This window comes from Flagellimonas marinaquae, assembly GCF_023716465.1.
Taxonomy (GTDB): Bacteria; Bacteroidota; Bacteroidia; order Flavobacteriales; family Flavobacteriaceae; genus Flagellimonas; species Flagellimonas alginolytica.
Genome location: NZ_CP092415.1, coordinates 1 through 230686, shown reverse-complemented (window position 1 = coordinate 230686; position 230686 = coordinate 1). Strand labels below are relative to the sequence as shown.

The window sequence follows — 230686 nt, the reverse complement described above, 5'->3', positions numbered from 1 at the left end:
CCATTTTTATCCACATATAGATTACACTGGGCAAACTAAAAGCATAGGAGGCAATCGCCACGATAATATAGATCACAAAAAGGGTCGCAAATGTGATCCACCAGTTTTCTTTGATCAGGGTAAAACTATATTGATAGGATTCCATGGCATCTTTTTTAAGAAATACCAGAATGGCAAAAGATATGGAAAGAGGAACGGCTAAATATATTCCGGGAATTACGCAAAGAAAAATGCCGACCATTACCGACAGGCCTACCAAAATCCCCAAGCCGATTAGCGACCAAAAGGAGCCGTACACCCCTTTGTGGATTTCCTCAAAGTTTATGTTTCCTTTATTGTTGATGTACGACTTTATATAATGTAGCACAGTGCCTTGTGCCAGAACGTAGGCTGCAACGGAACTGAACATCAAAGCCGCTACGGCCAAAACCATAATAATGGGCGAGAATGCCGCGCTGGGGGTGCTCCCAAAGGTGCTTAAACTAAAAATATCGCCTATAGTGTACATGTAGAACCCCATGGAGATCAGCATAACCAAAATATAGGGCCCCACAATTTTTAAAATGGTCCTAAAAAATGTTTTAAACTCGTTTCTAATAAAACCGAAACAGTCCGAAAGAATTTCTCCCAGTTCCCGTTGTTTTTTAAACTCGATATATTTATTGGTTGTTTGCATGTTGGTTTTTTCTATGGATTTGATTTGGATATATAATGTAATAGAATATGATCAATGCTAACGAAGACAGTATAATTAAAATTGCCAACCAGTCCGGCATTTCGGTGTGCCGGGTTACAAACCCTTCCAAGAAGCCGGCCATAATAAAAAAAGGAACGGTGCTCACCATTATTTTAAGGCCATTTTTAACCCCTCTTTTAAACGATTCCAATCGAGTGTAAGTGCCAGGGAATAAGATTCCATTGGCCAAGACCAATCCGGCACAGCCTGCGATAACGATTACGGAAATTTCTATGGTACCGTGGATCCAAATGGTTCTTGCGGATTCCCATAACAATCCTTTCTCGTAGAAAAAGTATTGAAAACTCCCCAACATAATACCGTTCTGCATCATAATATAAAGTGTGCCCACGCCCAAAAAAATCCCAAAGGCAAATGCATATATGGCGACTTTGATGTTGTTTATGGTAATGCCCAAGAACATATTAAAGGCGCCTTGTTCCTTATACACGGCCATTGGGTCGCCTTTTTCAATATTTTCCAGGGTCATGTTTACATAGCCGTTACCTAAAATGGACCGCACAAAGTCACCTTCGTTTGCAGAGGAGAAAGCGCCCACAACCGCAAAAAAGGAAAATACCAAGAATGAAATCAGCAATTCCCGATGATGGTTCTTGAACATGGTCGGAAACTCGATTTTCCAAAAATGTACAATACGGTTTCTGGATTCCCGTTTGGTCTTGTAAATTTTCTGATGTGCTTGGGAGGCAAGTGTGTTCAGATAAATCTGCGTGTTGCTGCCCGGGTAAAACGTTTTTGCGTAACTCAGATGATCGGTAATCTCAATGTAAAGATCCGAAAGCTCGTCTGGGTGAAGTTGTCCTTTGTGGAGCAGAGCATTTTCAAAAGCGGCCCATTTATCCTTATTTTGCCTTACAAAAGCGGCCTCGCGCATTAAATCTTTTGGTTTAAAAGTAAAGAAACTAATTTATGGAACAATTTCAAATAGAAACGGCCCAAAATATAACTATCAACCAAAACACGTCTCACTTGGGTGAGCGTATGCTGGCTTATATTATAGATAGCTTTATTATTATGGTGTATTTTATTTTGATGATTGTTTTTTTGGTTTCGTTGGATATCGAGATCGAAGATCAATGGGCTTTCTATTTAATACTCAGTTTACCTGCTTTTTTTTATTATTTACTTTTTGAAACCTTGATGGATGGCAAGACCATAGGTAAGAGTGCCATGAAACTAAGAGTGGTCAAGTTGGATGGCTCCAAACCTAACTTTGGAAATTACTTTGTTCGCTGGGCCCTGCGCATTATAGATGTGAGCCTAACCTCTGGAGGAGCTGCCGTACTCACTATTTTGATCAGGGGTAAAGGCCAGCGTATTGGAGATATAGCCGCGGGAACTACAGTGATCAGTGAAAAAAAGCGCATATCCCTGAAGGATACCCTATTACGTGAATTGCCCGAAGATTATAAACCCACCTTTCCGCAAGTAACGGTTTTTAAGGATCAGGAAATGCAGACCATCAAAGAATTGTATGACAAGGCCAAATTGAATGGAAACCATAATATTATTGTTTCTTTGGACCAAAGGATCAAGGAGGTGACGAAGGTACAGACTTCGTTACAACCTATCGAATTTGTGGATGTGGTCATCAAGGATTACAACTATTACACTCAAAAAATGTAAGGATGTTATATCAAACCATTGATATTTTAGGAACCATAGCCTTTGCTATTTCTGGGGTTTTGGTGGCCATGGAAAAACGGTTGGACCTCTTCGGGGTTTTAATTATTGCATTTGTTACGGCCATTGGCGGTGGTACACTTAGGGATTTGCTGATTGGTAATACACCGGTGGGTTGGATGCAGGACCTGACCTATGTAACCACTATTTTTATCTCCGTAGTATTTGCCATTATTTTTGTGAACAAACTTAAGTATTTAAGGCGATCGTTGTTTTTGTTCGATACAATTGGTATCGGACTTTATACCATGGTCGGTGTGGAAAAAGGGTTGGAAGCCGAGTTATTGCCCATTATGTGTGTTTTTCTCGGTACTATGACGGCCTGTTTTGGTGGCGTAACCCGTGACATCCTTTGCAATGAGATTCCCGTTATTTTTAGAAAGGAGATTTATGCCACGGCCTGTATTTTAGGCGGTGCCAGTTATTTCTTGTTTTCCCAGTTCCCGATAAAGGACAGCTACGCTTACATTGCTGCGATTTTGGTTGTGATAATTATTCGCTTGATCGCGGTTGTTTTTAGAGTTAGCTTACCGAGTATCTACAAGAAAGCAGCTTAAAAGATCGTCCCTTGCTTTTTAAGAATTTGAATTAATGCTTTTTTAGTGGCATTAACCGTGTCTTAATCTTTTTTACGTTTTTGTTAGTCCTTATCAGGGTTATATAGTTCTACATTGCTTATTGAGCAAACTAAATAACCGATTATTCAATGATGACATCACGATCACTTAAAATTTTCATGTTCATGCTGGTTTCCATTATGGGATTCCATGAATTAATGGCACAGGGATGCGTTGCCATTAGACATTTCTCATCTTGTGTTGGAAACACTTTGGAAAACAATTTGTTAGGTCCGGGCGACATACAGGTTGGTAGTAACTATAGGTATTTTAAATCTTTTCGACACTTTAGGGGCACGGAAGAAGAACCCGATAGAGTTTCCAATGAAACAGAGGTTATCAACCATTCGCATTCCTGGGATTTCTTTTTAACCTATGGTATATCGGATAGGTGGTATGCCAGTATAACGATCCCGACCGTAATAAATACCAGGTCGTCCTTGTACGAACATGGTCGAGAAGAGCGTAACACCACATTTTCCAGGGGTTTGGCGGACATTAGAGCAGGTGTGGGCTTTTGGTTGTTTGATCTCGAAAAAAATCAAAATGGAAATTTGGCATTGGGATTGGGTGTAAAGTTGCCTACCGGCAACTACAACGCATCCGATATTTTTTACAACGTTGGACCCAACGATGGGCCACAGGTGAGACCTGTTGATCAAAGTATACAGCCGGGAGATGGTGGTTTTGGAATAACGTTGGATTTTCAGTTTTATCGAAAGATCGGAGAAGGTTTTTTTGCCTATGGGGGTGGTTTTTATCTTTTAAATCCAAGAGAGACCAACGGAACAAGAACTTTTAGGGAAACTTTAAGTCCTATTTTGCAAAATGAAGCAATTATGGCTGTTCCAGATCAATTCTCTGTCCGTGCAGGGATCAGTCATCTTATAAGTTCTGCCATTTCAGCTTCATTGGGAGCGCGGTACGAAGGTGTTCCGGTAAAAGACCTTATCGGAGGCAACGCGGGTTTTAGAAGGCCGGGAAACGTACTTTCCATTGATCCCGGTATAGCATTTATTAAAGATAACTTTTCATTGAACCTTAATGTTCCGTTCGCAGTGAGAAGAGAGCGTCCCCAAAGTGTGACCGACCTTCAAACACAAGAAGTTACAGGGGAGCCCAGAGCGGGAGATGCTGCTTTTGCGGATTATTTGATCAATGTGGGAGTGTCCTATAGATTCTCCCAAAACAGGGTAAAGGTAAATCCTGAACTAATGAATCAATTCAAGAATTAAATCCCGATCTTTTGAAAATATCGTTTAAAGAAAAATTGCTCGTTGTTTCGGTAGGTCTGATATATTGTTGGTTTGGTGGGTTAAAGTTTTTTCCAAATCTAAGTCCTGCCGAAGATTTGGCAAAGAACACCATACATCAGCTTACTTTGGGCCTAATACCGGATCAATTCTCCATTCTGATTTTGGCCATTGGCGAGGTTACCTTGGGTGTTTTATTGATTGTTGGTTTTATGCGCCAACAAGCTGTAGTTCTATCGTTGATTCATATGGCCTGTACATTTTTGCCTCTTTTCTTTTTTCCTGGGGAAGTTTTTGGTGAAGAGCCGTTATCGCTCACCTTGCTCGGTCAGTACATCTTAAAAAACCTGATCATTGTGGCTGCCCTTGTTTCGGTTTATGAAAAAAAGACAACAACGGCCAGAAGAATTTTGGAAAAAGAAATTCCAAAACAAAGTTTGGTGACCAAGGTATGGGTTACAATAAGTAGTTACAAATAAATTTATAATACTTCGGCTTTCAGAATATAAATGTTCTGCCAAGGCCAATCCCCATCACCGACCGGAACATTGTTAATGGCATCCACAACATCTATTCCTTCCACCACATGGCCAAATGGAGTGTAAGATCCATCAAGGTGGTAGGACCCCGGGTTTGTTACCACTATAAAAAATTCGTAGGGCGAAGCCAGTTTGTGTGGGTTGTCCCTTTCGCTACTGGGCATGGAAATTGTGCCCCTATGGTGCTTGTGCCCTTTTTTGGCATCGGGCGGTAGTAAATATCTACCGATTTTACCACGTTTTTTAGCAGTACGCTTATCGTCCGAATTGCCCCCTTGAATTATAAAGTCCTTGACCACTCTATGGAATTGTGTACTATCAAAATAATGTTGTTTGGCCAAATAGATAAAATTTGCCTTATGGTATGGAACATTGTCATACAGTTCTACAGTAAAACTTCCCATGGTCGTGGTAATCTTTACCCTGTTCTTTGTTAAGGTTTTGGCATAGTTAAAAAAGAAATCGATGGCATTTTCCTCCGTTAGCTTGAACGGTTCTTTCTCTTCTTCGACTTTTAGGGAATCCACTGGAGCCTGTGCAAGGCTATCCGTATTTGCAATATTTTCCTGAACTTTGTTGTTTTCTTTTTTTGGTGATTCTCCGCATGAAGCGAGTAAAAGAAATAATAAACTTGTGATTAAAGCCGATTGTCTCAACAGCATGGATTTTAATGAATTTTATCAACTTGCTCTAAAATTAAAAAATCTCCCACTTCCGGGAACGGATTCTCACAATAAAATGTCTCCGGACCTTCGGATTCAGTGGTTAAAACAGAACAAGGTGGAAGATGTAAACCCAAAAAGGGCAGGGGTTATGGCTTTGTTCTATCCGGACGTTGAACAAGAGACCAGGCTTCTTTTAATTCTTAGGAAAGTGTATAAAGGGGTACATTCCAACCAGATCGGATTCCCGGGTGGAAAAGTGGAAACGATGGATAAAGACTTAAGGGATACCGCTCTTCGGGAAACACACGAAGAAGTGGGTGTGCCTCCAAAAGAGATAGAAGTGATCAAGGGATTAAGCGAAGTGTACATACCACCGAGCAATTTTTTGGTAAAACCATATATTGGAGTTTACCCGCAGCCCAAGCCATTTGTAAAGGAAGAGAAAGAAGTAGAGAGTCTGGTAGAGGTCTATTTAAAGGATTTTATGGACGATTCCAACCATATTCAAGAAATATTGAGTACATCCTATGCAAAAAATATCAATGTACCGGCCTTTAAGTTAAACGGTTACACGGTTTGGGGGGCTACCGCCATGATGTTGAGCGAGATCAAAGAACTTTTACGGCAAGTGCTTTAATCGCTATTTTGTAAATTTGCAATCTAATCAACACAGCACATGGGGCTATTCAAGAAGAACCCTTTTGGACATATCTTATTTTTAAAACGATGGTTGATTCGTATCGCTGGTATGATGACGCATCAGCGTTATAAAGGATTTAACACACTTGAAATCGAAGGATCACAGGTGATTCGTGAACTTCCTGAGAACAATGTACTTTTTGTAAGCAACCATCAAACATATTTTGCCGATGTGGTGGCTATGTTCCATGTTTTTAATGCCAGTTTAAAGGGCAGGGACGATTCCATTAAAAATTTGGGCTATTTATGGAACCCCAAACTCAACATTTATTATGTTGCGGCCAAGGAGACCATGAAAAAGAGTCTCTTGACCAAAATTTTGGCCTACGCAGGCTCCATTAGTATTGAAAGGACTTGGAGAGCGGATGGACAAGATGTGAACCGGCAAGTAAAATTCAGCGACATTTCCAATATCGGGAAAGCGCTGGACGACGGATGGGTAATAACCTTTCCGCAGGGGACCACTACGCCTTGGAAACCTTTGCGCAAAGGAACGGCGCATATTATTAAAAAGTACAGACCCATCGTGGTGCCCGTTGTTATAGATGGTTTTCGTAGGTCTTTTGATAAAAAAGGCCTTCGTGTTAAAAAGAAGGGGATTTTGCAGTCCATGCAAATAAAAGAACCTTTGGATATTGATTACGATAACGAATCCATTGCTTCCATTTTGGAAAAATTGGAGTACGCGATTGAGCAACACCCATCATTCCTTAAAGTAATTCCACAAAAAGAGCTTTTGGCCTACGAAGAGGAAAATCAAAAAAGACGTTACAGTTACAAGGGCAAACTGGAAAGTTAGACTTCCAAACGTTTGAGGTCGTTGTAGTTTCTGCGAAGCCTTTTTAATAAAATTCCATAGAGCAGTTTGTAAAACAGCCAGATCAAAAATAGGATTATGGCAGTAAAAACCACGGAAATACCGATTACCATGGCCCAAAATGCCATAGTATTCCCATCCTGTGAGGCAGCCTCGATAATTTTTTTGCCCTCGGGTCCATAAATAAGTACGCCGTACATATTTATGATTAGATAAGTAGTGAAAATGATGAGGTTGAACCAAACATATTGGGTAACGGTTCGTTTTACTTTTAATATGGTTTTCATCAAATTACGGGACGAATCCGTGAAGGATATCTTTTTGTAATTGTTGTAGAACTTAAGTATAAAATATAGGATTATACCGTAGTTGACCACGTTTAGAACCATAATCACCTTATGAATGTGCATGGCTTTGAGCTCCTCCATGGTCTCCGGTCCGCTAAAAATAATATTGATTCCGGCCCAGAACACAAACTCGATAATGCTGATATAGAAAATCCACTTAACTATGGAGGAGGATTTTTTCTTGATCATCGGATATATCTGCTCATAGGACAACTTGGGAAGGTTCGCTTCCCGTTTTTGCCAATCTTTTTTTAACAGCTCCAGTTCATCCAACATAACTATGGATTTAATATGGTTTTTAATTTTGTTTTCACCCTGCTCATTTTCACTCTTGCATTTACTTCGGAAATACCCAGTGTTTCGGCGATCTCCGAATAATCCTTGTCCTCCAGATAAAGAAAAACCAAAGCCTTGTCGATATCGCCAAGTTGTTTTATGGCGTCGTACATCAGTTTTAATTGGCGCTCCTCGGTATCGTCGTAATCGGTAGTCTTTATCTTATAGAGTACCGAATCAAAATCCTGGGTCTTTACCCTTTTTTTTGATTTGCGGTACAACGTTATCGCTGTATTAAGGGCTACGCGGTACATCCATGTACTAAACTTGGAATCCCCTCGAAACTTTGGATATGCTTTCCACAACTGAATCGTGATTTCTTGGAACAGATCATTGTGCGAATCCTTGTCGTTGGTATATAGACTGCATACCTTATGGACAATGTTCTGATTGTCCTCAAGTTCCGTAACAAATCGATGTTCCAGTTCTTTGTTCACTAAGCGGTTGGTAAGTTTGCTCTACTTAATAGTAGTACAAAAGTAGAATTTGTTACACTTTAAATTGAAAATTTCTATTTACGATAGTCCAAAGCGGGCGGTCTGTTGCCCAACATCGGCACATATGTAAAGTCTTTTCCTCTTCTGTCCTGCAGTTCTTTTTTGGCAGCTTCCACTGTTTTGGTATCTTGAAAAAGGTCCATTGCGGTCAAGGATAGGGTTTTTGCGGCCACCATCATCCCTTTGTGCCCAATGCTCATACCACCTGCCGCAACAGCTTGCCAACTATGGGCGGGAGTACCGGGCACCCAAGTGGCGGCCCCCATTCCCGCGGTGGGTACGGTAAAACTTACATCACCTACATCTGTAGAACCAAAGGCACGTGCCGTTTCGCGGTAAGGTTGCACGGTTTCTACGGTTTTTAGATCAAGACTTGGTTTGCCCAGACTTTTAGAAATTTTTTCGGCGAAGGCTATTTCCTCATCACTATAAGTAAAACCACCAACGGTCGTTAGGTTATCGTGCATTATTTTTTGTAGGGTAAGGTTGGGTAAAAGTTCATGTGTGCCCCCGATCATTTCATATTCCATGGTTGTACCTGTACCCAAGGCAGCACCTTCTGCAGCCTTTACAATTCTATCAAAAATATCTACGACCACATCCCTTGTGTTATGTCTTGCGTAGTAATACACCTCGGCATAGTCGGGCACAACATTTGGAGCTTTGCCCCCATCTGTTATTACGTAATGTATTCTGGCTTCTTGTGGAATATGTTCCCTCATCATGTTGACCATAGCATTCATGGCCTCCACACCGTCCAGGGCAGATCTTCCCATTTGTGGAGCTGCGGCTGCGTGGGCGGAAACACCGTAAAACCTAAATTTGGCAGATTTGTTGGCCAATGCAGCACCTGCACTTGCTGCGTTGGCAGCACTTGGGTGCCAATGTAAGGCTACGTCCACATCGTTAAAAACACCTTCTCGGACCATGTAGACTTTTCCTGATCCACCCTCTTCTGCAGGGCATCCATAAAATCGAATGGTTCCTTTAATATTGTTGGCTTCCATCCAATCTTTTACAGAAATTGCGGCAGCAGTGGAGGCTGTACCAAATAGATGGTGACCACAGGCATGTCCGGCGGCACCACCTGCCGATTTTTTCTCGGGAACTGCTTCTTGGGATAATCCGGGCAAGGCATCATACTCCCCTAAAATGGCAATTACGGGATAACCGGAACCATATTCCGCCTTAAAAGCCGTTGGAATACCGGCAATACCGGCATCTATGGAGAAACCAGCTTCAGACAAGGTTTTCTGTAAAAGGGCCGAACTTTTTTCCTCTAAATAGCCCATTTCCGCCAGGCCCCAAATTTCGTGGGCAATTTCAATATAGGTTTCAGATTTTGATTCTAATTGGTTAATGACATCCTTTTTCTTTTTTTGAGCATGTACGGCAATTGCGACAAAAAGGAACAATACACCGAAGGGGAGAATTTTTTTCATGGTTGGAAGGTTTTTGAGTTAGCGCTTAAATATACAAAAAAACAGTCCCGAGATGGTATGTGCTGATGCGGAATACGTAAATTTGTAGCTATGTCTAGCATGAACATTCCTCAATCCAGTTTTCCCAGGGTCGTTATCATCGGCGGTGGTTTTGGTGGTATAGCATTGGCCAAAAAACTTAGTAAGAAAGAAGCACAAGTAGTGCTTTTGGATATGCACAATTATCACAACTTTCAACCCTTGCTTTACCAAGTTTCTACGGGTGGATTGGAACCCGATTCCATTGCCTATCCCATTCGAAAAGTATTGCAGGGTTATCCCAATTTCTTTTTTAGGTTGGCAAATGTTGAAGAAATAAAAACGGATACCAAAAGGGTAAAGACCAATATAGGTGAAATTTTCTACGACTATTTGGTTGTGGCGACCGGTTCCGAAACCAATTTTTTTGGGAATAAAGGTATAGAGACCAAAGGAATGGCCATGAAGACCATTCCACAGTCGTTGAACCTGAGAAGTTTGATATTGGAGAATTTTGAGCAAGCTCTACTTACCGATGATCTCCACGAGCGTGATGCTTTAATGAATTTTGTTATTGTGGGTGGTGGACCTACAGGAGTTGAACTGGCAGGGGCATTGGCCGAGATAAAAAAAGGGATTCTGCCCAAGGATTATCCCGATCTGGATACACGTAGAGCGCAAATAAATTTGGTACAGGGCGGCGACAGGCTTTTGCCGGCCATGAGCGCAAAAGCTTCACAAAAGGCCGAAAAATTCTTGGAAGAGCTAGGGGTAAATGTTTGGAAAAATATTCGGGTAACCAATTATGATGGCAAACGTGTATCCACCAATACAAAGACTATTTTTGATGCGGAAACCTTGGTTTGGGCCGCTGGGGTTAAAGCTGTTGGTCTTAAAGGTTTGGATGCCGAGGAAATGCTTTGTAGGGGAGAGCGCTTAAGGGTCAACCATTTTCATCAAATTGAGGGCTTGGAAGACGTTTTTGCCATTGGCGACGTGGCCCAAATGGAAAGTGAGGACTATCCCCATGGCCATCCCATGATGGCACAACCTGCCATTCAGCAAGGAAGGAACCTGGGAAACAATTTAGTTCGCCTGCTCGAGGGCAGACCCATGAAGCCTTTTGTGTATAAGGATAAGGGGAGTATGGCCACGGTGGGCAGGAACAAAGCAGTAGTGGATATGCCCAATTTTAAGTTTCAAGGGGTATTTGCCTGGTTTGTGTGGATGTTCGTACACTTATATTTTCTTATCGGTTTTAGGAATAGGGTAGTGGTATTTATCAACTGGGTGTACAATTATGTCCGCTTCGACCGAGAGGCCCGATTGATCATTCGCCCATTTAAAAAACAGAATAGGGTAAAGCGGGATAACTTAGTAAAAAATTAAGCGTCTTTTTTTCTTGGATGAAACTCATGGAGCACTTCCATCAAGTGTTTCCTGTTAACATGCATGTACACTTCGGTTGTGGTAATGCTCTCGTGCCCCAACATTTGCTGTATGGCCCTTAGGTCTGCACCGTTTTCCAAAAGATGGGTGGCAAACGAATGGCGAAAAGTATGGGGGCTGATATTCTTTTTAAGCCCAATCGTTTCGGCAAGTCGCTTTATTATGGTAAAGATCATGGCGCGGGTAAGTTGTTTGCCCCTGCGGTTGAGAAATACAAAGTCTTCGTGCTCCTTTTTTATCGGCAAGTGTACACGGATCTCATTACGATAAATATCAATGTATTTTTGGTTCACCTGGCTGATTGGTACAAATCGCTGTTTGTTCCCCTTCCCCGTTACTTTTATAAAATCCTCATCAAAATACAAATCCGAAGGTCTTAGGTTGATGAGTTCCGAGACCCTTAGTCCACACCCGTAAAGGGTTTCCAATATGGCCCTGTTCCTTTCTCCCTCGGGCTTCGACAAATCGATTGCGGCTATCAGTTCATTGATTTCGTCTTCGGAGAGGGTGTCCGGCAGTTTTCTGCCAATTTTTGGTGTTTCTATCAAGTCCATCGGATTATCCTCCCGGTAATCTTCAAAAACCAAATAAATAAAGAAGCCTTTAAGGCCAGAGATAATGCGAGCCTGAGTTCTAGGCGTTACCACCTTGGCGATCTCGTAGATAAATTGTTGAATGGTATCCTTATCGATTTCGATCGCATTTTCAATTATGCCTTGCTCTTCCAGATAGCCTACAAGTTTTTGAATATCCATGGAATAATTGGAAATCGTATTTGGTGATAGTCCCCGTTCGATTTTTAAGTAGTTTTGGTAATCTTTTATCGCTTGATTCCACTTCATACATTCAAATATAAGCACATAATATCTTCAAAATTAATTCCAATTGCGCATTGGTCAATTCAGAATGCCCTTTGGTCAAACGGGGGCGTTAAAATTGTGTTGGTTTACCTAATTTCCCAACATGGATTATTAATGTTTGGACAAAAATAAATTTGTGTCGTTGGTCGGAAAAATGGTAAAAGAGGTACTTTTTTAGAGATGATGGCGTTCTGGTGTTAATAAAATTTTAACAATGAAGAATAAGACATATGTACTGGTAATCATCGCTCTGATTACGGTAAGCTTTTCATCTATGGCACAAAGAGTGGATCGAACAAATTTTAAAGCGGGTGTTCATGCAGGGGTGCCCTTCGGTGATATTTCCGATTTGGCAAATTTTGAAATAGGTCTGGATTTGGGTTATCATTGGGCACTTTCGGAATTAATAGATGCCGGCTTGTCCACAGGTTTTATGAACGTTTTTGTGAATAACGATACGGTAGATTTTGGCTCGTTTGTGTTGGAAGGGGATTTTCCGAATATCCAATATTTACCGGTTGCAGCCGCATTACGGATATATCCCACTTACGATTTTAAACTGGGAGCCGATGTTGGGTATGCCGTAGGGGTTAACCAAGGGAATTCGGGAGGGCTTTATATACGTCCCATGGTGGGAGTGAATGTAGGTAGGAGCACCGAAGTAAATATATCGTACGTGAAAATTAGTGACGATTACGATTTTTCAATGGCTGCTTTGGGCATCCTGTTTTTGTTTTAATATAAAAAATTGACTGTCATAACCCCAAATCTTACAGTTAACTATATGAATATTAACCATTAATTACACTTAAAAATGAAAAAATTACTTTTTGTTATTGCATTGGTTATGATCGGCAATTTGGCAGTAAAGGCCCAAACCAATTATCGTGCTGCTTTGGGACTGGGAATCGACCTTTACGACGAAGCCACTTTTTTTGGAGCCTCCGGTAAATACTTTTTCTCCGATAACCATGTGGGACAGGCCGATTTGGGGTTCGAGGACAATGCTACCATTGCTACTTTTTTGTACTCTTACCACAAAGGTTTTTTTAGGGCACCTGGCCTGCGTTGGTACGCGGGAGTGGGGCCGAGTATAATTTTCATCAAAAATTCTGATAATATATTTGCCCTGCGCCCTCATTTAGGACTCGATTTTAAGATCGATGGCGTTCCATTGGTGTTGAATTTTGATTGGCGCCCATCCGTTGTTTTGAGCGATGTAGGTGAAAATGAAGTGGCAGCTTTTGGCTTTGGTCTGCAATTTGCATTCGATAATTAAACTATTTTTGGACAAAAGATATTGAGGACGGGATCATCCCGTCCTTTTCTTTTTATTGTATTTTTGAATTTATGAAGCTAATGATCATTAACGGACCCAACTTAAACCTGTTGGGCAAGCGAGAGCCAAATGTGTATGGGAGCTCTACTTTTGAAGACCACTTTGCCCAGTTACAGCAAAAATTTCCTAATGTGGAATTGGAATATTTTCAATCCAATATAGAAGGGGAGCTTATTGGTAAAATCCAAGAAGTAGGTTTCAATTATGATGGGATCATATTAAATGCCGCAGCCTACACGCACACATCCGTTGGTATTGGTGATGCCGTGAAAGCAATAAATGCTCCAGTGGTGGAGGTGCATATTTCCAATACCCATCAACGGGAGGAATATCGCCATGTTTCTTACATATCCCCTGTTGCCAAAGGGGTTATCCTAGGCTTTGGATTGCAAAGTTACGATTTGGCGGTTCGGAGCTTTTTAGGCTAACTCTTTTAAATACACCTTATCTGCGTAGAATGTACCAAAGGGTAGGAGCGAAGCAATAAAAAGCATGGTAAACCTTTTAAGGTTCCATTTTCTTTCCCTACAAAAAACTATGGCCACCACTACATATAGAATAAACAATACTCCATGAGCCATACCAACAACTTGGTTTGGTTCAGGAATATCCGCCCAATGCTTTAACGGCATGGTCATTCCGAAAAGGAGTAGATAGGAAATACCTTCTAAAATAGCAGTGGCCCTAAAGATTTTTAGCATAGCTTATAAATGGATTACTTCATCATAAGCATCTGCAACAGCTTCCATAACGGCTTCACTCATGGTCGGGTGCGGGTGTACTGCTTTCAACACTTCATGGCCTGTAGTTTCCAGTTTTCTGGCCACAACAGCTTCTGCGATCATGTCGGTAACGCCAACACCGATCATGTGGCAACCTAGCCACTCTCCATATTTGGCATCGAAAATAACTTTTACAAAACCATCTGGCGTACCAGCTGCTTTGGCCTTACCACTTGCAGAAAATGGGAATTTACCAATTTTAAGGTCGTAGCCCTGTTCCTTGGCCTGCTTTTCTGTTAAACCAACAGAAGCAATTTCTGGGATACAATACGTACAGCCTGGAATATTTCCATAATCCAAAGCTTCAACGTGCATACCGGCAATTTTTTCTACACACAGTATTCCCTCAGCAGAGGCAACGTGGGCCAAGGCCTGTCCGGGAGTAATGTCTCCAATGGCATAATACCCAGGTATATTGGTTTGGTAGTAATCGTTTACCAGAACTTTATCCCTGTCCGTAGCGATTCCCACATCTTCCAAGCCAATGTTCTCAATATTTGTTTTGATTCCAACGGCGGATAGAACAATATCGGCCTCAAGGACTTCTTCGCCTTTTTTTGTTTTTACGGTGGCTTTTACGCCATCGCCAGAAGTATCCACTTTGGTTACCTCGGCAGAAGTCTTAATTTTCACCCCTGCTTTTTTGAAGCTGCGCTCCAATTGTTTTGAAATGTCCTCATCCTCAACAGGAACAATGTTCGGCATGTATTCTACAACGGTAACCTCTGTACCCATAGAATGGTAGAAGTAAGCGAACTCCATTCCTATGGCGCCACTACCGACCACGATCATTTTTTTAGGCTGCTTTTTTAGGGACATTGCTTCGCGATACCCTATAACCTTTTCACCATCCTGAGGTAAACTTGGCAACTCACGGCTGCGTGCCCCGGTGGCAATAACAATATGATCTGCAGAATATTCGGCAGTTTCTCCGTTTTCTGTTTTAACCTCGATTTTTTTGCCCGGTTTTACTTTTCCGAATCCATTGATTACCTCAATTTTGTTCTTCTTCATTAGGAACTGAACACCCTTGCTCATTCCATCGGCTACACCGCGGCTTCTCTTAACAACAGCATCAAAATCGTGCTCTACTTCTTTGGCATTTAATCCGTAGTCCTCGGCATGTTTTAAATATTCGAAAACTTGAGCGGATTTTAGAAGGGCCTTGGTCGGGATACATCCCCAATTAAGACAAACGCCTCCTAAACTTTCTTTTTCTACAATAGCTGTTTTGAATCCCAATTGTGACGCTCTGATGGCTGTAACGTATCCACCCGGACCACTTCCCAAAACAATTATATCGAACTTGCTCATTAGATTTTGATTTTAGTTGTTAGATTTTGAAATCTGCCATCGATTGGCAGGTGCAAAAGTACGGAAATCAAACTCCATTTCCCAAGTTGAAAAATGTCAAATATGGGTTTGTTTGTTAAATAGGGGGAAACATCTGTTCGCAGAAAATAGTATTGGTGAAAACTTTAGCCTTTTGCATCAAAATCAATGCTTACCGAATTGATGCAGTACCGTTGCCCGGTGGTTTCTCGAGGGCCATCGTTAAAAACATGTCCCAGATGGCTACCGCAATTGGCGCAAACGGTCTCGGTTCTGATCATGCCATGCGATGTATCCCGGATGTATTCAATGGCGCCTTCAACCGCTTGGTCAAAAGAGGGCCAACCGCATCCACTTTCAAATTTGTGTTCGCTCGTGAACAACTTGGCGTTACATGCCCTGCAGTGATAGTCCCCATTTTCAAAATGAAGGTCGAATTCACCCGTGAAAGGTCTTTCCGTACCTTTTTGTCGCAAAACATAGAATTCCTCCGGGGTAAGTTGTTGTTTCCACTCCTCTTCGGTCTTGTTTACACTGTATTTTTTGTCCATATGATTTTTAAATCCACAAGTTATTGGTTGTCCGGGATAAAATCAAGGGCCGCACCGTTAATACAATGTCTTTTTCCGGTCGTGTTCCTAGGGCCATCGTTGAACACATGGCCTAGGTGCCCTCCACAAACGGCGCAATGTTCCTCGGTGCGGGGCACTCCAATTTTATAATCTGTGTCGTAAGCAACATTACCTTCGATTTCTCGATCAAAGCTGGGCCAACCAGTACCGGAATCAAATTTGTGCTCGCTCCGAAATAGGGGTGTTTGGCAACCGGCACAGACGTAGGTGCCTTCTGCCTTTATGTCCAGTAGTTCACTGGAAAAAGGGTTTTCTGTTGCCGCTTTTCTAAGTACGTAATATTCGATGTCGGTAAGTTCGTCGCGCCATTCGGCATCCGTTTTGTTGACTTTAAAAGCGGTTTCGGATTTTTCTTCTTTTTTCTCTTCTTGCGATGTACCCTTGCAACTGGTGAATACTATCAAAACGAGCAATAGCAATTTTTTTCCCATTCTTCTTTTTATTTAGTTGGACGTAAATAACTGGCTGTCCTAACAAAAAGATACAAAAAAGTCCCATGGATTGCCAATGGGACTCTTTATTCTGTAGTAATTATGATCTAGTTGATATCCATTTTCGTAATCTGTTCTTCGTTGATATTGAGGGCAGACATAACGCTTTCCATATTGGAAGCATCAAAATCAGAAGCTTCGGCATATTCGCTCGGTACAAACACAATTCTGAACAATTGGTTGTCCGTAAAGTCGGTACTCAATCCTGATAAATCGAAATTCCCATCTATAAAAAGTTCCAGATCCACAAAGGTGTGGGCAAACACATACTGAATGGTGCCTTGATCTAAGAAATAGTTTTGTGGGATTTGTGTCCATGCATCTGCCGTAGAGCCATCGTTTAGGTCAATTACACCATCATGCCTGTAAACCAAAACGGCGTCCGATTCAAAAACTTCAAAATTGGTCACGTCGGCAAATGTGATCAATGTGCTAAAAAGGTTGTCTTCTGGGATATAACCAAAGTCAACGCCTTCTACTTCCACAACCTGCCCTTGGATTCCGTCCAACCCATCTTGTCCGTCCAATCCATCGAGTCCGTCGAAGCCGGGAGGTCCTTGTGGTCCTTCACAAGCGGCAAAGAATAGTAAAAGAAATGCGCCTAAAATTGTACTAAATTTATTCATGATTTTTGGATTTTTGATTTGTGTTATGTTTTTACTGTTGTTGCAATAAAATCAAAAAGCGTTCCATTTTTAAAAAAATGTTGTTTATACCATCATACCCGATTCCAAAATCGTATTCTTCCGTAAAGATGCGTATTATTGTATAAGTGCAAAACCCTCATATATGTCCAAGGTAGTTCCACATAGTTTTTTTACGGATTTTGATATTGATCTTTTTAAAGGAGGCAAACATTTTCGTCTATACAACAAATTAGGGTCGCACCTGACCGAGGTAGACGGCAAAAAGGGAACTTATTTTGCGGTTTGGGCACCCACTGCAAAATCCGTGAGCGTTGTTGGTGATTTTAATCATTGGACCGTTGGTGAGCATGAACTTTGTGTGCGATGGGACAGTAGTGGAATTTGGGAAGGATTTATACCCGGGGTGGACAAGGGGACCAAGTACAAGTATAAGATTCACTCCAACAACAACGACATTTGGACCGAAAAAGCCGATCCATTTGCCCGGTATTGCGAGCAACCGCCACAAACGGCCTCGTTGGTCTGGGAAGATGATTATAAATGGAAAGATAACGACTGGATGGCATCCCGTGAAACCAAGAATAGTCTCGATAGTCCGTTCTCGGTTTATGAGGTACATCTTGGTTCTTGGAAGAAAAAAAATGGTTGGGAGTCCCTGAGCTATTTGGAAATGGCGGAGCAACTGGCCGATTATGTCGAGGAAATGGGCTTTACCCATGTGGAGTTTATGCCGGTTATGGAATATCCATATGATCCGTCTTGGGGGTATCAAATTACAGGTTATTTTGCCCCAACTTCCCGTTTTGGCAAGCCAGAGGATTTTAAAGTTCTTGTGGAGGCCATGCATAAGAGAGGTATAGGTGTTATCATGGATTGGGTGCCATCCCATTTTCCAGAAGACGCCCACGGCCTTGGTTTTTTTGACGGATCCCACCTCTATGAGCACCCAGATAGGAGAAGAGGCTACCATCCGGATTGGAAAAGTTTAATTTTCAACTACGGTCGGAACGAGGTTAGGGCCTTTTTGATCAGTAATGCGATATTTTGGCTCGAGCAATACCATGTGGATGCACTTCGGGTAGATGCCGTGGCATCCATGCTCTATTTGGACTATTCCCGCGAAGATGGTGAATGGGAGCCCAATATGTACGGCAACAATGAGAATTTGGAAGCGTTGTCCTTTTTAAGGGAAATGAACCAAGAGGTTTACGCAAGTTTTAAAGGAGTACAGACCATTGCCGAAGAATCCACTGCCTTTTCTGGAGTTACCAAACCGGTAAATTATGGTGGTCTAGGGTTCGGAATGAAGTGGATGATGGGGTGGATGCACGATACATTGGAGTTTTTTAAGAAAGACCCGGTCCATAGATCTTATGATCTGAATATGATCAGTTTTAGCCTAACCTATGCCTTTACGGAAAACTTTATGTTGCCCTTTTCACACGATGAGGTAGTGTATGGCAAACAATCATTGTTGTATAGGATGCCCGGCGACGAATGGCAGAAATTTGCCAATTTAAGAATGTTGTTTGGGTATATGTTTACGCACCCAGGCGGCAACCTGCTTTTTATGGGAGGAGAGTTTGGCCAATCGTCCGAGTGGAACTTTCAGGAGAGCTTGGACTGGCATTTGACCCAGTACGATTTTCATTCTGGAATCCAAGAAGCGGTAAAAGACCTGAACAAAATGTACAAAAATAATCCAGCGCTGTACGAAAAACAGTTTAGTCCCGAAGGTTTCCAATGGATCGAATACAATGATCGGGAGAACACTGTAATATCTTATATTAGAAAAGGAAACGACCCTAAGGATGACCTGATCGTAATTTGCAACTTTACACCGGTTCCAAGAGAAAATTATAGACTTGGCGTTCCCAAGACCACTACCTTAAAACAAGTTTTTAACAGCGACGATACAAAATACTCTGGTAGTGGTATGGGCAAAAAAACAATGAAACCAACCAAAACCCCTTGGAACGGTCAACAACAATCCGTTTTGGTTACCTTACCACCCTTAAGTGTAGTGGTCTATAAGTAAATGCAACACGAAAACGTTGTAGTTGATTGCTTTTTAAAACATATTTTTCATTATTCACGCAATTGTGTTTTTTTTGTGATTCTCAATCAATTATAGATGATAACCAATACAGAAATAGTAAGGACTGGAAATCAGTTCCCCAACCATATAGTAGATTTTAAACAGGAAAACGATAAGTTTTACTTTACTACCCAGAACGGCGTTATTTTACAGCTTACCATTTTAAGGGATAGCGTGGTGCGCTTCAGGTATGCAACGGAGCATGTTTTTGAGCCCGATTTTTCCTATGCCATTAGCGAAGATGTCAACCTTGGATATAATGAGCTTAAAATCCAGGACGAGGTGCCGGAGTATATCGTAATTACATCCAAAATCAAGATACATATCAACAAGACCAACCTAAAGGTAAAAATCGTTGATATGGCCGATCTGGTGATCTCGGAGGATGAACTCGGTTTTCATTGGGAAGAAAATTTCGATTATGGCGGCAATGTGGTAAAAATGAGCAAAGTTTGCCATGCAGGTGAAAGTTATTACGGAATGGGGGATAAGGCATCGCACACCAACCTTAAGGGAAAACGGGTGAACAACTGGGTTACGGATACCTATGCCTACGGAAAGGACCAAGAACCACTGTACAAATCCATTCCTTTTTACATTGGTCTTAAAGAAAGTAAAGCCTACGGAATATTTTTTGATAACTCTTTTAGTACTTATTTCGATTTCGCTGGCGAACGCAGAAATGTAACAAGCTATTGGGCCGATGGTGGTGAAATGAACTATTACTTTTTCTATGGTCCTAAAATGTGCGATGTGGTGGAATCCTATACCGATTTAACCGGATTGCCAGAACTGCCCCCACTTTGGGCATTGGGGTTTCATCAATCGAAATGGAGCTATTATCCCGAACAAAAGGTCCGGGATATCGCATCCAACTTTCGAAAATTGAACATTCCTTGTGATGCCATTTATCTGGATATCGATTATATGGATGGTTTTAGATGTTTTACATGGGACAAAAACCACTTTCCCGACCCTAAAAAAATGATCGATGATTTAGGTGAAGATGGTTTTAAGGTGGTGACCATGATCGACCCCGGGATCAAGATAGATCGCGATTATTGGGTGTATCAACAAGCTATGGAGAAGGGATATTTTTGTCGCAGGGCAGATGGTCCGCTATTTAAGGGAAAAGTATGGCCCGGTCCCTGTAATTTCCCCGATTTTACCCATCCGGATGTTAGGGAATGGTGGGCCGACCTTTATAAAGAAATGATTGCGGACCTAGGAGTAAGCGGAGTTTGGAACGATATGAACGAACCCGCGATCATGGAGGTCCCCAGCAAAACGGCAAATTTGGACGTACGTCATGATTATGATGGTCATCCTTGCAGCCACAGAAAAGCCCATAATGTCTACGGTATGCAAATGGTTCGCGCTACTTACGAAGGAATAAAAAAATATATGTTCCCCCGCAGACCGTTTGTTCTTACCCGCGCCGCCTATTCCGGAACCCAGAGATATTGCGCTACATGGACCGGCGATAATGTGGCCACTTGGGAACATTTATGGATTGCCAATGTGCAAATGCAACGCATGAGCATGAGCGGGTATTCCTTTGTTGGTTCCGATATTGGTGGATTTGCGGAGCAACCCAATGGGGAACTATTTGCCCGATGGATCCAGCTAGCCGTTTTCCACCCATTTTGCAGGGTACACTCCAGCGGCGATCACGGCGATCAAGAACCTTGGTCCTTCGGAGATGAAATCACCGATATTGTGAGAGAGTTTATTGAACTTAGGTATCAATTATTACCATACCTATATACGATGTTCTATAATTATATCAAGGAAGGTTTTCCCATGCTTCAATCCTTGGTTTTTTATGATCAAGACGATGTGCAGACTCACTTCCGGACAGATGAGTTTATTTTTGGTAAACAATTGTTGGTGTGCCCCGTACAAGAACCGAACTCTTTGGGAAGACGAATGTATTTCCCTAAAGGGAACTGGTATAATTATTGGACGGATGAGATGGTCGAAGGAGGAGTGGAGCGTTGGGTTTCCGCAGAACTAGACCGTATACCACTTTTTGTAAAAGAAGGAGCCATGATACCCAAATATCCTGTTCAACAATATGTGGGGGAAAAGGAGATAGAAAAATTGGCCATAGATGTTTATTTTAAATCGGGAACGGAAAATTCCGAAGTATACGAAGACCATCAAGAAGGCTACGATTACAAAAAGGGCCGATACAGTTTAAGACGATTTAAATTCACGGGCAAGGAGAACGAATTGATCATACAACAGTTTAAGGATGGTAATTATATTACGCCATACCATAACTTTGTAATGACGTTCCACGGATTGCCCTTTGAAATAGACAGTGTGGAACTGGATAATGAGGAAGTTGGACTGGACGAAATCAAACTCAATGGGAACAACACTATTGAAGTAAGCAAGGATTTCACGGAGCTTCATATTTTTGGAAAATAAAATTTTGTAATTTACAGAGAAAACAAGATCGATCAAATGAAAAAGATTTTTCTATTAATTCTGATACTGTTGATAGTGATGGCTTGTAAAACCAACCCGTTTACAGGAAAGAGCACACTCAACTTTTATAGTAATAGCCAAATGTTCCCCATGGCTTTTGCCCAGTATGATGAATTTTTGGGGTCGAACAAAGTGGTAAAGGGTACCTCGGAGGTAGAAATGATCACAAGGGTCGGCCAGCGTATAGCATCGGCAGCGGAACGTTGGCTCAATGCCAATGGTTACCCTGGGTATTTAAAGGATTACCAATGGGAATATAACTTGGTAGAGGACGAAACCGTGAACGCGTGGTGTATGCCGGGCGGTAAAATTGTTTTTTATACGGGAATTTTGCCCATTACCAAAAATGAAACCGGCATAGCTGTGGTAATGGGGCACGAAGTAGCACATGCACTGGCCGATCATGGTGCCCAAAGAATGAGCGCCGGTACCTTGCAGCAAGTCGGTGCCATGGGCGCGGCAATTGCGACCAGTAAAAAATCGCCAGAGGTACAAAATGCTTTTATGCAAGCTTATGGTGTTGGCAGCAATGTGCTGGGCATGTTGCCCTTTAGCCGAAACCATGAGACCGAAGCGGATAGGATTGGACTTCAGATCATGGCCATTGCAGGATACAATCCCGATGAGGCCGCCCAACTTTGGAAACGTATGAAAGAAGCATCTGGAGGTCAGGCGCCCCCCGAGTTTTTAAGTACGCACCCATCCAACGACACCAGGATCAATAATTTGACGGCATGGGCCCCGGCCGCTAAACAAGAGGCAAGAAAATTTGGGGTCACCTCGTTTAAATAATGGGCATTTATCAATTGAAGAGTTTAAAAAAGTCATTCCAAGATGCATGGGAATGACTTTTTATTTTTAAAACAGAAGTATGGCGCAAACATTGGCACTGAAAGGAAGTAAAAAACTGTTGAATGCTTGGGCGTTTTACGATTGGGCGAATTCAGTTTACAGCCTGGTAATTTCCTCGGCCATTTTTCCACTTTTTTACGGTCTGCTGTTTAGGACTGCCGGCATAGAAACGGTCACAATTTTTGGTGGAGAAATAGCTCGTGCACCCTTGATCAGTTATGTTACTTCTTTAGCCTTTGTTTTTATTGCCATAATTACCCCGCTCATTTCCGGGGTAGCCGATTATTTGGGGAACAAAAAAATATTTCTCAAATTCTTCTGTTATTTGGGTGCGGCCTCTTGTATTGGACTGTACTGGTTTTCTTTGGAGCACATTTATTTTGGCCTGGCTTGTTATTTCTTCGGACTTGTCGGTTTTTGGGTCAGTTTTGCCATCAACAATTCCTACCTGCCGGATATTGCATATCCCGAACAACAAGATAGAATCAGTGCAAAAGGATTCTCACTGGGGTATATTGGCAGTGTAATTCTTCTTGTTTTTAATCTTGCCATGGTAATGAAACCGGATTTTTTTGGAATTTCCGACAACGGAGGGGAAATCGCTGAAATAAAGGCTATGAAATATTCCTTCATTTCGGTTGGTATTTGGTGGATACTCTTTAGTCAGTACACATTTGCCCACCTGCCCAAAGGTTATAAAAGAGAGGGAAAACGAGATCACATTATATTAAATGGTTTTAAGGAGTTAAAGCTGGTTTGGCATCAATTGGGAAAAAATAGGCGTTTAAAACGCTATTTGGGAGCATTTTTTGTTTATAGTATGGCTGTGCAGACCATTATGTTGATCGCCACTTATTTTGGAGAAGAAGAAATTATGTGGGGTTCGGACAATGAACGTACAACAGGCCTAATTGTAAGTATTTTGCTTATTCAAATTGTAGCCATACTTGGGGCAACGGTAACAGCATGGGCATCAAAGGCTTTTGGAAATATTAGAACTCTCGTGATGATCAATATTATTTGGGCCATGTTATGCGTGTATGCATATTTTCTTCAGACCCCGATGGATTTTTACATTGCTGCAGGCTTGGTCGGTGTGGTGATGGGCGGGATTCAAGCACTTTCCCGTTCCACATACTCCAAATTTTTGCCGGAGACCACGGATACCACATCGTTTTTTAGTTTTTACGATGTCTCCGAAAAAATTGGTATTATAATCGGAACCTTAATGTATGGTATTGTGGCACAGCTTACGGGAAGCATGCGAAATAGCACCATATTTTTGGGCTTGTTCTTTTTGGTTGGGATAATATTACTTTTAAGAGTGGGCAAAAAAACAAAATAGCTTAGTCAGGCGTATTGGGATTTGGATACGATGGATTTTAGTGCATCATACAAAGGTTCGTTATATTGAAAAATTGCTCCTTTTCGAGTATTTTTTGTAGACAAGTGTATCCAGTTTAAACTTGTGGCCAGCGACTTGTTCAAATAATCTGTGGTGTACAATCTACGACGACAAATATGGACGGCCGTAACATCCTCAATGTTGATTTTCTTTTTGTGAAGAATAGATCCAATCAAAATATGTTTGTCAAATATATAAATCTTGGAAGTTGCATTATGGAAGACATAAAAAACACCCAGCAGGGCAACCGATACCAAAATGATACTGATGACCAAATTATCTGAATATCGTAATGAATTCAGGAGTAAACCGGATACAAACAAGACCTGGAGTGTTTGAATTATAAAAAATGGATTCTTGTAGGCGATTACCTTATAAGTATTTTTCATTTTCATAAAATTTGGGACGTTCGATAAATGATTCATTTAAAACCAAATACGTTCTCAATATAGTAAGAAGCATCGAATTTGAGAATATAAAGAGGCCCTAATATTATTAGGGCCTCTTTATTCTTTGATTGATGAAATAAACTCGGTATTATCCTTTGGTAATGTCTCCGGACCCAGAAGCTTTTGATTTTATCTTTTTTGGATTTCCGCGATAATGGATGTCTCCGGAACCTGATACTCTGGCGTCTATGGATTGGTTGGCGGTTACCCGTATGTCCGCAGAACCGGAAACAGTCGCTCTTACAAAATCGGCCTCAAGGTCGTAGGCTTTTATGTCTCCAGACCCCGATACGGAAACCGTAAAGTCCGTTGTACTGCCAGAAAGGTTTATATCTCCGGATCCGGATAAGGAAGCATCCACTTCATCGGCTTCTACCACAAGGCTTACATCGCCGGACCCCGACATGGCAGCACTGAAGTTATTGGCTCTTATGGTAGTTTTTCCTACTAAATCTCCCGATCCAGAAAGACTAACGGCATTAATGGATTCCACAGGAACGGTAACGTAAATGCCGCTCTTCCAATTGGAGGGCCTCAGGTTGACACCTTTGGCCACTTTGATAACCAATTTACCGTTTTTAACTTCCGTCTTGATGTATTCCAAAAGGTTGGATTCCCCCTTGAGGGTTAATTCGCCTTCGTTTCCGGAAACCAATTCCACATCGAACCATCCGGCCATGGCCACCTCGTCGTAATCGCCTACGGAACGTTCTATGGTAACCACGTTGCCATTTCCTTTGATTCTTTTTCCCCATTGTGCACTGGCAGAAGAAATAATGCCCAATGCAAGTGTCAGTGTTATTAGTTTTTTCATGATTCTGTGTTTAAAGCTGTTTTGATTTGATGTTAATTTTGATAAAATGAGACGCCGCCGTATTCACTGTTTATGCTCACTCTGTTTCCTGAGTTTGCTTTGCCGTAGTGGCCGCTATAATACTTTTCTGATGATCTTTCTTTGCTGATGTTGATCTCAAAATCATCCTTACCGCTAACACCGGCGTACTCGGTCGTGATTTCAAAATCGAAATAATATCCGGGATCGTACCCAATTTTGATTCCGGTGTAATCTGAACGTATTTCCACATTTCCGGCATCGGGTGCCAATCGGTCTATTCTGATGGAGCCATAGTCGCTGGTAATGGATACATTGCCATGCACATCGCCCAGTTTTACACCAATATAGTCTCCGTTACCGTTCACGTTTTTCACGTTTCTTACATCAATGGAGCCATAATCGCTGGAATATTCCAAATTTTCCATTTCCTCAACGGTTGCATTCGTGTAGTCTGCCTTTACGATTAGGTTTCCGGCTTTTTCAATGGTAAACCCAGAGTAATCTGCAACAATTTCGGCACTGTTGATATAATCAAAGGTAGATTTAGAGGTATAATCGAACCTTAGTTCGTTATTTCGTCCACGAAGTTCCCCAATATCCATTTTCCCATAGTCGCAGCTTATTTTTGCATGGCCATCGATCCTATCCAAGATTATGCTGCCATAGTCGTTGCTAAGGTTAACACTGTTCTTTACGGGCAACTTTATGGTGTAGTTTACCTGCACGCTAACACTTTTGCGTTTTCCCCAGCTCCATCCCCAACTGTTTTTTCTGTCTCCGAACCGGGTATAGGCGGAAACCATACTGGGGCTGTTGTCAAATTCTATATCAATCTCGTCCAAACGTTCTTTTACCCTTTCTTCGTCGTTTCCATTGGTTTTTACATGGACTTCTATTACAACCCGGTTTTCGTTCCAAGAAGTTATGTTAAGGTTCCCGTAGCTGTTGTTTACCTTGAGCAGTGCATCGGGGTTTACGCTGTATTCTTTTTTGATCGTTTTTTCTTTGGTGTACCTGCCGTTCAACTTGTCATTGTCCACATGGGCTCCCGCTACAAGGGGAATCAAAGCCAAGACGAAAAAAATGTATTTAAATGGTAAAGCTTTCATCATTTTGTGAGTTTAAATTTTTAATATTTTCTATTTGGCTCAAAACTTCTTTTAAAAGGTCGATTCTAGTTTGGAAATTGGTGATCATGGCACTAAGTATAATTTTACTGTCGCCACCGTTGATCAGGTCCTGCTGTAGGGATTTATAGTCTTTGTCCAATCGTTCCAGCTGTGTCATGGTGTCATCCACTAGTTGTGCTGTTTCGGGAGTTTTTTCGTCCTGTAGTTCCTTTACTTGTTCCTCGATAAGATTGGCAAAGTAGAACTCCGTCTGCGAAACTTCCGGTGCAATTTCTACAACTTGCTGTTTTATACTGGGGTCTGGACCAAACGTTTTATATCCCAAAACCGCTACAAGGGCGATCGATGCCGCGATGGAAAGATGTTTCCACCAAGAGGGTCTTTTTTTGTTCAGGGCAATAGTGCCCTGGCTTTGGTTCAATTTATCCAAAAACCGTTCTTGGTGCCCATTTTGTGGCTCTGCTACATCGAACTCCCCTTGGAGTCTTTCGAACAAACTATCTAAATTATCCTTCTTCATATCTAAGCATTTACGGTCAACTTTTTTCTAAGGCTCTGTTTGGCCCTGGAAATTGTGGTTCTACAATTAGCATAGCTAATGTTCATTATTTCACTGATTTCTTCGTAATCATACCCTTCAATTAAATGTAAGGTCAAAGAAACTCTGTAATTGTCTTTCAAACTTTTCATGGTTTCCATCACTTTTTGAGCCTTCAGTTCCGTATAACCATTTTGATCCGAAGCAACTCCATCATTATCTTCGACCTTGTACATTACATCATCCAGATCCACAGCCTGTTTTTTCTGCTGCTTTTTGTAATGATAAATACTGTTATTGATCACAATCCGCTTTAACCATGCCCCAAAGGTGACGTCCCCTTTAAACGTATGCAGTTTGGTAAATGCGCTCAGGAACGATTCCTGCATCACATCTTCAGCCTCTGCCGAGTGTTTTACAATCCTAAAAGCAGTGTTGTACATTGCTTTGTAATAGCGGTTGTAAATCTCTAGCTGTGCATTTTGCTTTCCCTGCATGCACAATTTGAGCAGTGTGTCAATATGTTCATTTTGTTGGCTCAAAAAATGAATGGTTTGTCTTATAGATTACCCAATTTACCAATTGTTACACTTTTTTATTAATATTTGATTTTTAATGGCACAGGAATTGCCTTTTAAAGGATGATAATAAACCTTTAACCAGCTGTAAATATTGATTTTGAGCGGTTTGCAAAGGTTGTAGTGTTGAATAAAAATATGGGTTATTTGTCGATGCTGACAAAATGACCGAAAAGATGATATGGGAGAGATGAAAATTACCAAATTTGACAACATAGATTTACAGGGATTGGATGAGGATGCGGAATTGATACCGTTGCTTACCCCTGAGGACGAAGAACAAATGAATAGGGAGAGCTTGCCGGAAACCTTGCCGGTACTGCCTCTTAGAAATACCGTGTTGTTTCCCGGTGTGGTGATCCCGATTACCGCTGGTAGGGATAAATCCATTAATTTGATCAAAGATGCCAACAACGGTTCCAAGACCATTGGTGTGGTGTCCCAAAAGGACGAAAGTGTGGAAAACCCCGGTCCTGAGGATATCAATACCGTGGGTACCGTGGCCCGAATTTTACGTGTGCTTCAAATGCCGGATGGAAACACAACGGTGATCATACAGGGAAAGAAAAGATTTAAAATCGATGCCGTTCTAACCGAAAAACCATATATCACGGCGAAAGTAAGTGAGGCCATGGAGCAACGGCCGGACGAAAAGAGCACAGAATTCGAGGCGATCATCGACTCTATCAAGGAACTGGCCTTTAAGATCATTAAGGACAACCCAAATATTCCCAGCGAGGCCACCTTTGCCATAAAAAATATTCAGAGTAATTCCTTCTTGATCAATTTTGTGTCTTCCAACCTTAATCTGGCTGTTAACGAAAAACAACAGCTATTGGAAATTCCCGACCTTAAGGAAAGGGCCTTGGCCACATTGAAGTACATGAACATGGAACTTCAAAAGTTGGAACTGCGCAACGATATCCAAAGCAAGGTACGTAGCGATATGGACCAACAACAACGCGAGTATTTTCTTCATCAACAAATGAAGACCATCCAAGAGGAGTTGGGGGGACTGTCTTACGAGGAAGAAGTGGACGAAATGGCCGAAAAGGCCAAAAAGAAAAAATGGGGCAAAAAAGTAAAGGAGCATTTTGAAAAGGAATTGGCCAAAATGCAGCGCATGAACCCCCAAGTGGCGGAGTACTCCATTCAACGTAATTACTTGGACCTTTTGTTGGATTTACCATGGAACGAGTTCTCCAAAGATAAGTTTGACCTAAAACGTGCCCAGCAAATTTTGGACAGAGACCACTATGGTTTGGAAGACGTTAAACGACGAATAATTGAATATTTGGCCGTTCTAAAACTTCGTAACGATATGAAATCGCCCATTCTCTGTTTATATGGACCTCCCGGTGTTGGTAAAACTTCCCTGGGTAAATCCGTGGCGGAGGCCTTGGGTAGAGAATATGTACGCATGTCCTTGGGCGGACTGCGGGATGAAGCGGAAATTCGCGGACACCGAAAAACCTATATCGGTGCCATGCCCGGTAGGATCATCCAGAGTTTGAAGAAGGCAGGGACATCCAATCCGGTGTTTATTTTGGACGAGATAGATAAATTGGCGAGCAGCCACCAAGGTGATCCCTCATCTGCTATGTTGGAGGTGTTGGATCCCGAACAGAATAGCGAGTTCCATGACAACTTCTTGGAAATGGGCTATGACTTGTCCAAAGTCATGTTCATTGCAACGGCAAATAATTTGTCCACCATTCAGCCTGCATTGCGCGATAGAATGGAGATCATTAACGTTACAGGTTACACTATCGAAGAAAAGGTGGAGATCGCTAAAAGACACTTATTGCCCAAACAATTGGAGGAACATGGCCTTTCCAAAAAAGATTTGAAAATCGGAAAGCGTCAATTGGAGAAGATAGTGGAGGGCTATACTCGGGAATCCGGAGTGCGCAGTTTGGAAAAACAAATAGCCAAAGTAGTGAGGTTTGCCGCAAAATCCATCGCAATGGAAGAAGAGTACAACATAACCATGACCAACGAGGACGTTGAAAAAATATTGGGCCCAGCACGATTGGAGCGTGATAAGTACGAAAACAACGATGTTGCCGGTGTGGTCACAGGGTTGGCCTGGACAAGCGTTGGCGGGGACATTCTGTTCATCGAATCCATACTTTCCAAAGGAAAGGGAGTCATGAACATTACAGGGAATTTGGGTAAAGTAATGAAGGAGTCCGCAACCATTGCCATGGAATATATTAAATCGAACGCGGAGACTTATGGTATTGACCCCACGGTTTTTGACAAGTACAATGTACATATACACGTGCCCGAGGGTGCCACCCCTAAAGATGGTCCAAGTGCCGGTATTACCATGCTAACTTCTTTGGTGTCGCTATTTACACAGCGCAAGGTAAAAAAGAGTTTGGCCATGACAGGTGAGATCACCCTAAGGGGAAAAGTGTTGCCCGTTGGTGGGATAAAAGAGAAGATTTTAGCTGCTAAAAGGGCCAAGATCAAAGAAATTATTCTTTGTGCAGACAACAAAAAGGATATAGAGGAAATTAAGGAAGACTACCTTAAAGGGCTTACATTTCACTACGTAACGGATATGAGCGAAGTGATAGACCTGGCGATCACCAAACAAAAAGTAAAGAACGCCAAGACCCTATAATTGAAAATTTAAAATAGGTAGGAACAGTACATGTATTTCTGCCTATTTTTGATGCATGGGAAAAATTACGATAGCCATAGATGGTTATTCCTCTACAGGAAAAAGCACCATCGCCAAAAGGTTGGCCGCTAGCTTGCAATATATTTATGTGGATACTGGTGCCATGTACCGCGCCGTGACCCTTTTTGCCTTAAATCAAGGGCTGATCACCGAAGCAGGAGAGGTAAAACAGGCCGATTTGATTGCCCAACTATCGGAGGTAAAACTAAAATTTGTGCCCAACAGGGAAACTGGACGTTCGGATATGTTTCTGAACAACGTAAATGTTGAACAGGAAATCCGAAAAATGCGGGTTTCAGGTTTTGTAAGCCAAATAGCGGCAATTAAGGAAGTACGGGAGAAGTTGGTGAAAATGCAACAGGAAATGGGCAAGGATAAAGGAGTTGTAATGGATGGTCGTGACATTGGTACCGTTGTTTTTCCCAATGCAGAATTAAAGCTGTTCATGACAGCTTCTCCGGAGACCCGCGCCACACGCCGTTACAAGGAGCTTTTGGTAAAAGGAGAGGAAGTAACTTACGCCGAAGTACTTAAAAATGTTGAGGACCGCGACCGTATCGATTCTACACGAAGTATTTCCCCGTTGACCAAGGCCAAGGATGCCATTGAGTTTGATAATAGTGATATGGGGCTGGAAGAACAATTCGATCGCATTTATTCTTATGCTCAAAGGGTGATTGCCAAGCAAGAGTAAGATAGACGTGTATATGGCTTTAAAACCTATACTTTGTTTTTAATTAGGTATGGCCACCAATGTAGTGAAGGGTTAGGTGGGTATAAAAGGTTATATTTTAATTGTACTCATATAGGTCCAAATAATAAACAGCAATTGTAAAGGAATTCGAAACCACAGATAAGATAACCCATTACCGTCCAATGTGGCATTTTGATAGTCCACTTTGTTCAAAGCGGCAACAATATTGGCAGGCAACATCAGTATCAGAAAAATAATAAGGGCCCAACCAGATATATGCTTAACACGGGGAACAAGAAGACCTATCGCTAGTATAATCTCAAATATTCCGGTTAAGTGAACAAAGGTTTCTTTGTAGGGAATAAACTTGGGTATCATCATGGACATACCTTTGGTAAATGCAAAATGACCAATTGCTGTAAACACGAGCATTATGGACATCGCAATTCTACCCGATAATTTAAAATCATATGTCCTGTTTGTGATTTTGATGATCAATAAAGAGATCGTAAAGCTGAATAAAAGAACAATCAATGGTTTCATAAGAGTATAAATCAATAAAGCACAAAGGTCTGGAACACAGATGTAAAAAAAATGAACCCAAGTTAAGTAATGCGTTTTCGTATTCTGCTCAATGCCTGAGGCGTAACGCCAATGTAGGAGGCAATATATTTTAGGGGTATTTGACGTAATAACCGAGGCCTTTCCATGAATAGGTCCAGATATCTTTCCTCTGCGGATTTGCTTAGAAATGAAAGTTCTCTTTTTGATTTTATCAAAAACATATTTTCGGCCATTCTTCTTCCAATAATATTTCCGTTCTCTGTTTTATCATATACCTCTTGTAGGTCTTTGTGGGAAATCTGCCATAAAACGGACTCTGTCAATGTTTCCATTTCGTATTCGGAAGGAGTTTGGGTCAAAAAGGAATCGTAAGCGGTAACAAATTCGTTTTCGAATAAAAAACCGAAAGTTACATCCGATTCCTCTGTTGGAATATAAAGGCGGATTATCCCTTTGGAGATAAATGATAAATGCTTTTCTATTTTCCCCAACTCCAATATTGTGGAATTCTTGTCAAATTGTACTTTCTTTAATTTTGAGGAGAAAAAATCCCAGTCACCTTCGTTCATTGGGGAAATATGGTCGATATAATCTCTAATTTCGGTCATTCGATTATTTTTAATTATGCCAGCCAAGAATCGAATCTTCCTTTTAAATGGATATCGGCAACCTCGACCAGATTCGGGTTTAACATGTATTGATGAAGTTCGTATTTTTTTGCAGGATTACCTGAACGGCACTTAGAATTTTTAAAGTACATTTCTTATCGGTATTTTTTTCATCCCGGTAAAGGGTTTTAACAAGTCTTTGTAAATAATGCTGAGGCTTAATGTTTACATTTAACGTTCGAGTTATTCGGGTGTTTGAATGTAGACTTTTGTATGACAGGTAAATTCTGGTGGAAAAAGTTTTTATAATGATGGTTTAAATATTTAAATGAAACCTAAGAATATATATGTACTATGAAAACAAAAAATATCTACACTATTTTGTTTATGGCTATCTTAATTTTGGGCGGTTGTTATACAAATGATGATGAATTGCTGGTAGCCAAAGAAAATAGTTTTTCAAGCAAAGCTCCAGTAAATCAGTTGGAAACATTTTTGACTCCTCACTACAACCTTCTTCAAATAACCGATATAAATAAGAAAGATGAAGCTGATTTTTCAAATTTGATTATAGGCAGGGAGTTTTGACGTTTTGGTAAATTAACTTAATAACCTAACCTGTTCATTCGCAGTAAACAAACCCCTTTATATAAAATTCAAAGTTGCTCAGCAACAAACATTGGGTATTTAGCAAAAATCATAAAATATATTCCCTAAAACATAATATGTTTGCGGTAATGAGATATCTCCTCAAACGTATTGTGTTATTTCTGTTTTTTGTCCAAGGAAACTGCAGCTTTGCGCAAGAACCCGTTACCCTACATTTAACGGAAAAGGACGGTGTTCCATGTTTGGAATGTTATACAATTATCAAAGATGGGAGCAACCTGATTTGGCTTGCCGGAAACACAGGTTTGTTCAGTTACAACGGAGAAACTTTTACGGAACACTCCATTCCTGACCAAAAAGGGCGATCGGTTTTTAATCTTTCGGAAGATCAACAGGGCACCATATGGTGCAATAACCTGCATGGGCAAATTTTAAGGGCCCCCAAAGGTGAACAACTATCTCTTTTTATAGACCTCAATAGCCAATTAAAAGGAAATTTGGCCCAATTGCACCATGTGGACAAAAATCTCGTGGTTAGTTCTTCCCAAGGACTTTTAGTACTTGATAAATCGACCGGAAAAACCATTTTTAAATATAGTTTGGAAGTAATTCACTCTCAAGTAGTGGAGGGGGAGCTATACTTTATTGCACGAACAGGCGAAGTATATCAATTGGCGGATAATGAATTGGTACTATTGCATAAAACCAAATCTGAAAAAAGTATTAGGTACCCATACTTTTTAAAGATACATGGAGAATTGGCTATCAGTTCCATCGAAAACCAACAATTGCAGATTCAAATATTCGGACAAAGGGACCAGTTGCATAAATTTTCAGGGTTTACAGAGCTTGGCAAGGTACGAATCGCTCAGGTTACCTATTTGGAAAATGAAATATGGTTTGCTACCGATCATGGAGTATTGATCTATACCTACCAAAATGGTGATTATCATCTTAAAAATCACATTTTGGAGGAGTTTTTTGTAACCAGCGTTGCTAAGGACAATGATAGCAATTATTGGTTGACCACATTAAGGAATGGAGTTTTTCTTGTTCCGAACATAGCTTTGGCGAAGTTGAGTTTGGAATGGTTGGATGGCAGTATTTCGTCCGTGGTAAACACCAATGACCAATTGATTCTGTCCACGACCAAAGGTGAAATTGTTTTAATGGACCTAAATACCATGAAGGTGGTAGGTTCAATACGTTTGCCGGGCAAAAGTGTCATCAACAAAATCTTTTTTAATCCTTTTACCAATAGGGTAATAGTGAGTACCAACGGGGATGGCTCATATAGCTTAGATCTGGCAACAAAACGTTTGATTCCCCAAAATAGAAAGTACGATGTGAGCAAGGACCTTGTGTTTCTCAACGAACGGGAGTCCATATACTTGACCTACAATAAATCGGTTCTGTACAATAACGCGAAGAGTAAAGAAATCGACTCTATCGTGATTATGCAAAAACGGCCCTATGCCGCAGTTACAGATACTTTGACCAAGGAAACTTACATTGCGTATATAGATGAGCTCGTACACTACGATGGTCTCTGGAACCCTACTTCTATTTATTATAGAGATCAACCCATATATGTTTCCAATTTAGCGCGAACAGCGGATGGTACCGTTTGGGGTTCCAATCCAAAACATGGGCTGCTCGGAATCAAGAACAAAAAAGTGATCAAGACATTTAACATAAAAGATGGCTTGTTGGGCACCAATATTCAGAATTTGGAGAGCGATGGATATAAGTTATGGATCAACACCCAACATGGAATTCAAGTAGTGGATACCCAAACGGGAGATATAAAAAGCATAACAGGGCGCGATGGTATGCCCAATAGTCTGGTGGATGTAGAGATTACCAAAGATCGTGTTTTCGCTGCTTCTCAAAAAGACTTGTTCATATTCGATAAAAATGTACACACCAGCTTTAAGCAAGCTCGGGTGCCGGACATGTACTTTACCCAAATCAAAATAAATAATAGGGATACAACGGTGCAGAGTACATACAGATTGCCGCACCATCTTAATGCGATCAGCTTTGGGTTCCATACCAACACCTTTAGAAGTCCTGAATTTGTTTTGTACGAATATCAATTGCAGGGTCTGGATACCACTTGGCTTACCACAAATACATCACCTGTTACCTACGAAAGTCTTCCGCCTGGTAATTTTACATTTAATATTAGACCGGTTTCCTCAAGGTTAAAAGGAGAAACACTTTCTGTTGATGTATCCATAGCCCGACCGTTTTGGTCGACTTGGTGGTTTTTAGCAATTAGTTTTTTAGTGATCGTTATTTCCGTCGGTCTATACTTTAAACATAAAATACGAACCAAGGAAGAGGAAAAGCAAAAGGAGCTGGCAAGCTTGATCAAAGATAAACGATTGACCAACCTAAAGTTGGAAAACCTAAGATCGCAGATGAATCCGCATTTTATGTTCAATGCCTTAAATTCCATACAGCTGTACATCATCAATAACGAAAAAGACTTGGCCCGAACATATTTGGTCAAGTTTTCGAGATTGATACGGATCTATTTGGAGCATGGGCAAAAAAATGAGGTAACGCTTGCCGAAGAACTAGAAGCATTAAAACTTTATTTGCAATTGGAAAAAATCCGTTTTGAGGAAAAGTTGGATTATTCCATAAAGGTTGCACCCGAAGTAGATGTGAACGGGACAAAAATTCCGTCAATATTTATTCAACCCTATGTGGAGAACGCCATTAAACACGGATTGCGCAGGGCTGCCGAACAAAACAAGCTAAGTATCACCTTTGACCTTAATGATGCCCATACCGATCTGGTTTGTACCATAAAGGACAATGGAATAGGTATAAGAGCATCCGAAGAGCAAAAGAAAAGCCGCGAACACAAACCATTTGCGAACAGGGCCAACATGGAAAGGGTAGAACTGTACAATTTAAAAAGATCAAAAAAAATACAACTGGAAGTTATGGATTTAAAAGTATTGGGCCAGCAAGGTACTTTGGTGACCATTAACATTCCGCTACAAAAAAATGGATGATGAACGCTATAGTAATTGATGACGAAGAAAAGGCAAGAAACCTCCTGTCCCATTTAATTCGGGAGAATTGTCCACAGATTCAAAAATTGGATTTGGCAAAGGATTTGGAAGAGGGTGTGGCACTAATAAAAAAAGAACGGCCGCAACTGGTGTTTTTGGATATTGAGATGCCAAAAGCTTCAGGATTGGAACTATTGGAGCACTTTACAGAACCTGTGGATTTTCAGATAATATTCACCACGGCCTACAGTTCATATGCCGTGGATGCCTTTAAGCTGAACGCCATAGACTATCTTTTAAAACCGATCGATACCGATGAACTTAAAATTGCGGTTGAAAAAGCGGAAGCTTTGGCCAATAGTGAAGCAATACACTTGAAGATCGAACACTTACGGACATCCTTAAAGATGATCAGTCTTAACAAAATAGCCCTGGAAGTGCCCAAGGGCATCCTCTTTGTTTCGTACAACGATATTCTTTATTTTGAAGCAGATGGAATGTACACCACTGTGTATATGAACAAGGAGAACAATAAGACCATTTGCAAGCCGCTTAAATTTTTTGTGGAGCAATTGGCGGACAACAACTTATTTTTTAAATGCCACAGATCGTATTTGATCAACTTAAAATATGTAGAGGAACTAATCCGTGAGGACGGTGACTTTTTGCTTATGGAGAACAAGAAAAGAATCCCTATATCCAAAAGTAAAAAAGATGAGTTCATAAGTGTGGTGAAAGAAACATTTTGGTAATAAAAAAAGCGACCGTTAGTGGTCGCTTTTTTGTAATCGATAATTGTGGGTCCTAGCTCTTGTATTTTAAGGCTTCTTCTTTTTTTACATAGTAAATGCGCTGATCGTTCATAAGCATATAACTTTTTCCATAGCTGCTGCCATTGTATTTTTGACCTATAAAAAAGCCTTCTCGCTTGTAATTTCCTTCGGGTGTTTTCATTACGGTGATCAATTTAAGTTCTCTTCGCAAGGGAACACCGGTAAGGGCATGTGTAATTATGTTCCAGTCATTGGATTGTATATAGGCATAAACAGGCTGTTCTTTCCACTTGTAGTAAGCGGCTCTTTCCTTTATAAAACGAAGGCCGTCTGCCTCCAAGCTGGCATTTTTCATACCTCTGGCCGGTAGGGCGGGAGCATTGGCCAAACTTTGCTCTTCCAAATGCATTTGCAGCATATCAAAAACCTCAACACTACGTTTTTTTACGTATTCTGGGGTTTGCAGCAAATCCTGAAGATGCGCTAGGTCCCTTCCTATTAGCAAATACTGGTCGTTGCCGATCCATTCGTTGCCATATTTTTGCCCTTTGATCGGTACAACAGGGGGCGCAACTATAAGTACGTCTTTTTCAATAGCATAGGCACGCTTCATTTTCATGGCTTCGGGCCCTGCAAAATTTGCAAATTCGATGATAAAGGTACCTCGATCCACCAGCTCCTTATATTCTTCCAAGATTACAAAATGGTTCTTGGCCTCATCGGACAAGTGCATGGTACCATTGTAGGCCTTTGGATCATATTCCAAGTAAAAACCACCATAGGCAAACAGGGGGAATTCAGCAAAATGACTACCTACTTGGTCTAGCATTACACTAGATAAATAGTAGGTGCCGGATAGGCCTTTCTCGTCGGTATAATCTTTTTTATAAAGTGGCCAGGCCTTTACCTTGTTTCTGTTGTGCATAAACACATATGGCTCCGTAATCTCATAGAGGTTGACCATTTCTTCCTGTTCTTCGGTATGGGAAGCAGGTTCATCGGCATTGGTTGTTGCCGGTGTGTTTTGGTTGGACATACCGCTCACTGGTTTTGCGGGCGCAGCTGTTTTGGCTTCCTCCTCTTCCTTTCCGTCCAAAGTCTTGTTGAGTTCCTTTTTGGCAGCTTTCTTCAGCTTTTTCATAAACTGGGCCTCAGTGGATTGAACTCCGAACACCATCCCTGTAAGCAACAGCACATAAATTCTTTTCATTTTGTTGTAGGTTTATTTTCACCACAAAGTAGGGTTCAAAACAGTACTTATTTCTACGAAACTTTCTTAAACCACCATTTTTTCTTCTAAGCAATAATTCACGATATCATTCAGAAAAAAAATCCATCCATTCAAAAAAAATAACACTGATCGCCGATGGGGCCATTCTAGTTTTGGGCTTTAAACCTTAATTAAATCAAATTAAAAATGAAGCACACCAATCTTACATTTATCTACACGTTGGCAGTAGGATCATTATTTTTTTCTTGTTCCGATGATGCCGAGGATACCGATAACCCGATACCCGAGGCGACCATTGAAATTACTGCACAAGATGTTACCATAACCATGGATGAAGTAACCCAAATTGAAGACGGTGAATCTTTGGAACTTTCGTTGGCATCGTTGGCCGACTACATTACTGTGGAGGGCGCGGAAGGCGTTGAACCGGTATTCTCGATCAAATCGCAATCTGTTGATGGGGCCTTTGCCATTGAAGGGAACAACCTGATCCTAAACAATAAAACTATCTTGGATTTTGAAACCAACCCAGAATTTACCGCAGTTGTAACGGTGACGGTCGGGGATGAATCCAAGGATTTGAACGTAACCCTTACCTTAAACGATGTCCATGAGGCGACATGGAGCATTGGGCCAATTGAGGTCGGTATGTACGAAAACCCGGAAAACAACGAGCAATTATTGATCGTGGCCATATCAAACTATAATCCTGAGTTGGATGGGGAAGTCACGGTAACTTTAAGCGAACAAAGTCCAGCCAATGCTTTGCGCATGGATGGAAAGGCTTTACTGGTAAACGATGCCAGTCTTTTTGATTTTGAGACTAACCCTACCATTACGGCCAAGTTTACGGTTACAGATGCCAACGGGAGAACTCAAGAAAATGTGATCACCATTTCTTTGATAGATGTGGCAGAGACCAGTTGGACGGCAGAAAACACAGCCTTTACTATAGACGAACACCCCAATAGTGGTACAGTGATCGGCAATATTGCTCCCGCATCGACCGACTCCAACATTGTACTGAGCTATTCCATTTCACAAATTACACCAGATTTATTGGTGATAGATACTAACGGAGATGTAATTGTAAACCATGGTTATTTAATGGATTATGAAACAGGTGACAAGGCAGCTACGGTTACTATTACGGATAATCAGGGCAACTCACAAGACATTTTCATTGTTGTTCACCTAAACAATATACAAGAGCCGCAATGGGGCTTTAATGTTACTTCTCAAGGGAACATTACCGTGAACGAAAACCTGCCCAATGGAAATACTTTAGGTATTTTTTCGCAATACATCGTTGACTACAGGGAGGGCGTACATGGCACCTTAAGCTATTCGCTTGCCAATGAATCCGTGCCCAGGGCATTAGGTGTTACAGGGCAGGGATTTTTACAGGTTAATGATGCATCGGCATTTGATTATGAAACCAATCCAACAATCACTGCTACCTTAAAAGCTACGGATCAAAGGGGTACCACCAATAGTGTGCCCGTTACCATTACTTTAAACGATTTGGGAGAACTTACCTTAAATGATATATCCGTATTTGTTTCATCCAGCAGTAGTCCAGGTGATGTTGCGTTTACGCCGTCCGTGTTTTTGGATGGGGTTAGAATCGCCAATACTGATTTAGCAAGCGATTATGTTGTGACTTTTAGTGACTATAAGATAAACGGGCAAAATACGGCAAGTTCTATTTTGGAACTTAATAATTCCGGGCAAGTTACGTTGTTGAATGTTTTGGGATCCCAAGATAATTTTACGGCAATTATGACCGTTACCAGTGCACAGGACCAAAACATTACCGTTTCTGCCAATGTATTGGTTCGTTTTTAAGTTTTTCCATTGCACAAACAATACAAAAGCCCAAACCTTTATTAAAAAGTTTGGGCTTTTACTTGTTATTGCTCTTTATTGGTGCTGTAGGATATCCGCATTTGTTCGGTGTCCCAATGTCCGTCGTTGCCCATAATCCCTCTTTTGAGGTCGTCCTCCAAGACTTTTTCCTGTTGCGCCATGGATTCTCTGGCTTGGAAAATATAATCTTTATCGATTTTGGGCAATTGTGACTGGCGCTTTAGCAGTTCTACATCCATTTTGATGAAATTCTGGGCCTGCCTGTGCAAAGTATGTTTTCTAAAACCTAATTGACTTAGAACATCGCTGGCCATCTTTACCGAGGTATCCAAGGATTCACGATATATATTTTCTACCCCGAGGTTCAATAATTTAAAGGCATCGTAACGGTTTTTGGCCCTAACGATCAATTGTACATTTGGATGTTTGTGCTTTACAAGTTCTACCAGTTTTAACGTGGTATCCGGGTTGTCTATGGCACTTATCAACATATCGGCTTGTCCTATTCCGGCAGATTCCAATAGGTCGATGCGTGTTGCGTCTCCATAATAGACCTCAAACCCCATTCTTCTTAAAAAATCCACCCTGTTCGAATCGGAATCCAAAATAGTGGCCTCAACGCCGTGTGCTCTTAAAAACCTTCCAATGGTACTGCCAAAATGTCCAAAACCGACCAAAATGATCTTACTGTTTTTGGCGATATGGTCAATTGGTCGTTTCTCGGATTCCTTGGTGCCTACTTTTGGAAGGACCAAACGTTCGTTTACCATGCTTAAAATAGGGGTAAGGGTCATGGTCAATGCTGTAATAACCAGCATTATATCCATCATTTCTTTACTTAGAATATCCAATTGGAATGCAAACGAGAGCAAAACAAAGGCAAATTCACCAATTTGTGCAAGCCCAACGGTCAATAACAATCGTTGATCTAATTTTAACTTAAAGACTGCACCTACAATAAAAAGGACCAAGGCTTTTAAAACTATAATGGCCAATAAAAACCCGCCGACGGTTCCTGGGTTTTCTTGGATTACCATAAAGTTTATGGAAGCACCTACGGCCATAAAAAATAATCCCAATAACAAATCCTTAAAGGGTTCCAAAGTGCTTTCGAGTTCGTGTTTAAACTCACTGGTCGCCAAGACCACTCCGCCCAAAAAAGCGCCTAGTGCTGGGCTAAGACCTACAAATTCCATTAAAAAGGATATGCCCGTTACGATCAAAAGGGCAGAGGCGGTCAATAACTCCCTTACCCTTGCAGTGGCCACTTTACGCAAAAGGGGAACTATCAAATACCTGCCGGCAACAACGATCATTGCCACCGAAAGGATAATGGCGAGGGTCTGTAGTCCCAATGGCAAATTCTCCAATAAATTGGCACTGCCGGAATGAGTGTCCGTGGCAGCTCCGCTGGCATTGTTGGACAATAATGGAAGGGCACCCAACATAAAGATGACGATGATATCCTGAAAGAGTAGGATGGAAAAGGAGGATGTTCCGTAAGTGGTTTGGAACAGTCCCTTTTCTTTTAGGGTCTGCAAAGTAATGGCCGTGGATGATAGTGCAACGGCCATGGAAACGGTCAGGGCCACTTTCCATTCGTAACCTACCCAAGTAAAAAATAGATATGATAGCGCAGTGGTAGCCAAAACTTGTAATCCGCCCAAGCCCAAAATGGTCTTTCGCATCTTCCAAAAGTTTTTGGGTTCTATTTCCAGGCCGATCAAAAAAAGCATCATTACCACACCGAACTCGGCAAAATGAAGGATGTCGTCACCTTCTTCACCAACAAATCCCAAAAGAAATGGGCCAATAAGAACCCCGGCCAATAAATATCCCAAAACCGAACTTAGGCCAAGTCGCTTGGCGATAGGCACGCAAATAACCGCTCCGGCAAGAAACACAATGGCTTGAAAAAGTATACTTCCGGTCATAAGGAATTCAGATTTTTTGGTTTAGGGATGTTGTTTAGTAAGGAGCTGTCTTTTGTAGTCTTCAAAAGTGAATCGTTCAATAAAGACCTGACCAGATTGGCATATTGGTTGGCATATGTGTTTAAATCGCTTTCCGATAGGTAATGGGTTCCCATAACCGCGAACGGGGGCAAGTATTCCATGCTACAAAGTCTGGCGGTCTGTTCAAAAGGGCGTAAAAACTCATTGACCGTGTACATGTTGGATCCTTGAGCGCAATAGACTTCCTGAGTGCCTCCTGTGGTAATGGCATTCAGACATTTTTTGCCCTGCAGGGCGTTTCCTTTTGGACCATAGGCCCAATTGAACTCCAGTACGAGGTCTATCCATTGCTTGAGCAAGGGTGGGCAACTGTACCAATAAAACGGATGGTGCCAAATAATGATGTCGTGGTTATTCAAAATTTCTTTTTCCTTTTCCACATCGATCAGAAAATCTGGATAGTTTTCGTACAGATCGTTAAAGGTTACTCCTGGAATATCCTTGACTTGATCTACAAGGGCCTTGTTGGCCTTGGAGGCCTCGAACTTTGGGTGTGCGAATAATATCAATACTTTGGACATACCGCAAAAATAAGCCTAACCAACCAAAGATGAATATATTCTGGTTAATGGTCTGGTATTTTTAATATTTAAATATTATAAAATAAAAAGGGCGGTATTGTTTATGTTACTCCAAAGAGGTATTGAACACCTCGGTCAATATATCTTTTAATTTGTCTTCGTAAATGGGCTTTACAACATAGCCAGTAATCTCTTCAAACTCTTTGGCTTTTTTAATATCGTCTTCACTGTTGGAGGAAGTAACCATGAATATCTTTACTTTTTGGTCTTCCAGTTTTGGCTTTATTTTCTTGAATTCCGATAGAAAACCCCAACCATCCAAATAAGGCATATTGATATCCAAAAGGATAACTTCTGGCAAGTTGACGTTTTCACTTAAACATAAATGCACATATTCCAGCGCCTGTTCACCATCCGTAAAGCTATTTACGATCAGATCATCCGACAAGCTGTTCAATAGTTTTTTTGTGACGAACAAATAAATCTCGTCATCATCTACCAATAAAATACTCGACTTTTTCATATTAGCTAAATTTTATTTTAAACGTTGTACCAACACCTTCTTCACTCTCTATTTCGATTGTGGCGTTCATGGCCTCCAATTGTGATTTTACTATAAATAGGCCCATACCTTTGCCAGAAATATTGCGGTGGAACTTTTTATAGAGTTTAAATATGCTATCTCGATGGCGGTCCATATTTATACCGAGCCCGTTATCCCGAACATACAGAACCTTTTGGTTGTTCTCCCATGCTGTTTCTACAATAAAATGGGATTCGGCATTAGGTTTTCTGTATTTAATGGCATTGGACAACAAGTTCTGAAAAATACTCTTCATGTAAAACTTGGAGCATTTAAGAGAGTGCCAGGCGTCCAGTTTGTATACGGTCTTAAAGTTGCTGGCCTCGCGGTCCAAAAGGGTTTCAACAAAATCGTTTTCAACATCCTTGAGCAACAACAACAAGTTTACGTTCTCAATTTTAAGCTTTTTATTACTCAATATGGAAACATAAGTGTGTACATCTTCGGTAAGGGTTTTAATGCTCTCGGAAATGGATCTAAGTTTTGGAAAAAATTCGTCAAAAGATTTTTGATCTTTGGATTTACTTAATAAATCCACCACAATGGACATACTGCTCACCGGTGATTTAAGATTATGTGCCACCACGTAGTTGAACTCTTCCAATTGCTGGTTGCGCAACCACAATTTGTTGTTTACTTTTTTGAGCAATAAGTTGGTTGCCTCAAGTTGCACCTTGCCCTTGGCCAATGCATTGTTCTTTGTTTCCAGTTCGGAAACAAACATGCTTCGTTCTTCTTGTAAATGGGCATAGTATATCCCTACTAAAAAAATGACCACAAGGGTCAAAAAATTAAAAAGGATCAAATTTTTATTAATTATTTCCAACCTGGAATCTATATAGGCTTTTGGAATCTCTTGGATTATGGCCCAATCGTTGTCGGTAATAACATCGATTGTATTTATGTAACGGTTCATGCCAATATCTTTTTCAAAACCGATATTCACATTTCTAAAAACCCATAAACTACCTTTTTCGAGAAAGGAAGTGTCCTCCCTAAAAATAAGGTTCGTTAGTTGAAGCTTTTTATACTCCGTGGAATCGGGAATGATCTTCTCTACTATATGCGGCATGGTGTCCACCGATAGATTGGTTGTAACGATGTTTTGGTTCTTGTCTATTAAATAAAAGTTTTCGTTCACCAGCCCGGTCTTCATCATTTGTAACCTCTCGCTAAGATCAAAGTTGATCACGGCCAGTCCAATTTGTTCTTTATTAACATTAAATACAGGTGTTATCCCACGCAAAACCGGTTTATGGGGAAACTCAATAATCCCGTACTCTTTGTTAAGTTCTATGGGAGAAACGTAAACCTGTCCCTTTTTTAGCGATAAACCTTTTTGAAAGTATGACCGATCCACCTTGTTCTGGAGATCCATTTGTTTTACCATGGTCCGGGGAGCAACTTTCTCATAACGTAAAACCTCGTTCCCGTGTAGATCCAATACTCGAAATTGATCAAAGTTTTTTTGCAGTTGTACAGTTTTGATGTAATTGTTGATAAATGAGGTATCCAGCTGATGGTTCTTGGAAAATGAAACGGGGAAAGCATAATCGGACCAAAATTTAGTGGACTCGATGAGATAATTTACCTGATTGGTAAGATGATAGCTTTTTTTTATAATATCCCTTTGCTGTATCATCGCCAGATTATCTATCAAGCTTTGTTTTTGAAAATAGGACCAAACAAGCGAGAAAATCAACAAAGGGATGTACAGTGCCGCAATAACCTTCAAAATTCTACTCCACATAAAGAAAAGTTCCGATTTGATAAATTAAAACACTATTTGTAGGGGGATACATATATAAATCTACAAAATTATTCTGTATTACATATATTGATCGTTGTAATGCATTTGATAACAAAAATTAATCGACCAAGGACTTTCATCCCAATGTTTGCAGGGATTTCCGACCTATTCAAATTTGATGGAACACCAAAATTGGTGGGATTTCCAATTACATTCGTCGACACATATTTACCATTCGTCTACAGTAAATGAGTGTTTAATCGCTCTTGAAGATCAAATCTCAGGATGATTGACTTATTTTGATCATCACTTAAATTCCATAACAATGCACATCTTATTCATTGAGGACGACGCTATCGAAACCATGAAGTTTCAGCGAACCCTTTCCAAATTGGAAACCAAGCATACCTTGATCGAAGCTAAAAACGGTGAAGAAGCGTTGGAATATTTGGAGTCTGGCAAATCCTTGCCGGATATCATTTTACTGGATCTGAACATGCCCCGAATGAACGGAATCGAATTCTTGGGCATATTAAAAGAACATAAAAAAATAAAATACTTGCCCACAATAGTGCTTACCACATCCGAAAACCGGGACGATTTATTGGAATGTTACAAAATAGGTATTGCAGGGTATATTATAAAACCCCTCAAATACGAGGATTATGAAACCAAAATACGAAACGTTCTGGAGTACTGGAACATCAACGAACTGGTCAAAGCCTAGTTAAAAACGGCATTTCACAACAAAACTTACTCATTGGGTAAATGTTTTCCTACTTTTGAAACGAATAAGCCAGATTATGAAAGGAATAGTATTTACCGAATTTTTGGAAATGGTGGAGGACCAATTTGGGTTGGAGACCGTGGATGACATTATCGAAGCGGCCGACTTGCCCTCGGACGGCATTTATACCTCTGTTGGAACCTACGATTTTAACGAAATGGTGGCCCTTCTACAAAGTTTGAGCCAAAAGACCAATATGTCCATAGACGACCTATTGTATGCCTTTGGCCATTATTTGTTCGGAAGTTTGGGAAAGGCGCATCCCGAAGTAATAAAAAGTTATACCTCTCCCATCGGATTGCTTTATTCCATTGAAGATCATATTCATGTGCATGTTCAAAAACTCTATCCCGACGCCGAACTGCCCACTTTTAACATCTTGGATAAAACGGATACATCAATTTCCATGGTATATGTTTCCTCTAGGGGACTATATCGATTGGCTCACGGATTAATAGAAAAATGTTTTGAACATTTTAATACCACCTCCAAAGTTACCTACGAACTTTTAAAAGAGGACGGAACCGAAGTCAAATTTGATGTTGTACAGGATGGCCAAGGATGAGATAGCAATTTTAAAAAGGGCGTTGGAGCGCCAAAAAAAAGCAAGGGCACAGGCCGAGAGGATACTCGAGGAAAAATCCAAGGAACTTTACGATACCGCAGAGCATCTTAAAAGAGCCAATGCGCGGCTAGAGAATCTATTGGACGAAAAAACCGACGAGGTAGATGCCGGATTTTTGAGTATCATTGATTCTTACGTGGTTATGGACCTTGGATTCAACGTGGTCCGAAGCAACGAATCTGCAAAGGATTTTCTTCAGTTCGACAAAGACAGCCCTAAAATCAATCTATCCAGCTATGTACACCCCGATTTTGCGCAATATACAGCAGAATCCGTTCAAACTCTTTTGGATACGGGTGTGCTAAAAAATTATAGATCCAAGATCATACTCCCCAATGGCGAAGAGAAATTTGTACAGATAAATGCAAGTATAATCTACGACCGTAATCGAAATCCCATTGCCGCCCAAGGAATTTTGCGTGATATCACCCAAGAAAAAGATATTGAAAATCTACTGGCAAACCAACGGAAACAATTAAAGGAATCCGAGAACAGGCTGTCCACATTGATCAAGAATTTGGAAATGGCGGTACTCTTGGAGGACGAAAACCGAAATATAGCCCTCACCAATAAAAAATTCTGCGAAATGTTCAGTGTTCCTGCAAACCCTGAAGATATGACAGGAATGGATTGTGGTTGTGCTGCAGAAAAAACTAAAGATCTATTTAAAAACCCAGATCAATTTATGGCCAGGGTAACGGAGATCCTCGAAAATCGGGAGCCGGTACTTGCCGATGAACTGGAAATGGTGGATGGCCGTATTTTGGAACGCGATTACATTCCCGTAATTAGCGATGGTGTTTACAAAGGCCACCTATGGAGTTACAGGGATGTAACGTTGAACAGGACCTTTAAGCGGAACCTCCAAGCCGAAAAGGACAAGTACAGTGGAATAATTGCAAATATGAACCTAGGCCTGGTCGAAGTGGATACCGAAGATCGCATTCAAATGGTAAACCAGAGCTTTTGCGAAATGAGCGGATTTACCGAAGAGGAACTTACGGGCAAGCATGCCAGCGACGTACTTTCGGTACAAGATGAATCCATAATTGCAGAAAAGAACGCCAAACGGATTCAAAACCAATCCGATTCTTATGAAGTAGAGGTCATCAATAAATATAATGAGTTTCGCCATTGGTTGATCAGTGGCGCACCAAGATATGACGAAAAAGGCAAGGTAATAGGTTCTATCGGAATCCATTTGGATATAACCGAACAAAAAAATCTACAGCTGGAAAAAGAAAAGTTGTTGGATAAACTGGAGCAGAGCAATGAAAGCCTAAAAGAATATGCCTATGTAGTTTCCCACGACCTAAAATCGCCGCTAAGAAGTATCGAAGCCTTGGCCAGTTGGTTGAAAAATGATTATAGTGAAGCCTTGGGCGAAACCGGCAGGGAATATTTGGGCATGATCCAGGACAAGATAGAATCCATGGAAAACCTGATCAGTGGAATATTGGCCTATTCCACCGCAAATACTTCGGAATTGAACAATACACAAATAGACCTAAACGAGGTAATCTCTGGTATTGTGGACAGCATTTACATTCCAGAAAATGTTAAGGTAGTCGCCCCTGCACCCTTACCAAATATCATCGCAGATAGGACCAAAATGCATCAATTGTTCCAAAACATTATTTCAAATGCGGTCGTCCATATCGATAAAAAAGTAGGAAAGGTAGAAGTACTGTTTCAAGAAGAATCCGATCATTGGAAATTCCGCATCAAGGATAACGGAGTGGGTATCCCGAAAAAATATCACAAGAAAATATTCGATATTTTTCAGTCCGCCTCAACCGATAAAAAATCAACAGGAATAGGTCTATCCATAGTTAAAAAAATCATCGACAGATATAACGGTTCCGTTTGGGTAGAAAGCGAAGAAGGAATCGGCACCGATTTCCATTTTACCATAGAAAAGCAAACCCTTAAAACCGAACGCCATGAAGATCTTACAAGCGAAAAAACAATCTAATACCAATTTTGAGTTTATCTCGGAAAAAACCGAGCTGAAAGAACCTTTGGTTCTCATTTTTGGTAATAGGTATTTATTGCAAGAGGAAAAACTGTACCAAGAAGTAAGAAACTTGTTTCCCGATGGACATTTGGTGTTTGGGTCAACCTCGGGAGAGATTTTGGGGGAGAAAGTATTGGACGGAACAGTAACATTGACCGCAGTTGAGTTCGAAAAAAGCCATTTTTTGGTAAAAAGCAAGAATGTGGCCGAATTTGATCAGGATGATGCCGATCTGGGCAAAGTTCTGGCATCAGAATTCCCCACCGAAAACTTAAAACATGTGTTTGTGGTTTCGGAAGGAAGCACTGTAAACGGTAGCGAACTTATCGCAGGACTGGAACATGTAGGTAAGGGTAATTTTGGTCTTTCCGGAGGACTCTGTGGGGATGATGACCGCTTTGAGGTCACCCTGTCATCCTATAATGAGCATCCTAAACAAGGAGAGGTTGTGGCTATTGGGTTCTATGGTGATACTTTGGAAATCAGTTGTGCCAACTTTGGCGGATGGACCCCCTTTGGACCAGAACGATTGATTACAAAATCGCGAAAGAACATTTTGTTCGAGCTCGATGGCAAGCCAGCTTTGGATTTGTATAAAAAATATTTGGGCGATAAGGCGAGCGAACTTCCCAAGTCGGCACTTCTGTACCCACTTAGCGTACAGACCAATGATGAAGAACCTATTGTACGTACCATTTTGAATATAGATGAAGAACATAATGCCATGATATTGGCCGGGGACGTACCCGAAGGTTCCAAAGTACAATTAATGATGGCCACGGTGGACGATATCGCCAATGGGGCAAGGTCCGCGGCCAAACTCGCTGTGGAAGAACGTGAAAACGAATCCCAACTGGCCATATTGATCAGCTGTGTGGGACGAAAACTGGTAATGGATCAACGAACCGAGGAAGAAATCGAGGAAGTAACCCAGGTTATTGGCGAGAATGTGGCGGTATCCGGCTTTTATTCTTATGGGGAAATGGCACCATTTGCAGGTCAGAATACCTGTAAATTACATAACCAAACCATGACTTTGACTTTATTCAGCGAGTAATGCACAGCCTTTTAAAAAGACAGCTTAAAAAGTACCTGCCCGAAACTTACTCGGACAATCGTGATTTGGATCAGCTTTTGGACGCCATTGCCAACTCTTACGAAAATTACGACGAAAAGCTGAGGATGCTACAAAGGGCCACAGCACTAAGTTCGGATGAGTTGTACGATGCCAATAGAGAACTGGAAAAGGAAGCTGCCCGACAGAAACAGGTATTGAACTCGCTTGAAAGCGCACTTTCCGCCCTGCAGGCAAACTTTAAACAACAAGAAGTTCCAAAAAACATTGTGGACAGTGATTTTGATGCAGAAAAATTGGCCCGACAAATCGGGGAATTGGCTCAGCGAGCATCAGAAATGACTACCGAGAAAGATAGACTGCTCAAGAATTTGGCAAGTCAGAATGAATCATTAAACAGTTATGCCCATGTGGTATCCCATGATCTAAAATCACCCATTAGGAACATTAGCGCTCTGATAACCTGGATAGAGGAAGACGAAAAAGATACCCTGTCCGATCAGAGCAAACAAAATCTATCCTTGGCACTTGGGAACTTGGAGAAAATGGACAAGCTCATCACCGGTATACTAAAACATGCCACATTACAGGATAAGAACGCTTCCAACGATATTTTTGAATTGGGCGAAGTGCTTGCCGGTATTCAACAAAGTATTTTTGTACCCAAAAATGTACACTTTAAGGTTCCTGGGCAGCTGCCCCAGCTGTATTACGATCGCTACAAGATCGAACAGCTTTTCATGAATTTAATGACCAACGCCGTTAAGGCTACCGAAGGAAAGAAACAAGGAACTATCCGGGTCGATTTTAAGGACGAAGGCGACCATTGGTATTTTGCCATTGCGGACAATGGAAAGGGAATACCGGAAAAGCATCAATCGGATATTTTTGATATGTTCCATAAATTGGAGGACGATGCCATGGCAACCGGCATTGGTTTGGCTCTGGTAAAAAAGATAGTATCCCTTTATGAAGGGAATATTTGGGTGGACAGTATTGAGAATATGGGAACTACATTTCATTTTACCCTAAAAAAACAAAACCTATGAGAGAAATCCCAAATCTAGAGTACGTGGACAACCTTGCCGAAGGAGATATGGTCTTTCGTCAAAAATTTATCGGTATATTAAAGGAGGAATTTCCAACAGAACAAGAGGAATACCTGGATACCATAAAAAATGCACTTTTTCGCGAAGCTTCCGAGCATGTGCACAAGATAAAGCATAAATTAAACGTTCTAGGTTTACACAATGCTTACACTTTGGCCGTAAAGCACGAGAAGGAACTGCGAGATGGCGAACAATCGTTTAAAGATGAATTCTTGTCGATTTTAAAAGATGTGGAGCACTACCTAAAAACTATTTAAAATGAATTGTATAATAATTGATGACGAAGCAGCAGCAAGGGCAATTGTGTCACAATTATGCTCAAAGGTTCCTGAAATTAATGTTATGGAAGAGTTTGATAATGCCATCGAGGCCATCAAATTCTTGAACCAATTTAAAGTGGACCTGGTTTTTTTGGACATCCACATGCCGGGCTTCACGGGAATTGATTTTATCCAGACCCTAAAAAACCCTCCAAAAATTGTGATGACCACCTCGGATACCGAATTTGCCATTGCATCTTACGAGTACGAGGCCATTGTGGATTACTTGGTAAAACCCATTACCCAAGAGCGTTTTCAAAAATGTATTCAAAAAGTAAAAAATAGTTCAAGCGCTCCATCTTCAACTGCATCGACTGCGAACGAGCAAGAAAATGGCTTGGGCGAAGATCTATATATTAATATAGACCGGAGACTCATAAAACTGAAATTCGCGGAGATCCTGTTGATCGAGGCCAAAGGGGACTACATCAATATTAAAACAGAGTCAAAGGATTATTTGGTGCACACCACCTTAAAAAAAATACTGGAAAAACTGCCAGAGGACAAGTTCTTGCAAATCCATAGATCCTATGTGATCAACTTTAATAAAATTGTGGATATTGAGGACAATAGCGTACTTATTGAAAAAAGTGTGATTCCCATAAGTAGGTCTAACCGACCGGAATTAATGCGTAGGTTGAACCTGTTGTAGGCAATTATCCACACTTTTTTTAAACCTACCTACAGTTTTTTGGTTTTCAGCGCTCCACAAGTAATTACCGACTTAATGTAATATAGCTTTGTAGGAGTACAAACCAAATCTTCATAATTATGAAAAATCGATTAGTATTTACACATATTCGTAAAGCATTAATATCATTACAGTTTGGAGTATTGTATGCTGTTGTAGCTGGTACAGTCCATTATTTTGGATTGATTTAGTAAGAGCAATCGATCGGATAAACTATAAAACGCCCATTTGGGTGTTTTTTTTTGCTTGTCCCTTACTGGTAACCATCCGTCTACAGAAAGTTTTCATTCACCGAGGGAGCCATGTCTAAAGGCTTGGAAATCATCAATTTTGTATCATATTCTTAAACCTACGATCATGAAGCAATTTATACTTCTTTTGGCAACATTGTTAACCTTTGGATGGGCAACTGCCCAACAATATGGTTATAAGTATTTGGGAGATTATACATCAGATGGAACCCCCCTTTATTTTGATGGAAAGGATAATGTTTCCCAAGAAACCTTGGATATGATCAGCAATGCCCTTCCCGAAGGATTTCCAGTGCCCAACTATAATCCGCAGTATATAACTTCCGGGTACGATACCGATATTATTTTGGATAAAGATGCCGATGTATGGGTAACCTTTGTGGGAGAGGGTGCAGGATATAAAAACGTTCTTGGCTTTTATACTTATGATGTAGATCAACCTCAATTGACTGCTCCCAAAGAAGAAGATATTACCATTATTTTTCCAAATGTCTCCGCAAAATATAGTGGTGGAAGCTTGGAAACTGGACATAAGGTAAAAATTGGAAGATTTAGTGCCGGTACGGGCATTGGTTGGGTATTGTTGGCCAATGGTTGGAAAGGGCAGGTAACTCCAGGACTATGGCAGTTGTTCTCTAATCCCGACTATAATCCAGAAGCTCTTGAATTTCTCAGACATCACAATGTATTGTTGAACGATCCAGATAACGAGCGAATTATTTTGGGTTTTGAGGACATTAGACGGGATTATGCAAGTTGTGACAACGATTTTAACGATGCTCTTTTTTACATCACAGCCAATCCGTATGAGGCCATAAAAACCACCAATTATAATAAAATTACGGACCACGCACCTGTTACCTCCGGAAATGATGGCGGATTGGAAAGTAATGGAGACTTGGCCAGCTTGATCGCAAAAAGAAATTTTGACCGAAACAAGGCCAATACTTTTAAGAACAAGCGTGCCTTGCAAAACAAGTACGACAAGAAGACCTACAAGTCCCTAATGGCGAAATCAGGTAATCTGGATGGTTATTTTCCCAGCACTGGAATGTTTGGCACAGAGACTTCTTATGTTTCAAGCCCTGAGGATCTTTTGGCCATAACCAATGCAGATGAAGTATTCGGAATCGATTATTACCAAGGAACTGATAGGGTTTCTGCCGCTCTGGCACTGAACACCAAAGGTGAGGTGTACAACCATACAAAAACAATCTGTGATCGTCTTAACAATTCCAAACTGAAGGATTTAAGGATCATCGAGCTACAAGGACATAAATTGATCTATTCCGAGTTGGAACGAGCTAATGGCAATGTGGAGTATGCTGTGGTATTTTCGGTGAAAGAGGACGGAGCGGATCGCACAGTTTACAGCCGTTGGAACTTGGCCGAATACCCTGCCGGGGATTATATGAACTTTCAAGTCTGGGGAAATAGTATGGGGCAGGTGAGCACCGTCGTAAACGAGATTCTTACCAATTTGAGCCAGGAATCAACATTGAAATCCAATGAAGGGGATAATGTATTGCCTACTGTATTCATTCAGAATGGATATTACAAAAACGGAAAATTGCACCTGAATATCATCAACAAAAGTAAAGCTACTTGGTTATTGTTAGATGGAAATTATAAGACCACCGAACAGGAAAACCTTCAAAATTTAAATACCATCATCGACTTAAACGGTGAATGGGAACAGGAGATTACATTAGAGTCTGGACACTTGTTTGATATGGGACTGTCCATTATAGCCGAAAACTCTTATCAACACGATGCAATTTACTTGGCTGATGGCCCATGGGGTGTGGATTACAATACACAAGCTGATAGTGTTGAAGTTTTTGAAGTGGTTGAACACCAAGAATGGGATTTAGATGGACATATTGTGGAAAGGGGAGTAGTGGCCAAGGGAGAAGTTAAGGAGACCATTAACGTATTCCGTAATATCTTGGCCGGTGACTTACAATTGCCAATCGATGATTACCAGTATCTGCACTTCAACATCAAAAACCAGACTCCCGTAGAGATAAGTTTGGTTACCGATGCCACGAGCGAGTGGAGCGAGCGTCTTCGCTATAGCTTGGATGCCAATGCCGAAAAAACGCAATACAGTTTATCGTTTTCAGACTTTGTAAACCACGAAGGAAAAAATATGGACTTTGGACAACTGCGAACCATTGTAATTTCTGTGCAGGGAGACTATCAAAATTATACATCGTTTGAACTGGAAGTGGATCAAATGGCCTTAACGGTTGATGGAGAAATTCAGCAAGAATCTGAAACTGAACAAGAAGACCCTACCACTGACGAAACCAATAGTTTGGATCTTGGCGACGATCTGATCAGCATTTTGGATCCAAATACTGAGCTGGAGCTTAAAAATTACCCGAACCCTTTTGTGGAATACACGGATATATCGTTACCGGAAAAAACCAGTAAAGTAAATGTACATGTCGTGAATTTAAGTGGACAGGTACTTTATGCAGATACCCACGCTCCAACAGGAAACGAGAATACCATACGCTTGGAGCTGGGTCATCTGCCAAAGGGAATATACTTGTATCAAGTTGGAGATGTTACCAATAGCAAGCGGTACAGCGGAAAAATTATACGACAATAAATGCGGTTAAATAGGTTGTTGTTTTTTTGATGAAGGCTCCCCTTTTTAAGGGGAGTTTTTTATTGATTAATTCTTCAAATTGATTAAAAAATCATCTCTAAGGCTTGTTTTAAACAACACCGATTTTCCTTCTGAAGTGATATGATTTTGGTTTGTTTTGGTTTTGAAACTGATTGTTATGACGGAAAATGGTGAATTGAATGTGGAAGCAATAATGATAAAGGAGAATGTTTTTCCCAGTATGAAGCGTAATTAAAAAATAGAGCTTTAAAAACTGATAATTCATTCAGAAACTATTTTTAATAAACTTAGATACAACTCTAACAATTATGCAGAACCAAGAAGAAGTAGATGACTTCTTTTATAGATCAGAACAGATTATTGCGCAATTTCAAAAGGTAGAGGCCTTTGAAAGAATTACTTCTGAAATTGATAGATGCCACGCGAAGTATTTAAATGAATACATTCTTGTCCTCAACCAACTTCAGTATCATAAGGTATTGGAATGGATTGAAAACAATGCCTGCCGGGTAAAAAATGTAAGCCAAAATTGGGGACATCTTGCAGCTAGCTCAAATTTTGATTGGAAATAGGTTGACCATTGAGTCTTATTTCTTTGGATGCCTTGATTTATTGTACAACTGAAGGGGATAGATTGAATCAATCCTTATGGATGAGGGAGAACCAACTCAAATTGAAAGAGGATGTTGAATTGAACAGTATTGCCATGCAATTAGATGAATTTTTAAAGACGGACAATGTGCCTAGGACGAGAAAGGCTGTCAAACGAATTATCAAAAACCTATTTGGAATAGAAGACTAACAAAAAAACCCGATCAGTTATGACCGGGCTTTACTTTTTAGAGAATAGAAATTCTACCTTGAAGCAATGCTCCCATTAAAAAAAGGCTGCTTTTTAAAAAGCCACTTCAGTTGTATGCCCACTTCAGTAAATTGGAAGCCTGCTGCAGTCGCCGAGGAAATGTTGCTATATTTTCCGTACAACCCGCCACTCAATCGATTGGTGAATTGGTGTTTTAGATTCATTTCTACCCTAAAAATAGAAGTCATATCATCATCTTCCACCTGCTGTAAACCCGTTGCCGCATTGATTCTATAGGTGGAGTTACCGCTAAATTTTCCGCTCACTTCAGAAAAGAATTCCCCGGCCTGGTATTTTTCAGGACTAAAATAGATGGTAGGCACTTGCTCCGCAAAGGCCAAGTACTGGTAGTTGAGTCCAAACTTTAAGTTGGGCTTTCGCAATGCAGTGTAGTACAAAGAAGTAAACAAAAGGTCGCGTTGGTTGTCATCGCTTTGCTCTGTGTGCATAAGCTGTGTGTACCATCCCAATCCAAAATTGGAACCAAGGTTGTAGTTTAAACCATAATGCTGCATTACAATTTCACGCTCTATCAAATCCGTATTAAAATTTTGCACCTCACGTTGGTATCCAACCTCCAAGTTTTGCAAACGATATGGTTCTGTAACCACTTTTGCACTAATAATGGGTTGCGAGTAGCCATTACCATTGAACTGGGCATTGTTGATTCCTGCTAGGCCCACTACTTTCAACTTCGGCAGCATAGCGTAAGTAACTCCAGCGGTTGCGGTATGCGTATGCGCTTTTGCTGAGGTTTCTGAATTTTCTGTTAATCGGTACTGATAATTTACAACGGTTTGAAACTTGGTGGACAATGGCAGGTTCACCGTTGTATTGGTGGCATATGCTACGTTATTCCCATTATCAAAACTGTAAGAAGCCGTTTCTTGCACATAAGGGCTATATTGTCCGTTTATTTTTTCGATAAGCCCTTGCGCATCTTTTTGGTTTTCAAAAATCGACAAGGTTTTGTTGGTGGCGGCGTATGCCTCTTCTATCCTTCCGAGGGCAAAAAGCGCATTGGCCTTTCCTAAATTTCCATCAAAAGATGTACTGTCCGATGCCAGAATAGCGTCATAATGCTGTAGACTGCTCTTAATATTCCCGGTGTACATTCCATGGGTGGCTTTAAGGGCCAACACCCAATTTTTATCACCAAATTGGTTGGAAAGACTATCGATGTATTTTTTGGCAGAAACAAACTTTCGGTTCCAGATCAGGGCTTGGGCGTAGCGTTCAAACGTCTTTTCCTTAAGTTCGTTATCGTTGATCTTGTCTACTTTATTTTTTGATTGGATGGCAACCTTCAGGGCCACTTTATCATTTTCCCCAATATGCTCGGCCAAGGCAATTCCATTTAAAGCCACAATAGAGTCTTTTGCAGAAATGGCAAGTCTGCGATAGGACGCTTTTGCACTATCGACCTCTTTGGTAATCAAGAATACATTGGCCATGTTCAACAAGGTCTCCCTATCATTTGGAAAATCGTTGAAAATGGATTTTAGTTTGATTTTTGCCTCATCGTAATTCTGTGCCTGTACCAAAGTGTTGGCCAACCCAAGGTTCATGTATTTTTTCGAAGTGAGCGCACTTGGATTACCAGGTTGCAATTGCAAAGCTTTTTCTATCCATTGTAAAGCTTCCTCATATTTTTGAAGATTGCTCAACGTATTGGCATAACCTAAAACAGCACCAAATTTATTGGGATAATCTTCAACTAGCCCCTCGTACAATTTTTCCGCAGCTTTAAATTGCTTGCCCCATAAAAAGGATTCATAATAGTTGATGCGAACCTCGTAATCATCCGGGTGCTTTTCCAACATACCATTAAATAAGGTATTGGCCTTGTTCGGGTTTCCGTTCAGCCCCACAGCACGCCCGTAGCAGATTTGAGCTGTTTTGTTATCGGGATTATCTTTAAGGAAATCACCAAAAAAGTTTTCAGCTTGGGAGAAGTTCCCTTTTTCCAAAAGTTGAAATCCGGTTTCCATTTCGGACTGGGCCAAAACTCCTTGTATGGCGACTACAAAAATGATGATGTGAATAAAGCGTTTCATAGGTTAAGCTTTTGAGGTTTTTTTGATATGGTAAAGTTAAAACGAGTCTTTCCGCGGCCGAAGGGCGAACCTTACCATTCGTCTACAGCTATCCGTCATCCGTCTACACCGTCCAATTTAAAACGTCAAATCAGTGGATATTTGCTGTAACAAGTCGAACAAATTTTAACCTTAACAACTAAAAATCATGGCTTTACAAATCACCGAATGTAGAAGAGTCTTCTCAGTAAATGGGCGATTGGACAGTACCACTATCAAGATTTTTGAAAGACATATGAAAAACTTCATTAAACGAGGTACTACCGTTAAACTTGATTTACAACGAGTTTCGGTAATCGATGATTTGGCAAGTAAGGTATTGATTCAAATGTTTGCCAATGCAGTGCTTTTGGATTGCCATTTCACCATAAATGGATGGTTGCCCAAAAAGGATTTGAAGCAACTGTGTTTAAAAGCCACCTCATAATTTTTTATGCTATGACCGTTCTTAACCTAGTAAAAAACCGAATTTCCCCTCAACAGCTTTTTATGCTGAGTGCCTTATTGGTTAACGGAGGAAACTACATTTATAATTTATTGTTGGGGCGCATTTTGGGTCCAGAAGCTTTTGCGGATGCAGCTTTGTTGGTCACCTTGTTGTTGGTCCTCTCATTTTTGGGAATGACCTTTCAGTTGGTAACAGCAAAATTTGTTGCCACATTACCATCCGATCAATGGGATGTTTTTAGAAATCGAATAGGTGCTTTTGCACTTTTGATTGGATGTTTGTTGGGGGCAATGGTATTTTTCTCTGCACCTATCCTTCAAAATATTTTGCATACGGAAAACGCTTTAATGTTCCGAATTTTTGCAATGGGCGTTCCTATCTACTTTGTAATGAGCGTAAACCGAGGTCAATATCAAGGGGAAGAATCCTTTGCCAAATTGGCCATCTCCTATCAATTGGAAATGTGGGGCAGATTGGGAATTACCCTATTGGCCTTTTTGGTAATTCGTGACCATTTTGGTGCATTGGTCTCTTTTGGAATTTTGGTTTCCCTAGTGTTTGGATTGTTCCCTTACAAAAAGTTGAGCCTTGCTAAAACAGCAAAAGCTCCTATTGGTTTGGAATGGTCAAAGGTGCGGACTTTTATGTTGATTACGGCTGGCTACGAATTGACCCAGATCATCATCAACAATAGCGATATTTTATTGGTGAAACACTTTTTTGCAGCACAAGAAGCAGGTCTTTATGCTTCCTTGGCATTGATCGGCCGCGTGGTGTATTTTGTGGCCTGGATGTTCGTAATGCTGCTATTGCCCACTGTGGTCCGTCTTAAAAAAGAAGGCAAGCCTACAAAACATGTATTGTTTAAGTACGTAGGCTATATAAGTATTTTGTCCGCAATTATTGTAGGAGCTTGTATCTTGTTCCCTAAATTGATCATCACACTACTATTTGGAGATGCCTATTTGTCCATGGCTTCATTGTTATGGCAATATGCCTTGGCCACATCTTTGTTTGCCGTGGCAAATATTTTCACTTATTACTTTTTATCCTTAGATCATTACAAACCCATATGGTTTTCGGCAATTGCCGGCGTGGCTCAGATTACGCTGATTGTTTTTATGCACAGTTGTTTGGCTATAGTGGTGCAAGCTCAAATCTTGGTAATGGCCGCTTTGTTGGTAATGCAATTTCTATACTTTTTTACCAAAGAAAAATAAGCAGTTTAGGTTTTAGGTTGATTAAAGGCCAGGAACATGTTAAAGTGTCCTGGCTTTTTTGATTATCCGGTGCCTTCTGCCATTCGTCTACACTTTTTGTTCAACCGTCCTATAATCGCCTTTTTTACAGGGTTTTGTGCGGATATTTGTATCACTAAAATCTTATAGAACAAAAACTTAACCTTATGAAACTAGCAATCGTAACAGCGTATCCGCCAAGTAAAGTAACCCTTACCGAATATGGATACCATCTGGTAAAACATTTTAGACTTCAAGAAGAAGTAAGCGAGATTGTATTGCTTACGGACCATACCGAAGCACCAAAAGACCTTTCCTTTGAAGAGGAAGGATGTCCTATCACTGTTAAGGAGTGTTGGAACTTCAACGACCTTAAGAATATTTACAGAGTGACCAAGGCCATCAGAAAAGAAAAACCGGACGCTGTTTTGTTCAATCTTCAGTTTTTGAAGTTTGGTGACAAAAAGGTTCCTGCCGCTCTTGGACTTTTATTGCCTTTTGTTTGTAAAATGATGCGCATCCCAACCATCTCCTTGTTGCACAATATTTTGGAGCAAGTGGATTTGGAAAATGCCGGAATCACTCAGAACGGATTCCTTCAAAAAATATACAACTTTATTGGCACCACACTAACACGCTTTGTATTGGCGTCGGATGTATTGGCCGTTACCATCAGCAAGTACAAAACTATTTTGGAAAACAAATACAAGGTAAATAATGTTGCCCTTGTGCCACATGGTGCCTTCGAAACCCCACCAGCTCCCAACTACGATTTACCAAAAGGCCCTATGCAGGTAATGGCCTTTGGAAAGTTTGGGACCTACAAAAAAGTGGAGCCAATGATCGAAGCCGTTGAATTATTGCGTACAAAATCCGATCTGGATATTGAAATTGTAATCGCTGGGACGGATAGTCCAAACACACCAGGATACTTGGAGAATGTGCAACAGACATACAGCCATGTAAAGAATCTAAGATTTACCGGATATGTGGCCGAGGAAGATGTTCCACATATTTTTGGAGACAGTGCCGTAGTGGTTTTTCCTTACACATCTACAACAGGAAGTTCCGGAGTATTGCACCAAGCAGGAAGTTATGGAAAGGGGGTAGTGTTGCCAGATTTGGGAGACTTGGGCATCTTGGTCAGGGAAGAAGGCTACCGAGGCGAATTCTTTGAGCCGGAGAATGTGGAATCTTTATCCAAAGCATTGGAAAGTATTTTGACCAATGAGACGTACAGAACTCACTTGGGGAAAGCAAATTATAAAGCAGCATGTTCGCTGCCCATGTCCAAAATCACCGAAATGTACCTGGATCATTTTAAAGTGATACAGGCAAAAAAAGGATTGTTGCCAACTCCTGCGCAAGAATTACAGGAAATTAACGAGACAAGTATAGCATAGGTTTTTAGGTTAAGTGTGAAAGGGGGATAACTTTAGTTAGTTGTCCCTTTTTCTTTTTTTATGATTGTATGATAGGCGGGTTTCTTCTCACCATTCAGATCTATGAGGCCAAAATGCTTTTGTGGTGCTTTTCGCCAGGGTTTTCTACCCACCACTTGTGTTGGCACGGTTTCAAAATCGTGCAGGGTCCAAATAAAGGAAGGAAGCTGCTCCTCTTCCAAAACAATTTGTATTTCAGACAAATAATTGGCTTGAGCCTCTTTTGAGTTGGAAAACAAATTCCAAATACCGCTGTAACTCGATTTTCCGTATTCTTCCAACACCATCGGCTTTTCCCCGATCGCTTCTTTCAAGGCAGCGACTCGCTCTTTTAGATTTTTTGGTTCTTCGTAATAATGGAAAGAAACAAAATCTACTTGCTCGACCAAGTTTATCGCCGCTTCGGGGGCAAACCATCCAATGGTAATAGGGTGGATGCTATCCTTCTTTTTAATGAGTTGTGCCATTTCCGAAAGCCAACCCAGTACATTTTCCTTGCCACGACTGTCAAAATCGAGGTCAGGTTCGTTTTTTAGGTCCCATCCCAACAAAGCTTCATGATTTTGTAATCGGGAAACTACGGTTTCGGCGTGTCGGTGGGTCAGGGTCCAGTCCATTAGCTCATAATTCCCATAAAAATCGAATAGGGTGACCAAAACTTTCAGGTTGTTATGCTGTGCCAAGTTTAGCAATTCTTCAAGCTGGTCAAGATATTCAGTTTTTACCGAAGCAGCCCCGAATGTTTCGTAGGGAACAAATACCCGAACGGAATTTAAACCTAGGGATGATATGGTCTCAAAATCAGCAGTAATGGCCTCGCTGTCAAAATTCTTCCCGAACATATCCCATGGGTTATCCTTTGGATAATAGTTGATTCCCTTTAATGAGTTCACATTGAATGAAACCTCTTCCCTTTGTGCTTGGACTTCAGGTGGATTTTGAATTTTAACCATTTGCCGAACTCGCCAAAAACCATCTTCCAACATTAAAATTACTTGATAACTATGTGTGGATTTTTGTTGCTGCAGGAATTGCCCGTTAGCAAATATTTTTTCAACCTGAACCACATGGTTATCAGTAAGCACGGCCAATTTCCCATCCAAACTATAAAACTCCAATCGAGGATGATGAGATAGGGTAGTGGCTTCTATCCGAACTTGATTGTCCAGATTGTTCTTGATCAATTGTTTGAGATGTTCTCTGGCGTCTTCGGTGTAGTAATCTTCAATTCCAAGTACGTCAAAAGTTGATAAGGCAATATTTTTTACATACCAAGCATTGATATAGTCTTTTTCGAGTTCGCTTAGGGCCTGTTGGGATATTTTTCTGCCACGTTGCCCATTGGTTGTCCATACGATTTTGGGTTGATATGCTTTTTCTATAGCACCGCCAATATGAAGAATGGAAGACTTGTCCGCCCCAGTGTTCAGAAAACTCCAAGCGGCCGCCAAACCATAGATGATACCTGCATTTAAGGCCAAAAAGCTCAATAAGAGCAAGGATCTGTATAGGTTTTTCCGAGCCATCATTCAGTTTTATGGTTAACCGATTTTTTGATTCCTGCTACAATTACAAATCCCTTGTGGGTATTCGCATTTATCCCTTCGGGAAGTTCAAATACTCCCATTCCTTTTCTTGTGGTATTACTTAAAGTCAGTACTGACTTCCCATCTGAATCTTGCATTTCCAATTGGATGCCCATACCATCGGGAACCCATTGGCCCATATAACTAAGAATAGGTCCAACGCTGATGATTCGGCCATCTTTCGAGCTATCCACCAAATAATCCATTACGGCTGCATCAAAATTCAATTTTAAGCTATTGCTTTGTGATAGTCCGTTGATGTGTGCTTTTACCTTCCACTCCGTTGCCACTTCGGGATGGAGCATTTTGCCTGTTGCAACACCGTTCAAGGTAGTGCCGTACGTCTGTAAACTATTGCCAGAGGCATCCTCGACCACAAAATTGACCAAGGTTCCATCGGCAACAATATTATTGTTTCGATCCCTAATGGTTGAGGTGGTAAAGGAAACTATCTGATTACCATCCGCATAGCTATGCTGTCTTTCAAAATTGATAGCGAAATAAGCAGCTTTAGTAGGCAGAACGCTCACGGTAAATTCTTTGGAAATTTGATTCTCAAGACGAGACCCTATAAAAAGTTCGCCTACGGTTGATTTATTCCCAACATAGGCAAAAGAAATCATATCCTGCACCAATGTGGTGTTACTTTTTTGATCGGACTTAAACTTTTCCGTTAGTGTGATTTGAGTACTATCTGGCATGGGGTTTCCAAACTTGTCCTGCGGCAAGGATACGATCATGGCTTGGTCTTTTTTATCCGCAAAAATGCTGGTCGGTCCCAAATAGGTTTCCATGGAAACGGCCAAGGTAGTACTAGGTCTTATGAAAAAGTCACCTGTTGCGGTTATCGTTTCATTGCCAATTAATTTCCATTGCACCCACCCGCTTTTTTGGGCAACAGTTGCTGGAAGCGAAAATGTTATTGAGGTTTGAGTGCTATCCGCAGGGATGGCTATAGTGCCCCAACCATTTTGAATCAATAGGAGTTGGTTCTCTTTTTCTCCATCAAACTGAAGGGTAATGGCCTCGCCAGCTATAAACTCCTTTTGGGTGGATATAATTTGAATGGGCTCCACCGTTTTTCCCAAATTGGTATCAACAGGTTTGGAGCAACTGATTGCTCCTAAACATACTAGCCCTATGTATTGCCAAAATTTCATCTATTTGGGATTACCGATATAATTGTTCAACTCCACTTTAAAATAGTGGTAACCTTCTCCGTTGTATGGACGCATCATTTCCCATTTAACCACTTCGTTTCTATCCGAAAAATAATTGTTGGTGATTTCAGCGTTGGGTGTTCCATTCACGTAACAGTTTTCCAAACCCTCTGCAATCACCTCGATTTCGTTCAAGTCCAACATAGGAATTTCGAAGGTCTGTTTCCGTTGGATACGGATGCCATCCAATGTAAAATGATGATCTACCCACAAAATATCGCCTTGGTCCGAATAGTAGGAGGTCAAAATTTGAGGTATGGTCACCTCTTGGGTACCGTAATTAAATAATGTCCCCGTTAATAGGTTTTGGTCCAAATGCCAGTTTTGCAAGGCCACCGATTTGTATAGATCAGAAGTGGCCACGTTGCCGGCACATTGCAGGTCAAACGTAACAGGTTGCTCTTCCAGGCTGATCGGGGTAAATTGGTCGGGATCAAAAGTGGGGGGCAGGGTATCCTTTGTGGACGACCACGCAATACCTTCAAAATCTATTCGGAAAGATGTGGTTTCCTTTGGCATTAGCTTGTGTTTGGCATGGAATTTTACATCGTGCTGTGCCAATTCCTTGTCGTTTTTATTGTACAGCGTGCCTTTTATGGAGACATCCGCAGGTACATTGTCGATATTCTGAAGTTCACCAACAATACTATAACTGCCTTTGTATTTTACCAATTTTGCCGACAATACCTCTAAAATAGGTTGCCGAAGGATATCCTCATGGTAGGTTTGCTGTGTGGTTATCCGTCTACGACCGTGATTGTAATATTGGGTTTGGTTGGACGTGATCAATTGGTTGGGCGGAATATCGTTGTCCACTTTTTTGGGTTTGATGTACCACTGTCCGTTCTTTTTAACGACCGTGTGTTGATAATTGCGGGCCACTTTCTCCAACGGCGTGATCCATTTGGTGGCCACTTCCATTTCCACATAATTTTCAGATGTTTTGGTTTCAGTGATGCCGATTGCGTCCAATTTGGCGTAGGAACTCAACAGGCCGTCGGTAACCGAAACTTCCAACATATATTGAGAAAGACTTACTTCTTCTTCTGGGTCTAAATAGGAATGTGCTCTTTCAAATTCTTTAAAATCCAAGGCATCATAATAGGCTTTTACTACATTTTTAGCACTTATTTGGGTGGCATTGTCCAAATAAAAATGATAGATGCCAAAAAGGAAGATACCGATAGTACTAATGGCCCAAACTCCATTTACAAAAGATAGTCCTGTGGAAATTCCATTGTATTTGGGTGCGTGATGAAAATAATCGTCCACCGGGGCAGCTTTTCCCTTAAGCTTCCAGTACCATGGAATTTGAATATTGATGATAAACGCCAGAATCAAAGTCCCTACAGGAATCAGTCCCCACATCAGTTTCAAGAAATTGGGTACGTCATCTTTGGGAATTACCTTGGGCAAAGGGGAGATGTTGAGACGCTCCCAGACCATAATGCCGTTCTCCAATTGTTGCAGGCGCTGCCATCCGCAGAAATAGAGAATGGGGTCGTAAAACTTATCATTGGAAAAAATGTATTTCAGATTGTATTTTTCAGGTACGGTCAAAAATTGCTGTAGGGAACCAATGCCCTCCACACCCCTGAACTTTGAATTCTCCAACCGTTCAATGGCCCTAGTGGTCAGTTCGGGCAACCTACGCGCAGAATGATAGTTGCCATCCACCGTCATGGCATTGGTCTGTGCGGACAGCCAGGCCATTTGATCCCCAAAACCGAGCGGTAAATAGCGCCATCTATCGTGCTCATCTTGATTTAGAAAATTAACAATGGGCAGCATGTTTATTTTCTGTGGCTGAGAGGGCCTAAAATAATTTAAGCTCATGGTAAAAATGGCCATGGCGATAAAGCTGATGCCCAATCCACCGGCCAAAACATAATGTAGTGGTTTTTTAAAGGCTTTTATCAATTGTTGTCTAAAGTCACCTTCTACCAATCTAAAAACAAATTCGCCAAAAATGGGCAGAGCCATAATGGTGGCCCAAAGCGTAAATCTATCCAACGTAAGAATATTGAACGCGGTATCTCCCAACAACATTTTGGGCAAGGGCGTAGTGCCTCCGGTACCCAATAGGGTCAGCATGGAAAAGGACAATCCAAAAAACAATAATCGTTTACTGTAGAATCGATAAAAAAGGTAGGGCAATATAAAAAGGAGTACTCCCCAAGGGATGAGAAAAAAGACCAAGCCCGAAGAGGTTACCTCCAGAAAATTATCGCGAGATCCATGCGGAATCGGAACCTGTGTAATCGGATTTTTCTTGGAATTGACCCAATAGGGCAATATACAGCCTACAATGGCCACTAAAGAACCGCCACCAAATACAACAATGCGCCAAAACAATCTCTTGAACTGTTGCAAAAAAACCTTGAAGGTAATTTTGGTGTTGATGCCCACAGCCTCCTTACAGGCATCCATAATTACCAACCCTATCAATGGAAAAATAAAAAATACCATACCAAAAATTGGGGTCACATGATGGGAGGTTACAGTAACTGCAATCATGGAAAGCGAGGAAATCAACTTGAACTTTCTACCGGTCTTTATCCACATGTAGATTTCGGGCAGGGCGTGCATTAAAATGGAAATACCCATTAAACTAGGTAATTGACCAAAAATGTGCAAGGTTTCCAAAAACATAGAAGAGAAGGCAGCAAGAAGGGCAGTGTATCCTGCGATTTTACGATTGGCCGTAATAACTAGGGCAAAACGGTATGCTCCGGTGATGAACAATGCAATGATAAACAGAGCCATGGTAAACAATCCGAACTTTAATCCTCCTACATAGGAAAGCAAAGCCATACACTGGTGAACCAATGGAGGATACCCTTGTACGGTAAACCCGGTGTACCAGCGATAATCCCATGGTTCGAACCAGCTGTTTGCGTAGTGGTCGGCAAAAAATAGGTGTATAAGGGCATCATAGGTGGATTCCAACGTAAAAAAGATGGTCGCCCCGTGAAAAATAAGCCCAAAAACCAGCGCAATGGCCAGTGTTATGTTGGTTTGTTTTTGCATTGATATCTGTCAGAAAATATAACAGTATAAAGGTCTAAATATTGTTGGAAATACGATGAACTATCCATCGGCTCAGCTTTACCATTCGTCTACACTTAATTGATTTCCAACTTTTTTTGGAAATGTAAAACAACGGTTAGTAATAGATTTGCTTCAGAAATTGTTCAAAAACCTAAAACTTAACCTATGAAAATTTTAGCAATAGACGATCAGCAACTAATCCTACTTTCGGTTCAAAGAAAATTAATCGAGTATGGATACAACGTAAAAACGGCTACTTCTGGAAAAGAAGGAATCCAAATTTTTGAAGCGTTCAACCCTGATCTAGTGATCTTGGACATGAATATGCCGGAAATGTCGGGTTTGGATGTAATCGCCAAAATAAAAGAGATCAATATGAATACGCCGATATTGGTAATGTCGGGTAATGATGATGAGGAAGTAATCCTGAAAGGTTTCGAACTTGGGATTTACGATTATATGAAAAAGCCTATCAGTTTGGACGAAATGGTAGCTCGCGTAAAACGTACTATTGGAGCTCCATTGATCGTGTTCAATCAAAAAGGAAATACAACCCAGAAAATCCAAAAAAACTGCGTAGGTGTAGTAATTCCATGTTACAACGAAGCGGAAAGACTTTCTGGAAAGGAATTTCAGGATTTTGCAAAGAAACATCCAGGTTATCACCTTTGCTTTGTTAATGATGGAAGTACGGACAACACTCTTGAGGTTTTGGAAGAAATAAGAAGAGGTAACGAAGAAGCCATCAGTATTTTCGATTGTAAAGTGAATGGGGGAAAGGCGGAAGCAGTTCGCCAAGGAATGTTGCACTTGGCCAAAGACGACCAATTCGATTACTTAGGTTACTTGGATGCAGATCTCTCTACAGACTTCGCTGATTTTGATGAATTGGTTCGTACCATCGAAGGTTCTAATTTTGATATTGTTAGTGGTTCCCGAATTAGTAGAATGGGGGCCGATATTACCAAGGAATCTGCCAGAAAAATCATTAGCAAGACAATAAACCTGATTATTCAAAAAATCTTGGGTATGCCTTTTAAGGATACTCAATGTGGTGCCAAGGTAATGCGTCCGAATACAGTAAAATCGGTTTTCAACAAACCATTTAAAACAAGATGGTTGTTCGATGTGGAAATTTTTAAAAGAATGGGAAAAACGTATGGAAGGGAAAAAGCAACATCTTTAATTTGTGAGCAGCCTTTAAAAAGATGGATACATGCAGATGGTTCTAAATTGTCCATGAAGGATTCCATCAAGATTCTATGGCAATTGGGTCAGCTGTCCATAAAATACAAATAATTCACACCGATTACGTTGTAAAGAATCTTGTTTAAGATGTATATGACGTTGATTTGGCCATAAAAAAAGAGCCGCATAACTATGCGGCTCTTTTCTGTATTGAAAAGCATTTTATTTGCTTTCCAGGAAATCTTCAAAGGACATAAGTGCTAGTTCTTGTTTTTTTAGATACTTGTCCTTCAATTTGGCAAATTCTTTTTTTGCATTATTGAACCTTTCGGTTATCACCTCAAAGTTTTTAAGTTCTGCAGCAGAAGGTTTATCGTAGCTCGAGGCCACCTTACTGTAAAGGTCGGCCATACGCTCGCGCAATTGTGGCTCGGCGGCACCAACATAGTTGTCGCCGGTAGTAATCACCAAGGTTTCCTTGAGGTTGTTTAACTTTTCCTTGGTTTTTTTATCGCCCTTTGTGGCAGCGTTTTCTACAATTTGGTCCAACTCGTAGACCAAATAGGCGAGCTCTTGGGTCATGTTGTACAACTTCATGGTGGTGGCCTCTTTAAGTTCGCGATCTTTGGCCGATAAAGGCGAATTCTTGTCGTTCACTAAGTTGAACGTATGCTCAAAAGTTTCTTTACCTTTTGTGATAACGGCCTTGTAAGTGCCCGCTGGGACCTGTGGTGCCGTGAAACCTCCGAAGCTAAAGGTTTTTCCTTTTGCTACTTTCGGTGTTTTTCGAGTGTAGTTCCAATTTACCACATTTATTCCTTTGGACTTACCTGGACCTAGCTCTGCAATTTGGTTCCCTTCCATATCTTCGATGACCATCGTCATTTTTCCAAAAGTGTGTCTCTTTTTTAAGTAATATTTAATCTGAACATCTTTTGTTTTGCTATAGCCAACGAATTGTGTCTCTGCTCCAAAATTTCCACCAAACGAGCTGGTTTCGCTTATTTGGGTATCGGGCGTATCGAAAAAATGTAGGTTTTTGGTCAGTACATCGTTGTTTATGCTCCTTAGTGGAGAAATATCATCTATAATTATCACACCTCTTCCATGTGTTCCCATTACTAAATCGTTGGTCTTTTTGTGCAGTTCAATATAGTGGACTGCGACCGAGGGCATATTGTTTGTAAATTTTTTCCAATTTTTTCCGCCGTCCATGGTTATGTACAATCCAAATTCAGTGCCTAAGAACAAAAGATCTGGATTTTCATAATCTTCTTGGATATTTCGAGCAAAGCCGACCACATCATCGGAGATTACGCTTGTCCATGTTTTGCCAAAGTCAGTGGTTTTGTAGGCATACGGTGTCATATCGTTCATGGTATGCCCATCAAATACGGCGTAAGCGGTACCTTTATCAAAAACACTGGCCTCAATGTGATAGCACCATGTATTTTTGGGCAACCCTGGAATGTTGGCCACGGTGTTCGTCCATGTTTTGCCACCATCTTGGGTTACTTGAACATTACCGTCATCCGTGCCCACCCAGATTACATTTTCATCTACAGCGGATTCGGCAATGGTAAAAATGGTAGTATGGTTTTCGGCTCCAGAATTATCCATGGAAAGTCCACCCGAATCTTCTTGATTTTGTTTTGCAGGATCATTTGTGGTAAGGTCCGGAGAAATAATTTTCCAGGTATCTCCCATGTCTTCCGATTTATGAAGGTATTGGCTGCCCATATAAAATCGGTCCGGTTGATGGGTACTGATCGCCATTGGCGCGTTCCAGTTCCATCTTAGTTTTTGGTCTTCGCTTGCGGGAAGGGGTTGAATGGTCTTGGTCAATTGTCGTTCGGTATCGATTCGCCAAACATTTTCCGCTCCCTGCATTTCCGAATAAATAATGGGTTTTGTCGGGTGCTTCAACACACGGAAACCATCTCCGGCTCCAACAGAGTTCCAGTCACGTGCCTCAACTCCACCAGGGGAAGAGGAAGGTCCCCACCAGCTACCATTGTCCTGCAATCCTCCGTATATATTGTAGGGTTCGGCATCGTCCACACTTATGTGATAAAATTGGGAAAGTGGCAAATTTTCGACTATTTCCATAGTTGTGCCACCGTCCCAAGTGCGATAAACTCCACCATCCGTACCTACATACATAATATCGGAATCTTTGATGCTAAATACAATATCATGAATATCGGAGTGCATGTTTCCGAGATTCTTAAAGGTTTTTCCGCCATCTCGTGAGATGGAACCACTAAGACCGCCCTTGACAACAACATCTTCGTTTTGTGGGTCCACAACAATTCTCGAAAAATAGAATGGTCTGACCGTAATACCAAAGTCGTTGTTCAATTGCTCCCAAGAGGCACCGGCATCGTTACTGCGGTACAAGCCTTTGCGTTCGTCTTTTTCCGCTTCGATCACGGTATAGAGCACTTTGGGATTTGAAGGTGCGACTGCAATGGCCAGTCTGCCCAATTTTCCCTTTGGAAAACCATTGTGGATTTTATTCCAAGTTTTTCCGCCATCGGTAGATTTATAAAGAGCACTTTTATCACCGCCGGACTCAAAGGACCAACCAGTTCTACGAAACTCCCACATGGACGCATAAAGTACATTTGGGTCGGTTGGGTCCATTGCTAGGTCGGCGCAACCGGTTTTTGGGTCTACATATAAAAGCTTCTCCCAAGTGGCACCCCCATCGGATGATTTAAAAACACCCCGCTCCTCACTATCGCCCCAAAGAGCGCCAAGTATTCCAACATATATTTCTTGCGAGTTGTTCGGATTAACGATAATGTTGGCAATACGTTCGGATTTTTCGAACCCTATTTTGTTCCAGTTGGCACCCCCATCTGTGGTTTTATAGAGTCCATCGCCAACAGAAACGCTGTTTCTGGTCCAAGTTTCGCCGGTTCCAACATAAATGGTCTTATCCGGATCGTTTGGATCCAATGCCACTGCACCTATGGATTGGCAGTAATCGTCGAATATGGGATTGAACGTAGTGCCTGCGTCATTCGATTTCCATACTCCTCCACCGGCGGTACCTGCATAGACGATCCTACTGTTGGTAGGGTGTGCTTCCATGTCGTTGATACGGCCGCTCATTAGGGCGGGTCCAATATGCCTTGCGGACAAGTCTCCGAAAAGGGCCTTTCCATCAATATCATCCAAGGTTTGAGCGTACCCCAAAGAAATAAAGCCGACCGCGAAAACGGTCAATACAAAACGTAGTTTTTTCATGTTGTATAAGGTTAAAAAAAAGGCCCTGAACAAAATAGGGCCTTGAGTTTTGATTTTTATTTTTTCTCGGTCTCGCCTACTTCTTCTGGGAAAGCAAACTCAGCATCATCGATGGTAGGATTGAGTTCGATAGCGTCAATGGTAATGGGTTGTGATTGACCATCTTTTACTCCTTGCGTCATTGAAAAGGCAAAGTACATCCCATCTACCTCTTGATAGTCGCTCATGGTAATTTCGCTAATTTGACCTTTGGCGGGTCCCGATTTAATTTCGGAATGTATGGCAATGGGCACAAAGTTGTCCACATCAAAGAAATAATAAGAAATGTCTTCTTCTTGGTTGCCATCGATCGTAACAGGTTCTTTTACCAATTTTATTTTAAAGGTTTCGGCACCATCAATGGTTTCTTTTCCAAGGAGCTCCACTGTATACCCTTTTTCTTTGTAATCGATAAAGGAATCGGGAAAGTCATTGGTGTTCAATTTAAAATTGGAAGTAGATTCCGCATCGGATTTTTCTGCCTTCATGGTCATGAAATTGTGGCTCCAAAGGGTCTCTCCATCAAAAACTCCTTGTTTGATTGTGTTGCCTTGGAATGTAATCTTTGTCATTTGACGACCATCTTTCAAATTATAGATTTCCAAGGGTATTTCCATTCCGCCCTGGTTTACTTTAGCGGTCATTTTCATTCCTTCAATGCTTTTCCAAGCATCAAGTCCACCGGTATTCTCAAAATAGTTTTCCAATATTTCATCGGCAGTTTGCGCCTGTAGTGGCATAGTCAGGGCAAAAGCAATCAGTGCAATGGTGATTTTTAGTGTTTTCATCTTTAAGTTTTAATGTTTGATAACCATAAGTATTAAAGGTAGGTAAATTGTTACATCATTTGGGAGGACTTTTTATAAAAAAATTAACAGATCGTACAATTTGTCAATAATGTTCACAACGATTTTTTATAGATGGGTTGTTAGGTGTTCTTTCTATCTATCAAAGGGTTGGGTATTTACTGTTCAACGGAAATTGATAGGAATTCTGCCAATGACCATTTCAGATTGACTAGGTATTTAGTAGATTTGGGAAGAAACCAAACTATCTGACTCACTCATGATTCTAAAACAACGACCTTATTATTTTCTGTTTGTCTTTTTATTGACTTGCGCAACCTTTGCCCAGGACTTTGAAGCGTTGCAATACAGAACCATTGGCCCTGCACGGGGTGGAAGGGTAACAACCGTTACCGGAACTCCTATGCAGCCGGGAACTTTTTATTTTGGTGCAACTGGTGCCGGAGTCTGGAAAACCGAAGATTATGGGACCAGCTGGTACAATATTTCCGATGGATTTTTTAAAACTCCTTCGATAGGAGCCATCGAGGTGGCGGCCAATGATCCCAATATTATCTATGTAGGCACAGGTTCGGATGGTATCCGAAGCAACATTATATCCGGTAAGGGGATGTACAAATCCATAGATGCCGGTAAGACCTGGGAGCATATCGGATTGGAAAATGCCGGACAGATCGGGGCAGTTGAAATTGATCCGATCAATAGTAATATTGTTTGGGTGGCCGCTATTGGCAATGCATTCCGTTCCAACGAGGAGCGAGGTATTTACAAAACCATCGATGGTGGAAAAACCTGGCAAAAGATGCTTTATGTTTCGGATGAAACAGGATTTGCCGATTTGGAACTGCTGCCCGGTAACCCCAATGTAGTGTACGCGGCCGCTTGGAAAGCTCGCCGTACCCCTTGGACCATAGATTCTGGCGGTAAAAATAGCGAAGGCGGCATATATAAATCCGTAAACGGCGGAAAAGACTGGGAAAAACTGGAAAATGGTCTGCCAAAAGGATTGATCGGAAAAATTGATTTGGCAGTGTCAGCAGTCGATTCCAGAATATTGTATGCCGTGATCGAGGCACCAGATAAGGACAGAGGCTTGTACAAATCCGTGGACCAAGGAAAATCCTTTGCCCATGTTTCCGATGATATTAGATTGGTAAACCGACCCTTTTACTACACGAATATAGAATTGGACCCTACCAATCCAGATGTTGTTTTTTCCAATGCCAATCCTTTGATTAAATCGGTTGATGGAGGAAAGACCTGGAAACGTATGAGTGTTCCGCATGGGGATAACCATGATATTTGGCTAAACCCAAATAACCCAGATCTTTTGATCCAATGTAACGATGGTGGCGCCAATGTTTCCCACAACGGAGGAAAAACGTGGTCCACACAATACAATCAGCCAACCGCGGAAATCTATCAAGTGGCCGTGGACGATCAATATCCTTATTGGGTTTACGGGGCGCAGCAGGACAATACGACCATTGCCATTCCGAGTGTGGCACCCTTGGCAACCACAACTCCCAACGAAACCATTATGATGAATGTTGGTGGTTGCGAAACAGGTCCCGTAATCCCAATGCCGGGCAACCACTATATCGTCTACAACAATTGTAAGGGCCGTTTTAGTGTTTACAGTAAAAAAACGGGTCAGAGTCGCGAATATTCCATTGGCGCATCAAATATATATGGGCACAACCCTAAAGACCTTAAATACAGGTTTCAGAGGGTGGCTCCGATTCATGTATCCCCTTACGACCCAGAGGTGGTTTATATGGGGTCGCAGTTCTTGCATAAAACCAACAATGGAGGTAAAAACTGGGAAATTATTTCTCCGGACCTTACCGCCAATGAGCCGGACAAACAGGTGATTTCTGGAAATCCTATCACACGCGATATCACCGGAGAAGAGTATTACAGTACACTTTACTCCATTAAGGAATCCAAAATAAGCCAAGGATTAATTTGGACGGGCTCCAACGATGGGGTGATTTCAATTACTAAAGATGGTGGAAAAACATGGAAGAACATAAGTCCGAAAAAGATGCCCAAAGGGGGCAGGGTAGAGTCCATTGAGCCGTCAATTTATAACCCGGCCAAGGCCTACATAGCTGTGGACCGACATTTGTTGGGCGATGAGACCCCTTATATTTATAAAACTGAAAATTATGGGGAAAGCTGGGAGTTGATGACCACAGGCAGCAATGGAATCCCATCGGATCATACGACTAGGGTAGTCCGAGAAGATTCTATCCGCGAAGGACTTTTATATGCAGGTACCGAGTACGGTATGTTCATATCGTTTGATGATGGGGAAACATGGAAGAAATTTCAGCAAAACCTACCGGTAACACCAATTACCGATATTACTTTGTTCCGCGGAGACCTTATTTTGAGCACAATGGGGCGCGGCTTTTGGATATTGGATCAGGTTACAGCACTTCAAGATGAAAACATTACACGACTTGACGATACCCCGGTGTTGTTCAAGCCGCACGACACATATAGGTACCAAACACCCTGGGGAGGGGAATTTCCGGAGTACCCTTCGACCAGTGTAACCATGGATTACTATTTGCCATCGGATATCAAAGATGGAGTAAGTCTTCAAATTTTGGATGCACAGGGAAATGAGGTAGCTACTATTGTTAATGATTCCAACAAATTAAAGTCGACCACCGAAAAAGTAGAAAACATGAACTTGAGCATGACTTTTGTTTATATGGACGAAAAGTTGGAGACAAAAAAAGGGTTGAATAGATTTGAATGGAATCTCGAACAAAAAGGGCCATGGGCCAAAAATGAGAAGAGAAGGTATAAAAATGGCCCCATGGTCTTGCCAGGAAAATATACAGCTCGCTTAACCGTCGGGGAACAATCCTTCGAAAAGCAGTTCGAGGTATTGATGGATCCAAAATTGGAAGGCGATGGAGTGTCTTTGGCGAACATGAAAGAACAACAGGAACTACAATTTAAAGTTATCGAATTGCTGTCCGAGGCAAGAATGTTACAGGATAAGGTCGAGAACAAAATCGAGGAACTGAAAATGGCCAAAGCAAGCGAAGATGAACTAAAAAAGTACAAACAGGTCTTGAGCGAACTCAAAAATGCCGAAGGAGCCTACCCCGAAGTGGTCTTGGTGTCTCAAATTACCTATCTCTATTATATTTTGAGCGGTGCCGATAAGCAGCCAGGCCAAGAAGAAAAAGATAGTTATCAGGAACTGTTGGCCCAATTTAATGCTCTTAAACAAAAAGCCGGGCTATAAAATATAAAATCCCCCTAATCTAGGGGGATTTTTAATTGTTGCTCCTTATTGCAGTTCTTCACAATCAAAACCGTTACTCTGCAATAGCAAGGAAACTACTGATGCCTTTAGCCTTTGGGATTCAACGCGAAGAATATTATCACAATCTTCAAGGTCAAAGTTCCAGCAACCTTTTTTCTCTATCAATCTGTTCAAAGATGGGCGAAGCAGTTGTATTTCGTCCTTTTTCTTCACAGATGTTTTAAACACAAGGACCGCCATTCTTACTTAACTACGGTCGTAAAAAAAAGGGGGCTCAACATCTAGGGCTCGCAAATACACATACCCTTGTCCGCGGTGGTGAATCTCATTGTCCACAAAGTATTGCAATTGGGATAGTACGGAACCTTCAAACTGTCCAAACAGCTTCATGTTTTCCTGAAAACGCGCTGCGTTCAGTTGTTTCCACAACGTATTGATTTCTTCTGTGTCCTGGTCCCATTTTTTCAAAAAATCGGCCTTTGTGGACCCATAATCTCTATTTTCGTCCAATTCACTGGTATGGCCAGATACAATTTCAGTGAGCCCGGGAACGGCTATGGCCAAAAGTTCTTTCACCATTGCGGCAAAAGGTCGCATTCCGCCAATACTGTAATTAAAAAACTCTTTTTCCGGGAAAGCTTCAATAACTTTTCGAGTCAGGTTTCGGTGACCCTGATAATGTCCCAAGAACTGTTCTGGAGTTATAACTTGGGCTGTTGTTTGTTCATTAATGGTGTTTTCCATGTAATTGTGATTTAAAGGATTATTGTTTCTTGGAACAAAATTATGAGCGGTAGGTGACAGCCTTATGTCAGTAGTAAAAATCAAAATAAAAAAAGTGTGCTGACAAACTGTTGTCAGTCCCTTTGGATAGTTTTGAAACTTATTATTAAAGAACAAATGAATAAATATGAGCTGGAGGAGACCATCCATCCTTGGATTGAAATCCTATCTTTGGGAGATAGCTCACACAATTTTGGGAATGGATACCGTAAAACGTTTTGATAGGATAGTAGCCATATTGATACAGCTGCAGAGCAAACGAATTGTAAAGGCGCAGGATCTTGCCGAACGATTTGATGTGAGCTTAAGGACCATCTATAGGGATATAAGAACATTGGAAGCTTCCGGGGTTCCCATTATTAGCGAAGCAGGAGTGGGGTATTCGATTATGGAAGGGTATCGATTGCCACCAATAATGTTTACCCGTGAAGAAGCTGGAAGCTTTGTGGCCGCAGAAAAATTAATGAAGCAATTCATGGATAAATCCTTGGGCGCCTATTACGAATCCGCAATGTTCAAGTTAAAATCCATTCTACGGGGTAGGGAAAAAGAGTGGGTGGAGGCATTGGAATCCCAAGTTTCCATTATCCCTGGTCAAGTTTTGTTCAATGATCAAGTACCCAATGCCCTGGAAATATTGTTCGAGAGTATTGCAGAACGCAAGCAAGTGTTCTTAAGGTATGAATCTTTGCGCGAGGAAACGCCATCGGAACGGAGAATAGAACCTGTTGGGCTTTTTAACGAAAATGGATTTTGGTACATTTTGGGCTATTGCCATCTACGAACCGATTACAGGCACTTTAGAACAGATAGAATCCATAAAATAGCGAGAACTACGTTGGATTTTTTGTTGGAGCATGGTACCATTGCAGAACATCAGAACAAAAAGAAGGAAGTTTCCAAAACCAAAGTAAAGATATTGGTCGACAAAACCGTGGCAAAATACATTCAGGGACAGACCAAACATTACGGTCTAATTTCCGAAGAGACAAAGATAAACGGAGTGGAAATGACGTTTATGACGAGCGATATGGCCAATGGATTTGCCCGTTGGTATCTAATGTTCGGGGATTATGCAAAAATTATTGAGCCCCAGGAATTAAAGGACCGCGTTTTGGAAATATTGGAGAAAAGTAATAAAAGACTCTCCACATAGATCAGAGTTTAATTATTATGGATTTGTTCGCAGACCAAATAGCGCCCGACTTTAATCTACTGCCGTATGATGGCACTGTACATTATTTTGGCCCGGTAATGGAAATTGACCGAGCTGACCATTATTTTCAAAAACTTTGGGAATCCATAGCATGGGAACCAGATATTGTGCACTTGTTTGGAAAGCGTATCGTTACCAAACGGAAAGTGGCTTGGTATGGTAGTCGCCCATTTGAATATACATACTCCAACAACACTAAAAAAGCCTTGCAATGGACCAAGGGGCTTTTGCAACTAAAGGAACTTGTCGAAAAGCATACCAAAGAAACCTATAATACCTGTTTGCTTAACTTGTACCATAATGGGGAAGAGGGCATGGGTTGGCACAGCGACGACGAAAAAGAACTTAAACCCGATGGAGCAATAGCCTCTTTAAGTTTTGGAGCCCAAAGAAAGTTTGTTTTTAAACATAAGTCCACAAAAATAAAAGTAGATCTTGTGTTGGATCATGGCAGCTTATTGGTCATGAAAGGATCAACACAAAAATACTGGCAGCATCGCTTGCCTCCCACCAAAAAGGTGCATAAGCCTCGAATCAATCTAACATTTAGGAGCATCGAGGTAATGTAAGGCCCTAAATAGTATTAATCATTTGGTAATAGGGATATGCCATATTTATTTGGGAAAGGAAAGTATATTGCGATAAACCGATTGAACTACATCCAATGAAAAATTTCTTTTTTATATTTTCCTTCTTGTTCTCTTGTTTGATGGTATCGAGTCAGACCATCGATGTGATTTCGTATAACATTCGCTACGACAACCCCGATGATGCCCCGAACAACTGGGATAACCGTAAAGAGTTTCTCATCGCACAGCTTAACTTTTACCGCCCCGATGTGTTTGGTATACAAGAAGGGTTGATCCATCAGGTAAAAGAAATCGATAGCGGATTGGAAGACTATGCCTATTTTGGTGTAGGGCGTGATTTTGGCGATGAACGTGGTGAACACACGGCCATTTTTTACAATACAAAAACAGTGGCATTGATAGATGAATCTACCTTTTGGCTTTCCACATCGCCCCAAACCCCTTCCAAAGGTTGGGATGCCGCTTTGCCCAGAACATGCACGTACGGCGTTTTTAAAATTAAGAACAGTGGTGCCAGATTTATGGTGTTCAATACACATTTTGACCATAAAGGCGATCAGGCACGAGAAAAAAGTTCCAAACTTATCCTTGAAAAAATAAAAGAACTGAACCCGGAAAATTATCCCGTAGTGGTTACCGGAGACTTTAACTTGGAAAGCAACAGCAAGGGAGTGCAGATAATTTTATCCGAAATGAAGGACAGTTTCGAGGAGGCCGGCAAAAATGCTTTCGGCCCCAAGGGCACCTTTAACGGATTTCGAATTGATAAAGCCGTGGAACGCAGGATCGATTACATTTTTGTCTCGGATGAGTTTAAGATCATTAAAAGCGCAATTTTAAGTGATTCTGACGATGCCCGGTATCCTTCCGACCACCTTCCCGTATTTACTCGACTAAAATTGGAACACTAAACGCATCTGGAAGGTAACCTTTGTCTCCATTTCTTATGTTGTTCCCCTTTGTTATTTGTATTGATTTTAAGTAAGCCCCAAAAAACCAAAAACAATGTTAATTTTTAGGGGGATGTAGCTTAGAGCCGCCCATTGTGTGCCTAAAATTAGTTACCTTCAAAAGGAATTAATCACAATTATGGCATCATTTACATTAAACATCAACGGAAAAAAACAAGAGGTCGATGTGGATCCGTCCACTCCCGTTCTCTGGGTTTTAAGGGACCACCTTAATTTGGTCGGCACTAAATTTGGCTGTGGCATAGCCCAATGTGGCGCATGTACGGTTCATATGGACGGCACTGCGACCAGATCTTGTATGCTAACCGTATCTATGGTCGGCAATTCGGAAATCACCACCATCGAAGGTTTATCGGAAGAAGGTGACCATCCAGTGCAAAAAGCTTGGCTGGAGGTGGATGTGCCTCAATGTGGGTACTGTCAAGCAGGACAAATAATGACTGCTTCCGCACTTTTGGAAAAGAATCCAAACCCAACGGACGAAGAAATAGAAATGGCCATGAACGGAAATATTTGTCGTTGTGGAACCTATACCAGAATCAAAAAAGCCGTAAAGTTGGCTGCTAAATCATAACACTTAAACTAGTATCATGACACTTGTAAAGACCAAAATAGGACGACGCGCCTTTATTCGAAATACGGGATTGGCCGGTGGCGGACTTGTGATAGGGTTTAGCTGGTTGGCTTCGTGTAAAATGACTCCAGAGCAGGTAAATAGTCTGCCAGAAGAGTGGTTCGATCTTAATGGTTTCCTAAAAGTAGGGGACAATGGAATGGTGACCATAATGTCGCCCAACCCAGAAATAGGTCAGAACGTAAAAACATCCATGCCCATGATCATTGCCGAAGAGCTGGATGTTGCATGGAAAGATGTGATTGTTGAACAAGCACCCTTAAATACCGATATTTTTACCAGACAATTGGCCGGGGGCAGTCAATCCATTCGACAAGGATGGGAAAGTTTACGAATGGCCGGAGCTACGGCTCGCCATATGTTGAAAGAAGCTGCCGCGCAAGCTTGGGGCGTTTCAATAGATGAAATTACCACAAAAGACGGTGTATTGACCCACGAGGGAAGCGGAAATTCAGCAGGATATGGAGAAATGGCCTCTGCGGCCACAAGTATAGAAGTGCCGGAGGAAGTTACATTGAAAGATGCAGGTGACTTTAGCATTATCGGCACGGACAAGAAAAATGTAGATGGCAAAAAAATAGTTACAGGCCAACCTCTTTTCGGCCTGGATACATATCGGGAAGGTATGCTTACGGCCATGATCGTGCATCCGCCCGCCTTTGGCATGAAATTTAAAAGTATGAATGCCGAATCGGTAATGTCCATGCCAGGGATCAAAGAAGTGTTTCATTTTGAAGCCTACCCCGAAGATGTTGAAAGACAATGGTCGGATGGCGGTGCAATACCCGAATTGGTGGCCATAGTTGGCAATAGCACTTGGGAATGCATGCAGGCAAAAAAAGCACTTAAAGTAGAATGGGAAGAGGTGTCTCCCATGGAAAGCACTGCTTACCATAATGACGAACTCGCAAAATTGCTGAATAAGGCCCAAGAAGTACCTGCAAGAAAGGATGGTGATGTGGAAGCAGCCTTTAAAAAAGCGGCAAAAATTGTGGAAAGTACCTATTCTGCACCCTACTTGGCGCATAACACCATGGAGCCCATGAACTTTTTTGCGCACGTAACACCAGAAAAAGCCGAACTTCTCGGGCCAATACAAACCCCGGAGTTCTTGGAGAAAACATTGGTTTCTCGATTGGGTATGCCTGTAGAAAAGATAGATGTAATGATGACCAGAATGGGCGGAGGGTTCGGCCGTCGGTTGTACGGTACGTTTGCTGTAGAAGCAGCATCCATATCCCAAAGGTTAAATGCACCGGTGAAATTGGTCTATACCCGGGAAGACGATATGACCCAAGGAACGTACCGACCATCGTACAAAGTAAGGTTTAAAGCCGGATTGGACGAAAACGGAAACCTGATAGCTTGGCATGTACGTGGCGCAGGTACCAACGATGATCTTATTTTTGAAAATCGTTTCCCCGCAGGAGCCGTGGACAACTATTTGGCGGAGAAACATAGTTTACAGACCAATGTTACCACAGGGGCGTGGAGAGCACCACGTTCCAATTTTATTGCAGGAGCCGAACAAGCTTTTATGGATGAGGTGGCCGAAGCCGCAGGAAAAGACCCATTGGATTTCCGATTGGAACTATTTGATCGGGCAATAAACAATCCAGTGGGTGATCCGGAGAAGAATGATTATGATCCAGTGCGTTACGCAGGGGTTCTTAAATTGGTGAAAGAGAAAGCCAATTGGGGAACCGATACAGGAAAGGCTCGAGGAGTCTCCGCTTACTACTGTCACAACTCTTATGTGGCACAAGTATTGGAATTGGAAGAAGGTGGTGAGATGCCAAGAGTGGAGAATATTTGGTGCGCGGTTGATTGCGGAATTGTGATAAATCCCATTGCAGCAAAAAACCAAATCGAAGGCGGTATGATCGATGGAATAGGACATTCGACCTATAGTGCATTGACATTTGAAAACGGCAGACCTGAGCAATCCAATTTTGATACCTACCGATTAATGCGCCATTCCGAAGCCCCAAAAAATATTGAGGTACACTTTGTGGACAACGGCATAGATCCAACAGGCTTGGGAGAACCATCCTTGCCTCCCGTAATAGCTGCGTTATCCAATGCATTGTACAAAGCAACAGGAAGACGTTTCTATAGTCAACCTTTTATTAATGATAAACCGCCATTGGTCGGTTGATGATATAGATTCAAAATAAATGTTCAGTAGCTGACCAGTAGATGTTTTTTACTGGTCAGTTTTTATTTATTTCTTTTTAGAATTTTAAAATTAAAATCCAACATGTTTGTTTTCAATATGTTAAGGGTGTGTAATTTTTTTTCAAAAAACCTTGCCGTATCGGATTTTTAATTATGTTTGCCCCATAAAATGAGTTCACCCAATGTGGACGCATTGCCTATAAGCTTTGAAGACTTTTTTCATGTTCGGGCTTTTGGGGATAAGAAAGTCTACCCAAAAAGCCGTCTTGAGATCAAGACACCGAATATACGGGCTGACTTTCGAAGAACGACATCTTTTTAACCGTGATTTTTCACGGACTCCCTACTTTGTACCGTATACCGTTTTTGAATTTCGTATCTGAGTACCTCCTGTACTTCAGAACCTTTTCTATCTATCAATAATTACATTTTTTTACGAAATTCAAAATGAAAACAAAATACATCGACCTGATCGAGCAGACTTATGATTTCCCACAAGAAGAATTTAAATTAAAAGACAATAAACTTCAATTCCATGGCATAGATCTGAACGATTTGGCGCAACGCTACGGTACACCTTTAAAGTTTACCTACTTGCCCAAAATTTCACATAACATTCAAAGGGCAAAGGGATGGTTCAATTCAGCTATTGAAAAACATAAATATGCCGGAAAATACCACTATTGTTATTGCACCAAGAGTTCGCACTTTGAACATGTACTGAACGAAGCACTAAAGAACGATATCCATATCGAGACCTCTTCCGCTTTTGATATCAACATTGTGGAACACTTGAAGAGTACAGGTAAAATCACAAAAGACACCTATGTGATCTGTAATGGTTTTAAAAGAGACCAATATGTACAAAATATAGCCCGATTAATAAACCATGGCCATAGGAACTGTATCCCGATTATTGACAATTATGAGGAAATCAACCTGTTGGGCGAAGCCATTGAAGGCAAATTCCAGATTGGAATCCGAATTGCTTCCGAAGAAGAACCTAAATTTGAGTTTTACACCTCTAGATTGGGTATTGGGTACAAAAACATTGTTCCGTTTTACAATCAGTCCATAAAACCCAACACCCAAGTGCAGTTGAAGATGCTTCATTTCTTCATCAATACGGGAATTAGGGACACGGCCTACTATTGGAACGAGCTGTTAAAGTGTTTAAAAGTGTACATCAATCTTAAAAAGGTGTGCCCCACCTTGGATAGCCTTAACATTGGAGGTGGTTTTCCCATAAAAAACTCTTTGGCGTTCGAGTATGATTATGAATATATGGTGGACGAGATCATTCATCAAATAGGTCAAGCATGCGAGGAAGCCGGGGTGGATGTGCCTAATATCTTTACCGAGTTTGGAAGCTTTACCGTGGGCGAAAGTGGAGGTAACATCTACGAAGTGCTGTATCAAAAACAACAAAACGATCGTGAAAAATGGAACATGATCAATTCATCTTTTATTACCACAATGCCGGATTCTTGGGCGATTAGCAAGCGATTCATCATGTTGGCCATCAATCGTTGGAATGAGGAATATGAGCGCGTGCTGTTAGGGGGATTGACTTGTGATAGTGATGATTATTATAATTCGGAGCAGCACATGAATGCCATTTATTTGCCCAAATACAAAAAGGACAAGCCCTTGTACATTGGATTCTTCAATACGGGAGCTTACCAGGAAACCATTGGTGGTTTTGGTGGATTGCAGCATTGTTTAATTCCCAATCCCCAACATATTCTTATTGATAAAGATGAGGAAGGGAATATCAAAACGCGCGTGTTTGCCGAGCAGCAAACGGCTGGAGAGTTTCTTTCCATACTCGGCTACGGCAACAAAAAATCTGCCGATGTATTGGTGGAGGCCAACAATTTGCCCGTACCTAGCAATAACTGAAAAAGAAAGTATTTAAAAAAATGAAAACCGAAAGAACATACGCTGGTATTCCAAAGGAATACGGCTCGCCCGAAAAGGCAAAAGTGGTATTGTTGCCAGTTCCTTATGATGGTACCAGTACTTGGGGAAAAGGAGCGGACAAAGGTCCGGAAGCCTTCTTGGAGGCCTCAGAAAACATGGAGGTCTACGATATTGAAACCGATAGCGAAGTCTATAAACAAGGAGTGTATTTGGCAGATACCCTTGATGGCTTTGATACACCGGATGCTATGGTGGAATCGGTTCACAAGACCGTGAAAGAATACATCAACCGAAACAAGTTGGTGACCATGGTCGGTGGGGAACATTCCATTTCCATTGGTGCCATTAGAGCTTTTAACGAGTGTTTTGAAGACCTTACCGTGCTTCAAATTGATGCACATGCCGATTTGCGCAAGGAATATGAAGGCACTAAATACAATCATGCCTGTGCATTGTACGAAGCCAACGAGACCACCAACTTGGTACAAGTGGGCATTCGCAGTATGGATTACACCGAAACATTGGTAATGGACAAGGATCAAGTATTTTTTGCCCATGAGATGATCTCCGATGATTTTTGGATGGATTCCGCCTTGGATTTGATGACGGATAATGTGTACATCACTTTTGATTTGGATGCTTTTGACCCTTCTATTTTGCCATCCACGGGAACACCAGAGCCAGGAGGTTTGTTTTGGTACGAGACTTTGGATTTTTTACGCAGGGTCTTTAAAGAAAAGAACGTAGTAGGGTTTGATATTGTTGAGCTATGTCCGAACGATATTGATAAGTCCTCCGATTTCTTGGCCGCCAAGCTTTACTATAAAATGTTGAGCTACAAATTTGTAAACAACAACGAATACATGGACGAAGACTTTGAAGATAGTGATGAAGACTTCAAAATGTCCAAAAACAATTTAGATTACGATGAATAACAAAGGAGAAATATCACAATTCATACAAAAATACTTCTTGCATTTTAACTCTGCGGCCCTAGTGGATGCTGCTAAAGGCTATGAAGACCAACTGAACAAAGGTTCCAAAATGTTGGTTTCCTTGGCCGGAGCTATGAGTACAGCCGAACTTGGAAAAATTTTCGCTGAAATCATCCGTACCGATAAGGTCCATATTGTTTCCTGCACAGGTGCCAACCTAGAGGAGGATCTAATGAACCTGGTGGCACACTCGCACTACAAGAGAGTACCCAATTATAGGGATTTGACCCCACAGGAAGAATGGGACCTTTTGGAGAACGGATTGAACAGGGTTACCGATACCTGCATCCCCGAAGAAGAAGCGTTTAGAAGGTTGCAAAAACATATTTATGACATTTGGAAAGAGGCCGACGAAAAAGAAGAGCGCTATTTTCCACATGAGTACATGTACAAACTTTTGCTTTCGGGAGTGTTGGAACAGTACTACGAAATAGACATTAAGGACTCGTGGATGTACGCAGCTGCCCAAAAAAACTTGCCAATAGTGGTTCCAGGTTGGGAAGACAGTACCATGGGAAACATATTTGCCAGCTACGTAATCAAAGGCGAGCTCAAGGCCAGCACGGTAAAATCCGGTATTGAGTACATGACATTTTTAGCGGATTGGTATTCCAAAAATTCTGAAAAGGGAATTGGCTTTTTTCAGATTGGGGGAGGAATCGCCGGAGATTTTCCAATATGTGTAGTGCCTATGCTGTATCAAGATCTGGAACAAACGGATACCCCGTTTTGGAGCTATTTCTGTCAGATCAGTGATTCCACCACCAGCTATGGCTCATATTCAGGGGCCGTGCCCAACGAGAAGATTACCTGGGGCAAGTTGGATATAAACACGCCCAAGTTTATCGTGGAATCCGATGCGACCATTGTGGCACCGCTGATTTTCGCCTACCTGTTAGATATGTAATCATGAAAAAAGGACAAACAACCGTCTTAAAAAGAGTGATCGTCGATTTTAAAAAGTTGGACAACAATATGCTCAACCTCCTAGTGGAAAAGTTCCCCGATGGTTATGACGATGACGATATTGTAACCTACCGCAACGCTAATAACGAAGTGGTGGAATGTGTTGAGGTCAGGACCGAGGACACGGCCTACCTGATCAAGGTGAGCAAGCGATTGGTAATGGCAATGGAAGAGTTCGATGATTCGGACAACGACGACGCGGAGGATACAAATCTTGGCACCGATGAGCTCGAAAGCACCGAAGAAGAATAATTGCCAGATGTTTTATAATTCTATATAAAGATGGAATCAAAAGCAATCGCTTTGCATCTGGCCACAAGCATCAATATTCCAGCTTGTAGGAACCAGGCTTTGGGAAAAGAATTGGTCTATGGCGACCGGGATGAACTTTTTTATTCCGATGCATCACGTTACCTTTATATTTTCAGGTATGGTGTAGTTTCCTTTTTCGGTTATTCCGAAGCAGAAATTTCACAATTGTTAATGGAAATAAAACCTTTCTGTGAAGAATGGAGACAGTCCGATATTACCGAGACCATGGACTTGGAACTTGTAGCCGATAAGGAAAAAGCCACGATCCATCAGGATAAAGTAATATTGCCCAGTACCAATCAGGAGGGTATTCGTTTGGCATTGTTGCACTTGTCCCAGTCCGTTGCATTGGACTTTTATGCGGGGCTATCGGAACAGGCCATGAAAGAGACCCGTCAACACACCACATATCTGGAACAAAAAGGAAAATTGGACATTGGGGGAAGAAAATTAAAGAGGCATATTGCAAAAGTCTTGAACATAAACAACCAGATCTCCGAGAACCTATATATATTTGATTCTCACGAAGTAGTTTGGGAAGATTTGGAACTCGATCGATTGGACAAAGGATTAAAGCAGATTTTTGACCTTAAGGAACGGTATCGAAATATAAAGGAACAAGGCAATGTGATCAAGGAAAACCTCAGTTTGTTCATGAATATTATGGACCATAGAGAAAGCAGTAGGCTCGAGTGGATCATAATTATTCTGATTTTGGTCGAAGTAGTGGACCTTTTTATAATGCGATTAATTAGTTAAATACATAGTTGTTTTGAGCGATTTTAAAATATTGGGAACCGAGGAATGGTGCCAGTTTGACGATTTAAGAATTCCGGCCGTAAAAGCCAGAGTAGATTCCGGAGCAAAGACATCATCCATTCAGGCCAGTAAAATTAAAATATTCAACAAAGGATTTGAGGAATGGGTTCGCTTTGAGGTGAACCCCGTTCAGGATAATAGGAGCATAGCCATCTTGTGTCAGGCCAAATTGGTCGATGTTCGCACGGTTAAGAGTTCACAGGGAATTGCAGAGGAAAGGCCGGTAATTAAAACAGCAGTGAACATTGCCGGCAATGTGTTCGATATAGAACTTACCTTGGCCAATCGGGATACAATGGAGTACCGCATGCTCCTTGGTAGGGAAGCTATCAACGAGAGATACCTGGTAGATCCGTCCAAAAGTTTTATCCAGGGCGATTATACAGATGAAGAAATCGAAAAAAAATACCAACCCTTTATTACGGAGAAAAAGGGACTGCGTTTAGGCCTTTTGGCCAGTAATCCGAACCTGTACAGTAATAAAAGAATTATTGAGGCAGGAGAAATGCGAGGCCACAAAGTGGTTTTTCTGAATGTGGAGCACGTTTATATGAAATTGGATGCGGCAACGCCGGAAATTCGATATCGGGGCGGGAACATATTGGATAAGTTCGATGCCGTGATTCCCAGAATAAAACCCGCAGTAACCTTTTATGGTTGTGCGCTGTTAAGGCAGTTCGATACCTTGGGAGTTTATTGCTTAAATTCCGCCGATTCCATTGGACGGTCCCGGGACAAGCTTTTCGCCTCCCAATTGTTTTCGAAAAACGACATCCATATTCCTACAACAGGCTTTGCCAAGTCCCCGATGGATACCAAAGATTTGATCCGAATGGTAAACGGAGCCCCTTTGATCATTAAGCTTTTGGAAAGTACCCAAGGAAAAGGCGTAGTACTGGCCGAGACCAACAAAGCGGCAGAAAGTGTGATCAATGCCTTTAAAAGCGTTCAGACCAATATTTTGGTCCAGGAATTTATAAAGGAAGCGAACGGCCACGACATTCGTTGCTTTGTAGTCAATGGCAAAGTAGTGGCATCCATGCAGAGAACAGCTCAAAAAGGGGAGTTTAGGGCCAATATTCACCAAGGAGGCGCCGCCGCAAAAGTGAAGATCACACCAGAAGAAAGAAAGTTGGCCATAAAATCTGCCAAAGTATTTAATTTGGATGTGGCAGGGGTAGATTTAATCCGATCAAATAAAGGTCCTTTGCTTTTAGAAGTGAACTCATCACCGGGACTTCAGGGAATAGAGAATACAACTGGCAAGGACATAGCCAATGTAATGATCGAAACCATTGAGAAAAAGTTGAAATACAACGGTTGATTCATTTTACAATTAAAGTATTGAAAACCAATATTTTGTGTTTTTTACACATATTTTCCTACGCTAAGCTCTCAAAACCCAAATATAAATTGAAACTGGGCATCCGTTAACGCAAACGACCCATTGGTTAATTATACCACTCAACATTTAAAGGACTGTACTATGTTTGTCTCAGCAATCAAAAAGCAATATGCTTTAAGATTAAACCTTTAATAGGATTGGGGTGATTATAGGGTACTTAGTGTTCTTTACCTAATGTCTTATTTCTTATAAGGTTTACGTTGCTCCAAGGGGTTTTTGAGGTTGAGCCCCTTGGTTGTAACGGTTTTAGATCAAATATTATGTTCCCATAAATTTGACCTACTTTTTTTTGTGTTAAGGAGTCTTGAAAAAGGCTCCTTTTTTTCTTTTCCTATAATCTCTTTGGAGAAATGTTCATTCACAATTGTTAACAACTTTTACTTAAACGTAATATTACGATAAAGTAAGGTTTTGAACAAAAAACCTACTTTTGTATCATAACATTAGAGGAAGTTTTTTATGTCAGAACAAGTAGAAAGAATCAAAACATTGATTATTGGATCAGGACCGGCTGGTTATACCGCGGCCATATATGCCTCAAGGGCAGATTTAAAACCAGTTTTATATACAGGTATGGAGCCTGGTGGACAATTGACCACGACTACCGAAGTTGACAATTTTCCAGGATATCCGGAAGGAATCGATGGACCAGCAATGATGATGCAATTACAGCAACAAGCTGAAAGATTTGGTACAGAAGTAAGAATAGGAATGGTTACTGCCGTAGAATTTAGTGACGAGATAGGGGGTGTTCATAAAATTACCGTCGATGATTCGACCCAATTGGAAGCAGAAACCGTGATTATTTCCACAGGTGCATCTGCCAAATATTTGAATTTGCCCAGCGAGCAGCGATTAAGAGGAGGAGGAGTCTCCGCATGTGCTGTCTGCGACGGGTTTTTTTATAAAGGACAAGATGTGGCCATTGTTGGGGCAGGGGATACTGCCGCAGAAGAGGCCTCTTATTTGGCCAATATATGTACAAAAGTAACCATGCTGGTTCGTAAAGACCACATGAGGGCATCAAAAGCGATGCAGCATAGGGTCAATAGTATTGATAATATTGAAATACGGTATAATACCGAAATAGATGAGGTATTGGGCGATCAAGTCGTAGAAGGGGTCAGGGTAGTGAACAACCAAACCGGAGAAAAAGAAGAAATCCCTGTAACGGGTCTGTTCATAGCTATTGGACATAAACCAAATACCGATGTGTTCAAAGGACAGTTGGACATGGATGAGACGGGCTATATTATTACGCAACCCAAATCCACAAAAACAAACAAGCCCGGTGTTTTTGCCAGTGGGGATGCTCAAGATAAAATATACAGACAGGCGGTTACTGCCGCAGGTACAGGATGCATGGCCGCCTTGGACGCAGAACGTTATTTGGCTGCCGTTGAGAGCAAAGAAATGATTGTATCATAACAACTGCCCAAAGTGGAAAACAGAAAAAGGCACCGAAACTTCGGTGCCTTTTTTGTTGATTGCAACTCAATCAATCCGCTTGTAATTTTCGGAAAAAGTTCGGTTACCTTCCTCATCCACCGTTATCTGACTAAACGAATCCTCCTTTAGGATAAGTTCAAAGGTGAAGTTGCGCATGGTATCCAATGCTTTCATCATTTCATCGTCCCCGTATTCGATTACCTCAATTAAGGAGCCGTCCGAAACTTTGTACGAGCCATAACCGAACCTGCCGTTCGGGTCTTCTGGTACATATCTGGTCCACATAATTTTTTCTTTGGAGTACATTTTAACCTGTCTATAACCATCCGATTTCTCAATGGTATCCAAAACATTTTCTCCATCATAATTATAAAAACTCTCCAATTCCCAAGTTCCTTCAATGCTTAGGGTATTGGAATAACGATCCGTAAAGCTTCCCACAACAAGGAAAACTACGATCAGTGTAAATAATAAAACTGATTTTCTCATAAAGCCCTTCCTTTTTTAAGTTGCTGATATCTAGTCTTTAAAAGATAGCGATAAATAATGAGAAAACTGGGGTTTATTTCATAAAAAAGGAACACTTACAGGTGAGTACGGACTACTAAGGATTCAAAAAAAATTCTTAAAGAACTCTAAACAAGATGAATTCTTCTTAGAAAAGACGGGGTTTGGTCAATAAAAAAGGAATTGAAATGGCCAAATATTAAAAAATCCAACATTTTTCAGTTAAAATGTTTGATATGTAAAAAATTTTGAACAATTTTCAGGAAAATTAACACAAAAAAAAGTAATGAGGAACATTTATTTAACATTTATTGCGGTGTTTTCTTGTGTTGCGGCCTTTGGTCAAACCATATCAGGTACCGTATCCGACGTGTCGGGTACTCCGTTGCCTGGGGTTACCATAGTCGTAAGCGGCACAAGTATTGGAGCCACCACAGATTTTGATGGTAATTATACCATTAATGCTACGAGAGGACAAGTTCTAAGTTTTTCCTACTTAGGAATGAAGCCAAAAGAAGTTACCGTAGGTTCTGAATCAACGATCAACGTTGTTTTGGAAGAAGATTCGACACAATTGGATGAGGTCGTTGTAACCGCATTTGGTGTAGAGCAGAAACAGAAGTCGTTGGGGTACTCTGTTTCCAAGGTAGACACAGAAGACCTGAACCTTGCAGGACAAGCCAACCCAATTGAAAGTTTGCAGGGGCGTGTGGCCGGTGTCCAGATCAACCGTTCCTCTGGTACATCCGGGGGCGGTGTGGATATTTTGATACGTGGGGTTACCTCCATTAATCCAAACAGAAGTAACCAGCCGCTGATTATTGTGGATGGTCTTGCATTGAACAACGACACCTTCTCTGGAGAGGTAAGGCCTAGTTCTGGATCCAACTCACCGAACAGTTCTGAGCAGTTTGCATTTTCCAATCGTGCCATGGACCTTAACCCTGAGGACATCGAAAGCTTCAACATTCTTAAAGGAGCTGCAGCGACGGCACTTTATGGTGTAAGGGCATCCAACGGTGCCATTGTGATCACAACAAAAAAAGGAAAACAAGGAAAGGCAAAGATTACTTTAACGGCATCTACTACCTTTAGGGAAATCAAAACAACACCAACCTTACAGACCAAGTATCGCGAAGGTTTTAATGGAGCTCCGCGTACATTGTACGATCCAGATTCCGATACAGGATTCAATAGAGTGCAACAAGCCACATCTTTTTACTCCTGGGGACCAGAATATTCTTTGGACTCCTTTGATTTAGGAGAAGGGAATATTGTAGATCTTTCAAATGATAGATTTCATAGCCCTTACGATATTTTTAAAACAGGGTTCAACTCACAGGTGAACTTGAGTTTGAGCGGTGCCAACGATCGTTTGGACTACTACTTCTCCATGGGGAACAATAGCGAGAAGGGTGTTCTGCCCAATACGGACTATAACAAGACCAACTTAAGGTTAAAAGCAGGATATAAAATAACGGACAACTTTACTATGGATGGTTCCGTTGCTTTTACCAACTCAGGAGGAAGAAGGGCCAACGGAGGAGATAAATCCGTAATGAGCGCACTCTCCTATTACTCAGGAACATTCCCTATCAACGATTATGTAAATCCCGACGGGAGCGAAAGAGATTATTCCTTTGGTATCATTGATAACCCAAGGTACTTGATGGAAACCAGTAATTTGGAAGATGATGTAAACCGTTGGATAGGGAACGCAACCTTTAATTGGACACCAAAAGATTGGTTGAGAATTACGTATGCCGCCCAGATAGACAACTACTCCGATGCAAGAAACCGTTACGTTGGTCCGGATTTGGACGGTGGTTCACAAGTAGGGGGATTTATTTTAGAACAAAACATCAACTTTACAGGGTTGGAATCCAACTTTTTGGTGGCAATGAACAAGCAATGGTCCGATGACTTTACAACGGACTTTACTGTTGGTCATCAAATTTCAGATGCCAAAAGAACTTACCTGGAGGCTCGAGGAGAAGGCTTAAATGTACCCGGAGTCAACGAAATTGGAAACACGACCAATTTCTTTATCAACAAAACCATAGTGCAAAATCGTACAGTAGGGGTTTTTGGTGAAGCAAAATTCGGTTACAAGGATAAATTGTTCTTGACGCTTACAGGAAGAAATGACTGGATTTCTACTTTACCTAAAGAAAATAGATCGTTCTTTTATCCATCCGTGAGTTTGGCGTACGATGTTACCGACCTATTTGGTGAGAACGATATCTTTACCTTTGGTAAACTAAGAGCATCTTGGGCCGAGGTAGGTAAAGGACCTGGCTTTGGCGATGTTGGACAATATTTCGTAGTCGATGGTGATTTCCCGTTCGGTGGAGTAGGGGGATATCGCAGAAGTACACTATTGGGAGATACCAATATACAGCCCGAAAAAAACCAATCAACAGAGTTTGGTGCCGATCTTAGATTCTTGGATAATCGCATTCGATTGGATTATGCCTATTACAACACGCGTGTTAAAGATCAGATTTTTACAGTTGGAACGGCCTATTCTTCTGGATTATCCGGAATTACCAGAAATGCTGGTGATTATAAAGTTTTTGGACACGAATTTTTGTTAAGTGCCGATGTTATAAGAAATCAGGATTTAAGATGGGAATTGATCTTGAACTGGTCTACCAGCGAGGGGGAGGTTTTGGAAATACCTGAAGATATTGAAGCCATTATTTTTGCGGACTCTGGATTTGCCGGAGTAACCTCGGAGGTAAGAGCTGGTGATAAAATGGGTAATCTATATGGTTACAAATGGGAATATGTAAACGGTGAAAGATTGATCGGGGAAAATGGTTTACCGACCATAAATCTCGATGAAAGAGTTATTGTAGGTAATGCATTCCCAGATTTTATAGCCTCTATCGGAAGTAACTTAAAGTATAAAGGAATCGGCCTTAATTTCCTATTGGAATGGAAAGAAGGTGGAGATCTTTACGATTCGGGACGAAGAAACTCCATTAGGAACGGTCTTTTGGAAAGTACCTTGCAAAGAGACGTAAATGTAGTATTGGACGGAGTTCTTGCGAATGGAAGCCCAAACACTACAGAAGTCCTAATCGATCAGAATTACTACCGTAACTCCAGTGTTTACAACCGTGCCTCGGAAGTGCTGATACAAGATGCATCATGGTTAAAGATCAGGAACATTGCCCTGTCCTACGACTTTCCTTCTAAACTGACCAGAAGTTTGAGCTTGGATAAAGTAAGTTTGTCCGCAAGTGCGAACAATATCTTGCTATGGACACCATTTGATGGTTACGATCCAGAAGGAAACCAGTACAGTGCGGGAAGCAATGTTTATGGATTTACAGGATTGAACATACCATTGGCCGAAAGTTATTCACTCGGATTGAACATTGCATTTTAAAAAAGGAACTATGAAAAAAATAAATATAATTAAAACTTTTCTGCTATGTGCCGCAACAACCTTTGTAGCATGTAGTGAGGATTATTTCGACGTAAACACTCCCTCCAATACGGCCACTGTGGAGCAATTGAGGATGCAGGATCTTATTGCGCCAGTAATACACAGTACCATGGAAGGACAGCGTTCTGCCGAGCTTTCGTTTGGGAACTACGTTCAAAACTTTGTTTCAACTGGAGGAGGTGCTGCCGGACAAACATCGGCAAGCGGACTTTGGAGCCAGGTCTACCTTTATGTATTGCCAAATTTACAAGTGGTTAAAGCTAAAGCCGCCGAAACAGGAGCCAATCATATTGATGCTGTGGCCGATATTTTGATCGCAGCCAATATTGGGATAGCCACGGATACATGGGACAATATCCCTTACTCCGATGCCAGTGGAGGACCAGATAACAACTTCCCTACTTTTGATACACAAGAATCGATCTACACGGAGATATTTACTCTATTGGATGGCGCCATTGCCAAATTAAATGGGGCAGACGATTCTGGATTTGTATTGGGATCTTCCGATCTGATCTATGGAGGCGATATTGATAAATGGTTGAGAGCTGCCTATTCTCTAAAAGCGCGCTATCAATTACATTTGGTGAACAAAGGAGTTGTTTCCGCTGCAGATGTGTTGGCAACTGCACAGAATGGTTTCACTTCCAACGAGGATAACTTTGCCATGTATTATGACGATCAGCGAATCAACCCATGGTATTCTGCCGAAATTTTGGCACGGAGTACAGGAAACTTGAGTAACGATATTGCCAGTCAGATAGTGAGCTCCATGAACGGGGATTACTATCCTTTTGAGGGCGGTGTTGTTGAAATTGACCCAAGACTTCCTTTGTTCGCCGAAAATGGGGATGAAGCGGAGTACAAAGGTTTTGTAAGTGGAGGTGCAGGTGTAGCTCCAGATGGTACGGATGCCAACGCTAGATTTAGAACAGATGGCTTCTATACCAGTATCGATTCACCTTTAATGCTGATTACCTACGCAGAAGTTGAATTTATTAAGGCCGAGGCTGCATTTTTGGCCAATGGTGGTACAACAACCAGTGTTGGGTCCAATGCAACAGCGTATACTGCATATATGAACGGTATTGCCGCCAGTATGGATATGTATGGTGTGGATGGTACGGATTATATGGCGGACGGCGCAATTGATGTTGGAGAAACAGCGTTGAGCTTGCACCATATTATGAAAGAAAAATACATACATAATTTCCTAAACCCAGAAACTTTTGTGGATTACAGGAGATATGATTTTTCCGATGATGTGTTTACTGGATTGGAAATCAGAAGTGAAGAAGAAACTTCCGATGCAGAATTTAGTGGACAATGGTTCAGACGTGCCAACTACCCTGCGACCGAGTTGAACAGAAACGAGGCCAATGTTTTGGCAAATCAGGTTGATCCTGTTGTTCCAGTTTGGTGGGACGAATAAAGTAGTAGCATAACCCTATGAACTAAAAAGGCCATCCCATCGGATGGCCTTTTTGATTTGAGTGAGTTTTTTTAATCAAAAAACGTCTTCTTCAGTTAAATACAAAAGACCATCATCCTTTTGGTTAAGGATTCGTTTGGACCTTAAATAACGGTTGTAATTGTACTCATCAAAATTCTCGGAATTTTTATCCACACTGCTAATATGTACATTCCCCGCCGAATGAATAAATTCATTGTTGCCAAGCCACATACCTACGTGAATAACACGTTCTGGGCTTGTTTCTGTAGCTTTCTTGCCAAAAAATAGCAGATCGCCCGGTAATAGTTGATCAAAATCCTTAGTGTCATCAACCAGTATCCCTTCATGGATTTGTTGAGAAGCATCGCGAGGGATGATCATACCGTTCATAAAATAAATTGTCTTTGTAAAGCCACTACAGTCTACCCCTTTTATTGAGGTGCCGCCCCATAAATAGGGCACGCCGAGCATGGTTTTGGAAGTTGCCACCAAGGATTCCTGTGTTGGCTCCAAGGAGGATTTCCAATCTTGGTAGGGAGAGGCGTCGGATTTTTTCACAAAAGCCATTCGGCCGTCGGGGTATTTTATTTCATAAAAAGTGCCAGTGTCGGCAACCAAGCTCAAAATATTTCCTGCGACCAAATCCGATACAACCTCCGAGGATTCATCGGCATTGGAATAAGCATGCCCATATATTTTGGTGTAGATTATTTTTTCAGAGCTCTGCCATGCTTCAAATAGGGTTTTGTCCATTAATTCTACGCCACCACTATCTACCCATCCCAAATATTTATCGGGAGTTTGGATCAAGTACCAGTTTCTATCTTTTTGATAAACTTTTAATGGCATTCCCAAAGTGGCCTGTGTGACCATTTCTGCAGAATGCGATGGTTTGGAACGGATATTCGCTACGGAAAGTGAAATGGTACCATATATTTTCCCTTCCAAATCCTCGGCAGGAAGTGTTTGGATACTATCGGTATAAGAAATCTGTAGCGAATCCAACTTTTGCCGAAGAGCATTTAGCGCATCTGGCATATTGGTTTTTCCGACCAGGGTATAACCGCTGGCATTTTCCTTGGACTCAATATCGAACAAGGCCACACGTTTATCGGGAGCGTACATTTCTCGAACAGATGAAATTATTTCGTCGGTTTTGCTCGGTTCCGTACTATTTTCCGTTTTGCATGCAACAAAAATTAAGGTGATCAGCGCAAAGAGGAATAGACCATTTTTTAATGGGGACGTCAGCTTCATATTACAATTTTATAAGGTTTATTGGTATTGGTAAAATAATCAATTAAATAGAAATAGATATCAACTGATATATGAATTAAGGCTTTTTGCCAAGGTTTCCACATCTTCAGCGGTATGGTAGGCACTTAATACAATACGGCTGATCAGAGGGCCGTTATCATCCGGATAACGGAAGTTGGTAAAAACAAAACGATCTTGTGTCAATGCCGCAGCTAATTTTTCATCTTGGAACTCAAAAGTAGGATGACCGTCCATGTGCATAAAAAAAGAGATATCGCGAACCAGGGATTTAAAATGATCGTAGTTTTTATTGAGTTTATCCATACGTTCGGCATAAATGTCTTGTGCATCTAGCAAGGTACCCATAAATGCGGGCGATGCCGGACTTGCCCCACCATAAAATGCCGTAGATTGTAGGGTTTTGATATCGTCCTTGTTACCAAAAACGGCGCCCGCTTGTATGCCCAGGGCCTTGCCCAAGGAAGAACAAACCATCAAATTAAAGGGATTAAAGGCTTTGAGTGTATGGTAACATCCATTTCCTTGATGGCCTACCACACCGATTCCGTGCGAATCGTCGCCAACCAAAATAAGCTTGTCCAAAGGAAGGTTGGATAAACGACCAAACCCGGGATATTGGTAACCCATAAAATCAATAGTATCAAAAAGAACTACCGGGGGCAAGGGACTTTCTAGGACCGTTTTTCCTGCCAGTTGCTCCAATTGGCTAAAATTTTCGGTTTTCAGTACGCCATGGGTACAAAGTGCGGCATGGGCATTAGGGGCGGCAATAACCGTGTGGCCTTTTTCCAAATGGGTCTGTACTACCAATTGGGCCGCCAAATACCCTGAGGACATGGTCAAACAGTTATCGCTGCCGACCCAATTGGCCAAATGGTCTTCGGTTTTACGGTATACATCGAGGGAGACATTCGATTTTCTCGAGGCCCCGTAGTGCATTCCATATTTAGCGATGTTCTGTAGATAAACCTCTTTAAAAGGAAGGTGGTTTTGTACTCCCAGATAAGAGGTGCCCCCAAAATATAAATAGGGCAAACCGTTAATGGAAATTTGCCTGTCCGGTATGCTTGGTATCGAATGAGCCATTATAGAAGTTGTATTCCACTTCCTGGCAACTCTGGGAAAATTACTTTTCCGTCGTTTAGTATGGTTACTCCAGTTGCTATATCTTCCCGTAACAACATGGCGCCATCCATATCCACATAATCCAGTTGCGGCAATAATTGGGCAATAGCGGAAATACCAACGGTAGATTCCGTCATACAGCCCACCATTAGTTGGAGTCCAAGTTCCCTACCTTTTTTGATCATTCTTCTAGCAGGGGTAAGTCCACCACATTTGGTCAGTTTAATATTGATTCCATGAAAATAAGGTCCACATGCTTCCACATCTGTTTCCACAATACAGCTTTCATCTGCGATAACGGGTAAAACCGATTTTTTCTTTACCAATGCCATTCCTTCCCAATCATCGGCTTTTAGGGGCTGTTCCAAAAACTCCACGCCAAGTTCCTTTAACAAAGGGGCATTTTTAATGGTCTCTTCTGCGGTCCATGCGGTATTGGCATCAATTCTGAATACACTGTCCGTATGTTTGCGCAGCTCGCGAATAATTTCCACATCTTCGTTGGTGCCCAACTTTATTTTATAAAGCGGCCATGGTTTTTCTTGGAGTTTGGCTACCATTTTTTCGATGGTATCTATTCCGATGGTATAATTGGTAATGGGATATTGATCGGTGGTGGTGCCCCAGATTTGATATAGAGGCTTGCCCTTTAGTTTACCGTACAGATCGTTTGCGGCCAAATCCAAAGCGCAAAGCGTGAATTTATGAAGGTTTAAAGATTCCAAATGCTCATAGAAATTCTCTGGCGTATCAAAATCGTATGCTTCAATTTGGTCTCTTACGGCCTCTATTTCTGCCATCATCCCTTCTATGGTTATTTTATAGTATGGATTGGAAGTGGCCTCACCGTAGCCAGTTTTTCCATTTAGGGTCAGTCCAACGATCAAGGTGTCCTGCTCATCCCTCGATTCTCTGGAAATGGTAAAAGTATGGGCCAGTGGAAGAATGTATTTTTTTAGGGTTATCTGCATGGGAATATCATATTTTAGCGATTTGCTAAGATAGGTTTTCGAGCAGAGATATTAAAGACAAAAGCCCACTGAAAAATCAGCGGGCCTTCAACAAATTAAAAGGGAAAATAGATCAATATTTTCTTACGCTCCCTGAAACGGATTTTTTGGTCTGCACACTTGCATCTCCAGTATATTTAATGTCCGCACCACTGCTGGCATCGGCCACAAGGGACTCTGAAACGTTCACGGAGATATCAGCACCGCTACTGGCGTCGGCGTTGCACCTTTTTACCATTAAATCCTGAGCTTTGATGTCCGAACCGCTACTGGCATCTGCGAACAAGGCATCTGCTTGTCCAGATACTTTAATATCGGCGCCACTACTGGCATCGGCGGATACTTCACCTGCCACTACCTCTACATGCAGATCGGCACCACTGCTCGAATCCAGCTCAATGTTTTCGGCCTTGATCACATTTTGGCCGATAAGATCGGCACCACTGGAGCTCTCAAGGGCAGTGATTTCCGGCAAGGTCACATAAACTTTTTTGGTGGCCCTACCAATGTTTTCAATGGCATGGATTTTTAACCTTCCCTCTTTGATGTCGGTTCCGATAAGGTCAATAATGTTTTCATCGGCTTCTACGTTAATTTTAAAATCCGAACCTTGTGTTACAAATACATCGATGCCTTCCGATGCTGAAACTACGTCAAAATTTTCGGTTACATCGCGGGTTTCCTCAACGATTTCGCCGTTGCCGGTTTTTCCGTTGCCAAAGTTCATATCCATCATGCATGAGGATGCAAAGAGGGATAGGAGGACGGCGATTGCTAATCTTGCTAATGTTGTCATGATTGTTGTTTTTAGTATTGATTGATTTTGATTATACGTTTCTTCAATCTGAATAAATTCAGTGTAAATGTCCCTTTTATTGTATGTATTTTAAACTTTGAGTTACCCAATTGACGATTTAAGGTACCCAATTGTTACTTTTTTTCTTTCGCTTTAACTTTTATTCCGTCCTCGTTGATTTTCATTTCAAAGGAATCTTGGTTATCCTTAATGTCGATATCGATGCCATCTTCATTAATAATGATCTTTCCATTGCCATCCTCCTCATCGTCATCCAATTCTGGACAATCCAGGCATTTTAATTCTCCATCTTCGTCCATGGTCCAATAATGTTCCACCAAGCCGGTTCGGTAGTAACCTTGGTCATTTTTAATACCTCGACCAATATATCGATTTGTGGTTTCATCAAAATACACGGTTTTGGTCTCCGGCACATAAATGGTTATGGTCACTTCTTGATTTCTGGCCTTGTTGGATGTGTCGGTGGTCAAGTATTTGTCCAGGATTATGGTATTGCCCTTCAACGTGTAGCCAAAAGCAATGTTTTTGGCACGGTCCCTGGCCGCCAAGGTGGAACTCCCATCGGCATCTTTTCTCACATTGATGCTGATGGAATCCGTATCGGATTTCTTGATCTTGATATCTATTTCATCGGACATAAGGATTCGGTTGTCGTTTTCATCATACCCAAAAGTCATTCTTCCAAAATGAATTTCATCGCGACTGTAATCCGTGTCGCTATCCTTCATTTTAATGATCAGAGTGTCCGTGGGAACCTGCATGGCCAACTCCTTTTTGTCGTTTACACTCCCTGTATAGGAGAACTCGGCGGCTTGGCGAATGCCAAATACGATCAATGTGCCCACTGATATCAGCCACAGTCCCAATAGAGCGAACTTGGCGATATTCCCGATGGATTTAAGGTTGTTCACCAAAATCTTCAGGCCTAGATATAGTAGGAAGAAGAAGGGTATGCCCACGGCAAAGAACAACAGGATGGATACCAACCAAACAGGGGCTCCGGAGGTGTTCACTATTTCATAAAAATCTATCCCCGGTACATGTATCGCATCGAACATGCCTACGGTGAACAGGCCAAAGAAGAGGCCGACCAGCGTAGATGCGCCAATAATGATCAATAGGATGCCAATAAATTTGCCGAATATTTTAAATAGGAACAGGATAATGTCCCCGATGGTATCAAAAAAGGTCTTGGAGCTGCTCTTGACCTTGTTTCCTACTTTATCGTAGTCAACGTTTTTTACTTTTTCTGCAACATCATCAAACCCCTCTTTTACTTTGCGTTCTATATTGCTGATGTTGATGGGCTCTCCCCGCATATCCAATTTTTGGGAGGTGGTAGCTGCTTCGGGCACTAATATCCATAGTAGGATATAGGCGATCAAACCGAATCCGCTGGTGAAAATGGCCAAAAGGATAAAAATTAACCGTACCCACAAGGAGTCGATGCCCAGATAATGTTCCAGACCGGCGCATACACCACCAATATACTTATGGTCGATGTCGCGGTATAATTTTTTGGCTCGGGCCGTTGGCTGATCATAGGATTTTTTGGGTTCGTCCTCAAAAATATCCTCGTCCACCATATAATCTTCGGGCTGCCCCATTACTTCGATTACCTGGTCTACTTCTTTATGGGTGATCACCTGCCGCTCGTTCTCCATTTTCTCCAAGAAGAGTTCGGCAATCCTTGCCTCGATATCGGCAATGATCTCGTCGCTTCCCTTGGTACCTGAGAAAGACCTCCTTATGGACTCCAGATACCGTCTCAGCTTGTTATACGCATCGTCATCTATGTGGAAGAGCGTATTTGCTAAATTTATATTTACTGTCTTGTTCATTTTTTGATTCTATTTTGTGTTGGTTACCAGATTGACTGCATTTCTTAGTTCATCCCAGGTGCCGTTGAGCTCGTTTAGGAACAATTGCCCTGTTTCTGTTAGTGCGTAGTATTTGCGTGGTGGCCCCGATGTGGATTCTTCCCAACGGTAGTTGAGCAGACCGGCGTTCTTGAGCCTTGTGAGCAAAGGGTATATGGTGCCTTCCACTACTAACATCTTTGCGTCTTTTAAGGCTCCCAGTATTTCCGAGGCATACTTGTCGTCATCCTTTAAGATGGACAGAATGCAGTACTCTAGAACCCCCTTGCGCATCTGTGCTTTTGTGTTTTCTATATTCATAATTTCATGGTTCTATTAAATTAACTGTTCGTTTTTGTTCTGCCAAACTTTGTTTGGCTGCGTTTCCACTCCATTCCCCTGAATTGGGCAGGGGAGTGGAAACGGTTCTTTGATTGATGATTGTTGATTGATGATGTTTTTTCGTTTTTTGATTGACCCTTCGACAACGCTCAGGGCAAGTGATTAAACTCCGTTTTTCTTTGATTGATAATAATTGGTGCGGAGGTGATTAGGCTCCTTTATATATAATATTACTTGATGAACTTGATGGCGAACGGATATTTGAAATATTCTCCCTCATTCGTCCTGATGGTGGCCAAAATGGAGAAGACTATATTTACTATGGCCAAGGCCAATTGCAAGAATCCTGATATGCCCACAGGCCAAATCAACCGTCCAAAGTTAAAATTGTCGCTATCTATATGAATGTTCAAATTGTTAAGGTCGCTCAAACGATGGAACCCTAAAAAGTTCCAATCGAACAAGTCCGGCCAAAATCCTATGAAAAAAGGAATGGTGATCAAGCCGGCTATAATGGAGTACAACAAAATGCTTATTTGAAAGTTGAGCGCTTGCTTTCCATGGTAATCCACAAAATCGTGTTGCTTTTTGTTGGCGGTCCATAGAATCAGAGGAAGAATGAAATTCCCAAAAGGAATAAAATACTTCGAGAACATGGACGCGTGTATGATCGCGGATAAATTTCGTTCGTGTTTGGTGATTGTAGTTGCCATTTTCTGATTGATGTTTTTTGATTGTAAAAGGGTTAACCTATTAGCTTACCATGCAAATATATATCCAAAAGACAGTACTATGCAAAACAAAGTACTATAAATTAACATAATATTAACAATTATATTTTGCTTCAATTTGCCTATTTTTAAGCCAGTTAAACAAACAATATGGCATTGACACCCAGTAAAATCAATATGTTCACTTTTATGAAACTTCCTTCGGCATGGTGGTGCGGGGTTAGGCTCAAGTATATTGATGATAAACAAGCAGTAACTGCGGTAAAACACAAATGGAGAAATCAGAATCCGTTCAAATCCATGTTTTGGGCCGTTCAAGGAATGGCCGCCGAACTGAGTACCGGCGCTTTGGTGATGAACGAAATTCAAAAGAGTGGTAAAAGAGTGTCCATGCTTGTGGCCAACAACAAAGCTACCTTTACCAAAAAAGCTACGGGGCGCATCACTTTTACCTGTGAGGATGGCGAACAAATTGCCGCCGCCATTCAAAAAACCGTGGAAACCGGGGAGGGACAAACTTGTTGGATGAAATCCGTAGGGATAAACAAGGATGGGGTAGAGGTATCCACTTTTCATTTTGAGTGGACGGTGAAGGTGAAGAGGTGATCGGCGTTAATGTTAAAAGGTTGAAGGTATAAAGGTGAAAGAAGAATTGATTACATCTAAAGTGTAACAAAACAACTATCATTTCAACATATAAACAGAAATCAAGAAACTTAAAAACAATCAAAAAATGAACGCACACGAAATAGATTACCACATTTACGGCGAAGAAATGCAATATGTGGAAATAGAACTGGACCCACAGGAAGCCGTGGTTGCCGAAGCCGGCACTTTTATGATGATGGACCAAGATATCAAGATGGACACCATCTTCGGCGACGGATCTAATCAAGATACCGGCGTACTGGGTAAGATATTCTCTGCAGGTAAACGTTTGCTAACGGGCGAGAGTCTGTTTATGACCGCGTTTCTCAATATTGGCCAAGGAAAAAAACAGGTAAGCTTTGCTTCTCCTTATCCGGGTAAAATTGTTCCCATAGATCTTTCAGAGAAAGGAGGAAAGTTCATCTGTCAAAAAGATGCATTCCTATGTGCTGCCAAAGGCGTTTCTGTGGGCATTGAGTTCTCCAAAAAACTAGGACGTGGATTTTTTGGTGGCGAGGGCTTCATCATGCAAAAGTTGGAAGGGGACGGTATGGCCTTTGTACACGCAGGTGGGACCATGGCCAAGAAAACATTGGCAGCTGGCGAAACGCTTAGGGTGGATACAGGCTGTATTGTTGGTTTTTCCCAAACCGTGGATTATGATATCGAATTTATAGGGGGTATCCGCAACAAAGTATTTGGCGGGGAAGGACTTTTCTTTGCTACGCTGCGAGGTCCTGGAACCGTGTATGTCCAATCCTTGCCGTTCAGCAGGTTGGCCAGTCGGGTTTGGGCCGCTGCCCCAAGAGGTGGTGGCAAAGATAAGGGCGAAGGTAGCATCTTGGGCGGTCTCGGCGATTTGTTGGATGGGGATAATAGGTTCTAGGTTTTAGGAGTAAGGAGTCAGAAGTCGGATGTCAGAAAACTGATAACTGAAGGCCGATGTCACGGTATCTGAAAAAAACATTTCTTTTGTGGGTATGAATTTCAACGACCTGTTCCATTTTCTGGAAGAACTTCAAAAAAACAACAATAAGGAATGGATGGATGCAAACCGTAAATGGTACAAATCGCTCCGTAATGACTTTATCGCTTGGCTGGATGATTTGGACATGACCATGGCCCAACTCCATGATGATTATTACCCAACTCCGGGCAAAAAGGGCATCAATCGCATCAATAATAACTTGATGTTCCATCCGAATAAGCCCATTTATAAAGATCATTTTGGTGCGGGATTGGACAAAGCACCCAATTCTGCCGATTTTTATATCGAGATAGGCCTAAAACAATGTTTATTGGCAGGTGGTCGTTGGCGGCCCGATTCCAAAACACTACGGAGTATCCGAGATGCCATCGATTACAACGGAGAGGAATTGCAGGCGATTCTCGATAAACCATCATTCAAGAAAATGTTCGGAGGCTTGTACGAAGACGAAAAACTGGTATCGTCACCCAAAGGATTTTCCAACGACCATCCACATATCGAACTCTTGCGCAACAAAACTTTTGCCGTAGAACTCGAATTGTCCAAAGAAGAAGTGCTTCGGGATGATTTTAAAGAAAAAATTGTGGAAGTCTATAAAGAAATGCTTCCTTTTCGAGAATATCTTAACCAAGCTGTAACCGTTTAAATTTAAGCATGAAATACGGGAATATCAGAAATATTAGAAAAGAACTTTTGTCCGATAATTGGTACACTTTGAACAAGGTTACTTTTGAGTATCAGCGGGAAGACGGGGAATGGGAGACCCAAATTAGGGAAGCCTATGATCGGGGTAACGGGGCGGCCATTCTTTTGTACAATATTGAAAAGGGCACGATTATTTTGACCAAACAGTTTCGAATGCCCACGTATTTAAATGGCAACAAGGACGGAATGATGGTTGAAGTATGTGCAGGGCTTTTGGAAAAAGGCAATGCCGAAGAGACCATTAAAATGGAAGTGGAGGAAGAGACCGGGTATAAAATTGATCAGGTGGAAAAGGTGTTTGAAGCCTACATGTCGCCTGGTTCGGTCACCGAAATCCTTTATTTTTTTATTGGCCGGTATGAAGATGCCATGAAAGTGGGCGAGGGAGGTGGAGCGGAAGACGAGACAGAGAACATCGAGGTTTTGGAACTGGATTTTAAAGCAGCGATAAGCATGATGCAATCAGGTGAAATCAAAGATGCAAAGACCATTATGCTGTTACAATATGCCCAAATTCACGGAATTTTTGATCAGTAATTTTCATGCAAGTTTTTAAGGGTGCTGTACACAGTATCAAGTATTTCCGAGGTCGGTATGCGATAATGATTGTTCATAAAACTAAAGATGAGCAGCTTGCCCGATTTTGTTTTTACATATCCGCTTAAATTATAATTGTTCCCCACAGAACCCGATTTAGCAAATAAAAAAGGTTCCGTTGTTGGATCTTTCCATTGTTTTACGGTACTGTTCGGTCCCCACATGGGCATTATGCCAAACAAACGTTCTTCGGGAACTTCTTTGTGCAATTTTTCAAGAATCTGTACAAAGGACTTAGGGCTGAACAAATTGTAACGGGACAAACCGGAGCCATCTACCCAACGGGGTTGTTGGTCGAGGTCCTTTAAATGGGTGTTCAACATATGATTAATGGCCTTTTGGGTGCTCAAGGTGTCGGAAAGCATGCCAGAGGATGCCAAGAGTAATTGTTCGGCCAAAAAGTTATCGCTCCTAAATAGCATGCGCTTATAGATGGAATCTGTTTCTAAGCCATAAAGAGTCTGTTTCTCCCCTTCGGGAAAATGTTCGGACAATGTGATTTCTTTTCCAATGGCCGATTCCAATAAATGCTTCGTTAAACTATCACTGGTTATAAAAGGAACTTCCAAAGTGTCTGTTTCCGTTGGCGAAATATAAAACCGATTTACAAATTCATCTCGACTTAGGGTAGTGTCCTTTACCAAAACGGCTTGGGTGAGTTCACTCGGGCTAACGCTCAATCCATCGGTGTGTGAGGCAAAAATAACATTGCCGTACAGGGGCATGGTTGTTTTTTCGGGAGAAAAATAGGTTTCGTAATCTTCCCATGCCCAACCTGGCCCGTACCGGTCTTCGTCGTGGTTTTTTGTATAAAGGGCAATGGTATTTTGCTGCTTAAGCCAATTTATGGCACTGCTATCCTTTAAATGCGGATGTAACCAAGATGGGTCGCCCGTACCTTCAATAAAAAGAGTGTCTTGAGAAATTAAATATTTTAAAGTAGGTATATTTTTGGGCAGTAATTTTACCCCGGTGTAAAAAGTGACGATTTTGGTATTGCTGGCAGGTGTAAAATATTTTTCGCCATTTCGATTGTAAATTTCTTTACCTGTTTTGGCATCCACCACCAAAAGCCCATGAAATGAGTTTTCCAAAGTAGGCCTTGCCAATTCAGAGGTAATGGTTGTTTTTACGGATGCACAGCCGGCAAAAAGAAAGGCGAATAAAATAAACTTGGAGAAAAATAGTTTAAAGTTAAGGTTGGTACGGTTCATCGATTTTAACAAGAAGATTTTTATTTTTTAACTGAATTTTCAACTTTAAGCGGTGCTTTTTTATTAATTTAGGTACAACCTAACAATGCAATTTAATCAATTTAATATGCCTAGAGCTATGTTTGATTACACCAAAACTATTCTTCAAAAAGTTAGTTTTGATGTTAAACTTTTCACTAGGGAACTTCAAAAAGCAGTTTCGAGATTGTTGCCCAGTGAATTAGAGGAACTTAGAATCTGGTTGCAATTGTATATTGTGGACAAACCAGAACTACATTCAACATTAATTTTATTAAAAACATAAAACTAAAGCCGCTGAAAAGCGGCTTTTTATTTTTTGCCCAATGGGCTGATGATTTTTACATCCTGAAAAGCAATGGCTCCTCGAACGATACTGGAAATAACTTCGCGCAAAGCCTCTGTAATCTGAATTTTAAGCTCGCTTTTGTGGTAGATCAAACTGATTTCCCTGGCAGGGGATGGTTTTTCAAAGGACTTTAAGTTGACCCTTTTGTCTTCTTCCAAGTTTAAGGTGTTCAAGTAGGGCAACAAGGTCATGCCCATTCCTTCATCCGCTAAACTTACCAAAGTTTCAAAGCTCCCGCTTTCTATTTTAAATTGCTCCCCTCTTAGGCTTTGGGGCGCATTGCATAGGTTGATCACACCCTCCCTAAAGCAATGTCCATCCTGTAATAAAAGAATATCGCTCACATCCAGTTGGTCCGTTCGCAATAGTTCTTCGGAGGCCAATCGATGGTTTTTGGGCACATACCCCATAAATGGTTCATAATATAGTGGTCGTTCCTTAATAAACTCTATTTCCAAAGGAGTGGCAGCTATGCCCGCATCCAAATGCCCATCCAAAATATTCTTGATCATGGTCTGGGTCGATTGCTCCTTAATGATCAGGTTTACTTTGGGATACTTTTTTATAAAAGCGTTCAAAAACATGGGAAGTAAGGTAGGCATCACCGTTGGGATAATGCCCAGGGTATAGTCCCCTCCAATAAAACCTTTGTCTTGATCTACAATATCTTTGATGCGTTCCGCTTCTGCAACAATATTTTTTGCCTGTGCCACAATTTTTTTACCGACTTCGGTAATGGTAATCGGTTTTTTTCCCCGATCAAAAATTAAGATGTCGAGCTCGTCCTCCAATTTTTGAACCTGCATACTTAAAGTAGGTTGGGTAACAAAACTTTTTTCTGCAGCAAGGGTAAAGTTCTTGTACTCTGCAACGGCCAATACATATTGTAGCTGGGTAATCGTCATTAAGGGATAAGTTTAGGGCATAAATGTATGAAAAACTATCAGGCAAATCTATGGAAAATGGCAGATTTTGATGGACCGTATTGCAAATATAAAAGCTCGCACAATGGCGAGCTTTATCTTAGAAATTATGTGTTTTTGGATTAAAACCTAATGGTAAACTCCATGTCTTCTTTGTCTACTTCAAATTTGGCACCATCAAAAGTCGGAGGTCCCATGGCCATATCGTTGCCGGACATCCCATAACTTTCTTTGGGCATTCCGTTGGCCTCAAAATCCATTCGGTTGTTCCCGTTTATATCGTGCATGGCCATTATCGCGTAGTTACCTGGCTGCACATTGGTAAACGTTAAGGTTACCTTGCCATTTTCTATAGTGCTTTGAAGGTTTTGTACCCCGGGCCCTTTCATAAAAGTGTCGGCCGTATGAAGCCCAATAAGAACCTTTCCCTCATTACTGGTCACATTGTCGATGGTTACGGTTATGTCGATTCCGTTATTTTCTTGTGCCATGGCCAATAGACTTACAAAAAAGAAACTTAGAGCGAGTGTTACAGTTTTCATAATTATTGTTTTTGTTGTTTGTGTGTCCAAAATTGATAAAGAGGCCGGCATAATTAAAATTGAACATACCGAAATGTTGAATAAGGGGAGTGAATTGAACGGTGGTGTATGTTATGTCAATTCAGTTGTAAAAATCCACAGTTGGGTATTTTGTTTTGTGGTGGTCGAGGGTCGATGCGCAATTTTGTGGCATCAATCAAAACGAACAGACATGAAATTTATCATCAATCTATTTACCATTTTATTTTGCACGGGAGCAGTTTTTGCCCAACAGACCATCAGCGGAAAGGTGACCGATGCCAAAAAAAATCCGATTGAAGGAGCCAACATTTATTTGGAAGGTACCTACGATGGGGCTTCCTCCGATGCAAACGGCAATTTCAGTTTTGAAACAACAGAGGAAGGTCTGCAGACCTTGGTGATATCCATGTTGTCCTACGAGCCCCATTACGAGGCGGGAGATGTTTCTTTTTTTAAAGAGATCAACATTACATTGGTGGAATCTGTCAACTCCTTGTCCGGTGTAACCTTAACAGCAGGGACTTTTGAAGCGGGCGACAATTCCAAGGTATCGGTGCTCAAACCGTTGGATATTGTAACCACTGCTGGCGCGGCAGGTGATTTTGTGGCGGCATTGCAAACCTTGCCGGGAACTACAACAGTAAATGAAGATGGGCGTTTGTTCGTGAGAGGTGGTACCGCGAACGAAACACAAGTATTTATTGATGGACTTCGCGTATTTCAACCTTTCAACGCCACAGCCAACAATACACCCACTCGAGGCAGGTTTTCACCATTCCTCTTTAAGGGCATATCGTTTAGTACAGGAGGGTATTCAGCTGAGTATGGACAAGCACTTTCCAGTGTACTTTTGTTGAACACTACTGATGTTCCATTGCAAGAGAAAACGGATATTTCCATTATGTCCGTGGGGGGCGGACTGGGCCATACCGAGATTTGGGGCGATCAATCGTTGAGCATAAACACCTCTTACGTAAACCTTGCCCCGTACGAAGCATTGATTCCCTCCACACAGGGTGTAAACTGGAAAAGTCCCTACGAATCCATAGCCGGCGAAGGAGTGTTCAGGAGCAAAGGGGAGAAGAGTATGTTTAAACTTTACACTGGCTTTAACCATGCCAATTTGGATATTGAACAAGAGGATATCAATTTTGATGATTTTGTACGGTTTAGTTTAAAAAACAACAACCTATATTTTAACGCATCTTACAAGTATTATTTTAAGAACGATTGGAGCCTGACTTCTGGTGCCTCGATCGCATGGGATACGAACGACATCGGAATTGAAGCCGATAGGGTAGATAGCAAGGAAACCTCTTCCCACATAAAATTTAAGGCGCGTAAAAATTTTAGTAATCGATATGATTTGAGTTTTGGTGCGGAATATTTCAATACCAATTATAATGAAACGTACACTGATCTAAACAACGATTCATTTTTTAGTGGTTATAATGATGGACTCTGGGCCGCCTTTGCCGAATCCGATATTTTTTTGAGCAACAAATTTGCCATGAAATTGGGATTGCGGGCCACGCAAAGTTCTCTTTTGGACGAGTTTAATCTTTCTCCTAGAATTTCCTTGGCCTATAAACCGGGCAAGGATGGGCAGTTTTCTTTGGCATATGGCGATTTTTATCAACGACCGCTCACAGAAGTGGTCAAATTCGACCAAAATGTTCAAATGGAGAAGGCCACACATTATATACTTAACTATCAATATATTAAAAATGGAAAAACCTTTAGGACCGAGCTTTATTACAAGGACTATGATCAATTGGTGAAGTTTGATACCAACCTCCCACAGTTCAATTCCAATTACTCCAATACAGGAAATGGTTATGCCCAGGGAGTCGATGTTTTTTGGAGGGATAGCAAGAGCATAGAAAATTTGGATTACTGGGCTTCTTACTCTTACTTGGATACAGAACGCGATTATAGAAATTTTCCAGAAAGGGCAACGCCCAACTTCGCACCAAAGCATAATTTTTCCTTGGTTACCAAGTACTGGGTGGATAAATTAAGGTCCCAGGTCGGTCTTTCTTATTCCTATGGTTCCGGGAGGCCATATAACAACCCTAATACACCAGGCTTTTTACAAGAAAAGACAAGATCTTATAATAATTTGAGCTTTAACTGGGCCTACCTTATCGACCAACAGAAGATTTTGTATTTTTCTGTAAGCAATTTATTGGGTATCAATAATATTAGTAATTATCAATATGCGAATACCCCAAATATGGATGGGGTGTACAATCGAAGGGCGATTACGCCGCCGGCAGACAGTTTTTTCTTTGTTGGCTTTTTCTGGACCATCAGTAAGGATCGTAAAAGTAATCAGTTGGACAACCTATAACCTATTGCTGCATTTTAAGGTAATAGTCTACCGAGTGCCTGCCCGATCCATACACAATAAAAAAGAGGCACAAAACCAAAACAACAATGGAAAGGATAAGATTGTTCATATCCATTGTGCCCAAAAAATTAGTGAGTATGGCCCCGAAGATAATCGGGAGTTGGGCAATGGCGGCCCATCGGGTAAGTAAACCGACCACGATTAAAATACCACCAACAAAATGGGCAGGTACAATATAATGTAGAATGATCATGCCACCCGGGACGTCTTGAAAAGGGCGTCCCATTTCCTCCATTTCAACATGGTTGGACATAAACTCGATGCCCTTGACGAAAAGTATAACACCCAGTAGGATTCGTACCAAATCCAACACAAGGTAGGTGTGCGCATTAGCCCACTTATTGCAATCTTTGATGAGACCCATGGCGATGAAGTTTAAGATTACATTTATAAGATACTCATTTTTAAGTAATTATAAAAGAAATGCTAGGTAAGTTTTAATAGGTGGGACAAAAAAACCGATTAAGATTCAAGACTTAGGCGTTTGGAAGGGTCAATTCCATTTGAATGTCGCTCCGAACATACGGTGAGGTAATTCCGGTTATTTCAACAAAACCCAATTTTCGGTAAAGTGCCAGTGCAGGGGCCAATTTACGATTGCTCTCCAAAAATAGTTTTTTGGCACCAATGGAAATGGCCTTATCTATTATGTGCTGTCCTAGTAATTTGCCTATGCCTTTGCCTTGTGCTTTAGGGGAAACGCCCATTTTGGAAAGCTCTAGGTCAAAACCTTCGTATTTGCTGGGAACTAGTGCACATACACCAACAGGAGTTCCATCCATTAACGCCACAGCAATGTAACCGCCCTTATCCAAAATATACTCCTGTGGATAATAAAGGGTTAGGCGGTCCGTTTCTTCCATCTCGAAATATTTGGTGATCCACTCTTCGTTAAGAGACCTAAAAGCTTCTTTATAGGCTTCCGAAAACGGGACAATGGTAATGTGTTCTTGCATTGTGCAGGTTGGGAATATTTTGTCAAAAATAGATTGAATCTTTCTAACCCTCTATAAATTGAAACCTATTTTTTATGAATTTAAAAGACCTATCTATCAATCGGCCTTACCGTTCAACGAAAAAATTACCTGTTGGACGATAAAATATGTAGCTTTACATTATATTTAGTCATAAAATTCTTACAAGTCCCAAATCTTGCAAATGAAAAGTTTAGACAAATATCAACCTGTCCCAATCAGGAATATTAACCTACAAATCCCAATCGGCTATGGTGATAAAACTACCCCCGTTTTTTCGAACTACATTCCCGTTCCAATGTAGGCGCACTGTTTTTGTGCTTTTGACGGTTGTTTTTCTTGGTCTTCCCACGCAGGCCCAAGAAGAAAGCAATCCTTACGTGCGCTACGATGTCCCATTTCAGAACTTGTTGAAATTCAATAGGTTTTTGATCAACCCTACCTTTTCTTCCATTAGGGAAGACAAGTCTTACGTAAACTTTTTTCACAGAAGCCAAAGTGCTGATTTCGACAATAACCGTCAAAATTATTTTTTAAGTTACAGCGGCAGATTGAACGATCGAGTTGGCCTTGGCTTTAGTATTTACAACCAACAGGAGGGTGTAATTTCCAATTTAGGTGTAATGGCCAATTATTCCCACGGTGTCCGGTTGGGGAGTGAAAGTAGCCTGACATTTGGTGTGAACATTCCATATTATGTGAGCAGCTTCGACCCAAGTAGAGCGGTTGCACTAGAAGACGACCCAGTTTTAAGGGAAGCCAGTGAAAGCTCCATAATTTCGTTTCAGCCCGGACTGAATTTAAGTTTGGGAAGGTTCGATTTTGGCGTGTTCGCCCAAAACTTGGTGGACTATAATTTAAAAACAGGAGAGTCCCTTACCAGTTTTAACGAGAAGATTTTTTCGGGTCACGTTCAATATGCCCATCAATTTGAAAATGCAAGTGGCATTTTGGAAGATGGTCGTTTAATGCCCTTGGCTCGAGCTCGTTTCGAAGGCAGTGAGGACATCATCTTCGGGGGGGGCATAATTTTAGACCTTCCCAAATTAGGCTGGATTCAGGGAGGTTACGATCAATTCTATGGGGCATCGGCCGGTACGGGATTTAATTTGAACCAACGATTGTCCTTCGGTTATAACTTTGAGAAAAGCCTGAGCAATAGTATCGCCAACCTTGGAGTTACCCACGAAATATCTATTGCTTACTCCTTTGTGCCCAACCTTTCCAAAAATACATTTGTTGCCAACGATGAGGATGAGGAGAAAAAGAAGATTGAGAACACGGCTGTGGCAGAAGCGGAAAACAACACGGAAAAAACAAAACAAAAAAGTAAACTGGATGTAGAAACCACTTTACGACCATATAACAAAGAGGATAGGGCCTATTGGGAGGAGCGCATAGCCAAATTGCAAGAACAACAAGAAGATAGCTATGCCGTAATCGATGATCTGCTGTATCAAATAGATTCCATGAAACAAAGTAGGGAGCAGGATATGGAAGAACGTTTTGAAATGATGATGAGGATTGTAAAAAGACACAACGGAAATAAAATCCCCGATATTGAAAAGCATGCACAAAAATTGTACTTGGCGGATAGGAAAGACTTGGATGCCATTTATAAGGAAATCGAGGCCTCTACTACGAACACTTTGGCGGCGAACACTGCGAAGACATCAAAAGATGTCAAAACAAAAAAAGAAGGAACTTTTCATGGAGGAGCCTTTAAGCCCATCGAAAAATTCATCGATTTGGATGGAGTTGGGCAAGGGCACTATATCGTCGCCAATGTTTTTAAAAGCGAAGTTTATTTAAAAAACTTTATGCAAAAGCTCAAAAAAGAAGGATTGGATGCGCAATATTTTAAAAACCCGGATAATGGTCTAAACTATGTGTATTTGGCCAAATATGAGGAAAATGAGGATGCTTATGCCGCTTATAGATCTAAATTGAAAGGCAAGTACAAGGATGAAATTTGGATTATGCACGTGGAAAACTCAAGATATGCCAATTGGGCCGACACCATTTTTCAAGACATTGAATAAGAGGTTGTCGCCATTATCCACCTTTCATATGGTCGGCAATCCCTTTGCTGCCCGGGTCGGAACGTTCTTCTAACTCCGAAACTATCTTGTGATGGTCTTCCATTCGCGTTTGGGACAGTTTGTAGGTGGCTTGAAAATCGGATATTCTAATTTTAAATCCCACCACACCTTTGACTTGTCGCAATGTTTTGGGCGACATTTCTTTTAAGGATACGGGGTTTTTGGAATTCTTCTCGTACTTGTCCACCAGTCTGTGCATGGATTCCATGGTTTCTTCTTCGGTCAAGATCTGCAAATTGCCATACACATGTACCGCAATATAATTCCAGGTTGGGACTTCCTCTTCCTCGTACCATGATGAGGAAACGTAGGCATGTGGCCCGTTAAAAATGCATAGTACTTCCGTATTGGCAGTAAAATTTTTCCATTGCGGATTGGCCTTGGCAATATGGCCGACCAAAATATCGCTCCCGTCCACATCGGTTTCCAATTCCAAGGGAATGTGGGTGCCCCATGGCTTATGGTCCACAATATTGATTAAAATGCCAAAACTGTTTGCCCTTAAAAAATCTTTGATCTCATCAATGTTTTGATTTTGATAATGGGAAGGAATGTACATGGAACGCTTTGTTTGTTGGAACTAGGTGCTAAATTATAAATTAAAGTCTGCTTGGATAACAATTCATCCCCGAATGTTTACAGTTCGGTAATCCATTTTTTTACAAACCTTCTTTCTGGCCCAATTTTGTCCCATCAATAATTTATTTGAAACTACCGTACAATCTTTAAAAAACGACAGTCATGAAAAAACTAATTTTATCAATGGTATTACTGGGAACAGTAATGGTGAATGCTCAAGATCGCTATTCCAAAGGAATGGAAAAAGCTTTTGAGTTGTGGCAAAATCAAAAAGTGGTCGATGCATCCAACATGTTCGAACGTATTGCCACTGCCGAACCGGATAAGTGGTTGCCTTATTATTACGTTTCGCAGATAAACACGGTAATTTCTTTCGGAGAAAAGGACGAGGACAAACTCAGCAAACAATTGGAAAAAGCAAAAGAGTTTTTGGATGTGGCCAAGGCCATATCGCCCAATAATCCCGAACTTTTGATTCAAGAAGCACTAATCAATACCGCTTGGATCGCTTTTGATGGAGCAACCTATGGAATGACGCTCTCCCCTAAAAATGTGCAGCTGTACCAGCAAGCTATGGAAATCGATCCTCAAAATCCTAGGGTCATACTTTCCAAAGCAGAATGGGATATGGGTTCCGCGCGCTATTTTGGAAAGGACATTACGCCTTATTGCAAAGATGTGGAAAGGGCCTTGGAACTTTTTGCTACCTTTAAATCCGAAACGCCATTTTATCCAACCTGGGGGAAAGAGAGAGCAGAAGAAGTTTTGGCAAATTGTGGCAAATAAAATACCATGAAACTTTTTATCAAGGAATTTTTTAAAGCAATATTAGTGGGGATAGCTATTTTTATAGTTCTCCTCATTTTTTTCTATGTCAAAGGATGGCAGCTCACTTATCAAGAAATCTGGGTGGAGTTTTGGGAGAGCATGATTTTCTCCGTGATCATTTACATGCTTAATGCGGCCTCCTTTATAATTTTAATGCGCAAATACAATAAGGAACTTTTTACCAAGAAATATATTGGTTATGGAATATTGGGCAACATTGTTGCCTCCATCATTGGTATTGTTCTTGCCCGTCTTGTTTTAATGGTCGGGTTTTATCAAAAAACCATTGGACAGTTTTTGGAGGAGGAACAATCATCCTTTTACATTAGTTCCTTTGTGATCTCCATGATCGTTGCGCTCTTGTTCTATGCGGCATATTACTACAAATACTACAAGGAAAGACAGGTAAAGGAGCAAAAAATTATAGCAGGTTCAGCTTCTGCCCGTTTCGATGCCCTTAAAAACCAATTGGATCCCCACTTTTTGTTCAATAGTTTGAATGTACTCACAAGTTTAATCGAAGAAGACCCGCACCAGGCGCAGAACTTTACCACTTCGTTGTCCAAAGTGTACCGTTACGTATTGGAACAGAAGAATAAAGATTTGGTTACTGTGGACGAGGAATTAAAGTTCGCCCGGACCTATGTACGCTTGCTAAAAATGCGTTTTGAGGACAGTATTGTATTCGACATTCCAGATAGCTGTTCCCGACCCGAAGCCAAAATAGTTCCCCTTTCGTTACAACTTTTATTGGAAAATGCCGTAAAACATAATGTGGTGACGTCTTCCCGACCCTTGCATATCAAGGTTTTTGAACAGCAAGGTATGTTGGTGGTAAGCAACAATCTTCAAGAAAAGCAGGTAGTAAAGAAGAGTAGTGGGGTAGGACTTCAAAATATAAAACAGCGCTATCGCATACTAACCGATCGCGAGATGGTCATTAAAAAGACCGAGAACGAGTTTAGTGTGTTCCTGCCAATGCTTACTCAGAAATACACGATAATGGAAACACAGGAGCATTATATTGAAGAAAAACGCTATACAAAGGCAAAAGAACGGGTAAGGGCCATAAAGGACTTTTATGGCAATGTATTGGCCTATTGTATCGTAATTCCTTTTTTATGGTGGCTCAATTTCCGTACAACGGACTTTCTGTGGGCCATTTTCCCTAGTATTGGTTGGGGCTTTGGTGTACTGGTGCATGGTATGGAAGCCTATGGCTATAACCCCTTATGGGGCAAACGTTGGGAAGAGCGCAAGATCAAGGAGCTTATGGAGAAAGATGATTTTTGATCAATTGAGAATCAATGCAATACCGTTGCTCTAATGCATCGTAGCTTCATTCCAAACAGTAGTTGTGCGCCAGAACCACAATTCATCCCAATAAAATTACAATTCGGGAATTCACTTTTCTTTTTGATATGGGTTATTGCGAAGTTTGAACTGTAATCAAAAAACAACAGTCATGAAAAATTTTACAGAAGACCGATACTCCAGGGCAAAGGAAAGAGTGGAGAACCTCAAAGGATTCTTTTATAGCCTGATCTCTTATTGTGTAATTATACCTTTATTGGTGTACATTAACTATAGGACCACCGATATTCCGTGGGCATTGTTCCCCGCAGCAGGATGGGGCTTGGGACTGTTGTTCCAGGGGCTTACAGCTTACGGACGAAACCCTATCTTGGGAAAGGAATGGGAAGAGCGTAAGATTCAGGAGTTTATGAACAACAAAGAATTTTAAGAATGCGTAATTTTAACTATAACACCACATCAAACTATAAAACTATGGAAAATATGGATAACGAAAACAAATACATTAGGGCAAGGGAACGAGTGGACGAGCTTAAAAAGTTCTACGGTAACCTTACTTCCTATGTGCTGGTAATTTCCGGATTGGCCTTGATCAATTACTTTTCCAACGGATTTGGGTATATGTGGTTTCTATGGGCAGCATTTGGATGGGGAATCGGATTGCTTTTCCATGCCTTGAAGACCTTTGATCTAAACCCATTTTTTGGCAAGCAATGGGAAAAGCGTAAGATAGAGGAATTTATGCGGGAGGATGAAAAGAACAATAAATGGAAATAATCGTGGAAAACTTTAATAAAGAAAAATATAATAGAGCAAAAAAACGGGTAGAGGAGATCAAAGGCTTCTATATCCATTCTGCAATATATATAGTGATCAATACTTTTATTTTGATCAATATTTACGTGAGAACAGACAATTTTTGGCAGTGGGAACATTTCATCACTTTAGTGGCCTGGGGCATAGGGTTAATGTTCCACGCATCCAAGACATTTGGTGTAAACCCATTTTTGGGCAGGGATTGGGAACAGCGCCAAATACAAAAGTACATGGACGAGGACAAAGAGGAAATGAAAAAATATAAGTAAGCGTGATGGAGAACAAAAACATTTCTTTGGAGGCGGCCAAAAAACGGGTTAAAGAACTGAAAGGATATTACAGGCATATTATGATCTTTGTGATCGTAAACGGTATTCTGGTATTGTTAAGAACAGGGGTGCTCAATTCACTTTTACCAGTGGCATTTCCAAAAGAATCATATTATTACGAATGGGTAAATGCCAATATTTTGATTTGGGGAGTGATATTGCTTGTACATACTTTGATTATTTTTAGGCATAAAATCACTTTCTTTAAAAAATGGGAAGAACGCCAGATCCAAAAATATATGGAAGAGGATGAAACCAATGATTATTGATAGATCTAAATTCTTAAATAAAAGAAGACCAGCATAACCAAATACAACCAAAATTACATGAATGTCCTAATAATCGAAGACGAAAAACCAGCGGCAAGACGATTATCCAGATTGCTTTCAGAATTGGAAATTGATGTTTCCACCATGTTGCATTCGGTGGAAGATTCCATTGTTTGGTTTCAAGATAATCCACATCCCGATCTGATCTTTCTGGATATCCAATTATCAGATGGTCTTTCCTTCGAAATTTTTGATGTGGTCGAGGTAAAAAGTGCCATAATTTTCACCACTGCTTATGATGAATATGCACTACAGGCTTTTAAGTTGAACAGCATTGATTATTTACTAAAACCTATTGATGAGGAAGAGTTGGAAAGTGCGGTTAAAAAGTACAGGGATTTTAAGCCGGAAAACCGAAAAATCCCGGTCGATTTTAACGACATAAAAAAGCTCTTGATAAACCCTTTGGAACGTGAGTACAAAAAACGTTTTACGGCCAAGGTGGGACAGCACTTAAAAATTATAAATGCGGACGAAGTAGAATGTTTTTATAGTGAGAACAAAGGTACCTATGCGGCGACTTCGGACGGTAGAAATTATTTGCTGGATACTACCCTGGAGCAATTGGAGGAGGAGTTGGAACCACATACTTTTTTTAGGGTGAGCCGAAAGTTCTACGTGAACATCAACCATATAGCAGACATTATTTCATACACCAATTCAAGGCTTCAAATTAAGCTCAACCATTTTAATGAGCACGAAATTATTGTAAGTAGGGAAAGAGTAAGAGACTTCAAGCTATGGTTGGAGTAAAGAGTCTTAATAATCTGGATTTCATATGTTTAATATGAATAAAAATAAATTATAAATTTTTCTTATAGTGCCTTTTTTGACCCATGCGATCTATTTTTCCTCAATCCGATTATCGTCGAAGGCCGAAGGCAGCAGTTTGGGAATCAATTTAATGAAAATTGGTAAAAGTACCGCCCCGCCGGGCAACATAAAAATGGCCAATGAGGGTATGCTCTTAAAAATATCCAACAATTGGTTCTGCACTTTTTTCTTTTCTTCCGGGCTTAGATCTTTAATGGTCGACTTGGATAAAAGGGAGACCAATTCCCGACTTTCAGTAAGTTCTTTTTTTAATCTTTTGCTATTTCTCAGGATTAGTTTGGTGACATTTTTGGACATCCCATCATAGAATTGAACAGCTAAATTTTTGTTGTTCAAGTAGGCTATTTTTTCCTTGTTTTCCTCAAAGAAATTCTTCACAAATTTCAGCTCGGATTCTATCTCTTTTTTAGTCTTTTTCAAGTCCTTCCCCAACCCAAAAATATAGTCGGTTTCAGTATAGTCCAAAGTCTTGTCTTCCCAGATGGTCAAGCAGGCCATATCCAAGAAATAATCTCTCTCGTTCTCAGTAAAATTTCGGGACAGTAAATCGGTGTAATCACCATCATATTTTGCCTCGTCCAGATCAACATAGGTTAAGGAAGAACCCAATAATTGTATCAGTTTTGCATCGGACTCGTGGGTTTCTTTGGCGTTTAGTGCATGGTACACAATGTTGATGGTAACGTACTCCAAAAGTTGGGCATGCTCCATAACATTATTGTTCCCACGAAGGTATACCATAAAAATTAGTATATCCACATAGAGCAAAGAATTGGTTAGGCTATTGCCAAATGCCCGGCTAAAGGTATTATCGCTCAAATAAATTCTGGAATCGATCAGTTTTTCCAGTTGGGATTCTGTTTTGGAACCACTAAATATTTTGTTTAGATAGGATACACGGCTAACATTAAGGGATTGATAATACTCGAATACTTTTTCCACGAAGGCTTCAAAATCGTTCTTTCCCACCTCAAAAGTATAGGTAAAATATAGAGCGGAAAGGAGATTGATCTTGGCAATTTCGTCTTCTGTTAAAGTGTGTTCCACTTCAATAAAGGAGGGTATGTCCAAGTGAACGCCATAAACGAACCCATTTGTCTTTAGTTCTTGGTACATACTGTCAAAGTCTTCAAAGAGAGAAGACTCTTGATTAACAAGGTGGCCGAACTTATTGATCCATCCGGATGCAGAAGGGTTCATGTAACTGAATTAAGAGGTCAAAGTAAAACAATTTCCACGACTTTGGTTTATGGTAAGGGCATCTCATCGCTAAAATACGGTTAAGATGATTTTAACATTTTAAAACCAAACCGCTTCCCGCAAGGTTCCGTAAGTAGGGTTGAACGTAACTTAAAAAACAAGTAACATGAAAAAAACAATGAAATGGCTATTTGGCCTAGGTGTCTTGGTAACCGCTGCAACTATCTTGATTTCCGCGGACCATATTGACGCACCTTCATCTGCAGGAACCAGTGCGGATATTGCCGATTTTTATGCTTTTGAACCAAACGAGGGTTCTGATAACACCGTTTTTGTGGTGGATTTGCAATCCAATGTACTCCCCGATTTAGCTTACGGAACATTTGATGAGAACGTACTTACTGAAATCAATATTGATTTGGATGGTGACCTTGTGGAAGATCAGGTTATTCAGGCCATTGCGCGTGATGGGAGAATGTATTTTTTTGGTCCTACCGCACCTGCACAAACCGGATTGAATAGTGAAGTGTACACCGATGCCGCATTGGGAGACGTGGAAATTTCTTCGAGCACTGCCATTGTGGAGACTACCTCGGATGGTGTTTCCCTTTTCGCAGGACCAAGACAAGACCCTTTCTTTTTCGATTTCTTCCAATTTAATGCGGTGATTTCTCCAGAACTGGATTCTGCTCCGAACGGATTTTTACCTCCAGAGGAGGCTGCCGACACCTTTGATGGCGCCAATACGATGTCCATCATTGTGGAAATTCCCAATAGCATGTTGGGCACGCCAACAGCAACCAATGCTTTGGGACTTTTGGTGTATAAAACTTGGGTCACCACAAACAGAAAACAATAAGAAACTTTAAAACTGTACTATGAGACTAAGACAATCTTTCTATATCACAACTCTTTTGCTGAGCCTTTGCCTGGTTATCGGCTGTAACAATGATGACAACGGAACCTACATGGACGACGACCTTATGATGGATGATGACAATATGGACAGTGTTGACTTTGCGGGGACATTTGCACAGGTGGACCATATTGGCCGCCCAGGAATCAATACCACGCTAAGTTTTGACACGGAAGGCGAGCCAAGTGTAAAGGATGCCCATAACATCACGGTCCCTTCTGAGATGACTGCTGCCTTCCAGGCAGGATTTCAGGCCCGATTGGAGCAATATCATGATGTATACGCCCTTAAACTGGGATTGGACCCTGCCGATGTGGATTACGAAAACAATATTTTGGGACTGGACGCTGCAACGTTGACCACTGTCTTGTCGGCAGATGTTTTGGAGGTCGCTCCAGATTTGCCCACAACCTATTTTAACCCCGGTACAGATCTGGATAACGATGGAAGCATTTTGGTACCGGACGGTGATGAGGTAGCCCTTACAGGGAGACATCCAAACGACGACATTATTGATGTGTCCCTGATCTTATTTTTCGGAGGAATGCAAGGTGACCGCTTTAGCGGACAGGATTTGGATAATGATGGAATGGCAGATTTGCCAAGACTGACTTCGGACGGTGTGGGGCTAACAGCTAGTATATCGAATACCTTTCCTTATTTGGGAGCACCAGAATAATTGCTATGAAAGAGAAGGGGAGGGGAAAGTTCTTTCTTCTCCCTTTTGTAATAAAAACAACAACAATAAGATGAAAACAATAAAATTTCACACCATTTTAATGCCGATGATACTGTTTTTGGTATCATGTCAGCAACAAGAAACAGAATTCAAGACCAATAGGCAGGATTATGATATATATCTGGCCGCTGCACCTGCTAAGGCTACCTCAAAGTACTTTCAGCTTTGGGACGATAAAATTAAATCGGATAGTGTACAATTGCTCAGTTTGGGGAACGTGGCAAGTGAGTATAACCGATTTTTTAGTGGGACTGGTAATATTCAGTATTTAAAGGACGCGGAACGATCCCTAAAAAAGGCAGTGGAAATTGCTGCCGTTGGTAAGGCGGGATACCTCCGGGCGTTGGCCAGAAATTACATCTCGCAGCACCGGTTTAGGGAGGCCCTGGAGTTAGCGGAAAAAGCCCAGAGCTTTGGTAGTGGTGTAAATGAGACCCAAAGCCTTCTATTTGATCTTCATATGGAATTGGGGAATTATGATCTCGCCAATCAATACTTGGATAGCATTCAGAATATGTCCGACTTTGGTTATCTGATACGAGTGGCCAAATGGAACGATTACAAAGGAGATTTGGATATTGCGATCCAGTTTATGGAAAAGGCCACAGCCCGAGCAGAATCCTCCAAAAACAAAGGATTACTATTGTGGTCCTATACCAACTTGGGTGACTTTTACGGTCATGCTGGAAGAATCGAGGAGTCCTATAACCGTTATCTACGTGCATTGCACATTGATCCCCAGAATGCGTATGCAAAAAAAAGTATTGCATGGATTGTTTACTCCCATGAAAGAAATGGTAGGGAAGCCCTGCGCATTCTGGATTCCATAATGCAAAAGAACCAATCCCCTGAATATTATTTACTGAAGGCCGAGATTGCCGATTTTATGAACAACGATATGCTTCGGGTGCAAGCCTTGGATGATTATTACAAAATAGTCGGAAACAATCCTCAATATGGCGATATGTACAATGCCTACAATTTAGATTTTTTGTTGGAGATGGATGTGGAGCAAAAAGCCTATAAACTTGCTCAGGAAGAGGTGAACAACAGGCCTACGCCAGAATCTTATGGTTGGCTGGCCTACAGTTTATTGCACATGGGAGAAAAGAAAAAAGCCTTGGAGCTGGTAGAAAAGCATGTAATGGGCGCCACTTTTGAGCCAGCCATTCTTCATCAAGCCGCTGAAGTCTATAAAGCAAATGGGCTGATGGAAAAAGTGAGAGAACTAAAACAGGAATTGTTGGAAGCGGCATATGAGCTTGGTCCCATAAAAGAAGCTCAGATAGCTGGTCTTTAATTTTTATCCTGCAAAGAGCAAGGTTGCAGATCGTTACGATCTCGGCTTGGTTGTTGTTTTTAGGTACGCCGCGGCATTAAGCCGTGGCGCTTTTTATTCTTTCGGCACTATTTCTTTGGTTTCGGCAACCTCTTCATGCAGTATCTCGATACCTTTTTGAATGACCAAATTGGTTGGAATGGTGATTTGTTTACCATCATCGGTCCGCATAAAAAGATAAAACCCACTAATGTCCTCTACCTTTCCGGTCCAATCAAAGTCCTTGTCCATTACACGAATTCTATCGCCTAAACGCAGAGGATGGCTAAAAAACAGGATTACGCTGGCCGTTAAATTGGAGAGTATGGACCATTGAGCCACAAATCCCACACCTAAAATTGCCAACACGGACGAGAGAAACAATGAGATGTCTTCCAGATTGACCCCCCAGATAAACGATAGTCCGAGAAAGGCCAAAATAAAGAACAGAATATTGTTGAGGTAGAAAATAACTTTCCTACTGTTCATGTCTATCGAACTCGAACGTCCAAACCGCCTAATGGCATTTTTGTTCAAATAATGGAGCGAGAACACAATAACGAGCAGAATTATGGTGTATAGAAAATCGGTTTTAAAAGTCATTGTATCAATCATGGTGGTACTTTGCAAATTTGAATTAACTTAAGGATCTAAACTACGAATAAACCTTTTCACTTTATATGCCATGAAAACAGATTTTGAAGAAAATTCATGGGTAATAAATTACTCACCGGACAATTACTACAACAGAAAATTTACGATCACCGATGATTCAGTGCTATCCAAGGGAGATAAGTCTATAACTTGGATAAATACTTACGGTTTGCAGTATATGGATGAATTCCGCCAGATGGTAAACGGGAACAATCTCGATGATTTCTTGTTACGCCTTCTGTTGAACCAGAAAATGGGGAACAAGGTCATTGAGCTGGAAGACCAATTGTTCATTGCGGCCAGAATCCTAAAAACCGAACACGATAGTATGGAATCCGAACAAATGTACTTTGTGGTATCCAAGGATTTTGTGTGGTGCATACAGGAAAAATGGGGAGATCATTTTGATTGGATCAGGCAACGTATATTTGAAAATAAGGGCATTATCCGTAAAAAACGAGCAGATTATCTTTTGTTTTTTATACTGGAAACCTTGATAGCGAACTATAAGGAAAAGTATGAAGAGACCGTACTGATGGAAAATGCGTTGGAAGCCATCGTAAAACAGGAACCAACACCGGAATTTATGTTTGAGGTAGAACAAAAAAAAGCTATTATTCAAGATTTTAAAAAAGCGTCTCACGGCCTTAGGGACATAATTATTAAACTGGAGAGGGTAGAGGTAAAAGGATTTCAGACCAAATATTTTAGTGAACTTCGAGAGCAGATCAGTGGGCTGATCATGGACATCGATTCGGATATAATGGAACTTGAGAGCCAGATAAATCTTTTTTTTAGTATGCAGGGCCACCGTTTGAACGAAGTAATGAAAACCTTGACCATTTTCTCTGTGGTTTTTATTCCACTCACATTTTTGGCGGGCATTTATGGGATGAATTTTGATAACATGCCAGAACTTCGGCTTGCCAATGGGTACTTTATTTTGTTGGGGGTTATGCTGATCGTTGTATTGGTCACCATCATAATTTTTAAACGAAAAAAATGGTTTTAGCCCTCTAAAGCCGATGTTCTGTTACATATTTTTCTTTTTTGATAGGGTATATGGATTTTTTATTCAATGATAAACATCATATTCCCGCAGGGAGTGTCACACTAGTTTTGCTTCATCAATTAAAATTAACACACGATGAAAAAAAGAATACTAGCAGCTGTGGTCGCTTTAATGGGATTGGGCAATTTGGTAATTGCACAGGACGCCCCTGTGGATGATAGCAGTAAATGGCAGTTTAGATTAAGAGGTATTGTGGTAACTCCCGATGAGAGCGCGGATATAGAGGCCATAGGCGGAGATGTGGATATTTCGACCACTGTTGTACCAGAATTTGACATAAGTTATTTTTTTGATGATAATTGGTCCTTGGAATTGATTTTGGCCACGGCCAAACACGATGTGGAAGCCATTGGGACCGCCGCGGGAGATATTGATCTGGGGCATGTTTGGTTGTTGCCTCCAACATTGACCGCTCAGTACCATTTTACAGGAGGCAATCTTGTTCCGTATTTGGGCGCTGGTCCAAATTTGACCTTGTTCTATGGTGTTGATGAAGGACCCATTGCAGATGATGTGGATTACGATACAGCTGTTGGCTTTGCCCTACAAGGAGGTTTCGATTTTATGCTCAACGATAAATGGTTTTTGAACTTCGATGTTAAAAAACTGTTCTTGAACACTACGGCAACCGTAAATGCGACCACAGCTTTGGGTGCCACGGTAGAGGCCGATGTGGATATAAACCCATGGATTTTTGGAGTGGGCGTAGGTATAAAACTTTAATATTCGATTGTTTTTTTAGGTAATCTAAGTTTTGAAGGCAGTTCGGTTTATGCTGGGCTGCCTTCTTTTTTATGTTTAGACACCAACCGCACCCAAGGTGTACAATTGCTCCAGCGTTGGTGTCTCGCTTCCGCCCTCAGGTTCCAAGGTGATGCCAAAGGCTTCAGATTCGTTGGAATTTTCCAAGGTAAAGAGTTTATTGTCCTGCGATGCAAAATCATCCAATAGGCCTAGGCTGGTGGGGGTAAGTGGGTCCAATTTTAATGACCAAACTTGGTAGGTGAATCCCTCAGGAGGTTCGGGAAGCCCTTGGGCATCGATAATAACTTTCTGTTCTTCCTTGTTCCAATAAGCTTTCGCATAGGAGGAAGGAGAGATGGTTTGCCCACCAAGGGCAATTACGGAAACATCTTTATCCCTGATTTCTTGCAACAGCATTTCCTTTGAGGTGATTTCCGCTTGGGTATCGGATAAGATATCTTCCAGACTTTGCTTTTCTTGGTTGGTAAGCTCAATTTGGTTCTTGAGCTTGTTGTTTTCCGTGTACAACCAGAACAGCCCTACGGCCAATAATACCGATGCTGCCCAGCCCAAGTAGCTGCCCCAAGTAGTTCCACTACTTTTGGAAGCTTCTGGAGTAAACGGAATAACATCGTCTATTTCTTCCTTTATCTTGGCAAAACCGTTTTCCGGCATTTTGGGCGAAGCGGCTTCCGTTAGCTGTAGAACAGCATTTTCGATTGCCTCGATTTCCTTTTGTATTTGGGGGTACTGAAGCGCATAGTGCTGCACCTCAAGAATTTCTTCAGGTGACAGGGCCCCAGCTACGTAGAGTTCCAAAATTCCAGATGCTATGTAAGCTTTCACATCCATGCTTATGCCATATTTTTTCTAATGCTCGAAATACAGCTTCTTATTCGTGTCTTTATAGTGCCAATTGGCGTATTCAGCTCTTTGGCGGCTTCTTTTTGGGTGTATCCCTTAAAGTAAAGCATATCTATCAACAAAATACATTTTTCCTTCAATCCTTTTAGGAGAGACTGAAGTCCGATAGTATCCATTTTACTGTTCAGATCCTCACTGTTTTCAAAAATACCTACGAGAGAATCAACAGCAAGGTTCTTTTTTTGGTTTTTATGGCTTTTTGAACGCACTTCGTCGATGGCGGCATTCCTTGCGATATTCAGTAACCAGGTGAAAAATCGACCTTTCGAAGCATCGTACTGATCTGATTTTTCCCAGACCTTCACAAAAACATCCTGACAGATTTCTTGGGAGCGTTCCGCATCCTTCAAGATTACATTAATAACACCACATATGTTTTCCGCATACATATGGTACAAGGTTTCAAAGGCAGCGCTATCCTTTTTTTGAAATTGTTGTATGAGGTTGTCCAAGTTCATTGAAGTGGCTAAATATATAAAAAAAGAGCTGCAACATGCAGCTCTTTTATTATTTTTTAGTCTCGGAAGACTTCTATTTTTGCTCCAACAATACCGATGCATTGATGGCAACCTCCTCCCAAGTTTTACTTACACCATCCGGGCCAGTGTGCAAAATTTCGCATGCTTCGTGCAAAGAGGCCAGGGCATTAAGGGCATCCCATTGCTTTAGGTCCATTACTCCGGAAAAATTCACCTGGTTATCGTCCATAATTTCGTATTCCATGGGCAAATCGGTAGTAACTCCGTTCATGCTAAGTTTAACCGAGCAACTTTTATCTTCGGAAAACATAAAGGTTCCGGTAATAGTTTGGGTCTCTGCCATTTTTTCAAAAAAGAATTCGATGATTTTTGGGTCTCGAACTTCCGTTGGGTCATTGGTGAAAAGACTGCTTACCGGGATGGAAAACTCAAGTCCGTTCAAGGTTTCCATTGGTGTTTCGCCAGCTGAATACTTTAATTCTACCTCTTTGAATGTTCCTCCAACAGGAACTTTGTCGGTAGTTTTGTAAGCGGTGAAATTTACACTGGTGGAATCCTGCACAATACTGTAGGCCGATGCCATTTCTTCAGTTTGCTCTTCGGGTTTTTCCTCTTTTTTGTTTTGCTTACAGCTAAATGCGGTAATGAAAAGAATGCTCAATGCTGCAATCTGTATTTTTTTCATTTTGGAAGTTTTAATTTTCTACTAAGTTATGGATTATTAAAGGGGCTGTCAATAAAAAAGCTGCCCATTGGACAGCTTTTTGTTTTTTAACGTTTTATAGAACTTACTGGATGATGCCTGTACAAGCAATTCTGGCACCTGCGGCACCTGATGGTTGAGAGGTAAGGTCATCAGCACCTTGGTGCACTATAACAGCCTTTCCCAAAATATTTTTAGTATCGTCATCACAGCCAATACACCATTCATCTGTAGAAAACTCCATTGTGGCTGTACCGTCGGCGTTGGCTGTAAAATTACCGATATCTCCTTTGTGGTACCCCTCTTCGGAACCCCATTCTCCATGTGGTTGAAAAGTTGGGTTCCAGTGTCCTCCGGTGGATTTGCCGTCAGGCGAGGAGCAATCTGCCTTTTCGTGCAAGTGTATGGCATGTTCACCTTCATTTAATCCAGTAAAGGTGGCCCTCATAATTACCTCATTACTGTTTTCTGTAAAAACAACTTCGCCATTTACATTGCTATCACTCTTGGGTTCCATGGTAAAGGTGATTACTTCGGGATCTAGGGTTTCAACTACCTGATCAATGGTCTCTTCTACCTCCACTGATGTTTCTGTGGCCTCTTTTTTTGCTTGTTTACAGCTAAAAGCAGCTATAAATACTAATGTTAAGACAGTTATTTGTACTTTTTTCATTAAAACAATCGTTTTTTAGGTTAGCCTTTAATTTAGGCATTAAAAGTACTGTTGTCAAACATTTAGCAATCGAATTTTTATGGCTTCTTTTTTTTGAACAGACCTCTAAGATCTGGATTATAAAAAACTGCGAACTGTAACCGATCGTAAACGGCATTTTGGAACTGGTTTCTTAAATACCCTATTTGGATGCTACTGTTTTCCGTAACATTTACCCCTAGCGCTCCATATAATCGATTTTGCCCAAAGAGATCGTCCTGCAGATTGATAAATAGTTCATCATAAAAATTCAGAAAGAAGGTATTGGTCAGTGGCAATGTCATCTGAATGCGATATCGCGCGCGATGTTGGGTTTCGGTATAGTCGCCAAAATCCAAAAAGCGCTGCTCTAATCGGTACCGGTGTTCGAACAAGAACTCCCAAACTTTGTTTTTAAGAATAAATTGCTCAAAGATTCGATGTTCCTTGGAGTTGATCTCCCCTTCAAATTCGAAAAAGGAGTTGTCCGTATCTATAAAAGCATAACCTGCGGTTGCAATGGCATTGGGGTCAATGTGATAATTAAGTCCTGTTCTAAGCAACATTTGATTAAAGTTACTGGTGGTTTCATAAAACCTGAACTGTGCTTCGGAATGGATGCTAAAGCGTTCAGAGATTTTATTGGTGCCAAAGTACATGAACCAAGAACCGGTTTCGTCCTCGCCAGGTTGTTGCGCGTTTACATATCCCGATATAAGTATAAAAAATAGGGCTGCTAATTTTCTGATCATTTATTCTTTGTTTAGTTACTATATTCAAAATACCATTGTCGAATGCTTTTTAAATGAGTTCAATAGCGAACCCAGATTTTGTCTAAGCTTGACAACGGTATTTTGAAAACATCAATTTTTAATTAAGGTTAAAGTTTTTGGTTTCTTTAAAAGGGGAAAGGTCCAATGATTCAATGGATGATCTATAAGATTTCCATGGGTCATTAAAGAATGTATTGGTCTTGTCCAATGCCGTTTTTAGTTCTTGTTCTGCGAACTCTATCAACCTTTTTTCGGTCGAAGTAATTCCGGTTTTTCTTGTGCCCACATAATAGGAGGCATTTCCAATTCTTGACATTACGGTTGGCTCGGGATTCCGAACAATACCTTGGCGTTTGTCGTCCTTTCCTAAATACAGGGCGACGATGGAATCTATTTGCTTAACTATTTCTTCGGAAGCTTTGATCTGTTCTTTGAACTTATCCTTGTCCAATTCCTTTAGCTCTTTTTTGAACGAATTGGCCAAATCTTTGCTTTCTACCAACTGTTTTACTGCGTCCGCTGCGGTTTGGGAAAAACCTTCAAGTTTTTTTCCTGTTTCATAAACTTCGTTTACGGAAGCCATATTAACGTCCAATCTAGGATCGGTCTTAACGGTTATCGAGGTCGAATCGGTGGCATCGCCATAGATAACTTTTACTTTGTATGTGCCGGGCTTTACATCGACCCCTCCACGCTCTCGGGTATTTTTTCTGATGGTTCTAGAGGGTCTGTCCGGTCCCTTTTCGTCCAAATTCCAGTAAACCCTGTGGAAACCAGCTTTTTCCGGTGTTTTGTATTTAAGGGTACGGATAAGTCGGTCTCCGTCATAAAATTCGAAGAAAATGGAGTCTTTGGTCTTTTGACCTTTGCTCTCCTCTTTTTTATCTTCCTCATCGGTGTCTTCGTCTTTTTTATCCTTCTGTTTGGCCATTTTACTTCCCTCTTTCAAATAATAGGTGATCATGGCGCCCGACCTTCGGTTTTCTGCATTATAGAGGGCATCGGCTCCAAAACGGCTCCCTGTTGGCTGTTGGTAAGCGGCCAAATAGGCATCGGGGCTTTCGAACAGTTCTATTTCTTTTTGAAGAATTGTGGTATTTCCTGCAATTTCTCTTAAAGGCCGAATATCGTCCAAGACCCATGCGGCCCTACCAAAGGTTCCGATGACCAAATCTTGTTCTCTTGGGTGTATGGCCAAATCTTTGGTGGAAACGGTTGGGAAACCTTTGTTCCATTTTTTCCAGCTGTTTCCGGCATTCAATGAGATGTAAAGCCCATCATCTGTTCCAAGAAACATCAGGTTTGGATTTTTTGGGTCTTCGATTATGGACAAAGCATAGCTTTCCACATCTTTTTCGTCGACTATGCGCGTCCACGTTTTACCATAATCCGTGGTTCTATATGCATAAGGTGTATAGTTGAATCTTCTATAATCGTTGGCCACTAATAATGCCTCTCCTTTATTGTTGTGCGATGCCTTTATCTGCGGAATCCAACTTCCTGTGGGCAGCCCCTTGATATTTTTGGTTACCTCGGTCCAAGTTTCGCCTCCGTTTAGTGTGTAATGTACACGTCCATCGTCCGTACCCACCCATAACATGTTACGTTCCACTGGAGATGGTTCTATCACAAGAATGGTACAATGATTTTCCGCACCGGTAGCATCCATGGTCAGACCACCACTTTCACTTTGTTTTTGTTTTTCTTTGTCATTAGTGGTCAGATCGGGCGAAATTACTTCCCAGGTCAACCCCTTATCCGAGGATTTGTGAACAAACTGACTTCCAAAGTAAACGGTACCGTTATCAAAAGGGTCTTGACCAATAGCTGCGTTCCAATTAAATCGGAGCATGGTATCGGCATCCGGTGAGGTCGGGCGAACAATGTAGCTGTTGCCCGTTTTCCAGTCATAACGCCTTACATTGCCTTGTTGGCTCATGGCATAACCGAACTGGCTGTTGTCCTTGTCCGGAACTACATCAAATCCATCGCCAAAAGCAATTTCTTGCCAGTAGCTGTTTCTTATGCCCTGGGATTTCCAAACATAGGCAGGTCCTCTCCAAGAACCGTTGTCCTGCATTCCCCCGTATACATTGTAGGGGTATTCGTTGTCCGTACTAATATGATAGAATTGTGCAACAGGTAAATTACCAATAAATCGCCAAGATTCGCCTCCATTTTTTGTGATATTCAATCCGCCATCGTTGCCATCCAACATGAATTGGCCATTTTCTGGGTGGATCCACCAGGCATGGTGATCGGGGTGTATTCCATTGTTTGCGCCATAGGCGGGCATTAACTGTTTAAAATTTTTGCCTCCATCTTCCGAAACGTTCACATAAGTAAAAACCGAATATACCCTGTTTTCGTTTTGAGGGTCTACATAAATTTCTGAATAATAGAAAGGACGGTTACCGATATCGCTCTTATCGTTGATCTTGGCCCATGTAAAACCTCCATCCGTAGATTTGTACAATGCATTTTTTTTGGCCTCTACCAAAGCATAGACAATATTGGGCTTGTTTCTGGCGATAGCTACGCCTATTCTTCCCAAATTTCCTTTGGGCAATCCATCTTCCGAAGTTATTTTTTTCCAAGTTTCACCACCATCGTGTGTGATATGTAGCCCGCTTCCTTCGCCTCCGGAGTTAAAGAACCAAGGTTCTCTTTTGTGCTCCCACATGGCTGCTATAATCTTATTTGGATTGGTGGGGTCCATTACCATATCTGCGACCCCGGTCTTGTTGTTAACGAACAAAATCTTGTTCCAAGTTTTTCCGCCATCCGTTGTTTTAAAAACTCCGCGTTCCGGATGTTCGCCCCAAGGTGAGCCAATGGCGCCCACATAAACCACATTGGGATCGGTGGGATCTATAATTACTCGATGTATATGTCTTGTTTTTTCCAATCCCATCGATTTCCACGATTTTCCACCATCAAGGGATTTATAAATGCCATATCCGCCATTTAAGCTGTTACGTGGGTTACCTTCTCCGGTTCCCACCCAGATTACGGATGGATTGGATTGTTGTATGGCAACTGCACCTATGGAGGCGGTTACCTGGTCATCAAAAATGGGTTCCCATTTGATTCCCCCAGAAGTGGATTTCCACAATCCCCCGGAGGCGGTTCCTACGTACATCACTTCTGGATCGTCGTGGACCACATCAATCGCTGTTACACGTCCGCTCATTCCTGCTGGACCAATATTTCTTGGTTTCATGTCCTGAACTAGGTCCATGTTAAATTCTTGTGCCGTAAGACCTACGGTAAGTAGAAATGCAAAAAATGCAATAAACTTTTTCATTGGTGTTGTCTGATGTTTTGAGTTTAGTTAAGACCATATTGCAACCGCTCCTAAACTTGGAAGGTTATTTTTTGGTCGCCTAAAGATACCAAAAACCCTCCCCGGATTTCTTAAAGGGATGTTAACAGAATTTTTGTTCCACCTACTTTTAAAAGGTGCCCGTTGCTTGAAATGATTTTTGGGTTTCTCCTGTTTTTTGCTGACTTTTAACAAAATCAATTTTTTTGAAAGAAGCAAAACCAAGTTGGTTCTATTTGATATTGTTGATACTTTCGGGGGAAGCCATTTTTATCCTTCCCTTTGTTTTGCCGCGGGTATTTAGGCCTACGGTATTGGATGTTTTGGGGTTGGACAATGTGCAACTGGGCCTTTGTTTTTCGGTATATGGCTTGGTCGCCATGGTTTCGTATATTTTTGGAGGACCATTGGCCGATAAGTACCAACCTCGAAAATTAATAGCCATTGCTTTATGGATGACAGCGGCTGGAGGATTCCTTTATGCCCAATACCCATCTTTTTGGTTATTGCAGATGCTATATGGTTGGTGGGGATTCACTACAATTTTTTTGTTTTGGGCGCCTATGATCAAGGCTGCTAGAATTTGGGGCGGGCGTAACGCTCAAGGTAAGGCATTTGGGTTCTTGGACGGGGGACGGGGTCTCACGGGAGCTTTCTTCAGTTTATTGGGGGTGCTCATTTTTTCGTTTTTTTTGACAGAATCACCGGATACGGCAGGTCTTCAGGATAGAAGAGAGGCATTTACCTATGTAATTTATACCTCTTCGGTAATTATAATTTTAGTTGGTGTCCTTGTTTGGTTTTTTATGAAATCCGATGCAATCGATGAAAAGGCGGTTTTGGATCGTATTTCTTGGAATCATATGAAACAAGTTTTAAAACTTCATTCGGTTTGGCTGTTGATGGTCATTATCCTGTGTGGATATGTAGCGTATAAAATCACGGATATTATCTCACAATATGCCGAGGAAGTCATGTTGTACAATCAAGTCGATGCCGCAAAAGTGGGAACTTTGCTACAATTTTTAAGGCCAACAACAGGTATTATTTTTGGCTTGATCGCAGATAGGCTAAAGATCACATGGCTTTTGGTTATAAGTTTTGGTCTAACGCTGATCGGGGGATTGATTTTCGCAAGTGGCATTATTGCACCGACCACAACAGTTTTGTTCTTTATGTCCGTAGTGGTAATTGCAGCTGGAGTTTATGCCACTCGTGCATTATATTTTGGTGTAATGCATGTTGGTAAAATTCCCTTGACCTTGACGGGCACGGCAGTAGGTCTCATTTCTTTGGTAGGTTATACCCCTGATGTATTTGCAGGTCCGGCCTATGGGATACTATTGGATGCCCACCCCGGGGAGGAACTGGGGCATCAAAATGTTTTTTGGATGCTAAGTGCATTTGCTTTTGTCGGAGGAGTGGCCGCCTTTATCTACCGAAAAAAATATGGAAGGTAATCTCCAGTTTCTATACTTTATGTTTTGTTCCGATAGCGATATGATCTCCTTGACTCTTTTTTGGCGGGTTTCATCACGTTTGGCTTGTTTTAGCCAATACAGATATCCTTTTTTTTGACTTTTGGTGAAATTTTTAAAATTCTCAAAAGCAGTTTGGTTCTTATCAAAAGCCTTTTGCAGTATGTCTGGAATTACGCCATTTTCCACATCGTCCAGCGCTGTCCATGAGCCGTTCGCTTTGGCAATATCGATGGTGGCCAATCCACTTTGGTGCATTAACCCATCGGACTTTAACTCCTCAATATAAGCCTTGTTCAATGTACTCCAAGTGGTATTAGGTTTTCTGGGGCTAAAGTATTGTTTGCGCTTACCGTTCCCCAGACTTTTTACGGTACTATCGATCCAACCAAAACAGAGGGCCACTTTAACGGCTTCTTCCCATCGCATACTTTCTTTACTGTGGTCAACAGAATAGAATATCAAGTGAATACCAGTGTATTCTTTATGGTTCTCGTGCAGCCATTCCCGCCACTCAACATCGTTTTTAAAATAGAATTCGGGATACTTGCTCAAATCAAATTTTATTGGTCTTTATATAAAAGTTTTTGTCAATGATCACTTCGTTGCCATCCAGTTGCTCGGATTTCCATTCTTTAGAAGGGAACAGCCATGTTTCCGACCCGTTCACAAAAGCTTTTACAGGCATATCAAAATCATCCACGATATCCACATATCGGTAGGTAATGGAGCCGTTTTCAATTTTATATTCCAACTCGGGAATCATGGTTGTTCTCAGGTATTGATTAAAAAAAGCGGATAAGTCTTTCTCGGTTTTTTTGCTCAGATAATTCTCTATTTGGGCCGTTGTAACCGTCTTATGATAAAATTCTTTATTGATTCCGCGTAATATTTGGCGCCATTTGGTATCATCCTCTACCAATTGGCGGAGGGTGTGCAAAATATTGGCCCCTTTATAGTACATATCACCCGAACCTTCCTTGTTCACATCGTATGGTCCAATAATGGGGCGATCGTTTTGGATATTGGCCCGTGTTCCGATCACATATTCTGCAGAAGCCTTTTTGCCAAAATGATAGTCGAGGTAAAGATTTTCCGAGTACGCCGTGAACCCTTCGTGAATCCACATATCTGCAATATCCTTGTAGGTAATGTTGTTGGCAAACCACTCATGTCCTGCCTCGTGTATAATTATAAAATCGAAATGCAGGCCCCAACCAGTGCCGGACAAGTCTCGCCCCAAATACCCATTTTGATATTTGTTGCCGTAGGTCACCGAGCTTTGGTGCTCCATGCCCAGATAGGGGACTTCCACCAACTTAAATCCATCCTCGTAAAAAGGGTAGGGGCCAAACCAGTGTTCAAAGGCTCGGAGCATCATCGGAGTTTGAACAAACTGTTTTTTTGCTTTTTCCAAATTTTCGGGCAATACATAATAATCCAATTGCAGCGTACCATTTTCTCCTTCGTAGGTTTCATCAAAATGGGTATAGTTGCCGATGTTTACGTTGACCCCATAATTGTTGATGGGATTTTTAACCGCCCAATGGTATGTTTTAAAATCGCCATCTTCCGATACATCTTCCAATTGCCCATTGGACACATCCACGAGATGTTTGGGTACGGTAACACTAATGCGCATGCTGTCCACCTCATCGTACATATGATCTTTATTGGGCCACCAAACGCTTGCACCCAGACCTTGGCAGGATGTTGCTACGAACGGATTGCCATTTTCATCTTGTTTCCAAGAAAAACCACCATCCCAAGGTGCCCGGACTGCTTCTCGTGGTCGCCCTGAATATTTGATCTTAATCTCGTTGAACTCTCCCGGCACCTGTTTTTTCTTTAGTTTGATGAAGTGGGCGTTGCCCTCGGTGGTATATTTCAGGTTTTTGCCATCTTGCAAGACCGATTCGATTTGCAATGGTTCTTGAAGGTCGATTTGAAGGGTTTTGGCAGGCTTTAAAACTTTGTACCGCACAATATTGTACCCAGAAATATATTTTTTGGATGGTTCTACCTTGATGTTGAGATCGTAGTAGTTCAAATCCCACCACTCCCTCCGGGGTGATGCTTCCTCTTAGTGTATCTTGCCTTGTAAATTCCTGTGCCGATAAAATGCCCGACACTAAAAGGAAAACGATTAAATAGATTTGTTTCATGATTGTTACTGAATGGTATTAATGGCTAGTTTTAGGTGTAAAAGACCAAGTGATTCAAAAATAAGGCCTACCTAAAAACTTTATTAGGAAAAACCACAGGACTTTCGTGTCCATCTGCACCAATAGCGGCCACACCAAAAAAATAATTGTCTATTACTATACCTTCCAAGGTATGCTCGTCTACATCGCCAACATACCTGTAATTGTCCCAGGTGGGGGATGTTGTATCCCTCCAATAGATTTTATAGCCTTTGGCTCCATCGACCTTACTCCATCTAAGTTTGGCACTGGGTTCTACAATGCCACCGATTTCAACAGTTTTGGGCGATGGCGGTGCCCAAGCAATGGAGGCTAGGTTTATGGCATTTACGGCTGTGAGTTTTTTGGCATATTCAAAATCTACATGCTCCAATACGTCACCGTAGGCGATGCCATTTTCCGTTCTGATATCTTGGTGCTGTTGTGTATAATTTTCATGGGCCTCCATTATGCGAATTCCGGCAAAACCTGCGTCGTTGAAAGGTCTGTGGTGCCCTCCACGACCAAAGCGATCTAAACGATAGATCAACATAGGATTCATTTCTGGCATATAGGTTTTAGTGGTTTTGTACACATACCTGGCCAGTTGGCGCGAGATTCCATCTACCTCCCCGCCATAGAATCGGCGAGCCCTTCGTTCTTGTTCCGTTTCGGTAGGGGGCACGGGTTCCGAGAATATCCTAAAGTCCCTATTGCTCACCACTCCATCTACTCCGGTAATGTTACCGATCATATCATTGTTCAAAATTCCTACAATATCCCATCCGCTTTCTTTGGCATGGGCTGCAAGACCTTTTCCTCCATATAGTCCCTGCTCCTCTCCAGAAAGGCCCACATAAATAATACTGCTTTCGAACGTGTACTTGGACAGTACCCTTGAGGCTTCGATGGTGCCCGCCATTCCACTGGCATTGTCGTTTGCCCCAGGAGAGGTGGATGTGTAATTGTTAGGGTCGCTCACTCGTGAATCGATATCACCGCTCATGATAATGAACCGGTTGGGATATTTAGTGCCTCTTTGGATGGCTACAACGTTAACAATTTCAACATCTTTTACGATTCGTGCATTATCGCCTTTCTTCACAAAGTTTTTTTGATAAAATACCTCTAAGCAATTACCGCAGTTCGAAGAAATTTTATCGAACTCTGATTTTATCCATCTCCTGGCAGCACCAATTCCTGTGGTCCGGGAAACGGTATCGCTCAGGGTATGCCTTGTTCCAAAGTTTACCAAAGTGGTAACATCGCTCTTTATGCGATCTACGGAAACGGAATTTATAATGTCATAAAGTCTAGTGTCGGTTTGTGCATAACTTATGCATGCAAAAAGGAGCAGCGTTGCAAGTAGTTTAGTTTTCATATTACAGGGAGTTGTTTTTCTTTTGAAAGTACATGGCGTGAAAATAACAAATAGGTCCTAAAAGCGTATATAGTATTCCGGGGAGACCGTAATATAATCCAATTTGAAACTTGGCAATGATAATGGAAACGAAGGCGACAAAAACAAAAATTCCAAAATGCCGTGCATAAAACAAATGTAATTTATTGCCTGTCCCATTCTTCTTGTATACTCTTAGGTACATTAGGGAAAAACACGTAAAAATCAACAAAAACCCAAGGCTGTACAATTGAAATAACGAAGAAAAATCGTCTTTGTTGATTTGTAGCGTCCCCGTCCATGAATTGATCAATGATTTGAGCGGAAATATAAAGTAAAGAATCAAAAATAGGAGAACCGTATTTAAGCCAATGATCATATTGTCCATGTAATCTGATCTTCGGAAAAAATTATAATGAACGGACCAGAGCCCTACCAGTGCAAAAAAGCTTACCGAAAAGCTCAAAAAGACTATCCAATCTACCTGTAAAATGGAATTTTCCGCTTGCGTTCCCACAGAAACTACCAAAAGGGTCGCGGCAAAAGCAAATACCGCATCGCTAAAGGCTTCAATTCTACTAATGTTGTGCGGTAGTTTCATGTATTTATTATTGGATAAAGGTTACTTTGCTAATTTCGCCATTTTCTACTTCATAAATAGCAATGGCCTCTAGTATCCTTCCATTTATAGTTGCCGTTTCTTCGTCTATCACCTTGTTTCCGATCACGATCCTGTTTTTTATACTGGCATGTAGGTCGGGGGTGTTTTCAAAGAGAGCACTGTATTGTTGTTCCAGATTCGCCCTGCCTTTTAGGTTTAATGTATTGGGGTAGCTGTATATCTCTATCTGGGGTGCATAGGTGGTGGCAAATGCCTCGATATCCCTTTTATTGTAGGCGTCCAGTTGTTCTTGTACGATACTTTCGGCATCGGTAAGAGGACCATCGGGGAATATAAAGGTCATGTATTGGATTTTACCATTCGCCACTTGGTAGATAGCGACTTGGTGCCCGTCCCTGCCGTCCACTTTGGTAATTTCCTCATCTATAATGGTGTTGCCCAACACTATGCGATTTACAACTTTAACGTTAGATGTTTTTACGTTCTCGAAAAACCTTTGGTAGTTCTCGCGCATTTTTGATTTTCCTTGGTACATAGGCTCATCCGGAAATTGTAGAACACGCACATTTTCGGAAAAACAAGAGACAAAATCATCTAAGTCCCTATTGTTAAAAGCTTCTACCTGTTTTTGGATTATTTTGGCAGGCGACCCTTCGGCAACAAAGGCCAATCTTTTAGCTTTAGGGCTTATGGCGATTCTACTAATATTGTTGATTTCTTCTTGATTGAATTCCATTATGGTTTCCCATTCCGCGCCTTCGTCCAATTCGAGACGTAGCAATTCTTTGTTGAATCCCGTAATTATGGTTTGGGTGCCCAACCAAGCTATATCCTCCTGATTTTGGTAAGTGTCGATTATCTTTTTTATTTCACCAGTAGTAGGGTTTAAGGATAAAATTTCCCACTTCTCGCCCTTTTTTCCAACAAAACTGACCAGATCGGATTCGGGGATGTTGTGCAAAGAGCGCCCAACATTTTTATGGACGATTCGGTGTGTGCCTGTTTCAACATCCACGATTACAAGATCCATACGATTATCCGTTAAAACCGTAGCGATCAGGGTAGATGGGTCGTACCATACATGATAACCAATTTTTAAGTCTGTTATTGGTGTGGATTCCTGTGTCTGTAAATTGTAAGCATATAGGCGTTGTAAGCCATCCACATCCAGTCGTATGGCGGAAAATGCATTCTTTCCGGGAATACGTAGCGGAGAATATTCACTGCCGGCCTTTGTATAGGTCAACCACTTTGATGTGCTTCCTTCTTTAACATTGAATTGAAGAACATCGGTCTGGTCCTCCCGGGTTGATGCAAAAAGGATGGAATCGTCGTTCCAAAACGAAGGTTGATTGTCGTAACCATTGTTGTTCGAAATGTTTTTTGGGTTGGTCAACAGGGGTTTGCCCTCTTTTATTTCTAGATCAAAAAGATATACCTCTGTCTCCACTTGGGACCATCCTAAGGTAACGGAGAACAACAAGCAAATGCTCAATAAAACTCGTGTCATGGCTTTGTAAAACGTTTCAATAATTGCCTTACCCTTGTGGTATTTTCCACATGGTACTTGGCATGTGTTTTTTTAAGACCGACTTTGACCGTAATTGCGGTCTCCGGTAGTTCTTGGAACATAAATTCGTCCGTCCAATCATCACCAATGGCAAAAACAAAGTCATAATCGTCTTCGGTTAACATACGAGTGGCGGCCCTTCCTTTGTTCACATTACTGTTTTTTATTTCCATTACCTTGTTCCCGTTGAGCACGCTAATATCGTCGTTGCCGATTAAACTTCGAAGAACGGTATTGAGTTCCGTGGCCCTCTTATCCCCGAAATCCGGGTCGGTATTGCGGTAATGCCAAGCTAAGGAATAGTTTTTTTCCTCAATAAACGAGCCAGGTGTCCGATCTACAAAAGATTCGAGCACAGGTCTTATTTTGCCCATCCATTCTCCTTTAACCTGTTCCAACATCTTAAACTCGTCCCCGTTTTTGGAAATCCATACACCATGCTCTACTATCATATTATATTTTTTGGGCAAGAACCATCGGCCAAAGGTCTGTTTGTCCCTCCCGCTTATTAAAAAAACAGTAGTGTTTTCTTGGTTGTGCAAGGCATCTAAAAGTTGGTACAATTCTTCGTCTGGAGATGCCTTTTGTGGGTCTTTGTGGAAACCTGTCAAGGTCCCGTCATAATCCAAGAACAATAATCGTTTCTTGGATTTTTCATATTCATTTTGAATGGAGGACAATATGCCGGACGACATCTTTTCGGAAATAAAAGCTTTGCCCAGATCTCTGTTCTCTTGCAATGCACTCATAAATTCATTGGCCCAAACCTCTACATTGTAGCGTTCCAATCTTTTCTGAAGAAAAGTGTTACGGGATATTTGCTCTTCCAAAGGCATATTAAAGGCTTGCTTAAGTGTATCTGCTTGTTGTTCAAAGTTATTCGGATTTATCAACAGAGCTTCGTTCATTTCGTAGGCCGAACCGGCCATCTCGCTTAGAATCAGTACCCCAGACTTATCTGTTCGGGTAGCAATATATTCTTTGGCCACCAAATTCATTCCATCTCTAAGGGGTGTCAGCCATGCAATGTCGCTGGATGTATATAGGTCTATCAGGCTTTCAAAGGGAAGGGAACGATAGAAGTACCAAATAGGTGTCCAGTTCACCGTGGAAAGCTCACCATTTATTCTTCCTACCAGTTCGTCCACCTCTTTTTTTAATAATTGATATTGTGGAACGTTGGAGCGGGAGGGAACGGCAAGTATGATCAATCGGACTTTTTCCTTGTATTCTGGATACTTTTGAAGAAAGTACTCGAATGCGTTGATTCGCTTTGCTATTCCTTTACTATAATCGAGTCGATCTATGGATAGGATCAATTTGGTATCCGGGGCCGATGCTTTGTGGTTGTCCAAACGAACTTGTAGATCACTTCGGTTTTCTTTACTTTTTGAATCATGGTTAACAGCGGCATCCCTAAACTTTTTGTAGTCGATTCCCATGGGGAAAGAATCCACTTTTATGACCCTATTGTCCAGATAGATCTCGTTGAAGCTTACATCCAGACCGATCAATCTGCGGACGGAGCTCAAAAAATGCCTTTCGTAATCGTACGTGTGGAAACCGATAAGGTCCGAGCCCAACAATCCTTCCAGGATTTCTTCACGCCAAGGCAGGGTCCTGAAAATTTCGAAAGAAGGAAAAGGAATGTGCAGAAAGAAACCAATGGTCGTATCCGGTCTTTTTTCGCGGACCATTTGGGGAACCAACATCAATTGGTAATCGTGGACCCAAATAGTATCGTCTTCACTTGAGTTTTCTATAATGGCATCGGCAAACTTTTGGTTTACGGCCTTGTAGGTTTCCCAATAGGTTAATTCAAACTCGGAATATTCCAAAAAATAGTGGAACAAGGGCCAAATGGTACGGTTACTGAATCCATAGTAGAAACCATCCACTTCCTTTGCATTTAGTTTTACCTTGGCACACCCATTATCCTGCAATGCTTTGTCTATTTCATCCTCGAGCCCATCGGGAATATCCTCGTCCGTGAGCCCGGACCAACCGATCCACAGACTTTCGCCACCACTGTGCACAGATTTCATTCCAGTGGCCAAACCTCCAACACTTGGTACTGCATTGAGCGATCCATTGCTAATTTGTAATTGAACGGGTAGCCGATTTGAGATTATGATAGTTTTGCCCATAAAAGGATGATTTTTGAGGTGTTTTAATTTTTTGTTTCTTTAAAAATCGGGAAATTAGATCGCAAAACCAATTCATAAGAACCCTTTTGAGACTTTTTGACCTATGGACAACTTGAATTACGGAATTATTGGAAATTGTAGGAGTGCGGCATTGATTTCCAAAGAAGGCTCCATTGACTGGTGCTGTTTGCCGCAATTTGATTCAGCTTCGGTGTTTGCGAAGCTACTGGATGAAAAAAAGGGTGGGAGTTTTGAGATATTAACGGGCGATAATTATAAAATTGATCAACAGTACCACAAGAACACCGCAATATTGGTAACGCGGTATGCCGATGGCGAAAATGTATTTGAGGTACACGATTTTATGCCCCGTCACCATAAGATGAACGGGAAATACATGGCCCCTCCGGAAATAGTCCGGTACATAAAGTATGTGTCCGGAAGTCCCAAGGTTCAATTTAAGTACAATCCAAAATTGGAATATGCTGTAGGTGAGACCGAGCTTTATATTAAAGAAGATTTTATTGCCAGTCTAACCCATGAGAGTAAATACGACACATTGTTCCTCTATACTTCTTTTAATAAGAAACATATATTGGAACAAAAAGAAACCACGCTTAAGGAAGATGGGTATTTTTTGATTTGTTACCATGAGAAAATATTAAAACCTACCACCCAAAAGATTGCTTTGGAACTGGAACGGACCAAAGTTTACTGGTTGGATTGGGTGGATAAGACCCCTACTTACAAGAAATTTAAGGATCAGATAATTCGAAGTGCCATCACTTTAAAAATGTTGACCTACGACAAAACAGGAGCAGTGTTGGCGGCAGCCACTACGTCGCTTCCCGAGACCATAGGGGAGGTTCGTAATTGGGATTACCGATTTTGTTGGATTCGCGATGCTTCAATGGCGATCAAGGTTGTATCCGAATTGGGACATAAAAATTCCGCCAAAAGATTTTTACAATTCATAATCGATCTAATGCCGGATAAGGATGAGAAGCTCCAGATCATGTATGGCATCAACAAAGAAAAAAAGCTGACCGAAATATCCTTGGACCATTTGGATGGTTATAAAGGATCCAAACCGGTAAGGGTGGGTAATGCAGCTTATATGCAAAAACAGAACGATATCTATGGGATTTTGATGGATGTGATTTATGAGCAGCTACGAAATTTTAGCAATGATTTGGAAAATGGCGAGGAGTTATGGAACATTACCAAAGGTATTGTTTGGATTGTTGGCAAACACTGGCAGGAGCCGGACAAGGGCATTTGGGAGTTTAGGGGAGAGGATAGACATTTTACCTTTTCCAAGGTGCTCTGCTGGGTAGCTATAGATAGGGCTATAAAGGTTGCCAAAATGTTTGGTAAAACCCGAAAATTGGAACGTTGGACCGCCCTTGAACAAGAAATTAAGGAAGATATCCATAAAAATGCCTGGAACAATGACATTAATGCTTTTGTACAATCTTATGGTTCAAGACATTTGGATGCCTCCGTTCTGTTGATGGAACCTTATGGGTTTATCCATGCAAGGGACCCAAAATATGTGAGCACGGTTAAGGCCATAGAAGATGGTCTTAGCAATGATGGTCTGTTGTATCGTTATAAGAACGAAGATGATTTTGGACTTCCTTCATCATCCTTTACCATTTGCACCTTTTGGTTTATCAATGCATTGTTCAAGATAGGCGAGGAAGAAAAGGCTCTCGAGTATTTTGAACGACTTTTGGGCTATAGCAACCATTTAGGATTGTTTAGTGAGGATATCGATTTTAAGACCAAGCGGTTGTTGGGCAATTTTCCACAGGCCTACTCGCACTTGGCACTTATTGAATGTGCCATCAATTTTTCTAATAAGCAAAAAGATGAGCGGATATTGGAATCCATAGGGTAATAAAAAACGCCCCGATCGGGGCGTTTTCCAATTGTGGGTTCATAGATCCCGGCAATTATTTGAATTAGTCAAAGGTATACCCATTGTCCGCGGCAACTTTGTCGGCAATCTGAGTCCTTAAATTGACCACGTTGGGTTGGTTCGTGTACTTGGTAAAGCGTTTTAGCCCCATAAGCATCATGCGTTGCTCATCTCCTTCGGCAAAAGAAACTATAGCCTCTTTGCCTTTTTGTTGAATAATGTCCACCGCTCTGTACAAATAGAGTTTGGACATTGCTATTTGTGCTTTTTGGGAATCTTCACCAAAGCGTTTTGCGTTTTTCTCTGTTCTTAAAATTGCGGATTCGGCCATATATACCTGAATCAAAATATCGGAAGCTGCCATCAACAACATTTGATGTTTTTCCAAATCCGGTCCGAATTTTTGAACGGCGCTACCGGCAATCATCAAGAACACTTTTTTTAATCGAGCCACTAGGTCTTTTTCTTCTGAAAAAAGTTCTGAAAAATCAGGTGTATCGAAAGATGGAATACCCATAAGCTCTTCACCAACAGCAGTTGCTGGGCCCAACAGGTCCACATGGCCTTTCATGGCCTTTTTAACCAACATTCCAACGGAGAGCATTCGGTTGATTTCGTTGGTACCTTCATAAATTCTTGCAATACGCGCGTCTCTCCACGCGGATTCCATTGGGGTATCGGCGCTAAAGCCCATTCCCCCGAATATTTGGATACCCTCATCCGTGGTGTGCTGAACATGCTCGGAAACAGCTACTTTCAGAATAGAGCACTCGATGGCATATTCTTCAACACCTTTAAGTTCTGCTTCTTGGTGTGAGTTGCCACTGGCTTCGCGAATCGCAATTCTGTCTTCAATATTTTTTGCAGCTCGGTAGCAAGCGGCCTCGTCCACGTAAGCATTGGTGGCCATGTCGGCAATTTTAGCTTTGATAGCTCCAAAATTGATGATGGGTGTTTTGAATTGAATGCGCTCATTGGCGTATTTGGTTGCTTCTCCGATTACTCTTCGTTGTGCTTCCAAACATGCCGCGGCCAATTTAATTCTACCTACGTTCAAAGCATTCATGGCAATCTTGAATCCATTGCCTCTTTCGGACAGCATATTTTCGACCGGAACCTTGGTCTCGTTGAAAAATACTTGGCGGGTAGAGGAGGAGTGGATACCCAACTTCTTTTCTTCATCACCTAAACTGATACCGTTTTCAGGGTCGTTCTCAACAATGAACCCGGTAATGTTCTTGTCATCCTCGATACGAGCGAATACAATGAACAGATTACAGAACCCTGCATTGGAAATCCACATTTTCTGTCCTGAAATGCTGTAATATTTACCGTCTTCGGATAACACGGCCTTGGTTTTGCCGGAATTGGCGTCGGAACCTGCTCCTGGCTCGGTTAAGCAATAGGCCCCAAACCATTCTCCCGTGGCCAATTTGGGAACGTATTTTTGTTTTTGCTCTTCGGTCCCGTACAAGGTGATGGGCATGGTCCCGATACCAGTATGTGCGCCGAAAGCTGTACTAAAAGATCCTGTTGCACCGGAAATGTAGTCGCAGACCAACATAGTGGATACAAAACCCATTCCCATACCACCATAGGCTTCAGGAACCGCGATGCTCAAAAGTCCAAGTTCGCCTGCTTTTTTCATACACTCCTCGGTATAGGCATAGTCTTTTTGCTCGAACCGCTCCCAATGTGCCCAAAGTTCGCGATCTACAAACTCCTTGGAGCTTTCGCGCATCATTTTTTGTTCTTCGTTCAGGTCCTCAAGGGTGAACACGTCCTCACATTTGGTCTCCTTGACCAAGAATTGACCTCCTCTCAGTATGTCTTTTTCTTTAGTATCGCTCATGATTTTTTGTTGTTTAGTATTTTTAATTAAGAAATTCGAATATACCTGCAGCACCTTGTCCGGTACCTACACACATGGTCACCATACCATATTTACCTTTCATGTCCCGCTTTCTCATTTCATCAAAAAGCTGTACCGATAGTTTGGCACCTGTACATCCAAGTGGGTGACCCAGGGCAATGGCCCCTCCATTAACATTAACGATATCTTGGTTGAGTCCCAACTCACGGATTACGGCCAAAGATTGTGAAGCAAAGGCCTCGTTCAGTTCGATAAGTTCAATGTCATTTTGTTTTAAGCCTGCCTGCTTCAAAGCTTTTGGAATGGCTTTTACCGGACCAATACCCATAATTCTTGGTTCTACACCTGCTGCAGCATAGTTTACCAATCTAGCTATGGGTTCCAAATTGAGCTCTTTGACCATATCCTCGCTCATTACCATTACAAAGGCTGCACCATCGCTCATCTGCGATGAATTCCCGGCAGTAACGCTTCCATTTGCGGCAAAAACAGGTCTTAATTTGTTCAAAGTAGGAATGTTGGTACCTTTTCTTGGTCCTTCATCCTTGTTTACTGTGTATGTTTTGGTTTCCTTTTTTCCAGCTTCGTTCACAAAGGTATGTTCCACTTCAATGGGCACGATTTGATCTTGAAAACGATTTTCTGCTTGCGCCTTCAATGCTTTCATATGGGAGTTGTATGCAAATTCATCTTGATCCTCTCTGGAAACCTTGAATTGTTGGGCAACGGCTTCTGCCGTAAGTCCCATTCCCCAATAATAGTCTTCGTGGCCTTCTTTCGCCGTGGCGTAATCGGGTGTTGGTTTGTAACCTCCCATAGGGATGTAGCTCATACTTTCAGCCCCTCCGGCTATGATGCAATCCGCCATTCCAGATTGGATTTTGGCCGTAGCAATACCAATGGTTTCCAAACCTGAAGCGCAATAGCGATTCACGGTAACACCGGGAACGTCTTCAATGTTGAGTCCCATTAATGAGATGAGCCTTCCCATGTTCAAACCCTGTTCGGCTTCGGGCATGGCATTCCCGACAATAACGTCGTCGATGCGTTTTTTGTCCAATTGGGGAAGCTCTGTCATCATATGCTCTATGGTCTCTGCGGCCAGTTCATCTGGTCGTTTAAACCTGAACAGACCTTTTGGGGCTTTGCCCACGGCTGTTCTATATCCTTTTACTATATATGCTGTTTTCATTTTTACTTTTGATTTTTAGGTTCAAGAAACAAGAGTCAGGATTTTGTGCCTTGGCCCTTTTGTCTTGATTCCTGTGTCTAGTTTCTCAATGGTTTTCCGGTTTTCAACATGTGTTGGATACGTTCCAGCGTTTTTCTTTCAGTACAAAGCGATAGAAATGCTTCTCGTTCCAAATCCAAAAGATATTGTTCGGTCACCATGGTAGCTTCAGAAAGGTCGCCACCGGCCATAACGTAGGCCAGTTTATCGGCAATCTTTTTGTCGTGCTCAGAAATATAATGTCCGGCTTCCATGGAATCGGTTCCTACCAAGAACATACCCAAAGCTTGTTTGCCCAGAACTTTTACATCTTTACGTTTTACAGGTTTGGTGTAGCCTGCATCTGCCATAATTTTGGCGTGTGCTTTGGCAGTTGCTATTTGTCGGTCTTTGTTTACGACGACTACGTCCTTTCCTTTTTGTAGGATGCCCAAATCAAAGGCTTCGTAAGCCGAAGTGGATACTTTGGCCATACCAATGGTCAAGAAATACTCTTGTAGTACGTTGAGTTCTACGTCATTTTTCCTGAAAGTATCGGAAGCGCGGAGTGCCATTTCTTTAGATCCACCACCGCCAGGGATCACACCTACGCCAAATTCGACCAAACCAATGTAGGTTTCGGCAGCGGCCACAACTTTATCTGCATGCATTGAAAGCTCACAGCCACCACCCAAAGCCATTCCGTGCGGTGCGGCTACGGTTGGAATGGATGAGTATCGCATGCGCATCATGGTATCTTGGAAGTATTTTATGGCCATGTTCAACTCATCGTATTCTTGTTCCACTGCCATCATAAAGATCATACCGATATTGGCCCCTACGGAGAAATTGGCAGCTTGGTTCCCTATGACCAACCCTGCAAAATCCTTTTCGGCCAGATCAACAGCTTTGTTCAAACCAGCGAGCACATCACCTCCAATGGTGTTCATTTTGGATTGGAACTCGCAGTTCAGGATTCCGTCACCTAAATCTTCGATGACAACTCCACTGTTTTTAAAAACCTCCTTGGTTTTTCGGATGTTGTCCAGAATAATGAACGCATCTTGACCTGGAACTTTTTCCATTGTCTTTTTGCTGATATCATAATAGTAGGTTGCCCCATCTTTTACGGTGTAGAATGAATCCACACCTGCGGATTTCATGTCGGCAATCCATAAAGCGGGCTCCAAACCTTCGGCTTTGATGAATTCCAATCCCTTTTCAAGGCCAACGGCATCCCAAATTTGAAACGGACCATGTTCCCAGCCGAAACCGGCCTTCATGGCATCATCTATTTTGTATAGCTCATCCGAAATTTCAGGAATACGATGGGTTACATAAGCAAAAAGGGCTCCAAAACTCTTTCTGTAAAACTCTCCGGCCTTATCTTTACCGCCTACCAATACGGGAAAACGCTCTATGACTTTATCAATGGTCTTGGTTAGCTCTAAAGTTGCAAACTTTGCACTTTTTTTAGAACGATAATCCATGGTGTCCAAATCCAACGTGAGGATTTCGCTTTTACCATTATCGCCTTTTACTTTTTTATAGAATCCTTGACCTGTTTTGCTTCCCAACCATTTGTTGTCCATCATGGTTTTGATGAAATCGGGCAGCTGGAACAGTTCGTGACGCTCATCGTCCTTACAGTTCTCACTGATTCCGTTGGCCACATGTACCAAAGTATCCAAACCAACCACATCCACCGTGCGGAAAGTGGCGGATTTTGGACGACCGATTACGGGGCCTGTCAATTTATCCACTTCTTCCACTGTCATGCCCATTTCTTTTACGGCATGAAACAGACTTTGAATGCTGAAGATTCCGATTCGGTTCCCGATAAATGCGGGAGTATCTTTAGCCACCACGGAGGTTTTGCCCAAGAATTGTTCACCATATCCGTTCAAGAAATCCAAAACCTCTTTTGAAGTTTTAGGTCCAGGAATAATTTCAAAAAGTTTTAGATATCGAGCAGGGTTAAAGAAATGTGTTCCGCAGAAGTGTTTCTGGAAATCCTCGCTTCTTCCTTCGCTCATAAATTTAATAGGGATACCGGAAGTGTTTGAGGTAATCAAGGTTCCCGGTGTGCGGTGTTTGTCCAGATTCTCGAACACTTGTTTTTTAATGTCCAAGCGTTCAACGACCACTTCAATGATCCAATCCACATCCGCCACTTTGGAAATATCGTCTTCCAAGTTTCCTGTGGTAATGCGATCTGCGAATTTTTGATGGTAAATAGGAGAGGGTTTGGATTTTAAGGCAGCGGTCAAAGAATCGTTTACCAAACGATTACGAACCACCTTGTCTTCCAATGTAAGTCCCTTGGCTTTTTCCTTGTCGTTCAGTTCGCGAGGAACTATATCCAACAATAGTACCTCGACCCCAATGTTAGCAAAGTGACATGCAATGCCACTGCCCATTATACCGGAACCGATTACGGCAATTTTGTTTATATGCCTTTTCATGTGCGAGTTTGAAATTTAATTATTAGTTGTTTTTGAATATATTTTTTTGTCGGTAATAAGCTTGTTTATTGTGCTCATGGTCTTAAAAAAAACATTTAGATCTTCTTCTGGTACATGCTCTTTGACAACCTCGTTGAACCTGAGAACTACCTCTTTGGATTCCTCCCGTTTTTCAAGGCCCAAAGGGGTTAGAAAAATTAGGACTCCGCGCCCATCCTTTGGGTTTCGTTTTCTTAAAATGTATCCTTTTTGCTCAATATTCTTTAAGATTCTTGACAAACTTGTAGCTTCCATTCCCATTTTAGGGCCTAATGTGGTACTTGGAGTACCCCCTTTTGGATCCATGCTCAAAAGGGTAAACCCGATGGCCATGGTAAGATCATAGTTTTTAGCTTCCTCATTGTACATTTTGCTTACCGCCTGCCAGGTAGCCCTAAGGGCGTGATCAATGGTCAAATCTTTCATAGAACTGGTTTGGTGTTCTCAAATATATAAAAATTTATTATGCATGCATAATAAATTTAGGTTAAGTGTACCTGCTTGTGAAGAAAAGGGTGATTGCTTCATTCATCAACTCAGAATGGGCATTGGTCAGATCAGGTGTGTAATATCAAATGGAATATAGGATATTGCTAATATCTATTCACATAAACATTAACTATGAATATCAAAAAATTATGTAGTGCGATTATTTCGTTGGGATTGCTATGGTCCTGTAGTAAGGATGATGGTCCGGAACCAGTAAAAAACAATGCTCCCGTTATTAAAGCACAGACTTTTAGTGTCGATGAAGATATTACGGACGATGCAACCATCGGGATTGTTAAGGCAACCGATGCAGATCAAGATGAGTTGACGTTTAATATTGAAGACAATGATTTGTTCGAAATTGATCCCGATGGAAAGCTTAGTTTAAAAAGCGGACAGACTTTGGACTATGAAGCAAAAGTAGAGCACATTATTAAAGTTACTGTATCTGATGGGGTTGATAAAAAAGAAGCGAACATCACCATTACTGTAACCAACGTGATTGAAAGTTTAGCAGAGGACCCGGATTCATTTGTTACTTTATGGAATATCCCTGAAGATAATTTTGAAATTATTATTGGCACAAACCCTGATTATGAATATAATTATATCATAGATTGGGGAGACGGTATTCAAGAAGAACTTTCAATCCAAAACCCTAGTCATACATATTCATCCGCAGGGGAATATAAAGTATCTATTCAAGGGATTTTTCCTGCTATAAAAATGGCACATAACGACCTAATTAATATTGAAGGTCTTGAAGTACTAAAAAGTTTGATTGGTTTGGAGCAATGGGGAGCAATTAATTGGGAAAGTCTAGATAAGGCATTTTTGATTTGCGTAAACATGGAATACCATGCATCCGATGTTCCAAACTTGCAAAATGTTGAGGATATGTCAGAGATGTTTGCAAATTATAATTTACCTGAATGGAATTTTGACTACCCTTCTGTTTTTAATGGAGATTTAAGTAATTGGGACGTAAGCAATGTGACCAATATGGGGAGGATGTTTGCCAGGGCAAAATCGTTTAATTCAGATTTGAGCAGTTGGGACGTTAGTAATGTTACTGATATGAGTGGAATGTTTAGTGGTGCGGAGTCTTTTAATTCGGATTTAAGCAGTTGGGATGTAAGTAATGTTAATAATATGTCAGGAATGTTTTTCGCAGCAGAATCCTTCAATGCGGATATAAGTGGTTGGGATGTAAGTAATATAACAGATATGGGAAGTATGTTTGCATCAGCAACATCGTTCAATTCAGATATTAGTGGTTGGGATGTAAGCAATGTTAAAGACATGTCATTTATGTTTTACCATGCAGGTGCTTTTGAGGCAGATATTAGCACTTGGGATGTAAGCAGTGTAACAAATATGTCAGGAATGTTTAGTTATCACCCCACCTTCAATGGAGATTTGAGCGGGTGGGATGTAAGCAATGTTACAGATATGAATACAATGTTTGCGGGTGCAGAATCATTCAATGAGGATATAAGTGGTTGGGATGTAAGCAATGTCACCAATATGGCAATGATGTTTCCAGATGCACTTGTATTTAATGTTGATATAAGTGGCTGGGATGTAAGTAATGTGACACAAATGGATGCAATGTTTGCTGGTGCCAGTTCATTTAATGTGGATATTGGCAACTGGGATGTAAGCAATGTTACGGATACATTTGCAATGTTTGCCGAGGCCAGCAAGTTTGACCAAGATTTAGGTAGTTGGAATATAGAAAATGTTATGCTAATGAATAACATGTTCGATAATAGTGGTATGTCTTCGGATAATTATGGGGCAACCATATCGGGGTGGTCTAATTTGGAAAATACTCCTGAAGACATTTCCTTAGGTGCAAAAAATATACAGTACTGCACAAATAGCGAAGCAACAACAGCGCGTGAAACTTTAATCAATGATTATGGTTGGACTTTTGATGGTGATATAGGTGTCGATTGCAATTAATCACAACATTATACTTTAAAGGAAAAACCAACGGATTTCCGTTGGTTTTTGTATTGCTAGGAACTATCTTTTGAAAGATTTTTCACCCCGATATTTATTGGGACGTTCATAATGACAGTCATTTTTTGAACATTGTTAATCGTATATATTAACTGTAAATGAGATTTCTCACATTCGTTCGAAATGACGGTAAATCATTTGCAAAGGGATTTCTCGACTGCTCCTTCGACTCCGTTCAGGATACCAGCTCGAAATGACAGTTAATCATTCATTATAGCCCAATTACTATTTGCTCATTGTAAATTGAACACTGATTTAATGCCCATAAATATCATTATAAAGTGCTAGATATTTTTCTTTAACAATTTTGCGCTTCAATTTTAGGGTAGGGGTCAAGTGTCCTTCATCGATGCTCCAAACATCAGAAGTAAGCCTAAACTGTTTTACTTTTTCCCATTTGGCAAACTCCTCATTGGCCAAATCCACTTCTTCCTGCATTCTTGCTATGACCTTTTCGTTTTTCACCAATTCTTCATTTGAGTTTAGCACTATATCGTGCCTTTTGGCCCATTCGTGCATAAACTCAAAATTAGGTTGAATTATGGCCGCCGGCATTTTTTCGCCTTCTCCAACAACCATTATCTGTTCAATAAAGCGGGATTGCTTAAATCGATTTTCCAGGATTTGTGGAGCCACATATTTGCCGCCCGACGTTTTGAACATTTCTTTCTTACGATCGGTAATGCGCAAAAAGCCATCGGCATCCACTTCACCGATATCGCCAGTATGGAAATAATCGTCGGTCATAACCTGTGCGGTTTTTTCAGGATCTTTGTAGTAGCCCAACATTACATTGGGACCTTTGCAAAGGATTTCACCATCTTCGGCTATTTTCACTTCCACACCACTTATAATTTTTCCTACGGTGCCAATCTTCCAACCTTTGTTACGTTGATCGTTCACGGCAATCACAGGAGAAGTTTCCGTAAGTCCGTAACCTTCCATTACGGGCATTTGAGCTGCTCCAAAAACGCGTGCCAATCTAGGTTGTAAAGCGGCACTGCCCGATACCATTACGGATAAATTTCCACCAAGACCTTCTTTCCACTTACTAAAAATCAATTTACGGGCGAGCCCAAGTCTTTTCTCGTACCACCAACCGTTGGCACCATAGGGCTCAAACTTGAGTCCAATTTCCACAGCCCAAAAAAACAGTTTCTTTTTTATGCCTGTTAGATTGGCTCCTTTTGCTATTATCGCATCGTAAACCTTCTCAAGCAGACGTGGCACCACTGTCATTACATCGGGTTTTACCTCTTTTATGTTGTCACTGATCATATCCAGTCCTTCTGCAAAATGAATTTCTATACCACAATATTGGTACAGATAAAGAATCATCCTTTCAAAAATGTGACAAACCGGTAAAAAACTGAGAGCAACACCGCCAGTCTCAAAAGGCACTCTGGCCTCACTGGAAATAACGTTGGACACAATATTATCGTGAGAAAGCATTACGCCCTTTGGTCTTCCTGTTGTTCCCGAAGTATATATAAGGGACGCCAGGTCTTTGGGTTTTACCGTGGCTTTTAATTCTTCTACGTTTTCTTGATTGGAAGGATCGGCGCCCTTTTCCAGGACTTCCTTCCAGTTTTTGCAATTTTTAAGCTCGTCAAACGAATAGACTTCTTCGATCTTTTTGATTTTTGAACTTATGGCAAGCACTTTTTCCAACACATCTTCACAAGAAACAAAGCAATACTTGGCTTCTGAATGGTTAAGGATGTATTCGTAGTCGTCTTCGGAAATGGTGGGGTAGATCGGAACGGTTTGCGCCCCGATTTGAAGTACGCCAATATCCATTATGTTCCACTCTGTTCGGTTGGTCGTGGATATAATGGCAATTTTATCATTCGGCTTTACGCCCATCCGTAACAAAGCCCTGCTCACCGCATTGGCCTTGTCGATGTATTCCTTGGTGGACGTAGCTATCCATTTACCGTCACTTTTGGTGACCAATGATTTTTCTAAGGGGTATTTTTCAAGTTGATAGTATGGGAAATCAAATAATCGGGTAACAGTTTGCATAGTAAGTTTTATGTAAAGCGATTGCAAATTAGCAAATCAGACCTTAACAATGAAACAGATTTAACAATTACCTAATGTGTTTTTTGAAAAATCCCCAATTATCAACCTATATCAGCAATTAAAAATATTACTTCCTCAAGTTGTCCAACCATTCTTTTGCGTTCACAAAAGCCTGAAGCCAGGGGGACACCTTGTCGTTTCTATCTTTTGGATAGTGGGCCCAGTTCCATGGGAACGTTGAACGTTCAATATGGGGCATGGTCACCAAGTGCCTACCTGTTTTGTCACAAAGCATTGCCGTATTGTAATCACTTCCGTTTGGATTGGCAGGATAAGTCTCATATCCGTATTTGGCCACAATATTGTATTGATCTTCGGTATGTGGAAGGCTAAATTTACCTTCTCCATGGCTGATCCATACACCAAGAGTTGTGCCGGCCATATTGGACAGCATAACCGAGTTGTTTTTTTCGATTTTCACCGAAGTAAAATTGCTCTCGTGCTTATGGGAGTCATTGTAGGTCATTCTACCGTGCGTTTCGTGTTCTGGGTTAATAAGATCTAGCTCCATGAACAACTGACAACCATTACAAATACCAACAGAGAGGGTATCTGGCCTGGCAAAGAAATCTTTTAAGGCTTTATTGGCTTTTTCGTTGTATTTGAAAGCACCTGCCCAACCTTTGGCACTTCCCAACACATCGGAGTTGGAGAATCCGCCAACGGCACCAATAAATTGAATGTCCTTCAGTGTTTCCCTGCCCGAGATCAAGTCTGTCATGTGCACATCCTTTACATCGAACCCGGCCAAGTACATCGCATTTGCCATTTCACGTTCGGAATTGCTTCCTTTCTCCCGAAGAATAGCTGCTTTTGGTCTATTTGTGGTCGGAACTTCTGGTAAAGCACCGCTAAATTCCGTAGGAAAACTATATTGTAAAGGTTGCTCTTTATAATTGTCATATCGGTCTTTGGCCAAACCGTTCGCAGTTTGCTTATTGTCCAACAAATAGGATGTCTTGAACCAAGTGTCACGTAAGGAAGCAATGTTCAATCCTATTTCTATTCCATTGTTTTTGATTTCCAAGGTACTTTCTGGAACAGGGGTACCAATTTTAGTGAAATTTACACCGGAATCGGATAAAACTTTCTCCACTGTTTCATCTTTGGCTTGGAATACCACCCCGATATTTTCTGAGAACAACAGTTTGATGGTGTCTTCCTCCCCAATACCGGAAAGATCTAATTTGGCCCCTAGGTTATTGTCGGCAAAGCAAAGTTCCAACAAGGTAGTTATCAACCCTCCTGAAGCCACATCGTGACCGGCTAAAATCCGGCCCTTTTTGATGAGCTTTTGCAAAGTGTTGAAAGTGGTCTTAAAATATTCAGCATCCATAACAGATGGAGCTTGGTCACCAATGCCGTTTAAAATCTGCGCAAAGGAAGAACCACCTAATTTATGGCTGTCCTTGGATAAATTGATGTAGTAAATATCGCCACCGTTTTTCTGCAAAACAGGCTCCACAACTTGGTCAATGTTGTTGCAATTGGCAGCAGCAGAGATGATTACCGTTCCAGGGGAAAGTACTTCACCATCCTTATATTTTTGTTTCATGGAAAGTGAATCCTTTCCGGTGGGCACATTTATTCCTAGATCGATCGCGAATTCCGACAAAGATTCCACTGCACTGTATAAACGGGCATCTTCACCTTCATTTCTACAGGGCCACATCCAGTTTGCGGAGAGCGATACGGATTTCAATCCATTCTTTAACGGTGCCCAGACAATATTGGTCAACGATTCCGCTACACTGTTTCTGCTTCCTGCAACGGGGTCTATCAATGCCGATATGGGGGAGTGGCCTATACTGGTTGCTATCCCTTCCTTTCCTTTAAAGTCTAGGGCCATAACCCCACAGTTGTTCAGTGGCAATTGCAATGGTCCGGCGCATTGTTGCTTTGCAACACGACCTCCCACACAACGATCAACCTTGTTTGTTAACCAGTCCTTGCTGGCTACCGCCTCCAATTGGAGTACTTGTTCCAAATAATCGTGGAAATGCTCCAGCGAATAGGATAGTGCAGAATATTTTTGTTGTGCCGATTTATCGGCCATTATGGTTTTTGGAGAGCTCCCGAACATATCGGACAACTCCAAATTCATTGGTGTCTCTCCTGTTTGTCCGGATGTAAATTTAAAGGTGTGGTCGCCCGTTACCTCACCAACGTTGTACATAGGGGAGCGTTCACGTGCAGAAACCCGGTTCAATAGGTCCAAATCTTTTTCCCCGATCACCAAGCCCATACGCTCTTGGGATTCGTTTCCGATCAATTCTTTTTTGGAAAGTGTAGGGTCGCCAACGGGCAATTTGTCGGTATCAATTGTTCCTCCTGTTTCTTCCACCAATTCTGATAAACAGTTGAGGTGTCCACCAGCTCCGTGGTCGTGAATGGAAACGATGGGGTTATCGTGACTTTCGAACAATCCGCGAACGGCATTCGAAGCTCTTTTTTGCATTTCAGGGTTGGAACGTTGTACGGCGTTTAATTCAATAGCCGAACTGAACTCGCCCGTGTCCGAACTGGATACGGCAGCTCCACCCATCCCGATTCTGTAATTATCACCACCTAGAACAACTATTCTGTCTCCCTTCTTGGGTGTGTCTTTTAAGGCTTGGTCTGTTTTTCCGTAACCAATACCCCCTGCCATCATTATCACTTTGTCGAAGCCCAATTTACGGGCCTCTTCTTGGTGTTCGAATGTTAAAACAGAACCGGCGATCAAAGGTTGACCGAATTTATTTCCAAAGTCGGATGCACCGTTGGATGCCTTGATCAGGATATCCATTGGAGTTTGGTACAGCCAGTCCCTTTCTTGCATACCTTTTTCCCAAGGACGATTTTCTTCCAAACGGGAGTAGGAGGTCATATAAACAGCGGTTCCAGCCAAGGGCAACGATCCTTTTCCACCAGCTAAACGATCACGAATCTCACCGCCGGACCCTGTAGCGGCACCATTAAAAGGCTCCACGGTGGTCGGGAAATTGTGGGTCTCCGCTTTAAGCGATAATACGGAATCGAATTCTTTTTCTTCGTAAAAATCGGGTTTGTCGGCACTTTTTGGTGCAAACTGAATTGCTTTTGGCCCTTTTATGAAAGCAACATTGTCTTTGTATGCGGAAACAATATCGTTTGGATGTGCTTCCGAAGTCTTTTTGATCAGTTTAAATAGGGAAGAAGGCTTTTCTTCTCCGTCAATCACAAAGGTGCCGTTAAAAATTTTGTGGCGGCAATGCTCGGAATTCACTTGGCTGAACCCAAAGACTTCGGAATCCGTCAACTTGCGACCCAATTTCTTGGCCAGACCTTCCAAATAGGCCACCTCTTCATCACTTAGGGCCAATCCTTCTTTTTCGTTGTACGTTGCAATATCATCGATTTCCATAATGGGTTCTGGAACAATATCGATAGTGAAAATATCTTGTCCCAAAGCGGTGTATTTTTGGGAAAGCATAGGGTCAAAATCGGTAGAATCCTCGGCAATGGCATGGAATTCCTCTATTCTGATGATTCCTGGGATGCCCATGTTTTGGGTGATTTCGGTCGCATTGGTACTCCAAGGTGTAACCATGGCGGCACGTGGCCCAACAAAAAAGGCGTCGAGAGACGCCGCTTCAATCTTAGGTTGGTCGCCAAACAACCAAGTTAATTTGTCAATATCTTCCTGAGCGATTTCCTGAGCGGTTTGGACGGCAAAAACCTTGGTCGCCTTGTCCCCAAAAAAATGGATCATACAGTCTATGCGTTGAACGGTTTAAGAAAGTGCAAAAATACGATTTTGTGCCAGAATTCATCCTACGGTATAAGTGTTTTGTTAACGATGTATTGTTGATAGTATATATGTTTGAAAATAAACTGTCAGGATTTTGTCAAATTGCTAAAAGTGTCTTTTTAAAAACTTAAGCATAAATGAATTGAAGATGTTTTTCCTATCTTAGAAGAATATAGCTAACTCAAAACCAACCTTATGAAAACGACCAACCTCTTGTGCGGGATACTTCTTTTCGCGGGCATAATTACTGCAACAGCACAAAAAAAATATTCCAAAAGCCAGATTAAAAAGTTAAAAGAAGAAGTAGAAACTCTTGTGGAGGCCAATAGAAAGCAGACACAGGTTATGGTGGATAAAATTTTCAGTTTTGCAGAATTGGGCTTTCAAGAAGAGGAGAGTTCCAAATATCTTACCGGTATTTTAGAGGAAAATGGATTTACCATAGAGCATTCCATTTCCAATATTCCAACGGCTTGGTTTGCCACATGGAGCAATGGCGATGGTCCGGTTATTGCCTTGGGGAGCGATGTTGATTGTATTCCCAAAGCCTCACAATACCCTGGTGTCGCGTACCACAAACCTATAGTGGAAGGCGCTCCTGGGCATGGAGAAGGACATAATGCGGGCATTCCTTTGAACATTACCTCGGCATTGGCCGTTAAGGAAGTAATGGAGAAAGAGGGCATTGGCGGTACCTTGATTCTTTGGCCGGGTATTGCAGAAGAATTGGTCGCAGCAAAAGCATGGTACGTCCGCGATGGTCTTTTTGATGATATTGATATGTGCATTTTTACCCATGTAAGCAGTAATCTGAGTGTTTCTTGGGGACCAACGAGGGGAACAGGGCTCATTTCCGTGGAATATATGTTTGAAGGCGAAGCAGCTCATTCGGCCGGGGCGCCTTGGCGAGGAAGAAGTGCTCTCGACGCTGCAGAACTTATGAACGTAGGGTGGAATTACAAAAGAGAGCACCTGCATCCATTAAAACGTTCACATTCCATTTTTACCGATTCCGGGGACCAACCCAATGTAGTGCCTTCCAAAGCCGCTATTTGGTTTTATTTTAGGGATGTTACCTACGAAGGGATTATGGAAATGTATGCCGAAGCCAACGATATTGCGAAAGGTGCGGCTTTGATGACGGGTACTAAAATGACCTCACGTGTATTGGGAACTGCCTGGCCAAGACACTTTAATAAGATCATTGCGGAGACGATGTACGAAAATATAAAGCAAGTTGGTCTCCCAACATGGTCAGAGGCCGACCAAAAACTAGCAAAAGCGGTGCAAGCTGAAATACAATCCAAGACCACGACCGGATTACCTACCGAATTGTCAAAAATAGGACTTCCGGTATTGGAACCGGTAAGTGGAGGTTCTGACGATATCGGGGATATTTCATGGAAAATACCCACGGTAACCATGCGTTTTCCTTCAAATATTCCTGGTTTGCCGGGGCATCACTGGGCAAATGCCATAACTATGGCGACACCGATTGCCCATAAGGGTGTAACGGCCGGAGCCAAGGCCGAGGCCCTGACGGTCATGGATTTTTTATTGAAGCCGGAACTTTTGGAGCAGGCTTGGGATTATTTTAACAACGAACAGACCAAGGAAACCAAATATCAGCCTATGATTGCTGCGGATGATATGCCACCCACGTATTTGAACAAGGATAAGCAGGATATGTTCCGATCTGCATTGAAGGAATTTTACTATGATGAGACCAAATACGATACCTATTTGGAGCAATTGGGTGTTGATTACCCCACGGTCAAGCAATAAGTTGTTGCTTCAAGATAAATCGGGATCCTGAGAATCATTTGGATTTTCAGGATTTCTTTTTTAACAAGGCCATATAAAAACCATCGAACCCTGTTTCCGAGGCAAAAACATTTCGTTCCCGAACAAATTCAAAATCTTTCCCGTTCTCCGAATCTAAAAAGTTCTTGACCTGATCTGAGTTTTCTTGGGGCAGAATGGAACAGGTGGCATAGACCATTTGACCTCCCTTTTTTACCATTTTGCTATAGTTCTGCAGAATATCTTGCTGAACCCCCATAATGCGGTCCACGAATTCGGGTTCCAATTTCCATTTTGAATCAGGATTACGTTTGATTACTCCCAATCCAGAGCAAGGTGCATCAAGCAACACTCGGTCGGCACTGTTGTGCAATTTTTTTATGACTTTAGTGGAGTCTATAGCCCTGGTTTCCACATTGTGTACACCGTTGCGACGGGCTCTCTTCTTCAGCTTTTTCAATTTACTTTCATAAATGTCCAAGGCGATCAATTGCCCTTTGTTCTGCATTTGCGAAGCCAAGTGAAGCGTTTTTCCTCCGGCACCCGCACAAGCATCGATTACACGCTGACCGGGCTCTACCTCCAAAAATGGGGCAACCAATTGGGAAGAGGCGTCCTGTACCTCGAACAATCCATCTTTAAATGCTTCGGTAACAAAAACATTTTTGCGTTCCACAAGTTTCAATGCATCTGGATAGCCATCTATAAACTCGGTAGCTATATCTTCTTTAGTCAAAAAAGCCTTCAGTTGAGGTTTTGGTATTTTAAGGGTATTTGTTCTTAGAATCACCTCTGCTTGTTGGTTCTGAGCGGCTATCTCTTTGGTCCAAAGTTCGGAACCCAACGATTTTTCACCTAGTTCGTCCATCCAATCAGGAATTGATTCCCTGAATTTGCGAATTTTGGACAATTCATCGAACCTGCCCTTAATGCGACGTTCCGGAGTACCTTCCAGTTGTTTCCAATCAGGAATCCGGATACCTCTCAGCACGCACCAAACCCCGAACAAACGAAATAAATGTGGTTTGCTGTACGGTTCGTGTACCTCGGCAATTTCCGAGTATAGGCGTTTCCATCGAACTATATCATACGTGGTCTCGGCAATAAATCCGCGATCGCGGGCACCCCAACGTTTGTCGTAACGCAATACTTTTTCGATTACCTTATCGGCATATTCCCCTTCGTTAAAAATCATGTGTAGGGCATCAATTACGGCAAATACCAAGTTTCTGTGTAAACGCATCTTGTAGAATAAGGTTGCAAAGGTATGATTTCTCCTTACTTTTGAAGAAAATAAATACAATGAGATACATATGCTCCCTGATAATGGCTCTAGTTTTATTTTCTTGTGCAGAAGAACATAAAAAGCTACCCTTTACCTCCGTTGAAATAACTCCAGTTTTTAATGATTCCGTCAGCATTCGTGCTATTACATTTTTGGATGGCAGAACACTGGCCTTTGCGGGAAGCAATGGTGTTTATGGTACGGTGGACGTAAATTCGTTGCAAGTTCGCAGTAATGTGCAGACCTACGATTCGCTGACCCCTAGTTTTAGGGCGGTAGGCAGTACCTCCGAGGATTTTTTTATGCTTTCTATTGAAAGTCCCGCTTTGTTGTACAAAACCGGGGATAAAGGAAAAATGGAAGTGGTTTACAAAGAGGAGGGCGAAGGCGTTTTTTATGATAGCCTTACTTTTTGGAACAACATGGAAGGGATTGCGGTTGGGGATACTGTGGACGGTTGCCTTTCTGTAATCATTACAAGGGACGGGGGGAACAGTTGGACCAAAGTACCTTGCTCGGATCTGCCCGAAGGAGTAGAAGGCGAGGGGGCATTTGCGGCGAGCAATAGTAACATTGCCGTAAAAGGAGATAAAGCTTGGGTCGGTACCACCGAAGGACGGGTCTACTTTTCCGATGACAAGGGCATGACCTGGGAAGTACAGGAAACCCCAATAATAGCGGACGAACCGACCCAGGGTATCTATGCCATGGATTTTTTTAATGAAAATATTGGGTTTGCCATAGGTGGGGACTACACCCAACCCAAATCCAATAAGGCCAATAAGGTCAAAACCATTGATGGTGGCAAGACATGGCAATTGGTTGCTGATGGTCACGAGCCCGGCTATAAGAGTTGTGTGCAGTTTGTGCCCAATTCCAATGGGGAAGCCTTGGTTGCAGCCGGATTTACGGGAATTTCCTATTCCTCCGATGGGGGTGAGAGCTGGAAGGAATTGAGTGAAGAGCCTTTTTTTACTCTTCGGTTTTTAAATGATTCCACAGCTTTTGCAGCTGGGAACAAGAGAATTGCCAAGTTGTTGTTCCGGTAAAAAAAAAGCGGCGAATCAATCGCCGCTCATCAACCAAAAAACAAACAAAAACCAAATAGGGTTAAACGTTTACCACAACGTAATTGCGCCCTCTTTTTTTATACCAAACTCCCCGGTATTGGTAAAATCGACGTCCATTTCTATATACTACTTTACTGCCCCGGGGCAATGTCCTTACTTTGACTCCGGCGGGTACGGCCGTAACGATATACTTTTTTCCTTGAGCTCTGTACCAAACTCCATCAGCGTAGTAATAATTGGTCTTTTTGTGCACAATTGTCCTTGGGTTGGATATGTGCGTGACCACTGTGCCATGTTTTGGGTAGACCTTTACGACTGTTGTTTGCGCTTTACAGGAGGTGAGTGCGCCTGCTATTACTGCTATCATTAAAAATGTCTTCAAACTTTTCATATTATCGGATTTTAATGGTTTTCTGTACATAAGACACGAGATTTACAAAAAGGTTTAATCAAAAAAGAGGAGCCTTATAGGGACCCCTCTTTACTTTCTTGTTTTTAAATTAAGTTATCCGCCACCTCCCTTACGTTTACGGAATTGGTGTATCATTTGCTTTTTAAAGTCCTCTTCTGCCTTAAGCAAAAGAAGAACCTTTTGGGCAGGAATTATTTTTCGCATTTTTAACAAAAAACTTTCTTCGGCCTTTAGTTTTTCTTGTTGCAGCGCCATGATATTGTCCAACAATGTTTCGGACTCACTGTTTGTGAGATTTTGTGCATTGGAAATATTGGAGAACAGTTCAAACCGTTCTTTTTTACGAATGCGTTCCAATGTCTCTTCGTGCTCATTGTACACCGGCCAAAATTGTTGTGCCTCTTCACTTGTTAGATCAATACGTTCGGTAATAAAGGCAACTTTCAAGGTCTTTACACGTTCCCAAATTGGTCCTTGGGCATGCATGGCCATGGTAACCAAAAGTAAGGTGCTAAATATGAGTGTTCTTTTATTCATAGTCAAGGTCATCTAAATATAAATGTTCAATTTCGTCTACGTTTTCGTCCAAATAATCCAAAATGGCGTCATCTTCCAGAACTTCGTTAAAAATATTGTTCAGTTCAATATCCTTTAAAGGGATAATTTCCGCAATTTCGTAGGTGGTCATCTCAAGATCGGTATTCTCCAGATAAGCTTCAATATCCGAGCTTGCCAGATCATCAAAAGAGATCGGTTCTGCCGAGGAACCCTGGTTGAGACTAAAAATCAGTACAAAAATGGCAGCAACCGCGGCTACGGTATAGTAGAGTTTTTTGTTTGCTATTAATGGGATTACCTTGGTTTCTTTTGTATTGAGTTCTGATGCTACCGAGGAACTTATTTCATCAAAATAGCCTTCTGGAACGCTAAAGCCATCATGTTTGGGAATCAAGGATTCGGTGTGGCCCGCTTCTTCCTTTTTGATTTTATCCATCAAACGACTATTAAAGTCCTCAAAATACCCTTTGGGTGTATTGAAACTATTTTTTTTGTCTTTTTTCATTGCTCTTGTTTGACTTTCAAAATGGTCAAAGGTTTAATTGTCTCTAAGATACGTTTCAATTTTTTTAACGGCCAAGTGATAGCTTGCTTTTAAAGCGCCTTCCGAAGTTTCCAGCACCTCGGAAATCTCACTGTATTTCATTTCCTGATAATACTTCATGGTAAACACCAATTTTTGCTTGTCTGGAAGGGTAGCCAATGCTTTTTGCAGCTTTAACTGGATTTCACTGCCCTCAAAATAAACATCTGCCTGAAGATTATCTACCATTCGGTCCTTTAACTCTTGATCGCTTATCCCTATTTTTTTGGACTTTTGTTTTAAAAAGGTCAGCGATTCGTTGGTAGCTATTCTGTACATCCAAGAGTATAATTTACTTTCACCTTTAAAGTTATCAATGTTTTTATAGACTTTTATAAAAGTGTTCTGGAGTACGTCATCTGCGTCGTCGTGATTAAGCACAATTCTCCGAATATGCCAATACAGACGTTCTTTGTAGGTATTTACCAATACTTCAAAGGCCTGCGCTCGACTTTCTTCCTGCTTAAGCTCTTGTACTAGGGTTTCCTCAGCGATCAATGTTCTTGTTGTTTGATGCTAGGACTAAGGTAAGGGGAAAAGGTTTAATTGTTCAATAAATAATTTTAAGAACCAATTAGTAACTTGGAATTTGGCTGAAGGTGCAGAGTCGGTTAAAAGAGGAAATGTGTGGAAGCCAGTGTCGTTTTGAACGAAGGTGATAAATCTTTTGTTTAGCAGTTAGCAGTTGGCTGCCTGCGGTCCAGAATCCAGCCCTTGTTTCAATGTAGCCGTAGTTAACGAGCGAATGTGAACAATCCTTTTGCCTCAGAATTTGGTATATAGCCACTAAGGTCTAGTTAATTTAAAAATTTAGATGATCCACCCCCGTGTTCGCCTTCCTACTAGGAAAACGATTGCATCTCTACCAGTTTCTTGTAGTTTTTGGCAGATTTCATCAATTCCTCGTGTGTTCCTTGTTCTACAATTTCACCTTTGCTCATCACTACGATCATATCCGCATTTTGTATTGTAGAGAGTCGATGTGCAATTACTACCGAGGTGCGGTTCTGCATCATTTTTTCCAATGCATCCTGCACCAAACGTTCACTTTCGGTATCCAATGCCGAAGTGGCCTCGTCCAAGATCATTATGGGTGGATTTTTAAGGACGGCTCTTGCAATGGATAGCCGTTGTTTTTGTCCACCGCTCAATTTGTTGCCGCTATCACCGATATTGGTCTCGTAACCTTGGGGCAGCTCCATTATGAAATCGTGTGCGTTCGCAACTTTGGCCGCTTCCATAATTTCATCCATGTTGGCATTTTCTTTACCAAGTGCTATATTGTTCTTTACCGAATCATTAAACAATATGGAATCTTGTGTAACCAAGCCCATAAGTCCACGGAGCGATTTTTTTGTTATGTTCTTTATATTGGTGCCATCTATCAAAATCTCACCTTGGTTTACGTCATAAAAGCGGGTCACCAAATTGGCCACTGTGCTTTTTCCACTTCCAGATTGACCCACCAAGGCCACGGTTTTGCCCTTGTCCACCTTTAGGTTAAATGCTGAAAGCACATAATCATCTTCATATTTAAAGGCAACATTCCTTAGTTCAATTCCCGTATTAAAATCGGATTTATTTTCGGCACCCTCTATATTTTTGATGGGGTTTTCCGATTCCAATATTTCCAGAACACGTTCTGCTGCGGAATTTCCTTTTTTAACACCGTAAGATGCTTTACTGATGGCTTTGGCCGGTGTTAAAATATTAAATGCCAGTCCCATATAGGATATAAACGATGCGGCGTCCAGAGAGCCTTCCAAAAGAACCATTCGCCCTCCGTACCATAGCAATACACCAAAAACAACGATCCCAAGAAATTCGCTAGTGGGTGATGATAGGTTTTGCCGATTTAACAGTGAATTGGAGAATTTGAAAAAACGCGAGGTAGAATTCTGAAATATTTTAAAGAATCTGGATTCGGCATTGAACGCTTTAATTACCCGAAGCCCTCCCAAAGTCTCCTCGACAATGGAAAGAAATTCACCTTGCTCTTTTTGTACCTTGTCCGATTTCTTCTTCAAGGATTTACCTATCCGGGATATGATCATTCCGGCTATGGGAATAAATATGAAAACAAAAATGGTAAGCTTGGCACTTATCAAGAACATTACAATGATGGTAAAAAGTATGGTAAGCGGCTCCCTTACAATCAATTCCAAAATAGATAGAAAGGAGTGTTGGATTTCCAATACATCTGATGTGATCCTTGCGATAACATCCCCTTTCTTCTTTTCTGAAAAATAGGAGATGGGCAGATCTACTATCTTTTGGTACATTTTGTTTCGTATGTCCTTAAGTACCCCATTTCTCAAAAATGTGATAAAATACATGGCCAGATAATTGAAGATGTTCTTAAAAAAGAACAAAAAGAGGATCAAGCCAATGGCCAAGAACAGTCCTTTCATGGGGTCGTCCCCCGAGTGAAGGGTTACCTGATAGTTCATATAACCTTCAAAATACTCCTTTAATTTACCGATACCTTGAAAGGTCGGTGGCTCGCTTACACGTTTGGTCTTGTCGAAAAGGACATTGAGCATTGGTATCAGCGCGGCGTAGGACAACGCACTGAACAATGCATAAAGGATATTGAAAAATATATTTAGAAAACCGTATTTGCGATATGGCTTCGCAAATCGGAGAATCTTTTTAAAGTAGTTCATTCACTTATAAATTCAGCTCGGATAAGATACCTTCCAATTTGGTTTCCAACTGCGAATTTACGGATTTATAATCGGCTGCATTCTCCAATTTTGAATTTGTACTGATGTAGAACTTTACTTTTGGTTCCGTGCCACTAGGCCTTGCTGCAATCCGGGTGCCATCCTCGGTTTCATAGATCAATACGTTGGACTTTGGCAAATGTAGGGTGAACTCGTCCCCGGTCTGTACATTTTTAACGATCGACGTATTATAATCCTCAATGTACAGTAATTTTGAGCCTTGCACCGTATCCACGGGGTTTTCCTTGAAATCTTTCAGCATTTGTTTAATTTCCTCTTCTCCACTCATTCCTTTTTTGGTAATGGATATTAATTTTTCCTTGTAGAAGCCAAACTGAACGTAGGCATCGATCAATTCTTTAAAGAAAGAGCTACCATTGGCTTTGGCATCGGCGGCAATTTCACACGCCAAAAGGGTAGAGGTGACGGCATCTTTATCGCGTACAAAATCACCAACCATAAACCCAAAGCTTTCCTCACCTCCACCAATAAATGTAGAGTTAGGAAAATCCTTGATCATTTTACCGATCCATTTAAACCCTGTGAGCGCAGTTTTGTATTCAACCCCATAAGCTTTGGCCATTTGCTGCATCATTGGGGTGGAAACTATTGTGGAAGCAATAAATTCGTTGCCTTTAAACCCTTTTTTCTTGTATTGGTCCAACAGGAATTTGGTCATCAGCACCATAGTTTGATTCCCGTTCAATAATTCCATTTTCCCATCCAAGTTTCTTACAGCAATACCTAAACGGTCGCTATCCGGGTCGGTTCCGACCACCATATCCGCACCGATTTCCTCAGCTTTGGCAATGGCGATGGACAAAGCTTCCGGTTCTTCCGGGTTGGGCGACTCAACGGTAGGGAAATCTCCGTCAGGTTTTGCTTGTTCTTCTATAATGGTGACATTGTTGTATCCGGCACGCTTCAATACTTCCGGAATGGCCGTGATCGATGTTCCGTGCAAGGAAGTAAAGACGATGTTAAAGTCATCTTTTCCTTTTGCTCCAAAATTTCCGTTTTTAACGGATGCTTCAAAAAAGGCTTCGTCCACATCTTCATCTATCATGCTTATCAAACTGTCGTCTTTTACAAATTTGATATCCTCAAAAGAAAGTGCATTGATCTCGGCTATGATTTCCCCATCCTGTGGTGGTACGATCTGCCCACCATCTGCCCAATAAACTTTGTAACCATTGTATTCCGGTGGGTTGTGGGAGGCCGTTAGTACAATTCCGGCGTGACACCCCAAATATTTGACCGCAAAGGATAATTCTGGAGTTGTTCGCAGATCTGAAAATAGGTGAACTCGAATACCGTTGGCCGAAAATACCTCTGCCACGGTCTTTGCCAAGGATTTGGAATTATGCCTGCAATCGTATGCGATCACTACTTGAATATCGTTATCGGTATAGCACTTTTTTAAATAATTGCTGAGTCCCTGGGTGTTTTTGCCCAAGGTGTATTTGTTTATTCGATTGGTTCCAACGCCCATTACACCGCGCATTCCACCGGTTCCGAACTCTAAATCCTTATAAAAGCGCTCTTTGAGCTCTTCTGGATTTTTTTCCATAAGGTGTTTGATCTCTTTTTTTGTGTCGTTGTCAAAAAAATCGGTCAACCAAGTCTGTGCTGTCTTTGTAATGGAATCCATAGTGTTTAGAATTGTTTGCTTCTTTAAAAATACAAAGTTTATAAGGTTTGAAAATGGCTTAAAGGTTAATTTTATCGGAGATATTGTAACGGGTGTCATTTTTTCGTGACCTCACCATGATCTCTCCGATAAAACCGGCCAAAAAAAGTTGTGTTCCAATGATCATTGCTGTTAAAGCAATGTAAAACTGCGGTCTTTGGGTAATTAAACGTCCGGTCGGGTTCAAGAATAGTTTATCGATCCCCAAATACAGGGAAAAACCAAACCCGACAAAGAACATGAGCACCCCCAAGGCTCCAAAAAGATGCATGGGCCTTCGACCAAACTTTGATACGAACCAAATGGTAATCAAATCCAAAAAACCATTAATAAAGCGTTCTGCCCCAAATTTAGTGGAACCATATTTTCGGGCTTGATGCTGTACCACTTTTTCGGTAATGTCCGAGAAGCCTGCATTTTTGGCCAATACAGGAATGTAGCGGTGCATTTCCCCAGAGACTTCGATGGTCTTTACCACATTTTGGTTAAAGGCCTTGAGGCCACAGTTAAAATCGTGCAGTTTTACACCGGAGGTTTTCCGGGCTGCCCAATTAAAGAGTTTGGAGGGTATGTTTTTGGTGATAACCGAATCGTACCGTTTCTTTTTCCAGCCCGATACCACATGGCGCCCTTCTTGGGTGATCATTCGGTACATATCCGGAATTTCTTCTGGGTTGTCCTGTAGGTCGGCGTCCATAGTTATCACTACATCGCCTGCGGTGGCTTTGAACCCGGCGTGCAGTGCCTGCGATTTGCCAAAATTTTTAAGGAAACGTATCCCTTTTACATTTTTGTTTTGCTCGGACAGTTCGGAAATAGTTTTCCAAGAACCATCGGTACTGCCATCATCAATAAAGATGATTTCATAAGAAAAATGATTGGATTGCATCACTTGCACAATCCAATCATGAAGTTCTATTAGCGATTCTTGCTCGTTAAGTAAAGGAATTACAATGGAAATCTGCATTGTTCGATTCTGGAATTCCCTCCAAAAGTAGCATTTTTTGTTTTAGTATTCCGCTTTGGACTTTTTCAAGATCAATCCGGTAATGAGACCGATAATCAATCCGATCACACAGTTAATGATCAACCCAACGGGATATTGTATCCAAGCAAAGCTTTTTTGCATTTCCACACCTTGCTCCCATTGTTCCTCGGTCATGTTCGGGTTTTGGGCCATGGCCTTGGGCTTTGCAATTTCCATGGCCTTGTCCATAAAGTCGGGTTCAATAAAATTTGTTAGAACATATTGATATGCAAGGGACAATATGGTGCCTACCAGGGCCACTCCAACAGCAACCTTTAAAGCTTCTGAAATGGCCAAGTATCCGCCGTTGGCCTTTTTAAAGGAGTTTACGGCAATAAATATAGCAGCTGCCATGAGTACAATGGAGATTACCATTACCGCGGTGCTCATCTCGTAATGCATTTTTTGGGTGTAGAGCATTATGCCGAACACCACAAAAATAGCACCTAACAAAAGCCCATAGTTAAGTGCAAATTTTCCCGTTTTAACTTGTTGTTCTTCCATTTTTTTAAAATTTGTTTTGATTATAGTTGGTTAGTGCAATATTGCCTAAATTTGTTACATATAAATTTACTTTTATTTTTTTAGTGATTTAAAGTTGGCAATATCAAAGAAATCATTAAATTTGCACCCTGAAAATTCTGAGATTAAGCATTTAAGACGATGAGAAAAGATATACACCCAGAAAACTATAGATTGGTTGCTTTTAAAGACATGTCCAACGAGGATGTTTTTATTACAAAGTCCACTGCTGAAGCGAAAGAAACCATCACTGTGGATGGTGTTGAATATCCTTTGGTAAAATTGGAAATTTCAAGAACTTCGCACCCGTACTACACTGGTAAGACTAAATTGGTAGATACCGCTGGTAGAATCGATAAGTTCAAGAACAAGTACAAAAAATTCAAGAAAGAAGAGAAGAAGGCCGAGTAGGTCGAACTTTTCAACGAAATATATGGACGCTCTCGATGGTTTTCGAGGGCGTTTTTTATTTTTACATTATTCAAAGCTGAGCAATGAACTATATCCTTTCTGACGGTAACCACCGCGAAGACCTGTTCCCCTTTACCTTAACGCGTCCCGTAGCTGGAATCCGTATAGGTATTTTGACCATAGCCGAAAAATGGGAAAAATGGTTAAAGGCCCCAGTTAGTTTTCGAACCGAAGATTACCTGTCCGAAAAGTTTCCTTTAAGGACTAATGATCAAAATATAGTGATCAATGGGAGTTATCTTCCGAACAGTGCCTTGGTGCAGGCTGTTCAAAAACTTAAAATGGGGGAGGTGCTTATGGATAACGATGGGTATATTGCCTATGTAACCGATAGGCCCGAAATGCAATTTGAGGCTTCCAGTTATATCGCTGTACCGTTTACTGGTAGTGTTTTGGCCATTCGGAAAACATGGGATATCTTTTCCAATAATGCGGTTGTCCTCCAATCTGATTTCGATTTGGTTACCAAAGGCAGAAAAAGTGAGCCCATACCCGATACCAACCAAGTTAAAAACCCTGAAAATATATTTATAGAGGAAGGCGCTGTAGTGGATTTCTGTATTTTGAATGCTTCCACCGGCCCCATATATATTGGCAAAAACGCTTTAATGATGGAAGGTTGTACCGTTCGTGGAGGATTGGCACTCTGCGATAACGCCATCTTAAAAATGGGAGCAAAAATTTATGGTGCCGTAACCGCGGGGCCAGGAAGTAAATTAGGTGGGGAAGTGAACAATGCCGTGTTGTTCGCCAACTCCAACAAAGGACACGATGGCTTTTTGGGCAATTCGGTATTGGGGGAGTGGTGCAATATTGGGGCGGATACCAACACCTCCAATCTAAAGAACAACTACGCACCTGTACGCCTGTGGAACTACAAAATAGAAGGCTTTGAAAAAACAGGGCTTCAGTTTTGTGGCTTAATGATGGGCGACCATTCCAAATGTGGTATCAATGTAATGTTCAATACCGGAACTGTGGTAGGCGTAAGCGCCAATATTTTCGGGAGTGGTTTTCCTAGAAACTTTATCCCAAGTTTTAGTTGGGGAGGTGCATCGGGCTACACCACTTTTAGGACCAATAAGGCATTTGAGGTGGCCGAGGCCATGATGAAACGTCGCAATATGGAGTTCAACGGGACCGAGGCCAAAATTTTGGAACATGTCTTTGAGTTGACCCAAAAATGGCGGAATTTTTAATCCTTATTCCAACTTTCCCGTTAGTCCCCAACCATTGGCTCTATCGATAACCACACAGTGCAGGGTGTTAAACCCCTTTTTAAGTTTAAGCGGAATTTTGTTGGCAGTTAGGCCTAAATGCCCTTGAAACTGATTGTTTTTTGACCTGAAGGCATTATTGCCATAAAAAATGGCTTCCCCATTTAAATACACAATGATTTTATCGCTAAAATCAAACGAGAATAAGCGGGTCTGGGCGTTATCCACCGCTATGGTTGCCGATGCTACTGTATAAGCTTCTTGGTTGCGTTCAAAGTTGCCCGATGTAGGCTTTGCCAAATATTTGGAAATGGGCAATATGCCAGATTGCTCAGTGTAAACAGTGGTGGTCTTCGCATTTTCAAAATCTTCGAAGCGTATTTCGCCATCTATGTAAGGTTGGGCCTCAGTTACGTCCCATTCGCCTATAATACCTTTCTCGGGAGTTAGTATAGGATATGGCTCTTTAACCACAGCCTCACCGGTTTTGGTAATTTTTAAGTTGGCGAACCTATTTCCGAATAGGGCAAAAAGACCAATTTCCCCTGTTAAATTGCCGGATCTTAATCGATCTATCCGCATCACCTCTTCACCATTGATAAACAAGGTGGCGCCTAAATCTTCGACCTCTATCCGGAACAGATTCCAACCTTTGGTCTTAAAGGCGACATTCGCTTGAAATTCAGGATACAACTGCCAGTTGCTCTCGTTGTTGTAGGTAGGGGTGTATTGTACCGCATCCACTTGCCTCGACTTGTGCATTCGCATGTACACCTCTTCAAAATTTCCTTCTGATTTACGGAAGACTACGCCCGCAAAGCTACGTTTTTGGTTGGCGTACACTTCCATTTCCATAACGCCGTTGGAAAATTCGAATCCTTTGGCAAAAGCAGTGCCGTTGACTATAATGGTCTCTTTACCATCAAAATTTTCAAAATTTACCGAGCTTCCTTGGGCCGGAGTCCAATAATCGGGATGTAAAGGGATATTTTGTGTAGTTTGGGCATTTATCGGACGCATAAAGAGTAACGCGCCAATTATCAATGGGATACGTGAAAGTTTCATTGTATATCTGTTTTTTTGATTGATGATCAACACCTATGTTGTCGGAGGTAACCGGTGTTCCTAACGCTTTAAAATTAAAAAAAAGCAGGGTTGGTATAGGGCTCTTTAAACAACAGCACCGTTATTTTTAACAGGCTGATAGATTGACCACAAGTTACATGGATGTCCTAAATAGTCTAAAATTGAATTTAGCTTGGTGAATAGGATGGTGTTAGGGGATATATACCTGTTGGCGAGGGTTCAAATTAAAATGTTAAGGTCATGATTATTGTTTCTTTCTGCCGGCGGACCTAGCCATGCTGTTCAAGATAGCTTTAATAAGATAGGATGGTTTAAAATGTAGGTGTCAAATACCTACTCCTCCAATTGTAAAAAACGTACTGCGTTTTCGTAGAAAATTTTTCTTTTATCGTTTTCGGTCAAGAAATCGTAACTGTTCAATTGGTCGATACTTTTTTTAATGGCATGTGGCCACACCATTTGGTCCGAGCCGTACATAACCCTATCGATAAGGCCATATTTTTTGGCTTTACGTAAAAATTGTTCTGCATAGTCCTTTGGTTGTTCATCCACCCATAATATCACTCCCAAATCCGAATATAGTTGAGAATATTGTAGCATTAGACGAAGAGCGTTTTCATAAAACACCTCTCCGGCATGCATCAAATAGATACGTAGATTTGGGTGTTTGGCCAGAACATCTTCCAAGGTAAGAGGGTCTCCCAATTTTAATCTAAAGTTGGGACAGCATCGGGTCGTAATATCGGAAGGACCGCCACCCGTATGCACTGCAACGGGAATATCGTAGCGCTCACAAATGTCCAAATAGGGTTCAAACTCGGGGTCGGATAGGGTGTAACCATCATAAACAGCGCCTATTTCCCCAAAGACTTTGAGTTTGCCAGAGGTTATCAATGCTTTGAAGGCCACAGTGTCTTTTGGCGGAGAGTTGGTGTAGTAGCCAGGAATCAAAATGCCTTCATCATCCAAGGTGTTGGCTCCCCCAATAGTGCTTACAACAGCTTTTGTAATGTTGTTTTCTTTTAAGGCCTTAATTAGCTCAGTTTTGAAGGTTTCATAATCTTTGGGCGAGAAAACACCATCACGGGCCGGGGCCACGAAATATGTCTGTGGGGTATAATCGTGTAGGTGCATATCAATAATAGGCGGTCCATAGTTTTGAGCGAAAGCAAAGAGTGGCAGCAGTAGTGCCATTACCATTTTTCTCATTTTGTGCATAATTTAGGTATAGCTATGAGGCAATGTGTTTCAATGCCCATGTATGCGGGGGAAGTATTTACAAGTAACAAAAAAATAATGGAATTTGTATCTATTCCGGTGGTTAGTTTAAAATTTTGGGACCTGCTGCAGAAAAAAGCCAGTGAGATTGTCCCACTGGCCTTGAAACTTATAAATAATTAGTTTATTCCGAAATCTGGGGCTTTTCGGTAAACGGGGTTATGCCAAAGGCGGGATATACCTCGGAGGGGTAGTAAATTGTTCCTCCGCGAGATACCATGGCGATACTTTTTACGGCCTTGATATTTTCCACAGGGTTTCCGGGCACTAGGAAGAAATCGGCCAATTTACCAACTTCTATGCTTCCCAAACTTTCATGCCCTAGGTATTGTGCCATATCATAGCTGGCAAGTTTAAGTACTTCGGCGGGAGTATAGCCCAATTGCTCAGTATAGAGCTCTAGTTCGCGATGTAAGTTAAATGCACCGCCCAAATCGGTTCCAGGAACAATGAGTATTCCTTTATCTTTCATTAATTTTAGTGTTTCCACAATTTTATCGTAGGCATCCCGGTAGGCCTTATCCTCTTGATCGTCGGCAATTTGAGCCAGGGCTACTTTTAGGCTTCGCTGTTCATTGGGCGGCATGTGGTCCACATAATCCAAGGCGCCAGGCGTAACTTCGCCGTTCCGTGAGAGCATTAGGCGTTCATGTATGGACAATGTGGGGTCCATTGCTGTTTGGTTGGCCACGAACAGGTCCAAGGTTTCCTGTACTTTATCGCTGTTCAAATCCAATTGGGGAAAGCGTTTCATGGCGGTGAGTCGCAATAGGGTCCGGGTGTCTTCTTCGGGTTCCAGTACCCATCCAAGCATGGTTTGGTTAATGTGCGTCATCTCGTCGTAGCCTGCTCTTAGCATATCGTTGGCATTGGAAAATGCAGGAACATGTCCTGTAACGAACAAGCCTTGATCGTGTGCTTTTTCTACAATGGCAGGCGCCCATTCGCCGTTCATACTATTGTACAGTTTTATACCATAAAAGCCAAGGCTGTCGTAACTGTCCACTGCGGCCAAGGCTTCCTCTTTTGTTTCCACCAAAATACCGTTATTGCTACTGTATGGACTTTTTCCTTCGATGAATCCGAGTCGGGTTATCCGTGGACCTGCCAATTCACCAGAATTGATTTTATCGATAAGGTTGCTAAGTACTTCGGTGTTGTTGCCCATATCTCTGAAAGAGGTAACTCCGGCCAAAACATTCAATAAGGCACCATTGTCCCCCGTGTGGGCGTGCATTTCATATAATCCAGGAACTAGGGTTCCACCGTTTCCTTGGATAAGAACTTCGTTGTCGCCAGTCGCATCTGCAGCTTCTATGGTCGTGATTTTTTCATCTTCCACCACAACGGATACAGGGTCGGTCAAAGACAATGTTTTAGGATCAAAAACCTTAACATTGGCAATGCGTACCTTTTTAGTGTAGTTGTGGGCAAATTCTTTTTGTAGCTTTTCGTAGCGTTCTGCAGAATAGTTTTCGGCAAGTTCCCTTAAACTTTTTTCTTCGGCTTCGTATCCATCCCTGATTACAATATATCGTGGTGAGATAGCGGCGAAGAATTTGTTGTTTTCATCCACAATAAAGTAAGATGGATTCATTTCGGCACCGGATAGGGCATAGGTGGTCAAGGCCAATTCACCGTCACCTGATGCATTCGGTACATTTACCTCTTCCATTTTGGTCAAAGTAAGATTACCGGCAGGAAGCACGGGTAAGGTGTTATTGGGTGCATCCATCAATAATCGAGCTGCCAAGACTGCGGTGTACGGGCTGCCAAATTGGTTTACATAAAGCGTTGGGGTATCTAAAACGGTATTGCCCGAACCGGTGGCGTCGGTCCATGAAGCACCATCGCCCTCCATGGAGAATTTTTCGTTCACTGCATTTCCAAATGTGGTGTTACCTGTTACTTCCCAGCTAACCGGGAAGCCTTTGGAGTCGAGGACAAGGGTCTCTTTTATTGTTGGTCCACGGCCATTGTTCTTATAGTCGTAATCTATATTAATGGTATCTCCAATGGTATTCACTTTTAGGTACCCAACTTTGGTATCGCTTATGATCACGGAATAATTTTCTTCTCCTTGATGATCTGCCAAGGATGAGTTGGTTTCGGTTTTACAAGAATAGGAGGTCAATACGATCAATCCTATTAGAAGTAATCTGATTTTCATTGAGTTGATTTTAGTTTATGGTTCAAGTTAACTAATTTTATGTTTTTTTCTATTTTTTGGTAGGCAGTAAACAGTTGACAGCGGGCATTTTACAGTTGGGTTATCAACAATGCGATCATTTTCGATAACTCACAACAAATCGTTATCTTTGCGCCCCCTAAAAGTAAGGCAGGCAAATGAGCAAAAAGGTCGCATTTTACACATTGGGTTGTAAACTCAATTTCTCCGAAACTTCTACAATTGCCAGAGGTTTTGAAAAGGAGGATTTTCAGCGTGTGGACTTTTCGGATGAAGCAGATGTATACGTAATCAATACCTGTTCGGTAACGGAAAATGCGGATAAACGCTTTAAAACTATTGTAAAACAGGCCCAAAAGTCGAATCCCGATGCTTTTGTAGCGGCTGTGGGCTGTTACGCCCAGTTAAAACCAGAAGAATTGGCCGAGGTGGATGGTGTTGATTTGGTACTGGGTGCAACGGAAAAGTTCAAGATCACGGACTATTTGAACGACCTTACCAAGAACGATAAGGGCGAAGTGCACTCTTGTGAAATCGAAGATGCCGATTTTTATGTGGGGAGCTACGCCATTGGCGACCGCACACGTGCCTTTTTAAAGGTGCAGGACGGCTGCGATTACAAATGTACCTATTGTACTATTCCCTTGGCACGCGGCATTTCGCGCAGCGATACATTGAGCAATGTATTGAACAACGCCAAAAAAATAGCCTCGCAGGATATTAAGGAGATCGTACTTACCGGGGTAAATATTGGCGACTACGGGAAAGGTGAGTTTGGCAATAAAAAGCATGAGCATACCTTTTTGGATTTGGTAAAAGCGTTGGATACCATCAATGGCATCCATAGATTGCGCATATCTTCCATAGAACCAAACTTGTTAAAGAACGAGACTATCGATTTTGTTGCACAGAGCAACTCCTTCGTTCCCCATTTTCATGTGCCTTTGCAGAGTGGGAGCGACGATATTTTAAAGAAGATGCGACGTCGATATTTGTCCAATTTGTATGTGGATAGGGTGAAACGCATCAAATCTGCTATGCCCCACGCCTGTATTGGTGTAGATGTGATCGTTGGGTTCCCTGGGGAAACGGACGAACACTTCTTGGAAACCTATCACTTTTTGAACGATTTGGATATTTCTTACCTGCATGTATTTACCTATTCTGAAAGGGACAATACAGTAGCGGCCGAAATGGAAGATGTGGTGCCCAAAAAGGTACGCAACAAACGGAGTAAAATGTTAAGGGGACTGTCTGCCAAAAAAAGAAGGGCTTTTTACGAGAGCCAATTGGGTACTGTACGGACCGTACTGTTCGAAGGGGAGAACAAGAAAGGCTATATTCATGGATTTACCGAAAACTACATCAAGGTAAAGGCTCCTTGGGACCCTGCTTTGGTGAACACCTTGCACCAAGTAGAGTTAGAAGATATCGACGCGGATGGACTGGTTCGCTTCAAGTTTGTTTCCAGTGAGATTGTGGCGTAAAAAAACCTCCTAAAAAAGGAGGCTTGGATGTTTTTGATCATTGATCAAATCAGATTCGGATACCTACGGGCAACATTTCCTTGTACTGCCTGTTTTTTCTTAAGAAACCTGCAATTTGCGGACTTGTAGGCACAACTCTTAGATTTTTCTCTTGGATTTCGTTCAATACAGCTTTAATAAAATCCTCTTTAAAGCCTTCTTTTGTAATTTCTTCCGGAATAACCAGTTTGGTCAAAAATACTTTACGCTCTTGTGAAGAGTACTCAATTTTGGCTAAATGCCCATTGACGGTAGTTTCAAATTGGCGTAGGAAACTATTGTCAGTGATTTCCAATGTTGTCATATAGAACTTGTTTTTTTAATGACTCGCAGAAATACCTTAAGGTATCTCTAATTCCCCCATCATATAAATATTGTATCGGTTAGGTGGGGTCGGCTGCAAAAGGGCTACAAAAGTAGTGAAAATATTGCTAATTTCCTAGTCCTTATCGATATTTGGTGTACTATGACCGATAACAAAACCCATGTCTACCTAATGCCAGGAATGGCTGCCAATTCTTCGATTTTTGAGGGGATCAAGCTTCCGGAAGACCAATTTACTTGCCATACCTTGGAGTGGTTCGTGCCCGAAAAAGGAATGGATTTGGAAGCATATGCCAAAAAAATGTGCAAAAAAATAAACGAACCCAACCCAGTTTTGTTGGGGGTTTCATTTGGTGGTATGTTGGTACAAGAGATGGCCAAGATCATGCCCGTACGAAAGCTGATCGTGGTATCGTCGGTAAAAAGTAAGCACGAGCTACCTAAAAGAATGATTTTTGCCAAGTACACCAAAGTCCACAAACTGCTACCAACGGGTTTGGTGAACAATGTGGAATTGTTGGCCAAATATGCCTTTGGCGAAACCGTGACCAAGCGTTTGCACTTGTACGAAAAATATCTGTCTGTTCGCGACAAATATTATATTGATTGGTCCATTGATCAAATTGTGAACTGGAAACAGGAAACTCCGCTAAAAAATACGGTTCATATTCAAGGGGAGAAAGATGCAGTTTTTCCACCATCCCATATAAAGGACTGCATTTTGGTAAAAAATGGCACACATACCATGATCATTCACCGTGCTCGTTGGTTCAATGAGCACCTCTCCACAATTATTTTGGAATAATTTCGTCTATATAATAGTATCTTTACATTGATAATAAATTAGGGAAGACATGAAACAAGTAAAAAACATATTGGCCTTTATTGGATTAATGGCCGTAGTGAGCACTTTGATTTTTGCCGTGCAGTCGAATGAAGTGGATGATAAACCAGAATTGCAAGAAGTTGAAACAACGGAATCGGACAAAAATGTTGCGGATACATATCAAATAAGCGCCATTGAAATCCCTGAGGACCTGAATTTTGCCGGAGAAGCGGTTCCACAGGAAGATCCAGAGATCATGGAGCGCGTGGACCGGGAGTTTTTGGTGAACACCTATTGGCAATCCAATGCCCTTTTATTGATGAAAAGGGCCAACAAATACTTTCCAATCATTGAACCCATTCTTAAAAAGAACGGAATCCCGGATGACTTTAAATATTTGGCCGTGGCCGAAAGTGGTTTGCAAAATGTAGTTTCCCCAGCAGGGGCTACCGGTTTTTGGCAGATAATGCGCGCCACGGGCAAGGAGTACGGTCTGGAGGTCAATTCCAATGTGGATGAACGCTATCATGTGGAAAAAGCGACTCAGGTCGCTTGCGACTATTTAAACAAATGGAAAAATCGTTTTGGTAGCTGGACCCTTACCGCTGCCGCGTACAATGCCGGACCTGCCGGGGTTCAAAAATATATGGATATTCAACAAGTGGACGATTATTACGATCTATTGTTGGGGCAGGAGACAGGCCGCTATGTGTTCCGCATTTTGGCCATTAAAGAAATTCTATCCCATCCAGAGAAATATGGTTTTCAGTTAGATCAGGACGATATGTACGAAAAGGTGCCCACTTTTACCGTTGAAATTGATACTGCGGTATCCAATTGGGCGGATTTCGCAGAACAGTACGAAATAAACTATAAGATATTAAAACGACACAACCCTTGGTTGCGCGAACCTCATTTAAACAATGTTTCCCGCAAAAAGTACACCATAGAAATACCGAACAAAGGATATTACCGAGTGGGGAATGTGGGGAAGTAATTGGTATTGGCCCTAATATTTTTGGTTACACTGGTAAATTGCTTTTTGTTTGGGGTTATCTATCTCAATACCTAACACTCCAAAGCAAAACAAAAGAATAGTTTTATTCGGGTCTACTTGCAAATTTTGCAATCCTCTTTGTCCTGTAATTGGCCTACTAGATAGCCTTGTTCACTCATTTCGTAACCACAACAATCCATAAAGCCTTCGGCAATTTTTTGTCGTCCACGTTGTATTTGCGATTTTACGGTGGGTAACGGTAAACTTAATTTTTTTGCAACCTCTTTTTGTTTTAAGCCCATTATATCGGCCAAAAAGATAGGTTCTCTGTATTTTTTAGTTAGATTAACTAAAATACCTCTTAAACAATCTTTTTCGGTATGTTCATGGGTTTCAGGAACATCCTCTGTATCAAAATCATTAAATTCAATTTTTACTTTACTGGTTTTTAAATAATCCATTAAAGTATATCGCGCTACGGAAAACAACCAAGATTTTAGCTTGTTGCCATCTTTTAGGGTGTGCAGCTTGGTGTGTACCTTTATAAAGGTGTCTTGTAAAATATCATTTGCAACAGTTTCATCTTTGGTTTTACTGAGAATAAAACGTTTGATGTCTTGTGAATATGTCTCCCAAATCTGTGTTGTGGTCATACTTAAAGATAAACAATCAGCTTGAACATCATAATTCAAGCTGATTCTTGGTTTAACAATTACAATTGGTGCACGTACAGTTGTTGCATGTACAATCTGAACATCTTCCGTTGTTACAAGGTTCGCAATTGCAATTACAAGATTTACCTGTTTTCATAAGTGAATGAATTTTATGGTTCACTTAATAGACGATAGAACTTTAAAAAAGATGCATTCGAAATACAGAAATTTTTAAGGGGCCTTTTAATAACAAATCATGGAGCGGAGGCATCCCAAATCAAGTGTGCAATACCACCAAAAAAAAAAGATAAAGTAAAAATTAAATCTTTTTCATCTGCTGCTGCATCATTTTGATTTGATCGGTAAGCATATTGTTTTTATCCAATTTTTTGGCTTCTTGCAACAATTGTGTCGCTTCACGCTTTCTGCGCTTTTGCATGGCAATACCGGCCAAGCTCAATTTGGTCATGGCCACATCGTAATCCATGGTCAAACCAAATTTTAGGGCCTTTTTAAAGTATTTTTCGGCCTGGGTCAGATTTTTCTGGGAGTAGATGATACCGTGCAAATAATTGTAATATCCCACTTGCTTTTTTATCAATGCAGATTCCGGGTTCTTAATTTTATCCAACCAGCCCTGTACACCGTCCAAATCCTGTTTTCTCATTTTAAGAAACGCCAAAAGAATGAACTCGTTCCGGAAATAAAGAAAAATGAAAACAAGGGAGAGCAAGATCAGTGCAATTCCATTGCCAATATTGCCCTCAATAAACTGAAATACGGCATAGGCTATAATAAGAACGGCAATAACGAGCTTGATATTTTTATTGAACATGTGGTCTAGAGTTTTTACCTTTAGTTAAACGCAGGCAAAAGTACTAAAAACTTAATTAAATATTTTAAGTTTGGGCTTGCCAAAGTAAAAAGTCTTTGTATATTTGCGCCCAGAATTTTTTAGGGAAGAGTAACTTCCCATCAACAAATCCATAAAACAGTTCGGAAATGAAAAGAACGTATCAACCATCCAAAAGGAAGAGAAGAAACAAGCATGGTTTTAGGGAGCGCATGGCGACTGCCAATGGTAGAAAAGTTCTTGCGAGAAGAAGAGCCAAAGGAAGAAAAAGATTAACTGTTTCCTCTGAGCCAAGACATAAAAAATAATGATAGTATTTATTATTTAAATTAAAGGTGTTACTTTTCTAGGTAACACCTTTTTTTTGACATATAAGCAGATAACCGAGAAACCCCTTAAGAAAATGCCCAAAAGAAAAGATTTAAATTCCATTCTGATTATTGGTTCTGGTCCGATCATCATCGGTCAGGCATGTGAGTTCGATTATTCCGGTTCCCAAGCACTTCGCTCCCTACGGGAAGATGGTATAGAAACCATTTTGATAAATAGCAACCCCGCCACCATTATGACGGACCCAGCTATGGCAGATCATGTTTACCTTAAACCGTTGACCACTAAGTCGATAATCGAAATACTTAAAAAACATCCCAATATTGATGCGGTTTTACCGACTATGGGCGGGCAAACAGCGCTGAATCTTTGTATCGAAGCAGATGATAAAGGGATATGGGAAGATTTTGGAGTGGAAATCATCGGGGTTGACATTGATGCCATCAACATAACCGAAGACCGAGAAAAGTTTAGGGAATTAATGCTGAAAATTGGAATAGGCATGCCTCCCCAGGCCTCGGCGACCTCGTTCCTAAAAGGAAAGGAAATTGCCCAAGAATTTGGATTTCCATTGGTAATAAGAGCTTCTTTTACCCTTGGTGGAGCAGGTGCGGCCATAGTTCACGACCCGGAGGATTTTGATGGTCAACTGAGCCATGGGTTGGAAGTGTCCCCAATTCACGAAGTGATGATCGATAAGGCCCTAATGGGGTGGAAGGAATATGAATTGGAACTGCTCCGTGACAAAAACGACAACGTAGTCATCATCTGTACTATCGAGAATATGGATCCGATGGGTATCCACACAGGGGATTCCATTACGGTGGCTCCCGCTATGACCCTATCGGACAGGACGTTTCAACGAATGCGTGATATGGCCATCCATATGATGCGCAGCATTGGGGATTTTGCCGGTGGATGTAACGTACAGTTTGCCGTTAGCCCGGACGAAAAAGAAGACATTATAGCCATTGAAATTAACCCGAGGGTTTCCCGTTCCTCTGCGTTGGCATCCAAGGCCACGGGGTATCCGATTGCAAAAATCGCTGCTAAATTGGCCATTGGTTATTCGTTGGATGAGTTGGACAACCAGATTACCAAGTCGACTTCAGCTTTGTTCGAACCAACATTGGACTACGTAATCGTAAAAATACCACGCTGGAACTTTGACAAATTCGAAGGTTCTGACAGAACCTTGGGACTCCAGATGAAGTCGGTAGGAGAGGTGATGGGAATTGGGCGTTCCTTCCAAGAAGCCCTACACAAGGCTACACAATCCTTGGAGATTAAGCGTAATGGTCTGGGAGCCGATGGTAAAGGATACAAAGATTACGAAACCATCATTGAGAAATTACGTGTACCCAGCTGGGATAGGGTTTTTGTAATCTATGACGCCATTCAACTGGGAATACCATTAAAACGTATCCACGAGATTACCAAGATAGATATGTGGTTCCTTAAACAATACGAGGAATTGCACTTCTTGGAGATGGAAATATCAAAATACACCATAGAAAGCTTGCCAAAAGCACTGTTGTTGGAAGCAAAACAAAAAGGTTTTGCGGACAGACAGATTGCCCACATGTTGGATTGCTGGGAAAGCGAAGTGCACAGCAAACGTATGGACTTGAACATCAACCGAGTATACAAACTGGTGGATACCTGTGCTGCGGAGTTTAAAGCGGTAACACCTTATTATTACTCTACTTTCGAAGAAGAAATCGAAACACCGACCGGAGAACGCTACATGGCCAATGATAGTGTGGTGACCGACAAGAAAAAGATTGTTGTTTTAGGGTCTGGTCCCAATCGAATAGGACAAGGAATCGAGTTCGACTACTGCTGTGTACACGGAGTTTTGGCGGCTGCCGAATGCGGTTACGAGACCATTATGATCAATTGCAACCCGGAAACCGTTTCCACCGATTTTGATACCGCGGATAAACTCTACTTTGAACCCGTGTTCTGGGAGCATATTTACGATATTATCCTTCACGAAAAGCCAGAAGGCGTAATTGTGCAGTTGGGCGGACAGACCGCGCTCAAACTTGCCGAGAAACTGGACAAGTATGGTATCAACATCATCGGAACCAGCTTCCAGTCCCTCGACTTGGCCGAGGATAGAGGTAGTTTTTCCACCCTGCTGAAGAACAACGATATTCCTTACCCGAAATTTGGCGTGGCCGAAACAGCGGACGAAGCTTTGGATTTGGCCGAGGAATTGAAATTCCCATTATTGGTAAGGCCTTCTTATGTATTGGGTGGCCAAGGAATGAAAATTGTGATCAATAAAGAGGAACTGGAAGCCCATGTGGTGGACTTGTTGCGCAAGATACCGAACAACAAGCTGCTGTTGGATCATTACTTGGATGGCGCTATCGAGGCAGAGGCAGATGCCATTTGCGACGGTGAGGATGTGTACATTATTGGGATTATGGAGCATATTGAACCTTGTGGAATCCATTCAGGTGATTCCAATGCAACATTGCCACCCTTTAATTTAGGCGAGTTTGTGATGCAACAAATAAAAGATCATACCAAAAAAATTGCGTTGGCACTTAATACCGTTGGTTTGATCAATATTCAGTTTGCTGTAAAGGATGATACGGTTTATATTATAGAAGCGAACCCTAGGGCGTCGCGTACAGTACCATTTATTGCCAAGGCATACAAAGAGCCTTATGTGAATTATGCCACAAAAGTAATGTTGGGAGATAAAAAGGTGAAGGACTTCAATTTTAATCCACAATTGGAAGGCTATGCCATTAAGCAGCCCGTTTTCTCTTTTAATAAGTTCCCTAACGTAAATAAAAATCTGGGTCCCGAGATGAAAAGTACAGGAGAGAGTATTTTGTTCATCGACAGTTTAAAAGATGATGAGTTCTATAACCTATATTCCAGAAGGAAAATGTATTTGAGCAAGTAATTCATTACTGATCGAGAATAAAAAAGGGCCGCTATCTGCGGCCCTTTTTATGTTTAACGATGTGTTATTTTACTCCTGTTTTACTGACTCCAACTTTGCTAATCTTTCCTGTAGCGATAAGAGTACTTTATTCTGATCGGATAGCTTTTGGTTAATTTCTTTTAAGCTTTCTATTTCTTTTTGCTGCTGAATGGAATGTAGGGTGAGCTCTTCGATTTTTTGCAACAAAGTTGCGTCCATTTCCCCAAGATCTATACCATTGTTTTTTACCTCTTCGGCACTTGGAACATTGGGTAGATGTCCATTCTTATTGATAAATGCTTCAACTTCTTTTAAACTTAAAAGAGTGTAATTTTTTTCAAACACAAAATCCGGCCAATTTCCCTCAAGTTCCACTTTAACAGATTCGGCGACCATGCTTCCAGCTACGGCAAACATATATCCTTGTGTGTTGGAGGTTCCGATTCCCACATTTCCAGTTGCATAGGAAATGTCATTGCCGGATGTGGTCCATGGTGAAGAGCCAGAAGACAAAGGTGACCCATTTACCAAAAAGTTGGTGGCATTGATCGTACCTGCCACATCCAAAGCATATCCTGAAGCAGCAGTTCCAATGCCAATATTTCCAGATGTATATGAGAGGTCGTTGCCAGAAACAGTCCATGGAGAAGAAACCAATGTGGTTCCGTTCAATACGATTTCTGTGGCGTTCAAGGTAGCAACATCCACATCTCCCGTGGTAAATGAAATATCACCGCCGGTGGTTGTCCAAGGTGATTCGTTGTTTTCAAGCGGGGTTCCGTTCAATAGGATTTCCGTGGCGTTCAAGGTAGCAACGTCCACATCTCCCGTGGTAAATGAAATATCACTGCCAGTGGTTGTCCAAGGTGAACTGGAATTTTCCAAAGGAGTACCGTTGACCAAAATATTGGTCGCGTTAAGTGTACCTGCAATATCCAATTCGTAACTAGGGGTATTGGTGCCTATACCTACATTTCCACTTGAATAAAATATATTATTTCCGTTCAGGTTCCATGGAGAGCTTTGCATAGGGCTTCCGCCAACCAATAGGTTGGTTACGTTTATTTCCGTGGCATTTAAAGAGCCGTTAATATCCATGGCATAATTCGTGTCGGGGGTTAATGTCCCAATTCCAACAGTGCCGGACGCAGGGAAAGAGTTTTGCCCGTATGCAATTGCACCAAGCAATAGAGCGAATACGGTGTAAAGTGGGGTTAACTTTTTCATGTTTTATTGTGTTAGTACAAAGTGGTATTGACGTTGTAATGTATTTTATTCGTATTCCCTTAGTTCAAAGGAGAGGTTATCAAAATTGTCCGCAAAAACGTTTATTCCGTTTTGGAGCTCCAATCTTATTTCCGTAGTACTTTCCAAAGTTCCCCTAACACTTGTATGGGTGGTTGGGGTGCTGAAAAAGATAACGGTTTTACTAATGTCGATAGGGCTATCGAGTGTTCCTGTGTAAATGCCCTGAGCCTCCCGTGTCCAAGTAATAGTGATGTTGATGTTGTTTTCCAGGACTTGTTCGGTAGGGTCATTGGTGCCCGATTGGCTTATTAGAGAAGCATAACTTTGATAAGAAAAATCACTGGCGTCGCCATTGCAAAGGTATTCGGAGGTGGTCACCTCATCATTGTCCAAAGTGCCATTTGAATTACTATCCAAACCAACATCCAATTTATATCCTCCATTGGAGCAATTTTCTCCGGGTAGTTCGATTTCGGTATTAATAAGACTGTTGAGTCCTGTTGATGATTCAGTGTTACAAACATATTGGGAAGAGGTAACCTCGCTCGCCTCCAGTGTTCCATTACTATTGATGTCCAAACCAAAATCCAATCGAAAGCCTCCATTTGCACAATTAGTACCGGGGTCTTCAACCGCAGTATTTACTAAACTATTTAAACCGTTTTCTCCATCTAGTCCATCAATGCCATCTCTGCCATCCAGTCCGTTGGTGCCGTCTTCTGAACTACAGGCTATGAGGGTTAAAAGAAATAAAAATAAAGATGTAAACTTCAGGGGTAAATGTTTCTTCATGGGGCTAAGTGTATTGAACATTAATTTCCCAAATGTAGATAAATCAGCTATTGAAACTAACTGACAGTAGGTAGAAAGTATGAAAAATCAGATGAAATGCACGGAGTACAGGCTCAGAATCAGTGAATAAGTTTAAACGATTCGGCAATCGTTTTAAAGGTTTTTTTGTGCTCTTGTTTTTTGCTATTTAAAGTCCATGCCATTATCATATATACATGATCGTTTCCTTCTACAAATGTTATAAAATATGAGATTTCGTTGTCCACATTTCTCAATGTAGCGTCAACTTCTTGGTATATTGAATTCAAGTTGTTGATTTTAAATGGTTTTGGGTTGGTCTTACTGTTTACTTTTGTGGTTCTGGAAAGGATTTGTAGCCTGGCCTGTCTGTAGTTTTCCAAAAGGGATAGATTTTTATCGTATTGTCCTAAATCCTCATAAACTTGCTTAAATCCAGATTTGGGTTCATCAATGATCAAAAGGTAAGCTTCGTTGAGTAGGCTTTGGTATTGTAATGAAGCTTCTTCGTTCAGACCTGTAGTGGTTGTCATAAATCTAGGTATGTCAACACTGTAATTCCCTTTAACGGTCACGGTATGGAAGGCATCCATATCTAAAGATGAATCTCTTTTCTTTTGTTTAGAGTCCAAACAAGATGCTAGCGCAAGTACAATCGGAATTAAAACAATAGGTGCATTTTTCATATAGAGCGCGTTGTTTATATTCAATGGAAATGAAAATATAAATAAAATATCAGATGCGAACCTTGAACTATCAATTTTGACGAATTATACAGTGCCCTCAATATTCATAGAATTGAAGCGTTTGTAAGGCATTAAAAGCCCAAATTTCCATTTTTTGCTATCTTGGTTTTATGTTTGACCATGAATTGCTAAACTATCTGGAAGGGTACCTTACCGAAGAACGTAAACAGCGTTTTTGTGATGTATTGCAAAAAAGGACCCGACACATTACCGTAGCGGTTGAAGATGTTTACCAGTTGCACAATACTAGTGCAATCTTAAGAAGTTGCGATGTTTTTGGGATCCAGGATCTACATGTGGTGGAAGATCGTTTTGGAAAACGGATGGACAAAAATATTGCCATGGGCGCCGAACAATGGGTGGATGTGAACCGATATCAAACCACAACGGATTGTATCTCTAAACTGAAGAATGAAGGGTATCAGATTGTAGCAACCACTCCACATGACGATTCATCACTGCTTCATGATTTCTTTCCGCAAAAAAAATCGGCCATTTTTTTTGGAACAGAACGGGAGGGGTTGTCCAAAGAGGTTATGCAACGGGCGGATGGGTTTTTAAAAATACCCATGGTCGGATTTTCAGAAAGCCTAAATGTTTCTGTTTCCGCCGCTATAATTATTCAAGAACTGGCGCAAAAAGTACGCAGTTCCAATCTTGATTGGCAATTAACCCCTATGGAAGTTCTCGATAAGCGGTTGGACTGGACCAAAAAATCCATCAAAGATGTTGAGGGAATCATTAAAAGATACCGGAACACGTAAAATAATTTTGTACTTTTAATTGTAAATCAATCAATTACAGTTATGTTGCTATTATATATCCTCCTCGCTTTGGTGCTTTTGATCGGTATTCTTGCCATGATCGCACCTAAAAATTACGATGTTTCCCGATCCATAGAAATTCACAGGCCCAAGGCTGTTGTTTTTGAGTATTTAAAATTCTTGAAAAATCAAGATGAATGGTCTCCATGGGGCAAAAAAGATCCCAATATGCAAAAAGAGTTTACTGGAACGGATGGTGAAGTAGGGGCAACCAATTATTGGAATGGAAATAAAGAAGTAGGGGAAGGGGAGCAGGAGATTACCAAAATAGTCGATGGTGAACGTATAGAAAGTGAACTCAGGTTCTTAAAGCCATTTAAATCCACTGCGGATGCATATATTACCACCAAAGAAATAGAGGCTGATATCACCAAGGTGGTCTGGGGATTTTCAGGAAAGAACAAATTCCCGATGAGCATTATGATGTTGTTCATGAATATGGACAAAGCTGTGGGAAAGGATTTTGAAGAAGGATTGGCAAGCCTTAAAGAGATTTTGGAAAATCAATAGCATATGGAAAATAATTTGGTGGGCTGGTTCGAAATACCGGTAACGGATATGGATCGGGCGAAAAAATTTTATGATACTGTCTTTCAGATCGAGATACAATTACAGGACCTTGGCGGAACCAAAATGGGCTGGTTTCCGCGGACCGAGGGTAAACAGGGATCTTCCGGGTCGCTCATTCAAAATAAAGATTGGTACACACCTAGCGAAACCCATGGTGTGCTTATTTACTTTTCCAGTGCGGATGTAAACAACGAACTGGGCCGTATCGAGGATGCCGGGGGCAAAATATTACAGAACAAAACACAGATAAGCCCGGACATTGGTTATATGGCCTTGTTTAGCGATACCGAGGGCAACCGGTTGGCCCTTCACTCCAGACAATAGATTTTATTCTATAAGTTCGAGCAGGGCAATGTCAAAATCGTTGTCCAAAACTACTTTTCCATTGGTTACGATTACTTCGGTTTCGGAGTAAGTGTCGAACAATTTGGTGCCATCGCCAAAGAAACCTTTTACAGAAAGTGACTTTTTTCCTTTGGGCAAATCCAATCCTATTGCCACTTTATCCTTGTAATCCCCATTTATGTAGGTTCTGGAAAATACATAAGGGGATTTTGACAATCGGTTGTGTTTGCCGGCACCTACAGCAGGGTGATTGTTTCTGAACCTGCCCAATTTTTGCCAGTGTTCATGTATTTTCTGTGTCTCGGGAATACTGTCCAAATCCTCCCAATTCATAAACGAGCGAAGGGTGGCGTCTCCCTGTGTTCCTTCAATGGTAAGGCTTCTTGCTGTTTCATCCCCATAATACACCTGGGATGCCCCTGGGGTCAATAAAAGTACATTGGCGGATCGGTACGGCTTGGTTCGGTCCTTGTCGTAAGGGGCCCCATCGTCATGCGATGTTAAATAATTAAGTACACTTTTGCCCTTAAGTTTGGTGTTGAGCAATTTGTTGTACTTTTTAAAAATGGTCTCGTAGTTGTTGTCCGCATCATTTTTTAGCTCAAAATTGATGAGGCTTTTAAACCCGTGATCAAAAAAGTCTACCTTTTTATTTCCAAAATCGAACTCGCGACCTCCGGAGACTCCGTAATTGTATACTTCCCCGACCATGTAAAATGGATTGTCGTCCAAGATTTGATCTTGGTGTTTTTTCTTCCATGTTTCAAAAGCGTAGGAAGCCTCGGTATACAGATCGGTCCAAGCATTTTCGTTTACGTGTTTTACAGTGTCCACTCTAAAACCATCAATTCCTAGGTCGTTGATGTAGTCCGTAAGCCATTTGATAATATAATAACGGGGCGCACGGGGATATCCGGTGCGCTCAAAAAATAATTGAAGTTCATCAAGCTCTTTGCTCAGCCTGCCTTCTTTTTTCCATTTGGCCAAAAGCGCGTCGGGCAATTCCACAGCGGTATCGGACTCTGTTAATATATCCGGTAAGTTTTCCACCAAGGTGCATGCGGTGGTGTTCTCGTATGTTGTAAACTCACAGTTGGGTCCGGTTCTCACCCAATCATCAGGCCAAACAGGATCCTTTTCGGTTACAGGTCCGGTATGGTTCAGAACTACATCCAAAAGAATTCGGATTCCATGTTTATGGGCGGTCTTTACTAAATTTTCCAGGTCTTTTTTAGTGCCAAAATTCGGGTCTACTGAAGTCCAGTCCTTGGCCCAATAGCCGTGATAACCATACGTATTTCCCGTTCCCTCGTCGGTCGCTCCATGAATTTGTTCCACTACCGGGGTAAACCAGATGGCATTTATGCCCAAATCGGTAAAGTAACCTTCTTCTATTTTTTGGGTAATTCCTACGATATCACCTCCCTCAAAGCCTCGTAGCACTCCAGTCTCTTCGGTTCTATCAAAATTTACATCGTTATTGGGATTTCCGTTGTTGAAACGGTCGGTGAGCAAAAAGTACACGTTGGCACCTTCCCATACAAAAGGAGCTTCTTTCTTGGTTGTTTCCTTTACAATTGTTGGCGGGGCTTGCTGCTTTTTTTGAGTCTTTTTGCAGCCAGTAAATAGGGATAGTATAGACAAAACAACAAGCAATTTTTTCATGAACCGGAATTTTGTTTAAAGCTAGAAATTCTATACGTAAAGATAAAAATTATTTATCGTGGTATAGTTGTTTCCAGATTATTGGTTTAAGCGCTTGATTAGTTCCTGTTTAGGACTTTGTATTCCTCGTAGCAGCTGGAAATTGCGTCCAAAATTTGAAGGTCGTTTGCTGTTTTTATAAAGGATTTTGAATAATTGCAATTGTTGAGTATGTCCTCGATATCGACTTTTTCCAATTGAAGAAGTTCGGTTAGTGTTTCTCTATCGAATTTTGAAGCCAGCAGGTCCCGAATGTTGTCATCTTCTTTAATTTGGCGGAGCTTTCGCATTTGCCGCGGTTTTTTACCAAACAGATTTCTGAGCAGGTCTGCAGGATTTAAAATAGCACCCAACACCTTGGTAACTGCACTAGGACTTTTGTTTCCTGCCTCGTAGCTGGTGTTTAGTCCAGAAATACTGTATTGGTATGCATTGTTGATCGGCAGATTTTTTACGTCAATTTCCAAATAGCCTGTTAGTTGGTATGGGGTTACAATAACCTCTTCAAGGGCGTAGGCAAGCTCTGTCAACGCAATCTCGGTATTCCCAAAACGGATCATATCGTTGGTCACCCTTACTTTTTGGGTCTTAAAGCCCAAGTAGGAAAAATACAAAGTATCGTTCACTGCAGCAGGAATGGTAAACTTACCTTCAGGATTGGTAATGGTACCCTTGACCTGATTAAGGTTGACCACGTGCACACTTTCTAAAGGAAACTCGGTCTGGGCATTGATCACCGTTGCGGAAAACTCCTTTACTACTTGGTTTTCATCATCTTCAATTTGAGAAAAACCAAGTAGTGGGATTAGGGACAATAGTATAAGTAGTAATCTTCTCATGCAATCTTTGTAGCTATAAAAGTACTAAACAAAGAAAAATAAATAGCAGAGACGTGCCATTTAATATAGAATTAACTAATAAAAGCCCTGTTTTTTCTTGCCTCCTTTTTTGCCGTACCCTCCTTTTTTTCCTCCTTTGTAGGACTTGTTGCCTCCTCTTCGGCTACTGCCGCCGCCTTTTCGATTGCGACGTTTTTTACCTCCTTTTCCGCCGCCACCGCCCGGGTTTTTGGACACTTCAACATTTATAAAACGTCCTTCCAGTTTAAAGTCTGTAAAGGTTTGAAGAATAAACTCGGTAAGTTGTGCATCGGTGTTGAAAAAGGAGAAAGAATCCTTGGTGTCCACATTATAGACGTCTTCTTTTTCCAAGTTCAAGGTATCTCTTAGGAAGTCTTTCAAGCTCATCCAATCATAACCATCGCGTTCACCAACATTGATAAAGTATCGTACGGATCCTTCGGACGGAATATCCCCGGACGCCCCACCTTTCTCCCTTCCGGAATCCTGGGTGTTTAGATCTTTGGTCTTACTGTAATAGTTGTAGAATTGGGTAAACTCTACCGAGAATATTTTTTTGATGAGTTCTTCGCGATCTATCCCTTCCAAAACATCGTTGATGGCGGGCAAATAACTGTCAATTTCTTGATTGACCTTGGTTTCTTTGATCTTATTGGCCAAATGGTATAATTGTATCTCACAGATTTCAATACCATCGGGAATTTTTTTGGAGATAAAATCCTGTTGTATTTTTTTCTCTATCGCCTTGATCTTTCTCAACTCCGAGCGGGTCACAATTACCATGGAGATTCCGGATTTGCCGGCGCGTCCCGTTCGACCACTACGGTGGGTATAGGTCTCTATTTCATCGGGTAACTGGTAGTTGATAACGTGGGTTACATCGTCAACATCAATTCCACGCGCGGCAACATCGGTAGCTACCAACATCTGTACTTGTTTTTTTCGGAACGAGTTCATGACCAGATCCCGTTGGTTCTGGCTCAAATCACCATGTAGTGCTCCGGCATTGTAACCGTCCTCAATCAATTTTTCCGCAACACGTTGTGTATCCCTTTTGGTTCTACAGAAAACTACGGAGAAGATACCTGGATTGGCATCGGCCAAACGTTTTAGGGCTGCATAACGATCACGGCCTCCAACAACATAATATTCGTGCTGTACTGTGGAAGCTCCGGCATTTTTGGAACCAACTGTAATTTCCACAGGTTTGTACATGAACTTTTTGGCAATGGTTGCCACTTCTTTTGGCATGGTTGCCGAAAAGAGCCATGTTAGCTTTTCTTGCGGGGTGTTGGATAAAATGTCCTTAATATCTTCATAGAAGCCCATGTTCAGCATTTCATCGGCTTCATCCAGAACACAATAATCAATTTTGGAAATGTCCACCATATTTCGGCCGATCATGTCCTTCATACGGCCAGGGGTAGCTACAACGATCTGTGCACCTCTTTTTATCTGTCGGGCCTGTTCGGTAATGCTTGCGCCACCGTAAATGGCCACCACATTGAGTCCTTTTATGTATTTGGAGTATAGTTTTAATTCGTTCGTTATCTGCAAGCAGAGCTCACGTGTAGGGGAGAGGATCAATCCTTGAGTGGTCCTGCTGTCCGATTGGATCTTCTGGATCATAGGAAATCCAAATGCAGCAGTTTTTCCAGTTCCTGTTTGGGCCAGGGCAACCAAATCGGTTTCCTGCTCCAATAAAATTGGGATTGATTTTTCTTGTACTTCGGAGGGGGATTCAAATCCAAGGTCGGAAATAGCATCCAATAGGGGTTTGTCCAACCCCAAGGCTTCAAATTTTGTCATAGCGGTGTAATACCTTTAATCGCAAATATGTTTGTGTTGTATAGAGCGATTATAGTATTTCCCGTTCAAGCCCATCACAACACCTTGCCCATACCGGCGGCGTTAATAAAGCGGCAAAGGTACACTTATTTTGATCGCTACAACCTAAGTGGCGTTCTTTTTTAAGAATTCCACCAATTTTCGAATCGCCCTACCACGGTGACTAATGGAGTTTTTTACATCGGAAGGCAGTTCGCCAAAGGTTTTATCGAATCCATTTGGTTTAAAGATGGGGTCGTAGCCAAACCCTCCTTTTCCTTGTTCTCTATCCGTTATGACGCCTTCGACCGTTCCTTCAAAAGCGTGGACTTCTCCATTTAGATTAAGATGTACTACGGTCTTAAAATGTGCTTTCCGATTATTTTTTCCGTTCAACTCGTTTAACAATTTCTGCATATTGTCCGAGGCATCTTTTTGTCCCCCCGCATATCTGGCCGAGTATACTCCGGGAGCTCCATTTAATGCATCCACAAGTAGGCCGGTATCATCCGAGAAACAGTTCAAACCATAGGTTTGGGTAATGTGATCTGCCTTAATTTTGGCGTTTTCTTCCAATGTATCCCCCGTCTCGGGAATTTCGTCAAAACAATCAATATCTTTTAATGACAGTAGTTGGATATTTTTCGGAAGCAATTGCTGAACTTCTTTCAGCTTATGGTCGTTATGTGTGGCAAAAACTAGTTTCAAATCAAAAGGTCTCTATTTTGAGTTTCAAAAGTAGTAATTTCGGATTTTAAGTTATTTGTATGAAATTAAAAGTACCGCCAGCTTTGGTGATGTTGATTTTTGGAGGGACAATGTTCCTTCTGGATAGGTTTTTGCCAGTAGGTGAGTTTGATTTTTTTGGCAGGAACCAACTGGCTTGGATACTTTTTGTCTTAGGAGTAATAGTAGGATTATTGGCCGTGTTGCAATTTTGGACGGGAAAAACAAGTTTGGATCCCATGCACCCTCAAAAAACCAGCAGGTTGATGACCAAAGGGGTTTACAATTTTAGCAGGAACCCTATGTATTTGGGGCTTTTGCTACTACTATTGGCTTTAGGCCTTTGGCTGGGCAATGCTTTTAATACCCTTGTGTCGGCTGGTTTTGTGTCCTATATGAACCATTTTCAAATACAACCGGAAGAAGATATGCTCCAACAAAAGTTTGGTAAGGAGTACCGTTTCTACTGTAAATTAACCCGGCGATGGTTCTGATTAGGATACAGCCACTTTTTGACCTTTAGGTTACTGAGAGCTGGACTTTGATTTGCACATAACTGCAAAATGATGGTTTTTGGGTAGCATTTAAAACAAATCGTAATGGATTTTTGATTTATCCGTAAAAGTGTAAGGTTTTTGATAACTTCCAATTACAAGGATGGAATTAATGTTTAATTTTATGCCTTAATTTTTTTGAAGCGAATCATGGTAGAGACAGGGCGCAAATATGTGTTCGATTTTGATAGTACCCTCACAAGGGTTGAGGCGTTGGATGTTTTGGCGGAAATGACACTGCAAGGAAATCCAAAGAGAGATGAAATAGTGTCGGAAATCCAAAAAATCACCAATTTGGGGATCGATGGCGACATATCTTTTACGGAATCGTTGGAACGCAGAATCCGATTGCTGGATGCGAACAAAAAAGATCTAGAAGATTTGGTGACCGAACTGCGTCAGAAAATTTCCAAATCCATAGAAGCCAACAAGCAGTTTTTTTATGAATATTCCGAAGATATTTATGTAATCTCCTGCGGGTTCAAGGAATTTATAGACCCAATTGTTAAAGAATACAACATTCCATCCGAAAGAGTGTTTGCAAACACCTTTACTTTTGATGAAGCTGGCAATATAACAGGTTTCGACGAAACCAACGTGCTTGCCACCCACAACGGAAAAATAGAATGTTTAAAAAACTTGGATTTAGATGGCGAGGTCCAGGTGATCGGCGACGGCTATAGCGATTATGTAATGCGCGAGGCCGGGATAGCCCATAAATTTTTCGCCTATACCGAAAATGTGCATCGAGAAAAGGCTGCCAATAATGCCGACCACGTAGCACCTAACCTAGATGAATTTTTATTTGTGAACGATTTGCCAAGAAACTTATCATACCCCAAGAACAGAATCAAGATCCTTTTATTGGAAAATGTCCACCCGGCTGCATTCGAAAACCTATCGGAAGAAGGGTTTTCAGTGGAACTGATCAAGACCAGTTTATCCGAAGAAGACCTCATCGAGCGAATCAAAGGGGTGCATGTACTAGGAATTAGGTCCAAGACACAGGTTACCCAAAAAGTGTTGGATGCCGCCGATAAGTTATTGGTGGTCGGAGCTTTTTGTATCGGAACCACCCAAATCGATTTGGAATACAGCAAAAAGAAAGGCGTAGTGGTCTTCAATGCACCGTACAGCAATACCCGTTCCGTAGTGGAACTGGCCATTGGACAGACCATTATGCTCATGCGGAGCATTTTTCCCAGAAGTACGGAAATCCATAATGGCGAGTGGAACAAAACCGCAGCCGGTTCGCAAGAAGTACGTGGAAAAAATTTAGGTATAGTTGGTTACGGGAATATAGGAAAACAAATGTCCGTTTTGGCAGAAGCCATGGGGATGAAGGTGTATTACTACGATGTTAACGATCAGCTGGCATTGGGTAACGCAGTAAAATGTGACACCTTGGAGAGTTTGCTCAATGTTTCGGATGTTGTTACCCTGCATGTAGATGATAACAAGGCCAATAAAAATTTTATAGGTAAGCGTGAAATCGACCAAATGAAAGATGGAGCCAAACTTATTAATCTTTCCAGAGGGTTCGTAGTGGATATAGAAGCTTTGGCCGATGCACTGGAAAGTGGAAAATTGGGCGGAGCGGCGATAGATGTTTACCCATCCGAGCCACGTAGTAATGGAAGCTTTAAAACACCATTGCAAGGATTGTCCAACGTAATCCTAACCCCTCATATTGGTGGTAGCACCGAAGAAGCACAACGAGATATTGCCGATTTTGTGCCCAACAAAATAATGGATTACATAAATTCTGGAAATACCGTAGATGCGGTTAACTTCCCGAATATTAGGTTGCCTAAACAAAATGGAGTCCATCGATTTTTACATATACACCGGAATGTTCCCGGAATAATGGCCAAGATAAACGAAGTGTTGGCACAATATGGACTCAATATTTCTGGACAATATCTGTCTACAGATAGCGAAGTTGGTTACGTGATCACCGATTTGGACAAAGAATACAATAAGGAAGTGATCAAGGCGCTCAAGAAAATCGAGAACACCATTAAGTTTAGGGTTTTATATTAATTATTGGTGGTGATAGGGTTCGTTCCTGAGAATGGTGAACCCCCGATAAATTTGTTCAACTACGAACAATCGCACCATTTGATGGGAAAACGTCATTTTGGATAAACTGATTTTTCCGGCGCTTTTGGAATAAACGGCATCGCTGAAACCATAAGGTCCACCAATGGCCAACACAAGATTTTTAATGCCACTGTTCATCTTTTTCTGCAAGAACTGGGCAAAATCAACAGAGGTGTATTGTTTTCCTTTTTCATCAAGAAGGATCAAGGTGTCCGTAGGTTGCAATTGACCAAGGATAAGTTCGCCCTCTTTTTCTTTTTGCTGGGGTTCCGAAAGATTTTTTCTGTTTTTTATATCTGGAATAATATTCATTTGAAACTTGATATAATGCTTCAACCGTTTTTCGTATATGGCTATAAGTTCTTCAAGTTCAGACTTATCGGTTTTTCCTATGGCGATCAAAGTAATCTGCATGCCCAAAAATAATCCATTCCTCATAAAATTAAGCATGGTTTGTACATGGACAAGGAACAATGTTTTTATTATTTTCGTTAAAATCCCAATTGAATGATTTCCGAAGCACAATTTCAAAAAGAACTAGATCTGATCATTGCCAATGCCGTTAGGGAAGACGTTGGCGACGGAGACCACAGTTCCTTGGCCTGTATTCCCTCAACTGCAAAAGGAAAGGCCAAACTCCTTGTAAAAGACCAAGGTATTATTGCAGGTGTGGAATTTGCAAAAAAAGTCTTTACCTATGTAGACCCACAACTGAAAACGGAAATTTTGTTGGAGGACGGCACCCCCGTTAAATACGGAGATGTCGTTTTTTATGTGGAAGGAAACTCGCAAAGCATTCTAAAGGCCGAACGCTTGGTGCTCAATGCCATGCAACGTATGAGCGCCATTGCCACAAAAACAAAAGGATATGTAAGTATTTTGGAAAGTACGGGCACCAAAATTCTGGACACACGAAAAACTACCCCGGGGATTAGGGCCCTAGAAAAATGGGCAGTAAAGATAGGAGGGGGAGAAAACCATCGGTTTGCCCTCTACGATATGATCATGCTCAAGGACAACCACATCGATTTTTCTGGAGGTATTACCAATGCCATTCAAAAAACAAGGGATTACCTTAAAGAAACAGGAAAGGACCTTAAAATTATCGTGGAGGCCAGAAATTTAGAGGAGGTGGACGAGATATTAAAATCCGAAGGGGTCTACAGAATACTCTTAGATAATTTTGATTACGATCAAACCCGCGAAGCGGTCAAAAGAATAGGAAATAAATGTCTTACGGAATCTTCCGGAGGTATAACAATGGAAACCCTGAGAAAATATGCCGAATGCGGCGTAAATTATATTTCTTCGGGAGCCTTGACCCATTCCGTACACAACATGGACCTAAGTTTAAAAGCCGTTTAAATGTCTGCAGCCATAGAAGAGCAGTTGGAGAAGATACCCGTGGTCAATTGGATTGTACAGGTATTGAAAAAGATTAAGCTCAAAGCTTTTGAGGGCCTCTCCTTCTATGATTTGATCGAAATGTATTTGATGGGAATTGTCAAAGGAGCACTTTCCTCGAGGGCCAGTTCCATCGCCTTCAGTATTTTTCTTGCTTTGTTTCCCCTGCTGATTTTTTTGGTAACTATGATTCCCTTTATTATTCCATACGTAAGTGTGGGCAATGAGAATTTCGACGCCCAGTTTTTGGACTTTTTGGAGTCTTTTCTCCCATCGGCAACGAGCGATTATTTCGGAGAAATCTATCAACAGATCAAAGATCAAAAACAAGGGGGGTTATTGTCTTCTGCATTTATATTGTCCATCTTTTTGATGGCCAACGGTGTGAATGCCATATTTGGAGGATTTGAGAACTCCTATCATGTGGAGTTGACGCGTAATTTTTTTCGTCAATATGCGTATGCCCTGATGGTTGGGTTGATTCTTTCCATTTTATTGATCGTAGGTGCTGTTGCCTTTGTGTATTTTGAATTCTACATTGTCGAATACACCAGTGAATATTTAGGAAAAACATTGGGCTATGATGTGGAAAAAGGCGACACCATTGGAATACAGGTAGCCAAAATATTGTTTTTTCTTAGTCTTTCTTATTTCACAACGGCCATACTTTACTATTTTGGAACGGCAGAAGGCAGGCAAGCCCGATTTTTTTCCGCAGGTGCGTTAATGACCACCCTTTTATTTTTATTGACGTCCTATCTGTTCGGAATTTATGTTGAAAAATTTGCTCGTTACAACGAACTCTATGGTGCTTTGGGTGGATTATTGATATTAATGGTGTTTATTTGGTTAAATTCCAATATCTTATTATTGGGCTTTGAACTGAACGCAACCCTCAACTCATTAAAAAAAAGACATGAAAAACAGAAGGACATACAATAAATGGATCGGTTTGGTGTGTTTTCTCTGCTGCCAGATAACCCTATCGCAAACAGTTTTTGGTAAATGGAAAACTATCGATGATCGAAATGGGGTAAACAAGGCAATCATCGAAATTTACGAGGAAGATGGGTTGATGCACGCTAAAGTGGTAAAAATATTGGAAGAGGGCAAAAAAGATGCAAGGTGCACAAAATGTGAAGGAGAAAGAAAGGACAAGCCCGTTCTTGGAATGAAGATCATGGAGGATTTTGAAAAGAACAGCAAGGGCATATATAAAGGGGATACCCTTTTCGACCCTGAAAAAGCTATGACTTTTAAAGCTAAGGTCTGGTTGGACGAGGAGAACAAAAATAGGCTAAAAGTACGTGGATATTTAGCCTTTTTGTACCGTACACAAACATGGCACAGGGTAATCGAGGAATAATTTATGGAGTATTTTTTAGAGGTAGTTTTGCCAATTCCTTTGGAAAAGCTTTTCACCTATAAAATATCGGAAGCAGAAGCCGATTTTATTCAAGCGGGAATGCGAGTTGCCGTACCTTTTGGCAAGACCAAGATATACACCGCATTGGCCTACAAAGTGCATACCCATGCCCCAGAAGCCTACGAACCCAAAGAAATTTATCAAATTCTGGACGAACGGCCCGTAGTGGACAAAGTGCAGTTGAAGCATTGGGAATGGGTGGCCAATTATTATATGTGCACGTTGGGCGAAGTTGTTCGGAGCGCCCTGCCCAGTGCCTTTTTGTTGGAAAGCGAAACCCTAATTTTGCCCAACAAAAATGCAAAGGTAGACGAATTGCAACTCACCGATGACGAGTTTTTGATCTACGAAGCACTTCAACATCAAACCGCATTGAAAATCTCCGAGGTCAGCGATATCCTGGATAAAAAAAATGTGTTGAAAATAGTCAATGCCATGGTGCACAAAGGTATTGTGCTTCAAAAAGAAGAACTATACGAACAATACAGACCTAAATTGGTACGCTATGTTAAGCTCGCCGAGCAATTTGAAGGCGAAGAACAACTGTCCGAACTGCTGAACGATCTAAACAGGGCTCCCAAGCAGAGCCAAGTGGTACTTTCTTTATTTCAATTAAGGGCCAAAAGCGCCAAACCCATACCTATTTCGGAACTGGAAAAGGAGAGCGGGGGTTCCCGTTCGGTAATCAAAGCCTTGATCGATAAAAATATTCTGGAAGAATACCATATCCGAAAAGATCGGGTGGAGTTCGATGGGCGATCGGGTGATGTTGGAGCTATTGAATTGAACGAGCATCAACATCGGGCCCTAGACGATATACAGCATGGGTTCGACGAAGAAAAACCCGTATTGTTGCACGGGGTAACTTCTTCAGGAAAAACAGAGGTGTATGTAAAACTCATCCAAAAATGTCTGGATGAAGGAAAGCAAGCGCTGTATTTACTTCCTGAAATTGCTCTGACCTCCCAATTGATCAACCGATTACAGCAATATTTTGGCCATCAGGTATCCGTATATCATTCAAAATATAGCATTCACGAAAGGGTGGAGGTATGGAACAATGTATTGAATGATGCAGAAAAAGCTCGAATCGTAATTGGAGCACGTTCTTCACTTTTTTTGCCCTTTACCAATTTGGGATTGGTGGTCGTGGACGAGGAGCACGAGAATTCTTTTAAGCAATTCGACCCGGCACCAAGATATCAAGCCAGGGATGCGGCCGTTGTGCTCGCGGCATTGCATAGTGCAAATATTGTTCTAGGTTCTGCCACTCCGAGTATAGAGAGCATGTACAATGCTAAGACAGCAAAATATGGGTATGCATCCATGGCACATAGATTTGGCGATGTTTTAATGCCCGATATCAATTTGGTGGATATTAAGGAGGCTACCAGAAAACGCCGAATGAAAGGTCATTTTTCGGAAACGCTTATAAAGGCCATCGAGGAAGCGCTGGAAGAGGGGGAGCAGATTATTCTTTTTCAAAACCGAAGGGGATTCGCTCCGGTAGTGGAGTGTACCACTTGCGGGCATGTGGCCCAATGCCCCAATTGCGACGTTAGCCTGACCTATCATCAGCACAGAAACCAACTTCGCTGTCACTATTGTGGTTATCACATGGCCTTGCAGCAAGCGTGCTTGGCTTGTGGGAGCCCAACTTTGGATAAAAAGGGCTTTGGTACGGAACAGATTCAGCAAGAATTGGGTCAGTTGTTTCCAGATGTTTCCGTTGGCCGCATGGATCTGGATACAACGCGTGGAAAATACGCATACGAGAAAATAATCTCATCTTTTGAGAATCAGGAGATGGATATTTTGGTGGGAACACAAATGGTGACCAAGGGTTTGGATTTTAGAAATGTAAGCCTTGTAGGTATAATGAATGCGGATTCCATGCTCAATTTTCCCGACTATAGGGCCCACGAGCGTAGTTTTCAAATGTTGACCCAAGTGGCGGGTAGGGCAGGGCGTACCAAAAAGCGCGGTAAAGTATTGATTCAGACGTACAACCCTTATCATCAAATATTGCAGCAGGTAACTACGAATAATTATGATAAAATGTTCCAAGAACAGTTTTACGAGAGGGAACAGTTTAAGTATCCGCCCTTGGTGAGGCTCATAAAAATAACCTTGAAGGATAAGGACTTTAATAAACTGAACGAGGCCGCGGATTGGATGGCAGGCTCTTTGCGCAATGTGCTCGGAACTCAGATTTTAGGGCCGGAATACCCACCTGTAGCTCGTATACGAAGGGACTATCTTAAAAATATATTGATAAAAATACCAAGAAAACAACCATTGGCCCAAACAAAAAATAGCATTAAAAGAATTGAAAAATCCTTTAATGCTATTTCTAAGTATAAAAGTATCAGATTGGTCTACAATGTGGACCACATATAAGATTATACGTTTGCCAGTGCTTCGGCGAGCTCTGTTTTCTTATTTCTGCTCAAAGGAATCTGTCTGCCCCCTACTTCAACGTTCTTACTGTTGAATTTTTCTATCTTCTCGAGATTCACAATATAAGATTTATGGATACGTAGAAATTTTTCGGCAGGCAATTGCTTTTCAAAAGATTTCATGGTGGATAGAATTACGATATTGGCTTCATCTGTCACCAATTTAATGTAATCTCCCAGTGCCTCTATCCATTTAATGTCGTTTAAGATAACCTTACGTTTTTTAAGGTTGCTCTTTACAAAAATGTGTTCTTCATCTTCTTCCACCCGGTTCATTTGCTCGTATTTGGCAACGGCTCTTTTTACGGAAGCTTCAAAACGGGCCAAAGTTATGGGTTTGTGAAGGTAATCGGTTACGTCGTAGTCAAACGCTTTCAGTGCATAATCAGGTTTTCCAGTGATCAGAATTACCTGTGGAGGGTTCTCTAGGGCCTCTAAAAGGTCAAATCCACTTATGATCGGCATCTCAACATCTAAGAAGATAAGATCGATATCGTGGTTTTTTAAACCATTTTTGGCTTCAATGGCGTTGCTGTACTCGGCAACCAAGGCCAAATGTGGATGATTGTTGACCAATTTTGCCACGGCCATGCGCTGCATGGAGGAATCGTCTACAATTATACTTTTTAATTTCATGAATGGGGTGATTTGTAGGGTTTTAAATCATCGGCAAAGTACACAAAAAAGACGTTTAGGAGCAACAAAAGATGTAAACATGGTCTATTTTGTTGTGTAAATTACCATATGTGTTATTTAGGTTTACTAGGTTTAACAGTGTTGATAACTCTTGTACTTAAACGAAGTTTTTTTGGTTTTCTTGCAAGAGGAAAGAATTATTCTTAATTTTGCGCTCCTTTAAAAATATAGTATAATGAACCATTACGAAACTGTTTTCATTTTGAATCCCGTTCTGTCTGAAACGCAGATAGAGGAAACAGTCAAGAAATTCGAGGATTTCTTGATTAAGAATGGTGCCAAAATGGTCTCCAAAGAAGATTGGGGACTTAAAAAATTGGCCTATCCCATTCAGCACAAAAAAAGTGGATTTTACCACTTGTTCGAATTCCAAGCACCTGGCGAAGCCATTGGACCTTACGAATTGGAATTTAGAAGAGATGAGCGCGTTATGCGTTTTTTGACCGTTAAATTGGACAAGCACGCTATTGCTTGGGCGGAAAAAAGAAGAACTAAATTAAAAGCAAAGGCATAAGGGTATGGCATCTATAGAGCAACAAGCAAAATCAAAAAAAGACGGGGAAATCAGATATTTGACCCCGCTTAATATTGAGACCAGCAAGCAAAAAAAGTATTGTAGGTTCAAAAAATCTGGTATTAAGTACATAGACTATAAAGACCCGGATTTTTTGATGAAATTGGTAAACGAGCAAGGTAAATTGCTTCCAAGAAGACTTACAGGTACTTCATTGAAATACCAAAGAAAAGTGGCACAGGCCGTAAAACGTGCCCGTCACCTAGCGTTAATGCCGTATGTTGGCGATATGTTGAAATAAAAAACACCAGAGAATGGAACTTATTCTAAAAGAAGATGTACAGGATTTGGGATTTAAGGATGATATCGTTACCGTAAAGAACGGTTACGGCAGAAACTACCTTATCCCTCAAGGTTTGGCCGATTTGGCTACACCTTCTGCCAAAAAAGTTTTGGCAGAAAACCTAAAACAAAGAGCTCACAAGGAGAAAAAGGTAATAGATGAAGCAACCAAGGTTGCCAATGCGTTGAAGCAATTGGAAATCAAAATTGCTGCAAAAGTTGGTGCAGGCGACAAATTGTTCGGATCTGTAACCAACATAGATCTTGCCGCTGCCTTGGACAAAGAAGGGCACCAAATTGACAAAAAATTCATCAATATTAAAGGTGGAGCTGTCAAAAGAGTTGGTCCTTACGAAGCCATTATCAGATTGCACAGGGAAGTTATTGTAGAATTCCCTTTTGAAGTGGTTGCGGAAGCAAAATAAACTTCAGATTATAATACTATTAAAGCCCTCCTATTTTGGAGGGCTTTTTTATTTTGATCAATGTATCCCAATAATGGCCTGTTTGATATTTTAAGGTCAACATAGCGGATAGAGCAGCATTTTCGAACATTGAATTGTTAAAAAGTAGGATTTTAATGTTTAAATTTTCGTTAATAAATCATAAAGAGTTATGGTCGGCCAGCACTTTTTTTATCTATGTTTGTAATCGAACAAACTAATAACTAACTCGTTATGAATAAAATTCAACTCTTTGGACTGCTTTTTTTATTGGTATCCACTTCTGCTTTTTCACAGGTTACCACATCCAATATTCGAGGAACAGTTTCGGATGATCAGGGTGTGCCCTTATTGGGTGCAAATGTGGTGGCCGTGCACACACCGACTGGCACACGTTATGGAGCCATAACCAACGAGGAAGGACGCTTTAACCTCCTTAATTTAAGAGTAGGAGGACCTTATGAGGTTTCCATTTCTTATGTTGGATTTAAAGCAGAGTCGCAAAATGATGTTTTTTTATCTCTCGGTAAAACATTCAACCTTAATGTCAATTTGGTATCCGATAGTCAACAATTGGAAGAAGTGGTGGTGGTATCGGATAGGGGAGGTACCTTTGGTAGTGACCGGACAGGTGCAGAAACCAGTGTAGGACGAAGGGAGCTGACCCGTTTGCCTACAATTTCAAGGTCGACAAACGATTTTACCCGATTGGAGCCCACTGCCAGTGCCGGTTCGTTTGGAGGAAGAAATGATCAATTCAATAACTTTTCACTGGATGGGGCCATATTTAATAACCCCTTTGGGCTGGATGCTGCGCAACCAGGAGGGCAAACGGACGCCAATCCGATTTCCATCGATGCCATAGACCAAATCCAAGTAAGCATTGCTCCGTATGATGTTACCCAATCCGGATTTACGGGAGCCTCCGTAAATGCCGTAACCAAAAGTGGTACAAATGAGTTCTATGGAACCGTTTATGGTTTCTACCGTAACGAGGACCTTACCGGAGGTAAAGTAAAGGGCGATGATGTGTTCAAGGCAGACCTAAGCCAGTCTCAATACGGAATCAGCATAGGTGGCCCCATTGTAAAAAACAAGTTATTCTTCTTTGCCAACTTTGAAAAAGACGATAGGACGGATTTGGGAAGTGCAGGTTTTGTTCCAAATAGAGGTACAGGAGGAATAAATGAATCTCGAGTGTTGGCCTCGGATTTTGAATTGGTTTCCAATATTTTAAGCCAGGTAACCATTGGAGACGGGCAGTTCTACGATCCAGGAAGTTTTGAAGGGTTTAATTTTGATCAAGAATCGACCAAAGGCATATTCAAGTTGGATTGGAACATAAACGAAAACAATAGATTGGCAATTATCTACAACTTCTTGAACGCCTCCAAAGAAAAGCCCGCACATCCGACCGCTTTGGGGTTCAGAGGGCCAAATCTAACCACATTGCAATTTGAAAATGCTGGTTATGAAATCAATAATAAAATTCGTTCGGTTCAACTGGAGTTAAATTCTACATTATCCGATCAAGCAATCAATAAATTACAGGTGGGATACACCCATTTTGATGATTTCCGAAATCCAAAATCCACACCGGCACCAACCATTACACTATTGGATGAAAATGGGAGTTCTAACTATATCATTGCAGGTCATGAACCTTTTTCCATTAATAACCGTTTGGATCAAAAGGTGTTTCAGCTTACCAACAACCTCAACTTTTTTGAAGGGGATCATACCTTTACAATCGGATTTTCCTTTGAAAGGTTCGAGTTCGATAACTCATTTAATTTAGGCGCCTATGGTGCTCAAGGTGTCTTTTTTCCAACGGGCTCCATAGCAGATTTTAGAGATCCGTCCAACGAAGCCGATCTCGTAGCTTTCTATCAAGGTGCATTTAATGCAGCCATAGCAGCGAACAATTCTTTGGAAGCAAATGGAGAGGGAAACCTTAATGGATGGGCTCTGGCCGAAACCAATGTGGGGCAATTGGCTTTTTATTTGCAGGATGAATGGAATGCCACGGAGAATTTTAAATTGACTTATGGAGTGCGTTTTGATCGTCCTCTTTATTTTGATTCTTCTAGAAAAGCTCAGGATGTGATCAATGTTGCCCCTGCCTATGTTCCCGATATTCCCTATGTTAACCCTAATAATGGGGAGACCGTGTTTTTTGACTCCACTAAAATGCCCACGGATCAGTGGTTGGTATCGCCTCGCCTAGGATTTAATTGGGATGTAAATGGGGACAATACCCTTCAGTTAAGAGGAGGAACTGGTGTGTTTACAGGACGTTTCCCTTTTGTTTGGTTGGGCAATCAAATAGCAAATCCAAATGTTTTCTTTTATCAAGTAGTAGACCCGGATTTTAAATGGCCGCAAGTATGGAGAACTAGCTTGGGTGCAGATTATAGATTCGACAGTGGATTGATTCTTACTGCCGACCTTTCATATTCCAAAGATGTAAACGGCCCGCACGTACAAAACTGGGGCTTGACGGAACCATCTGAAACATTGCAAGGAGTGGATACAAGGCCAGTTTACGCCGACAGTGATTTGATCAACAATGCTTATGTATTCTCCAATTCCGATAAAGGTAGAATTTGGAACGCAGTCCTCAAGGCACAGAAAACTTTTGATAATGGCTTGTACACGAGTTTGGCCTATAGTTACCTAAATTCAAAGGATGTTAATTCCATTGAAGCGGAAATAACAGGAGATGCTTTTGTGGCCAATGCAATTTCCGGTAATGCCAATGATGATGTATTGTCCTACTCGAGGTATGGCGATACCCATAGATTTGTGGGAGTTATTTCAAAGGCTTTTAAAACAGGGACCACCATTTCCGCGTTTTATGAGTACGCGCAAGGAGGAAGGTTCAACTATATTTATGGAGGAGATATCAACAACGATGGTTCGGCCATAAACGATCTTCTATATATACCCACTGCATCGGAAATTGGCCAAATGAACTTTGCCAGTGCCGATCAGGCCCAAGCCTTTGAACAATTTATTCAACAAGATGATTATTTAAGCGATAATCGAGGGGAATATGCCGAAAGATATGGAGCGTTGGCTCCTTGGAGAGGTAGATGGGACATGAAAATTCTCCAAGATATTAAGATTACCAACAAAAATACCATTCAATTAAGTGTTGATGTTCTTAATATTGGAAACTTGATCAGCTCTGACTGGGGAATTGTTGAAATTCCGCAAAATCAACAGGTTTTGGGAGTTACTGTTGACGAGAACAATGTTCCGACATATACTTTTGATACGAACTTTACTGATACCTTTAGCTCGGATACAAGCTTGTTGTCCAGATGGCAGGCTCAATTTGGAGTTCGCTATATATTTAACTAACTATTGCAGAAATACAGTGTAAAGGCTGCGCTATTGCGTAGCCTTTTTTATTTTTGCAGCATGAAATATAAAAGACTTTCTAAGGAACAACTGGAAGAACTGCACCCGGAATTTATCAACTTTTTGGCAACACAATCCATAACCGCAGACGAATGGAAGACCATTAAAGAGGAGAAACCCGATGTGGCTGAAGAAGAGATTGATGTTTTCAGCGATTTAATATGGGAAGGTGTTCTGAACAAGGTGGAGTATTTGGAGAACATTTCCGAAAGGCACATGCATTTATTTCACTTGACGGATAAGGAAATGAAGTTATTTTCTGTGAAGATTCTTAATCCCGAAATCGACCTTCGGACCGAGGTAGGTTTTGGTTGGTTCAAAAGAAATTACCAATCCGACTTTGTGGAATACCTGTCAGCTTCCAAAGCTTATGGCGAGGATAAGAATGTCGATAAATTTGAACTCATCAAGCAAGGGGCAGTAATCACTAAAGGAGAACTGTACCAATGGTTCGAGCAGATCAGGGAACATTGATTGCGAAGCGGAACTTAATTATTAAAGATTAAACCTAACCATATATAAGAATTGGTTTTAACAACCCAGAATGGGATATAATATAGTAACAAAGGGCGGCCAATTTTGGCCGCCCTTTGTTTTCGGTTGCATAGTTTGGTGTTTAATCAAAACTTATTCCAATCCATAAAATTCCATTACTTCGTGGTAATTGGCAACATCTATTCCGGCACTTTTTAAATTATTGGTTGCGGAATTTTTACCGGCCATAGAATCCGAGTTGATCTCAACCATTGCAATGTGCAAGATAGCGGATATATTTTCTGCCCATTCTGGAAAAGCGGTAGGAGTTCCATCTATATTATATGCAATCAATCCAAATAGACCTTCGGTATATTGGTACTCTAGCCTAATATCCAGACCTATAATTGTGCCTGGTAAATGGTAAAAAGAACTCTTCTCTAACTCGGAAACTTCTAAATAAACTAACAAAACATGATTTTGTAATGCCTCGGTTGTAAATTCAGGAACTTCAATACTGATTGCCCCGCCATCAGCTTGTGTAATATCGAACTCTAGCTTGGTTACATTGGCATTGCCATTTTCTCCTTGTTCCCCCTGAGGTCCTTGTTCCCCCTGAGGTCCTACTTCACCTTGGATCCCTTGTTCGCCATCTTCACCTTGAATTCCTTGTTCTCCATCTTCGCCAGAGCAAGAAAATAATAAAGTGCTGACAATTAAGCAGCTGAAAAATAAAATTTTTGAAGTTTTCATGTTGTATGGTTTAACAGTTAAAGGTTCAAAGAGAAAACAAATTCTCTCATTTTACATCTGTCAATTGATAGATGAGTGGTTTGATTTGATGGATGCTTATTTTCAATTCATATAGTTTTTGGAAAAGGATTTTAAATTTGAAGTTTTGTCTAATTCTCCAATGAAGAATAAATTTTTTAACACCGTATATTTGCACGAGAATTTAATACCACATGGCAAAAAAACCATCCATCCCAAAGGGAACCAGAGATTTTTCACCGGCAGAAGTGGCCAAGCGCAACTATATTATCCATACCATTAAAAAGCATTTCGAAACCTATGGTTTTCAACCGATAGAGACCCCATCTTTTGAGAATTATGATACTTTGATGGGCAAATATGGGGATGAAGGGGACCGTTTGATATTTAAAATCTTGAATTCTGGCGATTTTATCTCCAAAGTGGATGATGTTACCTACAGCTCCAAGAATTCAGCAACCTTGACGCCGAAAATCTCGGAAAAAGCACTCCGCTACGATCTTACGGTGCCGTTTGCCCGGTATGTGGTAATGCACCAGAACGAGATAGATTTCCCTTTCAAGCGTTATCAAATCCAGCCTGTGTGGCGTGCGGACCGACCACAAAAAGGGCGTTTTCGTGAGTTTTACCAGTGCGATGCCGATGTGGTTGGGGCCAATTCCCTGCTTCAGGAAGTAGAGTTTGTTCAACTTTACGATGCCGTTTTTACGGATTTGGGATTAGAAGGAGCTACCATCAAAATAAACAACAGAAAAATTTTATCCGGAATCGCAGAGATCATTGGGGCCAAACATTTGTTGGTCGACTTTACGGTGGCATTGGATAAATTGGACAAAATAGGCGAGGAGAAGGTAAAGGCGGAGATGTTGCAGAAAGGCATTTCCGAAGCTGCTATTGCCAAAGCACAGCCCTTGTTCGATATGTCGGGGACCGCAGCCGAGCAATTGGAAAAGCTAAAAGCCATTCTTGCTGATTCCGAAATTGGCATGCTCGGTGTGTCAGAACTGGAAGAAATTATTGCAACGGTGGACCTGCTGGGATTGCAATCGGCCAAGCTTAAGTTGGACGTAACCCTTGCCCGTGGTCTCAATTATTATACAGGCGCCATTTTCGAAGTTGCAGCGCCGAAAGGGGTAAAAATGGGTTCCATTGGCGGTGGCGGCCGTTACGATGACCTTACCGGTATTTTTGGACTAAAAGATGTGAGCGGCGTTGGTATTTCTTTCGGATTGGACCGTATTTATTTGGTTATGGAGGAGTTGGGCTTGTTTCCGGACAGTTTGGACACATCTTTGGATGTACTGTGCCTCAACTTTGGTAAAAAAGAAGCGCAAGCTGCTCTACAATTGGTGGCGGATCTACGTAGAAATGGCGTACGAGCGGATTTGTACCCTACGGATACCAAAGTACAGAAACAATTTAAATACGCAGATAAAAGAGGAGTGCCATATGTAATTCTTTTGGGTGAAGAAGAATTGAACACAAATGCTTTTGTGGTTAAAGAAATGAAGAGCGGCGGGCATAAAGCTTATGCTATTGATGCTGTGGCGAAGTTTGCCAAGGATATTTTAAACTAGACTCTTTTTTTTATTTCTTGTACAATGGTTTTGTAATAGGTAGGTCCGTGTGGGACATATTTACCCACGGAGGCCAGTCCCCAAGTTTCTTCGGCAAACTTGAACAGGGGTATCAGGGCCAAATTTTCTACTTCGTTTTTTTGTTTAACAAGTTGGTCCAGTGGTGATTTGAGTTGGCACAAGTAAATGTGATGCAGCTCGGCATCGATAAAATCCTCGGAAATTTTATGTACAGCTTTAAAAGTTCCCAGGGATTTCAGGTCAGTTTCGTTTATGGTCAGGCCTATTTCTTCCCTAACTTCCCTTATGGCCGCAGCAACAACATTCTCGCCAGCGGAAACATGCCCTGCGACCGAAACATCCCAAAGTAAAGGATGGGTGGCCTTGTTTTTCCCCCGTTGCTGTATCAAAATACGACCATCTATAGTGTATAACCAAACATGGACGGTAGGATGCAAAAGCCCTTTTTGATGGGCTTCCGATTTTAAACAGGATTTCCCCGTTGGTTTTCCATGTTCGTCCAAAATGTCGATGCGCTCATCCATATTACCTAAAGATAAAAAAAAGTCACCCCGAAAATGTTTCAGGGTGACAGAATTTTATTAGCTGAAAATATGGATGGGGTTCAGTTAATCAAAATAACTAAAAGTTTCCCCATCTTTTATATTCAACAATGTTTCGTAAATCAAGCGGATTACGTTTTCCACATCGTCCTTATGTACCGTTTCCACTGTAGTGTGCATATAGCGCAACGGAAGTGAGATCAAGGCGGAGGCAACACCGCCATTGCTGTAGGCAAAGGCATCGGTATCCGTACCCGTAAAGCGGGAAGAGGCATTTCGCTGGAAGGGTATTTTATGGGCTTCTGCAGTTTCCAAAATACGCTCACGAAGTTTGTTCTGTACCGCTGGAGCATACGAAACCACCGGACCGTCGCCGATCTTTGTTTCTCCTTCCGTCTTTTTATTGATCATTGGGGTAGTGGTGTCGTGGCAAACATCTGTAACGATTGCAACATTGGGTTTTATGGTCTGTGTAATCATTTCTGCACCACGTAGTCCAATTTCCTCTTGTACCGAATTGGTAATGTACAATCCAAAAGGAAGTTCTTTTTTGTTCTCTTTGAGCAAACGGGCCACTTCGGCAATCATAAATCCGCCCATACGGTTGTCCAAGGCCCTACAAACAAACTTGTCCTTGTTCAATATATGGAATTGGTCCGGGTAAGTGATCACGCAACCAACATGAACGCCCATTTTTTCCACTTCCTCCTTGTTCTTGGCACCTATATCGATAAAAATGTTGTCCAATTTTGGAGGCTCCTCCTTGGCTTTGTTCCTGGTGTGGATGGCAGGCCATCCAAAAACACCTTTTACAATACCATTTTTGGTGTGGATGTTCACCCATTTCGATGGTGCTATTTGGTGGTCGCTTCCTCCATTTCGGATAACGTAGAGCAAACCTTCCTCAGTAATATAATTAACGTACCAAGAAATTTCATCAGAGTGTCCTTCTATAACCACTCTATATTTGGCATCTGGATTGATTACCCCAACGGCAGTGCCGTAAGTGTCCGTAATAAACTCGTCCACATAAGGTTTTAAGTAATCCATCCAGATTTTTTGACCTTCCCATTCGTATCCGGTGGGAGAGGCGTTGTTTAAATATTTTTCTAGAAATTCGAGGGATTTTTCGTTGATGATATTATTCTTTGCCATGAATATGATTTAGTCTACAAAAATAAGAATATTCACTTTTATTTAATAACCATATCATACCTTTATCCTTACTTTTGGCAAGACTATTGAGTAAAAAATCTTATGCTGCGTAACTGCTTACTTTTTGTTTTTATGGCAATTACGGCTCTTGGGTTTGCTCAGGAGCCTGCAAAGGATTCCCTTATGGTACCGTTGGATTCCACGGTAAATGATGCTTTTGATGACTACTATGTCCGATTTGAAGGGGACTCTATTTTAATGAGTTCAATTGCCTTGGACGAAGTTTATATTTTTGGTAAACTGGAATTCGCCGACCAAAAGGATAAACTCAGATATTACATTCTTCGAAGAAAAACCTTAAAAGTGTATCCATACGCTAAATTGGCCGCTGAACGATTGGTGGAGTTGAACGATAGCCTACAGCACATCAAAAAACGGAAACACCAAAGACGTTATACCCGAAAGGTCCAAAAATATATAGAAGGGGAATTTTCCGAAGAATTAAAAAAGTTGACCCGGACCGAAGGTCAAATTCTGGTAAAGTTGATACACCGTCAAACCGGGACAACAGCCTTTGATTTGGTTAAAGAACTGCGTAACGGTTGGCGGGCCTTTTGGTACAATACCACAGCAAGTTTGTTCAAAATCAGTTTAAAGGAAGAGTTTAGGCCAGAAATTGTCCACGAGGATTATTTAATCGAGGATATTTTGCAAAGGGCTTTTGCTGCCAGTCGATTGGAGCGACAAAAATCAGTTTTGGATTACGATTATGCCCAATTGACCAATAAATGGAAAAACACACCACCAAGTGCAGAGAATTAATCTTTGGGCTTTTTTCCAAATATGGCTTCCATTACAATGCCTACCGATCTAAATCCCAAATAAATGGCCAAAATGGCAAAGAGGGCACCTAAAATTAAAACAGGCCAGTAGAATGGATGCCCTTCATTCTTAAAGGCCTGATAAATTAAAACAGGTCCCATGAACATGGCCAGTACAGTGTAACCAAACGATTTTATTCCTTTTACCAGAAGTTCCTTGTTCGTATGCCTCATGGTACCAAAGTAGGAATATTAGCTTATATTTAAAGGATATCGAACCAATAAATTAAGCATGGAGCTACTAATTCTCGGAGTTGTCGTCCTTTTTATCATTATTGCCACCGTAAAATTTAAAATGCACCCAATTTTCTCTTTGACCATTGCTGCGGTGGCCTCTGGTTTTTTGTTGGGGATCGCACCTCAAGAAATAATGTCGACCATGGCGGAAGGTTTCGGGAAAACACTTTCGGGCATAGGTTTGGTGATCGCTTTTGGAACCGTAATAGGGATTTATTTGGAAAAAACCGGAAGTACCCAGATTTTGGCCAATAGTATTTTAAAAGTAATCGGGCTTAAAAGGTCTCCTTTGGCAATTAATTTGGCGGGATTCGTAATATCCATTCCTGTTTATTGTGATTCGGGATACATAATACTTTCATCTTTGAACAAGGCCATAAGTAAAAAAACTGGTATCCCTGCTTTGGTATTTGCCATTGCGTTGGCGACCGGATTGTATTCGGCGCACGTATTTGTGCCGCCAACACCGGGACCCTTGGCCGCTGCCGCCATTTTAGAAGCTGATTTAGGTACAGTTTTAATTCTAGGGCTTTTGGTTGCGGTCCCTGTTTCTATCTCTGGTTACGTTTGGGCGCGGTTTATAGGAAAAACTTTGAACGAGGAGGAGCATAAGGAGCAAGTGGTGGAAAAAAGCGAGCTTGGCGCTACTATAAAACCATATAGAGCTTTCCTGCCTTTATTGGTGCCTATTGTTTTGATCGCTATGAATTCCATTGTGAACTACCCAACAAGACCGTTGGGGGAAGGGTGGGTGTTTTTTACTTTTGATTTTATAGGGAGTCCCGTAATTGCATTGTTGGTCGGGGTAATTTTTGCCTTTGCGCTAGGCAGTAAATTTTCGTCAGAACAAAAAAAAGATTGGGTTCCCGAAGCGTTTAGGCAAGCAGGGTCCATAGTGCTGATTACTGGGGCCGGAGGTGCATTTGGAGCCATTTTAAGGACTATGGACATTGCTTCTATCATAAATTTGGAGTCCAGTAGCGGTATTGGTGGTCTGCTGATAGCTTTTGTGATTGCAGCGGTGCTCAAAACAGCCCAGGGCTCGTCCACTGTTGCCATAATTACCACATCCGCAATTATAGCACCTTTATTGGAGACCTTTGGTTTGATTTCCATAACGGAAAAAGCACTCACAGTTTTGGCCATAGGCGCTGGGGCCATGACAGTTTCGCATATAAACGACAGCTATTTTTGGGTGGTTTCTCAATTTTCCAATATGAACGTAAAAACAGCCCTGAGAGGTCATACTTTGGGTACACTCATTCAAGGTGTAATCGGTATTTTAATGATTTTGATCCTCGATGTACTGCTCTAAAATGCTATTGGACAATAAGGCTCGAAGTATATTCCTGTGCCACGGCAAAGAAACCCAGCGCATAGTCGTTGGGCCGTTCCACATTATCCAAAATAGTGATATTGTCCAGTCCGGTAATATCGAACACATTGCCACGAACCGTTGCCACCGGAGTTTGAAAAACCCCACCATCGTTCTGGGTCTGCTCAAGAACCAAATCCATGTAGTTGTAGAATTCCTCTGTAGAGCCTAGAATACTCACGGTTACCTCGTCGCCGGCAGAAATTTCATCATCGTAGAAATAGGAGAATTCAAATTGTTGACCTTGGAAGAATTCATCTTCGATCACCAAAAACTCATTGTACATAAAATCGAACACATAGTAATTGTCCTTAGTACCATCATCGGTGAATGTTACCTTTATTTCGGTTTCATCTTCATCTATAAATGTGTCCATACCCTGTTCCAAATTGTCTATGGGCACCGTATGTGCATATTCCGTCTGCGCAAAGTACTTCCTGTCCTTGTGTGTAAGCTGTAGGATAAACACAACACCTGGCTCTGCCGAGGCAGTCCTAATTCGCTGATCTGTTGTAAAATTTGGGTCTGGAACATATACTCCTGTACCCGGTGCTTCCTCGGTCAGGTTGCAAAAAGATAGCGTTTCAAATAATCCTTCGTCTGTTAGAACCCCATAACTTATCACTGCATTTTCCACTTGTGTGGGTTGGTTCTCATCAAAAAACTGACTGGTTTCGCGCATGGTGATCCTTACGTCCACAAATTCTTCACTTTTGTCAACACGTAAAAGTCCATCAACTACCAGTCGTGCTTCCACTTCGGGTAGATCCACATCGATGGGGTCTTCGCAAGCGCCAATAATTAAAGTGATAAAAATGTATGTTATAATCCTTTTCATATCACTAGAATTTAAAATTATAGGTTACGGACGGAACTATGCCAAAAATAGCGGTACGAACGGCTTCGTTACGTCCAGTATCCTCATTTTCCCTAAAATTGATGGATGCCGCATTTTTACGGCTGTAGGCATTATAAATACTAAATACCCATTCGGATTGTATTTTCTTGCGGCTGTTCCGTTTGGGTGTTAGGGTGGCGGAAATATCCAATCGATGATAATCCGGTAACCGTTCTTTATTGCGCAAACCGTAATAGGGAACATTTACACCTTCAAACTCGAACTGACCAATGGGATAGTTGGTAGGTTGCCCTGTTTGATAAACAAAATTGGCATTGATATTCCATTTTTCGTTTAGGTCAAAGCTTCCGTAAACGGAAAGGTCGTGGGTTTTGTCATACGGAGTATTGTACCAATCCCCAAAATTGATTCCGGTCTCCAGATTGGAACGTCCAGAATCGAACCCTAGCTCCCTGCCAGGGGTTCTTTGTTCCGATTTGGAGAGTGTATAGGCCAGCCAACCCTTGAACCGTCCTTCATTTTTTCGGAACAGGACCTCTAATCCGTATGCCCTTGCCTCTCCGTTCAGTATTACCCTTTCTATAGCCTTGTTCGCAATAAGGTTGGCTCCATCTATATAATCTATCCTGTTTTGGATGTCCTTATAAAATGCTTCGGTCTCCAAACTGTATTCACCATTTTTTATATTTCTAAAATATCCCACGGCGTATTGATCCAGCAATTGCGGCTTTACAAAAGGGCCACTTGGTGTCCAAACATCCAAGGGTGTAGGGGAGTTGGTATTGGATAACAAGTGCAGATACTGGGCCAATCGGGTGTAACTTGCTTTAATGGAGTTTTTTTCCTTGAACGAATAGGACATGGAAATTCTGGGCTCCAGATTAAAAAAGGTCTTGAGGTTTTCTCCTCGCCCGGGACTAATCGTATCTATTGCCTCCCCTTCACGGTAAGTAAGGGTAAAAGGGTCAAATTCAACTGGGTTGTTGTTCTCGTATACGTAAAATTCATCTTGTCCAAAACGATTGAATTGGCTGGCCCTTAGCCCATATTGTATACTTAGGTTGTTTGTTATTTTTTGTTCTACGTCGATATATGCAGCATTTTCATTTGCATATTTTTTGGTCAACTGTTCTTCCAGAATGCCTGAGTCGGGACTGTTGGGTACAATTTTTCCGGGATTGAACACATAGTAAATACCGTTCACACCATAATTTAATTGAAACTTGTCGTTCAAGTAGTGTTTGAGGTCATATTTAATGTTAAAGTTACGAATGCCCGAATCCCATTCAAACCCCACAAAATCAAGCTCTAAACCATAATAATAATCGGAATAGATCAAAGAAAGATTGGAGAACAGTTTGTCGGAGAACAAATGGTTCCAGCGTAAATTTCCGACGGCATTCCCATAGACATTAACAAATCGCTCGTTTACATTAAAAAGGTCGCGGCCAAAGTACCCGGATAGGAATATGTTGTTGTTTTCGTTTATTCTGTGATTGATTTTTGCGTTCAGATCATAAAAGTATGCCTTGCTGTTGATGTCGAACAAGGGCAAGAACAAATGGGCGTACGAAGCTCTACCGCCAATTAAAAAGGCTGCTCTATCTTTTTGGATGGGTCCTTCCACGAGCAATCGACTGGCTACCGCACCGATACCTCCGTTTACTTTTAAATCTTTACTATTACCCTCTTTCTGAAAAATATCGAGTACGGATGAGACCCTACCACCATACCTAGCGGGAATTCCTCCTTTAAAAAGCTTGACATCCTTAATGGCATCCGGATTAAAAACGGAGAAGAACCCGAAAAGGTGGGAAGAGTTAAAAACGGTCGCCTCATCCAATAAAATCAGATTTTGGTCGGCGGCCCCACCGCGTACATTAAATCCGGAAGAGGCTTCACCGGCATTTGTGACCCCGGGCAACAACACCAAGGATTTTATAACATCTGCCTCGCCAAGTACCACGGGCACTTGCTTTATGGTCTTTGCGGCCAAAGTGGTCACGCTCATTTGTGGTTTACGGATATCCAGTCGTTCTACATCTTCCGTGACCACAACTTCCTCTAATTCTTCGGCTTTTTCAAAAAGATTAAAGTCCTGCTTCCGATTTTGGTCGAGATTTATGGTCGCTATTACTTCTTGAAAACCGAGATAACTAACGATTACCTGGTACTGCCCTTTGGGCAGGGTGATGGAATAAAAACCATATTCGTTTGTGGTCGTACCGGTTTTGAGCTCGGAAATGGCCACGGTTACTCCGATCAGGGTCTCGTTACTGGTAGCTTCGGAAATTGTACCGCTCAGTGTGTAGCGCTGTTGGGCTTGGAGCACAAAAAAATGCCCAAACAGGGCGAGCAATAGTGCAAGTAAATGTCTGGGCATTCGATTGGTTTTTTTAAAAGTACACATTTCCACAAAAGAAGAAAAATGAAAATGGTGAACTCGGGTTTTTTAACATATCCCACCACAAAAATAAAAGGGTGACCTTAATCAGATCACCCTTTTGTATGTTTATATGTTGTTTTTATTGCCCAATGGAGTTCAAAATCCTGTTGAATGTATCACTAGGTCGCATTGCTTTGGATGCCAATTCCGGATTTGGCAGGTAATACCCTCCAATATCCACGGGTGACCCTTGAGCATCTATCAATTCTTTTGCAATGGCACTTTCATTGGAAGATAGGTCCTTGTACGCTTTCGAGAAAATTTCTTTAAGCTCTGTATCATCGTTTTGTTGGGACAATTGCCCGGCCCAATATAGCGATAGGTAAAAATGGCTGCCGCGCGTGTCCAGTTCGTTAACTTTTCTGGATGGTGATTTGTCCTGGTTCAAGAACTCTTCCGTTGCCTTGTCGAGAGCGTCGGCAAGAACTTGGGCTTTTTTGTTGTTGTTCTTTTCCCCAAAAAATTCCAAGGAAACGGCCAAGGCCAAAAATTCGCCAAGGGAGTCCCATCTTAAGTGTCCTTCTTCCAAGAACTGTTCTACGTGTTTAGGGGCTGAGCCACCTGCTCCTGTTTCGAACAGTCCTCCACCATTCATCAATGGAACAATGGAGAGCATTTTGGCGCTGGTTCCTACCTCTAAAATTGGAAACAGGTCAGTCAAGTAATCCCTCAATACGTTACCTGATACGGAAATGGTGTCTTTTCCGTCCTTCATGCGTTTTAAGGTAAACTTAGTAGCCTCGATAGGGGAAAGGATTCGGATATCCAGACCATCGGTATTGTGATCCTTTAGATATAGATTTACTTTTTTAATGAGTTCGGCATCGTGTGCTCTGTTTTCATCCAGCCAGAATACCGCAGGGGTGTCGGTGGCCCTTGCACGAGAAACGGCCAATTTGACCCAATCCTGAACGGGTGCATCTTTAACTTGGCACATTCTCCAGATATCACCTTTTTCCACGGCATGTTCTATTAATGTATCGCCAGCTGCATTGATCACTTTTACCGTACCTGCTTTCTCTATTTCGAAAGTTTTATCGTGTGATCCGTACTCTTCGGCCTTTTGTGCCATTAACCCAACATTGGGCACCGTACCCATAGTGGTCGGGTCGAATGCACCGTGCTCTTTACAAAAGTCGATGGTTGCTTGGTAAATACCGGAATAGCTGCTATCTGGAATTATAGCTTTTGTATCCTGAAGTTCTCCATTTTTGTCCCACATTTTACCGGAGTTTCTGATCATTGCAGGCATGGAGGCATCAATGATTACATCGCTCGGTACATGTAGATTGGTGATTCCCTTGTCGGAATTTACCATGGCCAGGTCAGGACCGTTATTGATACTGCCCTTGATTGCTTTTTCAATTTCTTTATGCTGCGCTTCGGGCAACTCTCCGATTTTATCCAATAGGGATTCTAGACCGTTGTTCGGGTTTATCCCTAATTTATCGAAGGTCTCCCCATAGTTTTTGAACAGTTCCGCGAAATATACTTCCAAGGCATGGCCAAATATAATTGGGTCGGAAACCTTCATCATTGTTGCCTTAAAGTGCAAGGACAATAAAATATTGTTCTCTCTTGCATCGGCAATTTCTTTTGTCAAGAATTCCACCAATGCTTTTTTGCTCATAACCGTGGCATCGATAACCTCGCCTTGTAAAAGCGAAAGATTGTTTTTAAGTACGGTGGTCTCTCCATCGTTGCCGACCAACTCAATGCGGATATTGTCAGCATGTGACAAGGTCATTGATTTTTCGTTGGATTTAAAATCGCCGTGAGACATGGTGGCCACATGGGTCTTGGAGTCTGAAGACCATTTGCCCATGGTGTGAGGATGAGCCTTTGCGTAGTTTTTAACGGCTTTTGGAGCACGTCTGTCCGAGTTCCCTTCTCGAAGCACTGGATTTACCGCACTACCTTTTACTTTGTCGTATTTTGCTTTGATTACCTTTTCTTCGTCGGTCTTTGGTTCGTCCGGGTAATCGGGAAGTTTGTATCCCTTTGCTTGTAGTTCCTCAATGGCCTCTTTTAACTGAGGGATGGAGGCGCTGATATTCGGAAGCTTAATGATATTGGCTTCTGGTGTTTTTGCGAGTTCGCCAAGGATTGCCAGGTCGTCCGTAACTTTTTGGTCGTCGGTCAATAGTTCGGGGAACACAGCGGCAATTCTACCGGCCAAGGAGATGTCCTTGGTCTCTACTGCGATATTGGCGGTCTCGGTAAATGATTTAACAATGGGCAAGAATGATAATGTTGCTAAGGCGGGAGCCTCATCTGTTTTTGTGTAATATAGTTTTGCCATTTATCTGAATTTGTTTGAGCGGTTGCAAATATACGATTTATGGACGTTGAAGTACGAATGGAAAAGAGTAAAAAGTAGGTTCTTTTGTTGTGAATTTATTAAAAACAAAAGCCATATCCTCTTTTTTAAGAAGGATATGGCTTTCAGATAGGACCAAAAATTTGTTCTGTTGCCAAAACTGTCGTAATCTGTTAGATTACATTTTTTAAGTCCCTTCGACGTTTACTCTGCCATGCTTCTAATTTTTCAATTAACTACATGCTGCAAAGTGATACTATGGCATTCCTAAATTTTATCAAAATGAAAAATTGCTCTTTCATTCGCACATAAAATTTACTTTTTCCGTTGAAGAATTGCCTAAGCTTTCCTCCAATCGAAAATCCTTTTGTGATCAGTAGTGTTACCAATTAAAAGGGAATACATAGTTTTAAAGAACGTCAACTTTAAATAGATATCATTGTGATGGTATCCCAATCATATCTTTGTCTAAAGTAGAGGGAAAATTTGTATCGCGCAACTTTTTAAACGATTAAAAATCAACACGATATGAACCGTGGTTATTAACAATTGTTCATAAAAAAAGCACCTGTAACAGGTGCTTTTTCATGTTGTACGGAATATGGATTATCCCTTGATCTCTTTAATACGGGCCTTTTTACCGGTAAGACCTCTAAAGTAGAAGATTCTTGATCTACGTACTTTACCTTTTTTGTTTACTTCAATTCTTTGCAAAGCAGGCATGTTCACTGGGAAAATTCTTTCCACCCCAACGGTACCGGACATTTTACGAATGGTGAAAGTTTCTGTGGCGCCACTTCCTCTTCGTTGGATCACAACACCTTTAAAGAACTGGGTACGTGTTTTTTCACCTTCCTTGATTTCGTAATAAACAGTGATGGTATCACCAGCTGAAAATTTTGGAAATTCTTTTTTTGGAACAAATTCGTCTTCAACAAATTTTACTAAGGATTCCATTTTTGTCTTTTTAATTGTTTTGGACAAGACCAACTTTCACGGATTTCGTCAGAGGTTGATTTTGAGATTGCAAAAGTAATGCAATATTTAGAAATAGCAAGTGGTTTTTTGCTTTTTGAACCTGTTATTGATTTTTGGGATGTTTCTTCACCTGCTTTAGGGAGAACCAGAACAAACCGATCGCAAAGAGAATGTAGGGGAGGGGTGTCAACAAACTACCCAACGCATTGGCTTTGATAACCGATTCGGGTCCTGCTTGGGCCGAGAATGTGGTAAGGAGAAGAGTGCCGAGGGAAAATACAATGGAAAGCACACTGCCCAGAAGCATAAGTGTAGTGCCCAGATTTCTTTGCTTGGAAAAAAGAATGCCGCTCGCCAACACAATAATTAGTTTTCCCAATATTTGGAGAGCACCTCCGGCCATAAAATATGCATCGTAATTTTCCATAGTATCTTATTCCAAAAGGTCAGGTCTTCTTTCGCGGGTGCGCTGCAATGCTTGTTCTTCCCGCCATTTTTCAATCTTTGGAAAGTTACCGCTCAGCAATATCTTTGGAACCTCCATGCCCTTGTATTCTGAAGGTCTGGTATAGACCGGGGGAGCCAATAAGTTATCCTGAAAAGTATCGGTTAACGCCGAAGTTTCATCGTTAAGTACACCGGGCAGCAGTCTAATCACCGCATCGCACAAAATGGCAGCGCCCAATTCACCTCCGGAGAGCACGTAGTCGCCCACCGAGATTTCCTTTGTTACAAACAAATCCCTTACCCGTTGGTCCACTCCTTTATAATGTCCGCAGAGTATGATCAAGTTTTTTTTAAGGGATATCTGGTTGGCCATTCCCTGGTTCAAGGTTTGGCCATCCGGTGTCATATAAATGATCTCGTCGTACTCTCTTTCGGATTTTAGTTTTGAGATGCATTTGTCGATAGGCTCGATCATCATCACCATGCCTGCACCACCACCAAATTGGTAATCGTCCACTTGCTTATAATTGCCCGTGGTATAATCCCTTAAATTATGCATGTGTACTTCTACCAGTCCTTTTTCGATGGCCCTTTTTAAAATAGATGCTTCGAAAGGACTTTTTAAAAGCTCTGGAAGAACTGTGATAATGTCTATCCGCATGGACTTTTGTATGAATGTTTATTCCTGCCAAAAGTAATGAAAGCTATCCTAACGGGCATAAAAAAGAAAGGCTCCTATTTTAGGGAGCCTTATGGTTTACTTTTTTTGCTTATTGAGCTCATCCTGTAGTTGCCGGCTAATTTTCTGTTCACGTTCCAGTGCGCGACGCCTATGGTTTTGGTACTCTTCTTCCAAATCGGCCAGTGCGGATTTGGCTTGCTGCGTAAGGAAATTACTATTTCTGAATCGATAAATGAAAAAGAGCAATAGCAGTAAAAGACCAAAAATAATGGCCCATAAAATAAAATTATAGGTGCCTTTGCTGATCAGTGCCCCAAAAAAGGAGATACTGTCCTTTTCTTCGGTAACGTTGTTCAGCTTGTTTGTGGTATCCTGTAATTTCTCGTTTAGATCTTCGATTTCGGACTTGTTCGCATCTATAGTGGCGGACAGGTCCTTTATGGTTTTATTGGCCGTATCAATGGAGTCAAAAATATTGTTTTTGGTTTCGTACAGCTCGGATAGCTTGATTACTTCATAGCGGATCCCATTGGCCCGATAATTTCCAGACTTTCTTTCCAGTTCTTCAAACTGCCCTCTCAGGGTGTTGTCGGCTTCTTGGACAGGAGGTTCTTCTTCCTGCGCATGGACCAAAAATGATGGAATAAGTAAAAATAGGCTGAATAAAATGCGTAATTGCTTCATGTTCAATAATGTTCTCGTATTAAATTTTAGATTAAGGGCGGGACGAAATTACGCCAATATACCTAATTATGAAAAAGAAAACCGGTTCTTTGAACAATTCGTCATCCACTAATAGTAGGTATAACGCCTAACTTTTGCGATATATTTTGCCAATCGTATTACTTGATGGGAATACCCGTACTCATTGTCATACCAAATATATAGAACCACATTTTTACCATCTGCCGAAACAATTGTGGCATTACTGTCATAAATGGATGGAGCAGTGGTGCCAATTATATCCGAAGATACGAGTTCGTTGCTTAGGGCGTATTTTATTTGCTCTACCAAGTCTCCTTCCAAAGCATATTTTTTTATGATGGTGTCTATACCCTCTTTGGAAGTCTTGTTTTTTACTTCCAAGTTTAGAATGGCCAATGATCCATTGGGTACGGGAACTCTAATGGCGTTGGACGTTAGCTTGCCTTGTAAGGAGGGCAACGCCTTGGCCACGGCTGAGCCGGCACCGGTTTCCGTGATTACCATGTTTAGGGCGGCGGCACGGCCACGACGGTATTTTTTGTGCATATTGTCCACCAGATTTTGGTCGTTGGTATAGGCATGTATGGTTTCCAGATGTCCCTTCTTAATGCCCAAAGAGTCCTCCACCACTTTTAAAATTGGGGTAATGGCGTTGGTCGTACAAGACGCTGCGGAATAAATCTTGGTTTTGTCCGGATTAAAATCCTTATGGTTTACGCCATGAACAATATTAGGTACTTCCTTACCAGGAGCGGTCAGCAATACTTTGCTCGCCCCTTTGGATTTTAAATGCCTGGAAAGGGCAACATTGTCCCTAAAGGCCCCTGTGTTGTCGATGATCAGGGCGTTGGTAATGCCATATTTGGTATAATCTATATCTTCCGGCTGATTGGCACTGATGATCCTTACTGTTGTGCCATTGATCACCAAGGCTTGCTTTTCCTCGTCAATGTCCACCGTTCCGGTAAATGGCCCGTGAACGGAATCCGTTTTTAAAAGTGCAGCTCTTTTTTCCAAGATTTCCTTGTTCAATTCTCCACGAACCACAATGGCACGCAAGCGCAGCTGACTGCCGCGTCCTGTTTTGGCCATAAGTTCCCTGGCCACTAGGCGTCCAATGCGGCCGAATCCATAGAGTACAACATCTTTAGGTTTTATGGCCTTGGAAGATTCCGCATCCTTTAGTTTATCTATCACAAAGGCCTTTACGTTCAAATGGGCGTTTTGGTTATTGTTGTATTCGTACGTTAGTTTTCCAATATCCAATTTGGCTGGAGGCAGATTGAGGTCGTTGATTGCCCTAAGAATTTCTACTGAATCAAAGATCGACATCGGCTTTTGGACAAATTCACCGGCATACTCGTGCAGGTTGATGATGTCGCTCACGTTTTTATCGATTATCTGATTTTTAAAGAGTACGACTTCTATGGCCTTGTCGTACCATAAATCGCTAATGATTTTAATAAATTCCGTGGTTGCCTTTCTTCTATCCGCTTGGAACGCAAGCTCTTTTTCGTACGAATTGTTGTTGCTCATGGATGATGGTTACAGTTGTGTAGTTTAATTTTCGGCAAAATTAGATATTTCAAACGTTTTCGTAAAACTTATTGGACATAAAAAAAGCGTCTTTTTAAAGACGCTTTAAAAGTGTGACCCTCAGTTTACTGAAGTATCATGTGTTCTTTTTCTCCATTTGCATTGATCATGGTAAAACTGGTTCTACCGTATCTGGATATCTGACCAAATTTTTCTTTGGCATCTTCTATGTTGCTGATAGGCTCACCATCCAGTTCAATAATTATTTTATTGGTAAGGTCGTATCGGGCATAACCTTGTGGGACATCGATTATTTTTACGCCTTTGGATACGCCAAATTTCTTTTTATCCTCTTTTGTCAAGTTCATCACCTTGAACGAAGTTGCGGGAAGGATAACACTGTTCTGTTTTTTTAGGGTAACATTTTTTACAAGACTTTCACCGTCGCGCTCTAACGTTACCCTAACTACATCACCGGGTCTTTTTGCGGAGAGGTACCCCGTAAGTTCCGAGAATTTTTGAATATCTATATTGTCCACTTTTTTAATAATGTCGCCTTCCTGCAAACCTGCATCGTCAGCACCGGATTCTTCTTCGACCCCTGCAACATATACTCCTTCCAATTGATCTAGTCCCATTTCGATTGCGGCCTTGGACTTGGTATTTGCCGCCGATATGCCCAAAAGTCCTTTCTGCACATTGCCAAACTCCATTATATCTTCCACTACTTTTTTGGCGATATTGCTCGGTACTGCAAAGGCATATCCAACATAAGAACCTGTTTGAGAGGTAATAGCAGTATTGATTCCGATCAGGTCCCCGTTGGTGTTTACCAACGCACCACCACTGTTTCCAGGATTTACGGCAGCATCGGTCTGGATAAAGGATTGTGTTCTGGTAGGTGATAAAGACCGGGCTTTTGCACTAACAATACCCGCTGTGACGGTTGAGGTAAGGTTAAACGGGTTGCCTACTGCCAGCACCCACTCCCCGATTTTGGTATGGTCGGAATCACCAAAGGCCAAATAAGGAAGCGCATCGTCCGTATCAATTTTTATAAGGGCGATATCCGAATCTGCATCCGTCCCGATTACTTCAGCTTCATATGTTTTGTTATTGTTCAAGGTAACTTCCAATTGACTGGAATTGGCTATTACGTGATTGTTGGTCACTATATAACCGTCCGGGGAAATAATTACCCCTGATCCTGTTCCCACCTGTGGGGTTTGCTGACGTTCGTAGCCGTAAAAGAATTCCGCAATACTGGAAGGGCCTCTACTAATGGTCATGTTTTTAACGTGCACCACGGAATGCACTGTTTTTTCGGCAGCCAAGGTAAAGTCGACCTCATTGATTCCGGCACCTCTTGCCGAAGTATCTAGATTGCTAGTGGACAAAAATGGAGTCTCTTGTTCAGAAGTGACCCATTTATAGCTTTCCTTCTCAAAAAATAATTTGTAGGCTCCCAGGGTAATTGCTCCTGCAAATACGGAAACCAAGAGTAAACTCGCTATTTTCTTCATAATTCAATAATTATTTAACATTTAGCTTTGTCAAAATTAAAATAATTCAATTTTTGATCAAGTTGGTTTAACGCTGTTTTAACTACAAAAAAAACCTTAAAGAATCCCCTATATTTGTTCCTTTGTAGATAATCATGGAACTGCACTTTTTTAAATACCAAGGAACGGGAAACGATTTTGTAATTATCGATAATCGTCAACATATTTTCCCCAAAAACGATACCAAGCTGATTTCAAAACTTTGTGATAGAAGATTTGGCATAGGTGGAGATGGCTTGATGCTGCTTGAGAATGACAATATGTCGGATTTTAAAATGGTTTATTTTAATGCCGACGGCAAAGAGGGCAGTATGTGTGGCAATGGAGGGCGATGTTTGGTAGCTTTTGCACATTATCTGGGCATATTTAAAAAAGAGACCACGTTCAACGCAGTGGATGGACTACATTACGCAACTATAAACGGAAACCAGGTGAAGCTAAAAATGATCGATGTGGACAAAATCCATCAAAAGCCCAACCACAGCTTTTTGGATACGGGTTCCCCGCACCATGTGCAGCTTGTTGACGAACTGGAAAAATTTGATGTGCCCAAAGAGGGAAAGAAACTTCGATATGGTATTTATGGCGAGTCGGGTAGCAATATCAATTTTGTGGAACAAAAAGGGGAAGATGCTTTTCGGGTAAGAACCTATGAACGTGGCGTAGAAGACGAAACATATTCCTGTGGAACCGGGGTCACCGCAGTGGCCCTAACCATGTTCGAGCTAGGTAAGACTGCCGCTAAACAAATACATATTGAGACCATTGGAGGTGATCTTACCATTTATTTTGAAAAGCATAACGGTAAATACACCAACATTTTTTTAGAAGGACCTGCCGAACAGGTATTTAAAGGAACCATTGTATGCTCAATATAAAAGGAGAACATATTTATTTGCGCGCGCTAGAGCCTACCGATTTGGATTTTCTGTACAAATTGGAAAACGATACATCGGTCTGGGAGGTGAGCGGTACCTTAAAACCGTATTCCAAGAAAGTGCTCCAATCCTATCTGGACAATGCCCACAGGGATATTTACGATGTTAAACAGCTGCGGCTTTGCATTGGCGATCAAAATGATCCATGTATCGGACTGATAGATCTTTTTGATTTTGATCCCAAAAATCGGAGGGCGGGAATCGGAATCGTTATTGCCGAACCTAGTTATAGAAACAGGGGTGTAGGAGCGGAGGCATTATCACTATTGTGCGATTATGCATTTTCCGTTTTGGATATGCATCAATTATATGCCAATATTTTGGAAGATAATCTCGCTAGTATCCACTTGTTCAAAAAGTTGGGATTTAAGGAAATAGGCATCAAAAAAGAATGGATACGGACCCATAAAGGGTTCAAAAACGAAATAATGTTTCAAAAGATCAACACCAATGAATCTTAAAAAAGTACTTTGGGCCACGGCCATACTTGGACTGATAATTTGTGGTTTTATCGCATATCGGATTTATAGCGCCATTTTTAGCCCCAATACACAGTTCAATAATAGCGAAGCATATGTTTACATTGCTTCGGATGCTTCGTTTTCCGATGTTACCACCTCCGTTGAGCCTTTATTGAAAGATATGTCTTCTTTTGAGGCTGTTGCCAAACGCAAGGGATATATCAATAACATAAAAGCAGGAAAATATGCACTCAAAAAAGGGATGAACAATAACGACATCATCAATACCTTGCGCAGTGCCAATATTCCTGTGCAGGTTTCCTTTAATAACCAAGAATCGTTGGCTTTGTTGGCGGGACGGGTCGCTGAGCAAATAGAGGCAGATAGCTTATCGTTGTTACAAACATTCAATGATCCCGGTTTTCTGCAAGAGCAAGGGTTTGATGAAGATACCAAGTTGGCCATGTATATTCCCAATACCTACGAATTTTTCTGGAATACAAATGCAGAGGGTTTTAGGGACAGGATGAAAAAAGAATATGACCGCTTTTGGACAGATACCCGACTACAAAAGGCCAAAAGTTTGGGTCTTACGCCAAACGAGGTTACTTCTTTGGCAGCCATTGTACAAAAAGAAACCGCAAAGGTGGATGAGCGACCTCGTGTTGCCGGGGTTTACCTGAACAGAATCAAAAGAGGGATGTTGCTCCAGGCCGATCCTACCGTAATCTATGCCATTAAAAAAGAGACCGGTAACTATGATACAATTATAAAAAGAGTACTCTTTCGTGATCTGGAAATGGATTCTCCATACAATACCTATAAATATGCAGGTGTTCCACCGGGACCGATTACCATGCCGGACATTACCTCGATAGATGCCGTTTTGAATCCAGAAAAGCACGATTATCTCTATTTTGTGGCAGACGTTTCCAACTTTGGGTACCACATGTTTGCCAAAACTTTGGCGCAGCACAACCGAAATAAAGTGCAGTACACCCGTTGGTTAAATCAACAAAAGGTACTTAGATAGGGCTCTTTACCGTTGATATTCATCACTTTAACGGATTTTAAGCCTCATTTAAGAAATCTTTATGAGCTTTAGGGTACCCGTTAAAATATCTCCCCCTATATTTGCCGGCCAAATTGATTTTTGATACGTATATGTATCGAGATCACAAAAGAGAACATTATGAAAAGATGGATTGGTTTTATACTGCATCTTGCCATGATCGTAGTTTTGACAAGTTTTGGTACCTACACCGTAATGAAAAAGGAAACTGTTGAAATTCCTGATTCACTTAAGGTTATGGCCAATTCGGAGATTTTTGCGCCACAAAGCTCCATTGCACTTTTAGAAGAGGATGAGGTAACACCTCCTTTTTTGGGCAAAGCCTTTAATGGCTTTAAGGAAGCGCTCGCTTTCAAAGAATCCCAGGGTAAATATCATAGAGTAAACACATTGGGTTATTTAGGTAAGTACCAATTTGGTAGTAGTACCTTAAATTTGATGGGCGTTTACGATATGGATGATTTTCTGTCGAACCCAGAACTTCAAGAAAAGGCTTTTGAGGCCAACATTGCCCGTAACAAATGGATTTTGCGAAGAGATATCAAACGTTTCAAAGGCAAAACGATCGGTGGCATTCAAGTTACCGAATCCGGAATATTGGCTGCGGCACATTTGGCCGGAGCCGGTAACGTAAAAAAATATCTGCGATCTTATGGGCAAAACGATGTAACCGATGCGTACGGAAGTAGCATCTCCTACTATATGAAAAAATTTGCTGGCTATGATATTTCCAATATCAAGCAACAAAAAAATGCCAAGGTTTAATTGAAACTGCGTATTGAAACAAAAAGCCCGGAATTATCGGGGCTTTTTTTATGCTTGTAAAATATAAATGGTAGGTCTTTTGTCTAAATCTAAATCGATTTCCCCCCATTCGTGTACGGTTTTGGTGGCGATAAACTCCGTAGGTAACGTAATATCGCAGGCAATACACAACCGTGTTGATTTTTGAAGTGTTTTTATCAGCTCCTTGAGCATTTTATTGTTGCGGTAGGGAGTCTCCATAAAAATTTGGGATTGGCCTTTGTCCCTGGAAAGTCGCTCCAAACTTTTCAAAATTTTCTTTCGTTCTGCATTGTCTATGGGCAAATAGCCGTTAAAGGCAAAGTTTTGCCCGTTCATGCCACTGCTCATCATGGCCATTAGAATGGAGGAGGGGCCTACCAATGGAACTACTTGTATTCTTTTTTCGTGTGCCACACGCACTACATCTGCACCTGGGTCGGCAATACCCGGACAACCAGCTTCGGAAAGAACACCAATATCGAACCCATGTATACAGGGATCTAAAAAGGATGGTATTTCTTCAGGGTTGGTGTACTTGTTCAGTAACTGCAACTTAAGTTCGGGTTGTGGCTTGTTAGGACTGACTCGTTTAATGAACCTACGGGCAGTTTTTTCATTTTCAACAATGTAGTGGTCTATCCTTTCTATGGTGCCTTTTACCGAAATGGGCAAAACTTCCAAGGGAGCATTGTCTCCAAGTGTGGTTGGGATCAAATAGATTTTGCCAACTACCAAACCGGGTTTTTCATCTTCCATGGGTTTAATTTAGCTTTTTCGCAATTGCCTCACAAGCGGTATCGATCATTTGGTACACATTTTCAAAACCATCGTCCCCGCCGTAGTAGGGGTCGGGTACTTCGATATGTCCCAATTCCACTTCGGTCAAAAGTAGTTTTACCTTAGCAGCTTCTTTTTGGTCGCTTGCCAAACTGGCCACATCGGAAAAATTGCTGCGGTCCATTACGTAAATGTGGTCGAACTCTAAAAAATCCTTTTTGGAGAACTTTCTGCATTTTTGGTCTTGTATGTTTATACCATATTTACTGGCCACGGCAATAGAGCGTTTATCGGGAGGGTTGCCCACATGGTATCCTGCCGTGCCTGCCGAATCCACAAAGACCTTTTCGGGGTCAACCTTGGATTGCAGTACGCCTTCGGCCAAAGGTGATCTGCAAATATTGCCAAGGCAGACCATCAATACTTTGGTTTTCATAAGGAGAAAGTGAAGTTGGGTTTAGGTGAACTTTTTGTTCAGATCTTCAATATATTTTCTGAATTGCTTGTCCGTTTCCGCTAAGTTATCCACCGTTTTACAGGCGTGGAGTACCGTTGCATGGTCACGTTTTCCGATTTGTGACCCAATACTTGCCAAAGATGCCTTAGTAAACTTTTTCGCAAAGAACATGGCCAACTGTCTCGCCTGTACAATATGTCGCTTTCTTGTTTTGGACTGTAGGGTGGCCACATCCATTTCGAAATAATCCGAAACCACTTTTTGAATGTAATCGATGGATACTTCGCGCTTTGTGTTCTTTACAAATTTGTCCACTACCTGTTGGGCCAATTCCAGAGTTACCTCCCGCTTATTGAAAGAAGATTGGGCTATCAACGAAATAATGGCCCCTTCCAGTTCGCGAATGTTGGTTTTGATGTTTTTGGCCACGTGGTCTATAATCTCTTCCGGCATTTCAACGCCATCGCGGTAGAGTTTATTTTTTAAGATGGAAACCCGTGTTTCGTAATCTGGACTTTGCAATTCTGCAGACAATCCCCATTTAAAACGGGAGAGTAAGCGTTGTTCAATGTCCTGCATATCCACAGGAGCTTTGTCCGAAGTCAATATCACCTGCTTGCCATTTTGGTGCAAATGGTTGAAAATGTGGAAAAATACATCCTGGGTTCCAGATTTACCGGATAGAAATTGTACATCATCTATAATAAGTACATCTATCAATTGGTAAAAATGGATAAAGTCGTTTCGAGTGTTCTTTTTTACCGATTCGATATATTGTTGCGTGAATTTTTCCGCAGAAATATAAAGAACGGTCTTTTCCGGGTACTTATCCTTTATTTCTACACCAATGGCGTGGGCCAAATGTGTTTTCCCTAATCCCACTCCCCCAAAAACCAACAATGGGTTGAAGGAAGTTCCCCCGGGTTTGTTGGCCACGGCCATACCCGCGGAACGGGCCAAACGGTTGGAATCTCCTTCGAGGAAATTATCGAAATTGTAGTTGGGGTTTAATTGGGATTCAATCTTAATGTTCCTAATACCGGGAATCACAAATGGATTTTTTAGCTCGGGACTTTTGGAGGTGATCGGCACATCCAATTCTTGGGGTCCAACAGCGGTACGGTTGGAACTTGGGATTTGCTCCGTAAAGGGTTCCTTGTTACCGTATTTGTTTTCCATTTTTATCACATAGATCAGCTTTGCATTGTTGCCCAACTCTCTGGTCATGGCAACTTTTAAAAGCTTAACATAGTGTTCTTCGAGCCATTCGTAGAAAAACTTACTGGGAACCTGAATGCTCAAAGCCTTATCTGTTAATTTAATAGGCTTTATAGGCTCAAACCAAGTTTTGAATGCCTGCGGTTGGATGTTATCTTGGATAAAAGCCAAACAGTTGTTCCATACGGAATTAGCAGTAGCACTCATAGAAGTTTTTCCTTGTTTTAATGGTTAGCTTATAATTTAAGAGTAAGCATTTATAGGGTTATTAAATGCTTATTG

206 protein-coding genes and 1 pseudogene (1 of these 207 cut by a window edge) are annotated in these 230686 nt (G+C 41.4%); 101 read left to right on the top strand and 106 right to left on the bottom strand.

Going from position 1 to position 230686, the window contains the following annotated elements:
• Positions 1-676, bottom strand: the 5' portion of a protein-coding gene (locus tag MJO53_RS01035) for a hypothetical protein (RefSeq protein ID WP_224836484.1). It extends 215 nt beyond the left edge of the window; only the first 676 of its 891 coding nucleotides appear in the window; its start codon is at positions 674-676; its stop codon lies off the left edge, out of view.
• Positions 660-1631: a stage II sporulation protein M gene (locus MJO53_RS01030; protein WP_224836485.1), complete on the bottom strand. Its 972-nt coding sequence runs from the start codon at positions 1629-1631 to the stop codon at positions 660-662. Before MJO53_RS01030 ends, MJO53_RS01035 begins: the two co-directional genes overlap by 17 nt.
• Positions 1632-1666: 35 nt before the next feature.
• On the opposite strand from MJO53_RS01030, the gene MJO53_RS01025 reads away from it, so the two are divergent.
• From MJO53_RS01025 to MJO53_RS01010, 4 genes are all read left to right on the top strand, one after another.
• On the top strand, positions 1667-2383 hold the full coding sequence (locus MJO53_RS01025) for an RDD family protein (RefSeq protein WP_224836486.1): 717 nt from the start codon (positions 1667-1669) through the stop codon (positions 2381-2383).
• Between the two features lie 2 nt (positions 2384-2385).
• Positions 2386-2997: a trimeric intracellular cation channel family protein gene (locus tag MJO53_RS01020; RefSeq protein WP_252080089.1), complete on the top strand. Its 612-nt coding sequence runs from the start codon at positions 2386-2388 to the stop codon at positions 2995-2997.
• 185 nt (positions 2998-3182) lie between these two features.
• A complete protein-coding gene (locus MJO53_RS01015) occupies positions 3183-4292 on the top strand; it encodes a hypothetical protein (protein ID WP_252080087.1) in 1110 nt (369 codons plus the stop codon).
• A gap of 11 nt (positions 4293-4303) precedes the next feature.
• Positions 4304-4789, top strand: coding sequence for a hypothetical protein (locus MJO53_RS01010; protein WP_252080086.1), 486 nt, complete (start codon positions 4304-4306; stop codon positions 4787-4789).
• Positions 4790-4791: 2 nt separating this feature from the next.
• On the opposite strand, the gene MJO53_RS01005 is transcribed toward MJO53_RS01010, so the two are convergent.
• Complete coding sequence (locus tag MJO53_RS01005) at positions 4792-5511, bottom strand: peptidylprolyl isomerase (RefSeq protein WP_252080084.1); 720 nt, start codon at positions 5509-5511, stop codon at positions 4792-4794.
• On the opposite strand from MJO53_RS01005, the gene MJO53_RS01000 reads away from it, so the two are divergent.
• Both MJO53_RS01000 and MJO53_RS00995 read left to right on the top strand, forming a co-directional pair.
• The gene (locus MJO53_RS01000) at positions 5510-6151 is read left to right on the top strand and encodes an NUDIX hydrolase (protein ID WP_252080083.1); all 642 of its coding nucleotides are present in this window, start codon (positions 5510-5512) and stop codon (positions 6149-6151) included. The genes MJO53_RS01005 and MJO53_RS01000 overlap by 2 nt on opposite strands.
• Positions 6152-6190: 39 nt before the next feature.
• Complete coding sequence (locus MJO53_RS00995) at positions 6191-7012, top strand: lysophospholipid acyltransferase family protein (RefSeq protein ID WP_224836492.1); 822 nt, start codon at positions 6191-6193, stop codon at positions 7010-7012.
• On the opposite strand, the gene MJO53_RS00990 is transcribed toward MJO53_RS00995, so the two are convergent.
• The 3 genes from MJO53_RS00990 to MJO53_RS00980 form a co-directional block, all read right to left on the bottom strand.
• Complete coding sequence (locus tag MJO53_RS00990; RefSeq protein ID WP_224836493.1) at positions 7009-7653, bottom strand: hypothetical protein; 645 nt, start codon at positions 7651-7653, stop codon at positions 7009-7011. The two genes, MJO53_RS00995 and MJO53_RS00990, sit on opposite strands and share 4 nt — an antisense overlap.
• A gap of 2 nt (positions 7654-7655) precedes the next feature.
• Positions 7656-8150, bottom strand: a complete 495-nt coding sequence (locus MJO53_RS00985) for an RNA polymerase sigma factor (RefSeq protein ID WP_224836494.1) — start codon at positions 8148-8150, stop codon at positions 7656-7658.
• A gap of 74 nt (positions 8151-8224) precedes the next feature.
• Entirely contained in the window at positions 8225-9652 is a 1428-nt protein-coding gene (locus MJO53_RS00980) for an amidohydrolase (protein ID WP_252080082.1), read from the bottom strand.
• Positions 9653-9751: 99 nt separating this feature from the next.
• On the opposite strand from MJO53_RS00980, the gene MJO53_RS00975 reads away from it, so the two are divergent.
• A complete protein-coding gene (locus tag MJO53_RS00975; RefSeq protein ID WP_252081255.1) occupies positions 9752-11059 on the top strand; it encodes an NAD(P)/FAD-dependent oxidoreductase in 1308 nt (435 codons plus the stop codon).
• Here the strand turns inward: MJO53_RS00975 and xerD are convergent.
• Positions 11056-11961, bottom strand: coding sequence for a site-specific tyrosine recombinase XerD (gene xerD, locus MJO53_RS00970; RefSeq protein ID WP_252080081.1), 906 nt, complete (start codon positions 11959-11961; stop codon positions 11056-11058). The genes MJO53_RS00975 and xerD overlap by 4 nt on opposite strands.
• A gap of 232 nt (positions 11962-12193) precedes the next feature.
• Here xerD and MJO53_RS00965 point away from each other — a divergent pair, with 232 nt between their 5' ends.
• The 3 genes from MJO53_RS00965 to aroQ all read left to right on the top strand — a co-directional run bounded on the left by MJO53_RS00965 (position 12194) and on the right by aroQ (position 13746).
• On the top strand, positions 12194-12718 hold the full coding sequence (locus MJO53_RS00965; protein ID WP_252080080.1) for a hypothetical protein: 525 nt from the start codon (positions 12194-12196) through the stop codon (positions 12716-12718).
• Between the two features lie 75 nt (positions 12719-12793).
• The gene (locus MJO53_RS00960; RefSeq protein WP_252080079.1) at positions 12794-13258 is read left to right on the top strand and encodes a hypothetical protein; all 465 of its coding nucleotides are present in this window, start codon (positions 12794-12796) and stop codon (positions 13256-13258) included.
• A gap of 71 nt (positions 13259-13329) precedes the next feature.
• Positions 13330-13746, top strand: coding sequence for a type II 3-dehydroquinate dehydratase (gene aroQ, locus MJO53_RS00955; protein ID WP_224836499.1), 417 nt, complete (start codon positions 13330-13332; stop codon positions 13744-13746).
• On the opposite strand, the gene MJO53_RS00950 is transcribed toward aroQ, so the two are convergent.
• The 5 genes from MJO53_RS00950 to MJO53_RS00930 all read right to left on the bottom strand — a co-directional run bounded on the left by MJO53_RS00950 (position 13738) and on the right by MJO53_RS00930 (position 17181).
• Positions 13738-14019 carry a DUF3817 domain-containing protein gene (locus MJO53_RS00950; RefSeq protein ID WP_252080078.1) on the bottom strand — a complete coding sequence of 94 codons (282 nt, stop codon included), beginning with the start codon at positions 14017-14019 and terminating at the stop codon, positions 13738-13740. The two genes, aroQ and MJO53_RS00950, sit on opposite strands and share 9 nt — an antisense overlap.
• Before the next feature lie 3 nt (positions 14020-14022).
• Positions 14023-15414, bottom strand: a complete 1392-nt coding sequence (lpdA, locus tag MJO53_RS00945; RefSeq protein WP_252080077.1) for a dihydrolipoyl dehydrogenase — start codon at positions 15412-15414, stop codon at positions 14023-14025.
• Between the two features lie 164 nt (positions 15415-15578).
• Positions 15579-15983, bottom strand: a complete 405-nt coding sequence (gene msrB / locus MJO53_RS00940) for a peptide-methionine (R)-S-oxide reductase MsrB (protein WP_252080076.1) — start codon at positions 15981-15983, stop codon at positions 15579-15581.
• A gap of 20 nt (positions 15984-16003) precedes the next feature.
• On the bottom strand, positions 16004-16495 hold the full coding sequence (gene msrB, locus MJO53_RS00935) for a peptide-methionine (R)-S-oxide reductase MsrB (protein ID WP_252080075.1): 492 nt from the start codon (positions 16493-16495) through the stop codon (positions 16004-16006).
• Between the two features lie 107 nt (positions 16496-16602).
• Positions 16603-17181 carry a collagen-like triple helix repeat-containing protein gene (locus tag MJO53_RS00930; RefSeq protein WP_224836504.1) on the bottom strand — a complete coding sequence of 193 codons (579 nt, stop codon included), beginning with the start codon at positions 17179-17181 and terminating at the stop codon, positions 16603-16605.
• A gap of 163 nt (positions 17182-17344) precedes the next feature.
• Between MJO53_RS00930 and glgB the strand changes: the two genes are divergently transcribed.
• The 4 genes from glgB (at position 17345) to MJO53_RS00910 (ending at position 23993) form a co-directional block, all read left to right on the top strand.
• Complete coding sequence (gene glgB, locus MJO53_RS00925) at positions 17345-19240, top strand: 1,4-alpha-glucan branching protein GlgB (protein ID WP_252080074.1); 1896 nt, start codon at positions 17345-17347, stop codon at positions 19238-19240.
• Between the two features lie 96 nt (positions 19241-19336).
• Positions 19337-21736 carry a glycoside hydrolase family 31 protein gene (locus MJO53_RS00920; RefSeq protein ID WP_252080073.1) on the top strand — a complete coding sequence of 800 codons (2400 nt, stop codon included), beginning with the start codon at positions 19337-19339 and terminating at the stop codon, positions 21734-21736.
• Positions 21737-21772: 36 nt separating this feature from the next.
• Positions 21773-22588 (top strand): M48 family metallopeptidase, encoded by an 816-nt coding sequence (locus tag MJO53_RS00915; RefSeq protein ID WP_252080072.1) that lies wholly within the window; start codon positions 21773-21775, stop codon positions 22586-22588.
• Positions 22589-22667: 79 nt separating this feature from the next.
• Positions 22668-23993 carry an MFS transporter gene (locus MJO53_RS00910; RefSeq protein WP_252080071.1) on the top strand — a complete coding sequence of 442 codons (1326 nt, stop codon included), beginning with the start codon at positions 22668-22670 and terminating at the stop codon, positions 23991-23993.
• A gap of 5 nt (positions 23994-23998) precedes the next feature.
• On the opposite strand, the gene MJO53_RS00905 is transcribed toward MJO53_RS00910, so the two are convergent.
• The 5 genes from MJO53_RS00905 to MJO53_RS00885 form a co-directional block, all read right to left on the bottom strand.
• Entirely contained in the window at positions 23999-24442 is a 444-nt protein-coding gene (locus tag MJO53_RS00905; protein ID WP_252080070.1) for a hypothetical protein, read from the bottom strand.
• A gap of 148 nt (positions 24443-24590) precedes the next feature.
• The gene (locus tag MJO53_RS00900) at positions 24591-25316 is read right to left on the bottom strand and encodes a head GIN domain-containing protein (RefSeq protein ID WP_252080069.1); all 726 of its coding nucleotides are present in this window, start codon (positions 25314-25316) and stop codon (positions 24591-24593) included.
• Positions 25317-25348: 32 nt separating this feature from the next.
• Entirely contained in the window at positions 25349-26446 is a 1098-nt protein-coding gene (locus MJO53_RS00895) for a hypothetical protein (protein ID WP_252081254.1), read from the bottom strand.
• Positions 26427-26987, bottom strand: a complete 561-nt coding sequence (locus MJO53_RS00890) for a DUF3379 domain-containing protein (protein ID WP_224836511.1) — start codon at positions 26985-26987, stop codon at positions 26427-26429. The genes MJO53_RS00895 and MJO53_RS00890 overlap by 20 nt, the downstream gene beginning before the upstream one ends.
• 2 nt (positions 26988-26989) lie before the next feature.
• Entirely contained in the window at positions 26990-27547 is a 558-nt protein-coding gene (locus MJO53_RS00885; protein WP_224836512.1) for an RNA polymerase sigma factor, read from the bottom strand.
• Positions 27548-27764: 217 nt separating this feature from the next.
• Here MJO53_RS00885 and lon point away from each other — a divergent pair, with 217 nt between their 5' ends.
• Positions 27765-30215 (top strand): endopeptidase La, encoded by a 2451-nt coding sequence (gene lon, locus MJO53_RS00880; protein WP_252080068.1) that lies wholly within the window; start codon positions 27765-27767, stop codon positions 30213-30215.
• A 55-nt stretch (positions 30216-30270) separates the two neighbouring features.
• Positions 30271-30969 carry a (d)CMP kinase gene (cmk, locus tag MJO53_RS00875; RefSeq protein WP_252080067.1) on the top strand — a complete coding sequence of 233 codons (699 nt, stop codon included), beginning with the start codon at positions 30271-30273 and terminating at the stop codon, positions 30967-30969.
• A gap of 90 nt (positions 30970-31059) precedes the next feature.
• Here cmk and MJO53_RS00870 read toward each other — a convergent pair whose 3' ends face one another.
• Both MJO53_RS00870 and MJO53_RS00865 read right to left on the bottom strand, forming a co-directional pair.
• The gene (locus tag MJO53_RS00870; RefSeq protein WP_252080066.1) at positions 31060-31512 is read right to left on the bottom strand and encodes a DoxX family protein; all 453 of its coding nucleotides are present in this window, start codon (positions 31510-31512) and stop codon (positions 31060-31062) included.
• Positions 31513-31574: 62 nt separating this feature from the next.
• Positions 31575-32141 carry a Crp/Fnr family transcriptional regulator gene (locus MJO53_RS00865; RefSeq protein WP_224836516.1) on the bottom strand — a complete coding sequence of 189 codons (567 nt, stop codon included), beginning with the start codon at positions 32139-32141 and terminating at the stop codon, positions 31575-31577.
• A gap of 354 nt (positions 32142-32495) precedes the next feature.
• On the opposite strand from MJO53_RS00865, the gene MJO53_RS00860 reads away from it, so the two are divergent.
• The 3 genes from MJO53_RS00860 to MJO53_RS00850 all read left to right on the top strand — a co-directional run bounded on the left by MJO53_RS00860 (position 32496) and on the right by MJO53_RS00850 (position 36534).
• Complete coding sequence (locus MJO53_RS00860) at positions 32496-32729, top strand: hypothetical protein (RefSeq protein ID WP_252080065.1); 234 nt, start codon at positions 32496-32498, stop codon at positions 32727-32729.
• Between the two features lie 149 nt (positions 32730-32878).
• Complete coding sequence (locus MJO53_RS00855) at positions 32879-35782, top strand: sensor histidine kinase (RefSeq protein WP_252080064.1); 2904 nt, start codon at positions 32879-32881, stop codon at positions 35780-35782.
• A complete protein-coding gene (locus tag MJO53_RS00850; RefSeq protein ID WP_252080063.1) occupies positions 35782-36534 on the top strand; it encodes a LytR/AlgR family response regulator transcription factor in 753 nt (250 codons plus the stop codon). The genes MJO53_RS00855 and MJO53_RS00850 overlap by 1 nt, the downstream gene beginning before the upstream one ends.
• Before the next feature lie 52 nt (positions 36535-36586).
• On the opposite strand, the gene MJO53_RS00845 is transcribed toward MJO53_RS00850, so the two are convergent.
• Positions 36587-37765: a hypothetical protein gene (locus MJO53_RS00845; protein ID WP_252080062.1), complete on the bottom strand. Its 1179-nt coding sequence runs from the start codon at positions 37763-37765 to the stop codon at positions 36587-36589.
• A 207-nt stretch (positions 37766-37972) separates the two neighbouring features.
• Between MJO53_RS00845 and MJO53_RS00840 the strand changes: the two genes are divergently transcribed.
• A complete protein-coding gene (locus MJO53_RS00840) occupies positions 37973-39634 on the top strand; it encodes a cadherin repeat domain-containing protein (protein WP_252080061.1) in 1662 nt (553 codons plus the stop codon).
• A gap of 65 nt (positions 39635-39699) precedes the next feature.
• Here MJO53_RS00840 and MJO53_RS00835 read toward each other — a convergent pair whose 3' ends face one another.
• The 4 genes from MJO53_RS00835 to MJO53_RS00820 all read right to left on the bottom strand — a co-directional run bounded on the left by MJO53_RS00835 (position 39700) and on the right by MJO53_RS00820 (position 44524).
• Entirely contained in the window at positions 39700-41589 is a 1890-nt protein-coding gene (locus MJO53_RS00835; protein WP_252080060.1) for a monovalent cation:proton antiporter-2 (CPA2) family protein, read from the bottom strand.
• Positions 41586-42191 (bottom strand): NAD(P)H-dependent oxidoreductase, encoded by a 606-nt coding sequence (locus tag MJO53_RS00830; RefSeq protein ID WP_252080059.1) that lies wholly within the window; start codon positions 42189-42191, stop codon positions 41586-41588. Before MJO53_RS00830 ends, MJO53_RS00835 begins: the two co-directional genes overlap by 4 nt.
• A 106-nt stretch (positions 42192-42297) precedes the next feature.
• Complete coding sequence (locus tag MJO53_RS00825; RefSeq protein WP_224836524.1) at positions 42298-42714, bottom strand: response regulator; 417 nt, start codon at positions 42712-42714, stop codon at positions 42298-42300.
• A gap of 1 nt (position 42715) precedes the next feature.
• Positions 42716-44524, bottom strand: a complete 1809-nt coding sequence (locus tag MJO53_RS00820; protein ID WP_252080058.1) for an ATP-binding protein — start codon at positions 44522-44524, stop codon at positions 42716-42718.
• A gap of 325 nt (positions 44525-44849) precedes the next feature.
• On the opposite strand from MJO53_RS00820, the gene MJO53_RS00815 reads away from it, so the two are divergent.
• The 10 genes from MJO53_RS00815 (at position 44850) to MJO53_RS00770 (ending at position 54842) form a co-directional block, all read left to right on the top strand.
• A complete protein-coding gene (locus MJO53_RS00815) occupies positions 44850-45251 on the top strand; it encodes a response regulator (RefSeq protein ID WP_224836526.1) in 402 nt (133 codons plus the stop codon).
• Positions 45252-45327: 76 nt separating this feature from the next.
• Positions 45328-45876, top strand: coding sequence for a heme NO-binding domain-containing protein (locus MJO53_RS00810; protein WP_224836527.1), 549 nt, complete (start codon positions 45328-45330; stop codon positions 45874-45876).
• Positions 45863-47911 (top strand): PAS domain-containing sensor histidine kinase, encoded by a 2049-nt coding sequence (locus MJO53_RS00805; RefSeq protein ID WP_252080057.1) that lies wholly within the window; start codon positions 45863-45865, stop codon positions 47909-47911. The genes MJO53_RS00810 and MJO53_RS00805 overlap by 14 nt, the downstream gene beginning before the upstream one ends.
• Entirely contained in the window at positions 47880-49010 is a 1131-nt protein-coding gene (locus MJO53_RS00800; protein ID WP_224836529.1) for an FIST signal transduction protein, read from the top strand. Before MJO53_RS00805 ends, MJO53_RS00800 begins: the two co-directional genes overlap by 32 nt.
• A complete protein-coding gene (locus tag MJO53_RS00795) occupies positions 49010-50077 on the top strand; it encodes a sensor histidine kinase (RefSeq protein ID WP_252080056.1) in 1068 nt (355 codons plus the stop codon). Before MJO53_RS00800 ends, MJO53_RS00795 begins: the two co-directional genes overlap by 1 nt.
• A complete protein-coding gene (locus MJO53_RS00790) occupies positions 50074-50394 on the top strand; it encodes an Hpt domain-containing protein (protein WP_224836531.1) in 321 nt (106 codons plus the stop codon). Before MJO53_RS00795 ends, MJO53_RS00790 begins: the two co-directional genes overlap by 4 nt.
• Position 50395: 1 nt before the next feature.
• The gene (locus MJO53_RS00785; RefSeq protein ID WP_252080055.1) at positions 50396-51109 is read left to right on the top strand and encodes a LytR/AlgR family response regulator transcription factor; all 714 of its coding nucleotides are present in this window, start codon (positions 50396-50398) and stop codon (positions 51107-51109) included.
• 396 nt (positions 51110-51505) lie between these two features.
• Complete coding sequence (locus MJO53_RS00780; RefSeq protein WP_252080054.1) at positions 51506-54019, top strand: DUF4114 domain-containing protein; 2514 nt, start codon at positions 51506-51508, stop codon at positions 54017-54019.
• A gap of 329 nt (positions 54020-54348) precedes the next feature.
• A complete protein-coding gene (locus MJO53_RS00775; protein WP_252080053.1) occupies positions 54349-54612 on the top strand; it encodes a hypothetical protein in 264 nt (87 codons plus the stop codon).
• A gap of 80 nt (positions 54613-54692) precedes the next feature.
• Positions 54693-54842, top strand: coding sequence for a hypothetical protein (locus tag MJO53_RS00770; RefSeq protein ID WP_252080052.1), 150 nt, complete (start codon positions 54693-54695; stop codon positions 54840-54842).
• Positions 54843-54895: 53 nt separating this feature from the next.
• Here MJO53_RS00770 and MJO53_RS00765 read toward each other — a convergent pair whose 3' ends face one another.
• Positions 54896-56959: a tetratricopeptide repeat protein gene (locus MJO53_RS00765; protein ID WP_252080051.1), complete on the bottom strand. Its 2064-nt coding sequence runs from the start codon at positions 56957-56959 to the stop codon at positions 54896-54898.
• A 187-nt stretch (positions 56960-57146) separates the two neighbouring features.
• On the opposite strand from MJO53_RS00765, the gene MJO53_RS00760 reads away from it, so the two are divergent.
• From MJO53_RS00760 to MJO53_RS00750, 3 genes are all read left to right on the top strand, one after another.
• A complete protein-coding gene (locus MJO53_RS00760; RefSeq protein WP_252080050.1) occupies positions 57147-57425 on the top strand; it encodes an STAS domain-containing protein in 279 nt (92 codons plus the stop codon).
• Positions 57426-57436: 11 nt separating this feature from the next.
• Complete coding sequence (locus MJO53_RS00755; RefSeq protein ID WP_252080049.1) at positions 57437-58666, top strand: sugar isomerase; 1230 nt, start codon at positions 57437-57439, stop codon at positions 58664-58666.
• Between the two features lie 185 nt (positions 58667-58851).
• Positions 58852-60087, top strand: a complete 1236-nt coding sequence (locus MJO53_RS00750; protein ID WP_252080048.1) for a glycosyltransferase — start codon at positions 58852-58854, stop codon at positions 60085-60087.
• 32 nt (positions 60088-60119) lie between these two features.
• Here MJO53_RS00750 and MJO53_RS00745 read toward each other — a convergent pair whose 3' ends face one another.
• The 3 genes from MJO53_RS00745 to MJO53_RS00735 are packed head-to-tail and all read right to left on the bottom strand — an operon-like array spanning position 60120 to position 65962.
• On the bottom strand, positions 60120-61655 hold the full coding sequence (locus tag MJO53_RS00745) for a cellulase family glycosylhydrolase (RefSeq protein ID WP_252080047.1): 1536 nt from the start codon (positions 61653-61655) through the stop codon (positions 60120-60122).
• Positions 61652-62872 carry a hypothetical protein gene (locus MJO53_RS00740; protein ID WP_252080046.1) on the bottom strand — a complete coding sequence of 407 codons (1221 nt, stop codon included), beginning with the start codon at positions 62870-62872 and terminating at the stop codon, positions 61652-61654. Before MJO53_RS00740 ends, MJO53_RS00745 begins: the two co-directional genes overlap by 4 nt.
• The gene (locus tag MJO53_RS00735; RefSeq protein WP_252080045.1) at positions 62873-65962 is read right to left on the bottom strand and encodes a hypothetical protein; all 3090 of its coding nucleotides are present in this window, start codon (positions 65960-65962) and stop codon (positions 62873-62875) included. It lies immediately after the preceding gene.
• A 186-nt stretch (positions 65963-66148) separates the two neighbouring features.
• Between MJO53_RS00735 and MJO53_RS00730 the strand changes: the two genes are divergently transcribed.
• On the top strand, positions 66149-67282 hold the full coding sequence (locus MJO53_RS00730; protein ID WP_224836542.1) for a response regulator: 1134 nt from the start codon (positions 66149-66151) through the stop codon (positions 67280-67282).
• Between the two features lie 111 nt (positions 67283-67393).
• On the opposite strand, the gene MJO53_RS00725 is transcribed toward MJO53_RS00730, so the two are convergent.
• Both MJO53_RS00725 and MJO53_RS00720 read right to left on the bottom strand, forming a co-directional pair.
• Positions 67394-70426, bottom strand: coding sequence for a VPS10 domain-containing protein (locus tag MJO53_RS00725; protein WP_252080044.1), 3033 nt, complete (start codon positions 70424-70426; stop codon positions 67394-67396).
• 56 nt (positions 70427-70482) lie between these two features.
• Positions 70483-71253: an outer membrane lipoprotein-sorting protein gene (locus MJO53_RS00720; protein WP_252080043.1), complete on the bottom strand. Its 771-nt coding sequence runs from the start codon at positions 71251-71253 to the stop codon at positions 70483-70485.
• Positions 71254-71530: 277 nt separating this feature from the next.
• Between MJO53_RS00720 and MJO53_RS00715 the strand changes: the two genes are divergently transcribed.
• A complete protein-coding gene (locus tag MJO53_RS00715; protein WP_252080042.1) occupies positions 71531-74542 on the top strand; it encodes a WD40/YVTN/BNR-like repeat-containing protein in 3012 nt (1003 codons plus the stop codon).
• 45 nt (positions 74543-74587) lie between these two features.
• On the opposite strand, the gene MJO53_RS00710 is transcribed toward MJO53_RS00715, so the two are convergent.
• Together MJO53_RS00710 and MJO53_RS00705 are read right to left on the bottom strand one after the other, a co-directional pair.
• Positions 74588-74776: a hypothetical protein gene (locus tag MJO53_RS00710; protein WP_224836546.1), complete on the bottom strand. Its 189-nt coding sequence runs from the start codon at positions 74774-74776 to the stop codon at positions 74588-74590.
• A 33-nt stretch (positions 74777-74809) separates the two neighbouring features.
• Positions 74810-75307 (bottom strand): DinB family protein, encoded by a 498-nt coding sequence (locus tag MJO53_RS00705; protein ID WP_224836547.1) that lies wholly within the window; start codon positions 75305-75307, stop codon positions 74810-74812.
• A 238-nt stretch (positions 75308-75545) separates the two neighbouring features.
• Between MJO53_RS00705 and MJO53_RS00700 the strand changes: the two genes are divergently transcribed.
• The 12 genes from MJO53_RS00700 (at position 75546) to trxB (ending at position 88783) form a co-directional block, all read left to right on the top strand.
• Complete coding sequence (locus tag MJO53_RS00700; RefSeq protein ID WP_420485546.1) at positions 75546-76502, top strand: helix-turn-helix transcriptional regulator; 957 nt, start codon at positions 75546-75548, stop codon at positions 76500-76502.
• 17 nt (positions 76503-76519) lie between these two features.
• Positions 76520-77131 (top strand): alpha-ketoglutarate-dependent dioxygenase AlkB family protein, encoded by a 612-nt coding sequence (locus tag MJO53_RS00695; protein ID WP_252080040.1) that lies wholly within the window; start codon positions 76520-76522, stop codon positions 77129-77131.
• Positions 77132-77226: 95 nt separating this feature from the next.
• Complete coding sequence (locus MJO53_RS00690) at positions 77227-78063, top strand: endonuclease/exonuclease/phosphatase family protein (RefSeq protein ID WP_252080039.1); 837 nt, start codon at positions 77227-77229, stop codon at positions 78061-78063.
• Between the two features lie 178 nt (positions 78064-78241).
• Positions 78242-78697, top strand: a complete 456-nt coding sequence (locus MJO53_RS00685) for a (2Fe-2S)-binding protein (RefSeq protein WP_224836551.1) — start codon at positions 78242-78244, stop codon at positions 78695-78697.
• Between the two features lie 16 nt (positions 78698-78713).
• Positions 78714-80915, top strand: coding sequence for a xanthine dehydrogenase family protein molybdopterin-binding subunit (locus tag MJO53_RS00680; RefSeq protein WP_252080038.1), 2202 nt, complete (start codon positions 78714-78716; stop codon positions 80913-80915).
• A gap of 467 nt (positions 80916-81382) precedes the next feature.
• Positions 81383-82837 carry an arginine decarboxylase gene (locus MJO53_RS00675; RefSeq protein WP_252080037.1) on the top strand — a complete coding sequence of 485 codons (1455 nt, stop codon included), beginning with the start codon at positions 81383-81385 and terminating at the stop codon, positions 82835-82837.
• Between the two features lie 20 nt (positions 82838-82857).
• On the top strand, positions 82858-83793 hold the full coding sequence (gene speB, locus MJO53_RS00670; RefSeq protein WP_252080036.1) for an agmatinase: 936 nt from the start codon (positions 82858-82860) through the stop codon (positions 83791-83793).
• A complete protein-coding gene (locus MJO53_RS00665) occupies positions 83786-84760 on the top strand; it encodes a deoxyhypusine synthase family protein (RefSeq protein ID WP_252080035.1) in 975 nt (324 codons plus the stop codon). The genes speB and MJO53_RS00665 overlap by 8 nt, the downstream gene beginning before the upstream one ends.
• Before the next feature lie 2 nt (positions 84761-84762).
• Positions 84763-85071, top strand: coding sequence for a hypothetical protein (locus tag MJO53_RS00660; RefSeq protein WP_224836556.1), 309 nt, complete (start codon positions 84763-84765; stop codon positions 85069-85071).
• 30 nt (positions 85072-85101) lie between these two features.
• On the top strand, positions 85102-85890 hold the full coding sequence (locus MJO53_RS00655) for an RMD1 family protein (protein ID WP_224836557.1): 789 nt from the start codon (positions 85102-85104) through the stop codon (positions 85888-85890).
• Between the two features lie 13 nt (positions 85891-85903).
• Positions 85904-87274 carry a 30S ribosomal protein S6--L-glutamate ligase gene (gene rimK, locus MJO53_RS00650; protein ID WP_224836558.1) on the top strand — a complete coding sequence of 457 codons (1371 nt, stop codon included), beginning with the start codon at positions 85904-85906 and terminating at the stop codon, positions 87272-87274.
• A gap of 540 nt (positions 87275-87814) precedes the next feature.
• Positions 87815-88783 (top strand): thioredoxin-disulfide reductase, encoded by a 969-nt coding sequence (gene trxB, locus MJO53_RS00645; RefSeq protein WP_224836559.1) that lies wholly within the window; start codon positions 87815-87817, stop codon positions 88781-88783.
• Positions 88784-88849: 66 nt separating this feature from the next.
• Here the strand turns inward: trxB and MJO53_RS00640 are convergent, their stop codons facing one another.
• Positions 88850-89293 (bottom strand): hypothetical protein, encoded by a 444-nt coding sequence (locus MJO53_RS00640; RefSeq protein WP_252080034.1) that lies wholly within the window; start codon positions 89291-89293, stop codon positions 88850-88852.
• Between the two features lie 304 nt (positions 89294-89597).
• Here MJO53_RS00640 and MJO53_RS00635 point away from each other — a divergent pair, with 304 nt between their 5' ends.
• On the top strand, positions 89598-92708 hold the full coding sequence (locus MJO53_RS00635; RefSeq protein ID WP_252080033.1) for a SusC/RagA family TonB-linked outer membrane protein: 3111 nt from the start codon (positions 89598-89600) through the stop codon (positions 92706-92708).
• 10 nt (positions 92709-92718) lie between these two features.
• Complete coding sequence (locus MJO53_RS00630; RefSeq protein WP_252080032.1) at positions 92719-94200, top strand: SusD/RagB family nutrient-binding outer membrane lipoprotein; 1482 nt, start codon at positions 92719-92721, stop codon at positions 94198-94200.
• A gap of 75 nt (positions 94201-94275) precedes the next feature.
• Here MJO53_RS00630 and MJO53_RS00625 read toward each other — a convergent pair whose 3' ends face one another.
• The 7 genes from MJO53_RS00625 to MJO53_RS00595 form a co-directional block, all read right to left on the bottom strand.
• A complete protein-coding gene (locus tag MJO53_RS00625) occupies positions 94276-95478 on the bottom strand; it encodes a C40 family peptidase (protein WP_252080031.1) in 1203 nt (400 codons plus the stop codon).
• A 60-nt stretch (positions 95479-95538) separates the two neighbouring features.
• Positions 95539-96585 (bottom strand): aminotransferase class I/II-fold pyridoxal phosphate-dependent enzyme, encoded by a 1047-nt coding sequence (locus MJO53_RS00620; RefSeq protein ID WP_252080030.1) that lies wholly within the window; start codon positions 96583-96585, stop codon positions 95539-95541.
• Positions 96585-97595: a dipeptide epimerase gene (locus tag MJO53_RS00615; RefSeq protein WP_252080029.1), complete on the bottom strand. Its 1011-nt coding sequence runs from the start codon at positions 97593-97595 to the stop codon at positions 96585-96587. Before MJO53_RS00615 ends, MJO53_RS00620 begins: the two co-directional genes overlap by 1 nt.
• A gap of 112 nt (positions 97596-97707) precedes the next feature.
• Positions 97708-98430 (bottom strand): head GIN domain-containing protein, encoded by a 723-nt coding sequence (locus MJO53_RS00610; protein WP_252080028.1) that lies wholly within the window; start codon positions 98428-98430, stop codon positions 97708-97710.
• 134 nt (positions 98431-98564) lie between these two features.
• Complete coding sequence (locus MJO53_RS00605) at positions 98565-100292, bottom strand: PspC domain-containing protein (RefSeq protein ID WP_252080027.1); 1728 nt, start codon at positions 100290-100292, stop codon at positions 98565-98567.
• A 9-nt stretch (positions 100293-100301) separates the two neighbouring features.
• Entirely contained in the window at positions 100302-100631 is a 330-nt protein-coding gene (locus MJO53_RS00600) for a PadR family transcriptional regulator (protein WP_014031488.1), read from the bottom strand.
• A 251-nt stretch (positions 100632-100882) separates the two neighbouring features.
• Positions 100883-101365: a DUF4870 domain-containing protein gene (locus tag MJO53_RS00595; protein WP_252080026.1), complete on the bottom strand. Its 483-nt coding sequence runs from the start codon at positions 101363-101365 to the stop codon at positions 100883-100885.
• A gap of 168 nt (positions 101366-101533) precedes the next feature.
• Between MJO53_RS00595 and MJO53_RS00590 the strand changes: the two genes are divergently transcribed.
• The 4 genes from MJO53_RS00590 (at position 101534) to MJO53_RS00575 (ending at position 104261) form a co-directional block, all read left to right on the top strand.
• Positions 101534-101989, top strand: a complete 456-nt coding sequence (locus MJO53_RS00590; RefSeq protein ID WP_252080025.1) for a DUF4442 domain-containing protein — start codon at positions 101534-101536, stop codon at positions 101987-101989.
• Positions 101990-102116: 127 nt separating this feature from the next.
• The gene (locus MJO53_RS00585) at positions 102117-102917 is read left to right on the top strand and encodes a TIGR00266 family protein (RefSeq protein ID WP_252080024.1); all 801 of its coding nucleotides are present in this window, start codon (positions 102117-102119) and stop codon (positions 102915-102917) included.
• Positions 102918-103011: 94 nt separating this feature from the next.
• Positions 103012-103665 (top strand): DUF2461 domain-containing protein, encoded by a 654-nt coding sequence (locus tag MJO53_RS00580; protein WP_252080023.1) that lies wholly within the window; start codon positions 103012-103014, stop codon positions 103663-103665.
• An 8-nt stretch (positions 103666-103673) separates the two neighbouring features.
• Positions 103674-104261 carry an NUDIX domain-containing protein gene (locus MJO53_RS00575; protein WP_252080022.1) on the top strand — a complete coding sequence of 196 codons (588 nt, stop codon included), beginning with the start codon at positions 103674-103676 and terminating at the stop codon, positions 104259-104261.
• Here MJO53_RS00575 and MJO53_RS00570 read toward each other — a convergent pair.
• Complete coding sequence (locus tag MJO53_RS00570; RefSeq protein ID WP_252080021.1) at positions 104255-105535, bottom strand: D-alanyl-D-alanine carboxypeptidase; 1281 nt, start codon at positions 105533-105535, stop codon at positions 104255-104257. The genes MJO53_RS00575 and MJO53_RS00570 overlap by 7 nt on opposite strands.
• 106 nt (positions 105536-105641) lie before the next feature.
• On the opposite strand from MJO53_RS00570, the gene MJO53_RS00565 reads away from it, so the two are divergent.
• Positions 105642-105839 carry a hypothetical protein gene (locus MJO53_RS00565; protein WP_224836574.1) on the top strand — a complete coding sequence of 66 codons (198 nt, stop codon included), beginning with the start codon at positions 105642-105644 and terminating at the stop codon, positions 105837-105839.
• 26 nt (positions 105840-105865) lie between these two features.
• Here the strand turns inward: MJO53_RS00565 and MJO53_RS00560 are convergent, their stop codons facing one another.
• Together MJO53_RS00560 and MJO53_RS00555 are read right to left on the bottom strand one after the other, a co-directional pair.
• Positions 105866-106807, bottom strand: a complete 942-nt coding sequence (locus MJO53_RS00560; RefSeq protein ID WP_252080020.1) for a hydrogen peroxide-inducible genes activator — start codon at positions 106805-106807, stop codon at positions 105866-105868.
• 140 nt (positions 106808-106947) lie between these two features.
• The gene (locus MJO53_RS00555; protein WP_224836576.1) at positions 106948-107367 is read right to left on the bottom strand and encodes a DUF2141 domain-containing protein; all 420 of its coding nucleotides are present in this window, start codon (positions 107365-107367) and stop codon (positions 106948-106950) included.
• Positions 107368-107578: 211 nt separating this feature from the next.
• Between MJO53_RS00555 and MJO53_RS00550 the strand changes: the two genes are divergently transcribed.
• A complete protein-coding gene (locus MJO53_RS00550) occupies positions 107579-109741 on the top strand; it encodes a TonB-dependent receptor (RefSeq protein ID WP_252080019.1) in 2163 nt (720 codons plus the stop codon).
• Position 109742: 1 nt separating this feature from the next.
• Here MJO53_RS00550 and MJO53_RS00545 read toward each other — a convergent pair whose 3' ends face one another.
• Positions 109743-110165 carry a DoxX family protein gene (locus MJO53_RS00545; protein ID WP_252080018.1) on the bottom strand — a complete coding sequence of 141 codons (423 nt, stop codon included), beginning with the start codon at positions 110163-110165 and terminating at the stop codon, positions 109743-109745.
• A 112-nt stretch (positions 110166-110277) separates the two neighbouring features.
• Positions 110278-110757 carry a GNAT family N-acetyltransferase gene (locus MJO53_RS00540; RefSeq protein WP_252080017.1) on the bottom strand — a complete coding sequence of 160 codons (480 nt, stop codon included), beginning with the start codon at positions 110755-110757 and terminating at the stop codon, positions 110278-110280.
• Positions 110758-111026: 269 nt separating this feature from the next.
• Between MJO53_RS00540 and MJO53_RS00535 the strand changes: the two genes are divergently transcribed.
• Positions 111027-112817, top strand: coding sequence for a type IX secretion system membrane protein PorP/SprF (locus MJO53_RS00535; RefSeq protein WP_252080016.1), 1791 nt, complete (start codon positions 111027-111029; stop codon positions 112815-112817).
• A 13-nt stretch (positions 112818-112830) separates the two neighbouring features.
• On the opposite strand, the gene MJO53_RS00530 is transcribed toward MJO53_RS00535, so the two are convergent.
• Positions 112831-113436: an FMN-binding negative transcriptional regulator gene (locus MJO53_RS00530; protein WP_252080015.1), complete on the bottom strand. Its 606-nt coding sequence runs from the start codon at positions 113434-113436 to the stop codon at positions 112831-112833.
• 182 nt (positions 113437-113618) lie between these two features.
• On the opposite strand from MJO53_RS00530, the gene MJO53_RS00525 reads away from it, so the two are divergent.
• The 7 genes from MJO53_RS00525 to MJO53_RS00495 all read left to right on the top strand — a co-directional run bounded on the left by MJO53_RS00525 (position 113619) and on the right by MJO53_RS00495 (position 117825).
• Complete coding sequence (locus tag MJO53_RS00525) at positions 113619-114242, top strand: hypothetical protein (protein WP_252080014.1); 624 nt, start codon at positions 113619-113621, stop codon at positions 114240-114242.
• Between the two features lie 6 nt (positions 114243-114248).
• On the top strand, positions 114249-115577 hold the full coding sequence (locus MJO53_RS00520) for a 2TM domain-containing protein (RefSeq protein WP_224836583.1): 1329 nt from the start codon (positions 114249-114251) through the stop codon (positions 115575-115577).
• A gap of 172 nt (positions 115578-115749) precedes the next feature.
• The gene (locus MJO53_RS00515; RefSeq protein ID WP_224836584.1) at positions 115750-116028 is read left to right on the top strand and encodes a 2TM domain-containing protein; all 279 of its coding nucleotides are present in this window, start codon (positions 115750-115752) and stop codon (positions 116026-116028) included.
• A 44-nt stretch (positions 116029-116072) separates the two neighbouring features.
• Positions 116073-116375 carry a 2TM domain-containing protein gene (locus MJO53_RS00510; RefSeq protein ID WP_224836585.1) on the top strand — a complete coding sequence of 101 codons (303 nt, stop codon included), beginning with the start codon at positions 116073-116075 and terminating at the stop codon, positions 116373-116375.
• Complete coding sequence (locus tag MJO53_RS00505) at positions 116366-116683, top strand: 2TM domain-containing protein (protein ID WP_224836586.1); 318 nt, start codon at positions 116366-116368, stop codon at positions 116681-116683. The genes MJO53_RS00510 and MJO53_RS00505 overlap by 10 nt, the downstream gene beginning before the upstream one ends.
• 5 nt (positions 116684-116688) lie before the next feature.
• Entirely contained in the window at positions 116689-117012 is a 324-nt protein-coding gene (locus tag MJO53_RS00500) for a 2TM domain-containing protein (RefSeq protein ID WP_224836587.1), read from the top strand.
• A 57-nt stretch (positions 117013-117069) separates the two neighbouring features.
• The gene (locus tag MJO53_RS00495; RefSeq protein ID WP_224836588.1) at positions 117070-117825 is read left to right on the top strand and encodes a LytR/AlgR family response regulator transcription factor; all 756 of its coding nucleotides are present in this window, start codon (positions 117070-117072) and stop codon (positions 117823-117825) included.
• A 90-nt stretch (positions 117826-117915) separates the two neighbouring features.
• Here MJO53_RS00495 and MJO53_RS00490 read toward each other — a convergent pair whose 3' ends face one another.
• Positions 117916-119106, bottom strand: a complete 1191-nt coding sequence (locus MJO53_RS00490; RefSeq protein ID WP_252080013.1) for an LETM1-related biofilm-associated protein — start codon at positions 119104-119106, stop codon at positions 117916-117918.
• 166 nt (positions 119107-119272) lie between these two features.
• Here MJO53_RS00490 and MJO53_RS00485 point away from each other — a divergent pair, with 166 nt between their 5' ends.
• From MJO53_RS00485 to MJO53_RS00475, 3 genes are all read left to right on the top strand, one after another.
• Positions 119273-119965: a DUF4331 family protein gene (locus tag MJO53_RS00485; RefSeq protein ID WP_252080012.1), complete on the top strand. Its 693-nt coding sequence runs from the start codon at positions 119273-119275 to the stop codon at positions 119963-119965.
• A gap of 19 nt (positions 119966-119984) precedes the next feature.
• On the top strand, positions 119985-120701 hold the full coding sequence (locus MJO53_RS00480; RefSeq protein WP_252080011.1) for a hypothetical protein: 717 nt from the start codon (positions 119985-119987) through the stop codon (positions 120699-120701).
• 70 nt (positions 120702-120771) lie between these two features.
• Entirely contained in the window at positions 120772-122061 is a 1290-nt protein-coding gene (locus tag MJO53_RS00475) for a tetratricopeptide repeat protein (protein ID WP_252080010.1), read from the top strand.
• A 93-nt stretch (positions 122062-122154) separates the two neighbouring features.
• Here the strand turns inward: MJO53_RS00475 and MJO53_RS00470 are convergent, their stop codons facing one another.
• Positions 122155-122694: a mechanosensitive ion channel family protein gene (locus MJO53_RS00470; RefSeq protein WP_224836593.1), complete on the bottom strand. Its 540-nt coding sequence runs from the start codon at positions 122692-122694 to the stop codon at positions 122155-122157.
• Between the two features lie 70 nt (positions 122695-122764).
• Here MJO53_RS00470 and MJO53_RS00465 point away from each other — a divergent pair, with 70 nt between their 5' ends.
• Positions 122765-123745, top strand: a complete 981-nt coding sequence (locus MJO53_RS00465; protein WP_224836594.1) for a CorA family divalent cation transporter — start codon at positions 122765-122767, stop codon at positions 123743-123745.
• 135 nt (positions 123746-123880) lie between these two features.
• The gene (locus MJO53_RS00460; RefSeq protein ID WP_252080009.1) at positions 123881-124528 is read left to right on the top strand and encodes an OmpW/AlkL family protein; all 648 of its coding nucleotides are present in this window, start codon (positions 123881-123883) and stop codon (positions 124526-124528) included.
• A 75-nt stretch (positions 124529-124603) separates the two neighbouring features.
• Here MJO53_RS00460 and MJO53_RS00455 read toward each other — a convergent pair whose 3' ends face one another.
• The 6 genes from MJO53_RS00455 to MJO53_RS00430 all read right to left on the bottom strand — a co-directional run bounded on the left by MJO53_RS00455 (position 124604) and on the right by MJO53_RS00430 (position 131426).
• Positions 124604-125401 carry an anti-sigma factor gene (locus MJO53_RS00455; protein WP_252080008.1) on the bottom strand — a complete coding sequence of 266 codons (798 nt, stop codon included), beginning with the start codon at positions 125399-125401 and terminating at the stop codon, positions 124604-124606.
• A 2-nt stretch (positions 125402-125403) separates the two neighbouring features.
• Positions 125404-125931 carry an RNA polymerase sigma factor gene (locus tag MJO53_RS00450; protein ID WP_252080007.1) on the bottom strand — a complete coding sequence of 176 codons (528 nt, stop codon included), beginning with the start codon at positions 125929-125931 and terminating at the stop codon, positions 125404-125406.
• Between the two features lie 73 nt (positions 125932-126004).
• Entirely contained in the window at positions 126005-126637 is a 633-nt protein-coding gene (locus MJO53_RS00445) for a hypothetical protein (protein ID WP_252080006.1), read from the bottom strand.
• A 103-nt stretch (positions 126638-126740) separates the two neighbouring features.
• Complete coding sequence (locus MJO53_RS00440; RefSeq protein ID WP_252080005.1) at positions 126741-127328, bottom strand: superoxide dismutase family protein; 588 nt, start codon at positions 127326-127328, stop codon at positions 126741-126743.
• A gap of 77 nt (positions 127329-127405) precedes the next feature.
• A complete protein-coding gene (locus tag MJO53_RS00435) occupies positions 127406-128098 on the bottom strand; it encodes a DUF2490 domain-containing protein (protein WP_224836600.1) in 693 nt (230 codons plus the stop codon).
• Positions 128099-128216: 118 nt separating this feature from the next.
• Positions 128217-131426: a VPS10 domain-containing protein gene (locus tag MJO53_RS00430; protein WP_252080004.1), complete on the bottom strand. Its 3210-nt coding sequence runs from the start codon at positions 131424-131426 to the stop codon at positions 128217-128219.
• Positions 131427-131650: 224 nt separating this feature from the next.
• Between MJO53_RS00430 and MJO53_RS00425 the strand changes: the two genes are divergently transcribed.
• Positions 131651-132904, top strand: coding sequence for an MFS transporter (locus tag MJO53_RS00425; protein ID WP_252080003.1), 1254 nt, complete (start codon positions 131651-131653; stop codon positions 132902-132904).
• On the opposite strand, the gene MJO53_RS00420 is transcribed toward MJO53_RS00425, so the two are convergent.
• From MJO53_RS00420 to MJO53_RS00395, 6 genes and pseudogenes are all read right to left on the bottom strand, one after another.
• On the bottom strand, positions 132839-133477 hold the full coding sequence (locus tag MJO53_RS00420) for a YdeI/OmpD-associated family protein (RefSeq protein WP_252080002.1): 639 nt from the start codon (positions 133475-133477) through the stop codon (positions 132839-132841). The two genes, MJO53_RS00425 and MJO53_RS00420, sit on opposite strands and share 66 nt — an antisense overlap.
• A 1-nt stretch (position 133478) precedes the next feature.
• Positions 133479-135087, bottom strand: a pseudogene (locus MJO53_RS00415) (M1 family metallopeptidase).
• Between the two features lie 67 nt (positions 135088-135154).
• Positions 135155-136486 carry a M28 family peptidase gene (locus tag MJO53_RS00410; protein WP_252080001.1) on the bottom strand — a complete coding sequence of 444 codons (1332 nt, stop codon included), beginning with the start codon at positions 136484-136486 and terminating at the stop codon, positions 135155-135157.
• Between the two features lies 1 nt (position 136487).
• Positions 136488-137105, bottom strand: coding sequence for a TMEM175 family protein (locus tag MJO53_RS00405; protein WP_224836607.1), 618 nt, complete (start codon positions 137103-137105; stop codon positions 136488-136490).
• A gap of 7 nt (positions 137106-137112) precedes the next feature.
• Positions 137113-138636 (bottom strand): nuclear transport factor 2 family protein, encoded by a 1524-nt coding sequence (locus tag MJO53_RS00400; RefSeq protein WP_252080000.1) that lies wholly within the window; start codon positions 138634-138636, stop codon positions 137113-137115.
• Positions 138633-140843, bottom strand: a complete 2211-nt coding sequence (locus MJO53_RS00395) for a bifunctional alpha,alpha-trehalose-phosphate synthase (UDP-forming)/trehalose-phosphatase (protein ID WP_252079999.1) — start codon at positions 140841-140843, stop codon at positions 138633-138635. The genes MJO53_RS00400 and MJO53_RS00395 overlap by 4 nt, the downstream gene beginning before the upstream one ends.
• Positions 140844-140946: 103 nt before the next feature.
• Between MJO53_RS00395 and MJO53_RS00390 the strand changes: the two genes are divergently transcribed.
• A complete protein-coding gene (locus tag MJO53_RS00390) occupies positions 140947-142746 on the top strand; it encodes a glycoside hydrolase family 15 protein (protein ID WP_252079998.1) in 1800 nt (599 codons plus the stop codon).
• A gap of 64 nt (positions 142747-142810) precedes the next feature.
• On the opposite strand, the gene MJO53_RS00385 is transcribed toward MJO53_RS00390, so the two are convergent.
• From MJO53_RS00385 to MJO53_RS00370, 4 genes are all read right to left on the bottom strand, one after another.
• Complete coding sequence (locus tag MJO53_RS00385; RefSeq protein WP_252079997.1) at positions 142811-144619, bottom strand: acyl-CoA dehydrogenase family protein; 1809 nt, start codon at positions 144617-144619, stop codon at positions 142811-142813.
• Between the two features lie 22 nt (positions 144620-144641).
• Positions 144642-145832 carry an acetyl-CoA C-acyltransferase gene (locus tag MJO53_RS00380; protein ID WP_224836612.1) on the bottom strand — a complete coding sequence of 397 codons (1191 nt, stop codon included), beginning with the start codon at positions 145830-145832 and terminating at the stop codon, positions 144642-144644.
• 77 nt (positions 145833-145909) lie between these two features.
• The gene (locus tag MJO53_RS00375) at positions 145910-148315 is read right to left on the bottom strand and encodes a 3-hydroxyacyl-CoA dehydrogenase/enoyl-CoA hydratase family protein (RefSeq protein ID WP_252079996.1); all 2406 of its coding nucleotides are present in this window, start codon (positions 148313-148315) and stop codon (positions 145910-145912) included.
• Positions 148316-148330: 15 nt separating this feature from the next.
• Positions 148331-148780, bottom strand: coding sequence for a MarR family winged helix-turn-helix transcriptional regulator (locus MJO53_RS00370; RefSeq protein WP_252079995.1), 450 nt, complete (start codon positions 148778-148780; stop codon positions 148331-148333).
• A 195-nt stretch (positions 148781-148975) separates the two neighbouring features.
• Here MJO53_RS00370 and MJO53_RS00365 point away from each other — a divergent pair, with 195 nt between their 5' ends.
• Positions 148976-150811: a BspA family leucine-rich repeat surface protein gene (locus tag MJO53_RS00365; protein WP_252079994.1), complete on the top strand. Its 1836-nt coding sequence runs from the start codon at positions 148976-148978 to the stop codon at positions 150809-150811.
• A 315-nt stretch (positions 150812-151126) separates the two neighbouring features.
• On the opposite strand, the gene MJO53_RS00360 is transcribed toward MJO53_RS00365, so the two are convergent.
• Positions 151127-152896, bottom strand: coding sequence for an AMP-dependent synthetase/ligase (locus MJO53_RS00360; RefSeq protein WP_252079993.1), 1770 nt, complete (start codon positions 152894-152896; stop codon positions 151127-151129).
• Positions 152897-153023: 127 nt separating this feature from the next.
• On the bottom strand, positions 153024-156689 hold the full coding sequence (gene purL, locus MJO53_RS00355; RefSeq protein WP_252079992.1) for a phosphoribosylformylglycinamidine synthase: 3666 nt from the start codon (positions 156687-156689) through the stop codon (positions 153024-153026).
• 234 nt (positions 156690-156923) lie between these two features.
• On the opposite strand from purL, the gene MJO53_RS00350 reads away from it, so the two are divergent.
• On the top strand, positions 156924-158513 hold the full coding sequence (locus MJO53_RS00350) for an amidohydrolase (protein WP_252079991.1): 1590 nt from the start codon (positions 156924-156926) through the stop codon (positions 158511-158513).
• Positions 158514-158559: 46 nt separating this feature from the next.
• Here MJO53_RS00350 and MJO53_RS00345 read toward each other — a convergent pair whose 3' ends face one another.
• A complete protein-coding gene (locus MJO53_RS00345; RefSeq protein WP_224836618.1) occupies positions 158560-159774 on the bottom strand; it encodes an RsmB/NOP family class I SAM-dependent RNA methyltransferase in 1215 nt (404 codons plus the stop codon).
• Positions 159775-159833: 59 nt separating this feature from the next.
• Between MJO53_RS00345 and MJO53_RS00340 the strand changes: the two genes are divergently transcribed.
• Positions 159834-160865, top strand: coding sequence for a WD40/YVTN/BNR-like repeat-containing protein (locus MJO53_RS00340; protein WP_252079990.1), 1032 nt, complete (start codon positions 159834-159836; stop codon positions 160863-160865).
• A gap of 61 nt (positions 160866-160926) precedes the next feature.
• On the opposite strand, the gene MJO53_RS00335 is transcribed toward MJO53_RS00340, so the two are convergent.
• From MJO53_RS00335 to MJO53_RS00300, 8 genes are all read right to left on the bottom strand, one after another.
• Complete coding sequence (locus MJO53_RS00335; protein ID WP_224836620.1) at positions 160927-161277, bottom strand: DUF6515 family protein; 351 nt, start codon at positions 161275-161277, stop codon at positions 160927-160929.
• A 114-nt stretch (positions 161278-161391) separates the two neighbouring features.
• Positions 161392-161835 (bottom strand): hypothetical protein, encoded by a 444-nt coding sequence (locus MJO53_RS00330; protein WP_252079989.1) that lies wholly within the window; start codon positions 161833-161835, stop codon positions 161392-161394.
• The gene (locus MJO53_RS00325; protein ID WP_224836622.1) at positions 161828-162361 is read right to left on the bottom strand and encodes a hypothetical protein; all 534 of its coding nucleotides are present in this window, start codon (positions 162359-162361) and stop codon (positions 161828-161830) included. The genes MJO53_RS00330 and MJO53_RS00325 overlap by 8 nt, the downstream gene beginning before the upstream one ends.
• A 33-nt stretch (positions 162362-162394) precedes the next feature.
• Complete coding sequence (locus tag MJO53_RS00320) at positions 162395-162937, bottom strand: RNA polymerase sigma factor (RefSeq protein WP_252079988.1); 543 nt, start codon at positions 162935-162937, stop codon at positions 162395-162397.
• Between the two features lie 344 nt (positions 162938-163281).
• Complete coding sequence (locus tag MJO53_RS00315; protein WP_224836624.1) at positions 163282-165105, bottom strand: ABC transporter ATP-binding protein; 1824 nt, start codon at positions 165103-165105, stop codon at positions 163282-163284.
• A 4-nt stretch (positions 165106-165109) separates the two neighbouring features.
• On the bottom strand, positions 165110-166816 hold the full coding sequence (locus tag MJO53_RS00310; RefSeq protein WP_252079987.1) for a phospho-sugar mutase: 1707 nt from the start codon (positions 166814-166816) through the stop codon (positions 165110-165112).
• A 58-nt stretch (positions 166817-166874) separates the two neighbouring features.
• Positions 166875-167822, bottom strand: coding sequence for a glycosyltransferase family 2 protein (locus tag MJO53_RS00305; protein WP_224836626.1), 948 nt, complete (start codon positions 167820-167822; stop codon positions 166875-166877).
• A gap of 42 nt (positions 167823-167864) precedes the next feature.
• Positions 167865-168386 carry a DUF4199 domain-containing protein gene (locus MJO53_RS00300; RefSeq protein WP_224836627.1) on the bottom strand — a complete coding sequence of 174 codons (522 nt, stop codon included), beginning with the start codon at positions 168384-168386 and terminating at the stop codon, positions 167865-167867.
• A 159-nt stretch (positions 168387-168545) separates the two neighbouring features.
• On the opposite strand from MJO53_RS00300, the gene MJO53_RS00295 reads away from it, so the two are divergent.
• Positions 168546-168815, top strand: a complete 270-nt coding sequence (locus tag MJO53_RS00295; RefSeq protein ID WP_224836628.1) for a type B 50S ribosomal protein L31 — start codon at positions 168546-168548, stop codon at positions 168813-168815.
• An 83-nt stretch (positions 168816-168898) separates the two neighbouring features.
• The gene (locus MJO53_RS00290; RefSeq protein WP_252079986.1) at positions 168899-170074 is read left to right on the top strand and encodes a GlmU family protein; all 1176 of its coding nucleotides are present in this window, start codon (positions 168899-168901) and stop codon (positions 170072-170074) included.
• 3 nt (positions 170075-170077) lie between these two features.
• On the opposite strand, the gene MJO53_RS00285 is transcribed toward MJO53_RS00290, so the two are convergent.
• The 3 genes from MJO53_RS00285 to MJO53_RS00275 all read right to left on the bottom strand — a co-directional run bounded on the left by MJO53_RS00285 (position 170078) and on the right by MJO53_RS00275 (position 174626).
• Complete coding sequence (locus MJO53_RS00285; protein WP_252079985.1) at positions 170078-171157, bottom strand: family 16 glycoside hydrolase; 1080 nt, start codon at positions 171155-171157, stop codon at positions 170078-170080.
• Between the two features lie 354 nt (positions 171158-171511).
• On the bottom strand, positions 171512-172387 hold the full coding sequence (locus MJO53_RS00280) for an amidohydrolase family protein (protein WP_252079984.1): 876 nt from the start codon (positions 172385-172387) through the stop codon (positions 171512-171514).
• Between the two features lie 193 nt (positions 172388-172580).
• Positions 172581-174626: an amidohydrolase family protein gene (locus MJO53_RS00275; protein ID WP_252079983.1), complete on the bottom strand. Its 2046-nt coding sequence runs from the start codon at positions 174624-174626 to the stop codon at positions 172581-172583.
• Positions 174627-174802: 176 nt separating this feature from the next.
• On the opposite strand from MJO53_RS00275, the gene mtaB reads away from it, so the two are divergent.
• Entirely contained in the window at positions 174803-176131 is a 1329-nt protein-coding gene (mtaB, locus tag MJO53_RS00270) for a tRNA (N(6)-L-threonylcarbamoyladenosine(37)-C(2))-methylthiotransferase MtaB (RefSeq protein WP_252079982.1), read from the top strand.
• A 49-nt stretch (positions 176132-176180) separates the two neighbouring features.
• On the opposite strand, the gene MJO53_RS00265 is transcribed toward mtaB, so the two are convergent.
• On the bottom strand, positions 176181-176474 hold the full coding sequence (locus tag MJO53_RS00265; protein ID WP_224836634.1) for a GNAT family N-acetyltransferase: 294 nt from the start codon (positions 176472-176474) through the stop codon (positions 176181-176183).
• A gap of 162 nt (positions 176475-176636) precedes the next feature.
• Between MJO53_RS00265 and MJO53_RS00260 the strand changes: the two genes are divergently transcribed.
• Together MJO53_RS00260 and MJO53_RS00255 are read left to right on the top strand one after the other, a co-directional pair.
• Positions 176637-177299: an alpha/beta hydrolase gene (locus MJO53_RS00260; protein ID WP_224836635.1), complete on the top strand. Its 663-nt coding sequence runs from the start codon at positions 176637-176639 to the stop codon at positions 177297-177299.
• Between the two features lie 49 nt (positions 177300-177348).
• Complete coding sequence (locus MJO53_RS00255; RefSeq protein ID WP_252079981.1) at positions 177349-178317, top strand: lytic transglycosylase domain-containing protein; 969 nt, start codon at positions 177349-177351, stop codon at positions 178315-178317.
• Positions 178318-178430: 113 nt separating this feature from the next.
• Here MJO53_RS00255 and MJO53_RS00250 read toward each other — a convergent pair whose 3' ends face one another.
• Positions 178431-178970, bottom strand: coding sequence for a sigma-70 family RNA polymerase sigma factor (locus MJO53_RS00250; protein WP_252079980.1), 540 nt, complete (start codon positions 178968-178970; stop codon positions 178431-178433).
• Positions 178971-179289: 319 nt separating this feature from the next.
• Positions 179290-179805 carry a DUF2892 domain-containing protein gene (locus MJO53_RS00245; RefSeq protein ID WP_224836638.1) on the bottom strand — a complete coding sequence of 172 codons (516 nt, stop codon included), beginning with the start codon at positions 179803-179805 and terminating at the stop codon, positions 179290-179292.
• A gap of 167 nt (positions 179806-179972) precedes the next feature.
• Here MJO53_RS00245 and rpmH point away from each other — a divergent pair, with 167 nt between their 5' ends.
• Both rpmH and carB read left to right on the top strand, forming a co-directional pair.
• Positions 179973-180131 carry a 50S ribosomal protein L34 gene (rpmH, locus tag MJO53_RS00240; protein WP_072882462.1) on the top strand — a complete coding sequence of 53 codons (159 nt, stop codon included), beginning with the start codon at positions 179973-179975 and terminating at the stop codon, positions 180129-180131.
• A gap of 95 nt (positions 180132-180226) precedes the next feature.
• Positions 180227-183079, top strand: coding sequence for a carbamoyl-phosphate synthase large subunit (gene carB, locus MJO53_RS00235; RefSeq protein ID WP_252079979.1), 2853 nt, complete (start codon positions 180227-180229; stop codon positions 183077-183079).
• Positions 183080-183148: 69 nt separating this feature from the next.
• Here carB and MJO53_RS00230 read toward each other — a convergent pair whose 3' ends face one another.
• The 3 genes from MJO53_RS00230 to MJO53_RS00220 all read right to left on the bottom strand — a co-directional run bounded on the left by MJO53_RS00230 (position 183149) and on the right by MJO53_RS00220 (position 185844).
• Positions 183149-184327, bottom strand: a complete 1179-nt coding sequence (locus MJO53_RS00230; RefSeq protein ID WP_252079978.1) for a hypothetical protein — start codon at positions 184325-184327, stop codon at positions 183149-183151.
• 45 nt (positions 184328-184372) lie between these two features.
• Positions 184373-185140 (bottom strand): DUF7151 family protein, encoded by a 768-nt coding sequence (locus MJO53_RS00225; RefSeq protein ID WP_252079977.1) that lies wholly within the window; start codon positions 185138-185140, stop codon positions 184373-184375.
• Positions 185141-185259: 119 nt separating this feature from the next.
• Positions 185260-185844 carry a hypothetical protein gene (locus tag MJO53_RS00220; RefSeq protein ID WP_224836642.1) on the bottom strand — a complete coding sequence of 195 codons (585 nt, stop codon included), beginning with the start codon at positions 185842-185844 and terminating at the stop codon, positions 185260-185262.
• Positions 185845-186014: 170 nt separating this feature from the next.
• Between MJO53_RS00220 and MJO53_RS00215 the strand changes: the two genes are divergently transcribed.
• From MJO53_RS00215 to MJO53_RS00205, 3 genes are read left to right on the top strand one after another with little or no spacing between them, the layout of a single operon-like run.
• Positions 186015-186668, top strand: coding sequence for a TrmH family RNA methyltransferase (locus MJO53_RS00215; protein ID WP_252079976.1), 654 nt, complete (start codon positions 186015-186017; stop codon positions 186666-186668).
• A 42-nt stretch (positions 186669-186710) separates the two neighbouring features.
• A complete protein-coding gene (locus MJO53_RS00210; RefSeq protein ID WP_252079975.1) occupies positions 186711-187238 on the top strand; it encodes an SRPBCC family protein in 528 nt (175 codons plus the stop codon).
• A gap of 3 nt (positions 187239-187241) precedes the next feature.
• Entirely contained in the window at positions 187242-187622 is a 381-nt protein-coding gene (locus MJO53_RS00205) for a VOC family protein (protein WP_252079974.1), read from the top strand.
• 3 nt (positions 187623-187625) lie between these two features.
• On the opposite strand, the gene MJO53_RS00200 is transcribed toward MJO53_RS00205, so the two are convergent.
• From MJO53_RS00200 to MJO53_RS00185, 4 genes are all read right to left on the bottom strand, one after another.
• Complete coding sequence (locus MJO53_RS00200) at positions 187626-189308, bottom strand: alpha-amylase family glycosyl hydrolase (protein WP_252079973.1); 1683 nt, start codon at positions 189306-189308, stop codon at positions 187626-187628.
• 98 nt (positions 189309-189406) lie between these two features.
• On the bottom strand, positions 189407-190186 hold the full coding sequence (locus tag MJO53_RS00195; protein ID WP_224836647.1) for a carboxypeptidase-like regulatory domain-containing protein: 780 nt from the start codon (positions 190184-190186) through the stop codon (positions 189407-189409).
• A 75-nt stretch (positions 190187-190261) separates the two neighbouring features.
• Positions 190262-192016, bottom strand: coding sequence for a DEAD/DEAH box helicase (locus tag MJO53_RS00190; protein WP_252079972.1), 1755 nt, complete (start codon positions 192014-192016; stop codon positions 190262-190264).
• Between the two features lie 144 nt (positions 192017-192160).
• Complete coding sequence (locus MJO53_RS00185; RefSeq protein ID WP_252079971.1) at positions 192161-192742, bottom strand: non-canonical purine NTP diphosphatase; 582 nt, start codon at positions 192740-192742, stop codon at positions 192161-192163.
• A 59-nt stretch (positions 192743-192801) separates the two neighbouring features.
• On the opposite strand from MJO53_RS00185, the gene MJO53_RS00180 reads away from it, so the two are divergent.
• Together MJO53_RS00180 and serA are read left to right on the top strand one after the other, a co-directional pair.
• Complete coding sequence (locus tag MJO53_RS00180; RefSeq protein ID WP_252079970.1) at positions 192802-193254, top strand: methyltransferase family protein; 453 nt, start codon at positions 192802-192804, stop codon at positions 193252-193254.
• Positions 193255-193464: 210 nt separating this feature from the next.
• On the top strand, positions 193465-195357 hold the full coding sequence (gene serA / locus MJO53_RS00175) for a phosphoglycerate dehydrogenase (protein WP_252079969.1): 1893 nt from the start codon (positions 193465-193467) through the stop codon (positions 195355-195357).
• Here the strand turns inward: serA and rlmH are convergent, their stop codons facing one another.
• Positions 195358-195831: a 23S rRNA (pseudouridine(1915)-N(3))-methyltransferase RlmH gene (gene rlmH, locus MJO53_RS00170; protein ID WP_224837039.1), complete on the bottom strand. Its 474-nt coding sequence runs from the start codon at positions 195829-195831 to the stop codon at positions 195358-195360.
• 93 nt (positions 195832-195924) lie between these two features.
• Between rlmH and nadC the strand changes: the two genes are divergently transcribed.
• Genes nadC through priA form a run of 4 tightly spaced genes read left to right on the top strand, consistent with a single transcriptional unit; the run spans position 195925 to position 200647 of the window.
• Entirely contained in the window at positions 195925-196782 is an 858-nt protein-coding gene (gene nadC / locus MJO53_RS00165; RefSeq protein ID WP_252079968.1) for a carboxylating nicotinate-nucleotide diphosphorylase, read from the top strand.
• A complete protein-coding gene (locus MJO53_RS00160; protein WP_252079967.1) occupies positions 196783-197763 on the top strand; it encodes a YihY/virulence factor BrkB family protein in 981 nt (326 codons plus the stop codon).
• On the top strand, positions 197738-198187 hold the full coding sequence (locus tag MJO53_RS00155; protein ID WP_252079966.1) for a DUF2147 domain-containing protein: 450 nt from the start codon (positions 197738-197740) through the stop codon (positions 198185-198187). The genes MJO53_RS00160 and MJO53_RS00155 overlap by 26 nt, the downstream gene beginning before the upstream one ends.
• A 3-nt stretch (positions 198188-198190) precedes the next feature.
• Complete coding sequence (gene priA, locus MJO53_RS00150; RefSeq protein WP_252079965.1) at positions 198191-200647, top strand: replication restart helicase PriA; 2457 nt, start codon at positions 198191-198193, stop codon at positions 200645-200647.
• A 2-nt stretch (positions 200648-200649) separates the two neighbouring features.
• Here priA and MJO53_RS00145 read toward each other — a convergent pair whose 3' ends face one another.
• Complete coding sequence (locus tag MJO53_RS00145) at positions 200650-201342, bottom strand: LytR/AlgR family response regulator transcription factor (protein WP_224836656.1); 693 nt, start codon at positions 201340-201342, stop codon at positions 200650-200652.
• Positions 201343-201577: 235 nt separating this feature from the next.
• Between MJO53_RS00145 and rpsF the strand changes: the two genes are divergently transcribed.
• The 5 genes from rpsF (at position 201578) to MJO53_RS00120 (ending at position 206601) form a co-directional block, all read left to right on the top strand.
• Entirely contained in the window at positions 201578-201916 is a 339-nt protein-coding gene (rpsF, locus tag MJO53_RS00140) for a 30S ribosomal protein S6 (protein WP_224836657.1), read from the top strand.
• A 4-nt stretch (positions 201917-201920) separates the two neighbouring features.
• Complete coding sequence (gene rpsR, locus MJO53_RS00135) at positions 201921-202217, top strand: 30S ribosomal protein S18 (RefSeq protein ID WP_014031368.1); 297 nt, start codon at positions 201921-201923, stop codon at positions 202215-202217.
• 13 nt (positions 202218-202230) lie between these two features.
• Positions 202231-202683, top strand: coding sequence for a 50S ribosomal protein L9 (rplI, locus tag MJO53_RS00130; RefSeq protein WP_252079964.1), 453 nt, complete (start codon positions 202231-202233; stop codon positions 202681-202683).
• 252 nt (positions 202684-202935) lie between these two features.
• Positions 202936-206067, top strand: a complete 3132-nt coding sequence (locus tag MJO53_RS00125; RefSeq protein WP_252079963.1) for a TonB-dependent receptor — start codon at positions 202936-202938, stop codon at positions 206065-206067.
• Positions 206068-206127: 60 nt separating this feature from the next.
• Positions 206128-206601: a DUF6495 family protein gene (locus tag MJO53_RS00120; RefSeq protein WP_252079962.1), complete on the top strand. Its 474-nt coding sequence runs from the start codon at positions 206128-206130 to the stop codon at positions 206599-206601.
• 153 nt (positions 206602-206754) lie between these two features.
• On the opposite strand, the gene MJO53_RS00115 is transcribed toward MJO53_RS00120, so the two are convergent.
• The gene (locus MJO53_RS00115) at positions 206755-207354 is read right to left on the bottom strand and encodes a collagen-like protein (RefSeq protein ID WP_252081256.1); all 600 of its coding nucleotides are present in this window, start codon (positions 207352-207354) and stop codon (positions 206755-206757) included.
• Between the two features lie 212 nt (positions 207355-207566).
• Between MJO53_RS00115 and hisS the strand changes: the two genes are divergently transcribed.
• Positions 207567-208949, top strand: a complete 1383-nt coding sequence (gene hisS / locus MJO53_RS00110) for a histidine--tRNA ligase (RefSeq protein WP_252079961.1) — start codon at positions 207567-207569, stop codon at positions 208947-208949.
• Here the strand turns inward: hisS and MJO53_RS00105 are convergent.
• Together MJO53_RS00105 and MJO53_RS00100 are read right to left on the bottom strand one after the other, a co-directional pair.
• Positions 208946-209494 (bottom strand): NUDIX hydrolase, encoded by a 549-nt coding sequence (locus MJO53_RS00105; protein WP_252079960.1) that lies wholly within the window; start codon positions 209492-209494, stop codon positions 208946-208948. The two genes, hisS and MJO53_RS00105, sit on opposite strands and share 4 nt — an antisense overlap.
• Positions 209495-209578: 84 nt before the next feature.
• Positions 209579-210667 (bottom strand): M42 family metallopeptidase, encoded by a 1089-nt coding sequence (locus MJO53_RS00100; RefSeq protein WP_252079959.1) that lies wholly within the window; start codon positions 210665-210667, stop codon positions 209579-209581.
• A gap of 132 nt (positions 210668-210799) precedes the next feature.
• Between MJO53_RS00100 and MJO53_RS00095 the strand changes: the two genes are divergently transcribed.
• On the top strand, positions 210800-211489 hold the full coding sequence (locus tag MJO53_RS00095) for a DUF4294 domain-containing protein (RefSeq protein ID WP_369884688.1): 690 nt from the start codon (positions 210800-210802) through the stop codon (positions 211487-211489).
• Here MJO53_RS00095 and MJO53_RS00090 read toward each other — a convergent pair.
• A complete protein-coding gene (locus MJO53_RS00090) occupies positions 211486-211722 on the bottom strand; it encodes a DUF6095 family protein (RefSeq protein WP_224836665.1) in 237 nt (78 codons plus the stop codon). The genes MJO53_RS00095 and MJO53_RS00090 overlap by 4 nt on opposite strands.
• Before the next feature lie 58 nt (positions 211723-211780).
• Here MJO53_RS00090 and MJO53_RS00085 point away from each other — a divergent pair, with 58 nt between their 5' ends.
• Positions 211781-213100 carry a GntP family permease gene (locus tag MJO53_RS00085; protein ID WP_252079958.1) on the top strand — a complete coding sequence of 440 codons (1320 nt, stop codon included), beginning with the start codon at positions 211781-211783 and terminating at the stop codon, positions 213098-213100.
• A 4-nt stretch (positions 213101-213104) separates the two neighbouring features.
• On the opposite strand, the gene MJO53_RS00080 is transcribed toward MJO53_RS00085, so the two are convergent.
• The 9 genes from MJO53_RS00080 to MJO53_RS00040 all read right to left on the bottom strand — a co-directional run bounded on the left by MJO53_RS00080 (position 213105) and on the right by MJO53_RS00040 (position 224656).
• Entirely contained in the window at positions 213105-213998 is an 894-nt protein-coding gene (locus MJO53_RS00080) for a DUF4249 family protein (protein WP_252079957.1), read from the bottom strand.
• 4 nt (positions 213999-214002) lie between these two features.
• Positions 214003-216402, bottom strand: a complete 2400-nt coding sequence (locus MJO53_RS00075; protein ID WP_252079956.1) for a TonB-dependent receptor — start codon at positions 216400-216402, stop codon at positions 214003-214005.
• 142 nt (positions 216403-216544) lie between these two features.
• Positions 216545-218767, bottom strand: coding sequence for an NADP-dependent isocitrate dehydrogenase (locus tag MJO53_RS00070; RefSeq protein WP_252079955.1), 2223 nt, complete (start codon positions 218765-218767; stop codon positions 216545-216547).
• Between the two features lie 624 nt (positions 218768-219391).
• Positions 219392-219742, bottom strand: coding sequence for a 50S ribosomal protein L19 (gene rplS, locus MJO53_RS00065; RefSeq protein ID WP_224836670.1), 351 nt, complete (start codon positions 219740-219742; stop codon positions 219392-219394).
• Positions 219743-219866: 124 nt separating this feature from the next.
• Positions 219867-220190, bottom strand: a complete 324-nt coding sequence (locus tag MJO53_RS00060) for a hypothetical protein (protein WP_252079954.1) — start codon at positions 220188-220190, stop codon at positions 219867-219869.
• A 6-nt stretch (positions 220191-220196) separates the two neighbouring features.
• Positions 220197-220871 carry a tRNA (guanosine(37)-N1)-methyltransferase TrmD gene (gene trmD, locus MJO53_RS00055; RefSeq protein WP_252079953.1) on the bottom strand — a complete coding sequence of 225 codons (675 nt, stop codon included), beginning with the start codon at positions 220869-220871 and terminating at the stop codon, positions 220197-220199.
• A gap of 96 nt (positions 220872-220967) precedes the next feature.
• On the bottom strand, positions 220968-221576 hold the full coding sequence (locus tag MJO53_RS00050; protein ID WP_252079952.1) for a tRNA (guanine-N1)-methyltransferase: 609 nt from the start codon (positions 221574-221576) through the stop codon (positions 220968-220970).
• Between the two features lie 108 nt (positions 221577-221684).
• A complete protein-coding gene (locus tag MJO53_RS00045) occupies positions 221685-223133 on the bottom strand; it encodes a glyceraldehyde-3-phosphate dehydrogenase (protein ID WP_224836674.1) in 1449 nt (482 codons plus the stop codon).
• A 125-nt stretch (positions 223134-223258) separates the two neighbouring features.
• Complete coding sequence (locus MJO53_RS00040) at positions 223259-224656, bottom strand: S1C family serine protease (protein WP_252079951.1); 1398 nt, start codon at positions 224654-224656, stop codon at positions 223259-223261.
• A gap of 134 nt (positions 224657-224790) precedes the next feature.
• On the opposite strand from MJO53_RS00040, the gene dapF reads away from it, so the two are divergent.
• From dapF to MJO53_RS00020, 4 genes are all read left to right on the top strand, one after another.
• Positions 224791-225573 (top strand): diaminopimelate epimerase, encoded by a 783-nt coding sequence (gene dapF / locus MJO53_RS00035; protein ID WP_252079950.1) that lies wholly within the window; start codon positions 224791-224793, stop codon positions 225571-225573.
• Positions 225561-226094 (top strand): GNAT family N-acetyltransferase, encoded by a 534-nt coding sequence (locus MJO53_RS00030; protein ID WP_252079949.1) that lies wholly within the window; start codon positions 225561-225563, stop codon positions 226092-226094. Before dapF ends, MJO53_RS00030 begins: the two co-directional genes overlap by 13 nt.
• Entirely contained in the window at positions 226084-227127 is a 1044-nt protein-coding gene (mltG, locus tag MJO53_RS00025; protein WP_252079948.1) for an endolytic transglycosylase MltG, read from the top strand. Before MJO53_RS00030 ends, mltG begins: the two co-directional genes overlap by 11 nt.
• A gap of 159 nt (positions 227128-227286) precedes the next feature.
• Entirely contained in the window at positions 227287-227931 is a 645-nt protein-coding gene (locus MJO53_RS00020; protein WP_252079947.1) for a hypothetical protein, read from the top strand.
• Positions 227932-227979: 48 nt separating this feature from the next.
• On the opposite strand, the gene MJO53_RS00015 is transcribed toward MJO53_RS00020, so the two are convergent.
• The 3 genes from MJO53_RS00015 to dnaA are packed head-to-tail and all read right to left on the bottom strand — an operon-like array spanning position 227980 to position 230611.
• Entirely contained in the window at positions 227980-228708 is a 729-nt protein-coding gene (locus MJO53_RS00015) for an SAM-dependent methyltransferase (protein ID WP_224836680.1), read from the bottom strand.
• A 4-nt stretch (positions 228709-228712) separates the two neighbouring features.
• Positions 228713-229165 (bottom strand): low molecular weight protein-tyrosine-phosphatase, encoded by a 453-nt coding sequence (locus MJO53_RS00010; protein ID WP_252079946.1) that lies wholly within the window; start codon positions 229163-229165, stop codon positions 228713-228715.
• 21 nt (positions 229166-229186) lie between these two features.
• On the bottom strand, positions 229187-230611 hold the full coding sequence (gene dnaA / locus MJO53_RS00005; protein ID WP_224836682.1) for a chromosomal replication initiator protein DnaA: 1425 nt from the start codon (positions 230609-230611) through the stop codon (positions 229187-229189).
• Positions 230612-230686 lie beyond the last annotated feature (75 nt).

Bases quoted from the DNA above. Each gene is read 5' to 3' on its own strand.
- MJO53_RS01030 (WP_224836485.1), bottom strand. From the start codon at position 1,631: ATGCGCGAGGCCGCTTTTGTAAGGCAAAATAAGGATAAATGGGCCGCT.
- MJO53_RS01025 (WP_224836486.1), top strand. From the start codon at position 1,667: ATGGAACAATTTCAAATAGAAACGGCCCAAAATATAACTATCAACCAA.
- MJO53_RS01020 (WP_252080089.1), top strand. From the start codon at position 2,386: ATGTTATATCAAACCATTGATATTTTAGGAACCATAGCCTTTGCTATT.
- MJO53_RS01015 (WP_252080087.1), top strand. From the start codon at position 3,183: ATGCTGGTTTCCATTATGGGATTCCATGAATTAATGGCACAGGGATGC.
- MJO53_RS01000 (WP_252080083.1), top strand. From the start codon at position 5,510: ATGGATTTTAATGAATTTTATCAACTTGCTCTAAAATTAAAAAATCTC.
- MJO53_RS01005 (WP_252080084.1), bottom strand. From the start codon at position 5,511: ATGCTGTTGAGACAATCGGCTTTAATCACAAGTTTATTATTTCTTTTA.
- MJO53_RS00995 (WP_224836492.1), top strand. From the start codon at position 6,191: ATGGGGCTATTCAAGAAGAACCCTTTTGGACATATCTTATTTTTAAAA.
- MJO53_RS00990 (WP_224836493.1), bottom strand. From the start codon at position 7,653: ATGTTGGATGAACTGGAGCTGTTAAAAAAAGATTGGCAAAAACGGGAA.
- MJO53_RS00980 (WP_252080082.1), bottom strand. From the start codon at position 9,652: ATGAAAAAAATTCTCCCCTTCGGTGTATTGTTCCTTTTTGTCGCAATT.
- MJO53_RS00975 (WP_252081255.1), top strand. From the start codon at position 9,752: ATGAACATTCCTCAATCCAGTTTTCCCAGGGTCGTTATCATCGGCGGT.
- xerD (WP_252080081.1), bottom strand. From the start codon at position 11,961: ATGAAGTGGAATCAAGCGATAAAAGATTACCAAAACTACTTAAAAATC.
- MJO53_RS00965 (WP_252080080.1), top strand. From the start codon at position 12,194: ATGAAGAATAAGACATATGTACTGGTAATCATCGCTCTGATTACGGTA.
- MJO53_RS00960 (WP_252080079.1), top strand. From the start codon at position 12,794: ATGAAAAAATTACTTTTTGTTATTGCATTGGTTATGATCGGCAATTTG.
- aroQ (WP_224836499.1), top strand. From the start codon at position 13,330: ATGAAGCTAATGATCATTAACGGACCCAACTTAAACCTGTTGGGCAAG.
- MJO53_RS00950 (WP_252080078.1), bottom strand. From the start codon at position 14,019: ATGCTAAAAATCTTTAGGGCCACTGCTATTTTAGAAGGTATTTCCTAT.
- lpdA (WP_252080077.1), bottom strand. From the start codon at position 15,414: ATGAGCAAGTTCGATATAATTGTTTTGGGAAGTGGTCCGGGTGGATAC.
- msrB (WP_252080076.1), bottom strand. From the start codon at position 15,983: ATGGACAAAAAATACAGTGTAAACAAGACCGAAGAGGAGTGGAAACAA.
- msrB (WP_252080075.1), bottom strand. From the start codon at position 16,495: ATGGGAAAAAAATTGCTATTGCTCGTTTTGATAGTATTCACCAGTTGC.
- MJO53_RS00930 (WP_224836504.1), bottom strand. From the start codon at position 17,181: ATGAATAAATTTAGTACAATTTTAGGCGCATTTCTTTTACTATTCTTT.
- glgB (WP_252080074.1), top strand. From the start codon at position 17,345: ATGTCCAAGGTAGTTCCACATAGTTTTTTTACGGATTTTGATATTGAT.
- MJO53_RS00920 (WP_252080073.1), top strand. From the start codon at position 19,337: ATGATAACCAATACAGAAATAGTAAGGACTGGAAATCAGTTCCCCAAC.
- MJO53_RS00915 (WP_252080072.1), top strand. From the start codon at position 21,773: ATGAAAAAGATTTTTCTATTAATTCTGATACTGTTGATAGTGATGGCT.
- MJO53_RS00910 (WP_252080071.1), top strand. From the start codon at position 22,668: ATGGCGCAAACATTGGCACTGAAAGGAAGTAAAAAACTGTTGAATGCT.
- MJO53_RS00905 (WP_252080070.1), bottom strand. From the start codon at position 24,442: ATGAAAAATACTTATAAGGTAATCGCCTACAAGAATCCATTTTTTATA.
- MJO53_RS00900 (WP_252080069.1), bottom strand. From the start codon at position 25,316: ATGAAAAAACTAATAACACTGACACTTGCATTGGGCATTATTTCTTCT.
- MJO53_RS00895 (WP_252081254.1), bottom strand. From the start codon at position 26,446: ATGAAAGCTTTACCATTTAAATACATTTTTTTCGTCTTGGCTTTGATT.
- MJO53_RS00890 (WP_224836511.1), bottom strand. From the start codon at position 26,987: ATGAAGAAGGATAATTTAGATAGTTTGTTCGAAAGACTCCAAGGGGAG.
- lon (WP_252080068.1), top strand. From the start codon at position 27,765: ATGGGAGAGATGAAAATTACCAAATTTGACAACATAGATTTACAGGGA.
- cmk (WP_252080067.1), top strand. From the start codon at position 30,271: ATGGGAAAAATTACGATAGCCATAGATGGTTATTCCTCTACAGGAAAA.
- MJO53_RS00870 (WP_252080066.1), bottom strand. From the start codon at position 31,512: ATGAAACCATTGATTGTTCTTTTATTCAGCTTTACGATCTCTTTATTG.
- MJO53_RS00865 (WP_224836516.1), bottom strand. From the start codon at position 32,141: ATGACCGAAATTAGAGATTATATCGACCATATTTCCCCAATGAACGAA.
- MJO53_RS00860 (WP_252080065.1), top strand. From the start codon at position 32,496: ATGAAAACAAAAAATATCTACACTATTTTGTTTATGGCTATCTTAATT.
- MJO53_RS00855 (WP_252080064.1), top strand. From the start codon at position 32,879: ATGAGATATCTCCTCAAACGTATTGTGTTATTTCTGTTTTTTGTCCAA.
- MJO53_RS00850 (WP_252080063.1), top strand. From the start codon at position 35,782: ATGAACGCTATAGTAATTGATGACGAAGAAAAGGCAAGAAACCTCCTG.
- MJO53_RS00845 (WP_252080062.1), bottom strand. From the start codon at position 37,765: ATGAAAAGAATTTATGTGCTGTTGCTTACAGGGATGGTGTTCGGAGTT.
- MJO53_RS00840 (WP_252080061.1), top strand. From the start codon at position 37,973: ATGAAGCACACCAATCTTACATTTATCTACACGTTGGCAGTAGGATCA.
- MJO53_RS00835 (WP_252080060.1), bottom strand. From the start codon at position 41,589: ATGACCGGAAGTATACTTTTTCAAGCCATTGTGTTTCTTGCCGGAGCG.
- MJO53_RS00830 (WP_252080059.1), bottom strand. From the start codon at position 42,191: ATGTCCAAAGTATTGATATTATTCGCACACCCAAAGTTCGAGGCCTCC.
- MJO53_RS00825 (WP_224836524.1), bottom strand. From the start codon at position 42,714: ATGAAAAAGTCGAGTATTTTATTGGTAGATGATGACGAGATTTATTTG.
- MJO53_RS00820 (WP_252080058.1), bottom strand. From the start codon at position 44,524: ATGTGGAGTAGAATTTTGAAGGTTATTGCGGCACTGTACATCCCTTTG.
- MJO53_RS00815 (WP_224836526.1), top strand. From the start codon at position 44,850: ATGCACATCTTATTCATTGAGGACGACGCTATCGAAACCATGAAGTTT.
- MJO53_RS00810 (WP_224836527.1), top strand. From the start codon at position 45,328: ATGAAAGGAATAGTATTTACCGAATTTTTGGAAATGGTGGAGGACCAA.
- MJO53_RS00805 (WP_252080057.1), top strand. From the start codon at position 45,863: ATGGCCAAGGATGAGATAGCAATTTTAAAAAGGGCGTTGGAGCGCCAA.
- MJO53_RS00800 (WP_224836529.1), top strand. From the start codon at position 47,880: ATGAAGATCTTACAAGCGAAAAAACAATCTAATACCAATTTTGAGTTT.
- MJO53_RS00795 (WP_252080056.1), top strand. From the start codon at position 49,010: ATGCACAGCCTTTTAAAAAGACAGCTTAAAAAGTACCTGCCCGAAACT.
- MJO53_RS00790 (WP_224836531.1), top strand. From the start codon at position 50,074: ATGAGAGAAATCCCAAATCTAGAGTACGTGGACAACCTTGCCGAAGGA.
- MJO53_RS00785 (WP_252080055.1), top strand. From the start codon at position 50,396: ATGAATTGTATAATAATTGATGACGAAGCAGCAGCAAGGGCAATTGTG.
- MJO53_RS00780 (WP_252080054.1), top strand. From the start codon at position 51,506: ATGAAGCAATTTATACTTCTTTTGGCAACATTGTTAACCTTTGGATGG.
- MJO53_RS00775 (WP_252080053.1), top strand. From the start codon at position 54,349: ATGCAGAACCAAGAAGAAGTAGATGACTTCTTTTATAGATCAGAACAG.
- MJO53_RS00770 (WP_252080052.1), top strand. From the start codon at position 54,693: ATGAGGGAGAACCAACTCAAATTGAAAGAGGATGTTGAATTGAACAGT.
- MJO53_RS00765 (WP_252080051.1), bottom strand. From the start codon at position 56,959: ATGAAACGCTTTATTCACATCATCATTTTTGTAGTCGCCATACAAGGA.
- MJO53_RS00760 (WP_252080050.1), top strand. From the start codon at position 57,147: ATGGCTTTACAAATCACCGAATGTAGAAGAGTCTTCTCAGTAAATGGG.
- MJO53_RS00755 (WP_252080049.1), top strand. From the start codon at position 57,437: ATGACCGTTCTTAACCTAGTAAAAAACCGAATTTCCCCTCAACAGCTT.
- MJO53_RS00750 (WP_252080048.1), top strand. From the start codon at position 58,852: ATGAAACTAGCAATCGTAACAGCGTATCCGCCAAGTAAAGTAACCCTT.
- MJO53_RS00745 (WP_252080047.1), bottom strand. From the start codon at position 61,655: ATGATGGCTCGGAAAAACCTATACAGATCCTTGCTCTTATTGAGCTTT.
- MJO53_RS00740 (WP_252080046.1), bottom strand. From the start codon at position 62,872: ATGAAATTTTGGCAATACATAGGGCTAGTATGTTTAGGAGCAATCAGT.
- MJO53_RS00735 (WP_252080045.1), bottom strand. From the start codon at position 65,962: ATGCAAAAACAAACCAACATAACACTGGCCATTGCGCTGGTTTTTGGG.
- MJO53_RS00730 (WP_224836542.1), top strand. From the start codon at position 66,149: ATGAAAATTTTAGCAATAGACGATCAGCAACTAATCCTACTTTCGGTT.
- MJO53_RS00725 (WP_252080044.1), bottom strand. From the start codon at position 70,426: ATGAAAAAACTACGTTTTGTATTGACCGTTTTCGCGGTCGGCTTTATT.
- MJO53_RS00720 (WP_252080043.1), bottom strand. From the start codon at position 71,253: ATGAAAACACTAAAAATCACCATTGCACTGATTGCTTTTGCCCTGACT.
- MJO53_RS00715 (WP_252080042.1), top strand. From the start codon at position 71,531: ATGATTCTAAAACAACGACCTTATTATTTTCTGTTTGTCTTTTTATTG.
- MJO53_RS00705 (WP_224836547.1), bottom strand. From the start codon at position 75,307: ATGGAAAACACCATTAATGAACAAACAACAGCCCAAGTTATAACTCCA.
- MJO53_RS00700 (WP_420485546.1), top strand. From the start codon at position 75,546: ATGGATACCGTAAAACGTTTTGATAGGATAGTAGCCATATTGATACAG.
- MJO53_RS00695 (WP_252080040.1), top strand. From the start codon at position 76,520: ATGGATTTGTTCGCAGACCAAATAGCGCCCGACTTTAATCTACTGCCG.
- MJO53_RS00690 (WP_252080039.1), top strand. From the start codon at position 77,227: ATGAAAAATTTCTTTTTTATATTTTCCTTCTTGTTCTCTTGTTTGATG.
- MJO53_RS00685 (WP_224836551.1), top strand. From the start codon at position 78,242: ATGGCATCATTTACATTAAACATCAACGGAAAAAAACAAGAGGTCGAT.
- MJO53_RS00680 (WP_252080038.1), top strand. From the start codon at position 78,714: ATGACACTTGTAAAGACCAAAATAGGACGACGCGCCTTTATTCGAAAT.
- MJO53_RS00675 (WP_252080037.1), top strand. From the start codon at position 81,383: ATGAAAACAAAATACATCGACCTGATCGAGCAGACTTATGATTTCCCA.
- speB (WP_252080036.1), top strand. From the start codon at position 82,858: ATGAAAACCGAAAGAACATACGCTGGTATTCCAAAGGAATACGGCTCG.
- MJO53_RS00665 (WP_252080035.1), top strand. From the start codon at position 83,786: ATGAATAACAAAGGAGAAATATCACAATTCATACAAAAATACTTCTTG.
- MJO53_RS00660 (WP_224836556.1), top strand. From the start codon at position 84,763: ATGAAAAAAGGACAAACAACCGTCTTAAAAAGAGTGATCGTCGATTTT.
- MJO53_RS00655 (WP_224836557.1), top strand. From the start codon at position 85,102: ATGGAATCAAAAGCAATCGCTTTGCATCTGGCCACAAGCATCAATATT.
- trxB (WP_224836559.1), top strand. From the start codon at position 87,815: ATGTCAGAACAAGTAGAAAGAATCAAAACATTGATTATTGGATCAGGA.
- MJO53_RS00640 (WP_252080034.1), bottom strand. From the start codon at position 89,293: ATGAGAAAATCAGTTTTATTATTTACACTGATCGTAGTTTTCCTTGTT.
- MJO53_RS00635 (WP_252080033.1), top strand. From the start codon at position 89,598: ATGAGGAACATTTATTTAACATTTATTGCGGTGTTTTCTTGTGTTGCG.
- MJO53_RS00630 (WP_252080032.1), top strand. From the start codon at position 92,719: ATGAAAAAAATAAATATAATTAAAACTTTTCTGCTATGTGCCGCAACA.
- MJO53_RS00625 (WP_252080031.1), bottom strand. From the start codon at position 95,478: ATGAAGCTGACGTCCCCATTAAAAAATGGTCTATTCCTCTTTGCGCTG.
- MJO53_RS00620 (WP_252080030.1), bottom strand. From the start codon at position 96,585: ATGGCTCATTCGATACCAAGCATACCGGACAGGCAAATTTCCATTAAC.
- MJO53_RS00615 (WP_252080029.1), bottom strand. From the start codon at position 97,595: ATGCAGATAACCCTAAAAAAATACATTCTTCCACTGGCCCATACTTTT.
- MJO53_RS00610 (WP_252080028.1), bottom strand. From the start codon at position 98,430: ATGACAACATTAGCAAGATTAGCAATCGCCGTCCTCCTATCCCTCTTT.
- MJO53_RS00605 (WP_252080027.1), bottom strand. From the start codon at position 100,292: ATGAACAAGACAGTAAATATAAATTTAGCAAATACGCTCTTCCACATA.
- MJO53_RS00600 (WP_014031488.1), bottom strand. From the start codon at position 100,631: ATGAATATAGAAAACACAAAAGCACAGATGCGCAAGGGGGTTCTAGAG.
- MJO53_RS00595 (WP_252080026.1), bottom strand. From the start codon at position 101,365: ATGGCAACTACAATCACCAAACACGAACGAAATTTATCCGCGATCATA.
- MJO53_RS00590 (WP_252080025.1), top strand. From the start codon at position 101,534: ATGGCATTGACACCCAGTAAAATCAATATGTTCACTTTTATGAAACTT.
- MJO53_RS00585 (WP_252080024.1), top strand. From the start codon at position 102,117: ATGAACGCACACGAAATAGATTACCACATTTACGGCGAAGAAATGCAA.
- MJO53_RS00580 (WP_252080023.1), top strand. From the start codon at position 103,012: ATGAATTTCAACGACCTGTTCCATTTTCTGGAAGAACTTCAAAAAAAC.
- MJO53_RS00575 (WP_252080022.1), top strand. From the start codon at position 103,674: ATGAAATACGGGAATATCAGAAATATTAGAAAAGAACTTTTGTCCGAT.
- MJO53_RS00570 (WP_252080021.1), bottom strand. From the start codon at position 105,535: ATGAACCGTACCAACCTTAACTTTAAACTATTTTTCTCCAAGTTTATT.
- MJO53_RS00565 (WP_224836574.1), top strand. From the start codon at position 105,642: ATGCCTAGAGCTATGTTTGATTACACCAAAACTATTCTTCAAAAAGTT.
- MJO53_RS00560 (WP_252080020.1), bottom strand. From the start codon at position 106,807: ATGACGATTACCCAGCTACAATATGTATTGGCCGTTGCAGAGTACAAG.
- MJO53_RS00555 (WP_224836576.1), bottom strand. From the start codon at position 107,367: ATGAAAACTGTAACACTCGCTCTAAGTTTCTTTTTTGTAAGTCTATTG.
- MJO53_RS00550 (WP_252080019.1), top strand. From the start codon at position 107,579: ATGAAATTTATCATCAATCTATTTACCATTTTATTTTGCACGGGAGCA.
- MJO53_RS00545 (WP_252080018.1), bottom strand. From the start codon at position 110,165: ATGGGTCTCATCAAAGATTGCAATAAGTGGGCTAATGCGCACACCTAC.
- MJO53_RS00540 (WP_252080017.1), bottom strand. From the start codon at position 110,757: ATGCAAGAACACATTACCATTGTCCCGTTTTCGGAAGCCTATAAAGAA.
- MJO53_RS00535 (WP_252080016.1), top strand. From the start codon at position 111,027: ATGGTGATAAAACTACCCCCGTTTTTTCGAACTACATTCCCGTTCCAA.
- MJO53_RS00530 (WP_252080015.1), bottom strand. From the start codon at position 113,436: ATGTACATTCCTTCCCATTATCAAAATCAAAACATTGATGAGATCAAA.
- MJO53_RS00525 (WP_252080014.1), top strand. From the start codon at position 113,619: ATGAAAAAACTAATTTTATCAATGGTATTACTGGGAACAGTAATGGTG.
- MJO53_RS00520 (WP_224836583.1), top strand. From the start codon at position 114,249: ATGAAACTTTTTATCAAGGAATTTTTTAAAGCAATATTAGTGGGGATA.
- MJO53_RS00515 (WP_224836584.1), top strand. From the start codon at position 115,750: ATGAAAAATTTTACAGAAGACCGATACTCCAGGGCAAAGGAAAGAGTG.
- MJO53_RS00510 (WP_224836585.1), top strand. From the start codon at position 116,073: ATGGAAAATATGGATAACGAAAACAAATACATTAGGGCAAGGGAACGA.
- MJO53_RS00505 (WP_224836586.1), top strand. From the start codon at position 116,366: ATGGAAATAATCGTGGAAAACTTTAATAAAGAAAAATATAATAGAGCA.
- MJO53_RS00500 (WP_224836587.1), top strand. From the start codon at position 116,689: ATGGAGAACAAAAACATTTCTTTGGAGGCGGCCAAAAAACGGGTTAAA.
- MJO53_RS00495 (WP_224836588.1), top strand. From the start codon at position 117,070: ATGAATGTCCTAATAATCGAAGACGAAAAACCAGCGGCAAGACGATTA.
- MJO53_RS00490 (WP_252080013.1), bottom strand. From the start codon at position 119,106: ATGAACCCTTCTGCATCCGGATGGATCAATAAGTTCGGCCACCTTGTT.
- MJO53_RS00485 (WP_252080012.1), top strand. From the start codon at position 119,273: ATGAAAAAAACAATGAAATGGCTATTTGGCCTAGGTGTCTTGGTAACC.
- MJO53_RS00480 (WP_252080011.1), top strand. From the start codon at position 119,985: ATGAGACTAAGACAATCTTTCTATATCACAACTCTTTTGCTGAGCCTT.
- MJO53_RS00475 (WP_252080010.1), top strand. From the start codon at position 120,772: ATGAAAACAATAAAATTTCACACCATTTTAATGCCGATGATACTGTTT.
- MJO53_RS00470 (WP_224836593.1), bottom strand. From the start codon at position 122,694: ATGATTGATACAATGACTTTTAAAACCGATTTTCTATACACCATAATT.
- MJO53_RS00465 (WP_224836594.1), top strand. From the start codon at position 122,765: ATGAAAACAGATTTTGAAGAAAATTCATGGGTAATAAATTACTCACCG.
- MJO53_RS00460 (WP_252080009.1), top strand. From the start codon at position 123,881: ATGAAAAAAAGAATACTAGCAGCTGTGGTCGCTTTAATGGGATTGGGC.
- MJO53_RS00455 (WP_252080008.1), bottom strand. From the start codon at position 125,401: ATGGATGTGAAAGCTTACATAGCATCTGGAATTTTGGAACTCTACGTA.
- MJO53_RS00450 (WP_252080007.1), bottom strand. From the start codon at position 125,931: ATGAACTTGGACAACCTCATACAACAATTTCAAAAAAAGGATAGCGCT.
- MJO53_RS00445 (WP_252080006.1), bottom strand. From the start codon at position 126,637: ATGAAAAAAATACAGATTGCAGCATTGAGCATTCTTTTCATTACCGCA.
- MJO53_RS00440 (WP_252080005.1), bottom strand. From the start codon at position 127,328: ATGAAAAAAGTACAAATAACTGTCTTAACATTAGTATTTATAGCTGCT.
- MJO53_RS00435 (WP_224836600.1), bottom strand. From the start codon at position 128,098: ATGATCAGAAAATTAGCAGCCCTATTTTTTATACTTATATCGGGATAT.
- MJO53_RS00430 (WP_252080004.1), bottom strand. From the start codon at position 131,426: ATGAAAAAGTTTATTGCATTTTTTGCATTTCTACTTACCGTAGGTCTT.
- MJO53_RS00410 (WP_252080001.1), bottom strand. From the start codon at position 136,486: ATGAAAACTAAACTACTTGCAACGCTGCTCCTTTTTGCATGCATAAGT.
- MJO53_RS00405 (WP_224836607.1), bottom strand. From the start codon at position 137,105: ATGAAACTACCGCACAACATTAGTAGAATTGAAGCCTTTAGCGATGCG.
- MJO53_RS00400 (WP_252080000.1), bottom strand. From the start codon at position 138,636: ATGACACGAGTTTTATTGAGCATTTGCTTGTTGTTCTCCGTTACCTTA.
- MJO53_RS00395 (WP_252079999.1), bottom strand. From the start codon at position 140,843: ATGGGCAAAACTATCATAATCTCAAATCGGCTACCCGTTCAATTACAA.
- MJO53_RS00390 (WP_252079998.1), top strand. From the start codon at position 140,947: ATGGACAACTTGAATTACGGAATTATTGGAAATTGTAGGAGTGCGGCA.
- MJO53_RS00385 (WP_252079997.1), bottom strand. From the start codon at position 144,619: ATGAGCGATACTAAAGAAAAAGACATACTGAGAGGAGGTCAATTCTTG.
- MJO53_RS00380 (WP_224836612.1), bottom strand. From the start codon at position 145,832: ATGAAAACAGCATATATAGTAAAAGGATATAGAACAGCCGTGGGCAAA.
- MJO53_RS00375 (WP_252079996.1), bottom strand. From the start codon at position 148,315: ATGAAAAGGCATATAAACAAAATTGCCGTAATCGGTTCCGGTATAATG.
- MJO53_RS00370 (WP_252079995.1), bottom strand. From the start codon at position 148,780: ATGAAAGATTTGACCATTGATCACGCCCTTAGGGCTACCTGGCAGGCG.
- MJO53_RS00365 (WP_252079994.1), top strand. From the start codon at position 148,976: ATGAATATCAAAAAATTATGTAGTGCGATTATTTCGTTGGGATTGCTA.
- MJO53_RS00360 (WP_252079993.1), bottom strand. From the start codon at position 152,896: ATGCAAACTGTTACCCGATTATTTGATTTCCCATACTATCAACTTGAA.
- purL (WP_252079992.1), bottom strand. From the start codon at position 156,689: ATGATCCATTTTTTTGGGGACAAGGCGACCAAGGTTTTTGCCGTCCAA.
- MJO53_RS00350 (WP_252079991.1), top strand. From the start codon at position 156,924: ATGAAAACGACCAACCTCTTGTGCGGGATACTTCTTTTCGCGGGCATA.
- MJO53_RS00345 (WP_224836618.1), bottom strand. From the start codon at position 159,774: ATGCGTTTACACAGAAACTTGGTATTTGCCGTAATTGATGCCCTACAC.
- MJO53_RS00340 (WP_252079990.1), top strand. From the start codon at position 159,834: ATGAGATACATATGCTCCCTGATAATGGCTCTAGTTTTATTTTCTTGT.
- MJO53_RS00335 (WP_224836620.1), bottom strand. From the start codon at position 161,277: ATGAAAAGTTTGAAGACATTTTTAATGATAGCAGTAATAGCAGGCGCA.
- MJO53_RS00330 (WP_252079989.1), bottom strand. From the start codon at position 161,835: ATGAATAAAAGAACACTCATATTTAGCACCTTACTTTTGGTTACCATG.
- MJO53_RS00325 (WP_224836622.1), bottom strand. From the start codon at position 162,361: ATGAAAAAAGACAAAAAAAATAGTTTCAATACACCCAAAGGGTATTTT.
- MJO53_RS00315 (WP_224836624.1), bottom strand. From the start codon at position 165,105: ATGAACTACTTTAAAAAGATTCTCCGATTTGCGAAGCCATATCGCAAA.
- MJO53_RS00310 (WP_252079987.1), bottom strand. From the start codon at position 166,816: ATGGATTCCATTACAAAGACAGCACAGACTTGGTTGACCGATTTTTTT.
- MJO53_RS00305 (WP_224836626.1), bottom strand. From the start codon at position 167,822: ATGCAGATTTCCATTGTAATTCCTTTACTTAACGAGCAAGAATCGCTA.
- MJO53_RS00300 (WP_224836627.1), bottom strand. From the start codon at position 168,386: ATGGAAGAACAACAAGTTAAAACGGGAAAATTTGCACTTAACTATGGG.
- MJO53_RS00295 (WP_224836628.1), top strand. From the start codon at position 168,546: ATGAGAAAAGATATACACCCAGAAAACTATAGATTGGTTGCTTTTAAA.
- MJO53_RS00290 (WP_252079986.1), top strand. From the start codon at position 168,899: ATGAACTATATCCTTTCTGACGGTAACCACCGCGAAGACCTGTTCCCC.
- MJO53_RS00285 (WP_252079985.1), bottom strand. From the start codon at position 171,157: ATGAAACTTTCACGTATCCCATTGATAATTGGCGCGTTACTCTTTATG.
- MJO53_RS00280 (WP_252079984.1), bottom strand. From the start codon at position 172,387: ATGAGAAAAATGGTAATGGCACTACTGCTGCCACTCTTTGCTTTCGCT.
- MJO53_RS00275 (WP_252079983.1), bottom strand. From the start codon at position 174,626: ATGAAAATCAGATTACTTCTAATAGGATTGATCGTATTGACCTCCTAT.
- mtaB (WP_252079982.1), top strand. From the start codon at position 174,803: ATGAGCAAAAAGGTCGCATTTTACACATTGGGTTGTAAACTCAATTTC.
- MJO53_RS00265 (WP_224836634.1), bottom strand. From the start codon at position 176,474: ATGACAACATTGGAAATCACTGACAATAGTTTCCTACGCCAATTTGAA.
- MJO53_RS00260 (WP_224836635.1), top strand. From the start codon at position 176,637: ATGACCGATAACAAAACCCATGTCTACCTAATGCCAGGAATGGCTGCC.
- MJO53_RS00255 (WP_252079981.1), top strand. From the start codon at position 177,349: ATGAAACAAGTAAAAAACATATTGGCCTTTATTGGATTAATGGCCGTA.
- MJO53_RS00250 (WP_252079980.1), bottom strand. From the start codon at position 178,970: ATGACCACAACACAGATTTGGGAGACATATTCACAAGACATCAAACGT.
- MJO53_RS00245 (WP_224836638.1), bottom strand. From the start codon at position 179,805: ATGTTCAATAAAAATATCAAGCTCGTTATTGCCGTTCTTATTATAGCC.
- rpmH (WP_072882462.1), top strand. From the start codon at position 179,973: ATGAAAAGAACGTATCAACCATCCAAAAGGAAGAGAAGAAACAAGCAT.
- carB (WP_252079979.1), top strand. From the start codon at position 180,227: ATGCCCAAAAGAAAAGATTTAAATTCCATTCTGATTATTGGTTCTGGT.
- MJO53_RS00230 (WP_252079978.1), bottom strand. From the start codon at position 184,327: ATGAAAAAGTTAACCCCACTTTACACCGTATTCGCTCTATTGCTTGGT.
- MJO53_RS00225 (WP_252079977.1), bottom strand. From the start codon at position 185,140: ATGAAGAAACATTTACCCCTGAAGTTTACATCTTTATTTTTATTTCTT.
- MJO53_RS00220 (WP_224836642.1), bottom strand. From the start codon at position 185,844: ATGAAAAATGCACCTATTGTTTTAATTCCGATTGTACTTGCGCTAGCA.
- MJO53_RS00215 (WP_252079976.1), top strand. From the start codon at position 186,015: ATGTTTGACCATGAATTGCTAAACTATCTGGAAGGGTACCTTACCGAA.
- MJO53_RS00210 (WP_252079975.1), top strand. From the start codon at position 186,711: ATGTTGCTATTATATATCCTCCTCGCTTTGGTGCTTTTGATCGGTATT.
- MJO53_RS00205 (WP_252079974.1), top strand. From the start codon at position 187,242: ATGGAAAATAATTTGGTGGGCTGGTTCGAAATACCGGTAACGGATATG.
- MJO53_RS00200 (WP_252079973.1), bottom strand. From the start codon at position 189,308: ATGAAAAAATTGCTTGTTGTTTTGTCTATACTATCCCTATTTACTGGC.
- MJO53_RS00195 (WP_224836647.1), bottom strand. From the start codon at position 190,186: ATGAGAAGATTACTACTTATACTATTGTCCCTAATCCCACTACTTGGT.
- MJO53_RS00190 (WP_252079972.1), bottom strand. From the start codon at position 192,016: ATGACAAAATTTGAAGCCTTGGGGTTGGACAAACCCCTATTGGATGCT.
- MJO53_RS00180 (WP_252079970.1), top strand. From the start codon at position 192,802: ATGAAATTAAAAGTACCGCCAGCTTTGGTGATGTTGATTTTTGGAGGG.
- serA (WP_252079969.1), top strand. From the start codon at position 193,465: ATGGTAGAGACAGGGCGCAAATATGTGTTCGATTTTGATAGTACCCTC.
- rlmH (WP_224837039.1), bottom strand. From the start codon at position 195,831: ATGCAGATTACTTTGATCGCCATAGGAAAAACCGATAAGTCTGAACTT.
- nadC (WP_252079968.1), top strand. From the start codon at position 195,925: ATGATTTCCGAAGCACAATTTCAAAAAGAACTAGATCTGATCATTGCC.
- MJO53_RS00160 (WP_252079967.1), top strand. From the start codon at position 196,783: ATGTCTGCAGCCATAGAAGAGCAGTTGGAGAAGATACCCGTGGTCAAT.
- MJO53_RS00155 (WP_252079966.1), top strand. From the start codon at position 197,738: ATGAAAAACAGAAGGACATACAATAAATGGATCGGTTTGGTGTGTTTT.
- priA (WP_252079965.1), top strand. From the start codon at position 198,191: ATGGAGTATTTTTTAGAGGTAGTTTTGCCAATTCCTTTGGAAAAGCTT.
- MJO53_RS00145 (WP_224836656.1), bottom strand. From the start codon at position 201,342: ATGAAATTAAAAAGTATAATTGTAGACGATTCCTCCATGCAGCGCATG.
- rpsF (WP_224836657.1), top strand. From the start codon at position 201,578: ATGAACCATTACGAAACTGTTTTCATTTTGAATCCCGTTCTGTCTGAA.
- rpsR (WP_014031368.1), top strand. From the start codon at position 201,921: ATGGCATCTATAGAGCAACAAGCAAAATCAAAAAAAGACGGGGAAATC.
- rplI (WP_252079964.1), top strand. From the start codon at position 202,231: ATGGAACTTATTCTAAAAGAAGATGTACAGGATTTGGGATTTAAGGAT.
- MJO53_RS00125 (WP_252079963.1), top strand. From the start codon at position 202,936: ATGAATAAAATTCAACTCTTTGGACTGCTTTTTTTATTGGTATCCACT.
- MJO53_RS00120 (WP_252079962.1), top strand. From the start codon at position 206,128: ATGAAATATAAAAGACTTTCTAAGGAACAACTGGAAGAACTGCACCCG.
- MJO53_RS00115 (WP_252081256.1), bottom strand. From the start codon at position 207,354: ATGAAAACTTCAAAAATTTTATTTTTCAGCTGCTTAATTGTCAGCACT.
- hisS (WP_252079961.1), top strand. From the start codon at position 207,567: ATGGCAAAAAAACCATCCATCCCAAAGGGAACCAGAGATTTTTCACCG.
- MJO53_RS00105 (WP_252079960.1), bottom strand. From the start codon at position 209,494: ATGGATGAGCGCATCGACATTTTGGACGAACATGGAAAACCAACGGGG.
- MJO53_RS00100 (WP_252079959.1), bottom strand. From the start codon at position 210,667: ATGGCAAAGAATAATATCATCAACGAAAAATCCCTCGAATTTCTAGAA.
- MJO53_RS00095 (WP_369884688.1), top strand. From the start codon at position 210,800: ATGGCAATTACGGCTCTTGGGTTTGCTCAGGAGCCTGCAAAGGATTCC.
- MJO53_RS00090 (WP_224836665.1), bottom strand. From the start codon at position 211,722: ATGAGGCATACGAACAAGGAACTTCTGGTAAAAGGAATAAAATCGTTT.
- MJO53_RS00085 (WP_252079958.1), top strand. From the start codon at position 211,781: ATGGAGCTACTAATTCTCGGAGTTGTCGTCCTTTTTATCATTATTGCC.
- MJO53_RS00080 (WP_252079957.1), bottom strand. From the start codon at position 213,998: ATGAAAAGGATTATAACATACATTTTTATCACTTTAATTATTGGCGCT.
- MJO53_RS00075 (WP_252079956.1), bottom strand. From the start codon at position 216,402: ATGCCCAGACATTTACTTGCACTATTGCTCGCCCTGTTTGGGCATTTT.
- MJO53_RS00070 (WP_252079955.1), bottom strand. From the start codon at position 218,767: ATGGCAAAACTATATTACACAAAAACAGATGAGGCTCCCGCCTTAGCA.
- rplS (WP_224836670.1), bottom strand. From the start codon at position 219,742: ATGGAATCCTTAGTAAAATTTGTTGAAGACGAATTTGTTCCAAAAAAA.
- MJO53_RS00060 (WP_252079954.1), bottom strand. From the start codon at position 220,190: ATGGAAAATTACGATGCATATTTTATGGCCGGAGGTGCTCTCCAAATA.
- trmD (WP_252079953.1), bottom strand. From the start codon at position 220,871: ATGCGGATAGACATTATCACAGTTCTTCCAGAGCTTTTAAAAAGTCCT.
- MJO53_RS00050 (WP_252079952.1), bottom strand. From the start codon at position 221,576: ATGAAGCAATTACGCATTTTATTCAGCCTATTTTTACTTATTCCATCA.
- MJO53_RS00045 (WP_224836674.1), bottom strand. From the start codon at position 223,133: ATGAGCAACAACAATTCGTACGAAAAAGAGCTTGCGTTCCAAGCGGAT.
- MJO53_RS00040 (WP_252079951.1), bottom strand. From the start codon at position 224,656: ATGAAGAAAATAGCGAGTTTACTCTTGGTTTCCGTATTTGCAGGAGCA.
- dapF (WP_252079950.1), top strand. From the start codon at position 224,791: ATGGAACTGCACTTTTTTAAATACCAAGGAACGGGAAACGATTTTGTA.
- MJO53_RS00030 (WP_252079949.1), top strand. From the start codon at position 225,561: ATGCTCAATATAAAAGGAGAACATATTTATTTGCGCGCGCTAGAGCCT.
- mltG (WP_252079948.1), top strand. From the start codon at position 226,084: ATGAATCTTAAAAAAGTACTTTGGGCCACGGCCATACTTGGACTGATA.
- MJO53_RS00020 (WP_252079947.1), top strand. From the start codon at position 227,287: ATGAAAAGATGGATTGGTTTTATACTGCATCTTGCCATGATCGTAGTT.
- MJO53_RS00015 (WP_224836680.1), bottom strand. From the start codon at position 228,708: ATGGAAGATGAAAAACCCGGTTTGGTAGTTGGCAAAATCTATTTGATC.
- MJO53_RS00010 (WP_252079946.1), bottom strand. From the start codon at position 229,165: ATGAAAACCAAAGTATTGATGGTCTGCCTTGGCAATATTTGCAGATCA.
- dnaA (WP_224836682.1), bottom strand. From the start codon at position 230,611: ATGAGTGCTACTGCTAATTCCGTATGGAACAACTGTTTGGCTTTTATC.